This window comes from Dokdonia sp. PRO95, assembly GCF_000355805.1.
Taxonomy (GTDB): domain Bacteria; phylum Bacteroidota; class Bacteroidia; order Flavobacteriales; family Flavobacteriaceae; genus Dokdonia.
The window spans coordinates 1,826,155-2,056,840 of the sequence record NZ_CM001837.1; the positions used below are offsets into that span (position 1 = coordinate 1,826,155).

Consider the following 230,686-nt stretch of genomic DNA (forward strand, 5'->3'; position numbering starts at 1 on the left):
TTACGGACGTATCCGATAGTGCTAATCCTGCAGACGATACTGGAGCAGGAGATGACCCTACGGTAACTATGTTTGAAGTAGCTAATGTCTCTCTGCAGAAAATGGGAGAGTACGTTGATACTAATCTCAATAATATAGTAGATCAAGGTGACCGTATTGATTACATGTTTACAGTGACAAATACTGGTAATACGCCATTGTTTGACGTAAGTGTTGAGGATAACTTAGTCACTGTAGAAGGAGGTCCAATTGATCTAGCTATAGGGGAGTCTGATAGTGTTACATTTAGCGCTAGTTATATTCTTACTAATCAAGATGTGGCTAATGGAAGTGTATTAAACACAGCTACTGTTACTGCAAGGACTGCAAATGGAGCCATTGTAACAGATGTTTCGGATGATCCTACAAACCCTACAGATAATGATGAGAATAATGATGGTGAACCAGATGATCCTACTATTACAGTATTAGATGTAGAACAAGATTTGGAAATATTCAATGAAATTTCTCCAAATGGCGATGGTGTAAATGAAACTTTTGTTATTCAAGGATTACAAAATTATCCTAACAACGTTCTTCGCATTTATAATAGATGGGGTAATGTTGTTTTTGAAGAAGCAAACTATCAAAATAACTTTGACGGTACTTCAAACGGTCGAGCAACCGTTGAGAGAGGTGAGAAACTACCAGTAGGTACATATTATTACCTTCTAGACCTCAATGATGGAAGTTCGGGTCGTGCAGGATGGTTATATATAAACAGATAATTTAAGGTGTATAAGCACTAAAAATAAAAAGTATGAATATAAAGCTTAGAGTATTAATAGTAGGTTTAGTAGGTCTATCCTTCCAGACGCTATTTGCGCAACAAGATCCTCAGTTTACACAATATATGTACAATACATTGAGTGTAAATCCAGCATATGCTGGATCTAGAGGTCATGCTTCTGCGATTGGGGTATTGAGATCACAATGGGTTGGTCTAGATGGAGCTCCTAGAACACAGACCTTTTCTTTAGACACTCCAATAGGTGAACATGTAGGTCTTGGTCTAGCAATAGCAAATGATGAACTTGGTCCCTCTAAGGAAACGTATCTAGATCTTAATTTTTCATATACGATAATGACTTCAGACACTCGTAAGCTTTCGTTTGGCTTAAAAGGTGGTGGACGTTTCTTAGATATTGATTTTTCTAAGGGTAATGCTCAAAGTGAAGATGTCCTTTTTCAAAATAATGTGAGCGAATTTTTACCTACTCTAGGAGCAGGTGTCTACTGGCATAATGATCGTAACTATCTTGGATTTTCCATCCCAAATTTATTTACCGATCAAACCTATGACGATATACAGCAAACTGTAGCTGCCGAAAGACTTCACTTATTTATAATAGGAGGTATTGTCACAGATCTTAGTAGTACGACAAAATTTAAACCAGCTTTCCTTGTAAAGAGTGTTACGGGAGCCCCGCTTATTGTGGATTTATCTGCAAATTTTATGTTTTATGAAAAGCTAAGATTAGGGCTTTCTTATAGATGGGATGATTCTGTAAGTGGTCTTGCTGGATTCCAGATAACACCACAGCTATTGGTAGGGTATTCTTATGATTATACTACTACAGAACTACAGCGATTTAATACTGGAAGCCATGAGATTACAATGAGATTTGATCTTATCTCAAAAACAAAGAAAATTAAATCACCTCGTTTCTTTTAAATTATAAATAATGACAAAGAATATTACGATACTTCTGCTACTTTTTTCTGTTTCTCTCTTTGCACAGAAAACATACAAAAACGCAGATAAGCTATTTGAACAAATGCGCTATGTTGAAGCGGCAGCTGTTTATGAGAAAGCAATAGATAGAGGAGATAACTCTATGGTACTCCTGCAGAAAGCTGGAGATTCATATTACTTTAATACTAATATGGAGGAGGCTTATAAGTGGTATGATCTGCTTGTTAGTCAATATAGAGATGAAGTCGATGCTGAGTATTTATTTCGATTTGCACACTCACTTCAGGGTATTGGAGATTATAAAGCCGCAAAAAAATGGATGAAAGCTTTCGCGAAAGCATCATCTAAAAATGATAAACGTATTGATGATTATGCTCAGAAAGAACGTACTCTGGCAGATGTGCTAGCGATTCCTGCGCAATTTGAGCTTAAAAACTTGTCAATAAATACAGCGTATTCAGATTTTGGACCTACATATTATGGATCTAAACTAGTATACTCATCTGCGGTAGATACATCTTATTATATAAAAAGAAGGTACCACTGGAATGACCAACCTTTTTTAGACTTCTATATAGGTCAAATAAATGCCGCCGAAAATGAAGTGAAGCGAGAGGATATTTTTTCGGACGTTATCAATACAAAGTATCATGAAGCCACTATAGCTTTCGCAAAAGATGGAAAACGTATATACTTTACGAGGAATAATTATGATGGTGATTTGAGAAGGGGAGAGGATGGAGTTAGTCATCTCAAATTATATACTGCTAAGAGGAATGATAGTGTAGGAGCCAAAGATGATTGGCTAGATGTGCGCGAGTTACCTTTTAATAGCAGTGAGTATTCTACAGGTCACCCAGCACTTAGTGAAGATGGTACAAAGTTGTATTTTGTGTCAGACATGCCTGGGACTATAGGAGCAACAGATATTTTTGTAGTTGACATCTTGGGTGATAATAATTATTCTGCACCCCAAAACTTAGGTCCTAAAGTAAATACTTCTGGAAGAGAAATGTTTCCTTATATAGAAAATCAAGTAATGTATTTTGCTTCAGATGGACACTTAGGTGTTGGTGGGTTAGATGTTTTTGAGAGCGATATAGGTAACAATACTTTTTCAATTCCACGTAATTTGGGAAAACCACTCAATAGTCAGCTAGATGATTTTGGTTTCATTATTAATGAGAGTGGAGAGCAAGGGTTTGTATGCTCAAACAGAGAAGGAGGAGTGGGTGACGATGATATTTATGCAATACAGCGTATTCCTTTAGAAGATGTTGTAAAGAATTGTAAGCAGCTAGTTAAAGGTTATGTCGTTAATAGCCGTACGCAGGAACGTATAGCGGATGCTACAGTTTCTTTGTATGGGGAGAATGGAGTTAAACTTTCTGAAACCGTAAGTAAAAGTAATGGAGATTATGTTTTTAATTTTGACCTGGACTGTGCTGAGCAATATGATATAAAAGTGAACAAATTAGGATACACTCCTAATTCAAAAAATATTGTTACTTCTAGTATCTCCTCAGAAACTATAGTACCCCTAGATCTTGAGACGTTAAGCGAGCTCATTGTGGAAGATAGTGGTCAACTTAAAATTAAGGTTGGGATTATATTTTTTGACCTCGATAAGGACTACATACGTCCGGACGCTGCTATGGAGCTCAACAAGATTGTAACACTGATGTCTCAGCAGCCATCTATGGAAATTAGAATTGAATCTCATACAGATGCTCGTGCAGATGATAGTTATAATATGGAGCTATCGCAACGAAGAGCAGTCTCAACTAAAAATTACCTGATAAGACAAGGGATAGCAAAAGAGAGAATACTGTCTGCTCAAGGTTTTGGAGAAACAAGATTACTTAATGAATGTTCTAATGGAGTGCAATGTGATGAAGTACAACATCAAATAAATAGAAGGTCTGAGTTTATTATAGAGAAAATGTAATTAATTAAAAACAGACGATTACCTACAAAGTAAAAAAGCTCTCAATCTAGATTGAGAGCTTTTTTATGCTTAATAACTAAATGAGATTTTTGAGATGTACTGGTGTTTTTGACGCTGAAAAACACGAGATATAGTACTGAAGAATTATTTTTTCACAATAATGAGGTGTTTCTATTAAAAAAGTATCAAGGTAGTAAGAAATTACAGCATACTTTCATATACTTGCTATCTCAAAAGATTTCACAATAACGTGAAGTAATTATTTTGTGATAAAATTAGATGTATTTCATTCAAATTTTGGTGTAAGTACCTTGCTTTATAAATTACATACTAAATTAATTGTAATTAAAATAAGACGATGCTTTTCTATATTTGTTACAGATAATCTAATTAATTACTATATTTAACCCTTTACTAATTTAAACTTTAAGATCAAGAGCAATGAAAAAATTATTCTCTATCATGGCAGTTGCCGCTGTAGTAGTGTTAAGCACATTCACAGCAAACGCCAGTAACGCACAAACAACCCTTCCAGTACAAATCCAACAAATTGTTGCGAATGTAGATGCTGGTGCATCTTTTCAAGAAGAAGCTGCCGCAGAAGAGCTTTCTTTTACGCAGGATTTGAAAAAACGATTCATTGAAGGAGGTCCTGGATTCATGGGGATTGTACTTTTATGTCTTATTTTAGGACTTGCAATTGCTATTGAGCGTATTATATATCTTAACCTAGCATCTACTAACACTAAGAAGTTAGCTCAAGATGTTGAAGATGCATTAAATAGTGGTGGTGTTGAAGCTGCAAAAGAAGTATGTCGTAACACTAAGGGCCCTGTTGCTTCTATCTACTACCAAGGTCTTGACCGTGTAGATGAAGGAGTAGAAGCTGCTGAAAAAGCTGTTGTAGCTTATGGTGGTGTTCAAATGGGACAACTTGAAAAGAACGTATCTTGGATTTCATTATTTATCGCACTTGCACCAATGCTTGGTTTCATGGGTACGGTAATCGGTATGATTCAAGCCTTTGATAGAATTGAAGCAGCAGGTGATATGAATCCAGCACTTGTAGCAGGAGGTATTAAAGTAGCACTTCTTACAACAGTATTCGGACTGATTGTGGCTATTATTCTTCAAATATTCTATAACTATATTATTGCAAAAATTGACAGTATCGTAAACGATATGGAAGATGCATCAATCACATTGATGGACATGCTTGTACGTTACAAGAAGTAATATATAGTAATCTTAAAAATTCATACATATTATGGGATTACATAAAATTTTAAAAATCATTGTTGGTATCGTAGGTATCGCAGCACTTGTTGTTGCTGGTATGGTATGGGCAAACAATGAAGCCATCGTAGGTGGTGATTCACAGAACCTTGTTGATATTATGATTCTCCTCGCTTGGATAGTTATAGGTATCGCAATAGTGCTCGTAGCGATTTTTGTTGTCAAAGGTCTATTTTCGGGTAACGCAAAGAATACACTAATAGGTGCTGGAGCATTCTTGTTAGTAGTTGCTATATCTTACTTCGCAGCAAGTGGAGCAGAAGAAGTTGCAATGAAAGACGGAGAAATGCTATCTGCTAGTGGTTCACAATGGGTAAGCGCTGGTATTAATGCATTCTTTATTCTTGCAGCAATTGCAATTGTACTTATGCTAGTATCAGGAGCTAAGAAACTTGTAAATAAATAATTATGGCTAGGAGAAATGCACCAGAAATTAATGCAGGGTCTATGGCAGACATCGCATTCTTACTACTTATCTTCTTCTTGGTAACTACTACCATTGAAAAAGATAGAGGTCTAGTAAGAGCGTTACCGCCAGAGCAACCTGAGAATGTGGAGCCTCCTATCATTAAAGAAAAAAACCTTTTTGTAGTTATCGTAAATAAAAACGATGAGCTTTTGGTTGAAGATAAGCCTATGGAGATCAAAGATCTCCAAGAGGCAGCTATCGCCTTCTTAGATAATGGAGGTGTACCGAAAGGGCAAGAAGGGTATTGTGATTACTGTCAAGGAGAGCGCGACCCTAGTTCGTCAGACTTTCCAGACAAGGCTATTGTAACTGTAAAAAATGACCGTGAGACATCTTACGATACGTACATTACAGTTCAAAATGAGCTAGTAGGAGCATACAATTCTTTACGTGATAGAGAGTCACAACGTTTATACGGTTGGAAATTTACTGAAGTAAAGAAAGCTATAGACGAAGGAGTGTATAAAGGAAACGAAGAGAGTGCAAAAGAAAAACTTGATGTTATCAAGAAAATGTATCCTCAGAAACTTTCTGAAATAGATCCTCAATCATAAGTAGAATTATAAAATAAAAATATTATGTCAAAATTTAAAAAAGGTGGGTCAAAAGAGTTACCAGCGGTAAACACGGCTTCCCTACCAGATATTGTATTTATGTTATTATTCTTCTTCATGGTGGCTACAGTGTTACGTAAAAATGACGTAAAAGTAGCGCAAATTTTACCAGCAGCAGATCAAACAGAGAAGCTACAAAAGGACAGAAGTGTTTACATCTTCGGAGGGAAACCTGGAGAGGGATACAAGCAGTTCGGTACAGAGGGTAAAATTCAAATAGGAGACAAATTCGTAAATATAAACGAAGTACAACCTGCTATTCTTGAAGAGCGTGAAAAGCTTAGAGATGAGCTTAAAGATCGTGTTATGGTTGCCTTTAAAGTTGATAAGGAAACTAATTCAGGTTTAGTATATGATGTGAAGCAGGAGCTTAGACAAGCAAACATGCTTAAAGTAATTTATATTACTACACAAACGGAGGATGCTGTATCGCAATAATCCGATATTAAATTAGTAAAAAAACGTCTTGAGGCAACTCAAGGCGTTTTTTTATTTTTAATACTCATTATCATTTCTCTTATATTTGTTAGAAATTCTTCCACTTGAAATACTACTTGTTTTTGTCCATTTTATTTCTCACTTCTTGCTTACTGGCGCAGGAAGAAGTTGTGCTATATGAGGAAGATGTAGATTCTTTGTATCGAGAAGATCAAGTTTATGTAGGTGTTACTTTTAATTTAATAAGTAATAAGCCAACAGATTTTAAACAAAATGGTCTCAGTGCTGGAATACAAGCTGGAGTTATTAGAGATTTTCCTATTAATAAGAGGCGTAATAAGGCAATAGGTCTAGGAATAGGTCTTGCGGTGGATACCTATAATCAAAACTTGTTTATAGATGAAGCGATTACTGATATGGTGACTAATTATGAAATTCTCGATGACCAGGTTGATGAGGATGTCAATAGATTTACAACATATACCCTTGAGTTTCCAATCGAATATAGGTGGCGCACATCGACCCCAACTAAATACAGCTTTTGGCGTATACATGCCGGCTTAAAGTTGGGTTACTTATTTAGGTTTAAATCCACTTTTCAAGACAATAACCTTAATGTTGTCCGTACTGATTTGCCAGAGGTAAATAGCTTCCAATACGGGCCCTCATTCTCTTTTGGTTATGGAGCCTTTAATTTTCAAGGATATTATGGTTTGAGTACCCTGTTCAATGATGAGGCGCAAATAGATGCTAGTAGCGTTAATCTTCAAGTCATTAGATTGGGATTGGTTTTTTACTTCTTATAGGAGTACGCTTTCGCGAAAGCGTGACAACAATCCTACTACAACCAGTAAGGGTAGACTAGAAATTGTGAAGTAGCTCCCAAAATAAATCCTATTATAAGTTCAATAGGTGTATGAGCTCTTGCATCTAGCCTAGATGTAGCCGTTGCGCCACAAGCAAAAATTCCAAATGCAATCCAATATAACATATTAGACCCATAGTGAAGGCTGAGTCCCATTACAAAAAATAAGACCCCTGAGAGACCTATCATATGTAGACTAGCTTTAAATTTAAAAAGTGATAATAAGAATGCTCCTGAACTAGCTCCAAGAATGCCTATAAAAAAATAGTAAAGTGCTGGTATCTCATAGCCGTCAAATATTAATTTTATTAATACAAACGTAAATACCATTTGCATGAGTAGAGGCCATTTACGCTCTCTTACATCCTTGAGGTGTATGCTTGTGACCAGTTGAAGGTTTTTGAGCATATAGAAGCTTAAAATGGGAATTACGGTGGTCATTATGGCTGCCGCAAAAAGTTTTGAGTATACAAACTCTTTGTTGAAATATCGTGGTGATATGTAGAAGTAGTAGAGTACACCACTCAAAGGCATGAATAGTGGGTGAAAAATATAAGAAAAGCTACGTATGAAAAATTTCATTAAATCTGTTTACGTAATCTCGCTACCGGAAGGTCTAATTGTTCTCGGTATTTAGCAACCGTTCTCCGAGCTATAGGATATCCTTTTTCTTTTAAAATACCTGCAAGTTTATCATCTGTAAGAGGTTTGCGTTTATCCTCCTCGTCTATGACCATTTCTAAGATTTTTTTAATTTCACGTGTAGACACCTCTTCACCTTGGTCATTAGTCATACTTTCAGAAAAGAACTCTTTGATGAGTTTTGTTCCGTAAGGAGTGTCTACATATTTACTATTTGCTACTCGAGAAACTGTGGAAACGTCCATGCCAATTTCTGTGGCGATATCTTTCAATATCATAGGTCTTAAGTTGCGCTCGTCACCCGTCAAGAAGTATTTTTCTTGATAGTGCATAATACTACTCATTGTCACAAAAAGTGTTTGCTGTCGCTGTATAATGGCTTCAATAAACCACTTAGCAGCATCAAGCTTCTGCTTGATAAACATTACTGCATCTTTTTGTGCTTTAGTACGTTCTTTAGATTCTTTATAGCCTTTGAGCATATTGCTATAATCTCTAGAGACTTTGAGCTCTGGAGCATTACGGCCATTTAATGAAAGTTCTAACTCACCGTCTACTATGCGTATAGTAAAGTCTGGAACTACATGCTCTACAATTTTTGTATTACTAGAGTATGAACCTCCTGGACGAGGATTAAGGTGTTCTATTTCATTAATGGCATCTTTAAGTTCTTCCTCAGTTATGTGAAACTTAGCCATGAGCTTTTTGTAATGCTTCTTGCTAAAGTGGTCAAAAGACTTTTCAAGTATATCAACTGCTAGGGATATAGATTTGGTAGCAGGCTTTCTGTCTAGTTGTAACACTAGGCATTCTTGTAAGTTACGAGCGCCTACACCTGCAGGATCAAGGTCTTGTACCTTAAAAAGCATTTTTTCTATAACCTCTTCAGAGGTATAAATATTTTGTGTGAAGGCTAGATCATCCATAAGATCTGCTAGTGGTCGTCTTAGGTATCCTGCTTCATCAAGGGAACCTATGATAAATTCGGCAACTTCACGCTCCTCAGAAGATATTCTTACAGTATTGAGCTGCGTCTTGAGATACTGATTGAACGATGTTCCAGATGCATAAGGGACTTGTTTGTCCTCATCATCTGCACTGTAATTATTTGCACTCAAGCGGTATTCTGGGATTTCATCATCACTTAGATAGTCATCCACATTGATTTCAACCTCTGGTGCTTCATCAAAGTCGTCTGTATTGTCAAACTCTTCAAAATCATCTTTAACTTCCTCCTTACCGCTATCGAGAGCAGGATTTTCTTCGAGCTCTTGTTTGATTTTTTGTTCAAACGCCTGCGTAGGAAGTTGGATAAGCTTCATCAGCTGGATTTGCTGAGGAGAGAGCTTTTGCGAAAGTTTAAAATTAAGTTGTTGTTTTAACATATAAAACGAAGTTACGAAAAAGCAATAAACAGTGATGAGAAATATATGTTAAGCAAACTTTTAATTAATAAAGGTTATACTCGTTTATATTTGAGATTCTAAAGTGTCGTTATATGGTTTAGTATTGCGCTAGCTTATAAGGTGTTTACCACCTTTCTAATTGCAACAAGATTACCTAGTAGTCTTTCAAGATGTGCAAGATCAAGCATATTTGCGCCATCACTTTTTGCATTTGCCGGGTCAAAGTGAGTTTCAATAAATAATCCGTCTACATTATTTACAATACCTGCTCTAGCAATAGTTTCAATCATGTCTGGTCTCCCTCCAGTTACTCCGCTTGATTGGTTGGGTTGTTGTAGCGAGTGAGTAACGTCGAGTACCGTAGGTGCAAATTCTTTCATTGTAGGGATTCCCCTAAAATCAACAATCATATCTTGATAGCCAAACATAGTTCCGCGATCTGTAATCCAAGCATTTTCATTACCTGTGTCGAGTACTTTTTGTACAGCATGTTTCATGGATTCTGGAGACATAAACTGTCCTTTCTTGAGGTTTACTACTTTGCCTGTTTTGGCAGCAGCGACTACAAGAGAAGTTTGTCTTACCAGAAATGCAGGAATCTGAAGTACATCTACATATTGTGCCGCAAGAGCAGCGTCAGAACTTTCGTGAATGTCTGTTACTGTTGGGACATCAAACTCTGCCGAAACCTTAGCTAGAATCTCAAGAGCTTTTTCATCTCCTATGCCGGTAAAGCTATCTACTCTACTACGATTTGCCTTTCTAAAGCTACCTTTAAAAACGTACGGTATTTTTAGAGTGTCAGTAATTTTTACAACTTTCTCTGCTATGCGCATTGCCATGTCTTCTCCCTCTATAGCGCATGGTCCGCATAGTAGAAAAAAGTTATTGGCATCTGTATGTTTTATTTTAGGTATGTTAGAAAGTTTCATCGTTTAGATTTTAATTGTTTCCTGGTATTTCTTAGGAATAAATAGGTGTTACAAAGATAGCATTAAAAGAGATGAGCAAAATTACTTCTTGATAGAAGTGGGCAGCTTATCAGGTTTTGCATAAGAAAATCTGTCTATAATTTTTGGAGAAGCATAAGCGTCAAGTCCGTTTATGGCTACTCCCATAGATGTTTCTAGATCTATCCATCCATCTTCTTGCAGGCAGTTATCTGGTAAAGTTACTCCCTTGACTGCGCCTATCATTAAGATAGTTCCATTTTCCTCAATTTTGTATTCGTTTACGTATTCGCAGGCGATTTTAATGTGAGCTTGTTTTGCAAATGGAGCTCTCCAATTGTTTAAATATTCAGTTTCTAAACCTGTAGCGACAAATTCTGATACATTTTCCTCATATGCTGCCGCTGTCTGGTGAGATGGTAAGACGATTTCAGTATTAATATGATTTACGGTAAAACTTCTTGTCTCTTTAATATTTGTATAGGTATGCCTAGGGACTGTGGTAGGTCTCATAATGAAGCCCAACATTGCAGGATTGCTTCCTATATGTGTGATAGAGCTAAAAATCGCTAGATTTTCATGATCATCCTTAGATATGGTACCTATAAGATTTGCGCTTTTGTAACCGGTAACACTATTAATAAAGTTTGCACGGTAGCGCTTATCCATCGCGATTATGGCATCGTCGTCAAAATGTAGTATCTTTTTCATTACTATCAAAAATACGGATTATGAAAGAGCAGTTTCAAGATTACTTCAACACCAACAAGGAAACTTGGGAAAAGAAGGTTTCTGTCCACGCAGAGAGTAGCTTTTATGATATGCCAAGATTTTTGAATGGTAAAAGTTCTCTCAATAGCTATGAGTTAGATGCGTTGGGAGATGTAAATGGTAAAAGTTTACTCCATCTTCAGTGTCATTTTGGACAAGATACTTTGAGTTGGGCAAGGATGGGTGCTTTGGCTACCGGGGTAGATATTAGTGAGGAGGCGATTACGCTTTCGCGAAAGCTAAACAAGCAACTAGGTTTGTCTGCTGAATTTGTGTGCTGTAATGTTCTAGATACTTCAAACCATGTTCATGAGCAATTTGATGTTGTTTTTACGAGTTATGGGGTGATAGGGTGGTTGCCAGATTTGAAACCTTGGGCGCTTATGATTGCACAGCGATTAAGAAGTGGAGGAACTTTTTATATAGTAGAGTTTCATCCCATTGTCTGGATGTTTGATTATACAGGAAATAAGCCAGTAATGAAATATGGTTATCATCAAGATGAACCAGTTTACGAAGAATATGAGGGGACTTACGCTCAACCTGATGCAGCTATAACAAGTAAAGAGTATGGATGGAATCATGGTTTAGGAGAGGTGGTCTCTGCCTTAATAGATGCGGGTCTTAAGATAGAATTTCTAAAAGAACACGATGCTTCTCCTTATGATGTTCTTCCAGATTTAATTAAAAATGAAAATGGCCTTTACGAAAGTAAAGACCATTTATATCCATTAATTTTTGAGATAAAAGCTACTAAAGTTTAGTGCGCATCTTCTTTTAGTAATTCTGGAAACTTCTGTGCAAAACGTTTATACCTAGGTATTGATACATTTTGAATGTATGGGTTGTTTGGGTTGTTCTTTTCATAATCCTGATGGTATGCCTCTGCAATCCAAAATTTCTGAAAAGGTAGTACTTGTGTGCTTATTTTACCATCGTAGGTAGACTCGTTTAAGGCAGCAATAGTCTTATCTATTATTTTCTTTTCGCTATCGTTTTGATAGAAAGCGATAGAGCGATATTGTGGTCCAGCATCCGGTCCTTGACGGTTTTTTGTGGTCGGATTCTGTGATCCAAAAAACACATCAACTAGCTGTTGAAAAGAGACTACCTTCGGATCGTAAATTACTTCTACAGCCTCTGCATGAGTCGTGTTTCCGTAGCTTACTTGTTTGTATGTTGGGTTGTCTTCCTTTCCTCCACTATAGCCACTTATAGCCTCGTCAACTCCTTTTACGCTTTCAAAAATTGCTTCTACACACCAAAAACATCCACTAGCAAAATATGCTCTACTCAGCCCATCTTGATATGTTGCTTCTACTGGCTCAAGCATGGCTGTAGGTTCAGTCATAGGCTTGGTATTATGATTGCAAGCCATAAATGTGATAAGTGTAGTGAGGTAGGCAATGATTTTCATACAATATTTTTAAGAGTATAAAATTACTTCATAAGAACTTAGATTGTTGTTATCGTTTTGTTAATCAATTTGAGATGTAATAAAATGAGGTTCGAGTGGGGAATGTTATGGTGTAAAGCCTTAGTACTACAAGTCTGCAAAAATTTTTTAACACAAAAAAAGCCTTCTATAATAAATAGAAGGCTTTAGATATTGTAGAAAAAAAAATGATTACAGCTTTTTAAATAGCTTTGTCATTTTTTCATGCTGCTCATTTGCAAGTTCACTATCTATTAAGATACGACCAGAGTGCTCATCTGTGATGATTTTCTTGCGTCCAGCAATCTCAACCTGAACTTGTGGTGGGATTGTAAAGTAAGATCCTCCAGAAGCTCCACGCTCTATAGGTACAATTGCAAGACCGTTGCGTACACTAGAACGGATTCTCTTGTAAGCTTTAACTAAGCGCTCTTCAATGTTAGTTTCATATTCCGCACTTTTAGCTAGAAGTGCTTGTTCCTCTTTCTCTGTTTCAGAAAGGATAGCATCTAGCTCGTTTTTCTTGTGCTTAAGGTGAGTCTCGCGTTCTGCAAGACGTTCCTTAGTTTGCGTGATTACATCTCCCTTTTGTTCAATCTGGGCCTTATATTCACGTATATTTTTCTCTGCAAGTTGAATTTCAAGTTCTTGGAACTCTACTTCTTTACTTAAAGCATTAAACTCACGGTTGTTACGTACGTTCTTTTGCTGCTCAGAGTATTTCTTTATAGATGCTTTTGAGTCATCTATCTGGATTTTTTTAGCCTTGATAGAGTCGTCCACCAATTTTAAATCGTTTTCCAACTTCTCGATGCGCTTGTTAAGACCAGCTACTTCATCTTCAAGGTCTTCAACTTCCAATGGAAGCTCTCCACGTACATTGCGGATCTCGTCCACACGTGAGTCTATAAGTTGTAAATCGTAAAGCGAGCGTAGTTTTTCTTCTACTGTTGCTTCTTTCTTCTTTGCCATACGTTAAAAATAGTTGATAGGATTGGTATTTTCCTCAGATAAAATGATTGCAAAAGTACTAATTTTTTCTGTAAGATAGTCGCATATTAAGTTTTTCGTATATCGTTCGCTTTCATAATGCCCTACATCGCATAAAAGAATGCTGCCTTCAGCTTGGTAATAGTCGTGGTATTTTAAATCTGAAGTTACAAGCACATCGGCTCCTTGAGCTTTTGCACTTTTAATAGCAAAGGCTCCACTTCCTCCCAGTACGGCTATTTTTTTTATAGGTTTTCCTATTAATTGTGAGTGACGTATACCGCCTGTTTTGAATTGCGCTTTCGCGAAAGCTAAAAAATCCACCTCACTTATTTCTTTATCAAGATTACCTATCATCCCCATGCCTACATTTTGCAACGTATTTTCTAGTGAAGTAATCTCATAGGCAACTTCTTCATAAGGGTGATTTTCAAAAAGAGTTTGTAAAATCTTAGACTTAAGGTGCTTTTCAAACGTAAGATGTAATTGTGTTTCTGGTTCAATATGTCTCGAGCCTCTTTGGCCTATTACAGGATTACAATTGTCATTTCCTTTGAAAGAACCCCTACCTTCAACCTCAAAGCTGCACTCTTCATAATTACCTAAACTTCCTGCTCCCGCCGAAAACAAAGCATCGCTCACACTTTTTACAGATGCGTGAGGAACGTAAGTGGTGAGTTTGTAAATATGATGCTGTTTAGGGATTAAAATCTTAGTGTTTGATAGATTGAGAGCTTTGCACATTCCAAAGTTAACACCGTGCTCTACATTATCTAGCGCAGTGTGAATTGCAAAAATGGCAATATCATTTTTAATAGCCTTTTGAACCACTTTTTGCACATAGTTACTTGCTGTGAGCCTTTTTAATCCTGAGAAAATAATAGGATGAAAGCATACAATGAGGTTGCAGTTTTTTGCAACAGCCTCATCAACTACATTTTCAAGTGCGTCATGTGAGACAAGAATATTGGTCACTTCTTGCAGAGGATCCCCTACAAGAAGACCAACGTTATCAAAATCTTCTGCATAGGCAAGTGGTGCCCATTCATTAATTATAGTACTTACATCTTTTACCTTCATAAGGGTAAAGATAAAAAATGATACCTTCGTTTTATGAGAAAACTACGTCTCTTGTTATTTCCCGTTGCGGGAATTTATTATTTAGTTACGCTTACGCGAAATAAGCTCTACGACACTGGTATATTTAAGTCAAAAAAATATGATATTCCAGTTATATGTGTGGGTAATTTGAGCGTGGGAGGAACTGGAAAATCCCCAATGACTGAGTTTGTAGTTCGGCTTTTACGGGATGATTATCGAGTAGCTACGCTTAGTAGAGGCTACGGCCGAAAAACTAAAGGATATCTCGATGTTAATCCAGAAAATGAAGCAACTATGGTAGGTGATGAGCCATTGCAATTTGCTCAGAAATTTAAAAATATCCAAGTTGCAGTTTGTGAAGATCGACAAACTGGTATCGAAACATTATTGTCAAAAGTTAATGCTCCTGAAGTTGTAGTTCTGGATGATGCTTACCAGCATAGAAAGGTAGAAGCTGGGTTTTATATACTATTAACAGCATATAGTGATTTGTATAGTAATGATTTCTTGTTGCCAGCTGGAAATTTAAGAGAACCTCGAGCTGGTGCGGGTAGGGCAGACGTTGTAGTTGTAACTAAGTGTCCAGAAAATTTAAGTCCAAAAGAGCAAGCATCTATTGTTGCGTCTTTAGATGTAAATAAAACTCAGCAAGTATATTTTTCAACAATCTCATATGATGAGAAGGTGTATTCTGCACTAGGGCCTGTGTCGCTAAACCGCCTTAAGGTAAAGAATGTTACGCTAGTGACGGGAATTGCAAATCCTAAGCCGTTTTCGGCCTACTTGGCTAGTCAAGGACTGTCATTTTCTCATGAGGCGTATGGAGATCATCATAATTTTACAAACTCGGAGGTTAATGAGCTCGATAAGTTGGATTGCATCCTTACTACAGAAAAAGATTATGTGAGACTTCGTCCGCTACTTAAGATGAAAGATCTCTACTATTTACCAATAAAAGCTCATTTTATTGATGGTGAGGAATTGTTAACCGCAGATATTAAAAACTTTGTTTCAAGCTTTTAAACTAAGTAATTTCTAGGAAATAAGTTCTAGCTAAGTACCTTACTATTTCTAAGACCGTTGTATATTTTTTGAAAAAACTCTTCTACCTTATATGGTTTAGGGATGATGTCATTAAATCCTACGGCATGAAATTCATCAATATTTTCGTCTATAGTGACGGCCGTAAGTGCTAGTATTGGAATGTCTTTATTAAACAAACGTATTTGTTCAGTAGCTTCTATACCACTTATTCCAGGCATATGAATATCCATTAAAATAAGGTCAAATTGCTCTGTGCGAGCTTTCTCAACAGCAATCTCACCATTATCGGCTGTCTCACACGTGATCTTGTTTTTCTCAAGAATCTTACGTGTAATCATCTGGTTTATTTTATTGTCTTCTACTACAAGAATATGACGATTTTCAAGGGCATTATAATCTATTTCGTATGCCATATCGTTTGCATTTGATTCGCCAGGTGCTGTTTTAGATAGATTATAATTAAGGTCAAACTTAAAGGTGGTTCCTTTACCTAGGGTGCTCTCAAGTACAATCTCACTATTTAATAAGTCAAGAAGATTTTTGACAATAGACAAGCCTAGTCCTGTACCTCCAAATTTTCTATTAATTGCTACAGAGCCTTGTGTGAAGTTTTGGAAAATTGTTTTTTGTTTCTTCTTTGAGATTCCTTCTCCATTATCTTCTATCTCAAAGTGAAGTTTGATGTCTGATTCGCCTTGACTAATTTTCTGCACACGAACCCAAACGTCACCATCGCGGGTAAATTTTATTGCATTTCCTACTAGATTTATGAGTACTTGAGAGATCATTAATGGATCTCCTAGGAGTTCTGTAGGAATGTTAGAGTCAAAGTCAATATGTAATTTGTTGCCTTTATCTCGGGCAGATTTGCCAAGAGCAAATAATACGTCTTCAATGCGTTTCTTTATATTAAAGGAAGTTTCTTCAACCTCTACTTTATTTGCTTCTAGTTTGTTGAGATCTAGAATGTTGTTTATGAGAGAAAGTAGGTACTCTCCAGAAAACTTTAATGAGTCAAGGTGCTTTTTCTGATCTTCCGTTGGGTTTTCAGAAAGGAGTAAGTGGGTCAGTCCCGTAACGGCATACATTGGTGTCCGCAATTCATGTGTTATTGTAGAGAGGAACTGTGCCTTAACCATAGAAGCCTTTTCTGCGTTATCTCTTGCAATGACAAGCTCGACGTTTTTGGCTTGTAAAAGTTCATTTGCTTTTGCTCTCAGGTTGTTGTTTTTATATAACGATAGCGTGAGCAGTGCAAGAATAGAGCAAAGAGCGATGCTGAGTACAAGTGTTAGTCTCATAGCTCTAGAGTTTCTGTCTTCCTCTATTTCAATATTTTGTTTTAATCGTGTCACCATATCATCAAGTTCTGGACTGTCTGATGTGGGTAAGGGTACGCTTGATATTTTATTAAGCGCATGTTGATTTGTAGACTGATAGTATGATGTTAAGTAATCATTTGCTTCTTTATAGTTCCCACGACCTTGAGCTAAAAGATGTTTGACTTTTAATAACGTTGTGCTGATGCTTGGGAAATTGTTTGAACTCAATAGCGTTGCGACCTCTAGTAAGGTTTCATCTGCTTCTTCAAGTCTTCCTAATTCTGCAAGGCTTAGCGCTTTATTGGTGAGAGCTTGAGTTTTTAAGTAGTCGCTATTTTCGTTTTTCGCATACTCAATGCCTTTGTTGTAAGATGTTATAGCTTCTAAGTGGCTTTTGTTATCCCTTAAAATGTCGCCTTTTAAAGTGTATAATTGAGCCTTTAGGTCATTTCGTGTGCTATTTTCGAGAGTTGTTACACCATTAGAGATATATTGTAAAGCAGTTGTGGTATCTTTTTTTATGAGCGCGAGTTGGGTTGCAGTAATGTAGCTCTGTCCCAAGAGATCAAAGCTCTTAGTTTCTTTTTGCAAAGCTATTGCGCGCTCATTTTCAACAAGAGCTTTTTCATAATCGTTGAGTTGGAAATATAGTTTGGCAAGGGTTCCAGAGGCAAGACCTACACGCTTCGTGTGGCCTATGTCTGTTGCTAGATCTCTAGAATACTTTAGTATGTCAATGGCATGGTTGTAATTGCGATCGGAAACTGCAATTACAGCTCGCTTGAGAAGCGAGTCTATTTTATCATTGGTAAGCGTTTCCTCTATATTCTCTCTTTCTTGGGCAATACTTATCACAGGATAAGAAAGAAGAAGCGCTAGAAGAAAACGTACTAATAGCAAATTCATAAGAAATTCTGATTATTCAACTGCAATATATATTATTTTGTAGAAATCCGTAGTATTAAGTCAACTAATCTGCTAGAATATCCCATTTCATTATCATACCATCCTATAATTTTCACCATCTTACCTATTACAGATGTCATTTGTGAATCAAAAGTACAAGAGTAGGGGTTTCCTACAATGTCTATTGATACTATAGGGTCTTCAGTATACGATACAATACCTTTGTATCTTCCTAATGAGGCTTTGCGCATAGCGTCGTTAATTTCGCTAATGGAGGTGTCTCTTTTTACATTAAAAGTAATGTCTGTAAGAGATCCATTAGGTACTGGCACGCGTATTCCACACCCTCCTATTACATCAGAGAGATGGGGGAAAATGCCTGTTAAAGCTTTTGCTGCTCCAGTAGTAGTAGGTACAATACTTTGTCCTGCTGCTCGTGCTCTTCTTAAATCTCTATGAGGTTGATCATGTAAGCTTTGATCTGTAGTGTAAGAGTGTATTGTAGTGATGTATGCCTGTTCTACACCGCACAAGTTATCTATAATTTGCACCATAGGTGCTGCATTATTTGTAGTACACGACGCATTAGAAATAATAGTGTCAGTTTCTTTTATTTCATGATCATTTACACCCATTACAATCATGGGTATGTCTTCATCAAGTGGAGGTACGCTCAAAATTACCTTTGCCGCTCCAGCATCTATGTGATTTTTAAGGTGCTCTTTTGTTTTAAACTTACCTGTACTTTCTATCACAATATCCGGGGAGGTGTTCTTCCAAGGAATGTTGCCTATTTTACTTTCGTTATATAGTGGGATAGATTTTTCACCAATAATAATTGTATGATCACCATGAGACACCTCTTTTTTTAAAACACCATGAATACTGTCGTATTTGAGAAGGTGTGATAAAGTACGTGCGTCTGCTAGATCGTTAATTGCGACTACTTCCATTGCTGGATGTTCCTCAATAAGTCTAAACACGGTACGACCTATGCGACCAAAACCGTTGATAGCAATCTTAAGTTTAGTCATTCTTTTAAGTAAGGTGTTTCTGTGCTTTGTAAGACGAGCGCACGAGTGCGCCGCTCTCTACATGGCGGAATCCCATCTCTAAACCTATCTTTTCATACTTCTGAAATTGATCAGGAGTGATAAATTGTTTTACAGGTAGGTGTTTTTTAGAAGGCTGTAAGTATTGCCCTATGGTTACGATGTCTAGATTTACAGATCGCAAGTCTTTAAGAGTCTGGATTACTTCCTCTTCAGTCTCACCTAAACCTAGCATGATACCAGATTTTGTACGCTTAATTCCGCTGTCTTTTAGGTATTTTAAGACGCCAAGACTGCGTTCATATTTTGCTTGTATACGTACTTCACGAGTAAGACGTTTTACAGTTTCCATGTTGTGAGACACCACTTCCGGTGCTACAGTTACAATACGATCTAGTAAGTCTTCTCTACCTTGAAAATCAGGAATAAGAGTTTCAAGAGTTGTGTTTGGGTTCATGCGTCGTATAGCTTGTACGGTTTCTGCCCAGATAATAGTCCCCATATCCTTGAGGTCATCACGATCAACAGAAGTAATTACTGCGTGCTTGATGTCCATTAATTTAATAGATCGAGCTACTTTTTCTGGTTCTTCCCAGTCTACTTGCTCTGGGCGTCCCGTTTTTACACCACAAAACCCACAAGAACGTGTACATGTGTTCCCGAGAATCATAAATGTCGCTGTACCTTCACTCCAGCATTCACCCATGTTTGGGCAACTTCCTGAAGTACATATTGTGTTAAGACTGTATTTGTCTACTAGACTACGTAGGTCTTTATATTTCTTACCAGTAGGTAGTTTTACGCGAAGCCATTTTGGCTTTGCCACGCGCTCTGGCTTAGTAATAGTGAGTTCTTCTTGCATAGCATTTTTTATAGCGTTACAAAGATACTAAATAATGAATTGTGGGTGGTTACGCTTTCGCGAAAGCGTACTCTTAATATAACAATTGAAGTTCTTTGAGATCGTACTGGTTTACAATATCATTTTCTTCTAGAAGAAGAAGCTTTCCAGACTCTGAAACGCCTTTTATTATTCCAACAAACTGGCGTCCATCTTCTGAAAGAAACGTAGCTGGCTTGTCCTTTTTAAATAAGTGAGCTTCATAGTCATTTTTGATCGTGCTAAACTCTCCTTTGAGTAGTAGTTCTACATAGTGGTGAAATCTTTGAAGTAGTAGCGATAAAATTTCTTCTAACTCAAAGTGAATCCCTGTTCTAGACTTTATTGAAGTAGCGCGAGGTACATTATTCCACTGTGTCTGATTTACATTAAGTCCTACGCCTAAGATCATTGCGTCAAGTTGCCCGCCTTTTATGACACTCTCTATAAGTATGCCGCATATTTTGTCGTTATCTGTCAATATGTCGTTAGGCCATTTGACACGAACATTTTTTATGAGAAGTTTAGATAGTACATCTTTAACTGCTAGAGAAGCGGCCATAAGAGCATAAAATTGTTCATTGATGGTAATACGCTTTACTTTTCTAAATACGCTGAATGTCAGGTTTTTGCCGCTTTCTGCTTGCCACTGAGTGCCCATTTGACCACGTCCCGCAGTTTGTTCTAAAGCCCAGACTACAATGTCCTCCTCTGCATTTTCTTCTTTAGAAATACGTTTGAGATAATCGTTTGTTGAGTCAACGGTATGAAGTTTGTCTATGCGCATATGTAAAACACCCAGCCTAAACTTGTGTTAAGACCGCAGAGTAATGTAAATTTGTAATAACTTTGTGTAAATTAAAGAATTTAATGGTAAATAAGGAAAAGAATACAGATCAATTAATTGCTAAGATTGTCGAGGGAATTGAAGATGTAAAGGGACAGAATATTGATATACTGGATCTTAGAGATATAGAAAATACGGTTTGTGATTATTTTATCATTTGTGATGGAACATCAAACACACAAGTGGGAGCTATCGTAAGTTCTATACAAAAGACTGCTAGTAAAGCCTTGCAAGAAAAAGCATGGCATATAGAGGGGATGGAAAATCAAGAGTGGGTGCTTATGGACTACGTTAATGTGGTAGTGCATGTTTTTCAAAAGCACATACGTGAATTCTATGATATAGAAAGTCTTTGGGGTGATGCAAAGATTACTACGATCCCAACAGATTATTAAAAAAAAAGATTAAATGGCTAAAGAAGAAAAGAATGCAGGCGGAACTCCGCCTAATAAACCTAAGTTTAGTTCTTACTGGATATACGGTTTAATTGTTATAATATTCATTGCAATCAGTATGCTTACTGGTAGTTCTGGTTTAGGTGAAGCTCAAAAAACTTCTCTCTATCAGTTTGAAGAATATCTTGAGGCTGGAGATGTTGCTCGTGTAGAGATTGTAAATAAAAACTCTGTAAAGGTTTATCTAACTAAAGAAGCTGAAACAAAAGAGATTCATAATAAAGGACGTGCTACTGGTTTTTTAAAACCATCTGCCGGTGCTCCAGACTATCGTTTTGAAATAGGAGATCTACAGAATTTTGAAAATGATATCAACACAACGATTGATGAAAACAACTTAGATACCAGAGTTTCTTATGAGACTGAGGGTGATATGTGGGGGCTTGTAGCTAGTTTTCTTCCTTTCATACTTATTATTGGACTTTGGATCTTTATCATGAGACGCATGTCTTCTGGTGGAGGAGGAGGGCCTGGTGGTCAGATTTTTAACATTGGTAAGTCAAAGGCTAAATTGTTTGACGAGAAAACAGATGTTAAAACTACATTTAAGGATGTAGCTGGACTTGAAGGCGCAAAAGAAGAAATACAGGAGATTGTAGATTTCTTGAAGAACCCAGAGAAGTATACAAGTTTAGGGGGTAAGATACCTAAAGGTGCATTACTAGTAGGTCAACCAGGTACTGGTAAAACTTTGCTAGCAAAAGCAGTCGCGGGAGAGGCAAAGGTTCCTTTCTTCTCACTATCAGGTTCAGACTTCGTGGAGATGTTTGTGGGTGTTGGAGCATCGCGTGTACGTGATTTGTTCAAACAAGCAAAAGAAAAATCTCCAGCTATAATTTTTATAGATGAGATAGACGCGATAGGTCGTGCTCGTGGAAAAAATAATTTTTCTGGAGGTAATGATGAACGTGAGAACACACTTAACCAACTTCTTACTGAGATGGACGGTTTTGGTACAAATACAAATGTGATTGTTCTTGCAGCAACAAACAGGGCAGATGTACTAGATAAAGCACTTATGCGTGCAGGTCGTTTTGACCGTCAGATTTATGTAGATCTTCCAGATGTGCGTGAGCGTAAAGAGATTTTTCAAGTGCACCTTCGTCCATTAAAAAAGGTTGATGATGAGCTTGATGTAGATTTCCTTGCAAAGCAAACTCCAGGTTTCTCAGGAGCAGATATTGCAAACATGTGTAACGAAGCTGCTCTTATAGCTGCTCGTAAAGGAAGTAAGGCTGTAGGGAAACAAGACTTCTTGGATGCGGTAGATCGTATTGTAGGAGGGTTAGAAAAGAAAAATAAAATCATCACACCAGACGAGAAGCGTGCAATTGCTTTTCATGAAGCTGGTCACGCTACTGTAAGCTGGATGCTAGAACATGCTGCGCCATTAGTTAAGGTGACTATTGTGCCTCGTGGACAATCATTAGGTGCTGCTTGGTATCTACCAGAAGAAAGACTTATAGTGCGCCCAGAGCAAATGCTAGATGAAATGTGTGCTGCACTAGGAGGTAGAGCTGCCGAGAAGGTAATCTTTAACAAGATTTCTACTGGGGCGTTAAGTGACCTTGAGAAGGTGACTAAACAGGCTAGAATGATGGTAACTGTTTACGGTCTAAATGATAAAGTAGGTAATCTTACATATTATGATTCTTCAGGACAGTCGGATAATGGCTTTACAAAACCTTATAGTGAGCAGACGGCAGAGATAATTGATAAAGAGATATCTAATATTATTGAAGGGCAGTATCAAAGAGCTATTGATTTGCTTACTAAAGAAAAAGATAAGCTTACCCAACTAGCAGAATATCTTCTTGATAAAGAAGTGATTTTTAAAGATAACCTAGAGGAAATCTTTGGAAAACGTGCTTTTGGAGAAGTGGAGGCTCAAGAAGCTTCTGAAGATTCTGAAACCAAGCCTATAGTCTAGTTTTAGACTAAGAGATTAAGGGATAGACCCTCAAAAAATCTTGATTGTACCTAAGGTTCAGTCAAGATTTTTTATATTTGAAAAATACACCAAGCGTTGAGCAAATCTATTGATGAGTCTTTTTAGAAAAATCTTTGGAAATACATCTAAATCAGATAGCCCCCATAGCGATAAAGAAGGTGAAGAGCGCAGTAAGTACATGCCGGATATTAACACTCCAGCAGATGAGCGCTTCACCAAAAACTTTATCATAAACGGAGGGCGATTTTTGTATGCTCTTAATCAAGAGGAAATCAATGAAAATTTTGATAACATCTTGTTAGAAAATGATTGGTACGAAAAGAATGTATTCTGTACAGATGATAATCTTAAGGAGATCTTTAAGGGTTATAATCTCACTTTTGGAACAAATACAGAATCTCCTTTTTTTCTTACTACTTGCGAAAGTCTCGTAGCAAATGATGGCTCTCTGTTGGTGTGTTCAAAACAGTTAAAAGAGCTCAAGCTACATGATCTGCCTAAGGATATTATTGTTTTTGGAACAACAAGCCAAATAGTTAATACTATAGGTGAAGGATTGAGACTCATAAAAAATAGAAATTCTGGAAGTATACCTACCAATATTACTACAATAAAGAATTTTGAGTCAAAACAAGATGATAAAGATTTTATGACCTATGGAAGTAGCACAAAGAATCTTTACTTGTTACTGCTAGAAGACTTGTAATATGCGAGAAATAATTATTAGGGGGCTTTCTGGATTGCTCTATGTGACATTATTGTTGCTTGCCATTTTTTCAAAAGAAAATATTTACTTACTTGTTTTTTCAGGCTTAGGCGTTGTAGTGCTTTTTGAGTTTTTAAAGCTTGTAGAGGTTAAATCGCTTTTACCATATTTATTTCTTTTTGCTTGTGTGGCGATTTTCTGTTATTTCAAACTTGACAGACTTGCAACGTTAGTGTTTCTTGCGCTTACAATCACAGTTAATTTATATTTGATTAAAAATCTGATTCGTCCATCCGAGCGCTATATAACGGTATCTCAAAAATATGCTTATATCATTTTTTATATCGTGGGTGGTGTGGTTTTTACGATACTGCTGCCATCTTACAAAGGAGAGTACACTTCTCTTTTAGTTGCGAGTATACTGGCTTTAATCTGGATAAACGATACCTTTGCATTTATAGTAGGTAAAAGCATAGGGAAGCATAAGCTTCTTGAGCGCATCTCACCCAATAAGACTGTAGAGGGCTTTGTTGGTGGGTTGGTTTTTTGTTGTATTGCAAGTGTGCTGTTCTATTATTTTACAGATCTTCTCAGTCTTCAGCTTTGGTTAACTATTGCAATTGTTACTTCGGTTTTTGGAACATTAGGAGATTTGATACAATCACAGCTTAAGCGTCAGGCTGGAGTGAAGGATAGTGGTCGTATTATGCCTGGCCACGGAGGATTATATGATAGGTTAGATAGTATCATATTTGCAGCACCATTTTTATACTTATTTTTAATTGTACTTGACTATGTTCCATAAAGAAGGATATAAGATTATTGTAATAGCATTAGTGATTTTCACAGGCCTTATCTTGCTTGCAAATAAGTTTCTTGAGAAGAACTGGTTATTTTATGTAGTAGCTTTGGTGCTAGGAGTATTGTTATATCTTATACTTCAGTTTTTTAGAAATCCGGATCGTACAGCGCCTTTAGATTCTAATGTAATCACATCACCAGTAGATGGTAAGGTGGTTGTAATAGAAGAGGTGTATGAAGCAGAATACTTTAAGGATAAACGTCTTCAAGTCTCTGTTTTTATGTCGCCGCTTAATGTGCACGTAACACGATACCCATCTGGGGGAAAGATTGCATATAGTAAATACCACCCAGGAAAATATCTTGTAGCCTGGCACCCTAAATCTAGTACAGAAAATGAACGCACAACTGTGGTGGTAAGTACAGAAAAGTTTGGTGATGTTCTTTATCGTCAGATTGCTGGTGCGCTAGCAAAGCGTATCATTAATTATGCAGAAGAAGGGCAAATGGTACAGCAGGGGGAAGATAGTGGGTTTATACGTTTTGGCTCTCGTGTAGATCTATATTTACCTATTGGGACAAAGTTAGACGTAGAGCTTAATCAAGTAGTAAAAGGAGCGCAATCGGTAATAGCATCAATATAATGGGTAAGAAGGTACTTCATAAAGAGTTTGAAGATGCCTTCCGTAGGGTGAGTAATTCTTCTCAAGAATTTCCGCCAGATGTATTGCTGCAGTTTTATGCGTTATACAAACAAGCTACGCAAAAGAACACCTTTAGCCATAATGAAGGCGAACACGAGCTTGTGAGTGCTTTTAAAATCAATGCGCTACTTCAGGTAAAAGGTATGACGGAAGATGAGGCAATGGAGGCTTATGTAGAAGCTGCAAAGAAGTACCTCTAACAAGAAAAATAACATAAATAAAAAGGCGTCTAAATAATTTTAGACGCCTTTTTTTTGTGATATATGTAAGTCTATTAAGACAAACTAGCCAGTCGTTTTTCTAGCGCTTCTATTTTTGCTTCGGCATCTGCCATCTTTTGTTTTTCGATAGCGACTACCTTCTCTGGTGCGTTGCTTACAAAACGCTCATTAGATAGCTTTTTTGAAACCGACATTAAGAATCCTTTTGTGTATTTAAGTTCTTCCTCAATTTTTGCAACTTCGGCTTCTACATCAATAGCTCCCGCAAGAGGTATGAAGTACTCATTAGATTTTACTCTAAAAGATAGTGCTCCGTCTAGTGGCGCTTTCGCGAAAGCGATCTCACTCACATTACCTAGTTTTGAGATGATACTATTGTAATCACTAGAAACTTCTTCATTGCTTAGAACGTGCACTTCTATAGCGTCTTTAAAAGCGATGTTTTTACTTTTTCTAATAGTTCGTATACCTGAAATCACTTGTGAGGCGTAGTCAAAATCTGCAATGATTTTTTCATTTAACGCACCACCTTCTGGCCATTTATTGATAATCAAAGCCTCTTCTGGAGTACGCGTAGCGATAGTCTGCCAGATCTCTTCAGATGCAAATGGGATAAATGGGTGAAGTATGCGTAGGTTATTTTCAAAAGCTGCAATTACCGCGTCGTAGGTCTTGCGATCTATAGGTTGCTGGTATGCTGGTTTTATAATCTCTAGTAACCACCCGCAGAAGTCGTTCCATACCACTTTGTAACTCGCCATAAGTGCGTCTGAGATACGGTACTTTGAGAAGTGATCTTCTATCTCTAGAAGTGTTTGGTTAAAACGGTTTGTATACCACTCAATACCTTGCGCGCTATGTGCTGGTTGTGGTATAGTCTCGTCTATCTCCCATCCCTGTATGAGGCTAAAAGCGCTCAAGTTTTTCTTGATAAATCCTTTTCCTTGTTTAAGAAGATCTTCGTCAAACATAAGGTCGTTACCGGCAGCACTACTTAATAATAGTCCTACGCGCACACCATCTGCTCCATATTCTTTAATAAGTTCTAGTGCATCTGGTGAGTTACCTAGTGACTTAGACATCTTGCGACGCTGCTTGTCACGTACTAAACCTGTGAGGTAAACATTTTGGAAAGGTCTTTTGTCTGTGTACTCATATCCCGCTATGATCATACGCGCTACCCAGAAGAATAAAATATCTGGTCCCGTTACAAGATCATTAGTAGGGTAGTAGTAGTTAAACTCCTCGTTATCTGGATTGCGCACTCCGTCAAAAACACTCATAGGCCATAACCAAGAGCTGAACCAAGTGTCCATAGCATCTTCGTCTTGGCGTAAATCTTCGGCAGTGAGGGAGTCGTTTCCGGTACGCTTTCGCGAAAGCGTAACAGCATCCTCAATAGATTCGGCAACTACAAAATCTTCCTTTCCTTCTCCATAGAAGTAAGCAGGAATTTGCTGTCCCCACCATAGCTGGCGAGAGATGTTCCAGTCACGTATGTTCTCCATCCAGTGACGGTAGGTGTTTTCAAACTTCTTAGGAAATAACTTTACATCTCCAGTTTCTAGTACGGCTTTTATGGCAGGCTTTACAAGCTCTTCCATTTTAAGGAACCACTGGTCTGATAGTCTAGGCTCTATTACCGCCTTTGTACGCTCAGATGTTCCTACTTTATTAACGTGGTTTTCTGTCTTTACTAGAGCACCTAGTTCTTCAAGTTCTTTTTTTATAGCCTTGCGCACTACAAAGCGATCTTGACCTTCATAGTGAAGCCCAAAACTGTTAAGAGAAGCGTCATCATTAAAGATGTCTATTACTTCTAGCTTATGTTTGTCACCCAGCATCTTGTCATTCTCATCGTGTGCTGGTGTTACCTTAAGGCAACCTGTACCAAACTCAAGATCTACATACTCATCTTCTATAATAGGAATCACGCGCCCACTTATAGGTACAATGGCTTTCTTTCCTTTAAGATGTGTGAATCGCTCGTCATTTGGGTTAATACAAATCGCTGTATCGCCAAAAATAGTCTCTGGTCTCGTAGTCGCTATTGTTAATAACTCCTCAGATCCTTCTAGTTTATAATTTATGTAATAGAGTAAGCCTTGTCGCTCTTCGTGTATTACCTCCTCGTCAGAGAGGGTTGTTTTTGCTTCTGGATCCCAGTTTACCATACGGTAACCGCGATATATCAATCCTTTATTATAAAGATCTACAAATGTTTTTATAACAGACTCAGACATTGCTGGATCCATAGTAAAAGCTGTGCGCTCCCAGTCGCAAGAGGCTCCTAGTTTTTTAAGTTGGTCAAGTATAACGCCGCCATATTCTTCTTTCCATTCCCAGGCGTGGGCAAGAAATTCCTCACGAGTAAGGTCAGATTTTTTGATGCCTTGATCTTTAAGTCTGGCAACTACCTTTGCCTCTGTAGCAATAGATGCGTGGTCTGTACCAGGTACCCAGCACGCATTTTTACCTAGTAATCTTGCACGACGTATTAATACGTCTTGTATCGTGTTGTTAAGCATATGTCCCATATGTAAGACACCTGTCACGTTAGGAGGTGGGATTACAATGGTGTATGGTTCTCTATCATCTGGTGTAGAATGGAAATAATTATGCTCCATCCAGTAGCTGTACCACTTATCTTCTACCTGTGTAGAATCATATTTTGACGCTATGCTCATAGTTTGGTCTGATTATTGTCTTATAGATGGCAAAAGTAGGGATAACAGTAGGATTAATATATAGTCTACGTGCTATTTTTGGTACATATGTACGTTATCGTCACGTGTTAATGTTAATATCATTTTTTGGCAGGCAGGTATTTTGTGACTACATTTGAATTCCCTCAAATATTTAAAATTATGAAAAAGGTACTATTTTTATTTGTCGCTATGCTTCTAGTAGTAAGCGTTAAAGCACAAGAGAAAAGAGCTGAAATCACTTTTGATTCAGAAGTTGTAGATTACGGTGAGGTAGATTATGGTGCAGATGGTGTACGTAAGTTTACTTTTACAAATACAGGAGATGATGTGCTTATCGTAGCAAGAGTATACTCTACTTGCGGTTGTACAATACCTAAAAAACCAGAAAACCCTATCCAGCCAGGAGAAAAAGGTGAGATAGAAGTAAAGTATGATACTAAGCGCCCTGGACCTATTAGAAAAACGATTACAGTTTATTCTAATGCATCTGAGGTTCCACAAAGCCTTAAGATTAAAGGGACAGTAAAGCCAGAGGCTGGAGAGTAACATTACTTTAAACAAAGCAACTAAAGACCGTTTTATAGCGGTCTTTTTTTATGCGCTTTCGCGAAAGCAAAATACCCTCCTTCTAGTTTTAAAAACCACAATAATTTCCTCATTTTTGTATAAAAAAATATTCAATGCCAGCAATATCAAAGAAGGGGCTCGCAATGCCTCAATCGCCTATACGTAAACTCGTACCTTTTGCAGAAGGAGCAAAGGCTAGAGGAATAAAAATTCACCAACTTAACATTGGCCAGCCAGATATCAAGACGCCACAAGTAGCGCTAGATGCTGTAAAGAATAATGATCTTGAAGTTTTAGCATATAGTCACAGTGCAGGATTTCAGTCTTATAGAGATAAGCTAGCTAGCTATTATAGCAACCACGGTATAGATGTCTCGTCTGAAGATATTATCATATCTACCGGAGGATCTGAAGCCTTATTATTTGCAATGGGATCTGTTACAGACCCAGGAGATGAGATTATTATTCCAGAGCCTTTTTATGCAAACTACAACGGTTTTGCAACGGCGAGTGGTGTTAAGGTTGTACCTGTAATATCTACACTAGAAGAGGGATTTGCTTTGCCTCCTATATCAGATTTTGAGAAGTTAATCTCAGATAAAACAAAGGCTATCGTTATCTGTAACCCAGGTAATCCTACTGGATATCTATACTCAGAAGATGAGATACGCCAGCTTGCAGAGCTTGTAAAGAAGCACGACCTATTCCTCATTGCAGATGAGGTCTATCGTGAGTTTGCTTACGACGGTCACAAGCATCACTCAGTGATGAAGCAGCGTGATATAGATGCTCATACTATTATGATAGACTCTGTATCAAAACGTTTCTCGATGTGTGGTGCTCGTATAGGATGTATCGTAAGTCGCAATAAAGAACTTATGAGCACAGCGATGAAGTTTGCACAAGCACGTTTAAGTCCTCCTACATTTGCACAAATCGCATCTGAGGCTGCACTAGACACACCTCAATCATACTTTGACGACGTGATTGAAGAGTATGTATCTAGAAGAAATACACTTGTAGCAGGACTAGAGGCAATACCTGGAGTAAAAGTAGCAAAGCCTAAAGGTGCTTTTTACTGTATTGCAGAGCTACCTGTAAAAAATGCAGATGCTTTTGCACAATGGTTGCTAGAGTCTTATGATCTAGATGGAAAAACCATTATGGTTGCACCAGCAGCAGGTTTTTACAGCAGTGATAATGTAGGTCTTAATCAAGTGAGAATTGCTTATGTGCTAGAAGAAAACCATCTTAAAGAAGCAGTTACTATTCTTAAAGCTGCTTTAGAACAATACCAAGATTAATGACAGTACAAGAAAACGTATCGCTTAAGGCATACAATACCTTTGGTATAGATGTAAACGCTCGCTTTTTTGCGAGCGTTTCTTCTGTACAGCAATTGCAAGAGTTGCTGGGAGATGCTAGATATCCAGATCCTTTTGTTATAGGCGGAGGGAGCAATATGCTACTCACACAAGATGTAAATAGACTTGTGATACATCTCGATATTAAAGAGATATCACTTATAGATGATTCGTTTTCAAAAAATGAAGTACTACTCAAAGTTGCTGGTGGCGAAAACTGGCACGAGTTTGTACTCTATTGTGTAGCACATAATCTGGGAGGTGTAGAAAACCTATCGCTTATCCCTGGTAATGTAGGTACATCACCAGTGCAAAATATAGGTGCCTACGGTGTAGAGCTCAAAGATACTTTTTATGAGTGCGAGGCTGTGCGTAGAGACACTCAAGAGGTGAGGGTGTTTACGCTAGAAGATTGTGCTTTTGGCTATCGTGATTCGGTATTTAAAAATGAGCTTAAAGATGCCTACGTCATTACCTCTGTCACCTTTAAACTCACAAAGAGTAATCATAATATAAATACTGAATACGGTGCTATTTTTGACACGCTTAAAGCGAAAGAAATCACAACGCCTACATTAAAAGATGTGTCAGATGCCGTTATAGCTATCAGGCAGTCTAAGCTTCCAGATCCTAAGAAAATAGGGAATAGCGGATCTTTCTTTAAGAATCCAGTGATCTCACAAGCGCAGTTTACTCAACTTAGAAAAGTGCATACAGAAATCCCTTTTTATCCCATAGGTAATGAGCAGATTAAGGTGCCCGCTGGATGGCTCATCGAGCAAGCAGGCTTTAAGGGGAAACGCTTTGGCGATGCTGGTATACACGATAGGCAGGCTCTGGTACTCGTAAATCACGGTAATGCTACAGGTCAAGAAGTGTGGGCAGTTGCAATGAAAGTACAAGCGGCAGTAGAGGAGAAGTTTGGGATAAAGATTGTTCCAGAGGTGAATGTGATATAATTACGCTTTCGCGAAAGCTTAAAAAAAAGCCCCACTCGCGTGAGGCCTCAACTAAACTAAACTTTAGTTGCTAGGTGATAGCACTGTATCTGCCACGTGTATGATGCCGTTTTTCCCATTGATATCGGTCTTAGTGAGAAGCGAAGTGTGACCCGTTGTATCTGTAATTGCTATTTTATTATCCTTTAAGGTAGCCACGAGCTGCTGGCCATTTACTGTCTGTAATGTAAAACTGCCATTTTCTACATTTATTTTATTTATTATTTCTGTCTCGGTTAGTGATCCGGCTATGACGTGATATGACAGAATAGATGCGAGCGTTGCTTTGTTTTCTGGGTTGAGAAGGTTTGCTAGTTGTTTAGGAGGTAGTTTATCAAACGCTTCATTAGTGGGGGCAAATATGGTGTATGGTCCACTTTTTTTAAGTGTTGATACAAGCCCTGCAGCTTTTATGGTCGTAATAAATGTTGTGTGATCTTCAGAGAGTAAGATGATGTCTACCACGTCTGATTGTGCATAAGTGGATAACGAAAAGAATGAGATTACTGCAATTAAAATTATATTTTTGGGTTTCATAATAATACGTTGTTTGCAGAGTTTATAGTAAAATCTTTTCCTTTTATAATTATACGCATTAACTTGAGGTGCGGGATGGATTTGTATTCTTAAGATTTTGTTAATTCAAGAAAAACTTACTTTTTGAAGACATTTGTCGAAAAACATATTGTAGAACTCCTTAAGGCTGGAGATGAGCGTGCTATAGGGTTATTATATGACAACTATGCAGATGCATTGTATGGTGTAGCGATTAAAGTGACTCATGATGAAGAGCTTGCTCAAGACGTATTACAAGAGTCTTTTGTGAAAATCTGGAAAAACGCACATAAGTATGATGCAGACAAAGCGCGTCTATTTACGTGGCTTTTTAGGGTGGTCCAGAATACGGCTATAGACAAAGTGCGTAGCCGCAAAAGAAAAATGAATAAAGAAGTCCAAACAGACGATTCTAACGTATATCATTTACAGTCTACATCACTAGCTATAGAACATATGGATCTTCAAGAACATGCAGATGGGCTTGAAGATAAATATAGGGTTGTTATTGATGCTTTGTTTTTTCAAGGAATGACTCAGCAAGAAGCGAGTGATGAGTTAAATATCCCGTTAGGTACCGTAAAGTCTAGGTTAAAAATAGGCTTACGAGAACTGCGTAAACTGTTTGGAGTATTATTTTTTATGATCAGTGTGTTATGAGTGATAGAGTTTCACAATTTTTAGAGAGCGATTTATTAGAGCGTTACCTTCTAGGAGCTACCTCGCCTATAGAATCTCAGGAAGCTGAGCATTTTATAGCTAAGTATCCAGAGGTGGAGCAGACTTATATAGAATTACAAGAAAACCTTGAGAATTATGCGACATCATATGCTGCAAAAGCGCCTGATGAATTGCGTGCTAGTATAGTAAAAGCAACTAGGACTAAGCCTAAACGTGCTTTGCCTATTCTTGCGATTACGGCATGTATGATTGCAGCATTTTTTGGGCTAGTAGCTATTATGATTTACAACCAAAATCAAGAGTTGTTAGAAGATCGAAGGTTTACATCAAATCTACTTGAAAACTTAAATGATGATATTGTTTCAAATAGGGAGATGTTACAGTCTGTAGAGGAGCAATTTATGATTCTCAATAATACCTCAACTCAGAAATATATTTTACAAGGTAATGTACGTGCACAGCGACTAGAGGCTGTTGCCTACGTCAACGAGCTAGAGCAGCGTTCATACATACACGTTAATTCGTTGCCAGAGCTTCCAGACGAGCAAGTATACCAGATGTGGGCATCTGTAGATGGTACACTTGTACCTCTAGACATCTTAAAAGTCACAAAAGATAATCTGGTTGAGATTCCATATGAAGAACGCATGGCTAGTATTAATATTACCATAGAGCCTAAAGGTGGGAGCAAGGAAGCTACACAAGCAAATGAAGTTGCGACCATAAATTTTGATAATAATTAAGGCTTTTCCTTCTTTCAAAAAACTTTTACTTGATAATGCCTTTCTGTATCTTTGTGCAAAATAATTGTCATGGAGTTACTACTAATTACACTAGTCCTTCTTGCACTATCTGTAGCAGGTATTGCAATCAAAATTTGGGCAAAAAAAGATGGTAAATTTGCAGGTACCTGTGCTAGTCAAAGTCCTTTTCTTAATAAAAGTGGCGAGGCTTGCGGTATGTGCGGTAAAATGCCCGAAGAAATGGGTGACTGTTCTGTAGAGAAATAAGACCTCTATCTGTTGGAACAAATCTTTACACTACTTTTTTATATATTTATAGGAGTCACGTTTATTAACGTGACTTTTTATGTTTTCTATTGGTTATTCGCTTTCGCGAAAATATCTAATACCAATACAAGTTCGTTTCCTCCAGTTTCGGTAATTATTTGTGCCAAAAACGAGTCGGCAAATCTCCAGAAAAACATTCCAAAAATATTATCTCAAGACTATCCAGAATTTGAAGTTATTTTAATTAATGACGCATCTTCTGATGATACAGAAGATATTATGGAAGCATTTAAACTGGCCAATGTAAATGTACAGCAAGTAAATGTGGTGAATAATGAGACTTTCTGGGGTAATAAAAAATACGCACTCACCCTTGGTATAAAACGAGCACAGCATAAGCATATGTTATTTACAGATGCAGATTGTGTTCCAGCATCAGACCAATGGTTACAGCACATGGCTTCTTCTTTTAATGAGGATAAGGAAATAGTGCTAGGTTATGGTGCTTATGAAAAAATTAAAGGGTCTTGGGTTAATAAGCTTATAAGATTTGAAACATTGATGACTGCTTTACAATATTTTAGTTGGGCAAAAGCAGGAAGACCATACATGGGCGTAGGACGCAATCTAGCCTATACGTCTGATGTTTTTTATGAGCAAAAGGGATTTATTAACCATATTAAAATTCAAAGTGGTGATGATGACCTGTTTGTAAACGAAGCCAGTACACGTAAGAATACTGCTATCCAGTTTTCTCCAGAATCATTCACAATTTCTACTCCTAAGAAGACCTTTGCGAGCTGGATCACTCAGAAGCGTAGACACATAAGCACTGCGGTACATTATAAGTTTTTAGAGAAATCACTGCTAGCCCTTTTTTATATTAGTCAGTGTTTGTTTTTGGTAGGAGCGGTTGCTCTTCTTGTGATTCAGTTTAACTGGGAGTGGGTAGCGCTCATTATTGGTGTACGTTATGTATGTGCATGGATTACCGTAGGTTGTAGTGCTGCGCGTTTACAAGAAAAAGATCTCACCTATTTGTACCCCATTTATGAGATAGCGTTAGTATGTGTGCAAATGAGTATCTTTATCTGTAACCTTATTACAAAACCAACACGGTGGAAGTAACCCCCGAAAAAATTATTCTAGAAATATCCCGAGCAAAAGAAGGAAAGCAAAGTGCTTTCAATTTCTTGCTTAATTCATTTTGGAGTGAAGTTTATGGATTCCAACTTAAGCGTACTAGGAATGCGTATGATGCAGAGGATATAACTATCCAGACTTTTTCAAAGGCATTTTCAAAAATAGATACTTATAAAGAAGAGTATAGGTTTGCCACTTGGCTAATTACCATTTCAAAAAATATACATATTGACATAATTAGAAAAAAAGAGTCTTCTATAAGATCTCATATTTCTGATCGTGACGATGAGCGAATAAAGAAAGTTGCCGACTTGAATCCCTCCCCAGAAGATGTACTTATTAAGGAGCAGAATTTATCTGAATTACTAGCTTATATTAAAACCTTAAAGCCTCATTATCAGGAAATAATTAATTTGCGTTACTTTCAAGAGATGAGCTATAAGGAAATGGCAGAGTATCTTGAAGAGCCTATGAGCAATGTAAAAGTCAAGCTTCTGCGTGCTCGTAGATTGCTCGCAAATGTTATTAAAACAGAAGATAATTGAAAGCCGTACCCTTTAAAAAGTTAGGCCCAGGATTATTATTTGCTGGTGCGGCTATTGGTGTTTCTCACCTTGTACAAAGCACTAGAGCAGGCGCCGATTTTGGTTTTGGTCTACTGTGGGCTTTAATCCTCGTTAACATTATTAAGTATCCCTTCTTTCAATTTGGTCCTAGGTATGCTTCGGCAACGGGCAATAGTTTACTAGTGGGGTATATGAAACTTGGAAAACCTGTTTTATGGGTGTATTTCTTTTTGACACTGGCTACCATGTTTACCATTCAGACAGCAGTTACTATTGTAACGGCGGGAATTGCTGTTCAGCTGTTTGGAATTACTAGTGATGTAGCGATATGGAGTGTTGCTATTACAATGCTCTGTGCGACTATTTTGGCGATAGGTAAATATAGGATACTCGATAAATTAATGAAAGTGATTATTATCACACTTACTATAAGTACGCTTGTGGCAGTCTTTTTTGCTTTTCGCGAAAGCGTAATTAATCAAGGGATGGGAACTCCTGCAAACTTGCTTCAAATTATACCAACCGAAGGGGCGGCTGTGGCATTTTTGATTGCTTTTATGGGGTGGATGCCAGCGCCACTTGATATTTCGATATGGCACTCACTGTGGACATTAGAAAAAAGAGATTCAGGTAAGGATGGAATGCGCAATTCAATTTTTGATTTTAATGTTGGGTATGCTGGCGCGGTTGTGCTGGGTATTTGTTTTATGACCTTAGGAGCATTAGTCATGTTTGGTAGCGGAGAGACATTTTCTCCTAAGGGAGGTGTTTTTGCTGGACAACTTATCAATATGTATACGGCCAGTCTGGGAGACTGGGCAACCTTGCTTATAGGGATTGCTGCATTTACAACAATGTTTAGCACTACGCTTACTACATTAGACGCGTCTCCTAGAGCGCTTGAGGCTACAACCTCATTATTAGGTTTTGGTTTTAAGAAACGAGGATACTTATTTTATTTAATAATCTTAATTCTTGGAACCTGCGGGATACTATTTTTTTTAATAAGCGAGATGGGAGCTCTCGTAAAACTCGCGACAATTTTATCTTTTCTAACTGCTCCATTTTATGCCATTTGTAACTATTTATCATTGAGAGATGAAACCATTCCCGAAGATGCGAGGCTCTCTAAAGGAATGAATTTGCTCAGTATTGTGAGTATAATTGCTTTGTTAGGCTTCAGTATCTGGTATGTTGTTACATTGATTTAAGATGCAGGCGCTTTTAAGCCTTAAAATGACACTGTAACTTTCATTTTAAATTGTATCTAAGTTATATCTTTGCCTCTTATGCAATTTGACTTACTTACAACAGATCCTGCATCTCAAGCGAGAGCAGGAAAACTTACTACAGATCACGGTGTCATTGAGACGCCTATTTTTATGCCCGTAGGAACGGTGGCATCTGTAAAGGGTGTTCACCAGCGCGAGCTTAGAGAAGATATTAATCCAGATATTATATTAGGTAATACTTATCACCTGTATTTGCGTCCTAAAATGGATATCATGCAAAAGGCAGGTGGATTACATAAATTCATGAACTGGGACCGACCTATTCTTACAGATAGTGGAGGGTATCAAGTATACTCTCTTTCTAATAGACGTAAGATTAAGGAAGAAGGGGTGCGTTTTAAGTCACACGTTGATGGGTCTATGCACTTATTTACACCTGAAAATGTGATGGAAATACAGCGCCAGATAGGTGCAGATATTATGATGGCATTTGATGAGTGTACACCATACCCATGTGATTACCGTTATGCAAAGAGGTCTATGCATATGACGCATAGATGGTTGGATCGTTGTATTAATCATTTTAATAAAATTCCAGCATTATACGGTCATGAGCAAGCATTATTTCCTATTGTACAGGGAAGTACTTATAAGGACTTAAGAGCACAATCTGCCGAATACATTGCAAATGCAGGGGCTTTTGGGAATGCTATAGGAGGACTCTCTGTAGGAGAACCAGCCGAAGAAATGTATGGAATGACAGAAGTGGTTACTGCTATATTGCCTAAGGATAAGCCTAGATATTTAATGGGAGTAGGTACTCCTATAAATATTTTAGAAAATATTGCGTTAGGTGTAGATATGTTTGACTGTGTGATGCCTACTCGTAATGCTCGTAACGGTATGTTATTTACTGCCCATGGTAGTATAAACATTAAAAACCTCAAGTGGGAAGAAGACTTTTCACCTATAGACGAAATGGGTCTTACTTGGGTAGATACAGAATATAGTAAAGCTTACCTTCGTCACTTGTTTAAATGCCATGAGCTATTGGGAATGCAAATTGCCACTATTCATAATTTAGGATTTTACATGTGGTTAGTACGTGAAGCTCGCAAGCATATTCTTGCAGGAGACTTTGTAACTTGGAAAGAAATGATGGTTAAACAAATGGATAATCGTTTATAATTGAAGATTCTAGATTGGTATATAGTCAAGCGATACATCGGGACATTTGTCACGATGCTTGTGCTATTTATACCTATAGGTATTATTGTAAATCTTGCTGAGAAGATTGATAAAATCTTAGCAAACGAAGCTCCTTTTGGTGAGGTGGCATTGTATTATCTCAATTTTACAATCTACTTTGCAAATCTTCTTTTTCCATTATTTCTGTTTCTGTCGGTAATTTGGTTTACGTCAAAACTGGCAAACAATACGGAGGTTATTGCCTTCTTGAGTAGTGGGGTATCTTTTTCTAGATTTTTAAGGCCTTATTTGATAGGGGCAACTATAGTATGTGCTGGTGCTTTCTTTTTAGGTACTTATCTTGCTCCACGTGCAAACAAGGGCTACAATGAGTTCATTTTTGAGTATTTAAAAAAGAACAAAAAAGATCGAGAAACGCAAAACGTTTATAGACAGATTGATACTGGGGATTATATCTATGTAAGCAGTTTTACACCACGTACAAAGACTGGGCGTAATTTTACATGGGAACATTTTGAAGGCAATAAAATGACTTACAAAATGAGCGCCATACGTATAAGATATAATGAAGAGGATACTACATATACTTTGAATAGCTTTAAGAAGCGAACGATTACAGAAAATGGTGATATATTAGAAAGTAAGGCAAAATTAGATACAGTATTTAACTTTGATATTGACGATCTCACCCCAGTAGAGTACATAGCAGAGACCTTAAGTACACCAGAATTAAGAAAATTTATTGCAAAAGAAAAATCAAGAGGGTCTTCTTATATAAGTCGCTATGAAGTGACTTTACAAAAACGCTATAGCTTACCTGTTGCTGCATATATTCTCACAATTATTGCAGTGGCTGTTAGCGCTATGAAGCGTCGTGGCGGTATGGGTATTAATCTTGCTTTTGGTATTGTGCTTGCGTTTGTTTTTATATTCTTTGATAAAGTTTTTGGAACGCTTGCAGAACAATCGGATTTTCCACCTTTAGTCGCAGTTTGGACACCTAACATACTTTTTGCTATACTCGCAGTATATCTTCTTCGCAATGCAAAACGATAAGCTCAAAGCATACCTCCATTTTCACCTCATAGTATTTATTTGGGGATTTACAGCTGTACTAGGAGCACTCATCACTATTGATGCTGTGCCGTTAGTTTGGTTCAGAATGGGACTGGCAAGTATATTCATATTTGCATACATAAAGATGCGAGGTGTCTCTCTCGCGGTATCACGTAAGACATTAATGGGTTTTGCTATTGCAGGTCTAGTAATTGCCGTTCACTGGCTTACATTTTTTGGGGCTATTAAAGAGTCTAATGTTTCCATTACACTTGCGATGATGAGTACCGGAGCATTTTTTACAGCTTTGCTAGAGCCTATATTTTATAAACGTAAGGTGATCTGGTATGAGCTCTTATTTGGAGCAATAGTAGTAGGAGCTCTATATGTTATTTTTGAAGTAGAGACAGCATATCAAACGGGAATATTGCTAGCATTGTTTTCTGCCTTTCTATCGGCAGTGTTTACGTTGATTAATGGGAAATTTATAGAAAATCATCATCCTACAAAAATATCTTTTTACGAGTTGCTCATTGGTAGTTTATGTGTGACGGCTTATCTTGTGATCGCTAGAACAGACACGTTCTTTTCTGCTCAGTTTTTTGCTTTGCCCACCATGGATTGGGTATACATTGGTATATTAGCCTCTGTATGTACGGCATACGCATTTATAGCAGCGGTAGCAGTTATGAAACATTTAAGCCCATATACAATCATGCTTACTATTAATCTTGAACCCGTATATGGAATATTACTAGCCTTTATTGTGCTAGGAGATGCAGAACAAATGAGTTCAGAGTTTTACTATGGCGCGCTTGTTATTCTCGCCGTAGTTATTGCAAATGGAGTGCTTAAGAATAGTAAAAAATTCAAGGCTGTTAAACAAGCTTGAGTCTCTTAAGAAAACCATTATATTTGTAAACTATACCTAACCGAAAGTAAAGCGCCATTGTGCGTCTTAAAACCTTGAGAATGGAATATTTAGATTTCGAATTACCAATCAAAGAGCTTGAAGAGCAACTGGAAAAATGTGCCTTAATAGGGCAGGAGAGTGATGTAGACGTTACCCAGACTTGTAAGCAAATAGAAAAAAAACTAGCCGCTACCAAAAAGGATATTTATAAAAATCTTACCGCATGGCAGCGTGTTCAATTATCAAGACACCCTAATCGTCCTTATACTTTAGATTACATAAATGCTATCTGTGGTGATACTTTTTTAGAGCTTCACGGAGATCGTAATGTAAAAGACGATAAAGCAATGATAGGTGGCCTAGGAAAGATAGGTGATCAATCATTTATGTTCATAGGACAGCAAAAGGGGTACAACACAAAAACTAGACAGTACCGTAACTTCGGTATGGCAAATCCAGAAGGATATCGTAAGGCATTACGCCTCATGAAAAGTGCTGAAAAGTTTGGAGTACCTGTAGTTTCTATAGTAGATACACCAGGAGCATATCCAGGTCTAGAAGCAGAAGAACGTGGACAAGGAGAAGCAATTGCACGTAACATCCTTGAGATGACACGCCTTAAAGTGCCTATTATTGTAATGATTATAGGAGAAGGAGCTAGTGGTGGAGCCTTAGGAATAGGTGTAGGTAATAAAGTATTGATGCTTGAGAATACTTGGTACTCTGTAATCTCACCAGAGTCATGCTCTTCAATTTTATGGAGAAGCTGGGAGTATAAAGAGCAAGCAGCAGAGGCTTTAAAGCTTACTGCAACAGATATGAAAAAGCAAAAGCTCATAGACGAAATAATAAAAGAACCATTAGGTGGAGCACATGCAAACCGCCCAGAGACTTTTCTTACTGTAAAGGAGTCTATTTTAAAAGCTTTTGACGAATTTAAGAACTTATCACCAACAGAACTGGTGGAACAAAGGATGAATAAATATTCAGAAATGGGAGTCTTCAAAGGCTAACAAGACCTTTTTCACTTGATGCCATAATCCGCGCTTTTTCAGTGCGGATTTTTTTACCCTTATTAACAATATTTTCTAGTTGTTAACAGTTCAATTGTTAATGACCTGTGAGTACTACGCTTTCGCGAAAGCGTATCTCGCATAACTATTTATTTACTTTCGTAGCTATGGAACAAACGAAGCCGAAGCCAGCATATAATACTTCTAAAGGTCAAGTAATTAGCCTTGAAAAAGGTAAAATACCACCACAAGCACTTGATCTTGAGGTTGTTGTGCTTGGTGCGCTTATGATTGATAAGAAGGGTGTTGATGAGGTGATTGATATCTTATCACCAGAGGTATTCTACAAGGAGCAGCACAAACATGTATTTGAAGCGATAAGAGTTCTCTTTGAAGAAGGCCAGCCTGTCGACTTATTAACTGTTTCTGAGCAACTTAAGAAAATGGGTAAGCTAGTTGAAGCTGGTGGTGATTATTACCTTATTCAACTTACGCAAAAAGTAGCATCTTCTGCTCACATCGAGTATCACGCTCGTATCATTTTACAGAAGTTTATACAGCGCTCTCTCATTAAAATCTCAAACGAAATTATTGAAGAGGCGTATGATGAGACCACAGATGTTTTTGATCTTCTAGATACTGCAGAGACAAAGTTATATGAGGTAACACAGGGAAATGTAAAACGTAGTTCTGAGAGCGCTCAGAACCTTGTTATACAAGCAAAAAAGCGAATAGAAGAGATAGCAAACCAAGAGGGATTATCTGGTATTCCTACTGGTTTTCATAAAGTAGATGAACTTACTTCTGGCTGGCAACCGTCAGATTTAATTATTGTTGCTGCTCGTCCAGGTATGGGTAAAACGGCGATGACGCTTACCATGGCGCGTAACATGGCAGTAGATCAGAATGTACCCGTTGCTTTCTTTTCTCTGGAGATGTCTTCTGTACAGCTTATTACACGTTTGATTTCTTCAGAAACTGGTTTGTCATCAGAAAAGCTTCGTACAGGTAAATTAGAAAAACACGAGTGGGAACAACTCAATGTAAAAGTAAAGAGTCTCGAGAAAGCGCCTTTATTTATAGATGATACACCATCGCTGTCTATTTTTGACTTACGAGCAAAGGCAAGACGTCTAGCATCGCAGTTTGGTATTAAAATAATAATGATTGATTACCTCCAGCTTATGACGGGAGGATCTGCAAATAAAGGAGGAGGTAACCGTGAACAAGAGATATCGATGATTTCTCGTAACCTTAAGGCACTAGCAAAGGAGCTTAGTGTTCCTGTAATTGCACTATCCCAGCTATCGCGTGCGGTGGAAACTCGTGGAGGTAGTAAAAGACCTTTACTTTCTGACCTTCGTGAATCTGGAGCGATCGAGCAGGATGCAGATATTGTATCTTTTATTTACCGTCCAGAATATTACAAAATTGAAGAATGGGATGATGATGAGCGTAGCCCAACCGAGGGACAAGGAGAGTTTATTGTTGCAAAACACCGTAATGGTGGATTAGATAACATACGTCTCAAATTTATTGGACATCTCGGTAAGTTTGACAACTTAGATGACTTCTCGACACCTTATGAGTTTGCGAGTAGCATGAATGCCGCTGCAAATGATGATTCCTTTAATCCTAATGCACTACCTAGTGCAGATGATGCCTTTGGAGGACCACCACCAGGACTTCCAAGTGAAGAAGAAGATGATGGAGTTCCTTTTTAACATATAGAATACATAAAGAAAAAGCCTCAATAGCAATACTATTGAGGCTTTTTTTATTGTCCTGATATCATTTTCTCCTCGAAATGATCATTCCTATTAGTTATGATTTAGGCGGTCTTTGTCAAGACAAACCTGTAGCTAATGTTAACACAATTACACCATTAAGTGCTGTATTCTAATGAAAAAATAACATACCACTTGGTTTCATAAAGCTACTTTAACTTTAGAATAACTCAGACTTTAAGGATGAACTTTAATTATGTGTCACAAAATCAAACACATATTTTTATGAGTAATCCATCTAATAAAAGGAGACTTTTTCTACGTAATACATTGCTGGCTACTGGCGGTATAATATTGATTCCTAACTTTATAAGCTGTTCTAATGATGATGATTTAGCGTTAGATAATGCTATCATACCAGAAAACCTTACCACTTCAAATTTTGAACTTGGCGTAGCGAGTTTTGACCCTACGAGTAATCAAGTCATTATCTGGACACATTATACTACAGAAGCAAGTCAAGCAACGATTACATATGAATTGAGTACGGATGTAAATTTTAATACTATTGTAAGAAGTGGCGAGGTAATTACAGATAGTAGCCGCGACTTTACAGTTAGTGTTGAGGTACAAGATCTGGAGGCAGGTCAAAAATTATATTATCGCTTTGCAAATCTAGAAGACAACACTATTTCTGTAATAGGAGAGACTATTACTTTACCATCGAGCGGCCTTGATGCAGTATCTATGGGAGTGGTTTCTTGTGCAAACTATGCTGCTGGACTTTTTAATGTATATGATGCAATAGGAAATTCTGATGTGGATATTATAGTTCACTTAGGGGATTATATTTACGAGTACGGAGAGAATCAATATGGAACAAATGAAAATACGGTTGCATTAGGTAGAGTCCCTGAGCCTAATTATGAAATCGTAAGTCTTGATGATTATCGCCAGAGATATCGTCAATATCGCAGTGATGCAGGACTACAACTAGCACATCAAAAAAAACCGTTTATTGCCGTATGGGATGATCACGAAATTACAAATGACACTTATCAAGATGGAGCCCAAAATCATCAAGATGACGAAGGTGATTTTGAAACTCGCAAGCAGGCAGCACTCCAAGCATATAGTGAGTATTTACCAGCAATGACAAATGATGTAAATATCATTTATAGAAGTTTTAAAATAGGAGATCTTGCAGATTTAATTATGCTTGATACTCGATTAGTAGGTCGTGATAAGCAACTAGATTTTAATAACTACTTTGGGAGTACTGGTAGTTTTGATTTTACTGCATTTGGCGAAGATCTAGTAGATCCTAACCGTAGTATGTTAGGCGTACAACAAAAGAGCTGGTTCCAGAGTGCCCTAGCAAATAGTTCTTCAAAGTATCAAGTGATAGGGCAGCAGGTGCTTATGGGAAAAATGTTTATACCAGCAGAGCTTATCATTACAATAGGAACTATTTTAGGAGAAATAGGAGCAACAGGATCGGTGTCTGCCGGAACTACGGCTTTCTTTCAAGCGCAGCTTACCGAGCTGGTAGAGCTCAAACTACGTGTACAAGCAAATGATCCAACGCTTACCGCCCAAGAGATAGGGCGAGTGTCTAATACAATTCCTTACAATCTTGACGCTTGGGATGGATACTTAGTAGAACGAGAAGAGTTAATGAGTAGCTTTGTAGGGAAAGATGTGGTTGTTCTTGCGGGCGATACACATAATGCGTGGTATAATGATCTTACACTTCAAGATGGAACTGCTGTGGGTAAGGAGCTTGCAACAGCTTCTGTTAGTTCGCCAGGATTTGAAGGTATTTTAGGAGGTGATGCAGCTACAATTACAGGGTTCCAACAAGCAATGACCATTCTTATAGATGGACTTAATTACTTTAATGCAACAGAGCGTGGCTATCTTAAAGTAACTTTAAGTGGTTCTGGAGTGCAGTCTGATTGGATTTTTATTGATACGATTGCTTCTTCAAACTATACGACGCATACAGGTCACTCTGAGAGTTTCTAGTGAAACAGAAGTAAATCAATGATTAGAACCCTTATTCTTACATAAGGGTTTTTTTTGTGCACGATTTTTGTAATTTCAACGTTATAAAATTGACAATGAAGAAACTACTTATATTATCCTTTTTGATAATGAATTTCGCTTTCGCGAAAGCGTCATATATCCTCATTCCGATGGATGTAGAGTCACAAAGGGAGCATCTTAAAGCTTATGGAATCACGTACTGGTCACTTGATAAAAACCAAAAAGTAAAATGGTTGCTTAACTATAGAGGCGGCTCTTTCTTGCTACCAGATACCGAAGACGTACGGCGCGAGTGTACCATACGTGGTGTCTCTTATGAAGTATTATCAGACGGACAAACGGAGCAAATTCTAACAGAAATAGCAAGTCCATCTCAGAATATGGAAGCAATTGTATTAGAAAAAGCACCAAAAATTGCTGTTTACACACCAGACAGTAAGGTGCCTTGGGATGATGCCGTAACCATGGTGCTTACCTATGCAGAGATACCTTATACTACGATTTACGATACAGAAGTACTGAGTGATCAACTTATTTTATATGACTGGTTACACTTACATCACGAGGATTTTACTGGGCAGTTTGGAAAATTTTATGGTTCTTATCGTGCCTCGCCTTGGTACATAGAAGAGAAAAAAGCTGCCGAGGCACTTGCGGCCCAATTAGGTTACAATAAGGTATCAAAGGAAAAAGGAGATGTTGCTCTGAAGATACGTGACTATGTTGTGGGTGGAGGTTTTATGTTTGCCATGTGTAGTGCAACAGATAGCTTTGATATTGCCCTCTCTGCCGAGGGAGTAGATATTTGCGAACCAATGTTTGACGGAGATCCTAGCGAACCAGGATATACTTCAAAAATAGATTTTCAAAAAACATTTGCTTTTAAAAATTATACGCTAGAACGTTCTCCTACTACCTATGAGTTTTCGTCTATTGATATGACACGCAAGCGTAAGATTCCTTTTCAAACAGACTATTTTACCTTAAAAGATTATAGTGCAAAATGGGATCCTATCCCTACGATGCTTTGTCAAAATCATACGGCACTTGTAAAAGGGTTTATGGGACAGACTACGAGTTATGATCCTGAGACTATAAAATCTAATGTGCTAGTCATGGGAGAAAATCTCACAAATGGTGAAGCGAGATACATTCACGGGATTAAAGGAAAAGGATTTTTTACCTTTTATGGAGGGCACGATCCAGAAGATTATCAGCATAGAGTAGGTGATCCTAAGACAGAGTTAGAACTACATCCTAACTCACCTGGTTATCGTTTGATTTTAAATAACGTACTGTTTCCAGCAGCACGCAAGAAGAAACAAAAAACCTAATAGCATTGAGTAGAGTATTAATCATATTATTTGCAATAGCCTTAGTGTCTGTCTCTGATGCTCCAGAAAGACTTGCTTGGAATAGCAACCGAGTATTGCAATGGTCAGATTTTAAAGGAACACCAGATTCGCTAGAGAGATGGGCAGCTAGTTCAAGTACGGGGATTAGTCAAGGATATGCAGCAGATGGTGATGGGTACATAGACAAAGAAAGTCTAACAGTTACTGCTCATTTCTATCCAGAGTATTCATGGGTGCGACACCAAGAAAAGAGTAAGCATCTCCTAGCTCATGAGCAAACACATTTTAATATTACTGAGGTATATGCCCGTAAACTTAAAGATAAAGTAGCCGCGTTTGCATTTACATCAAATAGTCTTGAAGAAATAAAAATGCTTTATAAAGAAGTAGAGGAGGAGCGCATTGCTACCCAGCAATTATTTGATAAAGAAACAAACCACTCTATCGATCATATGAAAGAAGTACAGTGGGAACTTAAAGTAGCTAGGTGGCTCGATGGTAATTTTGAAGAATAGTGCACTAAATACCCATTCTAACACATAAAAAAAAACTGGATTCTCAAGAATGAGAATCCAGTTTTCTGTTTTTTAGCCTAAGGCCTATGTTTAGTTATAGAAAGGTACTTCTACGCGAGCATTACCCCACGCCATGTGAAGGTGAGCTCCTTGATCTACAGGTAAGAATTCCATCCCAAAATACTCAATAGACTCATCTGCTTGTGTTACTGGTACCGTGATACGAGCTACATCATTTGCTTCTTTGTAAAAGTAAGATCCCCATACATTGAGATCAGAGCTTAAAATAATGGTCCACTCGGCTCCATTAGGCATTGCATACATTGTGTACGTTCCTGCTTTTACTGGAGTAGTACCTAATTTCATATCCTTGTAAAGTGTAATCTCTGCTGCTTCATTTGCACCTAATCTCCATACTTTTCCGTCTGGAGCAAGTTTAGAAAGCTCACGCTCCTTAAGTTGAGGGCGGCTATATGTTACTTTTACTTGTTTATTTGATTCCTTGTAATTAGATGGAAAAGCCGCTTGATCCATTGGGCTTTTGTCTACTTTAAAATCTTGTGCAGTTACAGATGGTGCAGCAACAAACGCTAGTGCAACCATAGCAGTCATAAAAAACTTTTTCATAATAGTAATTGTGTTTAAGAGTTAATTAGTCTTGAAATACCTCTCAAGGCTTCTTCAAAGTTATGTTGTAAGTCTTACAAAAGTGCTAAAACTTTCAAAATGTTTTAGAAGTACGCTTTCGCGAAAGCGTATACCTTCATATTAATACGTTTAATTGATATTTAGTTATAATATGTAACTGTATGTTATATAAACGTTTTATTAAATGAAGTATAATCGCATATTTGACTTATCAATAACAATAAATATTTAAAATCATGTGTGGAATTGTATGCGCCTTTGATCTCAAGGAGAAAGCCGAAGATTTACGCCCCCAATTATTAGAAATGTCTAAAAAAATTCGCCATAGAGGGCCGGATTGGAATGGCGTGTTTAATAATGATAAAGCGATCATGACACATGAACGTCTGTCTATAGTAGATCCAGCTTCTGGAAAACAACCATTATTTTCAAAAGATAAGAGTCTAGTACTTGCGGCAAATGGCGAGATATATAATCATAAAGAATTGCGTGAGACTATAACAGGTGATTATGAGTTTCAAACAGCATCAGACTGTGAGATCATACTAGCACTTTATAAAGAATACGGTCACGACTTTTGCGATAAACTTAATGGGATTTTTGGATTTGCGCTATATGACGTAGCAAAAGATGAATATTTTGTGGCCCGTGATCACATGGGAATTATTCCGCTATACATGGGATGGGATCAGCATGGGACTTTTTATGTGGCTTCTGAGTTGAAGGCACTAGAAGGTGTTTGTTCTAAGATAGAATTATTTCCTCCAGGACATTACTACTCTAGTGTAACAGGAGAGCTCACACGCTGGTATTCTCGCGACTGGATGGAATTTGATAACGTAAAAGATAACGAGTCAAGTATAGAAGAGTTGCACGATGCACTAGCGGCATCTATAAAACGCCAACTTATGAGTGATGTGCCTTATGGGGTATTGCTTTCTGGAGGTTTAGATTCTTCAATCACCAGTGCAGTTGCAAAGCTATATGCAGAAAAGCGTATAGAATCTGGTGATGAGCAAGCTGCATGGTGGCCACAGTTACACTCTTTTAGTATAGGACTCAAAGGTTCTCCAGATCTTGCAGCTGCTCAGGTAGTTGCAGATCATATAGGGACAGTACATCACCCTATTGAGTTTACGATACAAGAAGGACTAGATGCCATACGTGATGTAATCTATCATCTAGAAACGTATGATATCACCACGATAAGAGCGAGTACGCCTATGTACTTAATGGCTCGCGTGATCAAATCTATGGGAGTAAAAATGGTACTCTCAGGAGAAGGGGCAGATGAGATTTTTGGAGGATATTTATATTTCCATAAGGCGCCTAATGCCAAAGAGTTTCATGAGGAAACTGTGCGTAAACTAGATAAGTTACACATGTATGACTGTCTACGGGCAAATAAATCACTTGCAGCCTGGGGAATAGAAGGACGTGTTCCTTTCTTAGATAAAGAATTTATGGATGTCGCTATGCGTCTTAACCCTCAAGATAAAATGATTACTAAGGAGCGTAAGATGGAAAAATGGATCTTGCGTAAAGCCTTTGAAAAGTATTTACCTGAAAGTGTAGCTTGGAGACAGAAAGAGCAGTTCTCAGACGGTGTAGGTTACTCATGGATTGATAGTCTTAAGGACATAGTAGATGAAGCCGTGAGTGCAACTCAAATGGAAAATGCACATCATAGATTCCCTATCCATACGCCTCAAAACAAAGAAGAGTTTTACTACCGTACTATTTTTGAAGAGCACTTCCCAAGTGATGCTGCAGCACGCTGTGTGCCTTCTGTGCCAAGTGTAGCTTGTAGTACACCTACAGCACTAGAATGGGATGAAGCTTTTAAAAACATGAATGATCCATCAGGTAGAGCTGTTGCTTTTGTACATGATGATGCTTATTAAGAATATGTAAATTGTTAAATAGAAAAACCGCTTTATCTTCAAGGATAAAGCGGTTTTTTAATACCTGAAATTAAAAGGCTTCTATTTAATCAATACTCACTTTATTGATAGTAAATTTCATATCCCCTAGAGGACCTGTAATTTCATTTATTCTAGAGTTGGTGTAATATAAATCGCCTTTGTAAATACTAAAGGTATCTGCCCAGCGTACTTGGTCACCTTCAATAAGTGTAGAAACTTCTTTAGTGTTAGCATCCATTTTCATCACCTTGTTATTTTCTAAGTCGGCGAAGTAAAGGTTACTAGCATCATCAAGTATCATCCCATCTGGTGCGCTTGTTTTTTTAACTAGAGATACGCTATTTTCTATTTCTTCTTGAGTACCATTATTTAAAACAGCCGTAGGGATAGCATATAAGCTATAACCGCTCAGTGCGTGGTAATATAAAATGTCATTATTTACATCTAATGCAATACCATCAGAATGTACTGTGTTCTCCCAAGTACTGCCACCGGGAAAAGTAAGTTGGCTTACTTCAGCTAGTGTTGAGGTGTGCTCATTTAAAACTCTTTTAGATTCGCCAGACTCAAGGTCTAAAACTACAAGTCCTGCATGTCCAGAGTCTGTAAAGTAAGCTTTGTTGTTTTTTGCATCTATACGCACATCGTTTATGTATGAGTCTTTATGGATGCTAGTTTCATCAATAGTGTAAGTGCGTTTTAATGAGTTTGTAGTTAAGTCAAATACAAAGATTTTTGGGTTGTCAATCACACCACCAAATAATGGATTACGTGTATCCACTACATATAAGTCATTATTGAAAGCGACTACAGATTGTACCGCTACAAAAAGCGAATCATTAATTTCTTTTCCATCTTCCCATGTATTCCACTGTTCGTTAGGGAATGCAGCCGACTCATTATTTTCTAATACTTCAACTACAGAGTTTTCTACACCTTTTCTCCATCTTGGAAAATTAGCAAATATTCTACCTTCATTACTTACCGTAACACCTGTAACCTGTTGTCCTGTAAAGGTAGCTACTTCAGTAATTACTGGGCTTTCCTGAGTTTTTTGTGCTTCTTTTGTTTCTGTAGTGTTCTTGCAGCTTATAATAGAAAATACAACAAGTAGCGATAGTATTGTTTTATTCATAATATGAGTTTTATAATATATGGTACTTCTTAGAGGCTGTAAAGATAGTACGGCGATTTACGCCCAGCGAATAGAAAGTGTTAGGCTTATTATAAAATTCAAGAAACCTTGTTGAGATTATGTAGTAACGTATTCCTTTAAATCAGAAGTTAAGATATCTGTGAGTTCGCGCTCATTACCAAGGCTCGTTTCTGTAAAAATAAATCCAAATACAGGATAGCTATGTATATCCAGAGGTCTTACTAGTACTGGTTTTTCAAACTTTGTAGCTATCTTTTTGTAGTCAAAACTTTTGATGCTTTCGGCAGGGATACCCGTACTATTGTCTAGTATAATTATGCTAAAGACTTTATCCTCCTTGCCTTTAAATATGTGGTCCCAGTTAGGTTTTTTGCTTTCGCGAAAGCATACATAAGAATTAAAATCTAAGGTAACACCAAGTGAGTCACCCGTAGTACAAAATCCTCCAAAACGCAGCGGATTAACCTCAATAGGAGTTATTTTTCCAGAAGCATCGATGCGTATCTCTGCATGCGCAGGAAAATTCTTGAGTTGTAATTCTTGTCCTAACGCACTTAAGAATTCATGTATGGCAGCACTATATGTGGTGATAGTATCTTTTGAGGTGCAATAAACGCGATCGCTAGTATCTTTGCCAGAAGAGAATAGGTGGTGTAAAATGTTTAAAATTACAACCTCACCATTTGCATTGTGATAGTAATCTATAGCAAATTCTTCTCCTTGAATAAATTCTTCAATAATAAAATATGTGGTGTCCAGCACATTTTTAGGAAAGATGCTTTTGAGCTTCTCTGGGTGTAATTCCTTCTTTGCCTGTTTCCAATCATGTTGATCGTGGATGATATGAACTCCTATGCTGAAAAAGCCAACACTAGGTTTAATAACAAAAGGGAATTTTAATGTTTCGGCATCTAGAAGATGGACATCAGTTAGAGAAAGCTTTTGAAAATAAAAGTCTGGAAACAAGCTTTTAGTAAGCTCTCTAAATTGGACTTTGTCTTTTAAAATATTTATTTGACGAGCAAGTGTGCTATCTCCTAGGTGCTCTTCTATCCATACCAGCGCGTTTTCTGAGTTTGAATATAATGCTGTTTCTGGATTATCGTTATAGATAGCTACCGCATCCTGCTCCTCTATCCAGTTGAGCGTGTCATCTTGAATAATGGACTTTGCAATTGGAGTGGCAATAATGGGGTAGTTATTTTCTTTTATAGTTGCAATAAGAAAATCTGAAGCAAAGGGCTTGTCTATTAAAAACATGATGATGATTATGAGGTCTTGAAATAAATTTTAAGCGATACCTGTCCCAAAATAAGAGCTTATCCCGCTCAAAATACTTTGTACAGCATACGCGGCTAAGATGAGTCCCATTATTTTACTAATAACAGTAATCCCGTAGTTACCTATGCGATCTTGAAGTTTATTTGCTCCAAGTAAAATCAAACAAGTAAGTCCTATCACAAACAGCACGAGTGCTGTAGCTATAAACTGTTCCTGTATAGAGTAAATATGGTTATCTGTCATTAAAACCACAGCCATAATTGCTCCAGGAGAAGCAATAGACGGTATTGCAATGGGGAATATGGTAACGTGTTTATAATCTGTAATTTTATTTTTTTCGTCTTCTGGTTTACCATCGCCAAAAATCATAGTAAGCGCAAATAGAAATAGTATTACACCTCCAGAAATCTGGAAGGCATTCAAGGATACAGACATTCCTTCAAGAATGAGCTGTCCTATCACTATAAAAAATAAGAGTATTAAAAATGCTATCACAGAAGCTCTAACGGCAATTTTCTTTTTGTGACGTAAATCAAATTCTTTTGTAGCCTCTAGATATACAGGGATAGATCCTATAGGGTCAATCACTGCAAAAATGAAGAAAATGGAAGTGATGATTTCAGACATATATAGCTTTTAGAGATGAGATGTAAATGTACCATTTTCTCATTCTTCATATCCTTAAATAGAAAGACACCTTTTATATACTAAGCGTTGCGGTATTACCTAGTGCACTCTTTGTAGTTATAGTTTTAGCAATATGTACTAAAGTCAATTGCATAGCTAAAGTACAGATATTCAGACTAAAGCATTATATTTAAGGCTTATGGCTATAAAATCATCTACAGACGCTGCTTCCTATATTTCTATAAAAAATTGGTCTGAAGATGATAGGCCACGAGAGAAACTAATGGTAAAGGGACGTTCTGTATTATCTGATGCAGAGTTAATCGCTATTTTAATAAGTTCTGGTTCTAGAGAGGAAAGCGCAGTCTCACTAAGTAAACGCATTCTCTCCCAAGCCGAGAATAATCTTTCGGAGCTGGGTAAGTTTTCGGTAAAAGATTTAATGAAATTTAAAGGAATAGGAGAGGCAAAGGCCGTTACTATCGCTGCTGCGCTAGAACTAGGGAGAAGGAGAAGTGGTGGAGAGACGCTTTCGCGAAAGCGTATTTCTTCCTCAAAAGATGCTTATCAAATTTTACAACCCATCATAGGAGAGTTAGGGCACGAGGAATTCTGGGTGCTTTTTCTAAACAATTCAAACAAGGTACTACGCAAAGAGCAAGTGAGTAAAGGCGGACTCACGGGAACACTAGTAGATGTAAGGCTAGTAATGAAAACCGCCATAGAACTTAGTGCTGTGGGAATGATTTTAGGGCACAATCACCCTTCTGGAACCCTTAAACCATCACAAGCAGATAAGCTACTTACTGCCAAACTGAAAACGGCTGCGCAGAGTCTAGATATCCAAGTCTTAGACCATATTATTGTGACCGAAAAACAGTATTTTAGCTTTGCCGATGACGGCATTCTATAATCACTGCCTGCCTCATGTTACTTGTTTATACGCATAAAATCACACCTCGTGTTTCATATACATTCAAACATATATGTACGCGTATTTTAGGCGTGCCTGTGCAATTTACTAGCAAGTTAGAAGCTTTTATTGCTCACGAGGGACCTAAACTTTCTTATACTAACAAAAAATTAGGTAACGAACTTCACATAAGAAGCACAGACTTGCTCTTTGATCAAGGAGTACTTTCTATGGATATAAGCGTACAAGACTGGGATGGAGTTCCTTGTTTTTTTCAAATAAGAGAAGCAACAACTGAGATTCCCTATGATATTTTTGCCGCAACATTTTATTTATTAAGTAGGTATGAAGAGTATTTACCACATGTAAAGGATGACTTGGGACGCTTTCCCGCTTCAGAAAGTCTAGGGGGAATACATGATTTTTTACAGCAGCCAGTCATTGATATATGGATACATCGTTTTGCAGCAGTACTAGTTAATAGTTTTCCAGCAATTGAGTTGAAAGAAAGCACCTATCATACACATATGATGGTTACGGTGCCTCAGGCTTTCAAATACAGAAAGCTAGGCGTGTTACGCATGCTAGGAGGTTATGTGAGAGATATAAGTAAATTACGCTTGCGCGAAATTTTACGACGCACACAAGTATTAGTAGGTGCACGTAAAGATCCTTACGACACCTTCGGCTGGCTTACTAATGTGCAGAAAAATGAAAAATGCCTCTTTCAAGTATTTTTTCAAGTGGGAGATTATGGTAAGGATGGTAAGAATATTAAACATTCTAAGCGTAGCTTTCAAACTACCATAAAAATGGTGGGTGATTATTGCAAAGTAGGTCTGTTAGTATCGCCACAAGCTGCACGTGACAAGGTTTCCTTAGGTCTAGAACGAAAGCGTCTAGAAGAAATAGAACATAGACCCTTGCGTAGCATACACATCTCAAATTTTAAATTGAATTTACCGCACGTGTATCGCGATGCTTTAGATCAAGAGATTCAACAAGATTTTACTATGGGCTATGACGGTATTATAGGTTTTAGAGCAGGTACATCACAATCATTCTTGTATTACGATCTTGATTATGAAATCCAGACTCCACTAGTCGTAAACCCAGTTTGCATGCAGTCTGATGCAATTATAAATTATAAAAACCATACCATTGATTTTGTACTTCTCAAGGAGTTACAAGACCGCCTTAAGAACGTGGGAGGCGTATTTAGAATTTCTTTTTCTAATGCCTCCTTTGATGATATTTACAGCAAAAAACTCTTTAGACACTTACTAGCAAATGGCTAATATTACAGATATATTTTTTGACCTTGATCACACATTATGGGACTTTGACCGTAATAGTGGTTTGGCTTTCGCCAAAATTTTTGAACTCAACAATCTCTCTATTAATTATGACGAGTTCTTAGAAGTTTATAGTCCTATAAATTTCCAGCAATGGAAATGGTATAGAGAAGAACGTATCACGAAAGCACAGCTGCGCTACGGAAGATTTAAAAAGACCTTTGACAAGATGGGGATTTCTGTTACAGATGATATTATTGATAGACTCTCTGATGATTACATTAATCACTTGCCACAGAATAACTTTCTATTTGATGGTACTATCGAGTTATTAGATTATCTAGCGCCTAATTATAAGATGCACATTATTACTAATGGCTTTCAAGAAGTGCAAACTACCAAAATGAAGAAGTCAGGACTTACCCCTTATTTTCAAACTATGACCACTAGTGAGTCTGCCAATGTTAAGAAACCAAATCCTAAAATTTTTCATGTAGCTATGGAAAAAGCAGGAGCTACTGCTAGTACTAGCCTCATGATAGGGGATACGTATGAGGCAGATATTGTAGGGGCTATAAATGTAGGAATGGATGCAATATGTTTCAATTACCATAAATTGAAATTACCATCAGGCATTAAAGAAGTCAAGAGTATACCACAACTCAAAGAGTATCTTTAACAATAAGGCTAAACCTGCATCGTTTTAATACGGTACTACGTAACAATCAAGTGACATATGATTTCTTATAGACGTTTTTTTTATTTTTTCGCTTTAAGCTTACTAGTGTTAACAACATCCTGCGTTAGTGATATTGATACAGACCGTGTAGATGAGGTAGTCTTGAGCCCTAGAGTGGATGCAGATTTAGTTTTTTTTACACTTAATGCAGCAAACTTTCAGGCGGCGCCTAATGTGGGTTCTCAAATTGTTATAAGAGACACAACTAGGCTTGAGTTTATAAATGATGCAATTGTTCAAGAATCATTAAAGGAGTTGTCGTTTATGTATCAAAGTGAGAGTACATTATCTCAGAATGTAGTAAATAAATCACTTTTTCTTGATCAATCAGGTCGTGTGCAATATGAATTAAATTACCCGATAAATGGCTCGTTAGATGGTGAGGTTGTTAGAAATTCTTTTGACGTTATTCTTTCTGAAGAAGATATAGCACGCATTAAGAATTCAATTCAAGTTGTTAATGAGATAACGCTATTTTTAAATGGACAACCTATTAATGGGCACTATTCATTACAAAGTAAAGCTATATACGCTTTAGAAATATCAGATTTTTAGTATGAAATATATACTTGGTTTTCTTTTTCTGGTATTAACCTATACCGTTTCAGCACAGAATAAACAGCTATTGTACAATGTGCAAGAGTTGCCTCAGTCACTGTTAAGTAATCCAGCAAGTGTTATTACTTTTGACAAGCATATAGGAATCCCTTTTTTATCTGGATTTTCTGTAGAGGGTGGCTCATCTGGAGTTAGTGCTTACGACCTCTTTAGGTCAGATAGAGATATTAATACCTCTATTGATATTGCGATCGCTGAGCTTGATAGTAAAGATTACTTTGGTGTAAATCAGCAACTAGAGATTTTGTCTTTTGGATGGAGGTCAAGGAAGTCAGAAGTTTATTACTCTGGAGGTTTGTATCATGAGATAGATGCACTTGTCTACTTCCCAAAAGACATCGCAGTACTGGCCTATAGAGGTAATGCAGATTATATTGATAGGGCGTTTGACTTTTCTGATCTTTCGTTTACTGCAGAGTCTCTCTCTGTATATCACTTTGGATTGCAGAAGCAAGTAAACGACTCTTGGCAATTAGGGGTGCGAGCTAAAGTATATATGAGTGTTGCAAATATTAATAGTACTGATAATACTGGGACTTTTGTAACGAGAACTACACCGGAGGGGCCCAATTTTTATAGTCATCAACTACGTAATGTAAGTCTAGGAGTAAACACTTCTGGTATTGCATCATTGTTTGAAGAAGAAGAGTCTACAGAAGTAAATGAAATTGTTAGTAATGCTTTTCTTAGTGATAATGCTGGATTTGGTTTAGATGTAGGGTTCACACATTTTATTAATGATCAATGGCTAGTCACTGGAAGTCTTATCGATATTGGTTTTGTGAGGCATAAAGCAGATGTGAAGAATTTTAGTGCTAGAGGTGATTATGAGACTAGTGGTATTGAGCTTGAATTTCCAGGCGCTATACAGGGAGTCGAGACTACTTCATACTGGCAGGAACTAGAAGATGAGTTTGAAGATGCCGTAACTCTTGAAGATAGTTTATCTAGCCCTTATATTAGTTGGCGTCCTTTAAAAATAAATGGCTCTGTACAGTATTCTTTTGGTGAGGATAGGGGAGAGGGGTGTAATTGTAGATCCAAATCAAAAAGAATTTATAAAAATCGAGTGGGTGCACATTTATATAGCATAAAGAGGCCTAGAGGTTTTCAAACTGCATTGACGGGTTACTATGAAAAACAGTGGGGGAATAAATTACTCTCGCGTGTTACGTATACTTATGACAAACGTTCAAGTAAGAATATTGGGCTTTTAATGAGTGCAAAAATTGATAAATTTAATCTCTATCTTGCTGCAGATAACTTACTAGAATATTCAAATCTTGCAAAGGCTAGAGGAGCGAGTTTACAACTTGGAATGCAACTAGTATTCAATAACAAATAATTCTACCATGAAATTAGTACTTAGTTTATTACTTACAGTCGTTATAAGTTCTTCATTAATATCTCAATCTGTTAATGATTATAAATATGTGATTGTTCCTGAAAAATTTGATTTTTTGAATGAACAAGACCAGTATCAAATGAATAGCTTAACAACTTTTCTTTTTAATAAATATGGGTTTGAGGCTTACTTGGAAAAGGCAAGTAATCTTCCGTTAGATTACAAACGTAATGGGTGTAACAACCTTCGTGCAGATATTGTAGAATCTTCAGGAATGCTTAGAACTAAATTGCGCGTGAAATTACTAGACTGTAATGATGCTGTAATATTCTTATCAGAAGAAGGAACTAGCAAGCTTAAAGATTATAAGAAGAGTTATCATGAGGCTCTAAGGAGAGCTTTTGTATCTATCGAAGAGCTTAATTATGCGTATCAAGAAAGTGGTGCCGTGGTGGTTGAAGAAAAACCTACTATGACTGAGAAACCTGAGAAACCTTTAGTAGATAATTCTCAAAAGGAGGAGAACATAGTGGAGTCTACTGTCTCTAGTCAAGAGCGAGTAGGTAATGAGTCACTTTCTGGAAATAATGTGTTAACGGTACAATCTTATGTAAGTACAGATGGCGCTTATGAAGCGCTTACTGCTGGTTCATCCATTCAGTTTTTTGAAAATTCTCAAAAAATAGGAGAGGTCACTAATGTAAAATTAGGTGCGCGCTTTCAAGTAACAACAACTCAGTTTACAGGAAAAGGATATTTAAAAGAGGGACGTCTTATTGTGGAGCGTGTGATTAAGGGAATTGCAGATCCTATCGAGATGATTTTTATTAAGAAATAATAGTCTTTTAATATCCGTATTTAGAACCCCATTTTTCTTTTAAACTTTCGCGTAAAGCTTTTTCGCGCGCGTTATTAGTGGGTTCGTAAAATCTAGTGCCACTTATTTCGGGTGGCATAAATTCTTGCTTTACAAAACTACCTGGGAAGTCATGTGAATACTTGTAATCATCACCATACCCTATTTCTTTCATCAACTTCGTTGGCGCATTGCGTAACGGGAGTGGTACAGATAAGTCTCCTGTTTGTTTTACTAGTTGTTGCGCTTTGCCTATTGCAAGGTATGATGCATTACTTTTTGGAGAAGTGGCAAGGTAAGTCACGCACTGACTAAGTATAATGCGCGCTTCAGGATACCCAATAGTTGTCACGGCTTGAAAACAATTATTAGCAATTACCAGTGCCGTCGGATTTGCATTCCCAATATCTTCAGAAGCAGCAATAATAAGACGGCGAGCAATAAACTTCACATCCTCCCCGCCTTCTATCATACGTGCAAGCCAGTAAACAGCTGCATTAGGGTCACTTCCTCGTATTGATTTGATGAAAGCAGAAATTATATCGTAATGCTGCTCTCCAGTCTTATCATATCGTACAATATTTTGTTGCACTTTAGATTGCACCATATCATTAGTAACAATTACCTCTTTTTGAGACTCTGTAGTTACTATAAGTTCAAATATATTGAGTAGTTTACGAGCATCTCCGCCACTTAGGCGGAGTAATGCTTCTGTTTCTTTGAGTGTGATATCTTTCTTCTGGAGAATACTATCTTCTGTAATTGCCCTATGAAGTAATAATTCTAAATCCTTCTTTTCAAAGGGTTTTAGGATATATACTTGACAACGAGAGAGCAATGCGGGAATAACCTCAAAACTTGGGTTTTCTGTAGTAGCACCTACTAAGGTTACCCAACCGCGCTCTACTGCTCCTAGTAGAGAGTCTTGCTGCGATTTTGAAAATCTATGAATCTCGTCTATAAAAAGGATAGGGTTTTTTTGTGTAAAAAGCCCTCCGCTTTGCTTTGCTTTATCAATAACGTCACGTATATCTTTAACTCCGCTGTTTATAGCGCTCAACGTGTAGAAAGGTCTGTTGGACTCTTCGGAGATAATAGTTGCAAGAGTCGTTTTTCCTATACCTGGAGGTCCCCACAAAATAAGCGACGGTATTATACCCGCCTTTAACGCCTGTTGTAGTGATCCGTTAGGGCCTACAAGGTGTTGCTGGCTGAGGTAATCTTCTAATTTTTTTGGGCGTAACCTTTCTGCAAGAGGAGTATTCATAGTACAAAAATAGCTATTTTGTTAAGGTCTTTAGTGACAATATTACATCTACTTCGACTATGGGCGTTAATTTGTAGTTAAAGAGATAAGCACATTCTTATGAACAAAGAAGCAGATTATTTTAAGTTTTATAATGGGGTAGTAGTATTCCCATTATTCTTTGTTCTCTTAATGTGGGGAGTATTCTGGGTAGAGATAAAGTTTGGTTTAGACTTTACTAAGTGGGGAGTGAGACCACGTACGGCAACGGGAATAAAAGGTGTGATTTTCTCACCATTTATTCATTCTGGAATCAAACATTTATGGCACAATACCGTACCATTACTCGTGCTTAGTGCCGCCTTGTTCTATTTTTATAGGAAAATTTCTTGGCGTGTTCTTTTACTTCTTGTCATATTGAGCGGCACAGGTACTTGGCTAATAGGTCGGGACTCATACCATATCGGAATGAGCGGAGTGATATATGCGCTAGTTTCTTTTCTCTTCTTTAAAGGGATCCTAGCAAAGCACTTTCGACTTATTGCACTATCATTAATAGTTGTATTTCTTTATGGTAGTCTCATATGGGGAACACTTCCCACTAGTGAGACTATATCTTGGGAAGGGCATTTATCTGGATTTATAGCTGGAGGATTGATTGCGTTATGCTTTCGCGAAAGCGTACCAAAACCAGTTACATATAATTGGGAGCAACCTGATTATTCTTCAGATGATGATCCATTCATGCAGCAGTTTGATGAAAATGGAAACTTCTTTGAACTGCCTCCAGAAATTGATCAAGATGAAGGAGCGGAAACTATTGTGATAAGTTATGAGTACAAAGATCCTAAAACACCGGAAAAAGGTAGTTTATGAGCGTTGTCTAACTATTTCATATAAAAAAGCACCACAAGCAACCGAAACATTTAATGAAGCAATAGAGCCTTTAAGAGGAAGTTTTGCTTGTTTATCTACAATTTTGAGAACGCCAGGAGATACACCACTGTCTTCACGACCCATTACTATAGCCGTAGGTGGTGTAAGGTCTGTTTCAAATAAAGTAGTATCAGTTTTTTCTGTTGCCGCTACCACTTGCACTCCTGATCCTTGTAGGTAATAAATGGCATCTTTAATATGGTCAACCTTGGCAATAGGAATGTTAAAAGCAGCTCCGGCCGAAGTTTTTATAGCCACACCATTTACTGGAGCGCCACCTTTTTTAGGGATAATGATACCATGCACGCCTGTACATTCTGCAGTACGTATAATGGCACCAAAATTTCTTACATCAGATAATTGATCTAATAATATAAATAGGGGAGCAGCTTCGGTTTCTACAACAGCATTTACAAGCTCTTCAAAATCATAAAATGAAATCGCGCTTACTACGGCAATAGCACCTTGGTGATTTTGCTGTGTTAGTTTGTTTAGTTTTTCAATAGGTACATGTGAAGTTTGTACACCATTTTTTTTGATGAGTGTATTGAGTTCGCTCAATAAAGGGTTGTGAAGCCCTTTTTGAAGAAAAACTTTATCTATTTCTTTACCAGCTTGTATAGCTTCTATGATGGCACGAGTACCAAAGATTTGTAGGTCTTTTTGCATGCTGCAAAGATAGTTAAAAGGTATTCTATTATGGAATATATAAATGCACACTAGTAAGAACAAAAAAAGGGGGACCATATTGGTCCCCCTTTATAATTAAATTACGTCTTTAGATTATAGAGCCGTAAAATTGGTGTATGAAACTGTACCACTTACTTCGTCTGTTATTTTCTCAAACGATCCTAATGGAATAAAAGAGCCTTGAGGGCTTCCTGCAGGAAGTGTCCCTTCAAAGGCATTAAGTGACCCATCAGGTAAGGTTGATAGTACTTGGTAATCAATAGCCTCATCTGCTGGTGCAGTAAATATTGAAGTGTAAAAAACGTAAACTCCATCTTCTCTCCCAATAGTTTGAAATAAATCACTTTCAAAACGAGAACCTGTTTCAGAATCCTCCAAAATAGCAGTGAATGCTTCATCTATAACGTAAAAATCAAGATCTGCATTTTCTGGATTCGTCCAGTCAAAAATGCTGTTTAGACCTCCAGCGATACCTAGTGTATCAGAGAAAATTCCAATACTTGTTTCGTTAGGCGCGACAACATACGTTGTACCTTCAACTAATTCGTCAAGACGGATGGCTACAGCAGAAAGAGTTCCTGCATCTTCAGCAACTAAACCTGCTGGTATAAATCCATCATCTGTAGGCATAGTTAAAGATCCGGTTCCAGTTGTAGTACCAGCAGGAACAACTGCTGTTCCTGTACTTACCTCACCATTATCGAAAGTAACTTTTACAGTTACAGTAGCGTCAGAGCTAAATGAATTTCCAATCGTTACAGCAAATGGTGTAAGGTTTCCTTCTCCAACATTTGGTTGAAGTGCAGTTACCATAGCGTCTACTGAAACAATATTTTTTGTTAGAGGGTCACCTTCTCCCGCAGAGACAGGTTCATCATCTTCACAACTTACTGCTCCAAGTGCAAGCACTGCAGCAAAAGCAAATTTTCCGAAATATTTAATATAATTAAGTTTCATCATTTTTAATTTTTAGTTTTTCTGAGCTTCAAACGCACGATTTCCGAAGGTGAATAGTGCACCAGTACCTGTCTGAGGAACGACTGTACGCGCAGTGAATAATATAGTACCTGTACAAGAGAAGTAAAATCCAGAATCTGCCTGGATTTCAGTATCCTCAAAGCCTCCACAGCAATACTCTAATGTAGAAAATGCACGTTGTTGAGCAATACTACCAATTCCTGTAGCTGGATCAACAACTATAGTAATTTCAAATGGATCATCTCCAGCGTTAAGTGGAGTAGAGTCGTAAGGGTTAATTAAAACCACAGTATTAGGATCTGTACCTGCTACAACTTCAAATTGATTTCCTTCACAATTACCGAATCCACAATCTGTAAACGTATAAGTTCCAAGCGCTTCATCAGTAGAGAAAGGACAAGAAATAAAAGAAGTAAACTGGTATGATTGAAGCTGACCTGGCTCTGCCTGTAAATCCCCATTAATTAAAGAGAATTCAGTCACATTTCCATCTGTAGATGTGCTTGTAGCTTGGAAGTCAAAACGGTCTCCTGCACCAAAATCTGCAACTTCTAGTCCTAATGCACCAGATAAGTCTTCTAAATCAATAGAGAAATTTGATGGGAAGGTGTCTGTAGTGTATACAGTTACGTAATCTGATAAAACACCTCCTGTAGAACGAGCTACTTGCAATTCGTAAGATGCTACGTTTGGTACTGGCGCTTTTAGTACTCCAGTAATAGCCGTATTCTCTAAATCTGTAACATCAAGTATTAAATTGTCAAACTCAACAGTTACAAACGATCCATCCTCTGTAGCAGGTAATGGATATTTTTCATTATCCTCACAGCTGAAAATACCAACTGCTATAAAGGCAATGAGAAACGTTTTTAATATATTTTTCATTTTTTCTAGTTTTGAAATTAGTTAATAAATCCAGCTGGATTTTTGTCCCAAAATACTTGACGTGAAATATCAGCTTGTTGAGCATTTGGATTGTTGTTGATACTTGAATCAGGATATAAAGCACTTCTGTAAAAATCTCCTGGATTAGGGTTTAAAGAAGGTTGCATGTTGTTAGGGAATCCTGTACGACGGTATGCGTTGTATACTTCAAGTCCATTACCAAATGAAGCAATGTGATGCTCTTTCATCACAACATTGAGTTTAGCGTCATTCCCAACAGCTTGATCATAAGCATCATTTACAAAATTGACATAGTTGTCAATTTGAGCTTGTGAAGCTAAAAATTCTCCTAATAAAACCTCCTCATTAGCTGCCGTACCTGAATCATCTGCAACAACAATAGTAGATGGATTTAATCCTCCAAAAGAAGTTACTTTATCCATTGAGAATCTGATAGCTTCTTCAAGACTAGCTTGAGCATCACCTATTCCTAATTCTAAGGCAATTTCCGATTTAATAAAAGCGATGTGTGAACTCAAAAGAATTGGTTCTATCCCAGCTCCTAAAAGACCATCTGCTCCTTCATTCTGAATTCCAGCAGCATCACCTACGTCAAACGCACCTCCAGCAGGGTAAAGTCCCCATACTGTTCTTTTTGTGTTGTCTGGTGGTATACCATTGTCATCTCCGTGATCACGACCCCAGTAACCTCTAGAAGGAACTGCAGTACAAAAAGGTACAGTAACATCAACGTCTTCATATATTGAAGTAACACTAGCATAGTGTCCCGGTGCTGATTGTACAGCACATCCTAGAGTAAATATATCCTCATTCTGTGCGTTAGTATCTTGGCGGTAGAAATAATAGAATAATCTTGGATCATCAAAGCCTTTTTCTTGTGTCATCTCCCACATCAAGTAATTAGCTAAATATCCAGAAGAATCATTTTCATAATTCAAACTGTATCCTGGATGACGAGTGTTAGGGTTTAATCTATTGGCACCATAGTTAAATTGAAGATCTTCTGAAGCATCATCGATTAAATTATTGTCATTCAATAATGCAGTAATTCTTCCTGTAACATCAATGCCTAAGTCACTAGCACCTGCTTTTGCATTGTTTAATGCACGAAGCTCTAATGAGTTTGCTGCTGTAATCCATTTTCCTCTTGAAGTAGAAGAGTTGGCAAGTCCATAGAAGAAGTCTTCTAATGGTTCAATACCAGTACCTGAAGAAAGTAATGCTCTACCTTGATTTAATTCATCAAATGCTGCTAAATAAACTGATACTTGATCAGTGAAATTTGGACTTTGATTATCAGCGCCTTGTAAAGCTTCTTCTAGTGGAACATCTCCAAAGAAATCAACTAATGTAAAAAGGACCTGAGCTTTTAATATCTTGGATACACCCAATTGATAAGAGAAGTTTGTTTCAGCTTCTGGGAAATTTTCAAGTGTTTGAATATCTTGAAGTAATCCTGCGTAAGCGTTTGACCAAATTCCGTTGAAAGTACCTGGGGAGTATGCACCTGCATAAACACTAGATCCTGTCATTGAGAACTGTCTAGTTACAGATGAAGCAAATGATCCATACCCTCCTGTAGTTGAAGCAAATCCTGCAAAATTTAATTGAATATTATTAAACAAGAATTGCGGATCAAGTTGGTCTTGTCCTACTTGAGTAGGACTCTCTAGTAAATCTAACTCTGTGGTCTCGCACGAATTAGTAGCAAATATCATAGATAATGCCAATATAGAATAAAATATTTTTTTCATTTTCTTTTTTTTAGAATGTTGCGTTTAGACTAAAACCAAATCTTTTAGAAGTAGGTCCTGTGAGGTAATCAAACCCTTGACCATTTCCTACACCTGTACTTGATACATCTGGATCAAAATTAAGACCATCTGGGAAGTTTATAGCTTTAAACCATAAATTTTGACCGATGAAGTTAACTCTAAGGCTACCTAATGGTGTGCGTTCTAAAAGTTTCTCAGGGAATGTATAACCTAAAGATACTTCTCTTAAACGTATTGAGGTAGCATCATAGATTGCTTGTTCATCAATAAAGAATCCAGAATTTCTAAAACCTACATCTGTAGCTGCTATTTGTATGTTGTTAGGAGCTCCATCTTGTGTTACACCTGGTAATACATACGTTTGAGTTCTATCGAAATTTGTATCCTCAGTTAATCCACGAGCTAGAAGTGCCGCAGCTGTTGTAGAATACATATCTCCTCCATGTTGATATTCAAGTTGAGCTTGTAATGAGAAGCCTTTATAAGAGAATTCATTTATTACTGTTGATCTCCAGTCTGCATTCGGATCACCGATTACAGATAGGTTGTTGTCTACAAGGTAATTACCATCACTTCCCACAACTAAGTTGTTGTTTGCATCTCTCGTGATTGAGCTACCTACAATGACACCAAAAGCTTCGCCTGATATAGCCGCGTTACCTAAGTTACTAAATCCAGCGAAAACAGTAATACTTCCGTCCTCACCTCCGTTATCTTCAACAATATTCTCATTAACAGACCATTGTCCATTAATATCCCAGTTGAAATCACCTTCTTTCTCTCCGCGAATTGCTTTAATTCCGAATCCTACTTCAATACCTTTATTAGTAATTTCTCCAATGTTATCAGATGTAACAGTATATCCTGTTGCAGGATCTAAGAGTCTATTCTGGATAATAAGATCATTAGAAACTTTATCATAAACAGATAAATCTAGGGATAATCTATTCTTAAATAAGCGTGCTTCTATACCAGCTTCAAGTTCTTGAATAAGTTCAGGTTTTAAATCTGGATTTCCTAAAGTATTTGCTACAGTAAGAACGTTTACTGCTCCACCATCTTGATTTTGGAATACGTTTGTTCCACTTCCAAGCCCAATTGTTGTTGCATATGGGTTAGGGAAACCTGCAGAAGATCCATATCCTACTCTAAGTTTTATGTAGTTAACAACATCATTGCCTTTAAGAGACTCAAATGCAGACGTAGGGATTAATGATAAACTCGCAGAAGGATAGAATATAGCTCTGTTTTCTTTTGGTAAAGAAGAGAACCAATCATTTCTACCTTGTAAGTTTAAATAAGCATAGTTATCGTAACCAAGTGTTACGTTTCCGTAAAGACCTATGATATTTTGCTCTTGAAAACCTGTAAAACCGTTTGATTCTTCAAAATTGTTGTGAGTCAATAGACCATAAACAAATTGTTGATTACTCGAAACTCCTTGAAGACTCGTAACTTCTCTTCTTGGGTTGAGACCAATGTTACCATCAATATTTAATTTGTCAGAAATAGATTTATCAAAGTTTAAACTTAATGTGTGATCCCAAGTTTCATTTATTCTACTAGAAGTAGTTAAAACACCACCTTGGATTTGATTACCTCCTTTATTTGCTCCATACTGCTGCTCTTGTGAATAAGTATCATATGCTACACGGTAACTTACGTTGAACCAATCGCTAATATCATAAGATGCAGATATATTAGTAAAGAATCTATTCACGCGTTCATCATTCTGAATGTTGTTTAATGTCCAGAAAGGATTGTCAATATCATTTCCACCTCTATAGTAAACACTTGAGTTGTCTACCGGGTTTTGATATGGAAGCCCAATTAAGTCTACACTTCTAGGTGTATAGAGAACGTTTGCAAAAAGTGATGCTGTTCCTGCTGCAGGGTTACTTCCTGTAGCAACTGCAGTAGGAGGTGTTGTTCTGTCTGTTCTTGTAAAGTTGAATGAGCTAGATATATTCAATCCATTTGCGAGTTTTGTAGATCCTCCGGCACTAAAGTTAATACGTTGGTATGTACTTGTTTTTACAAATCCTTCTTCATCAGTACGTCCAAAACTTACATTATAAGAACCTTTGTCTGTTGAAGAGTTTACCCCTATAGAAGTTGTAGTTACGCCTCCTGTAGTAAAGAATTGCTCAACACTGTCGTAAGGACGGTAAGCATAATCTGCACCTTGAAATTCTGGGAACACATCTGCAAGAGCAGCTCTGTCATATGGGTGTGGTACATTACCATTTTCATCTACGCCATTTGTACCTCTAGAATCAAAATTAGGTCCCCAGTTACTAAATGCTTGAGAGTATGACTGGTAAAATCCATTACCATAAGTATCTTGATAATCTGGAAGGTTTGCAATCTCAGTCACAAAATATGATTGATCTACAGAAACTTCAAACTTCTTTTGAAGAGACCCTGAGGTAGAACCAGACTTAGTCGTGATAAGAACAACACCATTACGTCCAGCTTGTCCGTATAGAGTTGTTGCACTTAAACCTTTAAGAACTGATATTTCAGCAATGTTGTTAGGATCAATATCTAGGAAACGTGATGATGCAGAGTTTCCACCTGAGTTAAACCCTTGGTCAGAATTAGTAGCTGTATTAAATGGGATCCCATCAACAACAAAAAGTGGCTGGTTACTACCATTAATAGAAGAATAACCACGGATAATAATGTTTGTACCAGATCCTGCAAGTCCAGAGGTTTGCTGTATGTTTACCCCAGGAGCTTTACCTTGAAGTACACGAGCAACATCTGTAGAAGGTCTTGATCCAATCGCTTCAGATTGAATGGTGGTTACTGCATAACCTACCGCCTTTTTTTCTCTTTTAATTCCTTGAGCAGTAACAATTACTTCTTCAAGAGCATTATCTGTTGCAAGGCCTACGTTAATAGTTGTCTGATTTCCTACAGTTATTTCCTTTGTAGTGAATCCTACGAAACTGAAAATAAGAACATCAGTTGGACTCGCTTGAATTGAATAATTACCGTCAAAATCGGTTTGTGTTCCAGTTGATGTTCCTTTAACAATGACATTTGCACCAGGCAAAGGACCATTTTCTTCGGTAACAGTTCCGGAAACTGTTGTCTGTGCAAGGGAAACTTGCACTACAAACGCTAGTAATAGCGTTAAAATTCCACTAAACTTTGTTTTCATTTTTATAAATTATTTGAATTAGCCGTGGCTAAAATAACATTTTATATATAAAAATTAATATTTCTTTAACGAAATTAAGGTTGGAAATGAGGTTAGTAGGGTGTTTTATTAACTTATTATTAATATTTATAGTCTTAATGTTCAGAAAAACAGAGGGTTGACATGAAATGACATATTGTTAAGAAAAATTCAAAATTATTACAAAAGCTTTATGATTTTAACATTTTATAATTCATTAGATTTTATTGTTTACTATTGCTAATCTGTTAAGCCAAAAAAAAAAGGCCACTCATGAATTGAGTGGCCTTTTTAGATGTTAATTACAAAAGTTTAGTTAACGTCCCAAAATAATTTACTGATTATTAAATCGCCATTTGATAAGTTGGCTGCCGCTGCGTCTCTGTTCGCACCGTTGAGAGTTTGTAATATTTGTGGGTATCTTAATCTAAATGGTAAATCAGATACCGATGGATCAACAGGTCCTGCTTCAAAAACGTAACTTTCTACTCTGTTTTCTGGTGCTAGTCCATCAATCTGTTCTTGAGGAAGATCAACAGTTTCATTTACCTGAACTAAAATGTTAGGAAAACCTGTTCTTCTGTACTCAGTGTAAGCTTGATGTCCTTGCATGTATAAAGCAATATATTTTTGATTTAAAACATTTGCTTGATTTGCTGGAGGAAGGTTGCTTACAAATGTCGCTATATCTACAGCAGGAACTCCCCACTTTTCCATACTTGCTGCTACACCGTCTTCATAGTTCGCTTGCGCGAAACCATTTCTTTCAGAAATTAAGAACTGAACTTCCGCATATTCCATCAGCATTTCTCGGTAATCAGGTTTAATAACATTACTACTTGGATAAGAGTATGTAGTTCTATCTAGAAAATTAGTATTTCTAAATGCATACGGCACTCCTAAATAGTCATCGTAATCCATAGTTACTGCTGCTGTCCCTGATTTCACATCTTCGATGTCAACAGAAATTGGCACAGCCATTTGAAATAATCTTGGATCTTGATCAAAGTTTCCTCTTTCACCTTTAAGTAGTTCAACAAAAGGAGCAGCTACTGCAAAGTCTGTTCTAGTAAGAAATGCTCCCCATAGTGGAGATGCATTTGCGTCTGCAGTATCATAGGCTTGTGAAGCATTGTCATCATTTGATGTCATTACTCCGCTAGCAATTGCTGCGTCAAAAGCAGTTTGATATGCACCAGCATCAACACCTTTGATAGTTGTAGCAACTCTTAAGATAAGTGAGTTAGCAAACTTTTTCCATTTTGTTGCATCACCATTAAATATGTTGTCTCCATTTGTAAAAACAAGTTCATCCTCATTAATCATATCTGCAGATTCTCTTAGTTCTTTAAGAATATCTGTGTAGATGTCCTCTTGCGCAGCAAATACAGGTGTAAAGTTTCCAGCTTCTAATTGTGCTGCTTGGAAAGTTTCATTGTCAGATCCATAAGAGTAGTAAGGCACATCCCCAAAGAAATTTGTCAACTCATAGAACATATAAGATAACATAATACGAGATGCAGCAATTTGATTATCATTATTGCCTGATGCAGCTGCATCGCCTCTTGTTTCCTCATTAGTATTTAAATCTAAAATTGCTTTGAAATCTGTCATCGTCAAATACGTGTTGTTGTAAATTGATTCGGCAGTTGTCTCACGATAAAGAAATCTATCTTCATCAGCATAGGCGGTTTGTCCCCAGTATTGCATCCAAGGTAATGTTAGACGCCCTTCGTTAAATCCACTTCTTGAGAAATCTGTAAATTGTTTCGTAGCGCTTGAAAATATATTAGCGGTTGGAACGACCTCAGGTTGGTTAGGATTTATGTTTAGCTCAACTAAGTCATCGGTGCATGATGTGAATGCGCCCGTGATTAGTAGTATAATTATAAAAAAGTTAGTTTTCATTTTCTTAAAATTTTAATTGTACGTTAAAACCGTAGCTTTTTGTTGATGGAAGAGATCCCCCTTCAGAACCTTGAATGTTACCACTTCCTGATGTAGCCACTTCTGGGTCGAAGTTATCATTATCAAGACCCCAGACACCTAAGTTTCTACCAAAAGCAGATACCATTACATCAGATACTCCTAGGTTTTTAATCCAGTCAGTAGGTAATCTGTAGCTAAGAGAAACTTCTCTTAGTTTAATGTAATCAGCATCGAACACATTGGCTGCATCTGGCCCAAAAAAGTAGTCAGTACCCTCTTGTTGTGCAGAGATGACTTGTGTGTTTTCTGCAGTGTCTGTAACCGTGTAATTGCCATTTGCATCATAAGTTACTGTTCCTGTTACACCTTCTAAAACTGTTCCTACTTCACGCTTATTATCGGTAGCTGTTTGTTCAAGAATACCAGAATAGTTACCCCATATGTTAGTTAAAGATCTGTATTTTCCACCTTCTTGGATATCGACTAAAAATCCTAAGCTTAGATTTTTATAGCGGAAAGTATTTCTAATTCCTAAATTAAAATCAGGTAAAATTGTTCCTAAATTTTCTTGATCTTGAGTCTCTGCAAAACTTCCATTAGAGTTAACTACTTTATTTCCTTGATCATCAAAAACAAAATTCGTTCCTCTTATAATTCCATAAGGTTCACCTACAACAGCGTTTAGGGTTACTGAGTTAAATGGAAAGCCTGCGATTTGTAAAGATTCGACTCCATCAATTAATTCAATTAACTCATTGTTATTTTTAGAGAAGTTGAATGTTGTGTCCCAAGAAAAATCTTCTGTTTGAATAACAGTTGCATTTAATAAAGCTTCAATACCTCTATTTCTCAATGTTCCACCATTTGTAAATGTTGAAGAGAAACCAGTAGCGGGGTCAACTTGAACTGGTGTAATTAGGTTGGAAGTTTCTTCGTTATAGTAGGTAAGGTCGAAGCTTATACGATTTTGTAAAAATGCCATTTCTAGACCAAATTCGTAGGTGTTCTTGAATTCTGGTTCCAGATTTGGATTTTGACTTGTATTAGATGTACTAAAAGGTACATCTCCCAAGAATGGAATTGAAGCACTAAATATTGTTGCTAGTGAATATGGGTCAGTATCACTTGCGACCTCGGCATATCCACCACGTATTTTACCAAACGAAAGCCATTCAGCCTCAATAAGATTAGAGAATACAAGACTACCATTTACACTTGGATAAAAGAATGAAGCGTTATCCGCTGGTAGTGTTGATGACCAATCATTTCGTCCTGTAAAAGTTAAATAAGCAAAATTGTCATATCCTAAAGATACTGATCCAAATACGCTGTTAACACGTTTTCTTGAATCAAACTCTGTTGCTTGTGCTGGATCTGCAGAGTTACTTATTGTGTAAAGTCCTGGGACTACAAGTCCTCCCGAAGTTGCTGCAGAAAGTCGATGGAATTCAGCATCCCTTCTGTTTGTACCTAGAAAAGTATTAAGACTCACTTTGTTATCAAAGAATTTTTTATCATAGTGAACGCGGGCTTCATAGTTTATTTCTTCGAAATCACGATCTGATTCGGCGTAACCTGCGACACCTTGAGAACCAACAGCTACACGTTCATTTATTCTAAAGTCATATGTATCTGCATAAACTTTACCTACAACATAGAGATCGTCGGTAAAATTATAAGTTGCACCTAGATTCCCGTACCAACGAGTTCTTTTGTCTTTTGCTGTGTTTTCATATAAAGTCCAGTAAGGGTTATCGGAGTATCTAGGATTTCCGTTTGTAGCAGAAATTCTGTTCCAAGGTCTTTGTGATCCATCAGCGAGTTTGTAGTCTCTCAAGCGACCATAATCAAGTGAAGTTTGTCCAAATTGGTAAAGCTGTTGAACTACACCTGCACCAGTATATCCAGAAGCTGGTCTGTTAAAACCTTCGGTAACTGTTAAATTCACAATCGCTTCAACTTTAAGCTTATCAGAAATCTGACTAGAAGCATTAAAATTTATTGAGTTTTTTCTCAGATTAGAGTTAGGAACAATACCATCTGTTCTCGTATTGTTAGCACTTAAACGCATTGTTGACTTATCTGTTCCTTGAGAGAATGATACGCCATTGTTATAAGAAACACCAGTATCCCAAAATGAGTCAATGTTATTTTTAGGTGCAGACCAAGCACGAGTTTGAAGAAAATCATCTTCAAATTCCGGATCAAACGCATCCCAGTGTAACACTTGTTGTCCTTCAAATCTAGGACCCCATGATTCATCAGTACCGTAGTCTACTACGTCATATGTAGTGCCATTTATCGTAGCTTGATTAAATCCAGCTTGGCCTATAGTACTTGCATCACCAGCACCTCCTCCGTAGAGTTTTTGAATTTTAGGGAGAATATTAACTGTTTCAAATGTGATTCCTGAGTTTACCGTAACTTCAGCTCTTCCTTTTTTTCCAGATTTTGTAGTGATGAGAATCACACCATTACTTGCTCTAGATCCATAAAGTGCTGCTGCTGGCCCCCCTTTAAGAACGTTCATTGTAGCAATGTCATCTGGATTGATGTCAAATCCAGCATCGCCATAATCTCTACCACCACCACCAGATTGGGTAGATGAAGAGTTGTAGTTACTATTATCTAATGGTATACCATCTACAACAATAAGAGGTCTATTTTCACCCGTTATTGATGATGCACCACGAATTACAATTCTTGTAGAACCTCCTAAGTTACCGGTAGCATTAGAAATTTGTACACCGGCCACTTTTCCTGATATTGAGTTAAGTGCATTTGGGTTTCTAGTTTCCGCAATTTCTTCGCCGGAAACTTCTTGAGTTGAGTATCCTAGTGATTTTTTCTCTCTAGAAATACCTAAGGCTGTGATTACCACCTCGTCTAGCGCATCTCCAGCAGCTAGCGTTACATTGATAGTTGAAGAAGTACCAACTACTATAGTTTGGTCTGTAAATCCAACATAAGTAAATACAAGAGATTGCCCTTGTTCTGCCTCTATTGAGTAATTACCATCAAAATCTGTTTGAGTACCTGTGTTAGTTCCTTTTAAAAGAACATTTGCTCCTGGAAGTGGTACGCCGGTATCGTCTTTCACCGTTCCAGTCACTGTTAATTGTGCAAACGAAACTTGCACTACAAACGCTAGTAGTAGCGTTAAAATTCCACTAAACTTTGTTTTCATTTTTATAAATTATTTGAATTAGCCATTCCAAATAAAGTCATAAAGAAATCTAATTAATACGCTTTTAACGAAATTGGCAATGACTTAACAAAAAAGTGATATTTTGATGGTTTGTTTAACATATGTAGTTCTTAATGAATTGTTAAGGCTCAATATTGTTTCTTAAAATTTAACAATATGAGATTTGCTAATAAGTTTTGTTTAACATTTCATAATTCTTTTTTAATTGAAGATTGTGAATGAATATTCCTTTAATTATTGTTTTTCTGTACAGTGCAGCCCCTTTTTTTTGAATGGAATTAATGATCTTTTTCTTCTTAATAGAGTGTGCTTGTCATTTTGATTGAGTGTTATTAATTGTTTCTCAGTTAAATCTGTTGCTCTACTTTATCGTTTTCGCGAAAGCAGTGTTATAAGAATTGGATTATTTGGTTTATTGGGTATAAAAAAAGCTCGAAACAATTAAGTTTCGAGCTCTAATTTTGTTTGATTAACAACTATATACTAATCTTAGTAACCAGTATTTTGAGTTAAACCTGATAATTCAACTTCCCTGGCTGGGATAGGTAGAATTGTTTTGTTAGCTCCAGCAGCAGATTCTGCTTCTTGTGGCATACCAGGTCTTCTTAGACTTAGGTTGTTTCTCAATAAATCCATTCTACGTTGCCCTTCAAAGGCAAGCTCTTTACGACGTTCGTTGAGAATGTTATCTAATGTAAGAGATGTTAAAGCAGGAAGGCCAGCACGATCTCTTAGATCATTAATATCTGTAAGAGCTGACGCTCCAATGGACGATCCATTTCTAAAGTTTGCTTCAGCTCTTGTTAAGTATGCTTCGGTTACACGTAATACAGGAGCATTATCTGAGTTGTTATTTCCATCAGGGAATTTAGAGGTGAAAAGTCTGTCTTCTCCAGTTGCTGATGTTCCTGTTTGCGTCAATAAGAAACGAGCATCGTCTGCTTCTTCTTCGTAAGCTGCAATAAGGTTGTCCGAGAAAGGGGCATCACCTCTTCCTGCTGGTGCTGGGTTTGTTAATCCAGAAAAACCTTGACCAGAATCTTGACCGTCAGCACCAGTATTAACCAGAGTGAAGAAAAACTCAGAAGATTGTGTGTCATAAAAACCGTAATCACTAGCTAACTCAAATTCAGGATTAGTTATAGCATCATTGGCTAATGTAGCAGCTTCAGCAAAACGTTCTTGATAAAGGTACAAACGAGCTAATAGCGCTTGTGCAGCTCCTTTAGTTGCGCGAGAGTTGTCATCATTATTTAATACAGCGATAGCATCTACCAAATCTTGCTCAATCTGCGTGTGTACTTCTCCTAAAGTTGCGCGCTGAGGGAATTCTATCCCCGAAATAATAGTAGGTTCAGTAACTAAAGGAACAGATAGTGAACTAGCACCGCCTATCTGTAAAGGCTGTCCAAATAGATTCGCAAGCTTAAAATAAGTAAGGGCTCTTAAAAATTTTGCTTCTGCAATGAATTGATTTCTAGTTTCATCTGCAAAAGTTGCGTCTTCTACACCTGGTACGAATGCTATTATGTTATTTGCAGCTCCAATAACTTCATAGTTGTCATCATATATAGAAAAAACTGAGCCATTATCTGATAACGTTGTGTAAGTCCTCACATCATTAAACGTAGGGAAAGATCCAACAAAATCAATGTTGTCTGCTTGCCATTCACTAAGTAGTGTAGATGTCCCATTAAGAACATCATCCTGTTGAGAAAGGCTGTAAAGTCCGGTAACTGCTCCGCGTACACCAGCTTCACTTGCAAATACTTGCTCTACTGATTGGCTATCTTCCGGAAGTAATTCTAATTTGCTTTCGCATGCTACTAGTCCAGTTACGGCTAGTGCTAAAGCTAATTTTTTATATGTTTTCATATGTGTGTTTTTTAAAATTGGAATGTAGCTCCAAATAAGAATGATTTAGATTGTGGAGGTGTAAAGAAAGTTTCTCCTTGACCTAAAGCAGCACTAGTGTCTGTAACTTCAGGGTCGATACCTGTCAAATCATCACCTTTTATAGTTAATAAGTTAGTTGCTGTAGCATATAGTCTTATGCTTTTGAAAAATTCTAAAGCTCCTAATGCTTCTTGACCTAATGTATATCCAAGAGTTACATTTTTCATTCTCAAGAATGATCCATCTCTTAATTGTAGGGTAGATCTTTGGGCGAATGTTCCAAAAGTTGGGCTGTCAAATGCTGGTACGTAAGCATTGTCTCCTGGTTGAGTCCAAACGTCAAGTACCGCTGTTCTGTGGTTAAAACTAGCAGAAGCAGCATTATCTGTAAAACGTAAACCATCAATGAAAATGTCATTACCAACACTAAAGTTAGCTAATATATTTAGATCAAAATTCTTGTATTTGAATGTGTTTGTGATACCTCCTACAAAATCAGGATTTGCATCACCAGCTATTACTCGATCATCAGGAGTTGGAGAGGTAGTAAGGTTTCCATCTCTGTCTAACCACTCTGCATCACCAGTTTGGCTATTTACCCCATTATATCTCACTAAGAAGAATGTGTTGACAGATTCTCCAACGATTGCTCTTTGTGATGCAGATCCAGCAATAAATTCTCTTCCTTGACTATCAACTGCAGCACCAGGTAAAGAGATTACTTCGTTTTCGTTAATTCCAACATTAATACTCGTTGTCCAAGAAAAATCTCTTCCTCTAAAGTTGTCTGTGGTCAAGCTAATATCAAAACCTCTATTTTCAATTTCTCCAACGTTAGCCGGCCTTGTGTTAGGTCCTGAAAATGCAGAAACAGATACTGGTACGAATAATATAAGATCGTCTGTATTCTTTTTGTAATAATCAACTCCCAGTGTAATTCTGTTATTTAAGAATGATCCTGAAATTCCAATATCAAATGACTTTGAGCGTTCCCATTTCAAATCTGGGTTTCCAAGTGAACCCGGTGCTAGTCCAGCGTTGTTATTGTATTGCCCTCCAATACCACCAGCATAAGTGGCAAGAGAAGGGAAGTTACCTATACGATCATTACCATTTGTTCCATAACTACCTCTTAATTTAAGATTGTTTATCCAAGAAACGTCCTCTAAAAATTTCTCTTCAGAGAGATTCCAACCTGCACCAATTGCAAAAAAAGTTCCAAAACGGTTGTTAGCTCCGAATCTTGAAGAGCCATCTCTTCTAAGTGATCCTTCTAGGATGTACTTATCATCGTATGCGTAATTTGCTCTAGCAAAGTAACCTACAAGGCTATTAGCAGTGGCACTCGATGTAGTTGATGTTTTTTCTGCAGCAGAAGTTACGTTGATATCTGAGTCGCTAACAAATCCTGTTCCAGCTACGAATGATTGTCTAATCGTATTTTCTTCGAATGAAGTTCCAACTAAGGCTCCAAAATCGTGCTTTTCTCCAAATGTTTTTTGGAAGTTAAGAGTATTTGTACTTACCCATCTATTATCTTGCGCGTAGAAATCTGATGCACTACCACCTGGAGTGTTTATTTCGAAACTTCTTCTTTGCTCTTCAATAAGTACTCTATCAATACCAAATGAGGTTGTGAAACTTAAGTAGTCAGTAATATCTGCTGTTAAGTTTACATTTCCTGTTGTTCTTGTTTGATCAAGTTTGTTTATATCTAAAGTCTCTATCGCAATAGTATTTTGAATAAAACCAGTATTTACGAATGCACCTTCTTCATCTCTTGGTTGTACCCATGGGCGAATAAGATATGAAGATGTAAGAGGAGCTGCTGTGTTATTTTCAGCACCTACACGGTCAAATACACTATTTGAAATACCCATGTTAGCCGAAATGTTTAACCAATCTTTAGCTTGATGGTTAATGTTAATTCTTCCAGCGCGTCTATCTAGAGCGTTTCCAATGATGAAACCATCCTCGTTTTTAAAATTAGTGCTTATGAAAAAGGATGTTTTTTCACTACCTCCGCTTACAGAAGCGTCAATGTTTTTTGAAATTCCAGAGCGTGTTACTCCGTCAATCCAATCAAAATCTCCTTGTGGTAAATCATCAGTTGTGATATCACCGAAATATCCAGCGTCTACAGCGTATTGTCTATATTGATCACCACTTAACATGTTAAAGGTGTCAGTAGAATTTGATACAGCAGTACTTAAGTTAAGAGTTACTGTTGTGTCAGCTCCTTTTTTACCACTTTTAGTAGTGATTAAAACCACACCATTTGACCCTCTAGATCCATAAATTGCTGTTGCTGAGGCGTCTTTTAATACTGAAATATTTTCAATATCATTTGGGTTGATGTTTGCAAGTGGATTGAGTCCTTGATTTGCACCTTGATTAGATGACAAGTCTGTGTCATTTAGTGGTACGCCATCAACAACGAATAATGGTCTTGCACCTGATGATACAGAGGCTACACCACGGATTTTAATTGTTGGCGCTGCTCCTAGTACCCCAGAAGATTGAACTACTTGAACACCGGCTGCTTGACCTTGAAGTAGCTCTTGTGGAGAGTTTGCAGGAATATCCTTAAGTGCTTCCGAACCTATGCTAGCAACACTTTGAATACTTTTCTTTTTCGTTTGTGTTCCAAACGCTACAACTACCACTTCATCAAGTGAATTTCCAGCCTCTAAGCTTACGTTGATTGACGTTTGATTTCCGACTATAATGTCTTGCTGTTCAAATCCAACATAACTAAATGTTAGTACATCTGTTGATGATGCCTGAATTGAATAATTCCCATCAAAATCGGTTTGAGTTCCCACTGTAGAACCTTTAATGATTACTGTAGCTCCTGGGAGCGGACCATTTGCTTCGCTAACTGTACCTGTGACAGTCTTTTGCTGAGCAAACAGTGTAGTAGTGCATAATAGCACAAGCGCATAAAACGCTTTGAGTGTAACTGTTTTCATAAAAAAATTTGTTTATTTCTAGCAAAAATCTACAATATGATTATTTGATTCATAGCTATAAGTGTTAAAAAAATTAAGATAATTTAACTTTAACTTATCGTTAACTTTTTTTTGTGATAAGCACTTATCAAATTTAACTTTTTAGGTTTTGATTAGAATACTGATTTGCATAAATGGCAGCTGATATTTGGGCTTTTTTTAAAAATTCACCTCAAGAATTACATGAAGTTTAGTGTCTGAAAACGTAAAGGTCTGATTTTCAAATATGCCATTTGCAATGTTTAATTTTAATATACCTGCTTTCGTCTGAATCCCAGTCCCTAAGCCAAAACTGTAGAGTTTTTGTTTTGATTTCTCTATGTTATTTTCAAGGTATCCTAGGTCTAAAATTGAGTTTACGTAAATGCTTTTGTTGAGTTTATATCGATATTCCGTATTTAGAGTGTTGTAAAAGTTTGCGAGCAGACTATTTTCTTCAAATCCTCTCAATGTTAATATTCCGCCAAAGCGGTAGAGTTCATTTGTTAAAAATTGATCTGATATCAAAAATTGCGTGGTGTTTTTTGCAAATATTGAGTGTTTGTCATTTAATGTAAATTCATTTTCTAGTATTCCAGTAAACGATATTTGTTTGTTAACGTTTTCTGTAACTACTCTATTTCCAAATGAAGTCCTAATGTGAAGGCGCTTTTTTGTTGGGAAAAATGTATCTGACGATAGTTTTTGGTGGGTAAATGAAGCAGTAAATCTTTTGAAGTTGTAATCTTTAAGATTTGTTGTGGTAGTGGTATTCTCAACTAGGTTTTCTGATTGTTCAGATATCATTCCTATTGTGAGTTGGTTTTTTAAGTTTAGTTGATAGACTAGGTCTAAAGATTGCTGTGTTGTAGAAAATGTGCTGTCTTTTCTAAAGAGGTTGAGGGATGCCTCAATACCTAACGGAGTCTTGAGAATATAGGGGAGTTTAGTTTTTAGGTGTAATTGTGATTGGTCCCTTCCGTCTGCTTTGTAATTTAAAATGAAAGTTTCGCCGTAGTTAAAGTTATTCGTAAGCAATAGATCTAGATATCCATTCAGCTCTATAGAATTGTCTTCTTGGTTTGTGAATCCCAAAAAGCCATCAAATTTGTTCTGGTTTTTGCGTTCTAAATATAGATAGACTGTTGTGCTATCAGGTGTGAAAAGAACTTGCGGGGCTTTTGTTTGACTTACAAAAGGGATGGATGCGATTTTCAAATTCTGCTCGTTGAGTTTTTCGCGGTTGAAAAGATCTCCTTCCTTTAATTTGATGCTATGTTTAATGAAACTCTTAGGTATGTTGGTGTAACCTTCAATTTTTATTTTGTCAATGGTTCTGTTTTTCTTTAACTCAAGAATGAGATTTCCGTTGAGGTGGTGTTGATCTGTTTTGGTGATGTTTTTTATTTGAAAGGTAGCAAAAGGGTATCCATTATTTGAAGCTATTGAACTTAATCTTTTAAGGTACGCTTTCGCGAAAGCGGTCTCTATCTTTATGCTGTCTTCAGTGATTTTGTATCCAGTCTGGGTGATATACTGCCGTAGTACCTCTTTATGGTCAATTTTTAGATGTAAGAAAGGGTAGTGGGTGTTGAGATGGAAGACAGCTAGATATAATGAGTCGTTTGTAGTAGTTAGGTTATAGGTGTTGTCTAGGTATCCTAATTCCTTTAACTGGTTGCTTAGAAGCTGAAGTTCTTGAGAAGCAGATGGTTTGTCCTTGAATATAGTTTTGTATTTGAGGTCGGATAGAATGTTTGATTCTGATGCGAGCTCAGTAATTACTTTTAATTGTATCCCTGCTTCATTTTTTTGCGCAGACATATGCTGTCCAAATAGAGATGCAATTATAAATAGGTATATTAATTTCAAGTAGATTTGTTTGGCTTGTTTTTAAACGGTATTAATGTAGCGAAAGTATGTTAGTTTTTTGGTATTCAGAACTTTTTCTGAATTTTAATCAAAGTAGGTTTGATGTTTAGTAAAATATTCTTACTTTTGCAAACCCTAAAATTGGGTAGATTAAGAAAATTAACAATTAGGTAGAAAGAAATTATGCCAACAATTTCACAATTAGTACGTAAAGGAAGAACCAAGATTACCAAGAAGAGTAAATCTGCTGCCCTTGAATCGTGCCCACAACGACGTGGCGTATGTACTCGTGTTTACACGACTACACCTAAAAAACCAAACTCGGCTATGCGTAAAGTTGCGCGTGTTCGTTTAACAAATGGTAAAGAGGTGAATGCATACATCGGTGGTGAAGGACACAATTTACAAGAGCACTCGATAGTATTGGTAAGAGGTGGAAGGGTAAAGGATTTGCCAGGAGTTAGATATCACATTGTACGTGGAGCCTTAGACACCGCTGGTGTTGCAGGAAGAACGCAATCGAGATCTAAGTATGGTGCAAAACGCCCTAAGAAGTAAATCAACAACACTTTAAGAAGAAGTAATGAGAAAAAAACAGGCCAAGAAGAGACCAATTCTTCCAGATCCAAAATTTAACGATCAGTTAGTGACTCGTTTCGTTAACATGATGATGTGGAGTGGTAAGAAGTCTACTGCATTCAAAGTTTTTTATGATGCAATTGATATCGTAGAAGAAAAAAACACAAATGAAGAGAAAACTGCTCTTGAATTGTGGAAAGATGCTTTGTCTAATGTGATGCCTCACGTAGAAGTACGTAGTCGTCGTGTAGGAGGGGCAACATACCAGATCCCAAACCAAATTCGCCCAGATCGTAAGATCTCTACGGCAATGAAGTGGTTAATTAGCTTTTCTCGTAAGAGAAATGAGAAGTCAATGGCTGCAAAACTTGCGGCAGAAATTCTTGCTGCTGCAAAGGAGGAAGGGGCTGCTGTAAAGAAGCGTGTTGATACACATAAAATGGCAGAAGCAAACAAAGCATTCTCACACTTTAGATTCTAAGAAATGGCAAGAGACTTAAAATTTACTAGAAATATTGGTATTGCAGCTCACATTGACGCTGGAAAAACTACGACAACAGAGCGTATCCTTTATTATACAGGTGTAAGTCACAAAATTGGTGAAGTACACGATGGTGCTGCAACAATGGACTGGATGGAGCAAGAGCAGGAGCGTGGTATTACAATTACCTCTGCTGCTACTACTTGTACTTGGAAGTTCCCAATGGAGAACGCACAAACACTTCCTGATACTAAGGATTATCACTTTAATATTATTGATACTCCTGGTCACGTTGATTTTACTGTAGAGGTAAATCGTTCTTTGCGTGTGCTTGATGGTTTAGTATTCTTGTTTAGTGCTGTTGATGGTGTTGAGCCACAATCAGAAACTAACTGGAGACTTGCAGATAATTATAAAGTTCCACGTATTGGATTTGTAAATAAAATGGATCGTCAGGGTTCAAACTTCTTAGAGGTCTGTACGCAGGTTAAAGAAATGTTAGGTTCAAATGCTGTGCCTATCGTTCTTAACATTGGTGACGAGGAAGATTTTAAAGGTATCGTAGATCTTGTTAAGAATCGTGCTATTGTATGGCATGAGGAAGGAATGGGAGCAACATTTGATGTTGTTGATATTCCAGATAACCTTAAAGAAGAAGCAAGAATGCTTCGTGGTAAACTTATTGAAGAAGTTGCTGCGTATGATGAGGACTTGCTAGAAAAATACATGGAAGATGAGGATTCAATTACAGAAGATGAAGTGCATGCTGCTCTTCGTGCTGCTGTAATGGATATGTCTATCATTCCTATGATCTGTGGATCTGCATTTAAGAACAAGGGTGTTCAATTCCTTCTTGATGCAGTATGTCGTTACTTACCTTCTCCAATGGATAAGGAAGGTATCGTGGGTGTTAATCCAAACACAGAGAAAGAAGAATTACGTAAGCCAGATGTAAAAGAGCCTTTTGCTGCACTTGCATTTAAAATTGCAACAGACCCTTTTGTAGGGCGTCTTGCATTTTTTAGAGCGTACTCAGGTCGTTTAGATGCTGGATCTTATGTTTTGAATAACCGTTCAGGTAAGAAAGAACGTATCTCTCGTATATATCAAATGCATGCTAATAAGCAAAATGCAATCGATCATATTGAGGCTGGAGATATTGGTGCTGCTGTAGGATTTAAGTCTATAAAGACTGGTGATACTCTATCAGACCAAGAACATCCAATAGTACTTGAGTCTATGGACTTCCCAGATCCAGTAATTGGTATCGCGGTAGAGCCAAAGACGAAGGCAGATGTAGATAAGCTTGGAATGGGATTAGCAAAACTTGCTGAAGAAGACCCAACATTTACAGTGCGTTCTGATGAGGCTTCAGGTCAAACAATTATATCAGGAATGGGTGAGCTTCACTTAGATGTAATTGTAGATCGTCTTAAGAGAGAATTTAAAGTAGAGGTAAGCCAAGGTCAACCTCAGGTTGAGTATAAAGAGGCTATTACTCGTGCAGCAGATCACAGAGAGACTTATAAAAAGCAATCTGGTGGACGTGGTAAATTTGCAGATATTGTATTTACAATTGAGCCAGCAGACGAAGGTGTTGTTGGACTGCAGTTTGAATCTGTTATTAAAGGTGGTAACGTTCCTAAGGAATTTATCCCTTCAATTGAGAAAGGATTCAAAATGGCAATGCAGAATGGACCACTTGCTGGTTACGAAGTAGATGCTATTAAAGTAACATTGAAGGATGGATCGTACCACGATGTGGATTCGGATCAACTTTCTTTTGAACTTGCTGCTAAACTTGGATTTAAAAACTCTGCTAAAGCTGCCAAAGCTGTTATAATGGAGCCTATTATGAAACTTGAGGTGATTACACCAGAAGAGAATATGGGTGATATCGTAGGAGATTTGAACCGTCGTCGTGGTCAAATGGCAAGTATGGGTGACCGTGCTGGTGCAAAGACTATTAAGGCAACAGTGCCACTTTCTGAGATGTTTGGTTATGTAACTACATTACGTACGCTATCATCTGGACGTGCAACTTCTACTATGGAATTTTCTCACTATGAGGAAACACCAGCAAATATTGCGGCAGAAGTTATCGCAGCATCTAAAGGTACAAACGATTAATTACTAAGGAAATGAGTCAAAAAATTAGAATTAAACTAAAATCTTACGATCACAACTTAGTAGATAAAAGTGCTGAGAAGATTGTTAAGACTGTGAAGACAACAGGAGCTGTAGTGACAGGGCCGATTCCTCTTCCAACACATAAAAAAATCTTTACTGTATTGCGTTCTCCACACGTAAACAAAAAATCTCGTGAGCAGTTTGAGCTTAGCTCTTACAAGCGTTTACTTGATATTTATTCTTCTTCATCAAAGACTATTGATGCTTTAATGAAGTTGGAATTACCATCTGGAGTAGAGGTAGAGATAAAAGTGTGATAGGTTTTTACGCTTTCGCGAAAGCGTAATTAGTAACCGCACTAACTTGTCCTGAGCTGCGAGCGAGGGAAAAACGGATAACACACATTCAAGGTCGAACGTGTTCGGCCTTGTTTTTTTTAGAATAGAATTTTTAATAACAAATATTTATAATTATGTCTGGGTTAATCGGAAAGAAAGTAGGTATGACTAGCATCTTTGACGAGAACGGAAAGAATATTCCTTGTACCGTTATTGAAGCAGGTCCCTGCGTTATCACCCAAGTCAGAACCAAAGAAGCTGACGGGTATGAAGCCCTTCAACTTGGTTTCGATGACGCTAAGAAGGCAAACAAAGCTGCTGCTGGCCACGCCAAAAAAGCAGGAACTGTTGCTAAGCGTAAAGTTGTCGAGTTCCAAGGATTTGAAGGAGAGTTTAAATTAGGAGATGCAATTACTGTAGATCATTTTGCTGAAGGAGAATTTGTCGATGTATCGGGAACTTCAAAGGGTAAAGGTTTTCAGGGTGTTGTAAAGCGTCACGGTTTTGCCGGTGTAGGTCAAGCGACTCACGGTCAGCATAACCGTCTAAGAGCTCCTGGTTCAATTGGAGCAGCATCTTACCCTGCACGTGTATTCAAAGGAATGCGTATGGCAGGTCGTATGGGTGGTGACAAAATTAAAGTTCAAAATCTTAAAGTATTAAAAGTAGTTGCTGAGAAGAATCTACTTGTAGTGAAGGGATGTGTTCCTGGTCATAAAAATGCTTATGTAATCATTCAGAAGTAATGAAGGTAACAGTTGTAGATATTAAAGGAAAAGAAACAGGGAGAAAGGCAGACCTTTCTGATGCTGTTTTTGGAATTGAGCCTAATAAGCACGCTGTGTATCTTGATGTGAAGCAATATCTTGCTAACCAACGTCAAGGAACGCACAAATCTAAAGAAAGAGCTGAGATTGCGGGATCTACTCGTAAAATCAAAAAGCAAAAAGGAACTGGTACAGCTCGTGCGGGTAGTATCAAATCTGGTGTATTTAGAGGTGGAGGACGTATGTTCGGACCAAGACCTAGAAATTACTCTTTCAAATTAAACAAAGGATTAAAGAGACTTGCACGTCGTTCTGCACTTACAATTAAGGCTAACGATAACGCAATCACTGTAATAGAAGACTTCAATTTTGACGCTCCAAAAACTAAAGATTTTGTGAATGTTTTGAAAGCCTTAGGGTTAGAGAATAAAAAGTCGCTTATAGTGTTGGGAGAGTCAAATAATAACGTATATTTGTCGTCGCGCAATTTAAAGTCAGCTAAAGTCGTAAAAAGCTCAGAATTAAGCACTTACGGAATAATGAATGCAAACAATGTTGTATTCTTAGAAGGCTCTTTAGAAGGTGTTGAAGCAAATTTAGCAAAATAAGACACGATGAGTATTTTAATAAAGCCTGTTATTACAGAAAAAGCAACAAAAGATAGTGAGGAATTAAATCGCTTTACTTTTGAGGTTAGTATGAGAACAAATAAGGTTGAAATTAAGAAAGCGGTAGAAGCTGCTTATGGTGTTTCAGTTGAAAAAGTTCGCACAATGAATGTCCGCCCGGATCGCAAGTCTCGTCATACGAAGTCTGGTGTTCTTACTGGTAAAACAAATGCAATTAAAAAGGCAATTGTACAGCTGGCGGAAGGTGATACAATAGATTTTTATAACAACATTTAAGACAACAAAATGTCAGTAAGAAAATTAAAACCTATCACTCCAGGGCAGCGATTTAGAGTTGTAAATGGTTTCGACCAGATTACAACTGATAAGCCGGAAAAAAGCCTATTGGCTCCGAAAAAACGCTCAGGAGGTAGAAATAATACTGGTAAGATGACTATTCGCCAAGTAGGTGGAGGTCATAAAAAACGTTACCGTATTATCGATTTTAAACGTAACAAAGAAGGAGTTCCTGCAACTGTTGCGTCAATCCAGTATGATCCAAATAGAACAGCGTTTATCGCTCTTCTTGATTATCAAGATGGTGAGAAGCGTTATATTATCGCTCAGAATGGTTTACAAGTTGGTCAGAACTTAGTTTCTGGTGCAAGTGTGGCTCCTGAGATTGGTAATGCTATGCCACTTTCGGCTATTCCTTTAGGAACTATAATATCTTGTATTGAGCTACGTCCAGGTCAGGGTGCTGTTATGGCGCGTTCGGCAGGTTCTTTTGCTCAGTTAATGGCTCGTGATGGTAAGTTTGCTACGGTAAAACTTCCTTCTGGAGAAACAAGATTGATCTTATCAACGTGTATGGCAACAATAGGTGCTGTATCTAATAGTGATCACCAGTTATTAGTTTCTGGTAAAGCTGGTAGAAGTCGTTGGTTAGGTCGTCGTCCACGTGTACGTCCAGTTGTTATGAACCCTGTCGATCACCCAATGGGAGGTGGTGAAGGTAAGTCTTCTGGAGGTCACCCAAGAAACCGTAATGGTGTACCTGCTAAAGGTTACAGAACGCGTTCTAAGACGAAGTCGAGTAATAAGTATATTGTAGAACGTAGAAAGAAATAATTAGATATGGCACGTTCATTAAAAAAAGGACCTTACGTTCACTATAAGTTAGAAAAGAAAGTTGCTGCAAATGTAGAAGGCAATAAAAAGACTGTCATTAAGACTTGGTCTAGAGCTTCTATGATTACTCCAGATTTTGTGGGGCAAACAATTGCAGTACATAATGGTCGCCAGTTCGTACCAGTATATGTTACTGAGAACATGGTAGGGCATAAGCTAGGAGAATTTTCACCTACGCGCTCATACAGAGGGCACGGAGCTGATAAGAAAAATAAAGGTAAAAGATAACAGGAGATGGGAGTTCGTAAAAAAGAAGCGGCTAATCGTCGCAAAGAGGCTAATAAGTCTATCGCTTTCGCGAAATTGAATAACTGCCCTACCTCTCCACGTAAAATGCGTCTTGTAGCAGATATGGTACGAGGTACGCAAGTGGAAAGAGCACTTCAGTTGTTGAAATTTAGTAATAAAGAAGCGTCACGTAAAGTTGAAAAACTTGTTCTTTCTGCAGTTGCAAACTGGGAAGCAAAGAATGAAGATGCTAGTATCGAAGATGCTAATCTTTTTATTAAAGAGATTAAAGTGGATTCTGGAACAATGTTGAAAAGACTACGTCCGGCACCACAAGGTCGCGCGCACAGAATAAGAAAACGTTCTAATCACGTAACTGTGATTCTTGGAGCAAAAGATAACACACAAAGCAATTAATTAGATGGGACAGAAGACAAATCCAATCGGAAATCGCCTTGGAATAATCAGAGGATGGGAATCTAACTGGTACGGAGGTAATGACTACGGTAATAAACTTGCCGAAGACGATAAGATTAGACGTTACATTCACGCTCGTTTAAGTAAAGCTAGTGTGTCTAGAGTTATAATTGAGCGTACGCTTAAACTTGTAACCGTTACTATTACTACTGCAAGACCTGGTATTATTATTGGGAAAGGTGGTCAGGAAGTAGACAAGTTGAAAGAGGAGCTTAAGAAACTCACAGGTAAAGAAGTACAAATTAATATTCACGAGATTAAACGTCCAGAGCTTGATGCATTTCTGGTAGGTCAAAGTGTTGCTCGTCAGATTGAAGGAAGAATTTCTTTCCGTCGTGCAATAAAAATGGCAATCGCAGCAGCGATGCGTATGAATGCTGAGGGTATTAAAATCCAGATTTCTGGACGTTTGAATGGTGCAGAAATGGCACGTTCAGAGTCTTACAAGGATGGACGTATTCCTTTATCTACTTTTAGAGCCGACATAGATTACGCTTTAGTTGAAGCTCATACTACTTATGGTAGATTGGGTATTAAAGTGTGGATCATGAAAGGTGAAGTATATGGCAAGAGAGAACTTTCTCCTTTAGTAGGACTGCAGAATAGCAAGTCTGGAAAAGGTGGTGGAGGTCGTAAGGACAACCGTGGACCACGTCGTAGAAAGTAATTTTTAAAAAGACAGTAAAAAATGTTACAGCCTAGAAAAACAAAATTCCGCAAGCAGCAGAAGGGTCGTATGAAAGGACTAGCTAATAGAGGGCATTTGCTTTCTAACGGTCAGTTCGGTATAAAGTCACTCGATTCATCTTTTGTAACTGCGAGACAAATAGAAGCAGCTCGTATAGCAGCAACACGTTACATGAAAAGAGAGGGAACTCTTTGGATTAAGATCTTCCCAGATAAGCCTATTACAAAGAAGCCTTTAGAGGTACGTATGGGTAAAGGTAAAGGTGCTGTAGAATATTGGGCAGCAGTTGTAAAACCAGGACGCATAATGTTCGAATTAGGAGGGGTTCCAGAACCAGTAGCAAAAGAGGCTTTACGTCTTGCAGCTCAAAAACTTCCAGTAAGAACTAAGTATGTCGTAGCTAGAGATTTTTCAGCTGAATAAATTATAGTACTATGAAACAATCAGAGGTAAAAGGATTATCTGTAGCAGAATTGCAAGAGGAGCTTGGAAAAGCAAAAAGATCTTATATGGATCTTAAGATGGCACATGCTATCTCTCCGCTTGACAATCCTATTCAACTGCGTTCTATGAGACGTACAGTCGCTAGAATCGCAACTGAATTAACTAAAAGAGAACAATAACGCTGCTTAAGATGGAAAAAAGAAATTTAAGAAAAGAGCGTGTCGGTGTAGTAACTAGTAACAAGATGCAAAAGTCTATCGTTGTTGCCGAGGTTAAAAAAGTAAAGCACCCTATGTATGGTAAATTCGTTTTAAAAACGAAGAAGTACGTAGCACACGACGAAACAAACGACTGCAACGAAGGAGATACTGTTAGGATAATGGAAACACGTCCTATGAGTAAATCAAAGACTTGGAGACTAGTAGAAATCATTGAAAGAGCGAAGTAATGTTACAGCAAGAATCAAGATTAAAAGTAGCAGATAATACTGGAGCAAAAGAAGTTTTGACTATCCGTGTATTAGGAGGTACTAAGAGAAGATATGCTTCTGTAGGAGATAAGATTGTAGTTTCTGTAAAAGATGCTACACCGAACGGTCAAATTAAAAAAGGAGCCGTATCTACAGCAGTAGTTGTGCGTACTAAGAAAGAAGTACGTCGTCCAGATGGATCATACATCCGTTTTGATGATAATGCTTGTGTTCTTTTAACTGCTCAAGGTGAAATGCGCGGAACTCGTGTATTTGGACCGGTAGCAAGAGAGCTTCGTGACAAACAGTTTATGAAGATTGTATCATTAGCACCAGAGGTGCTTTAATACAGACAATAAGATGACAAAGCTTAAAATAAAAACGGGAGATACTGTAAAGGTTATTGCTGGAGATCACAAAGGATCGGAAGGTAAAGTCGTTAAAGTATTTATCGAGAAGAACAAAGCAATCGTTGAGGGTGTGAACATGGTGAAGAAGCATGAAAAGCCAAGTGCCGCAAATCCTCAAGGTGGAATTAAAGAAAAAGAAGCGCCACTTCAAATTTCTAACTTATCTTTGATGGATAAGGATGGTAAGACTACAAGAGTAGGTTACCGTATGGAAGGAGATAAGAAGGTACGCTTTGCAAAGTCTAACAACGAAATATTATAGTGATGGGATACGTACCAAGACTAAAACAAGAGTTTAAAGACCGCGTAACGCCAGCCCTTCAAGAAGAGTTTGGTTACAAAAATATTATGCAGGTACCGCGTCTTAATAAGATTGTAGTATCTCGTGGTGTTGGAGCTGCGGTTGCAGATAAGAAGCTTGTAGAAAACGCTGTTGAAGAGCTTACGCTTATCACAGGACAAAGAGCTATCTCGACAATGTCTAAGAAGGATGTTGCGACATTTAAATTACGTAAAGGAATGCCTATTGGCGCTAAAGTTACTTTACGTGGAGAGCGTATGTATGAGTTTTTAGATAGACTTGTAACATCTGCATTACCGCGTGTACGTGACTTTAACGGAATCAATGCTACAGGTTTTGATGGTCGTGGTAATTACAGCATGGGAGTTACTGAGCAAATTATCTTTCCTGAGATCAATATTGATAGAATAAAGAAGATTGATGGTATGAACATCACTTTTCAAACTTCTGCTCAAACTGATAAGGAAGCGAAATCATTACTTGCAGAATTAGGTTTACCTTTTAAAAAGAATTAAGATATGGCTAAAGAATCAATGAAAGCCCGTGAGGTAAAGCGTGCTAAAACAGTTGCAAAATATGCTGAAAAACGTAAGGCTTTAAAAGAAGCTGGAGATTACGAAGGACTGCAGAAATTGCCAAAGAACGCTTCACCTATACGTCAGCACAATCGTTGCAAACTTACTGGTCGTCCTAAAGGTTATATGCGTCAGTTCGGATTATCACGTGTGATGTTTCGTCAGATGGCAAACCAAGGATTAATACCAGGTGTTAAGAAAGCGAGCTGGTAATATAAAGAGTATAAATTGGTAGAAGGTTCTTTTTATGCTTTCGCGAAAGCGAAACTAGAGAAAACCACTACCGTAACTATAATTAAATGAATACAGATACTATTGCAGATTTTCTGACACGTGTGCGTAACGCATCGGCAGCAAATCACAGAGTGGTCGAGATTCCCAGCATCAAACCTTAAGAAGGCGATGACTAAAATCTTATTTGACCAAGGTTACATTCTTAGCTACAAGTTTGAAGAAGGTAAAGCGCAAGATACTATCAAGATAGCCTTGAAGTATGATCGTGTTACTAAAGAAGCTGTTATTAAGGATATACAAAGAATAAGTAAGCCTGGTTTACGTAAATATTCTTCATCAACAGACATACCTCGTATACTTAATGGATTGGGTATTGCTATTGTTTCAACTTCAAAAGGAGTTATGACAGGTAAGCAAGCTGCTCAACACAACGTAGGAGGAGAGGTACTTTGTTACGTTTACTAATCAGATAAAAAGACAACGAAATGTCAAGAATAGGTAAAAGCCCAATTACAATTCCAGATGGTGTTACGGTAAACGTAGCAGACGGTGTTGTAACGGTAAAAGGAAAATTAGGCGAGCTTACGCAAGAGTACTCTGGTATAGATATCAAAATCGAAGACGGAATTATTACTCTTGAGCGTGACTCAGATAAGAAGGATGTTCGTGCAAAGCACGGACTATACAGGTCTTTGATTGCAAACATGATTGAAGGAGTTTCTAAAGGTTTTGAAAAACAATTAGAGCTTGTAGGTGTAGGTTATAGAGCAAGTAACCAAGGAAATAAACTTGATCTTGCCGTAGGATTTTCTCATAATATAGTTTTGGATATCGCTCCAGAAGTTAAGGTTGAGACAGTTTCTGATAAAGGAAAGAATCCTATTGTAAAGTTAACTTCACATGATAAACAACTTGTAGGTCAGGTAGCCGCAAAAATACGTGGTTTCCGCAAGCCAGAACCTTACAAAGGAAAAGGTATCAAGTTTGTAGGAGAAGTAATTAGAAGAAAAGCAGGTAAGTCTGCATAATACATAGAGAAATGGCATTATCAAAAAGTGAAAAAAGAAATAGAATTCATCTTAGAATTCGTAAGACTATTTCTGGATCTGCGGAGAGACCAAGACTCTGTGTATTTAGAAGTAATAAAGAGATTTATGCTCAATTAGTAGATGACCTTACGGGGAAAACTATTATGGCAGCATCGTCACGTGATAAGGATATCGCAGCTGCAAAATCAACTAAAACTGAGACTGCAAAGCTTGTAGGTAAGGCAATCGCTGAAAAAGCTACAAAATCTGGAGTTGAGGCTGTAGTATTTGATAGAGGTGGTTACTTATATCATGGGAGAATTAAACAACTAGCAGAGGGCGCAAGAGAAGGCGGTCTTAAATTCTAAAAAGTATGTATCAAGATTATAAAAACGTAGAGTTAGTAAAACCATCTGGGTTAGATCTTAAAGATCGTTTAGTTGGTGTACAGCGTGTTACTAAGGTAACTAAAGGAGGTAGAGCTTTTGGATTTTCTGCTATTGTTGTAGTAGGTGATGAGAACGGAGTTGTAGGTCACGGTTTAGGTAAATCTAAAGAAGTAGCATCTGCAATTGCAAAGGCTATGGAAGATGCTAAGAAGAACTTAGTACGTATTCCATTAAATAAGGCAACTATCCCTCACGAACAGAAAGGGAAATTTGGAGGAGCTCGTGTACTTTTATTACCAGCAGCAGCGGGTACTGGAGTTATAGCGGGTGGTGCAATACGTGCGGTACTTGAATCAGTAGGTATTCATGATGTATTATCTAAAAATCAAGGATCTTCAAACCCACATAACGTAGTAAAAGCAACTTTTGATGCTTTACTTAAGTTAAGAAGTGCTGAGACTGTTGCAAAGCAACGTGGTATCACACTAGATAAAGTGTTTAAAGGATAAATCAAGGACAATGGCAAAAATCAAAGTAACAAAGGTTAAGAGCGCGATAAATCGCACTCAAAACCAAAAGAGAATCTTAGAATCTCTTGGATTGAGAAAAATAGGCCAGGTAAAGGTGCATGAAAATACACCAAACATCCTTGGTATGGTAAATAAGGTTAGTCACTTAGTTTCTGTAGAAGAAGCTTAATATAAATAACAGATGGAGTTAAATAACTTAAGACCTGCAAAAGGTGCTGTTAAGAAAAACGATAGTCGTAAAGGACGTGGTCAGGCAACTGGTCAAGGTGGTACGGCTGGTCGTGGACATAAGGGACAGAAGTCTCGTTCAGGTTACAGTAAGAAAATTGGTTTTGAAGGTGGGCAAATGCCACTTCAACGTCGTGTTCCTAAGTTTGGATTTACAAACATTAACAGAAAAGAGTATGCAGGTGTAAACCTTGACACACTTCAAGAGTATGTTGATGCTGGACGCCTTACGGAAGAAGTATCTATCGAATCTCTTATGGAGGCTGGATTAGTTGGAAAAAACGATCTAGTTAAAATATTAGGTAGAGGAGAGCTTAAAGCGAAAATTAAAGTATCTGCACATAAATTTACTGCAACTGCAAAGGCTGCTGTTGAAGCTGCTGGCGGTGAAGCTGTAACGTTATAATTGATATAAGAGGATGAAATTTATAGATACAATAAAGAATATCTGGAAGATTGATGAGCTAAGGAATAGAATACTCCTTACGCTCACTCTTCTCCTCGTATATCGTTTTGGTGCTCAAGTTGTACTTCCTGGTATTGATGCTTCACAACTTGGAGGCCTTCAGAGTAGTACTGACCAAGGTTTGTTAGGTCTTCTTGCTGCATTTACAGGTGGTGCATTTTCAAATGCATCAGTATTTGCGCTTGGTATTATGCCATACATTTCTGCATCTATTGTGGTGCAGTTAATGGGGATAGCAATACCTTATTTACAGAAATTGCAAAAGGAAGGTGAAAGCGGTCGTCGTAAAATAAATCAAATTACTAGATGGTTAACCATCGCAATTTGTTTGTTACAGGCGCCGGGATATCTTGCTGCACTTCCAGCATTAGGAGTTCCTTCTAGCGCTTTCGTAATGGGATTGACACCTACATTCTATATATCATCTGTATTAATATTAGTAACAGGTTGTGTTTTTGCTATGTGGTTAGGTGAAAAAATCACTGATAAAGGTATTGGTAATGGTATTTCACTTTTAATTATGGTGGGGATTATTGCAACATTACCTATATCATTTGTGCAAGAGTGGGTTGCTCGCGTTACTGAGTCTAATGGAGGTTTAATCATGATACTCATTGAGTTAGTGATTTGGTTTGTTATTATTCTATTATGTATACTACTTGTAATGGCGGTACGTCAAGTACCTGTTTCCTATGCAAGGAGAACAGCAACTGGAGCATATGAAAAAAATGTTTTTGGTAGTAGACAATTTTTACCACTAAAACTTAATGCTTCTGGTGTAATGCCTATTATATTTGCACAGGCAATTATGTTTGTTCCTGGTTTGATAGGTGGAGCAAGTTTCCTCGCAGATACATCTGCTGGTACTTGGCTGCAAACTAATTTTGGGAATAATATATTTGGATTTTGGTATAATCTTGTTTTCGCATTATTGATAATTGTGTTTACATATTTTTATACTGCAATCACAGTCCCTACTAATAAGATGGCAGACGATTTAAAACGTAGTGGTGGCTTTATTGCTGGTATACGTCCAGGATCTGAAACGGCTGAGTATTTAGATAGAATAATGTCACAGATTACCCTTCCGGGTTCTATTTTTCTGGCACTTATCGCAATATTTCCTGCAATAGCAGTTAATGTTTTAGGTATGCAACAAGGATGGGCATTGTTTTATGGTGGTACATCACTTCTTATTATGGTGGGTGTAGCAATAGATACTATGCAACAAGTGAATTCTTACCTTTTAAATAAGCACTATGATGGTCTTATGAAATCAGGTAAAAACAGAAAAGCAGTAGCATAATGGCAAAACAAGCAGCAATAGAACAAGATGGATCTATAATCGAGGCATTGTCTAACGCAATGTTTAGAGTAGAACTAGAAAACGGTCACGTTGTGACAGCGCATATCTCAGGTAAGATGCGTATGCACTATATAAAATTATTACCTGGAGATAAAGTGAAATTAGAAATGAGTCCTTACGATTTATCAAAGGCTCGTATAACTTACCGCTATTAAGCGGAAAAAAGCTGGATATGAAAGTAAGAGCATCCATTAAAAAGAGAAGTGCCGATTGCAAGATCGTTCGTCGCAAAGGCAGATTATACGTAATCAACAAAAAGAATCCTAGGTTTAAACAAAGACAAGGTTAATAGTTATGGCTAGAATTGCAGGGATAGATATCCCAAAACAAAAGAGAGGTGTAATTGCATTAACGTACATCTTTGGAATCGGAAAGAGCAGAGCAGAAGAAATTCTTGCTACTGCAAATGTATCAGTAGATAAAAAAGTATCTGATTGGGATGACGACGAGATTGGTCGCATACGTGATGCTGTTGGTACATTTACAATAGAAGGAGAGCTTCGTTCAGAAGTTTCTTTGAACATAAAGCGTCTGATGGACATCGGTTGTTACCGTGGTATTCGTCACCGTGTGGGTCTTCCTTTAAGAGGACAACGTACAAAGAACAATTCTCGTACTAGAAAAGGAAAGCGTAAAACAGTTGCAAACAAGAAGAAAGCAACTAAATAATAAGGCATAATGGCAAAGCAAACTGCAAAAAAACGTAAGGTTGTTATAGAATCAGTTGGGGAAGCTCATATTACTGCTTCTTTTAATAACATCATTGTTTCGTTAACAAACAAAAAGGGAGATGTAATCTCTTGGTCATCTGCTGGTAAAATGGGTTTCAGAGGTTCTAAAAAGAACACTCCATATGCTGCTCAAACTGCTGCAGAAGATTGTGCAAAGGTTGCTCACGAAGCTGGCCTTCGTAAAGTAAAAGTATATGTTAAAGGCCCTGGTAATGGACGTGAGTCTGCAATCCGTGCTGTACATAATAGTGGAATTGAAGTGACTGAGATAATCGATATCACTCCAATGCCTCACAACGGTTGTCGTCCTCCTAAGAGACGTCGCGTTTAATAATTTATTATAATTAATATCTCGAGGGAGAACGATTAGCAAAGGATTGACCTTAATTTCTAATCACCCTCAACAAATACATTTAAAATGGCAAGATATACTGGTCCCAAAACAAAGATCGCTCGTAAATTTGGCGAAGCTATCTTCGGAGAAGACAAATCTTTTGAAAAAAGAAACTACCCTCCAGGGCAACACGGAAACAACAGACGTAGAGGAAAAAAATCCGAATACGCTGTACAATTAGCTGAAAAGCAAAAGGCGAAGTACACTTACGGAATCCTTGAGCGTCAGTTTAGAAACATGTATGACAGAGCAAATCGTGCTCCAGGAATTACAGGTGAAGTTTTACTTCAACTTTGTGAGTGTCGTCTTGATAATGTTGTATACAGAATGGGGATGTCTCCATCTAGAAGTGGCGCTCGCCAGCTAGTAGGACACCGTCACATCACTGTAAATGGTAGTATAGTTAACATACCGTCATATCAGGTTAAGCCTGGGGATGTTGTTGCTGTACGTGAGAAGTCTAAATCTTTAGAAGTAATTTCTAATTCTCTTCAGAATTCAAGTAACGTTTTCGAATGGATTTCTTGGAATAACGATAAGAAGGAAGGTACTTTCGTGGCAATTCCACAACGTCTTCAGATTCCTGAAAACATCAATACCCAGTTCATCGTCGAGCTGTACTCTAAGTAATAACCACTAAAGCTAGAAAACCGATATGGCAATATTAAATTTCCAGAAGCCCGATAAAGTCATTATGATTGACTCTACTGATTTTGAAGGTAAATTTGAGTTTAGACCTTTAGAACCAGGTTACGGTTTAACCGTAGGAAACGCTTTACGTCGTGTGTTGTTATCTTCATTAGAAGGTTTTGCAATCACATCTGTACGTATAGAAGGTGTAGATCACGAGTTTTCTACATTGGCTGGAGTAGTTGAGGATGTAACAGAAATTATCCTTAATCTTAAGCAAGTACGTTTTAAAAGACAAATAGAAGAGATAGACAATGAGACTGTAACAATTTCATTATCTGGAGTTGATCAATTAACAGCTGGAGATTTCCAAAAATTCATTTCTGGTTTCCAAGTGCTTAATCCTGATATGGTGATAGCAAACATGGATAAGAAGGTGAATCTTAATATGGAAATCACTATCGAAAAAGGACGTGGATATGTACCTGCAGAAGAGAACAAGAAGTCTAATGCACCTCTTGGAACTATCTTTACAGACTCTATTTATACTCCTATCCGTAATGTTAAATATAGTATAGAGAACTATCGTGTTGAGCAAAAAACTGATTATGAAAAATTAGTTTTTGAAATCATCACTGATGGATCTATTCATCCTAAAGAGGCTCTTACTGAGGCTGCTAAGACTCTTATTCACCACTTTATGTTATTCTCAGACGAGCGTATCACTTTAGAGGCAGATGAGATAGCTCAGACTGAGACTTATGATGAAGAATCTCTACATATGCGTCAGTTGCTTAAAACTAAGCTAATCGATATGGATCTTTCCGTACGTGCGCTTAACTGTTTAAAAGCTGCAGAAGTAGAAACATTAGGAGATCTTGTTTCTTATAACAAAAATGACTTGATGAAATTTAGAAACTTTGGTAAAAAATCACTTACTGAGCTTGAAGAGCTTGTAAATGTAAAAGGCCTTAGTTTTGGAATGGATCTAGCTAAGTATAAATTAGATAAAGACTAGTTAGCTATAGTAGAAATACAGTAGCGCTTTCGCGAAAGCGGGAAAATACATATTACAATGAGACACGGAAAGAAATTTAATCACTTAGGGAGAAAGACTGCACATAGAAAGTCTATGCTTGCAAATATGGCTTGCTCTTTAATTGAACATAAAAGAATAAACACGACAGTGGCAAAAGCAAAAGCTTTAAAGCAGTTTGTTGAGCCAATGATCACAAAGTCAAAAGAAGATACTACTCATAATCGTCGTATCGTTTTTGCTAAACTTCGCCAAAAAGACGCAGTAACTGAATTATTCAGAGACGTAGCGGCAAAGATAGGTGATCGTCCTGGTGGTTACACTCGTATCATCAAATTGGGTAACCGTCTTGGTGATAACGCAGATATGGCAATGATAGAACTTGTTGATTACAATGAGATTTATAGTGCAGGTAAACCTGTTAAGAAGAAAAATACTCGTCGTGGAGGTAAGAAAACAGAAACTGTTGCTCCAGTACAAGAGGAAAAAGCTTCTAATGAAGAAGAATAGACAATGATTAATCTATTTTTATATTAAAAAAGAGGGATTTGCCAATAGGTAAATCCCTTTTTTTATATGTTTTTTATTTTTTTTAAAACTATTTTTGTCTCGATTTTGACAAAGATTTTAGAACTATTTTATGAAATATCAATCTAGAAGACCAGCCATAATATTACTTGCAGACGGAACAATCTTTCACGGTAAATCTGTGGGAGATAAAGAAGCAACTTCTTTTGGTGAAGTTTGTTTTAACACTGGAATGACTGGCTATCAAGAAATCTTTACTGATCCATCGTATTTTGGTCAGCTAATGGTTACTACAAATGCTCATATTGGAAACTATGGAGCTACAGATGTTGAAACGGAATCAGATACGGTTAAAATATCAGGTTTAATTTGCCGAAATTTCAGCTATACATATTCCAGGAAAGATGCAGAAGAGTCTTTAGAGACCTTTTTAAATGATAGTAAACTATTTGCGATTTCAGATGTAGATACAAGAGCACTCGTTGCTCATATTCGTGATAACGGCGCTATGAATGCTGTTATTTCAACTGCTGTAGATGATATTGAAGGTTTAAAGAAGCAATTATCTGACGTTCCAGACATGAACGGACTAGAATTAGCGTCAAAAGTTTCCACTAAAGAGGCATATTACTTCGGAGATGAAAATGCAGATGTTAAAGTTGCTGCTTTGGATATAGGGATTAAACGTAATATTTTACGCAACCTCGCAAAAAGAGGTGCATATATAAAAGTTTTTCCATTTGACACTACTTATGATCAAATGAAAGAATGGAGTCCTAATGGTTACTTTCTTTCTAATGGTCCTGGAGATCCAGAACCACTTGATAACGCAATACAGGTAGCTAAAGATATTATTAAGGCAAATGATCCTTTGTTTGGAATATGCTTAGGTCACCAAGTGATTGCACTTGCTAATGGTATCTCAACATATAAAATGCATAATGGACATCGTGGTATTAATCACCCTATAAAAAACTTAATCACTGGAAAAGGAGAAATCACTTCTCAGAACCATGGTTTTGCAATTAATAGAGAAGAAACTGAAGCAAATAATGATGTGGAGATAACACATGTTCACCTCAATGATAATACAGTTGCTGGTATAAAATTAAAAAACAAGAATTGTTTTTCAGTTCAATATCATCCAGAGGCTAGTCCAGGTCCTAATGATGCAACCTATTTATTTGATCAGTTTATAGATAACATAAAAAGCACAATAGCTTAAAAATTAATCCCCATCTTGAAACTTAAGATGGGGATTTTTACATTTTTAGTGATTGCGCTTTCGCGAAAACGTTATCGCGACAAAATAAGTCCAACTTCATAAAATCATCATCAAAATCGTATTTTTACGTAACTAATAAAACAACTATAACATGAGTATTATCATAGAAGTTCACGCAAGGCAAATTTTTGATTCACGAGGAAACCCAACAGTAGAAGTTGATGTAATTACAGAATTAGGTGTTATGGGAAGGGCAGCTGTTCCTTCTGGAGCATCCACTGGTGAACATGAGGCAGTAGAATTACGTGATGGAGGTGATGCTTTTATGGGAAAAGGAGTTTCTAAGGCGGTAGAAAATGTAAATACGTTAATCGCCCCAGAACTACTTGGAGTATCTGTTTTTGAACAAAACGCCATCGATCAACTTATGATTGATCTTGATGGCACTCCTAATAAATCCAAGCTTGGAGCAAATGCAATATTAGGTGTTTCACTAGCCTGTGCAAAAGCTGCAGCTGCCGAGTTAAATATGCCATTATATAGATATATAGGTGGGGTAAGTGCAAATACACTTCCAGTACCTATGATGAATATTATTAATGGAGGGTCGCATAGTGATGCACCTATTGCCTTCCAAGAATTTATGGTAATGCCGGTTAAAGCTAAGAGTTTTAGTCATGCCTTACAGATGGGAACAGAAATTTTTCATAATCTTAAAAAGGTTTTACATGATCGTAACTTAAGTACTGCGGTAGGTGATGAAGGCGGTTTTGCTCCAGCACTGGACGGTACAGAAGATGCCCTAGATAGTGTGAAATTAGCAGTAGAAAAGGCTGGTTATTCTTGGGGAGATGAAATTATGATTGCTCTAGACTGTGCCGCTGCCGAGTTTTATGTAGATGGCAAGTATAACTACGCAAAGTTTGAAGGTGAAGGCGGTAAAATACGTACTAGTGAAGAACAAGCAGATTACCTAGCTGAACTAGCGGCTAAGTATCCTATCATTTCAATAGAAGATGGTATGGATGAAAACGACTGGGAAGGATGGAAGTATCTTACAGATAAGGTAGGTGATAAAGTACAACTTGTAGGTGACGATTTATTTGTAACCAATGTAGAGAGACTTTCTCGTGGTATAAACGAAGGAATTGCAAATTCTATCCTTATTAAGGTAAATCAAATAGGTACTCTTACAGAGACAATCGCGGCTGTAAATATGGCACATAATGCTGGCTATACTTCAGTGATGTCACACAGATCTGGAGAGACAGAAGATAACACCATTGCAGATCTAGCCGTAGCACTTAATTGTGGTCAAATAAAAACTGGTTCTGCTTCAAGATCTGATCGTATGGCTAAGTATAATCAACTTATTCGTATAGAGGAAATGCTTTCTGATACGGCATACTTTCCTGCCATGAATGCTTTTAAGATAAAGTAACAGTTATAAGAATTATATTATTGTAAAAAGCCTTCTCCTTGAGAAGGCTTTTTTATTTTGAATAGTAATGGTTTTTTCAACTTCTTTGTGGCTTATCTTAATACTTTGCATCGTAGAAATATTCTTCAGATAATGATTCTTTAGGATTGTTATAATGATGTCAAGAATTATTTTGAACAGTTTTGTTGTTTTAATTCATAAAAGTAGGGTAATTCTTACCGAATAAGTGCTTGATATGCGTTTAAAAGCATTAATTTTACATTTCCAAACTGTAATCTTTAGAGAGTGATGTTTTGCTTTCGCGAAAGCGGATTTAAAATAAATGTATCTCTTTAAATTTTTTACCTAACTCATTCGTTGCATCGTTAGTGAATAAACAAGCAAGTATGATTTTAAGTTGGGTAAGAGCGGGCAGTTACGCTTCAATGTTGTACACTCGCTCTTTTTTTAAATGGATTTTGGAGATATCCAAAATCTAGATTTAAGTTGGGTAAAGGACATGTGCTTAGGTACATGTCCTTTTTTATTGCTGTTTTACCAATTACACTTTCTTAAGTTGATAATCAAGCTCAGACGAGGCTAGTTGATATTATGTACTTCCTCTAAAATTATCTTGTAAGATTTTAATTAATATTTAACCTTGTATAAGGGCTATATGTTAAAAAATGAGACTTCTTTTTTGTAATTTAGCCTTACTTCAAATAATAGAATAAAAAAAAGAAAAATATAACGATAGATGGCAGATAAAGCAACCCTAACGATAGATGGAAAAAGTTTCGAGTTTCCTATCATTACAGGAACAGAGCAGGAGCAAGCAATAGATATTAAAACATTAAGAGGTGCTACTGGAGGTATTACTACAATTGATCCAGGTTATAAAAATACGGGCTCTTGCCAAAGTGCTATTACCTTTCTTGATGGAGAAAAAGGTATCTTAAGATATAGAGGTTACTCAATAGAAGAACTGGCCGAAAAAGCAGACTTTCTTGAAACTGCTTATCTTTTGATTTTTGGAGAATTACCAACAAAAGAACAACTTGCAAAATTTGATGCAGACATTAAGTCTGAGTCTCACGTAGATGAGGATATGAAGAAAATCTTAGATGGTTTTCCTAAGTCTGCTCACCCTATGGGAGTATTAAGTGCTCTTACATCTGCACTTATTGCATTTAACCCTTCTACTGTAAATGTAGATTCTGAAGAAGAAATGTATAACGCAATTGTAAAGCTACTAGCAAAGTTTCCAGTGCTAGCTGCTTGGGCAATGCGTAAAAAGAAGAGTCAGCCATTAGATTATGGTGACAATTCATTAGGATATGTGGAGAACTTACATAAAATGATGTTCTCAAAACCTAATCAAGAATACAAGGTTGATAAAGCAGTTATCGATGCAATCGATAAATTATTAATCTTACATGCAGACCACGAGCAAAACTGTTCTACTTCGACAGTACGTATCGTAGGGTCGTCACACGCTGGTTTATTTGCTTCTATTTCTGCAGGAATCTCTGCGTTATGGGGGCCATTACACGGAGGTGCAAATCAAGCGGTAATAGAGATGCTTGAAGCTATCAAGGCAGATGGTGGGGATACTAAGAAATATATGGGTAAAGCTAAAGATAAGCAAGATCCTTTCCGTCTTATGGGCTTTGGACATAGGGTGTATAAAAACTTCGATCCACGTGCAAAGATTATTAAAGTAGCTGCAGATGATGTTCTTACACAATTAGGAATTGAAGATCCAGTACTAGATATTGCAAAAGGTCTTGAAAAAGAAGCGCTAGAAGATCCATATTTTGTAGATCGTAAATTATATCCTAATGTAGATTTTTACTCAGGTATTATTTACAGAGCTCTAGACATTCCAGTAGAAATGTTTACGGTTATGTTTGCTTTAGGTCGTCTTCCAGGGTGGATAGCTCAATGGAGAGAGATGAGATTAGGTAAAGAGCCTATAGGCCGTCCACGTCAGGTTTATACCGGTGAAAACTTAAGAGCTTTCAAAGAAGTTTCTGAGAGATAAAAACTCAATAGTACAATATAAAAGAGCAAGCGTTTAGTTTGCTCTTTTTTTATGCCTCAAAAGCAATAACGTAACTATTTAAAAAATTGTAAATTCACTTTCGTGAAAGATTCCAAACACCCATCACCAGTTATCATAGAGCAACCTGCACTTACTCTTGTAGGTTTACAGGCTACAATGTCTCTGTCTCATAATACTACAATCCAGTTATGGCAAACCTTTGGACCGCTAAGGAAGACTATTCTTAACAAGTCTAATGGAGGGAGTTATAGTGTGCAATGTTATGCAGATGATTTTATGACTACTCCATTTACACCAGAAACCAAATTTGTAAAATGGGCCGCAGTAGCGGTAACAACCGAAAATGATATTCCAAATCAATTAGAAGTATTAAAAATCCCAAAAGGTAAATGGGCAGTTTTTCCATATAAAGGAACCACACGTGATTTTGGAGCATTTGCTCAATATATCTACAGTCAGTGGTTAACAAATTCTGGGTATCAATTAGATCATAGACCACATTATGAATTTATGCCAGAGGACTACTTAGGTCCAAATAATCCACAATCTGAAGAAGAAGTGTGGATACCTATTAAGTAAGCTTTCGCGAAAGCGTAAAAATCACAGTGCACTGCGTATATGATAAATTTCATATAGATTGGCATTCTTTTTTTAGCAAAACTGAGTTATCTTTACCTTATGCTTAAACTAAACGTAAAGAACGAAACTTCAAGGCTTAGAGCCGTAATCTTAGGTACTGCCGAAAGTAATGGGCCTACTCCAAAACTTGAGGATGCCTACGACCCAAAATCTGCGCTACATTTAAGAGAAGGAACATATCCTTTAGAGAAAGATATGGTTCCAGAGATGGAAGCTGTAGCAGCAGTTTTTAAAAAGTATGATGTAGAGGTTTATAGGCCAAAGCTTATTGAAGATCTTAATCAGATTTTTACACGTGATATTGGTTTTGTAATAGATGATAAGTTCTTTAAGGCAAATATTCTTCCAGATAGGGAAGAGGAGATAGATGCTATTGAGCACGTTATAAAACAAGTGCCATCTACCCACGTTTTTAGATTACCAGAAGAGGCACATATAGAAGGAGGAGATGTGATGCTGGTAGATGATCATATTTTTATAGGTACCTATCGTGGTGATGATTATCCAGATTATATCATTGCGCGTACTAATATGCTTGCGGTAGGTATGATTCAAGATTTATTTCCTCGCAAGAAGGTAATGTCTTTTGACCTTAGAAAGTCTAATACAGATCCTTATAATAATGCCTTACATTTAGATTGCTGTTTTCAGCCAGTAGGGAATGGGAAAGCTATACTTCATAAAAATGGCTTTTTACAAGAAAAGGAATACGAGTGGCTGGTAAACTTTTACGGAAAAGAAAATATCTTTGAAATCACCTCTCAGGAGATGTTTAATATGAATTCAAACATCTTTAGTATCTCTCCAGAAGTTGTTATTTCTGAGCGTAATTTTACTAGGTTAAACACTTGGCTACGCGATCAAGATATCACTGTAGAGGAGGTTCCTTATGCAGAGATAGCAAAACAAGAAGGCTTATTGCGCTGCAGTACATTACCACTTATAAGAGACTAGAAAATGTAGGCTAATTTTACAGTTTTTACTTAAGTGTAAAGGGATGTAATGAGGTTTATATCAATCACTTTTTTGGCTTCATAAAAATAATCTAGTTGCCATTTTTGGGTCTTTAGTGCTAGTTTGTTGTTTGGTGTATCCCATGCTGGATATACCCTAAAGCCTCGTTTCCCTTCTCTAGTTTGGGTTGAGATGATTCCCTTTTTAATAAGTGTTGACTTTGGAAATACAAACTGACCTAAGTTTTTTTCTGATTTTACGTTTACTACATAAAAGTCAATAATATCACTTTCGTGAAAAGGTGAAATCTCTCCGCTTTCTAATCTTTTCCAGAACGTTACAAATTGACCTACTTTTTTAGGCGTTACTTTTGCATCTCTACATATGATGTCAAAGCCCGCTATTTTGAAAGTACATGCACCGTAAACTTTGCCCTCCAGCTCATTTTTGTAATTTGAAATAATAAGCGAGCATTTGTCATAAATGCTCGCTTTAATCTGTTGCAGATTAGAGGTCATTGTTTGTTAAATTACAGTAACCTTGGCAGCTAGCTCTTTTGCTCTCGATATTACCTCTGTAATATCTCCATCAAGGCTATCGTAGGTTACCACAATTCCCATTCGTCTGTATGGGCGAGAAGTAGGTTTTCCGAAGAGCCTAAAATCGCTTTTTGGCGCAGTGGCTATTGCATTAATCCCTGTAAATCCTGGATTGTCAGAATTCTGAGTTGCTAGAATAACAGCACTCGCACCTATACGTTCTTGAGTAATTTCTTTTATGGGAAGTCCTAGCACGGCTCTTAGGTGTAGCTCAAACTCATTATAATTTTGCGTGTTTGCTAGCGTTACCATACCTGTATCGTGTGGGCGTGGAGAAAGCTCAGAAAAGTACACACCATCATCTCCTACAAAGAACTCAACACCCCATAAGCCAGCTCCGCCTAATGCAGCCGTAACTTGAGCCGCCATTTCTTGAGCGGTTTTAAGATGGGCATCTTCCATAGTAGCGGGTTGCCAACTTTCTTGATAATCACCACGTTCTTGACGGTGACCTACAGGTGGGCAAAATAGTGTCTCACCATCTCTCTGCGTTACAGTGAGTAGTGTGATCTCATAATTAAAGTTTACAAAAGCTTCTACAATCACCTCTGCAACATCACCACGAGAGCCTTCTTGAGAGTAGTCCCACGCTCGTTGTATGTCATCTGGTGTTTTGATAGTAGATTGTCCTTTTCCGCTAGAAGACATTAGGGGTTTTACCACGCAAGGAATCCCTACTTCCTTCACCGCTTTTTGCAGCTCTTGAGCAGAGGTTGCATAGCGATAATTTGCAGTTTTTAAGCCAAGGTCTTTTGCAGCAAGATCGCGTATAGACTTGCGATTCATTGTGAAGTTTGCAGCTTTTGCACTTGGAATCACAGTGTATCCTTGCTTCTCATATTCATAAAAACGCTCGGTGCGTATGGCCTCTATTTCTGGAACGATGTAGTCTGGCTTATGCTTCTCTACTAGTTTATCTAGCGCCTCTCCATCAAGCATATTTATCACTTCGCGACCATCTGCTACTTGCATAGCAGGAGCATTATCATAACTATCTACAGCAATTACGGTCTGACCTAGTCGTTGTGCAGCTATGACAAATTCCTTTCCTAGTTCTCCTGAGCCTAGTAATACTATTTTTTTATTCATAATGTTTTGCTTTCGCACTTCGGCAAGCTCAGTATAAACTTCACTTGCGTGAAAACGGTATTATTTACTTTCTTCTATCCAACCATTAATTTTTTCCTCAAGTAGCGCAAGAGGGATACATCCTGTCTCAAGCACCTCTTTGTGAAAATCTCGTATGTCAAATTTATCACCTAGCTCCTGAGTTGCTTTTTCTCTAAGTTCTCTAATCTTAAGTTGACCTATTTTATAAGAAAGCGCTTGTCCTGGATTTGCCATATAGCGCTCAATTTCTGATGTAATACCTGCTTCACTTTCGGCTTCATTTTCTAGGCAATATGCGATTGCTTTCTCACGGCTCCATCCTTTGGTGTGGATTCCTGTATCTACTACAAGCCTAACTGCTCGGTGCATTTCGGCTCCTAGTGTTCCAAAATATTGGTATGGGTCTGTATAAAGTCCTAACTCTTTACCAAGCGACTCTGTATATAATGCCCAGCCCTCGCCATAAGCACTGTACCATAAAGTTTTTCTAAACTGTGGTAGTGTCTCGCTTTCTTGCGTGAGTGATACTTGGAAGTGGTGACCTGGTATAGCCTCGTGTAAAAATAAAGACTCGTCTGAGTATACATTATAGGTAGTTGCGTCTGGTATAGGCGTGTAGAAAATACCTGGTCGAGTACCATCTAACGATCCTGGGTTATACTCTGCACTTGCAGATTTCTCACGGAAAGCTTCTGTCTGTCTTACTTCAAAAGCTGTTTTAGGCTGTAGGCTAAAGAGCTGGTCTACCTGCGGCTTTATAGTCTCGTGCATTGCATTAAAGTTTGCAATAATCTCTTCTGGATTACTGTACGGCATTAGCTTTTTGTTAGTACGTACATCGTCAAAAAATGCTTTTAGATCTCCTTTAAAACCTACTTGCTCCTTTACTTTTTCCATTTCCTTGCGTATACGGGCTACCTCACTTAGTCCAAGTTGGTGTATCTCGTCTGCGCTCATAGTAGTAGTGGTATATAATTTTATGGCATAGTCATAATACTCACTTCCTTGTTGTAAATCACTATAACCAGAGCTATCGCGCCCAGCCGCTAGGTATTCATTTTGTAAGAAGTCACGCATCTTTGCATAAGCAGGGATTACTTTACCTTCTATCATATTTTTATAATCTGAGCGTATGATATTCTGGTCTTCTTCGGTTATTCCATCAGGAAAATTTGCGACAGGCTTATAGAAAAGGTGATTCTCTATGGTAGGCTCTGTCATAGCATCCATTTGCGGGATGATTTTCTTAATAAGTGATTTAGGAAGTACATATCCTTCTGTCATACCCTTGCGCATATTTGTTTCTGAGCTGTTGAGCCACACTAGGTACTCATCTACGCGTTGTTGCCAGTTGCGGTAATCTTCTACAGTGTTAAAAGGTTGTGCACTCGCTCCACTTGCAAGCTGGCCAAACATAAGATGTGGTGACCACATCTGGTCTATAGGTGTGAGGTCTTTTTTAAACTCCATACCCTCTAGATTGATAGCAATATCCCAGAGCAATACCTCCTTACTCATCTTCTCAGTGTCTGTGAGATCACTGTCGTTAAACTGCTGTATAGAGTCGCGGTAAGATGTATAATAAGTTTTTACTGCATCCTTATGAGATTGAGATAACGCATCTGGAAATTTATCATTATACCTATTATCACCAGACATTGTTGCATTAAGCGGGTTAAGCTTTAGGCCGTCTTCATAATAGTTATCTAGCACATTGTTAAATGCCAGAGATGTATCTCCTGTGCTAGCTGTTTCTGTGGTAGCGTCGTTTTTACAAGCTATAAGGCTTAGAGCCATCATTCCTGCAAGTAGCGTTTTTTTCATAAGTCGAGTCGTATTAATTCTCACAGTATTTTACTACTGATGGTGGTTTTTGTGGGTTTTTACGCTTTCGCGAAAGCGAGATTACTCATTTTAAAAATTACTCTACTAAGATACCTATAAGTACATAAATTATGAGGTAATAACTTGCTTGTTAAACTTGGTGTGTATGTGATTTTTGTTGCATCTTTAAGGAAGTCAGGTTCTTAAAGCTGTAAATTATGATTCATCTCTTGACAAAGAAAGTGAGCAACACCTCTAGAAAGTGGTTATTAACGCTATGTTTAATTGCTGCTTGTGCTAGTTCTATGTATGCGTGTTCTATTTTGTATTATGTAGATAAAGAAACGGGTACTATTTATGCCGTAAATAATGAAGACTTCTGGCTTGATACCGATGCTTATATACAGATAGAAAAAGCGACTTCAAAAAAGCTAGCTAGATTATGGTATGGCTGGGATAATTTTGCTCAGGGAGGTATAAATAGCGCAGGATTATTTTTTGACGTAGCGGTGACGCCAGAACAAAAAATGCCAGAAGGGTATGGCTGGGCAAAAGGTAACATAGGAGATGATTTACTGGCAAGTGCAAGTACAGTAGAGGAAGCGCTTGCTTGGATAGAGGAGCAAAAACTCGCCGTGCATCAGAGTCATTTTTTAATAGGTGATGCCACCGGTAATGCAGTTATTGTAGAGTGGATAGACGGCAAGAAACATATCATACCTATGGAGGGCAACACCCTAGTAGCCACAAATTTTTTAATAAATGCTCCAGAAGAAGGTGGCTTCCCTTGCCACAGATATCAATCTATAAACTCACGCGTAGATGAGCTAGAGCGCAGTGGAGAAGGCATCACCTTAAAATCTGTGGGGCAAACGATGGCTGGAGCAGTGCAACCAGCTGCAGACTGGGGTGAAGGTAGAATGGGAGGGACGCTCTACACTACCTTTTTTGATATTACAGCGATGCAAATGGTTATGGTGCCAAAACTAGATGGAAGCAAAATGATGCGTATAGATCTCAAAAAAGAATTTGCACTTAACAAAAAACGAAAAATCGATATGGATTAACTCCATTACAAATGAAAAAACCCGCTAAGAGATTAGCGGGTTTTGTTTTGCTTTCGCGAAAGCGTAATATATAAGGTCTATGAAACTGCAGCTTTAATCTGCTTCATTGCGTCTTTAATATTATCTACACTCGCTGCATAAGATATCCGTATACAATCTGGGTTTCCAAATGCTTCACCAGTAACCGTTGCAACATTTGCCACCTCAAGAAGGTAAAGAGAAAAATCTGTTGCGTTTTCTATTTTTTGACCTCCTAGCGTTTTTCCAAAATAGTCTGAGATATTTGGAAATACGTAAAACGCACCTTCTGGCTCGTTACATTGAAAACCTTCAATGTCATTGAGTAAGTCCAGTATTAACGTACGACGACTTTTAAACTCATCAATCATATACTGTACTTTACTTACTGGAGCCTCAAGAGCCGTAATTACTGCACGTTGTGCAATACAATTTGTACCACTAGTAATCTGTCCTTGCATCTTGTTACAAGCGCGTGCAATATATTCTGGGCCTCCTATGTAACCTACACGCCATCCCGTCATTGCAAATGCTTTTGAAACACCGTTTACAGTTACCGTACGGTCATACATATCTGGAAACTGTGCCATACTTGCGTGATCTCCCACATAATTAATGTGTTCATAAATCTCGTCACTTACTACTATAATTTGTGGGTGCTTTGCAAGTACATCTGCCAGAGCGCGTAGCTCTTCTTTACTATATATCGATCCAGATGGATTACAAGGAGAGCTATACCAAAGCATCTTTGTCTTAGGCGTGATAGCTGCTTCTAGCTGCTCTGGTGTCATTTTAAAATCTGTATCTATTGAGGTTTTTACCTCTACTGGTACACCTTCGGCTATTTTTACAATGTCTGAGTAGCTCACCCAGTAAGGGCAAGGTAAAATTACCTCGTCACCTGGGTCAAGGCATACAAGTGCAATATTTGCAAGTGACTGCTTTGCACCTGTAGAAACCACAATTTGTGGGAGGGTGTAATCCAGATTATTATCTCTTTTAAATTTTGTGATAATCGCCTCTTTTAACTCTACATAACCATCTACCGGTGTGTATGAATTGTAATTATCATTTACTGCTTGAATTGCAGCATCTTTAATAAAGTCTGGAGTATTAAAATCTGGTTCTCCTAGACTAAGACCTATGATGTCTTTTCCTTCTGCTCTTAATTCGCGAGCCTTTGCAGCCATTGCAAGAGTTGCAGAGGTTGCCATATTTGTAACGCGGGTAGATAAATTCTTCATACGAGGCGCATTCTTTATTTAGTTGATAAAAGATTGTAGTGCAAGGTAACTAAAAACGCCAAATCCTTATGGGATTTGGCGTTTGATATTTTCTTAAAAATTTAACCACTTCTATGCAGAAATCGCAGGTTTCATACCCATCTCACGTAAGTGACTAAAGTGAGCGATAAGTGCCTTTCTAGTAGTTTTATACTCGTGGTAGGGTAAATTAAACTCTTGTGCTGTCTCCTTTACAATTTTACTAATCTTAGTATAGTGTACGTGGCTTATGTGAGGAAAGATGTGGTGCTCCACCTGGTGGTTTAATCCTCCAGAAAACCAGTTCATCACCTTGTTTTTAGTGGAGAAGTTTACAGTAGTAAATAGCTGGTGTATCGCCCAAGTATTTTTCATAGTTCCTGTCTCATCTGGTAGCGGCATATGTGCATCTTCTACCATATGCGCTAGCTGGAAAATAATACTCAAAATAAGACCTGCCGTATAGTGCATAATGAAGAAGCCTATTAAAATTTTCCACCAAGCAAGATCAATAAATACCAGAGGTATAACAATCCACATCGCGATGTATATCGCTTTTGTAATAAGTAGTGTGCTCCACTGCTTTGCAGGGCTCTGTAGTTTTCCGTAAGATAATTTACGTTTCATATAACGTTTCATCTGGAAGAAATCTGTAGTAAGTGCCCAATTAAAGGTAAGTAGACCATATAAAAACACCGAGTAGTAGTGCTGGAACTTATGTGCCCAGTGCCATTTTCCGTGTTTTGAAAAACGTAGCACGCGACCAGCCTCCATATCTTCATCGTGACCGTGTATGTTAGTATACGTATGGTGAAGCACGTTGTGTTGTACTTGCCAGTTATAAACATTACCAGCTAGTATATAAATACTGCTTCCCATTAATTTATTTACCCATTTTTTACTAGAAAATGAACCGTGATTACCATCGTGCATCACATTCATCCCTATACCAGCCATACCCACACCCATAACAACGGTAAGGACAATCTGAAGCCAGGTAGGCATATCTAGCGTTAAAAATAAAAAGTAAGGAACTAAGTAAATGGCAAACATAATGATTGCCTTTAGGTACAATTTCCAGTTACCTGTGCGTTTTATATTATTCTCTTTAAAGTAGTTGTTTACACGTTTATTTAAAGTTCTGAAGAACTTTGCAGAGTCCGTGCGAGAAAATTTTATAGTAGTCTCCATAATGTAATAATTACTCTCATAGCGCTACAATAGCTGTTTTATTGTAGTGTTGTTGAGGTTTTTGATTCCGCTTTCGCGAAAAAAAATAATCTTCTTTTAATAGCTTGGTAAAAGTAATGCATAATATAGGCTACATCTATGAACCTGCGTTAAAATAATAGCGGGTATTATGGTACTTTTACACCGTTAATATACTAAATAATGGATATCATATTAAAATATTTTCCAGATCTAACAGATACTCAGATTGAGCAGTTCTCAAAACTGAAAGATTTATATCAAGATTGGAATCTCAAAATCAATGTAGTAAGCCGTAAAGATATAGATGAGATTTACTTACGTCACGTACTGCATTCACTAGGTATAGCAAAAGTTCAAACCTTTAATCCTGGTGCCGGTATAATGGATGTAGGTACGGGAGGAGGCTTTCCTGGAGTACCACTTGCCATACTACACCCAGAAGTAAATTTTCACCTTGTAGATAGTATAGGTAAAAAGATAAAAGTAGTAAACGAGGTGGTAGAAGGGCTAGGTATCACAAATGTAAAAACTACAAATGACCGAGTAGAAAATGTACCTGGTCAGTATGATTTTATTGTGTCTAGAGCGGTAGCTCAAATGGAAACATTTGTAAGATGGGTGCGCGGGCACGTTGCAAAAAAATCTAACCACGAACTCAAAAACGGAATTTTATACCTCAAAGGAGGAGACCTCACAGAAGAACTTAAAAAGTATACCACGACTACTATTTATGATCTTCCCACATTCTTTGAAGAAGATTTCTTTGAAACAAAAAAAGTAGTTCACTTACCTATGAAGTATAAAGGATAAGCTATAAAACAGACCTTTATGTGCAAATCCAAATTTCTAATTACACTACGGTAAGAAGAAATTTGGATTTTTTTTTTGCCTTGAGGCAACCTTTTTTAAAAACGATGCGTCTTTATAAATAGAAACCCAAACATCAGGTATGAAAGTCATACAATTTAATAACGAGCGACAACTCATAAAAAAAGCCATTAAAGGCAATAGAGATGCACAGCGCAAACTCTATGATGAGCACTCGCCAAAAATGCTGAGCATCTGTCGTTATTATATAAAAGATGTACATCAAGCCGAAGAAGCGATGTGCAACGGTTTCTTAAAAGTATTTACAAAGCTAGACACCTACGGAGGTAACGGGAGTTTTGAAGGGTGGATACGTAAGATTATGGTGCGAGAAAGCATCTCATACCTAAGAGCAATAAAGAAGTTATATTTTTCAGAAGATGGTGTGGTAGAAAATAATGATGCTATAAATAACATACAGACAGATCTAGAAGTGGCACATATACAATCACTCATAGACGACCTGCCAGAAGGATATCGAGTCGTATTTGTAATGTATGCCATAGAGGGTTATAAGCATAGAGAGATAGCAAAAGCACTTGGGATTAGTGAGAGCACTTCAAAAAGCCAATTGTTTAAAGCGAGAAAGCAGTTACAAGCAGCGGTAAAAAAAGAATTAATAAATAACGGTAGAGATGAACTTAGAGGATAATTTTAAAGATAAGCTAGAGAGACGCCGTCTCGAGCCTACCGCATCTGCCTGGGATCGTATAGAGGGCAAGCTAGATGCTAGTCAGGGCAAGAAAAAAAGTAAAATAGTTTTATGGATGGGTATCGCGGCAAGCTTTATTGCAGGCGTGTTTATCACAGCACTTATTTACAACACGAGTGTGGTAGATGAACAAACACCTTATGTAGAAAATCAACCAGTAGAGGTGATAGATGAGATAGCACCAGAACAAATAATTGATAAGCCTAGTGAAATCATACTAACAGATGCAACAACAAATAATGTGGAAGTACAAAAATCTGTTACGTCACCCCAAAACAATACTGCTACAAAGAAGAAAAGAACAAATCCTACTAAAAGTAAGTATCGCCCATACAGCAATGCTAATACTATAAACTCACAAGTAGAAGAAGCTGTAGCCACTTCTATTAAGAAAGAGGAAGCGATAAAATCTACTATAAATGCTGTTGTAGATGTAAATCCTGATGAAGTAAAAACAAGCGAAGAGTTACTAGATGATGAGGTAGAAAACCTACTCAAAGCTGCCCAGCAAAATATCAATAAACAACCAGTGTATGCACAGCCACAACGAGTGGTAGACGCAAACGAGTTATTACTAGACGCCGAAGCTGAGGTAGACCCAGACTCCTTTAAAGATAGAATGTTCCGCACGCTCAAAAAAGAATTTAATAGAGCCGTAGAAGCAGTTGCAAATAAAGATAATTAAGAAAATTCATCAATAACGCGCCATCATCGAGCGCACAAAACACAAACAATTATGAAGTCAATTATTAAAATTGCCCTAGCGGCAACAGTGATCATCTTTGCCCAAAATGTGCATGCGCAAGACACAGAATCCCCTGTGGAGACAGAAAAAGAGCAGAAAATACGTGAGATGAAAGAATGGAAAGCAGAATATGACAAAGAACATGCTGAGGAAAATGAGCAAAAAAAACATGAGCAAATTACCGCTTTAAATAAACGAAAAGAAGATGTCATAAAAAGGTGGAAAGAAGCTTTGAAAGTGAGAATAGAGGCAGGAAATAGGTTAAGGGATAGCGGGTTTTACACTCAGGAAGAATTAGAAACAAGCAAGAAAAAAGCAGCAGAAGAAGTTGCTCTTAATATTGAAAACGAATTAGCAATTATTAATAATCAAATAGAATTAGTAAAGCGTACCGGTCACATTAATTCTTTATACGGAACTTCAGTTGAGATAGGATTAGGAGGTATGGACCAAGATGGAAATAGGGTTTTAGGGGTTGCTGTAAATAGGAATAGACCTGGAGTAACAAATTATGACAGACGCACCTATGGAGAAACCGTTTTTGCAATGGGTCTTAATAATGCGATAAGTGATAATGCAGATATAGGTGATGATTTTTCTATAGGTAAATCTACGTTTGTGGAGTTAGGGTACGCTTGGAAAACGAGAGTTTTTGAAAATTCTGGAGCACTACAATTTAAGTACGGACTCTCCTTACAAAGCAATTTCTTATCGATTAAGGACAACAGAACTTTAGAAAGCGTAGATGGAGAAAATACTTTTCAAGAATTTCCATTTGACCTTAAGAAAGCAAAAATCAGAGTGACAAATCTTGTGGTGCCGTTGCATTTTGAATTTGGAGGATGGAAGAAAGAACAGAAGGAAGATTATGTGCGTTACAGAACGGGTGGCAAGTTTAGAATGGGAATAGGTGGATATGCAGGGGTGCGCTTAGGAACTCAGCAGAAATTGAAATACAAAGAAAATGGCGATCGTGTAAAAACAAAGTCGCGTCAAGACTACGATGGTGATAATCTAGTCTACGGACTGTCAAGTTACATAAGAGTGACAGGGGATTTGAGCTTGTATGCAAAATACGATTTGAGTTCGGCGTTTAAGACGGAAGAGTTGGGAGAGGTAAATAATGTTTCTCTTGGGTTGCGATTAGACTTGTAGGTTAGTTGTTACGCTTTCGCGAAAGCGGAATTATGAAAGAAGGTAGCTCAGATATGTAAAATGTCTGGGCTATTTCTATTTATATGTGATTCTATTTTATAAAAACGCTCTTGTGTATTATATTGAAAACTGTTGTAATTTGAAGTACTTTTGCAGGCTACCAAAAGTTATTGTAACATAATCACGACAAGCTAGATTTGATATCAAAAGAAACCATAGACAAAGTTTTTGAAACCGCCCGTGTAGAGGAGGTGATAGGTGATTTTGTAAATCTTAAAAAATCTGGATCTAATTTTAAAGGCCTCTCTCCATTTTCGGACGAGCGTACGCCTAGTTTTATGGTGAGTCCTGTAAAACAAATTTGGAAGGATTTTTCTACTGGTAAAGGAGGTTCGGCGGTTTCATTTTTGATGGAGCACGAGCATTTTAGCTATCCAGAAGCGATAAAATACCTAGCCAAAAAGTACAACATTGAGGTAGAAGAAACAGAGCGCACAGACGAGCAAAAGGAAGCTGCAAATGAGCGTGAGAGTATGTATCTCGTAAGTGAGTATGCTCGTGATTACTTCCATAAAACGATGCTCAATTCTGAGCAAGGTAAGGCTATAGGTCTTTCATATTTTAAAGAACGCGGGTTTACTGCAGCGACTATTGAAAAATTTCAGCTAGGGTATAATCCAGATCAATGGGATGCTTTTACGAGTGAGGCAATACGTCAAGGTTACAAACTAGATTACTTAGAAAAAACCGGACTCTCTATAGTTAAGGAGGAGAAGCAATTTGACCGTTTTAAAGGGCGTGTGATGTTTCCTATACACTCTATGAGTGGTCGTGTACTAGGTTTTGGAGGTAGAATATTAGATAGTAGTAAGAAAGCAGCAAAGTATCTCAACTCGCCAGAGAGTGACATTTACCATAAGAGTAAAGTGCTGTATGGTATTTACTATGCAAAGCAAGCTATTGCAAAGGAGGATAACTGTTACCTAGTAGAAGGGTATACAGATGTGATACAGATGTTTCAGTCGGGTATTGAGAATGTAGTTTCTTCTTCTGGAACGGCACTTACTCCAGAGCAAATACGATTAATCAATAGACTTACTAAAAATATAACGGTCCTCTTTGATGGTGATGCTGCTGGACAGCGTGCAGCACTACGAGGGATTGATTTAATTCTCGAGCAGGGAATGAATGTTAGGGTTTGCTCTTTTCCTGAGGGTGAAGATCCAGACTCATTTTCGCGAAAGCATAGTAAAGAAGAAATAGTCGCCTTTTTTGATGAAAATGCAAAAGACTTTATACAGTACAAAGCAAATCTTCTTGTAGAAGAAGCGGCTGGTGATCCTGTAAAAAAAGCAGATACTGTGCGTGATATGGTAGAGAGTATTTCTAAAATACCTGACGCCATAAAGCAAGAAATTTATGTGCAAGAGTGTGCGCGCATAATGGAGGTCTCTGAGACTGTGTTGTATAATACGCTTGCTCAAATACTTAAGAAAGATAAAAAGGAAACTGTAAAACAAAATAGGGGTAATCAACCTCAATCACCACCACCAGAATATATGTCTGTGGTGCCAGATGAGATGCCTAATGCTGTTGAAAAAGTTAATGTGTTATATGAGCTTGAGCGCAAGCTTATAGAGTCATTGCTTTTATATGGTCAGGTGGAAGAAGATTTTGAAGATCTGGTTCTCAAAGAGAATGAGGATGGTAGTCTTGAGCTGGAGCCTATAGTGCATAAAGCTAGAGTTTTTGAGAAAATCTATTTGGATCTGCAAGATGATGAGGTGGAGTTTACAAATGACCTCTTTAAGGTGCTCTATGGTAAAATAGTGGAGCAGATGCATCTAGATACTAACTTCCAAGTTCAGAATTTTATCAATGAACTCGCTCCAGAAGAAGCTAGTGAGATTTCAAATATTATTCTCAATGATGAGAAGTATGAACTTCATCGCTGGGATACTCGGGAGGTTTATGTGCGCAAGAAAGATACTTCTGTAGGTCAGTTTGTAACAGAGACAGTATTGAGTCTCAGAAAATATCTTATCACAGAAAAGATAAAAGAGTTAATGAATCAAACCAAGGATAGTGTTGACAACAAAGAAATCATTAAAGATATTCTAGATTATCAATCTCTCAATACATTACTGGGTAATAAACTGGGAAGAGTATTATCTGTCTAAACGTGACTGCTCTGTAATAATCTTGCGTGCTTTATGAGCTCTGCAACATTTTGTGCTTCTAGTTTCTTAAGAAGTCTCATTTTATAAGTACTTACTGTCTTCTCATTAATGTCTAGCTCTGCTGCAATTTCTTTATTGCGCTTTCCATTAGATAATAAATTTAATACTTCTATCTCTCGACTAGAGAGTTTTTTGTATTTAAATGCTAGTCCTTGAGTTGCGTTACCGTCACTCACTAGTCTCTGACTAAGTGCTTCGTTGAGGTAAATTCCTCCTCGCTGTACTTGGTTTATCGCATTAAGAACGCGCTGTATGGAAGCGGTTTTTGCAACATATCCAGAAGCCCCATATTTTATAGCGCTTAAGGCATACATCTCTTCTGGATGACAGCTTAATACTAATATCTTGATGTGAGGAAATTCTCTTTTTATGGCCTTTAGCGCGGTAATACTATTGAGGTTAGGAATGTCTATCTCGAGAATGAGAATGTCAATCTCTGTAGTAGTCAGTGTGTTAAGTAGGTCATTGCCATCATTAACATATCCGATAACTTCATAGTTTCCCTCCGCGAGAAGTATGGAAGAAATTCCTTTACGCGTTATTGGGTGGTGGTCTGCTATTAAAACTTTGTTCATTAGTTATTTTGTTTAACAAGTAATGAAACAAGTGATTGAGGGGTAGTACTTGTTTGTTTGCACTGCAAAGTACGCTCAATTGTTTATAGTTTTAACCTTTTTGATGATTTATTCGTTAAAATACCTGCTTTTTTAGGTTAACGGGGATGTTGCAGACTGGTATTGGGTTCATTTTGTGCAAATTGGCGGTGTTTAATCTCTTATAAAGGTCAAAAACTCGTCTTTGTTCTGGAGTGAAATCTTCAACAGTTTTGTTATTTTCTCCACTTTTAATTAACTCATCTTGGTGCATTGCCCATTCAAGTTGATCATATGTAGCACCTATTTGATCTTCATCTGTGCGGTCATCTCCCCATAGTCCATCTGTAGGGGCTGCATTTTGAATACTTTCTGGAACACTAACAGCTGCTGCAAGCTCAAACACTTCAGATTTCATAAGATCTGCAATAGGGCTTAAATCTACACCTCCATCACCGTATTTAGTATAAAAGCCTACACCAAAGTCTTCTACTTTGTTACCTGTACCAGCGACAAGGTATTTGTGAAGCCCTGCAAAATAATATAAAGTACTCATACGCAGTCTAGCTCTAGTATTTGCTAGACTTAGATTAAGCTGCTCGCTCATCTCTACTGTAGGTACAGCCTTTTTCATTTGCTCAAAGGTGTCGGTAAGGTTAACCTCTACGTCTGTAACGTTTGCAAATCGTTCCTTAAGTTGTTTAATGTGTTCTTTTGCGCGTGTCACTTGACGCTCATCCTGATGTATAGGCATCTCTACACAAAGTACTCGTAGTCCAGTTTTTGCACATAACGTTGAGGTAAGTGCGCTATCTATACCGCCACTTATACCCACTACAAAGCCGTTCATTCTCGCATTAGTTGCATATTCTTTTAGCCAGTTTACGATGTGTTCTACTACTTTGTCAGTTTGCATAGGTTGCTGTATTTTGAAGTGCTTTAAATTGGTACTTTTGTATGCTTAAATGTATGAAATATACGCTTTAAGAAAAAGACTCGTTTTCTTGAATATAAAGATACAAACTCTATGAATAAAATGCTTATAATTCTGTCATTGCTAGTGTTTATTGCTGGTTGTGCAGAGGATACCAAAACCCCACCAGAAATTAAGGCCATGTCTGTAGATATGGAGGTGAGAAGATTTGATCAATTATTTGCGGCTGCTTCAAAAGAAGATCTTGCGCCTCTACGGGCAGAATTCCCATACTTGTTTTCAAAAAAATTCCCTGACGAATATTGGGCGCAGCGTTTTACAGACACCATACAGCAAGAAATTAATGAAGAAATTAAAAAAGTCTTCCCAGATTTTGATGCAGAAGAAGCGTCTATTGAAAATCTTTTTCGTCATATTAAGTATTACTTTCCAGAAACTACGGTGCCTAAAATTGTCACCCTAACGACAGAAGTGGATTATAGGAATAAAGTAGTGCTCGCAGATAGTCTTTTGTTAATAGGATTAGATACGTACTTAGGTGAAGATCATCATTTTTATACAGGTATTCCAAAATTTCAAAGCAAAAACTTTAGAACAGAGCAGATGCCTGTAGATATAGCAGCTGCTTTTGCAAAAACTAAAACCAATAGACTGCGTCAAAAAGATTTTCTATCTGAAATTATACACGAAGGTAAAAAGCTTTACCTCATGCAGCTGTTGCTTAGTGAGACACCTGCACACGAAATCTTGGGATATACTCTTCAAGAATTGTTATTTGCACAAGAGAATGAAAAGAATATGTGGGAGTTCTTTGTAAAAAACGAACTACTGTATAGTACGGATAGAAAGTTGCTTAGTCGTTTTGTGAATCCAGCACCTTTCTCAAAATTTTATCTCTCTTTTGATAATGAGACACCTGGCCGAGTGGGTAGGTATATAGGTTTTGAGATTGTAAAATCATATATGGATAAGAACGATGTATCGCTCAAATTCTTACTGAATCAAGATGCAACTACTATCTTTGCAAACGCAAAATACAAACCTTAAGGAATGGCTAGAAAAGAAAAATCTGAAATAAAAATAGCAATCGAACTTGATGAGAATCGCGTTCCAGAAAAGATGGCGTGGACGGCTCGTGATGGAGGAGTAGCAAATGAGGAAGCAAAGGCAATGCTTTTGTCATTATGGGACCCAAACCAGAAGGAGAGTGTACGTATTGATTTGTGGACAAAAGATATGCCTGTAGATGAGATGCAGCAGTTTTTTCATCAGGTACTTGTAGGGATGACAGACTCATTTCGTCGTGCTACAAATGATGAGAAAATGGCAGACACCATGAAAGACTTTACAGATTACTTTGCAGAGCATCTTAACTTAACTGAGAAGTAAAAATTATGGGTTTGCTATTTATATATAATGCAAACTCTGGTGCCTTAAATGGTCTTTTAGATACAGCTCATAAGCTGGTGAGTCCAGAGACTTACCAGTGTGAGCTTTGTGATCTTACCCACGGAGCTTTTACAGAAAAAAAGGAATGGTTACGCTTTCGCGAAAGCGTAAAAACTCCAATGCAGTTTTTGCATAAAGATGAGTTCTTAAAGCGTTACAAGTCTAAGTGGTTGCCGCAGTATGATTTTCCTGTGGTTCTAGCTGTGGTCGATAGTGGTCTAGAAGTAGCTATCTCAAAAGAGCGATTTACTCAGTTGCAAACGCCTCAAGCTTTGATAAAAGAAGTGCGAGAGGTGTTGCGCCTATTTAATTTTCAAGATTATTGTTAATCTCTTCTATGTAGTTTAATATATCGTCTTGACCTCTACCATTTGTTGAGCTACTTATAAAGTAGTTAGGAAACTCCCACCATACACCCTCAAGCATAATACGTTTATATTCTTCTATATTACGTTCTAGTACTTGTGGTCGCAGCTTATCTGCCTTAGTAAATATGATTGAAAAAGGTATTTCCTTCTCACCCATATACTCCATAAACTCCATATCTATTTTTTGAGGCTCGTGGCGGCAATCTACAAGCACAAATGCAGAGATCATTTGCTCGCGTTGCTCAAAATAGTCTGTAATGAATTTTTGGAAATACTTCTTATCCTTTTTTGAAACTCGAGCATAACCATAGCCAGGTAAATCTACTAGGTGCCAGTTTTCGTTTATTAAAAAGTGATTAATAAGCTGCGTTTTACCAGGTCTTCCAGAAGTTTTGGCAAGACTCTTACGGTTAGTAAGCATGTTAATAAGCGAAGACTTTCCTACATTAGAACGGCCTATAAAGGCGTATTCTGGGATGCGAGTGTTGGGACACTTTGTGACTTCGGAGTTACTTACTACAAAAGAGGCAGACTTGATTTTCATATCGCAAAAATAGTAATGTAATCGTTTAATAAAGAATATGCAGCACATTATGTGCTCAAAAGTCTAAGAGATGACTGTGAGGGTAATTCTTAGTGTGTATTATTAATGTGGGTAAGAGGTATTAAAATTCTCTTTCTTTAAGCCACTTAAGGAGTATGTCGTTAAACTCGTTGGGCTTTTCCATCATTGCTGCGTGACCACACTCATCTATCCAGAAAAGATCTGAGTCTGGAAGGAGTTTATTAAAATCCTCAGCAACCTCTGGCGGAGTGACTCCATCTTGACGTCCCCAGATAATACAAGTAGGTGTATTCATTTCTGGAAGGTCTTGCGCCATGTTGTGACGTATAGCGCTTTTTGCAATCGCAAGTGTTTTGAGTAATTTGTTACGATCGTTTACAGTGTCGTACACCTCGTCTACAATTTCCTTAGTAGCACACTCTGGGTTGTAAAAAACACCTTGAGCCTTCTGTTTGATGTATTCATAATCACCGCGCTTAGGGTAGCTTTCTCCCATTGCACTTTCGTAAAGTCCAGAGCTTCCTGTGATTACAAGAGCTTTTACTTTTTCTGGAGACATTTTTGTGTGATAAAGCCCCACATGACCACCCATAGAATTACCTAGAAGAATTACTTCTTTGTAGCCCTTCATGGTGATAAATTCATCAAGGTACTTTGCAAATGATTTTACACCTGTTTTAACAAGCGGCATTGTGTACACTGGAAGTTCAGGTATAACCACCTTATACCCATTTTCCGAAAAATGAGAAGTTACTGCATCAAAATTACTCAAGCCTCCCATTAAACCATGTAAAATGATAATTGGTGTTCCTTCGCCTTTTTCTAGATAAGTAAATTTCCCTTCGGTTATTAAGTCGTGTTTCATAAAAGTGGTTAGTAATCAATAGAAGCAAATATAGTTATTTCGCTTTTGATTAGTCGTTCTTTTTTGACTTTGAATTTATGAGGGTTTATCTGTATTTGTTAGAAGTATAACACATTGTTTTTGTGCGCTTTCGCGAAAGCGAAATTTTAAAATCATAGTTCGTTTCTACAAGAAATGTAAAAAAAACATTCATCAACATATTGTTAACAAGTGGCGGGAGGTGGTACAACTTATCAACAAAGTGGTAGAATGTGGTAAAAAGTGGTAATATTTGCGCTATATTTGAGTTAATACATAAAAACTAACCTATCTCGAGTGATTAATCTCATTGGAACATATGAATGTAAAATAGACGCTAAGGGTCGACTCATGTTGCCTCAAGCGTTTAAAAAGCAGCTGGCGCCTGTCCTTCAGGATGGTTTTGTGCTTAAGCGTGCTGTGTTTCAAAAATGTCTTGAGTTGTATCCTATTGCAGAGTGGAATGTGCTGAGTGCAAAAGTGAATAAGCTTAATCGTTTTAATAAGAAGAATGATGAGTTTATACGTCGTTTCAATGCAGGTGTTAAGCCAGTGGAGGTTGATGGAACGGGTAGAGTTTTAGTATCAAAAGATTTAGGAAGTTTTGCAAAACTTGAGAAGTCGATTGTGGTTAATGCTGCTTTCAACATACTTGAGATTTGGGATAAAGATTTATATGAAAAAGCCATTGACGAGGCAGCGGTAGATTTTGCAGATCTTGCTGAGGAGGTGATGGGAGATAGCGATATACCAGATGGATTATCATAACCCAGTATTATTAAAAGAGACGGTAGGTGGTCTCAATATCAAGCCAGATGGCATCTATGTAGATGTCACTTTTGGTGGTGGTGGTCATTCTCGTGAAATCATGAGCAGGTTAGGTCCTGAGGGAAAGCTATATGGTTTTGATCAAGATGTAGATGCTCAACAAAATGTTATTGAGGATGAGCGATTCACGCTTATCCCAGAAAACTTTAGATACATCAAGCGATTTATGCGCTTTCATGGTGTGAAAAAAGTAGATGGCATCCTTGGTGATTTTGGCGTGAGTTCACATCAATTTGATGTTGCAGAGCGTGGTTTTTCTACTCGTTTTGAGAGTGATCTCGATATGAGAATGAATCAGAATGATACGTTATCTGCTTATAATGTCATTAATGATTATGCAGAGGAAGATTTAAGACAAGTGTTCTGGCAGTATGGAGAGCTTCGTAATGCTCCTAAGCTGGCTAGTACTATAGTGCATGAGCGCAATAGTCAGTTTATAAAGACTAGTGAGCATCTTAAAAAGGTGTTAGCTCCTTTTTTGCCTAAGCATAGAGAGCATAAAATACTTGCTCAGATTTATCAAGCAATACGCATAGAGGTTAATCAAGAGATAGAGGTTCTTAAAGAATTTTTACTTCAGACAGAGCAGCTCCTTGAGCCGGGTGGTAGAATAAGTCTTATAAGTTATCACTCACTTGAAGACCGTCTAGTGAAGAGATATATAAGAAATGGAATGTTTGAGGGAGAGCCAGAAAAAGATATGTATGGCAATTTTGAAGTTCCTTTTAAGAAAGTAGGGAAGCTCATTATTCCAGACAGCAATGAGATAAAGTCAAACAACAGAGCGCGTAGTGCAAAGTTGAGAATCGCTGAAAAACTTTAAGAGGCACAGTGAGCAAGTTTAATAATATACTCAAGGGTAAATTTCTAGTAGATGAGGATGCCTTTAAAAACTGGAGGATGATCATCTTTATTTCTGCACTCGCATTAATCATGATTGCTAGTTCGCACAGAGCAGATGAGAAGGTCTATGAGATTGCAAGGTTAAAAGAAGAAGTAGCTGAGCTGAGAAGTGAAGCGGTAGACAGCCGAGTAAATCTCTGGAAGTTAAAAACAAATAGTAGTGTGGCAAAAGCATTAGAGTCAAGGGGAATTAAACCATCTAATGTGCCGCCAAAAAAGATAAAAGTAACAACACAAGAAACAGATTAATAAAGTGGCAACCACAGAGAAGCACATATTAAACCGCCTTTATTTCGTCGCTGGATGTATGTTCCTCCTAGCGATCATAATCGCATATAAGCTTATTGCGATTCAGGTGTTTCAGGGTGCAAAGTATCGTGAGCTTGCTACTACTAGCACAGAGAAGATGGTAACCATCCCAGCTACTCGCGGTAACCTTTATGCAGAAGATGGTAGTCTTCTCGCGACCTCACAAATCAAGTACGATATACGATGGGATGCAGTAGCACCATCTAATGAAAATTTTAACGAGAATATAGTTGGTCTTTCTAAGGGGCTCTCTCAAGTGCTCGGTAAGCCTCAATCATATTATGAAAATAGATTGCGCAAAGCGCGTAGTACAAAAAATCGCTACTTGTTTATAGCCCGTAAACTAGGTTATGCAGAGTATGTGAAGATTAAATCACTTCCATTATTCAATAAAGGCCAATTTAGAGGTGGTATCATTATCGAGGAGCATACAGAGCGTGAGCATCCGCTTGAGAAAATGGCAGAACGCACCGTGGGTTATGAGCGTCAGGATGATAGTGGTTATTATACACGAGTAGGTCTTGAGGGTGCATACGGATATTACTTACGTGGTAAAGAAGGACGCCGTCTCAAGCAAAAGATTGCAAAGGGAGAATGGAAACCTCTTGGGGTGGGTAATGTTATTGAACCACGAGATGGTTATGATGTAATCTCAACCATAGATGTAAATATTCAAGACGTTGCACACAACGCCTTGCTTGCTAGTCTTGAAAAATACCAAGCAGACCACGGTTGTGTGGTTGTTATGGAGACTAAGACGGGCGAGATTAAAGCAATATCAAATTTAGGTCGTACTAAGGAAGGGAAATATTACGAGCGTCTCAATTATGCAGTAGGAGAAGCACATGAGCCGGGTTCTACATTTAAGTTAATGTCTATGGTTGCTGCGCTTGAAGATAAGGTGATTGACTCAAGTACGGTGTTTGATACAGAAAATGGTCGTGTGAAATTCTATGACCGAACGGCGATAGATTCTAAAAGAGGTGGTTATGGTAAAATAACAGCTGCAAAGGCATTTGAGCTGAGTAGTAATACCGCTTTCGCGAAAATGATAAACGATAACTATGCCTCAGATCCAGAAAAGTTTGTAAAACGACTTTTTAATATGGGGCTCAACGATCAATTAGGACTTGAAATTAAAGGAGAAGGAAAACCGAACTTTCCTTACCCAGGCGATAAAAACTGGTATGGAACTACCTTGCCTTGGATGGCTTTTGGATATGGAATAGAGTTAACGCCATTACAAACGCTCACATTTTATAATGCTATTGCAAATGATGGTGAGATGGTAAAACCTCGTTTTATTAAAGAGGTGAAGGAGTGGGATCAAACCATTGAGTCTTTTGATAAAGAGGTGATTAATTCTCGTATCGCTTCTCAAGCTACTATAAACGTAGTAAAGGAGATGATGAAGAAAACAGTAGAGCGAGGTACAGCGAGAAATATTTATAGTGAAGAATTTTCAATGGCGGGTAAGACGGGTACTTGTCAGACTGAGTATTGGATAGAAGCAGGAAGATATATTTCATCATTTGCGGGTTATTTTCCAGCAGATGAGCCTAAGTATTCTTGTATTGTAGTGGTTAATAAACCTAAAAAATCTATAGGGTTTTATGGAAATGTTGTTGCAGCTCCGGTGTTTAAGGAAATTGCACAGAAAATTTATACAGATACTCCTGTAATTGATGAGGTGAATTTACCCACGGAGAATTCAAAGATTATTGAGGGGGATTATCAGAGGTATTATGCAAATGTCAATAAAGCACATAGCAAGATGCCTAATGTAAAAGGAATGCCTGGAATGGATGCGATTGCATTGCTAGAAAACCTAGGCTTAAAAGTAAATTTTCGCGGAAGCGGGAAAGTGAAAAGTCAGTCTGTAAAAGCTGGTGATAAAATAGAGAAGAATAAAACAATCACGCTACAATTATCTTGATACTACTTAAAGACATATTATATAAGGTAACACTAGAGTCTGTAGTGGGTAACACTGCTGTTGCAATTACTAATATTCATTTTGACTCACGTCAAGTGTCTCTCAACGATGTGTTTGTCGCTGTGCGCGGTACGCAAAGTGATGGGCATGAATATATAGCAAAAGCTGTAAATCAAGGCGCGCTTGCAATCATTTGTGAGGAGCTTCCAGAAAAAACGGTAAACGGAATAACCTATGTGAAAGTCGCAGATACTTCTAGCGCACTTGCTACAATTGCTTCTAATTTTTATGGAAATCCTTCGGCTAACTTAAAGCTTATTGGTATTACGGGAACTAATGGTAAGACTACTATCGCTAGTTTGTTATACCAGCTGTTTCAAAAGGCAGGTTATAAGACAGGACTGCTATCTACGGTAAAGATTTTAGTAGATAAGACCGAGTATAAAGCGACGCATACCACTCCTGATAGTTTGACAATAAATAAGTATCTCGCAGAGATGTCTGAGGCTGGTGTAGAGTATTGTTTTATGGAGGTGAGCTCGCATGGGATTCATCAAAAACGTACAGAAGGTTTGCATTTTGAGGGAGGGATTTTTACAAACCTATCTCACGATCATCTAGATTACCACGACACCTTTGCAGAGTATAGAGATGTTAAGAAAAAGTTTTTTGATGAGTTACCTAAAACGGCTTTTGCGCTCGTAAATAACGATGATAAAAATGGACCTATTATGGTTCAGAACACAAAAGCAAAAAAAGTAACCTACGCTTTAAAATCATATGCAGATTATAGAGCGCAAATTCTAGAAAATCAATTATCGGGATTATTACTTAAAATTCAAGATCAAGAAGTTTGGGTGAAGCTTATTGGTTCGTTTAACGCATATAACCTCTTAGCCATTTTTGCAACAGCAGAATTGTTGGGGCTAGATCAAATGGAAGCATTACAGCTTTTAAGCGAGCTAGAGAGTGTGTCTGGACGTTTTCAATATTTCATTTCTGAGGGTAATGTGACTGCAATAGTAGATTATGCACATACACCTGATGCTCTTAAAAATGTGCTAGAAACCATAAATGATATCCGTACTAAAAATGAAGAGCTTATTACGGTTGTAGGAGCTGGTGGAGATAGAGATACTACAAAGCGTCCTAAAATGGGGCATATTGCAAGTGCACTTAGTACAAAGGCAATTATCACTAGTGACAATCCACGTACAGAGAAACCAGAAACAATTATAGAGCAAGTAGAAGCAGGTGTTGAGCCTATTAACTACAAAAAAATCTTATCTATCACAGATAGAAAGCAAGCTATAAAAACAGCTTGCCAACTTGCAAATCCAGGAGATATAATTCTAATCGCGGGTAAAGGTCATGAGACTTACCAAGAGATAATGGGAGAGCGATTTGATTTTGACGATTATAAAATAGTACAAGAAACCCTTAAACAACTTAATAAGTAATGCTGTATCATCTTTTTCAATGGTTAGACGAAGCTTACAACTTGCCAGGAGCAGGGTTGTTTCAGTTCAGTACGTTTCGTGCTGCACTTGCGGTGTTGATATCGTTAGGACTTTCTACTATTTATGGAGAGCGCATTATTAAGCTCCTGCAGCGCAAGCAAATGGGAGAGCAAATAAGAGATCTAGGTCTAGAGGGACAAGCAGAAAAAGCAGGAACTCCTACTATGGGTGGTCTTATTATCATAGGCGCTACTCTTATTCCTGTGTTGCTATTAGGTGACTTGCAAAACGTTTATATCCTTCTTCTTATCGTTACGACGGTGTGGATGGGAATCATAGGCTTCTTAGATGATTATAAGAAGAAAATGCAAAAAAATAAAGATGGCCTTGCTGGTAAATATAAGGTAGTTGGTCAAGTGGGATTAGGAATTATCGTGGGGGCAACAATGTTCTTCCATAGTGATATTACCATACGAGAAGAGATTAAGCAAACTGCTGGTACAGAAAAAGTTGAAATTACTACTGTAAGAGGAGATGCAAAATTTGATGAAGCACATAAAAGCTTAAAAACTACCATACCATTTGTAAAGGATAACGAGCTCAATTATGAAACAATCCTTACAAGCATAAACGAAGATTGGAAAGGATATGCGTGGATCATATTTATACCTATTGTAATCTTTATAATCACAGCGGTGTCTAATGGTGCAAACCTCACTGATGGTATTGATGGCCTGGCAGCAGGAACAAGTGCAATTATTGTGCTCACCCTGGGGATTTTTGCATTTATATCTGGTAACATCATTTTTAGTGATTACCTCAATGTGATGTACATCCCAGGTACTGGCGAGATGCTCATATTTATTGCTGCATTTGTAGGAGCGCTTATTGGATTCTTATGGTATAATGCTTATCCAGCGCAAGTTTTTATGGGAGACACAGGTAGTCTTACTATAGGAGGAATTATTGCTGTGCTTGCTATTGCAACTAGAAAAGAATGGCTCATCCCAATACTGTGCGGAATTTTCTTAATGGAGAATCTTTCGGTGGTATTACAGGTGGGATATTTTAAATACACAAAGAAGAAATTTGGGGAAGGTAGACGCATCTTTTTGATGTCTCCTTTGCACCATCATTATCAAAAGAAAGGTATTCACGAGAGTAAAATTGTTTCCCGCTTTTGGATTGTAGGGATTTTACTAGCGGTACTTTCTATCATAACATTAAAAATTAGATAATCACGCTTTCGCGAAAGCGAAGTCAACACTAGATCTAGCTAAGTTAGAGGGTATAAAAAATGAAGAAACGATTAGTCATATTAGGAGCTGGAGAATCTGGCGTAGGTACTGCCATTTTAGGTAAGGCCAAAGGCTATGACGTGTTCTTGTCTGATTTTGGGAAGATAAAGAATCACTACAAAGAGATACTCATTGCTGAGGATTTTGCTTGGGAAGAAGAAGGTCATACAGAAGCACTTATTCTCAATGCAGATGTAGTGATGAAGAGCCCTGGAATACCAGATAAAGCACCTATTGTGCAAAAGCTGATAGAAAAACGAGTGCCTGTAATCTCTGAGATAGAATTTGCTTCTCGATATACAGACGCTACAATTGTAGGTATTACTGGAAGTAACGGGAAAACCACAACTACCATGCTCACTGGGTTTATTCTAGAGCAAGCGGGAATCAATCTAGGTGTAGCCGGAAACATAGGTGACAGCTATGCAAAGATGGTGGCACAGAAAGAGATTGATACGTATGTGCTAGAAATAAGCAGTTTCCAGCTAGATGGAATAGCAGATTTTGCACCACATATCGCGGTAGTTTTAAATGTGACACCAGATCATTTAGATCGATATGATTATAAGTTTGAAAATTACATTGCTTCAAAATTTAGAATAGCAATGAACCAAAAAGAAACAGATTATCTCATCTACGATGCAGATGATCCTGTGAGTGTAGACTGGCTCAAAAAACATCCAGTCAAATCAAAATTATTGCCTTTTTCACTTGATAAAGAATTTGAAAATGGCGCTTTTATAAAAGACAATAACCTAACAGTACAACTAGATAATAACACCTTTACCATGGCTACAAATAATCTCGCTTTAAAAGGGCAACACAATAAGAAAAATGCAATGGCTGCCTCAACTGTAGCAAATCTATTAAATATTCGTAAGTCTACTATTCGTGAGAGTCTAGAAGGTTTTCAGGGTGTTGAGCATAGATTAGAGCAAGTGCTTAAAATCAATAATGTACAATACATTAATGATAGTAAGGCTACTAATGTAAACGCAACATTTTATGCTTTAGATAGTATGAGTGAACCTACTGTTTGGATTGTAGGTGGTGTAGATAAGGGTAATGATTACCGTGATTTATATCCACTCGTAAATGAGAAGGTAAAAGCTATTATCTGTCTAGGTGTTGATAATGCAAAATTGATGAGCCATTTTGGTAATATGGTTGACGTTATTGTTGAGACACCGTCTATGACCGAGGCAGTAAAAATTGCTTATAAAGTGTCTGAGCGTGGAGATAATGTATTGCTTTCTCCTGCTTGTGCAAGTTTTGACTTATTTGATAATTATGAAGATCGCGGCCGCCAGTTTAAGGAAGCTGTGCGTAATCTTTAATTCTGATTTGAAAGCTGATTGTACTTCATTCCCCCGTGTAAGGCATTCAGCTTATCAGAGTTTATAACTAAAGAAACCGAATAATAGATAATTACTAGGCGTTGAGTACCACATTTAAAAACATATTTGCAGGATTACAAGGTGACAAGACTATATGGGCTATTGTTGCCCTTCTTGCGTTGTTTTCTTTTTTACCTGTGTATAGTGCTGCAAGTAATCTCGCATATATCAAAGGTGATGGAAACACGGTGAGGTTTCTTATCAAGCACGGTATGCACTTAGTGTTAGGGTTTGCCATGTTATATGGAGTGCATAAAATACCCCATCATTATTTTAAAGGGCTTTCTTTTATAGCGCTTCCAGTTGTCATTATTTTACTTATTGTGACACTAGCTCAAGGAACTACCATGGGTGGAGCAAATGCAAGTAGATGGATCAAGATACCTATTCTTGGTGTCGGTTTTCAGACCTCCACATTTGCAGGTGTTGTATTGATGGTGTATGTAGCTAGGTACTTAGCAAAAATTAAGGATACTGCAGTAACATTTAAAGAAACTATTGTACCCTTATGGTTGCCAGTGGCAGCTGTTCTTGCATTGATTCTTCCGGCAAATTTTTCTACTACTGCGATTATTGCAGCAATGGTTATTGCATTGGTGTTTTTAGGTGGTTATCCATTAAAATATTTAGGAATTGTTATTGCAACAGGCGTTGTTGCACTTTTGTTCTTCGTATTATTAGCAAAAGCTTTTCCTGGTGTATTCCCTAACCGTGTTGATACTTGGATAAGCCGTGTAGAGAATTTTGCAAATAATGAAGTAGACGCAGATGCAGACTACCAAATAGAAAAAGCAAAAATAGCAATAGCTTCGGGGGGTCCATTTGGACTTGGTCCCGGAAAAAGTGTTCAGAAAAACTTCTTACCGCAATCTTCGTCAGATTTTATTTTTGCAATTATAGTAGAAGAGTTTGGTATTACTGGTGCTGGATTTCTACTGTTCTTGTATATGTTGCTATTATTTAGAATTACCGTAGTTGCTCATAAAGCAGAGACGGTTTTTGCAAAGCTAGTTGTGGTAGGTGTAGGATTGCCTATAGTCTTTCAAGCTTTAATAAATATGGCGGTTGCTGTAGAGTTATTTCCTGTAACTGGGCAAACATTGCCACTAGTGAGTAGTGGAGGTACTTCTATATGGATGACCTGTCTGGCAGTTGGGATTGTACTCAGTGTCAGTGCAAAGCGTACGGCAGTTGTGCCAAAAGATGAAAGTGAGTTAAACCCTTTAGACATACTTAGTGAAACCATATAGAGTTATATTATCTGGAGGAGGAACAGGAGGTCATATCTATCCTGCGATTGCTATTGCAAAGGAAGTCCAGCGTCGTCATCCTGACGCGCAATTTCTATTTGTAGGAGCGAGTGATCGCATGGAGATGGAAAAAGTGCCGCAAGCAGGTTTTGAGATAGAAGGGTTGTGGATAGCTGGAATACAGCGCAAGCTTACGGTAGATAATCTTATGTTTCCCTTTAAGCTCATAAGTAGCTTGATGAAATCTCGTAAGATTATTAAAAATTTTAAGCCAGACGTTGTAATAGGTACTGGTGGTTTTGCAAGTGGGCCATTGCTTAAGATGGCTACAATTGTAGGGATACCGGCAGTTATTCAAGAACAAAACAGCTATGCGGGTATTACAAATAAACTCTTAGGTAGGTCTGTTGAGAAAGTGTGTGTTGCTTATGATGATATGCATCGCTTTTTTCCAACAGAAAATATCGTAAAAACCGGTAATCCTGTACGTGCAGACTTATTGGATATAGAAAGTAAACGTAGTACCGCTTTCGCGAAATATGAGTTGTCTCATAGTTCGAAAGTAGTTTTAATTATAGGAGGAAGTCTAGGAGCCAGAGCTATAAATGAATTGATTGAGAAGCAACTCCCATTTTTTAAACGAAAAGGAGTACAGGTTTTATGGCAAACTGGTAAGCTATATTATGATAAGTACAAACATCATCAGGCAGATGGTGTTCAAGTAATGGCATACATCGACCAGATGGATATGGCTTATGCAGCAGCAGATATTATAATCTCTAGGGCAGGAGCAGGATCTGTATCAGAACTATGTATTGTGGGAAAGGCGACTATTTTTATCCCTTCTCCAAACGTTGCCGAAGATCACCAAACTAAAAATGCGCAAGCTATCGAGAAGACGGGTGCTGCAATTTTAATAGCAGAAAAAGATCTCGATAAAAAATTTGAGCTCGTTTTTAAGGGACTACTTAACGATGATAAAGTTTGCTTTGAGCTAGGAAGAAAAATAAAAACACTTGCATTACCAAATGCCACATCAGACATTGTGGATGAGGTAGAGCAATTATTGAAATAATTATTTGAAAATATAATAGCTATAGTTTTAAACTATAGTGTGTAGCATATAAAAATGAAACCTTTAAAAGACATACAGAACATTTACTTCATCGGTATCGGTGGGATAGGTATGAGCGCTCTAGCTTTATACTTCCATAGGGAGGGCAAGAATGTGACGGGTTATGACAAAACGCCTTCAGATGTTACTGCAGCTTTGCAAGCCTCTGGTGTTAAGGTTCATTTTGAAGATAAAAAAGAGGGGATTGATAGTTCTTTTACTAGCAAGGATGATACCTTAGTGGTGTTTACTCCTGCCGTTCCTAAAATGATGGGAGAGCTAGTATATTTTCGCGAAAGCGGATTTATACTTAAAAAACGTGCAGAAGTGCTTGGTATGATTGCAAATCAAACCTTCTCGCTTGCTGTTGCAGGAACGCATGGTAAAACGACTACTTCTAGTATTTTAGGTCATCTACTTGCGGCATCCGGAGCCCCGGTAACTGCGTTTATAGGTGGCATCACAAATAATTACAATGGTAATTTAATTCAAAAAGGTAGTGATGTCGTAGTGGTAGAAGCAGATGAGTTTGATCGCTCTTTCCTTCAGCTTAGGCCAGATATTCTCTGTGTGACTTCTATGGATGCAGATCATCTTGATATTTATGAAGATGAGGCAGACCTTATTGCTACATTTCAAGAATTTGGGGCGCTAGCTCCAGAGGATAAGCGTTTTGTGAAAAACGGACTTCCACTTGCTGGAAATACGGTTGGTATTGAGGAGGATGCAGATTATACTGCGCAGCGAGTACGCATAGAGAATGGCACTTATGTCTTTGACTTGCATTACCCAGATGGCGTTTTAGAGAATTTGCAATTTAGTCTGCCAGGAAGACATAATCTTTTTAATGCTGTAGCTGCTTTAGGCATGGCGTTATCATACGGTAGTCCTAAAGAAAAGTTGATAGAAGCGCTAGCGAGTTATTCAGGCGTAAATCGCCGATTTACATACCGTATCCAAAAAGAAGATATGGTGTTGATAGATGATTATGCGCATCACCCTACAGAAATCGCTGCGGTACATCAAAGTGTAAGAGAGATGTATCCAGAGGAGCGTGTGCTTGCTATTTTTCAGCCACACTTATTTAGTAGGACTAAAGATTTTATGAGTGATTTTGCAATAGAGCTTTCTCGTTTTGACGAAGTAGCCCTATTAGATATTTATCCAGCAAGAGAAGAGCCTATCGATGGTATTACTAGCGAAGTATTGCTTAGTGAAATGACGCTTTCGCGAAAGCAAATCATACAGAAAAATGAGCTTGTTGATTTGGTAAAACATACAAATCACAAAATTGTTGTGATGATGGGTGCTGGAGATATAGGTGTAGAGATTTTAAAAGTAACGAAAGAACTGCGTGGTGAAGGTTAACTGGTTTTACATAAAGATGTCGGTTTTACTGCTGTTGACAGTATTTTTGTTTGCGTTTGCCATTCAAAGAAATGAGGCGCGCACAGTGGCCGAAGTTAGTGTTTCGTTTAAGGATGAAAGTACTCCTTTTGTGACGCGTGAGACCGTTAATAAATTGTTGATAGTAAGTAACGAAAAGCTTGCAGGAAAGGCTAAAGAAAATATAGCTTTGAGTGAGATGGAAAAGCGCGTCAAGGCGCATCCAATTATCAAGAATGCAGATGTTTACGTAACGATGGGTGGTGATATAGGTGTTGCAATAGAGCAACGTAAGCCTATAGCGCGACTTGGCGGTGCTATTTCTTTTTATATAGACGAGAGTGGTGAGGTGATGCCGTTGTCCCAAAATCACTCTGCACATGTGCCGCTTGTGACTGGAGCAACGGAGAAAGACGTAAGCGAAGTGTACAGACTGGTAAACTTTATTAGGAATGACAAGTTTCTTACAAAACACATCATTGGTATAGCTCGAGCAAAAAACGGAGAATATACATTAAAGGCTAGAAAACTAGGATATACTATATCACTTGGTAAGGTAGAAGCGTTAGAAAAGAGGTTTAGTAACTATAAGGCTTTTTATGAAAAAGCGCTTAAAGATAAAAGTTTAGATAAGTATAAAACTATAGAGCTTAAGTATGACGGGCAAGTAGTTTGTGAGAAAAAATAAAACGGGGATTGAGCAAGCTTTCGCTTATTCCGATAGCTATCGGGAGGGAGTAAACTCTCAAAATTAAAGGTATGGAAAATCAAAATATCGCAGTAGGACTGGACATAGGGACCACGAAGATCGTGGCAATGATAGGGCGGTACAATGAATACAACAAGGTGGAGATTCTCGGTATAGGGAAGTCTAAAAGTCTTGGTGTACACCGTGGTGTGGTAAATAATATCACCCAGACCATACAATCTGTGCAGCAAGCTGTGCAAGAAGCAGAAGATGTATCTGGAATTAAAATTCAAGATGTAGTGGTAGGTATTGCTGGCCAGCACATACGCTCATTACAGCATAGTGATTATATAACTCGTAACAACTCTGAAGAGGTAATTGATGCAGCAGATATTGATGCGTTATGTAACCAAGTACATAAACTGGTAATGCTACCAGGTGAAGAGATCATTCATGTATTACCACAAGAGTATAAAGTAGATGGGCAAAGCGAGATTAAAGAGCCTATAGGGATGTACGGTGGTCGTGTAGAAGCAAATTTTCACGTAGTCGTAGGTCAAGTTGCATCCATAAGAAATATAGGTCGTTGTGTAAAGAGCGCAGGATTAAACCTAGATCGTATCACACTTGAGCCACTTGCATCTGCAAATGCTGTGTTGAGTCAAGAAGAAAAAGAAGCTGGAGTAGCACTTATCGATATAGGTGGTGGTACAACAGATCTTGCCATTTTTAAAGATGGAATTATTAGACATACAGCTGTAATCCCTTTTGGAGGGAATATTATTACAGAAGATATAAAAGAAGGTTGTTCAATTATTGAGAAACAAGCAGAGCTTCTTAAAATTAAATTTGGTTCTGCATGGCCAGGAGAAAACAAAGACAATGAGATTGTCTCTATCCCTGGATTACGTGGTCGTGAGCCTAAGGAAATAACACTAAAGAATTTGTCAAAAATCATTCATGCTAGAGTTGTGGAGATTGTTGAGCAGGTGTATCTAGAAATTAAAAATTACGGACACGAGGAGCAAAAGAAAAAGCTAATCGCAGGTATTGTACTAACTGGTGGAGGTAGCCAACTTAAGCACTTAAAACAGCTAGTCGAATATATTACTGGTATGGATACTCGTATAGGATATCCTAATGAGCATCTTGCTGGAGATAGTGATGCAGAGACTACGAGTCCGCTGTATGCTACCGCTGTTGGATTAGTGATGAATAGTCTGGAACATGGTTTATATAATAGCCAACTAGAACCAGAAGAGGAAGTTATTGCAAAAGAAGAAGAGGTCTTTACAGAGACCATTAATGAAATACCAGAAACTGATATCGAGGCTAGGTCTAAAAAACCACAAGCGCCTAAAAGAAGCATATTTGATAGATGGGCAGATAAGTTTAAAGATTTTTTAGACAACGCAGAGTAGTTTTTAAATCGATAAAGAATAAATAAGGAATAATAAGATAGCTACGCAAGTAGTAATTGATTGTATAAGAATAAGGGGCAAAAACAAATCATATGAGTACGACACAATTTGATAACATCACATTCGATCTTCCTAAAAACCAAAGTCACGTCATTAAAGTGATAGGTGTAGGTGGTGGAGGTAGTAACGCTATTAATCACATGTTCCAGCAAGGGATAAATGGGGTAGATTTTGTAATCTGTAACACAGATGCACAAGCACTAGAAAATAGTACAGTACCTAATAAGATACAACTCGGAGTAGGTCTTACAGAAGGTCTTGGTGCTGGGGCAAATCCAGATGTAGGAGAGCAGGCAGCTATAGAGAGTGAGATGGATATCAAGCAAATGCTTGGTACTAATACAAAGATGATATTCATAACTGCCGGAATGGGTGGTGGTACAGGAACTGGTGCAGCACCAGTAATTGCCAAAATGGCTCGTGAGCTTGATATCCTAGTCGTAGGGATTGTCACGATACCTTTCCAATTTGAAGGTAAAATGCGTAATGAGCAGGCTCAAAAAGGAGTAGATAAACTTCGTGCCCAGGTAGACTCACTCATTGTTATAAATAATAATAAACTCCGCGAGGTGTATGGTAATCTTGGTTTTAAAGCAGGGTTTAGTAAAGCAGATGAGGTTCTTGCAACTGCTTCACGCGGTATCGCAGAGGTAATAACTCACCACTACACACAAAACATTGACTTGCGTGATGCAAAAACAGTGTTGAGTAAATCAGGTACAGCTATTATGGGTAGCGCTACTGCTAGTGGTACAAGCCGTGCAAATGAGGCTATATCAAAAGCACTAGACTCCCCATTACTTAATGATAATAAAATTACTGGGGCTAAGAATGTATTGCTGCTTATTGTTTCTGGTGGTGATGAAATCACAATCGATGAGATAGGAGAGATAAACGATCACATTCAAGCAGAAGCTGGGCACAGCGCAAACATTATTATGGGTGTAGGTGAAGATGATTCCCTAGGTGATGCAATTTCAGTAACGATTATCGCTACGGGATTTAATGCAGAGCAGCAAAATGATATTGTAAATGTAGAGACTAAGAAAATTATTCATACGCTAGAAGAGGAGCAGAGAGCACAGCAAGATCTAATGCCAGATGCTACAGTTGAGATTCCACCTTCGGCACCTGTAACTCCACAAGCACCTGCGCCTCCTAAGAAAATAGTGCACACACTTGATCTTGATGAAATAGAGGAGAAGAAGCCTAGCGCTTTCGCGAAAGCGCCTGTAAAAGATATTACAAGGGAACAACCAGTGCCAGAACAAGCTCCTAAAGTAGAGCCGGTACAGCCACCTACACAACAGTATAGTATGGATATAGTTCCTACTACAGATGTTATTAAGAATATCACTGTTGTATATGATGAGGTATTGGCAGAGAATGAGGCAGATTTTGAAATTATCGATACTACGGTACGTAAAGAAACTGCTAGAGTAGAGCATAAAGAACCAGAAAATAACGGAATGTTGTTTTTTGACATGCCATTAACCACTGAGGCTCCAGTAGAGGAAGAAGATGAGAAGCCTATCATGTTTGATCTTGATGACACCACAGCATCCATCGAAGTTAAGGAGCCTGTAGAAATTGTGCCTGTCACAGAGCACACTAACAATGGAGAAACTCGATATAGTCTTGAGGACTATATGGAACTAGAAGAGACACTCTCTAGTGCATCTAGTGATGATGATGAAGCAGATGTTGAGGAAGAAACAATTGTCTTTGAGACAAAAACAGTAGCGCCTAAACAAGAATCTGAGGATGAAAATGCAGAGGTGGACCCTATGAATAGTCCTATCTCACAAATCCTTATAGATAGAGCATCTGAGCGCAAGCGTAAGATGAAGGAGTTCAATTACAAATTTCGCACAAATCAGTCGCGTATTGAGGAGATAGAAAAACAGCCTGCATACAAGCGTATGGGGATTGACCTAGAAGAAACTCCAGCTAAGGATGGTAGTTTGTCTAGAACATCACTTTCTACAGATGATAACGATGAAATTCAATTGAGAAGTAATAACTCATTTCTACATGATAATGTAGATTAAGCAGATAATGCTTAGAGTTTTTAGCGACCCGGCTATCTTCCCCAAGATAGTCGGGTTTCTTTTTTATAAGCTATCTGTGTTGTGTATATAATTTCGCTATTTCTCGTATCTTCGTGGTCTTAACTACTTATTATAACCAATAATTATAGCTCTCAAAATCCATAACTAAAACGGAGTGATGAGCACAAAATATATACTACTATGAGCCTATCTACAGAAGTGATGACCGCAATGAAAGAAGCAATGAAAGCTAAAGATCAAAATGCACTAACATCATTACGTGCTATAAAATCTGCAATCTTACTTGCGCAGACAGAGACGGGTTCAAAAGAAGAGATTACCGAAGAGCAGGAGCTTAAATTGTTGCAAAAACTTGTGAAGCAGCGTAAGGATAGTGCAGCTATTTTTACCGAGCAGGGACGCAATGACTTAGCAGAACCTGAGATAGCACAGGCAGAAGTGATAGCTCGATTTTTACCAGAACAAATGAGTGAGGCAGATGTAGCTAAAGTAGTAGATGAGGTCATTGCTGCAACAGGAGCCCAAGGGATGAAAGATATGGGAAAAGTGATGGGACAGGTAAATGCTAGACTGACTGGAAAAGCAGATGGTAAAACGATTAGTACAATTGTTAAGGCACGTCTTTCTTAAAAGTATATAGATAACTTAATTTTTTTAAAACCCTTGTATAATAGCCTTTTATGCGTGAAAGCAGTCTTTTCATCGAATTGACAACGTAGTTGTGTCATTTAATTAAAAGGTTTACTAATATTGTGCTCCCCAGCGAGACTCCTGCAGTCTTTAAATAAACCCCCTAAATAGTTTTTAACGTTTAACTTTTATACCAACAGGTTATGAAGGGATTTATGAGGTGCGCCTTTATTTTAGTGATTATTTTGAGTGCCGTAAGTAGCGCAAGTGCTCAACAAGGAAAGCTTGCGAGAGCAAATAAAAAGTTTAATCAGCTAGCTTATATAGATGCGATAGAGATTTATAAAGACCTCGTTGCAGAGGGTTTTAAATCATATCAAGTTTTTAATAAAATTGCAGAGGCTTATTACTATAATGGTAAGTATTCTCAAGCCCAAGAATGGTATGGCAAACTCACAGAGAGCTATGCAGATTCTGTAAGTGATGAGCATTACTTTAGATATGCTCAAACACTACGCGCTATAAAAGAATATGATAAGTCTGATGAGATGATGCAAATATTTGCAGATCGTAGCGGAAATGATTTTAGGGCAAAACTATTCAAAGAAAACCCAGACTATACAAAGGTAGAAGGGTACCGAGAAAGTTATTATACGGTTAATATGATACGAGAGATGAACTCTCGATACTCAGATTTTGGTCCGTCATATTATAAAAACCAAGTGATTTTTGCTTCGGCAAGAGATACGGGTTCCATTACAAGACGTATACATAAGTGGAACAATCAGCCATTTCTAGATTTATATAAGTCTACTATGAAAGAAGACGGAAGCATGTCTCCGCCTTCACGTTTTCACCGCAAGGTAAATACCATCTTTCATGAAAGCACTCCTACGTTTACAAAGGATGGAAAGATAATGTATTTTACAAGAAATAATTTTACAGATGGAGATTTTGCAAAATCGTCAGATGGGATTAATAAATTAAAGATTTACAAATCAACGCTACTCGATAAAGATAAAGGAAGTTGGTCTGAAGCGATTGAAGTTTCATTTAATGAAGAAGAATATGCGACTGCGCATCCTGCTTTGAGTCCAGATGGAAAAACTCTTTATTTTTCATCAGATAGACCAGGGAGTGTGGGGCTGTCAGATATTTGGAAAGTAGCTATTAACGGTGATGGAAGCTTTGGTGAACCTGTAAATCTTGGAAAACCTATAAATACAGAAGGAAGAGATGCCTTTCCATTCATGAGTAGTACTGGGAATCTTTACTATGCCTCAGATGGATATCCAGGGCTGGGTGGACTTGATATTTTTGTAACTAACCCATCTTCAGAAGAGATTACGGTTGCAAGTTTGGGTGAGCCTATTAATAGCTCTGCAGATGATTTTGCTTATATCGTAAACGATACTTTAAAAACTGGTTTCTTCTCTTCAAGTCGTAACCAAGGAATGGGGAGTGATGATATTTATAGATTCAAGCAAAAGGAAAAGCCAGAGCCACGTTGTGATGTAGATGTCTTAGGATTTATAACGGATGCAGTTACAAAACAACCTATAACAGATGCAAAGGTGCAACTCATGAATGCCGATAATGAAGTGGTGAAAGAAGTTGATGTAAATTCTCGCGGGTTATATAGATTTAGTCTTGTTTGCTCAGAGAATTACGTGATCCGTGCGACTTCAAAATTATATTATGCAAAGGAGGTGATAGTAATCACACCGGCAGAACCAGAAACTTTACAAAAAGATATAGAGCTTGAGTTGAGACTTACAGAAGTAGGCGTGGGTGATGATCTTGCAAAACTTCTTAAGCTTAACCCTATTTATTTTGATTATAATAAATCTAACATAAGACCAGATGCAGCGTTAGAACTTACAAAAGTGATTTCGGCCATGAAGCAAGTGCCAGATATGGTGATAAGTGTAAGGTCTCATACTGACAGTAGAGGTAAGGATGACTATAACCTGTCACTTTCAGATAGAAGAGCAAAGTCTACAGTTGCATATATTATCTCTAGAGGTATCGACGCTGGTAGAATTACTGGTCAAGGCTATGGAGAGACAGAGCTGGTAAATAACTGTGATAATAATGCAGACTGTACAGAGGAGCAACATCAATTAAATCGTCGTTCAGAATTTATTGTGATTACTCAGTAAAGATTTACATTTGCGCTTTCGCGAAAGCGTAAAAAGGCTCAGTAGTTCAATTGGATAGAATATCAGATTTCGGCTCTGACGGTTGGAGGTTCGAATCCTCTCTGGGTCACGAATAAATAGAAAAGGAGGAAATAATTTGAGCTTGCTCAGAAATTATTTTTCTCCTTTTCTATTTTCAAAGCGGAGCTTTGTAGGATCACCGAAGCGCAGCAGAGGTAATCCTTTCGTGAAAGTTTCCATTACAGATATATCTTTCTTTAAGAAGTTTGATTTCTGTCCCTTCCAGCTCACGAATGAGTACAAAGTTCCCAAAGTAAATCAAGTATTCTTTAATTTCTAATTGGGGCTTTTCTATTTTCAAAGCGGAGCTTTGTAGGATCACCGAAGCGCAGCAGAGGTAATCCTTTCGTGAAAGTTTCCATTACAAATATATCTTTCTTTAAAAAGTTTGATCTCTGTCCCTTCCAGCTCACGAATGAGTACAAAGTTCCCATAGCAAATTAAGTGTGCTTGAATTTGCAATTGGGGCTCTTCTATTTTCAAAGCGGAGCTTTGGAGGATCATCGAAGCGAAGCGGAGGTAATCCTCTCGTGAAAGTCTCCATTACAAATATATCTTTCTTTAAAAAGTTTGATCTCTGTCCCTTCCAGCTCACGAATGAGTACAAAGTTCCCATAGCAAATTAAGTGTGCTTGAATTTGCAATTGGGGCTCTTCTATTTTCAAAGCGGAGCTTTGAGAATCACCGAAGCGCAGCAGAGGTAATCCTTTCGTGAAAGTTTCCATTACAGATATATATTCCAGAAGCTAGTAGGAGAGTGAGATTAATTACAACCACATGTAAATTATTATAGGCTTTAACAGTTCAATAGTTGCATATGGTAAATCATAATCCTACATTGGTAGTCTAATCTATGATGACACAACCAGACGCATTAATTAATAAGTTTCTCGAGAAAGATCCTGCATCTTTTGAGAAAATTTATGAACTCTATAGCGAGAGCTTATTTGGAGTCATAAATAGTGTTGTACATAACCAAGAGGTGGCAGAAGAGTTATTACAAGACACCTTTGTTAAAATCTGGAACAATTCAGATAAGTACAACCCTTCAAAAGGAAGATTTTTTACGTGGATGCTCAACATAGCTCGCAATGGAGCTATAGACAAAACACGTTCTAAAGATTTCAAAAATCAAAAGAAAAACCATACTGCCGAATATTTCGTAGATATTCTCGAGGAGAAAGGAAGTTTTAATACTTCGGTAGATGCGATAGGTATCAAGAAGTATGTAGACGTCCTAGAGCCGCTCTGTAAAAAGATAATTCATTTCTTGTTTTTTCAAGGTTACACTCAAAAGGAGACAGCCGAAGAGCTAGACATTCCTTTAGGTACCGTAAAAACACGAAATAGAATTTGTATTAAAAAACTTAGAGATATAGTAGGCGTAGTATGAAAAATTCACAAACATATATAGATTCAGGGGTTCTCGAACTCTTTGTATATGGAACACTTCCTGAAGAGGAAATGGTGGAGATTGCTCGTGAGGTATCTCAAGATACAGCGCTACAACAAGAAGTAGTAGAGATCGAAAACCACTTAATGCATCTTGCTAAGGCAGCCGCTCCTGGTGAGCCTAAGGATGTGAGTGTTCTAAGAAAGTATCTAAAAGATAATGATACAAAGGTAATCCCGCTTTCGCGAAAGCAAACACCTATCATTGCATTTATGGGATGGGCTGCAGCAATATTACTGCTTGCGGGTATAGGTTACTTATACACTGAAAATAACAAGCTTGAAGATCGTATTGTTGATACGGAGAGAGAATTGTTACTTCAAGAAGGTAAAACACAAGTTGCAGAAACAAACCTCGATCAAACTAGAGGATTGCTTAATGTAATACGTAAACAAGATTTAATTGCAGTGCCACTAGGAGCGCAAGCTATAGCACCAGAAGCTTATGCATCTGTGTATTGGGATAAGAAAAGTGGTAAAGCATATATAGATGTAAAAGGTTTACCAGAACCTCCTAAAGGGAAGGTTTACCAAGTGTGGTCTCTTACCTTAGAGCCTCTTACGCCTACGAGCATAGGAGTTCTTGATCAGTACGATGCTAGCGGAAATCAAATATTTGAACTAAGCAACCCTAATGAGTCCGAAGCCTTCGGAATTACGTTAGAGCCAGAAGGAGGAAGTGCTTCTCCTACACTAGAGCAACTATATACATTAGGAGTGGTTGCAGCATCTTAAGGTGCTTAAGAGACTTCTAATTACATTTAATATACATACGTATAGTATCAATTTAAAAACTCCTTGCTAGTTCTATAGTAAGGAGTTTTTTATAATCCATCAATTCACTTACCAACAAATAATCTCGCTAGTTTATTAACTATTCATATAGTTATGTAGACTCTAGCGATGGTCTCATGGGATGTGCTTACTTAGTTAACTTTCTAAAAGACCTTACATGGCGATGGCTTAATCGAACAGGATGACCATTGCTTTCGCGTGTAGGTCATATATTATTAGGTGTTACTTGAGCTTATGCTTATGCTTATGAAGAGGTGATAAGCTAATCTAACTTATGAAACATAAAAAAAGCGTCTTACTCAAAAGAGTAAGACGCTCATACAAACAAAATCAAAAACTATCCAACCATTAATAGTTTTCTAATAACCTTACTATATCTACGTAAAACATTGTCAAGCGGTTTCGTAGATTAGGAAAATTATAAATTTTGTATTTCTTTATAGGTAACAGGACCTAGTTCAAAGCTTGTTTCCAGTAGCTCTTCCTTCACAGGCGCTAGCTCATTTTTCATATCAAGAGCTTTATATATTTGTGCTGTGTGGAACTGTGCCATAGGTTCATGAGTTTTACCAATTACATGTTCTTGAGTTATGCTTAAGGCTTTTTCATAATCTCCATTTCCATAATAAGCATGTGCTAGTAGGTCATAAGACATAGGAGTGGGTCTATTGTTTACTTCCTTTTGAGCTAGGGTTATAGCCTGCTGTGATGTCTCAGGCTTGCTTGCATATATTTCAACTAGGTAGGCTCCATACATATCTCCGTAACTTGGATTTGAAACTCGGGATAAAAAATTGTTTAACGCTTCTCTGGCGCTATCTTCATCGCCAGTGCTTTCATAAATCTCTGACTTAAATAATTCATAATCTGGGCTTTTACTATCTTTTTCTATAGCTTCAATTATGCGCAAAGCTTCAGTAGGATTGTTTTCATAGGAGTATGCAATCCAGGCAATTCCTTTTTTTGCGTAAGCATTACTAGGATCAATCGCTAGTGCTTTGAGATAGTGATTGTAAGCATCATTAATTCTTCCTGCATGACCATAATAATCTGCGAGATTTGTGTAGACCCAGACTTGTAATCCCTTTTGCTTGCTACTTTCTGCAATGGCTTTGGCAGCTTCCATGTGTTGGATTGTTTTGTCAAGATTTCCTTTGTAATCTTCTAGTTTTCCAAGTCTAATCAGGTAGTTGTAGTCTGAGAAATCTGTTTCTTTTGTTAGGATTTTTTCTGCCTTCTCATAATCTCCTAGTTCCATGGCTACATCAAAGGCAACTAGATTAATAGCTTTGATTTCTCCACCAGCTACTATACGAGCGCTATCTACAAGTGTTTTTGCTTCTTTAAAACGGTGCTGAGTGATGTAGTTTTGGGCTAATGCTAGTAGTTTACCATCTTTGCCTATGTTTGTTACTAGCGCAGATCTTGTGAGATTTTTTTCTGCATCTTTGAGTTGCTTTATAGATGCATTGAGTTGAAAGATCTTCGTTTGCATTCCTGCACTTTTTGATAGCTCAATAAGCTGGATGCTATCCTCTTTTATCCGTTTATTCCAGAAGCTCAATTCTTTTTCTGCCTTTGCAATTTCTTTTGAGTTTTTTGTTTGCAGGTATTTTTCATAATCTGCTTTGTTAAGAATGTTTTTGTCCTCATTTGAGCATGAGATAAAAAGAGCGGTTGTGAGAATTAGTAAGGTTGTAAATTTCATAAGATTGTTTGATTTTGTACAAAAAAGGGTCTGAACAAATCAGACCCCTTTTAAGCTAATTAAAAATAATTACATTTTTATTGTGGTCCTACCAAGTATGGAAATGTAGTTGTTCCCATAGCACCTGTTCCAGCGCTTACGTTATCTGTAACTAAAATTGGTAAATCTGCTGTTCCATCATCATCAAGATCTTGTCCGTTGTATTTGTCTCCATTATTTCCTCCAAAAAGTAAAATTAGAGATACATCTACAACATCATCACTAAGAGTTCGACCTGTTAAAACATTAGTTCCATCAAAATATGTAGTAGGTGCATCTGGTGCAACCTGTAATACGTCTTGAGCTAATATTGTTGTAAGCGTTGGAGCGTCTAGACCTAAAATGTTTGTTTCATATTCAACTCCAAATGCATCGTGCAGGGCTACAGCTTTGTTTAAGAAGTCTGCTTGAAATCCAGCAACCATCTCAGAAGGGATTGTTGTATTAAAGCTATTTTTTGATGCGCTATCTCCTCCTAATACAGTATTAATTGCTGCACGTCCCATTTGATCTTGTTGAACAAACGTTCCAGAAAAGTCAACCTCTGTAGGTGTAGGTTCTGGGTCGATTGTGATAGGTGTGTTATCGTCGTCGTCGCTACATGATACAACTCCCGCTAGAAGAACTGCTGCAAATAGATATTTTATATTTTGTAATTTCATGATATATGTCTTTTAACTATTATTGTTTTGTTTTTGCTTCAACCCAAGTATTCCAGATCTGAACACCTGTTCCAGCTGGATGTGCCGAAGTACCACCTAATAAAGTGTTTGGAACTTCAACTACTACAGAAAGTACGTTTGTCCCTTCAAAAGGATCTGAAGCATTTTCAGCAGTTTGAAAACCACCGTTTGGTCCAGTTGTTCCTGTAAAAGGTCCTTCAGGATTTCCTACAACAGCATTAAAAGTTGTAAAATCAAAGAAAAAAGGATCTGCTCTTAATCCAGCAAATATTTTAATTCCATCTGTGGTAGTCATTGTGACAGCGTCATCTCCAGTAGAGATATCTACAGATCCTATAAGAGCGCTTTCGTCAATCGTACTGTTAAGTCCTGTTGAAGAAATTTCATAAGGTCCAAAGAAATACATTTTCCCATCTCTTGGGATTGCCTGTATTACTCTATCTTCCACTAGATCACCATCGTTGTCTATGTTGAACTCAACAAGAACGTTCTCGTCAAACTCAGCTTCTCCAGCTAGCGAACTTTGCACGTTTGCTACAAATACGGTGTTGCTTGAATTTTCAGCACTTTCAAATGCGAAGTAATCAGTAATGTCTGCGGTTGTTCCGCCTACTGCAGGAGCATCTAAGTGATCTGCTGCGATAAGTGCACCTACTCCGAGTAAGACAGCACCTGCGATTAGAATTTTTGGTAATTTTTTCATTGTTGTATATTGTTTATTTGAGAACACTTACGCAGTTAATATTCGTGAGGTTTCTATTAAGACGTTAAAATCTTGTTAAGAGAAAAATCTAAGAAACCAAAACACCAGATGGTTATTCTATATATTAGCAGCGACACACAAGAAATAACATAACATAAATTATATATAAGATCATGAATACCATATTAGGAATAGGAAGCAGGATAGACCATAACAAACTAGGTAAAGGTGTAATTACAAATGTCACTTCAGAGTTATATTGGGTTACATTTATAGATGGAGGACTAGAGACAATTACCTTAGATGATAATTTTGAAGTTATAGAGGCGATAGAAGGTGAGGTGGATAGTGTGAGTATGTATGAGGTAGAAAAAACCTTCCGAGATCTATTAAAAAGATACAGTGATGTCTCTGAGGTAGTCCCTATTGCAGATAAGTGGAGGGGAGGAATGATGACATTATCTCCTAAGGATAGTAACTTGTCATCTAAGGATATATCAATAGAAAGCTTCTTTCATAAAATTGTGATGGTACGTGACCGAGTGCGCGTTATGGAGCAAAAGATTAATGCCAGTAAGATACTAGACGATCAAGATAAGATTGATCTCCAGCAGTACATAACACGTATTTATGGTAGTCTTACTACGTTTAACGTGCTGTTCAAAAATTCGTCTCAAAACTTTAAAGGTGCGTCTTCTAAAAAGTAAATGCTGAGGTAATTGGATACAGCAGACTATTTATAATATCATTACGCTTTCGCGAAAGCAAAAAATAAATACCTCCCGTAAATTATAATAGATACACCTTAAGATCATAATAATATTTAATTTTTAGGAACTGCGTATTTCTACATTGCTTACATTTATGGCTCACTTTCTAATCTAATAAGAATCAAATCAATGGAATCATATCAACCACAAATAGTACCGGTAAGTTCACTATCTGATGAGCGCCGAGTGGCATTTTATCGCAAGACGTACACTTATGTAGCACTTGCAGTATTATTATTTATCATCACCGAATACTTGTTTTTTCAATCACCAGTTATTGTGAATTTTGCTTTATCTCTCACAGGAGGTTGGAGCTGGCTATTATTGTTAGGTGCATTTATGTTTATTACAAACTACGCAGAGGGTTTAGCACTTAAAACCAGAGATAAAAATCAACACTATTTAGCTTTAGGAGTTTATGTAGTTGCAGAGGCTTTTATTTTTATTCCTCTACTTTTCATGGCATTTTCTATGATAGATGGAGTAGAGATTTTACAAAAGGCTGCCGTGATGACTATTGCTTTATTTGCTGGATTATCTGCAGTGGTGATCCTTACTAAAAAAGACTTTTCTTTTTTACGATCTATACTTGCTATAGGATTTTTTCTAGCAATAGGCCTTATGGTTGGGGGACTTCTCTTTGGATTTGACCTCGGCTTGTGGTTTAGTGTCGCAATGGTAGCACTCGCTGCTGGATCTATCTTATATACTACTTCAAATATGGTTCATAAATATGATGAAGAGCAATATGTAGCAGCTGCTTTAGGTTTATTTGCCTCACTCATGTTATTATTCTGGTATATTTTGAGAATATTTATGTCAAGAGATTAATAATTAAGATAATGTAATATAAGAAAGCCATCGCCTTGAACAGCGATGGCTTTTTTATTTATGAAAGTATACTCTTTATGAGAGCTGCGATTTTAGATTCTTGATGGTAATTACAGGATCTTTTGATTTAAAAATAAAACTTCCTGCCACAAGTACATCCGCTCCTGCTTGAACAAGTTGGGAAGCATTTTTGTCACTCACCCCACCGTCAATTTCTATAAGCGTAGGTGCATTTTTCTTGTTGATTAAAGCTTTGAGAGCAGTCACCTTATCGTAAGTGTTTTTAATAAACTGCTGTCCTCCAAATCCTGGATTTACACTCATCATACACACTAGATCTATGTCTTGTATAACATCCTCGAGGTGGCTCACAGGCGTGTGTGGGTTGAGTGCTACGCCAGCTTTCATTCCTGCTGCTTTAATTATTTGTAATGTTCTATGAAGGTGAGTACACGCTTCAAAATGTACGGTAAGAATATTTGCTCCTAGATCTGCAAAAGTTTGCACGTAGCGATCTGGATCTACAATCATTAAGTGTACATCAATTGTTTTTTTTGCATGTTTTGCAATGTCCCGTAGTACAGGCATTCCAAAAGAAATATTTGGAACAAAAACACCATCCATAATATCTATATGAAACCAGTCTGCTTCACTGGTATTTATCATTTCTATATCACGTTGCAAGTTTGCAAAATCTGCAGCAAGTATTGAAGGGGCAATGAGTGTGCTAGGCATATAATAGACGTTTTGTGTAAAGATATGATTCTCCTTTAAGGTATGAAGGGAGGGGCAAAAAGTTTTATTATCTAGAATATATAAAATGAAAAATCCCCGGTAATCAGCCGGGGATTCATTCATCAATCAAAAAACGAACAGTTATGATAAACTGTTGTTGTCATTATTAAGTCGCCAGGGGCGTTAATTGCAATTTTGTATAACAAAGATACCAAATCTTTTTACTGTAAAAAACACCAAGAGCATTCCCAATTGGTTTTAACACATTATCGGTAAAAATGATAAGGTTATCCTAAATAAGTCTTAAGAATTTTACTGCGAGAGGTGTGTTTTAATCTACGTATCGCTTTTTCCTTAATCTGTCTCACTCGCTCGCGAGTAAGATCAAAAGTTTCACCTATTTCTTCAAGTGTCATAGGTTGTTGATCTCCTAGACCAAAATAAAGTCTAACTACATCTGCCTCACGTGGTGTTAGTGTTTCTAGCGCACGTTCTATTTCAGTTTTAAGTGATTCATGTAATAAGGCTCTGTCTGGATTAGGTGATTCGCCAGAGTTTAAGACATCATACAAGTTAGAGTCTTCTCCTTCTATAAGAGGAGCATCCATACTAATATGTCTTCCAGAATTTTTAAGAGATTCCTTCACATCCTTAACCGTCATGTCAAGCTCCTTGGCAATTTCCTCAGGGCTAGGAGGGCGTTCATTTGCTTGTTCTAAGAAAGCAAATGTTTTATTAATCTTATTAATGGACCCAATCTTATTGAGCGGTAAACGCACTATACGAGATTGCTCTGCAAGCGCTTGCAAAATGGACTGGCGTATCCACCACACGGCATACGATATAAACTTAAAACCACGAGTTTCATCAAAGCGCTGTGCAGCTTTAATAAGTCCTAAATTCCCTTCGTTAATAAGATCAGGAAGAGTAAGTCCTTGATTTTGATATTGTTTTGATACCGAAACCACAAAACGTAAGTTTGCTTTAGTAAGCTTTTCTAACGCACGGTGATCACCAGCTTTTATACGCTGTGCTAGTTCAACCTCTTCATCTGCTGTGATGAGGTCAACTTTACCAATTTCTTGTAAGTATTTGTCTAAGGATGCGGTCTCACGATTAGTGACCTGCTTAGTAATTTTAAGCTGTCTCATAGGGTTGTAATGAACTAGGGTTTGTCTATTATACCTGTTATACGCAGCAAAGTTGCAAAATGTTACAAAAATCTTAAAGTTTTTTTTAAATGATTTTTATGTTATAGCTTATGCGACTTTGATAATTTTATTAATCTATTGCTGTTTAGGTATTTGTAAATTTGGGATAATCCTTCAGTAGCTTGCTTTGTAAGCTTCTGGCTTTTAAGATTAGAAATTATATTTCCAAGTGATTATCGCTGTTCTAAATACGCTTTCGCGAAAGCGTATTTAGAACCCATAAACATTCCCATATAGTTTGTTATTATTCTATTTGAAAATTTTTAAACTACTGCGCTATTAAATACCTTTGTTGTCTATGATAAGTTTACCTCTTTTTATTTCTGGTGCCGAAATTGCCTTCGTTATATTTATAGTGATTATGGTTTTTGGTGCAGACAAAGTTCCAGAAATCGCGCGCGGTTTAGGGAAGGGAATGCGTCAACTTAAAGACGCTACAAACGATATCAAGTCAGAAATCACAAAAACTGCCGAAAGAAACGATATTGATCTTGATCTGACTAAGGATATTAAGAAGGAGATTGATAAAGCAAAAGAGGATATAAACGACATTACAGGCCCTATTAAAAGATCCTTATAACGCATTGGCATTCTCTAAGCTCTGAAATCTCAAGGAGTGTTTCTTACATATTTACTACTTCACACGACTCACCGTAAGCCCATCTCTTATAGGTAATAGAACGGTCTCTAGACGTTTGTCTTCATTGAGTAGCTTGTTATATTCCAGTAACACTTTAGTGTCTATGTCTTTCTCATTAAGTGGTTCAACCACTTTGCCGCTCCAGAGCACATTATCAGAAAGGATAATGCCACCCTTGCTCATCTTATCAATAATCACATTATAGTAATTAATGTAGTTGCGTTTATCTGCATCTATAAAAACGAGGTCAAATGTAGTGTCAATGGTTGGAATGATATCTAACGCTTGACCGAGGTGCTGTGTAATTTGTGATCCGTAAGGCGATGAGTCAAAATGCTTGCGCTGGAAGTCTACAAGTTCTTCCTTAATATCTATGGTATGTAGAGACCCTTCTTGTTGTAAACCTTCGGCGAGGCATAAGCCGGAGTAGCCAGTAAAAGTCCCTATCTCAAGAATGTTTTTTGGGTTTACTAGCTTGCTTATCATACTAAGCACTCTACCTTGATACGCACCAGAAAGCATACGTGGTTGTAGTATCTTTTGGTAGGTTTCCTTTGTAAGCGCTTTGAGATGAGCTGGTTCTTGCGCCGAGTGGGCAACCACGTAATCATCAAGTTCCTCTGGTAAAAAATGCATTATAAATAAGTTTGAAAAGGCAAAATTACCTATCGCTTTTGAGATAGGTCTAGGTAATACAATAATTTATTTTTCGCCTAATATTCTTTTTCTGAAAGCTTCTTTGCGCTTCTCATCATCTCCATATAGCCAGCGCACAACATTATCATCCCATATCTGGTCATACTCGGTAGCATTAATAATCTCGCGTTCTAAAGCAAGATCTAATATCTTACCAGGATAACTACTCTGGTTGTCACTTTCCATCTCACCCAGCGGGTATGGATCATCAAGTCCCATAACCACCTGTTTGCTTCCTTGGTTTTCTATCACCATTTTAAGCGAATTTGTATCGTGTACTAGGGTGTCAAAAAAGATATTAGGATGCCCCACAGATTTACGTGGGTGTGTTTTTCCTTCAAAAAGATCTGGCCTTCCGTCAAAACCTTGTATACGTCTCCCTAGATTTATTTGTGCTAGTTGGCCACCGTGTGCAAAGCATACACGCATACCTGGATACTTATCTGCATAGCCATTAAGCGTAAGAAAGTGGTAAGCATCTGCACATTGTGCAAGCATCCAGATGAGGTGAAAACGCCAGTTTGTATTCTGCAGTTTTATAAACTTCTCACCATCATATGGGTGAATCTCTACTGCGAGATTATACTTGCTTGCAAGTTCAAAAATAGGTTCATTTTCTTCATCAAAAATACATCGCCACGTCCCGATGGTATCCATATAGTGTGTAGGCAAGCATAGTAAATCCATACCTAGCACTTCTACACATCGCTCTATCTCCCATAATGCTCCACGCACAAACCCTGGATGTACCACAAAACCAGTTGTAAATTTATCTGGGTGATCTTGTTGTACTCGTGCATTAAAGTCGTTCTGAAACTTAAGTGCTTGCTTCATTTCCTCAAGACGCAGTCCGTTTCCATAAAGTTGCGAGAGGTTAAGTACCACCGCGTGGTCTACCTTGTTACGTTCCATCCACTCCAGTTTTTCGTGCAAGAAAAAACTAGAATCTGTCACAGGTCTGCTCCAGTCTTTTTGGAGCATAAACTTTCGGTCTTTGTCTACCCAAAAAATCCCTTTGTCTTTCATAAACTGAGGAATTTCCTCAGGGTATGGAAGTAAGTGAGAGTGACCGTTTATCCGAAGTTTTTTATGTGACATATTAAGTATGCTTTCGCGAAAGCGTACTACGCAATCGCTGTTGTGTTTTTAAAAATACAATTATTATATGAGTACCGCCTTACTCTTTTACCTTCTTGAGTTGTATATAATATAAGACGAGTAGTATAATAAAACCGCCAAAGGTTGCCACCAAAAAATAACTACTTAATCCCGTCTGTTTACCCACGGCAACTGCCATAGATTGATATACTAGCCACCCAAAAAGAAGGGTGCAATACAGCGCCATTTGTGACATAAAGGTTTTTGTAACGGTAACCTGTGCCTCATTTTTAACCCCTTGCTTATGCTTATTAATCTTTATAGACTTGCCTGTCATAAACTGGAATAGTAAGATAAGTACGACGCTAAGTACGGGTAAGATAAAAAGTTCATTTTTTGACCCATATCTATCTGCCACCCCAGTCGCATCAAAGTGCATAGGTACCTCGTCTGGAATGTCTCCATAGTGTATCAAAATCATCGCAAAGGTAACTCCCGCTACGAGCCAACTTAGTATCCAGAAAATCTTTTTAATATCCATCTACAAGCTTTTTGTGCGCCCTCCATCTACAGGGACATTTATTCCATTAATAAATGAAGCGGCTTCACTAGCAAGAAAAACGATTGCATTTGCAACCTCTTCTGGCTTTGCAAAACGTTTTGCTGGTGAAGCGTTTGCCATAGTTTGTGATACCTCTTCTATAGATTTCCCAGTCTTTTTTGCCTTGTTTTCTATAATCTCAGAGAGTCTGCCCGTAGCGGTTGCACCAGGAAGTACGTTATTTACGGTAATGCCGTATTGTCCTAGTTCATTTGCCATCGTTTTACTCCAGTTTGCCACGGCACCACGTATCGTATTACTCACGCCTAGACCATCTAGCGGTTGCTTTACCGAGGTAGAAATCACGTTAATAATACGCCCATATCCTTCGGCTTTCATCCCTGGAAGTACGGTTTGTGTTAATAGATGATTGGTTTGTAGGTGTTGGGTAAACGCTTTCGCGAAAGCGGTAATATCTGCATCCACAATTGGTCCACCTGGAGGGCCACCCGTGTTATTGATTAATATGTGATACACATTGCCCGTTGCCGAAACAGCAGCTGCCACCTCCTGCGGATTTGTAAAATCTGCCACCACATAGCTGTGCTTTTGTGAACCGTTATTAGGTAACTGTGCGATAACATTTTTGAGCTTTTCTTCTGTACGAGCAGCAAGGGTTACGTTTGCACCTTCTTCTGCTAGACCCATTGCGGTTGCAAGTCCAATCCCTGCTGTAGAGCCACAGACGAGGGCATTTTTATTAGTTAGGTTTAGTTTCATAGTATGTGATTGCGAGCGTAGCGAACTAATCTGTCCGAGCGAACTCTAATTTTATTTTCTAATTATATTTTATACAAACATTCTTTGCTTCAGTAAAAAATCGGAGCGCTTCAAAGCCGCCTTCACGACCCACGCCGCTAGCTTTCACTCCGCCAAAGGGTGTGCGCAAATCTCGATTCATCCACGTATTCACCCAGACAATACCAGCTTCAAGTACATTGCTTAAACGCATTGTTCTGTCAAGCTGCTGAGTCCAAACCGTTGCAGAGAGTCCGTATTTTGTTCCGTTTGCTAGTGCAAGGGCTTCTTCTTCGGTGTCAAAAGGCATTATAGTCACCACAGGTCCAAAAATCTCTTCTTGGTTAAGTTTACAGTTATTACTCTCCACCTCAATAACCGTAGGTTCTAAGTAATAGCCCTTCTCATATCCTGCAACGGTTACTCGTTTACCACCACAAAGAACAGTGCCTCCGTATGCCTGCGCATTATTAATATAATCTTCTACTTTCTCAAGATGTGATTTTGAAACGAGAGCTCCAAGGTTTGTTTTCTCTTGTGATGGATGTCCCACAACTAACTCCTTAACTTTTGAAATGAAATCACTTTTAAATCGGTCATAAATAGATTGCTCTACAAAAATGCGACTCCCACAGAGACAGATTTGCCCTTGATTTGCAAAGGAACTCCTTACCGTTGTGGCAAGCATATCTTCATAATTGCAATCGGCAAAAATGAGGTTTGGGTTTTTACCACCTAGTTCTAGCGAGAGTTTTTTAAACATAGGTGCACACGTCTTTGCAAGATGCGCTCCCGTTTTTGTGCCTCCCGTAAAGCTTATCGCCTTGATATCTTTATGTTCTAAAATAGCTTGTCCCGTTGTTTGCCCCAGTCCGTGTACAATATTGAGAACACCAGGAGGAAGCTCTGCCTCCGTACAAATCTCACCTAGTAGGTAAGCTGTCATAGGAGTCACTTCACTAGGTTTTGCAATCACACAATTGCCAGCGGCTATTGCTGGAGCGATTTTCCAGGTAAAAAGATACAGCGGTAAATTCCACGGACTTATGCATCCCACCACGCCTATGGGTTTACGCAGGGTAAAATTCATTGCGTTCAGCCCCACACTCTCGTGACTCTCTGCCGAAAACTGAGTGATCGCATTTGCAAAAAACCGAAAGTTACTCGCCGCCCTCGGGATATCTACAGCCATTGCTAATGAAACCGGTTTCCCATTATCCCGACTTTCGGCCTGAGCAAGTTCTTCAAGTCTAGCTTCAATGCCACTTGCAATGTTCATCAAGATGCGACTGCGCTTATCAAGTGTGGTGCTGGACCACTGCGGGAATGCCGCTTTCGCGAAAGCGGTAGCCTCCTCAATATCTTGCGCGCTACTATTAGGAATCTGCCCATATACCTCACCTGAAGCTGGCTCATAATTATCTAACCAATCATTTGATGCTGGATTTATATAGTCGCCGTTTATGTAGTTTTTGATGTTCATCTATTCCGGCTTATAAGCCATTACCTTAATCTCAACCACCAGATGCGGGTGTGGTAGCTGGTGTACGGCTACGGTGGTTCTTGCAGGGCCAGTTTCTTTATTAAAAAACTCTCCGTAGGCTTCGTTGTAACCACCAAAATCATTCATATTAACAAGAAACGACGTGACATCTACCACATCTTCCATCGTGGCATTTGCGGTTGCGAGTGTTTTCTTTATGTTTTCTAGTACGGCTCTGGTTTGCTCTTTGATATCAAGGTGCATTGTACCCATCTCGTCTATCACGTGCACGCCTGCAAAGGTGTTATCTGCCTTGCGGCTGCTGGTGCCCGAGACAAATAGAAAGTCTCCAGCTCTTTTAATATGAGGATAAGCTCCTCTAGGTGTCACTTTCTTTTCATTAAAAGGATCGCCTTGTAAACGTAGGTCTAAATCTTTATCACTCATAGGTATATGATTTTGTTATATATTTCCGGCTATGGCATCGTCGTGCAAGATGTCTTCTGTAGCCTGTTGTACTTTTTTTAATTTCGCTTTAAGCGAAAGAGAATCAGGTAGTAATCCGTCATCCAGTAGGTTTAAAATAGCCTTGTTTTGTGCTCTACCGCGCGTCATTGCCTCTTTGTATCCTATCGCCTCGTTAAAAGTTACTAAACTATATTTTGAGTAATACTCCGTAGGAAATTCTTTCTCAAATTGTGTCTCTAGCTTTCTCTTTTCTTGAAACATAGGGTGAGCCGTGTGTTCTTTCATCTCGTGAAAGTTATCTACCGCAAGGTCTGCAATGGCATCTGTATCTGGTTTTCTGGTTTTTTCAAATTCCTTGAAAACCTTCTCCCATCCTTGATCGCCAAATGCATCTAGCGTCTCGTCAAAAACTACCACATCTTCAAAACTGGCATTCATCCCTTGCCCATAAAATGGAACAATGGCGTGTGCCGCATCTCCTAGTATACACGTTTTTCCAAAAGCGCTCCACGGGTGGCATTTTATAGTACCTAGCGGCCCTACAGGATTTTCTTCATACTCTTTTACCAGTTCTGGCATCATAGGGATAGCGTCTGGAAACTGTCTTGTAAAGTATTCTGTAATTGCAGCTGGACTATCTAGCGATGCAAAACTATCTGGTGCATCTTCATAATCTATAAATAGCGTTACGGTAAAACTCCCATCTAGGTTAGGTAAAGCAATGATCATATCTCGACCACGTGGCCAGATGTGTAAGGCATTTTTTTCAGTGCGGTAACCGCCATTTTCGGCAGGAGGGAAGGTGAGTTCCTTATAACCGTGACCTAAGTAATCTTGCGAGAAGCTGAATAAAAAGTCGCGACTCATATACATACTCTTACGCACTGCAGATCCTGCACCATCTGCACCTAGAATAATATCTGCAGTGATGGTTTGCTCTTCTTTTGTGTGATAATCTGTAAAGGTTGCCGTAGCATTTTTAAGATCTACGTTTGTACACGCCTGGTTGAAGTGTACTTGTAAGGTATCATACTCATCTGCCGCATTGAGTAGCATAATGTTGAGGTCTGTACGTGAGATAGAATTTATGTATTCATCTGTACGTCCAGAATACGGACTAAAAAGCGTGTTACTTTCTTTGTCGTGCAACATCCTTCCATTCATAGGGATACACAAATCTTTTACTCGATCTTCAAGACCTACGAGACGTATTCCCTTTAAACCTCTGTCTGATAAAGCGAGGTTGATACTTCTACCAGCATCTTGATGTACGGCTCTAAGGTCTGGACGCTTTTCCATCAAGGTGATTTTATAACCACGTTGCGCCATACGTAATGCTAGAAGCGAACCGCAAAGGCCTGCGCCTATAATGAGTATGTGTTCTTGTTTTGCCATATTATATTGTGAGTACTAGTGTGATTTCTCCGTTAGTACTTTTTGAATTTTATTTATTTCTCAAGCACTCCATTTCGTCTGCGACGGCTTTGTCGTTTGGAGTTCCATTTTCGCGTAAGCTAGATACTACAGCAGCGTGATTTTTATCGTTTCTGTTTTGTGACATCTTTTTTACAGCTTCAACACTCGTGATCTCAATCTCAAATGCCACGACGCCGTTTATTTGTCGCAATGTCTTTTCAGAAAGCGCATCCATATCTATTGGATTTTTTTGAGGTGCTTCATACTTATCCATCAATGCTTTGATGGATTTATAAGTGCCTTCCTTATCTAGTAAAAGCACATTACCTCTCACTTGTACGGCCGTATAGTTCCAGGTGGATACTTCTTCAAAATCGTACCAACTAGCCGAAATAAAACTGTGAGGTCCATTAAAAATACAGAGCGCCTCTGCGCCATTGTTGAGGTGAGCAACTTGCTCATTCATTTTTGAGATGTGTGCGTGTATTATTTCGGTGCCGTCTGGGCGTTTTGATAATTCTAAAGGGATGTGTGTTGCACACGATTTTCCGTCAAGATTTGTGACAAGAATCCCAAAAGCATTTTCTTTTAAGAAACTGCGTATCTCCTCTGGGTTTTCATTTTTATAAATCTCAGGGATATACATTACAGTATCTTTTTGAGTCGTTCTACCATTTCAAATACGTCTTGATAACTATTGTAAAGCGGTGCTGGAGCGACGCGTATTACATCTGGCTCACGCCAGTCTGAGATGACTCCTGCTTCGGTGAGTTTTTTGTGCAAACTCTTATCGGCATTTTTTACTTGAATACTTAGTTGACACCCACGTTGCGCTGGATCGCTAGGTGTAATGATAGCGATGTGCTCATTGTTGAGTTCGTTTACTAAGAACTCTAGGTAACCAGTGAGTTTTTCAGATTTTGCACGTATGTTGCTCATACCAGCTTCCTCAAAAATATCTAAGCTCGCCTTTACCGCTGCCATACTGAGGATAGGAGGATTTGATAATTGCCAGCCTTCGGCAGTTGGGATTGGATCAAAGCCTTTGCGCATATTAAAGCGTGTGTCCTTATTTTGTCCCCACCAGCCCGTAAAGCGCTGTATATTTTTATCTGTATGGTGGCGCTCGTGTACAAAGCATCCACCTAGACTTCCTGGGCCGCTGTTGAGGTATTTATAAGTACACCACACGGCAAAATCTGCACCGCTCTCGTGTAAGTCTGGCATAATATTACCCACTCCGTGTGCAAGGTCAAAGCCTACTTTGCTGCCGTTGTTATGACCTAAGTCAGTGATTTTTTTAATAGGGTAGCACTGTCCAGAATAATAGTTTGTGTTACCAATTAAAAGAAGCGCAACGCTGTCGCCGTGTTCTTTTACAAGTGCTTCTAGGTCTTCATAACGGCATAATTCTTCTCCTTCTCGAGGTTGCCATAGTATAAGGCTCGTCTCTGGATCATACCCACGCTGGCGTATCTGACTTTCTACCGCATACTTATCTGACGGGAAAGCATCGCTTTCTATAATTATTTTATGACGTGATGGCGTAGGATTATAAAATGAAACCATCATCAAGTGAAGATTTGTCGTGAGGGTATTCATTATGACTACCTCACTAGGTTTTGCACCTACGATGTGTGCCATAGGTTTTGCGAGTTCCTCGTGATAAGACATCCACGGAGTTTCTTCTTTAAAATGCCCTTCAACACCCAGATCTGCCCAGTCATTGAGTTCTTGCTCGATGTATTGTGCGACAGATTTTGGCTGACAGCCTAGACTGTTTCCGCAGAGGTAGATAAGTTCGTTATCTTCTTTGTCTACTGGTATGTAGAAGTGATTACGGTACTCTTTAAGGGGATCTTTTTCGTCTTGCGCTTTCGCGAAAGCGAGATTATTTTCATACACCATATATGCTGTTTTCTTGAAGAACTATTGCTTGTCTAAAAATAATGATTTTAAGGGAGAAATGTTCATTACAACGGTAGGAAGCGTTTTCAAAAACTACGATAGTTAGGTGAGTGTAATTAAGTTTTTTTTACCGAAGGGAGTTGTGAGTTATTTTAGAAAAAATACATATTATGCACTTACGAGATGTTAGTCTTAGTGCTATTTGTGGCAATACATATCGCGGTTACGCTTTCGCGAAAGCGTAATTAAATCCAACCTATACGCAACATATGTTAACCTTAAACAGACTCTCACAATGGATGGTTTTAAATCTAGTAGTATTATCTATCTTTGCACGCTATGACAAAACAGGCCCTAGATTCATTACAAGCACAAATAGACCTTGGTGAGATGCTTCCGCTTATGGAGGAATTTTATACCATACAAGGAGAAGGATTCCATAAAGGAACAGCAGCTTACTTTATACGAGTAGGTGGTTGTGACGTGGGATGTCACTGGTGTGATGTGAAGGAAAGTTGGGATGCTGCAATACACCCTCCTACAAATGCAAATACCATTGCCGAAAATGCTGCAAAGTATTCAGATACTATTGTGGTAACTGGTGGTGAGCCGCTTATGTGGGATATGAACCCGCTTACTAAAAAATTAAAGTCACTAGGACTTACAACTCACATAGAAACTTCTGGTGCCTACCAGCTTTCTGGTGATTGGGACTGGATATGTCTTTCTCCCAAAAAACGTATGCTGCCTACACAGTCTGTACTAGAAAAAGCAAACGAACTGAAGGTGATTATCTTTAATAAGTCAGATTTTGACTTTGCAGAGAAGCACGCCGCACAAGTGGGTGAGGACTGTATTCTATACTTACAGCCAGAATGGTCTGTGCGTGATAAAATGGTGCCACTCATTGTAGATTATGTGATGAAAAACCCAAAGTGGAAGGTGAGCTTACAGACACATAAGTATTTGAATATACCTTAGTAGGCTTTAGGCTTTAAGCTTTAAGCGATATGCCATAAGCTAGTGATAGTTTTACGGAGATGATGAAGTTGGTAGTCCAACAGTTTCTGTACATCGTTCTTAAAAATTTCAACGCCAAATATCCAGCAACTTTATATTTGCTAACAGCTAATTTTCGCGAAAGCGCATAAAAAAATCCGCTACTTCTCAGTAGCGGATTTTCTATATATTGAGTTTCTTAGAAGCTTATGCTTCTACTTCTTCCTCTTCTTTTTCTTCCTTTAATCCTTTCTTCTGTACTGTGTCAAACATTACAGGAGTTGCGATAAATAGTGAAGAATATGTACCTACGATTACACCTACAATAAGTGCAAACATTAATCCTCTAATAGATGGAGCTCCTAAGAAGAAGATCGCTAGAAGTACGATTAATGTAGTTACAGACGTATTAAGTGTACGGCTTAATGTACTGTTAAGTGCTTGGTTAATTAATTTACCAAATCCTCTAGTAGAACCGTGCTCTTTAATGTACTCACGTATACGGTCAAAAACTACCACGGTATCATTCAGAGAGTACCCAATTACGGTAAGAATAGCCGCAATAAAGTTTTGATCTACCTCCATATCAAATGGCATTATGTTTTTGAATATTGCAAATACACCTAGTACTAACAATACATCGTGGAAAACTGCAGCTACAGCTCCAAGAGAGAATTGCCATCTACGGAAACGTAATAAGATGTATAAGAATACCACAATTAATGAACCGATTACGGCAAAAAGTGCTCCTTTCTTAATATCATCTGCAATAGTAGGACCTACCATATAGTATTCCATTTTACCTACCTGCTTATCATCTGTAGACTTGGCAAAAGCTGCATAGCTCATACCGCTAGGTAAGAATGGTGTAAGTGATGTAAATAGTTGCTGCTCAACCTGAGCATCTATATCTGTACCTGTTTCATCGATACGGTACTTTGTAGTAATCTTTAATTGATTATCTGCTCCAAAAGTTTTTACATCTGCACTTCCAAAATCTGCAACAAGTGCATCTTCTACTTCTTGTGCGTTCATAGGTTGATCAAAACGTACTGTATACGTACGACCTCCTACAAAGTCAATACCTGCGTCAAGACCTCCTGTTAATAAAGCAGCAAGACCTCCTACGATAAGTACTCCAGAGATAGCGTAAGCGATTTTACGTTTTCCTAAGAAGTCTACATTGTTGTTTACAAATAGGTTCTTAGTCATACCAGTAGCAAACTCTAGAGACTTTCCGTTTTTACCGTATCCATCTATAAATAGACGTGTGATAAAGATTGCACAGAATAATGAAGTTGCAATACCTATCATAAGTGTAGTTGCAAATCCTTGTACCGGTCCTGTTCCAAATAAGAAAAGGATAAGTGCTGTTAAGAACGTCGTAATGTTTGCATCAAGAATAGATGAAAGTGCGTTGTTAAAACCGTCTTTAATAGCATCTTTTTGAGATTTCCCTTTGCGTATCTCTTCTTTAATACGCTCAAAGATAAGTACGTTTGCATCCACAGACATACCTATAGTAAGTACGATACCCGCAATACCAGGAAGTGTAAGTACAGCTCCAAGACCTGCAAGTACTCCAAAGATGAAAAGGATGTTTACTACAAGTGCGATATCTGCAAATCCTCCGGCTTTACCGTAGTAAAATACCATCCAGATAAGTACTAGTGAAAGTGCGATTAAGAATGATAAGATACCAGAGTTAATAGCCTCTTGACCTAATGATGGTCCTATTTCTTCTGCTTGAATAATCTTTGCAGATGCAGGAAGTTTACCTGCGTTTAATACTGTTGCAAGATCTTGTGCGCTTGCTACTGTAAAGTTTCCAGAGATTTCTGTCGCACCACCTTTAATCTCTTGACGAGCATTTGCTGCAGAGTAAACATTACCATCTAGTGCAATAGCGATAGCGTTTCCTTTTTGAGCAACCTCACGAGTCATTTTTGCCCACTGGTTTACACCTTGTCCTTCAAAATCAAGACCTACAGCAGGTTGTTGCGTTTGTGTAAATTGCTGGCGTGAATCGTTTACAACATCACCGTCCATATAAGGCGCTCCTTGTCTATTAGACTCAAGTGCATAAAGAGCTACGATATCTGCTCCTTCATCAGGAACACCCCACGCAAACTTTGCATAACGTAAAGCCGCTGGACGCTGCTTGATAACTGCTGGGTTTCTTAAGTAAGAGTTGATAGTTGCTGTATCTTTTACCGCAGCAAATCCTACAGTTGGGATTGAGCTCATCTGAACTGCTTGCTGGTTAGGGCTAAAGATTTTAAATAATGGTCCAAAATCTTGCTCCTCTTCTTCTTCATCTACATCTTTAAGTAAATCAGATACGTTATCATCAAGAGTACTGTCTTGGGCTACTGCAGCTTCTTGCTTCTCCTCGTTGCTAGCAATAAGTCCACGTAGTGTTTCATTTGCTCCTATTAAGTAGTTAAGTGCATCTCCAGCGTAGTGAGTTTGGTAGAACTCTAATTGTGCTGTTTTTTCAAGAAGACCTCTTACACGATCAATATCTTTTGCTCCTGGAAGCTCAACAAGAATACGCCCATTATCTCCTAGAGACTGGATGTTAGGTTGTGTAACTCCAAACTTATCAATACGATTACGTAGAGTTTCAAAAGCAGAACCTATCGTTTCTTTAATTTCACCTTCAAGAACTGTAGCAACTTCTTCGTTGCTCATTCCTGTATCTACTTTTTCGTTAAGGATAACATTTGCAAAGATATCTGGAGAAGCTAGTTGTCCACCTTGAGCTTCAAATGCAGATATGAAATCCTCAAAATATGTGTTCTGGCTATCTTTTTGCGCCTCATCTGTAGCATCTAGTGCTGCGATAAATGCTGGGTCTGTACTGTTGTTAGAAAGACCACCTAAGATATCACGTATAGATATCTGAAGGATTACGTTAATACCTCCTTTAAGATCCAGTCCTTTGTTAAGTTCTTTTTCTTTAGCATCATTATAAGTGATACCAGCAAAAATAGGATTTGCTCCTATACTATCTAAGTAAGCGCGCTCTACCACATCCTGCATGTCTGCATCTTCTGGTGCCTGTGAGATCGCATAAGCCTTAGCTTCGTCTTCTGTTTTGTTTGTGAAATACGTAAATGATAGTTGGTATAAACATACCAAACCAAAAATTATCGCAAAAAATCTAATGAGTCCTTTGTTTTGCATTTTAGTGTGTTTGTATCAACATAATAAATAGCACATCAGTGTGTGATTATTACGTTGAAATTAATGTAAAGTGATTGGTATTATAATCTGTGGGATTGCTTTTGTGATAAAAGCAATTAGCTAGCGCAGTGCTGCATTAGCTAATGTTGTTATACTTTAAGACAGCGGTCCAGCTCTCGTCTCAGGTATATTGTAGAAGGAGTTAATAAAAGCAATATCACATCTCTTATGAATATTGTAAGCCGTCTGTGTTTTGCTTTCAGTCACACTCTCACTTAGCTTGTGAAGACTAGCATATGTTTTTAGTGAAGAGGAACGTGTATACTCAGATTTTGATTCAATAGTAATTCCCGCAGCACCTTCCATGTCTGGGCTGTCTTGTATTTTATAGACGTCAAGTTTATAAAGAGCAAGATCTTTGTCACCAGGTAAGCTTGGGTTGTTATTCTCAAGGTTGTAAGTAGTTTGTGATGAGGTAGTAGGTGATAATTTATTCTTTATCTCGGTAACATCAATAGTACTGTAGTATGTTACTTTTAGAGATCCATTATCGAGTTGGTCTACTTTAATATTATCTGCCTCAAGCGAGCTAAGCTTGCTTTTTACTAATGCAATTGCTTTTTCTGTCTGAGTAGGATCTGTTTGAGTATCAGAAAAGGTAATAATTATTTCCTGATTAGGCGCAGTGCGTTGCTCCAAGCTTATACTTACGATAGCTAGGGCAATTATGAATGCACTTATGAACCACTTATTTCTCACACACTTGATTATAAAAACATCATCTATAGCGATTTTATGTATAGATTTCTGTTTTTGACAAACACGCAAATATAGGATTCTCAGTGCTAGTACCCAATAATTTTTGTGTCATTATAAGTTTAACTTAAACTGTTTACAAGATACCTAATAACACGTCTTTGATTAGGATAGTTGCGCTTTCGCGAAAGCGTAAAAAAAAGCCTGCTACATTTAAGTAACAGGCTTTTTTTATCGAGTTATGTAGGCTGTATTATAGCTCTAATAATCCGTTAGTTTTCTTAACGCCCTCTGCGCTTTCTGCAAGGTGTGCTTTTTCTGCATCGTCAAGGTTGATCTCTACTATTTTTTCGATTCCGTTTTTACCTAGTACTACTGGCACACCGATACAAAGATCAGAAAGACCGTACTCACCATCTAGTAGTGTAGAACAAGGGAATATTTTCTTTTGGTCACAAGCAATAGCCTGTACAAGACCTGATACTGCTGCTCCTGGTGCGTACCAAGCAGAAGTTCCAAGAAGTTTAGTAAGTGTTGCTCCACCTACTTTAGTATCTTCTTTTACTTGAGTAAGACGATCGTCAGAAATAAATTCTGATACTGGTACACTGTTGCGAGTTGCAAGACGTGTAAGTGGTACCATTCCTTTATCAGAGTGTCCACCTATTACCATACCGTCTACATCTGAGATAGGAGCTTCAAGAGCTTCGGCAAGACGGTACTTAAAACGTGCACTATCAAGAGCACCACCCATACCGATGATACGGTTTTTAGGAAGTCCAGTTACTTTGTGAGCTAGGTAAGTCATTGTATCCATAGGATTAGATACGACGATAAGGATCACGTTAGGAGACTCTTTTACAAGACTTGCGGCAACGCTTTTTACGATACCTGCGTTAATACCTATAAGTTCTTCACGAGTCATACCTGGCTTACGAGGTATACCAGAAGTAATTACCGCGATATCACTACCAGCAGTTTTTGAGTAATCACCAGTAGTACCTGTGATTTTTGTATCAAAACCGTTTAAAGAAGCTGTTTGCATTAAATCCATTGCTTTACCCTCGGCAAAACCTTCTTTAATGTCTACTAATACTACTTCACTAGCAAAATCTTTTATTGCGATGTATTCTGCACAGCTGGCACCTACGGCTCCAGCACCTACTACGGTAACTTTCATTGGATATAATTTTTAATATTTATGTTGATTTATAAAGCTTTTCACGGCTGCTACGAAAATACGATATATCCCTCTTTTTATGTAACCTATCGTAATAAAACTGTCTTAAGATATTTCAAAAAAAAATCCCTGTCGCTACTAGTAGTGACAGGGATAGAACAAGCGTGGAAATTCACAATCCAAATGAATCAAATAATATTAGCTTGCCCATAAAAGTTAAACTATTGTAAATACCCAACTTATAATAGTTTAGAAATCACTGCTGTGATTATATGATACAAAATTAATGAGCTTATTTGACTTGTATTTATATGCTCAAGTCCAGATCTGTATTTAGTAGTTTTTAAGTAGTTTGTCGACTATAAATGTATATTGACGATATCTTGATGGTTTTTTTATTTCTTTAGTCTTTTGATAATGTTTGAAATTAGTTGCAATGTTCTGGGATTTAGTGCATAAAAAAATCCTTGCTATAAAATAGCAAGGATTTATAGGTTGCTAATCTCTATCCAATTAAACCCCTACATCTAATCTTAAGAAATTAGCAGAAATAACTTTTAAATAATCTAAAATATTCCTTTCGTTGGTAAATATAGAGATAGCATCAAACTCAACAGGAAAACTTAAAAAAGAAATTAGACAAACTATATTCTGTGTATTTTGTCGATTATTATGTGTTTTTGGTCTAATTTTCGATTGATTTTAGGAATAGTGAGCAATGTTGGGTGATTGCGTAAGGATATGTTTTTCTTGCGTGTAATACGATGTGTAAGGTTTTGATGTGGACTCTAGTTTTTTTTTAAAAATTGACATAAAAAAAATGGTTCTGAGATAATTTCTCAGAACCATTTTTAATAATATATAAGCTGTTTATTTAAGCGTCTATGTTTGCATAGATAGCATTCTTCTCGATAAACTCACGGCGAGGTGGTACCTCGTCACCCATAAGCATAGAGAATATTCTATCTGCCTCTGTACCATTATCTATGGCAACCTGGCGTAGTGTTCTAAATTCAGGATTCATAGTTGTATCCCAAAGCTGCTCTGCATTCATCTCTCCAAGACCTTTGTATCGTTGTATAGATACACCTTGAGTACCCAGACGTTCTGCTATTGCATCTCGTTCTTTATCATTCCAAGCATATTGCTTTTTCTGACCTTTTTTAACCAAATATAATGGTGGTGTTGCGATGTATACAAAACCTTTTTCTACCAGCTCCCTCATATAACGGAAGAAGAAAGTAAGAATAAGAGTAGAAATGTGACTACCATCTACATCGGCATCACACATAATAACTACTTTGTGATATCTAAGTTTTGAAAGGTTAAGTGCTTTACTGTCTTCCTCCGTACCTATAGTTACACCAAGAGCGGTGAAGATGTTTTTAATCTCTTCGTTTTCAAAAACTTTATGTTGCATTGCTTTCTCAACGTTCAAGATCTTACCACGTAGTGGTAAAATGGCTTGAAACTCACGGTCACGACCTTGCTTAGCCGTTCCACCTGCCGAGTCTCCCTCAACAAGAAATACTTCACAAACTGCAGGATCTGTTTCAGAACAGTCAGATAATTTTCCAGGTAAACCACCTATACTCATTACCGTCTTACGTTGTACCATCTCACGCGCTTTCTTTGCTGCGTGACGAGCTTGAGCTGCAAGAATTACCTTTTGAACAATGGTCTTAGCATCATTCGGGTTTTCTTCCATATAGATCTCAATCATCTCTGCCACTGCTTGAGATACTGCAGATGTAACCTCACGGTTACCTAGTTTTGTTTTAGTTTGCCCTTCAAATTGTGGCTCACTAACCTTAACAGAAATAATAGCTGTAAGACCCTCACGGAAATCATCTCCCGCGATGTCAAACTTAAGTTTATCTAGCATTCCAGAGGCATCTGCAAATTTCTTAAGTGATCCCGTAAGACCACGACGAAAACCTGCAAGGTGTGTTCCTCCTTCGTGTGTGTTAATGTTGTTTACATATGAGTGTAAGTTCTCTGCATAGCTATCATTATAAATCATAGCCACTTCTACAGGAACACCATTTTTCTCTCCCTCCATAGAGATAACGTTCCCTATAATAGGGTTACGGTTACCATCTAAGAAACGTACAAATTCTGAAAGACCTTCATTGGAGTGAAAAGTTTCATTTTCAAACTCACCATCTTCTTTCTTATTTCGCTTGTCAGTAAGTGTTACGGTGATACCTTTATTAAGGTAAGCCAGTTCTCTTAATCTTGAAGCAAGCGTGTCATAATTGTACTCTGTAGTTTGCTGGAAGATAGAATCATCAGGGGTAAAGGTAACTTCGGTACCTGTAAAATCTGTATCACCTATAGCTTTTACTGGGTATAATGCTTTACCACGTTCATACTCTTGTTCCCATACTTTACCTTCTTTATAAACCGTAGCTTTAAGATGGTTAGAAAGTGCATTCACACAAGATACACCTACCCCGTGCAGACCACCAGAAACCTTATAAGAGTCTTTATCAAATTTACCACCGGCACCTATCTTAGTCATTACTACTTGTAATGCAGATACACCTTCCTTTTTATGAATCCCTACAGGGATACCACGACCATTATCTCGTACCGTGATTGAGTTATCCTCGTTAATAGTAACATCTATAGCGTCACAGTAACCTCCCATAGCCTCATCTATAGAGTTGTCTACCACCTCATATACTAAGTGGTGCAAACCTCTAACTCCTACATCTCCAATATACATCGAAGGACGCATACGTACGTGCTCCATTCCCTCAAGGGCCTGAATACTATCTGCCGAATATTGCTTTTTATTAGCGTCGTCGCTCATATTATAATTCTTAAAATATTGTCTAAAAACAAATATAAAGAAAGGGTCTCCAGAAAGGTCTTAAAAACCCTCGAAAACCCTTGAAGTTATTAACATTTTGTGGAAAAATACAAGCCTCTTTTTAGCGCAATTTGTGAGGTGCATTTTTACGCTTTCGCGAAAGCGGAATTTATCCTCATTAAGATTTACACCATCCCCTTAACCTCCTCAAAATCTAAGCCGCCATAATTCCCACTACTCATAAGCAGTATGGCTTTGTTTTTAAGCTCTTGTCCAAATAGAAAGGCTTTAAAATCTGCGGGGTCTGTAAATATGGTAAGGTCATCACGTTTAAAAGCTGCTGCGATTTGCTGCGCTGTGATAGGTTCTAATTTTTTGATTTCGACAGCCATTGGTGAGTAAAAAACCACCGCTACATCTGCAGCATCTAGTGCTCCTTGATATTCACTTAAAAACTCTGGATTCAGACTGCTGTACGTATGAAGCTCTAGGCAGGCTACAACAGTACGGTCACCATATTGTTCTTTTACGGCGCTTGTAGTTGCAGCTACTTTAGAAGGACTATGCGCAAAGTCTTTGTAAATAACCGTGTCTTTACTTTTGGCAATAAGTTCTAGTCGCTTGCTGGCCCCTGTAAAGGTTGAGATGGCTTCATAAAAATCTTCTTCTACAACACCCATATGCTGGCAGATCCACTTGGCACCGGCTAGGTTATTGAGATTATGTTTCCCAAAAACTTCTATAGGCATCGCACCATCTGGAGTTTCTAGTAGGGTCTCACCATCTTCTACCGTGTACTCAGGTGTTTGGTAAGGATATTTTTTAATGTGAGCAGTGGCATTCTCTACTACTTTCACCACATTTTCATCTTCGGTATTGTACACCATTGCACCACCGTTTGTCATTGAGTCTACAAAAATCTGAAATTGCTCCACATAATTGTCAAACGTAGGAAAGACATTGATATGATCCCAAGCAATGCCGCTAAGTAGGGCAATATTAGGCTTGTATAAGTGAAATTTTGGTCTGCGATCTATAGGGCTACTCAGATACTCATCACCCTCTAGCACCATAAAATCTGCGTCATCTGTCATTCTCACCATTGTGTCAAAGCCTTCTAGCTGTGCACCCACCATATAGTCTACCTCTTTATCCCAGTAATGCATCACGTGCAGTATCATAGAGGTGATAGTAGTCTTGCCGTGAGATCCTCCTATAACAACCCTAGTTTTGTCTTTTGCACGCTCATACAGATATTCTGGATATGAGTAAATGTTGAGACCTAGTTCTTGTGCTTTGAGCAGCTCTGGGTTGTCTTCTTTTGCGTGCATTCCTAAAATAACGGCATCGAGATCGCTTGTTATTTTTTCTGGAAACCAGCCAAATGCTTCAGGTAATAGTCCATATTTTTCAAGTCGAGATTTTGAAGGGTCAAAAATCGTGTCGTCACTACCTGTTACGGTCTCTCCTTTGTGATGTAAAGCAAGTGCTAGATTATGCATTGCGGCTCCACCTATGGCTATAAAATGAATGTTCATATGTTGTAAAAGTCTTTATCGTAAAAATAAGATTTCGATTCCAAATGTGCGAGTATTATAAGTTCTATTTTGGGTGTGAGTACGCTTTCGCGAAAGCGTAACAAAAAACACTTTCTTCTATTAAACCTCGCTACCAAAACACTGTTACGACTGCAAAAAGGCGTTTGTTTATGCAGAAATATTGACTCTCTGCGAGTTGTCTGTACTGACATAACGACATTCTCAGTAAAAGGCACTATTTTTGTCTAACCGATACCAACGTTCTGCTTACGGAACACAGAAAACGCACAACCAAATGAGTTTCTTCAAGAAAATATTTTCAAAAGAAAAAAAAGAAACCCTTGATAAAGGGCTAGAGAAGACAAAAACGAGCTTCTTTGATAAGATGAGTAAGGCAGTTGCCGGAAAGTCTAAGGTAGATGATGATGTACTTGATAATCTTGAAGAAGTGCTTGTTACCAGTGATGTGGGTGTAAAAACCACGCTTAAGGTGATCACTCGTATAGAAGAGCGTGTGGCCAAAGATAAGTATGTAGGCACAGATGAACTTAACAGGATCTTACGCGAAGAAATCGCCGGTCTACTAAGTGAGACGAACACAGGTAACGCAACCGAATTTGAAATCCCATCGCAAAACAAACCACACGTGATTATGGTGGTAGGTGTAAACGGTGTGGGAAAAACAACCACTATAGGAAAGCTTGCTTACCAGTTTAAAAAGCAAGGTAAAAAGGTGGTGCTTGGTGCGGCAGATACGTTTAGAGCAGCAGCGATAGATCAACTGCAGGTGTGGGCAGATCGAGTGGATTTACCTATTGTAAAACAACAAATGGGAAGTGACCCAGCCTCAGTAGCCTTTGACGCACTAGAGAGTGGAGTAAAACAAGATGCAGATGTGATTATTATAGACACTGCCGGAAGATTACACAATAAGGTAAACCTTATGAACGAGCTTACTAAGGTGAAGCGTGTGATGCAAAAGGTAGTGGGAGATGCTCCTCACGATGTACTTCTTGTACTTGATGGTTCTACGGGTCAAAACGCCTTTGAACAAGCAAAACAATTTACAGCAGCTACAGAGGTGACTTCGCTAGCCGTAACAAAACTAGACGGTACCGCAAAAGGTGGTGTGGTGATAGGAATTTCTGATCAGTTTCAAATCCCTGTAAAATACATTGGAGTGGGAGAAGGTATCGAAGATTTACAAGTCTTTAATAAAGTAGAGTTTGTAGATAGTTTCTTTAAGTAAGCCATAACTTTTTATGAAACTCGATTTTAGGTGGCTTCCAGAACTTACGTTGCGCACCTTACGAGTGGTTGCTATTGGTTTCTTATTACTTAACCTGTATAGCGTCTATACAGCATACACTGCGGTGAGGAGCGACCTTGTGCCTAAATATCTAGCGCAGTACACCGCTTTTCCCCACTGTATATTTATTGCCTTTTACAGTCTCATCATATTTTACATATGGAGAATCCTTAAGGGTACGATAGCTTCACAATACTGGTGGGTACCCGTAATTGCGGTGATTGTATTTGAATCTACTAAGTTTTTTATCTACGGTTTCTTGATGTGGGTTAATCCTTTTGGGTGACGCTTTTTGTATTTTTAGTGGACTATAAAAATGCACTATGAAATACTTGTATACCCTCGCGCTCGCAACGGCGCTTTTTTCTTGTAAAAATGAAGCTCCTACTACTGCGGCAGACACAACTCCGCGATATGTTTGGGAAGCTTATAATGACTCACTAGATATTGCAAAAACGCAAGCACTAGAAAATAGCAGGATGCACCTCAAGCTTGTAAATGCAAAGAGGCTCGATAAAAATGATATTTGGAAAGATCTTAATGGGGAGATAAATACGCTTTCGCGAAAGCGTATCTCAGAAATCTCTCCGCTTATTTTAGAACAAGATATCCCGACCATCCAGAAGCACGTTAAAAATGGAGATTACTCATACGAAGAACTGACGCTATTTTACCTAAATCGTATCGCGCGTTTTGAAAGTGACAATGACTTAGCGCTTAACGGAGTCATCGCTCTCAATAAAGAAGCGGTGAAGGAAGCGAGAGCGCTTGATACTAAAGATAAATCTACTATAGATGAATATTCTGTGTACGGAATGCCTATACTTTTAAAAGATAACATTGGTGCAGCGGGAATGCCTACAACAGCAGGATCTGTAGCACTCACAGATAATAATGCAGGTGATGCATTTATTACGAAAAGGCTCAAAGAAGAAAATGCTATAATACTAGGTAAAGCTAACTTGAGTGAGTGGGCTTACTTTTTATGTTCGGGTTGTCCAGTAGGTTATAGTGCTGTAGGTGGTCAGACCATAAATCCGTACGGTCGTTTACAATTTGAGTCAGGAGGATCAAGTTCTGGATCTGGGGTGAGCATAGCGGCAAATTATGCCGTAGCCGCCATAGGGTCTGAAACTAGTGGTTCTATACTATCACCTTCTAGCCAAAATAACCTAGTTGGGCTTAAACCTACCATCGGTCTTTTAAGTCGTAGTGGGATTGTACCTATTTCTAGTCACCTTGACACACCTGGACCTATGACAAAGAATGTAGTGGATAATGCGATTGTACTACAAGCGCTCACGGGTAAAGATGCTGCAGATTCTTATAGTTATGCATCTACTGGTAATTATATACAGGCTGTTAAAGAAGGGAACCTTGAAGGAAAATATCTTGGGGTTATAAAGGGATACTTGCAAGACAGTACGTATGCCGCGGCTATCAATAAGCTTAAGGAAACAAAAGCCACACTTGTTGAGGTAGATATGGAGCGAGTTAATATGCCTGGTTTTCTGTCTATCTTAAATATAGATATGAAAAATGATCTCCCTGCTTATTACGATGCAGAGGTTGCCTCTTCAGTAAAAAATAGAAATATAGAGGAGCTCATTTCATTTAATAATCAAGATAGCCTTGCGCGTATTCCTTACGGACAACAGCTTTTTAAAGGTATCGTTGCAGATAGCACAACCGATACAGAGCTTAAAGCAATCAAAGAAGACCTTATGGAGGTTACTCAGGCATATTTTCAAGACGCGTTGAGCAAGCACCCTGAAGCTAGTGGGCAACTAGATGCAATACTCTCCATAAATAATTATGATGCTGGCTATGCAGCAGCGGCACATTATCCAGCACTTACATTACCTATGGGTTTCACCGCACAAGGAGAGCCTAAGGGAATTACCATTATAACTCCGTCTAAAAATGAAGAAGTGATTTACAATATCGCGGTAGAAGTAGAGAGCGCACTTAATGCTAGAACACTGCCAGAAGGATATCAGGAGTAAAAGAAGGAATACATTTTAAATGGCTGTTGTCGTCTAGCTCTTAGAAGCTATTGGATAACAGCCATTATTTTTTCCCATAAATCTGTATCAAAACCGGAAGGACCTAATAATGACTCTTCGGTTGCATCGCCTAGGCGTATTACTACTAGTCCTTCACTAGGTAAAACATATACTTTTTGATCATCTTTACCTAAACCAGCGATAAGATCATCTGGAGCAGTAGGGATTAATTTTCCTGTAAATGTTGTCGTGGTGCCGGGTAGTCTATAGCTGTCTTGCCCATTAAGCCACCAGAGATATCCGTAAGCCTCATTAATATCTTGAGAAGGCGTTGTCATTTCTGTAAAGTATGCGGGATTTACTAGTTGGTTTCCGTCCCAATTTCCTTCATTGAGCGTGAGTAGTCCAAAACGCGCCATACTTCGGGCTGTACTAAAATATAATCTAAAATAGCCAAAAGGCACCCAAGCACCCGTCATTCCAGTTTGGGACTTAAGCTTATTGTCATAGTAGGTATTAAAATCATCGGGTACAGCTGCTGTTACTACGTCCTGTAATAAGGTGTAAAAAGCGTTATGATAGTACCACTCAGCACCAGCATCATTAAGGTACATCAGACACTCAGGGTCAGAGCAATTGGTATCGTCTACTGTATAGTCTCCTCCGCTGGTCATCGTGAGTTGGTTACGTATTGTTACCGCTGCTTCTTGTTCTGGAGTCATAGTAGTCCATCCCGTGCCTAGATAATTGCTGGAAGCATCATTTATAGATAAGTAGTCTTCTTGTTGAGCAATACCTACGGTGTAAGCCGTGAGCGTTTTTGCAGCGCTATTCCAGCGATGGCTTGTAGATGCGTCTGTATCTTGGTAATAATTCTCTACTACTATTTTTCCATCTTTAAGGATGATAAAAGCTTTGCTGTTATTTTCTGCTACATAATCAGTAAGATCTTGTAAGGCTGTAAGATTCCAGTTAAGAGTAGACGGGCTTGTCACTTCCCAAGTGTCACCTGCGATAGGAGGGAAGTATAGATTATTAGTCTCGCCAGTATCATCTGGCTCTTCTGCGATGGTATCGTCAGTTATAATAATCGTATCATCTGTAATGATTTTATTATCTGTAGTTGAACACGATAGACTTATAAGTAATAAGAAATATAGGTAACGCATCATTGAGGCTTTATGATAGGACTCTAAAATATAAAAAAGGATTAATGTCACTCTCATAATTAAGGAATTGGCAGTTTTTAGAGCTATCAAAAGGTGTAAAATATCAAGGTGCTATTTACTATGTTATTTGGCTTATCTTTGCACTCCCTTAAAAGGAAGGCTATGCGTACAAAATCATTGAAGAAGAATAAGATAAACGTAGTAACTCTAGGTTGCTCAAAAAACGTTTATGATAGTGAGGTCTTAATGGGCCAGCTTAAAGCAAATGAGATGGATGTTGCTCACGAAGAAGATGGTAACATTGTTGTGATTAACACCTGTGGATTTATAGACAATGCAAAAGAGGAGTCTGTAAATACCATTCTTGAGTACGTAAAGCAAAAGGAAGAAGGCGATGTAGACAAGGTATTTGTTACAGGATGTCTTTCTGAGCGATACAAGCCAGACCTTCAAAAGGAGATTCCAGATGTAGATCAGTATTTTGGAACAACAGAGCTACCAGGATTACTTAAAGCACTTGGAGCAGACTATAAGCACGAGCTTATAGGTGAGCGTATCACAACTACACCAAAAAACTATGCCTACCTAAAAATAGCCGAAGGCTGTGACCGCCCTTGTTCTTTCTGCGCAATTCCTTTAATGAGAGGTAAGCACAAGTCAAAATCTATTGAGCATCTCGTAGTAGAAGCAAAAAAACTTGCTGCAAACGGCGTGACAGAGTTAATCCTTATCGCACAAGATCTTACGTATTACGGTCTTGATTTATATAAAAAACGCAACCTAGCAGAGCTTCTTGAAAACCTTGTTAAAGTAGAAGGTATAGAATGGATTCGTTTGCACTATGCATTTCCTTCCGGTTTCCCGGTAGATGTACTTGATGTGATGAAGCGTGAGCCTAAGGTGTGTAATTACCTTGATATTCCGTTGCAACACATTGCAGATCCTATCTTAAAATCTATGCGACGTGGTACAACAATGGCAAAGACAAATGCGTTGTTAGAACGCTTTCGCGAAAGCGTACCAGAGATGACCATAAGAACTACGCTCATTGTAGGATATCCTGGAGAAACCGAAGAAGATTTCCAAACGCTGAAGCAATGGGTAAAAGATCAACGTTTTGAGCGTTTAGGATGTTTTACGTACTCACACGAGGAAAACACACACGCATATAATCTAGAAGATGATGTGCCAGAGGATGTTAAAATGGATCGCGCAAACCAGATTATGGAGATCCAATCACAAATTTCTTGGGAGCTCAATCAGCAAAAGATAGGGAAGGAGTTCAAGATTGTAGTAGATCGTAAAGAAGGAAACTTCTTTATAGGTCGTACAGAATTTGACTCACCAGATGTAGATAACGAGGTGCTAGTTGATGCGACTAAGTTTTATTTAAAAACTGGAGACTACGCAATGGTAAAAGTAACAGAGGCAGAAGATTTTGATCTGTATGCAGAGCCACTTGTAGCGCTAGAGCGACCACAAGCATTGCACGCAAAACGTGCTACCAAAAAATAAGAAGTAGTAAATTAATTTACAAAAAGCCTTTTGGAACAAATGTTTTGAAAGGCTTTTTTGTGTGTAAGAGTTTGTTTGCAAGGCTTACATTTGTAGCACTAAAAAAGCTTTTTTATGCGTATTATTTGTCTAGTATTTTTTGCTTTAATTCTTATTACTTCTTGTAAAGAGTCAAATCAAACAGAGATTGAACCAGTAACAGAGCAGCCAGCAATAGCAGCGTCTACTACCAATGCATCACTCACTGCGATACAACTACCCTCTACAGGAAAATCTCATTTACCTAGACTTAAGTCGAGTGGCGGTAAATTACATATGACTTGGGTGGAGCAAGAAGACAAGATGGCAATTTTAAAATATGCTAGTTACGATAGTGCCAAGTGGAGCCAACCTAGAACCATTACATCTGGAGATAATTGGTTTGTAAACTGGGCAGATTTTCCGGCACTGGGCATAAATGGTGATTATGTGCTAACTAATATCTTAGAAAAATCTGCAGAGGGCACTTATGATTACAATATCAAATTACAATTATCAAAAGGCGATGAGGTTATAAAAGATGATTTCCTACTCAATACAGATGGCGTAGATGCAGAGCACGGTTTTGTATCTATACAAGCGTATGATGGAGGTTTTTATGCTAGCTGGCTAGACGGAAGAAATACTAAAAACGAAGACAAGAGTAAAAACCAAATGACGTTACGTAACGCCTACATAGATTTAGCGGGAAATATAACTCAAGATACGGAGATAGATAGTCGCGTTTGTGACTGCTGTAATACAGCAACAGCTATTACAAATAATGGACCGGTTGCCGTGTACAGAGATCGCTCAGACACCACACCAGAGATAAGAGATATGGCAATCGTGCGATGGGTAGATGGAGCGTGGTCAAAACCTATGGTTATAGGTAATGATAATTGGGAACTTAACGGTTGCCCCGTAAACGGACCTGCAATAGCAACCAAAGAAGAAAATGTGGTGGTGAGTTGGTTTACTGCAGAGGGTGATGCTCCTAGAGTGCTCACAGCTTTTTCAAATGATAATGGAGCCTCTTTTGGAGGTGCAATCCGTATAGATAACGGAAACGCAATAGGTAGAGTAGATACAGATTTTATGAGTGATGGCAGCGCCCTCATCTCGTGGTTAGAACCAATGGGTGAAAACGTAGTGCTACAAGTAGCCCGTGTGTATGTAGATGGCACACACGATGCCCCAGTGACAGTAACCAATACCTCTGCCGAACGACAAAGCGGTTTCCCACAACTAGAAGTTGTAGGCGATTCGATTTTTGTCGCCTGGACAGATCTTAATGGTGACAACAGCGAGGTCAAGATGGTACACTTTGAGATGAAATAGTCTAGTTTGCTCAATAACGTAACCTACCCACAACAGTGTCCCTCTTCCAAGAAGGAGTCAGGGAGATGTCCGCAGGAGTGAGTAAACTAGAATTTCATTTCCAATTCCCACCCTTCAGGGTCGGGGAAAGGAATTGGCAGACTGAGTCGTGGCTAGTAAAAAGAATTGCCAGCCGAAAAGTTTTCCCCGTCCCTAAAGGGTGACTTTTCTTAGGGAATTAGACATGAAAATAACGTAACCCACCCACAACAGTGTCCTCTTCCAAGAGGGAGTCAGGGAGATGTCCGCAAGAGTAAGTAAATAAACTAAAAATTTCATTTCCAATTCCCACCCTTCAGGGTTGGGGAAAGGAATTGGCAGACTGAGTCGAGGCGAGTAAAAAGAATTGCAACCCGAAAAGTTTTCCCCGTCCCTAAAGGGTGACTTTTCTGAGTTAAGGATATGACTTAATTTCCTCTTCAATAAATATTTTGAATTCTTCAAATTGAAGCAGGATGAAATTATTTGTGAAACGGACTTCTTTTATTCCATAAGAGTTTATGATATCGGTTCTATCGGAGTCGTATTCCTTTTGGTTATGATGTATTTCTCCATCTAGTTCTATGCAGAGTTTAAGTTTATGACAATAGAAATCGAGTACATAATCTGCAAAAGGATGTTGACGTCTGAATTTTACACCAAATGGTTTTGTTTTCAAATACTCCCAAACCTTTTTCTCAGCTTGAGTTTCTCGCTTTCTTAAAGCAGCCGCAAACTCAAATTTGGAAGCAGCTGCACCAGCGTGCATATTTTCTTTTGACTTACTCATAATTTGTTGGCAATATAACTCATAATTAAGTCTTTGGGTTGAATTTGCTATTTTCCAATGCAGAGATTAAAATCAAGAATAAAATTTCATTTCCAATTCCCACCCTTCAGGACTGGGGAAGGAATTGGCAGACTGAGTCGGGGCTAGTAAAAAGAATTGCGGCCGAAAAGTTTTCCCCGTCCTTAAAGGGTGACTTTTCTTAGGGTATTAGACATAAAAATAGCGTAACCCACCCACAACAGTGTCCCTCTTCCAAGAGGGAGTCAGGGAGATGTCCGCAGGAGTAAGTAAACAAAAAAATGCCCTGAAATAGGGCATTTTTTTTGTTTTAGTAAGTATTGAATCTACAACCTAAACTTCCCGTTATTGGTCAAGAAAATAGCGTTGGTAAAGAATAGCTTTCCATTGTGCCAGAACGCTCTAAAAAGTGGGTCGTCTACCATATAGATAACGCTCCCGCGTCCCATACGTTCTTCTCCAAAAATAAGAGAGTTGCTTAGTTTTCCTTTTGCCGTTTCTCCTGCAAATCCTGCTACGTTCTCTACCTCTTCAGGAATCCACGCTACATTGTAGCCACGATCCAGATATGAGTAGGAGTTGCTTCCTAGCTTTAAACTGTAGTACGTGTCCGGATAGCCAAAAGCCATAGGGTGTGTCGTATCTACTTTAGTCTTAAAGATAGAACCTGTGATAAAGTTTGTGGTACTTGCATTCTCACGATCTGCATACGGAGTTAGGTTTTCTTTCTTGTCACTTTTTTCGGTATCGCTGCCGCCGGTATTTCTTTTTATTGAAAATCCAGATTTTCCAGCGAGGCTTCCTACGGCGTTTGCTAGTGCAATTACTTTACCGCCGCCACGCACAAAGTCTTTTACCTTGTCAAGGTTACTTTCATTAAGTACGCTTCCGTACCAGCCGCTAGGCATCACGAGTACATCAAATTCATCAAGATTTACACGCCCTAGCTTATCTGCATTTATAGAAGTCACTGGGTACTGTAATGTTTGTTCAAAAAAGTACCACGTAGCTCCATAACTCAATGATGAGGTTGCATCTCCTTTAAGTAATGCAATCTTTGGCGGATTGATAAGCTTTACTTGTGACGACCCAAAATCTGGTCCAGAGCTTGCAAATGAGGTTGTCGTAGCGGTAAGGGTTCTGTTATGCTTTCGCGAAAGCGTACTCAACACCTCATTAAAATCTTTACGTCCCAGATTATCACTTTTTGTGATGATTAAAGAACCGCGCTCGTAAGAAATTCCATTATTTACAAAGGGTTGCTCGCTAAAACGTACTCTAATGCCTTCCTTAAGAAGTCCTGCTAGAAACTGTGCATCGTCAAGACTATTCCACTTCCCGATGTAGCCCGCTACATTTGTGCTTGCTGTGGTTATGTTTGTTTTAAAAGGGCTCGCAGCATTTGCTTTTACCAGTGATGTGCTTGCCACAGCATTAAGACCGTAAGCGTGTGGTAAATTCCACGCGGTGATATCATAAGTGAGCGGTGTACTTAGTTTTGCATCTGGCTCAAAAAGTGCCTTTACCATCTTTCCTTTTGGCTGGTCTGTACTTATCACCATTGCTGTGTCATAGCTCATACTACCTTGACCGTTTGAGGTGTAGTTAAAACCTGTTGCCTTTCCGTTTGAGGCAAAGCCATAGTTTATCTCGTGCTTGTCCATTAAGTCGGCTAGCGCTTTGAGGTTATCTACATTACCAGAAAGTACGTAGCTTTTATATTTGAGATTGTTGTTATTAAAGTATGCTTTAAACTCTGAGTTGAGCTTTGCAGCATTTTTTACAGAAATCTCTACGGTAGAGAGTCCTGTAGTTTTGTGGTGTGCTACACGATCTACTAGCGTGAGTTCATAACCTCGATCTGTATGAATGCCTAAACCGGCACGACCGTGACCAGCCTGCTCATAGGTCATCCCTATTGCTCCCATAAAGGTAGGGTAGGTGTCACCGTAAGAAGGGTAGAGTAAGTCAAAACTCTCTCTTGTAAAAAACAACCAACCTTCTTTATCAAAATAGCGTGCGTGATTTGCTCCTATTTGCGTTTGGAAATCCATCTGCCAGTCTGTGATAATCTCGTGATATGGCTCTGCTGCTGGAGCAAAATAATAAGGATTGTTTATTCCCTGCTCGTGAAAGTCTACGTGCACGTGAGGCATCCACTTGTTATATACCTTTAATCGTTGTTGTGACTCTACTTGTGATGCCCACGCCCAGTCGCGGTTAAGGTCAAAAAGGTAGTGATTAGGTCTTCCTCCTGGCCACGGCTCATCGTGCTCTGCAGCTACTTGTGCTGGGTCGTAAGGTGTAGACGCTACTTGGTTAAACCAGTTTGCATAGCGATCACGCCCGTCTGGATTTACACAAGGATCCATAATAATCACGGCATCTTTTAACCATTCTTTTTTTGACGTAATTAATTCATACAGTGTCACCATAGAAGCCTCTGTAGATGAAGCTTCATTACCGTGCACGTTATAAGAAAGCCAGACTATTGCCTTGTCTGCCGTACCAGAGTTGCCAGTGGCAATACCCGTTTGCTCCAGGTTTGCTTTGCGTATATTTTCTAGATTGCTATGGTTTGCGCTTGTGGTAATTACAGCATATGTAAGAGGTCTACGCTCGTTAGTTTTACCATATTCTTGATAGGTGACTAGGTCACTATTTTCGGCTACGTGTTCAAAGTAGCGCACCACGTCTGAGTGTCGTGAGAACTGTGTTCCTATCTCATAACCCAGAAATTCTGATGGAGATTGTACTTGAGCGGTAAGTAATGTTGTGAGAAATAAGGCGACAAAAAAGCTGTAGATTCTGAGCATTTGGTTGGTTTTAGCAAAAGCTAAAGCTATAAAAAGAGCTCGCCGCAAATCAGCGTTTTAACGTTTTTTTGGGAAAACTCGCAATTTATCAGAATTATCTTTACTATCTAAACCACAATTTATGCCAACCGACTGTCTGCCGTACCGAGAAACGGGGTATTTTTCTAATCTTATCACAAACTATTTAGATCAAGAAGAAGCACTTAAGCCCTTTTATCACAGATTTCCTACAGCAGATAATCTTATCAAACAGGCAGATGAGAAGGGACAATTTTTTAGTCCGCTTTCGCGAAAGCGTTTATATGATTCCCTCATCGCGCAATATAAAAGTACAAACACCTCTGCCGAGACACAGCTCAACTTAGAGCATCTTGCCAGCGAAAATACATTTACTATCACCACAGGGCACCAGCTCAATTTATTTACGGGGCCGCTCTATTTTTTATATAAAATTATCTCAGTCATTAATCTCTGCAAGGAGCTTAAAGAGAAAGATCCAGATCGCAATTATGTTCCTATTTACTGGATGGCGACAGAAGATCACGATTTTGACGAGATTAACTACTTCAATTTTCAGGGTAAAAAAGTACAGTGGAATCGTGAGGACGGAGGCGCCGTAGGCGAACTCTCAACCGATGGACTGGCTGAGGTACTAGCATTATTTAAAACACAGCTGGGGACTTCAAGAAATGCGGAGTACTCTCAAAACTCTTTAACGACGCCTACCTCAATCACGATAACTTGGCAGATGCAACGCGCTATCTGGGCAACGAGCTTTTTGGTGAGTACGGCCTTGTCATTGTAGATGGTAACGACGCGGTACTTAAAGAATTATTTGCTCCTTATGTACAACGAGAATTGCTAGAGGGCGTGTCGCACGCAAAGGTGAAACAGCAAACCGAGCAACTCTCTGCGCTAGGCTACCCAGAGCAAGTGCACCCTCGTGAGATTAACTTGTTTTACATTACAGAAGGCATCCGTGAGCGTATTATCAAGGTGGATGATATGTATGTGGTAAATGATACAGATATCCGCTTTCGCGAAAATGAGATACTCGACGAGCTTGCTAACCATCCAGAACGGTTCTCTCCTAACGCCTTGCTAAGACCACTTTTTCAAGAAGTGATTTTGCCGAATCTTTGTTACATAGGTGGAGGTGGAGAGCTGGCGTACTGGTTCCAGCTTAAAACATATTTTGAAGAAGTGGGAGTTCCTTTTCCGGCATTACTACTTCGTAACTCGGCACTAATACGTACAGAAAAGCAACGTACAAAAGCCGAAAATCTAGGCGTGTCGTTACCAAATTTATTTCTAAAACAAAACGAACTCATCAACCGAAAGGTGCGTGCTATCTCAAATATAGAGATAGACTTCTCTGCACAACGCAGCTTTTTAAAAGAGCAGTTTAAAGCAATGCATTTACTAGCCGAAGAGACAGATGCTAGTTTTATAGGAGCCGTAAAAGCACAAGAAGTAAAACAACTCAAAGGTTTAGAAAACTTAGAGAGTAGATTGCTACGCGCACAAAAGCGTAAACTAAGTGACCACGTACAGCGTCTAGTAGATTTACAAAACGAAGTTTTTCCAATGCAAAGCCTGCAAGAAAGAAATACCAACTTCTCACAGTTTTATCTAGAATTTGGCGAGCAACTCATCCCTGAGCTAGTAAATGCGCTGGAGCCGCTAGGAGGGGAGTTTACGGTGGTTACTTTGTAAGGGGTTAGTTTGTTTAGTTTTCTATCAGCTCTACATCTAAAGCATCTCTCAGTTTATGCAAACTCTGTTTTGAGAATCTTTTAAAAAAGAATCGTATGCCTATAAATCTTATCATTACAATTTGAGCAATTACTGATAGTATCATAAACGGTTCGAATTTTTCCAAATCAAAAGTCACTATTAAGCACATTGCAATTATAGGAAAGATTAAAAGTATACTTAACATTATTTTAAACGCCTTGTTAATTGTAATTGTGACAGAACCTAGTTCAGTGTTGATTTCTCCTGTTAATACACAGAATGCTCCTTTTCCAACCGTTGAAGAGATAATTTTAAATTCATTACCTGAAATTTGACCTCTGAAAGATTTTGTCGTCCAATTTGATGTTAAGTATTTTGAATATTCGGTGCGTCTTTCAAGACGTTCAATTGTTTCTTTTTGCGAGCTAATTAACTTGAATTTGAATTCTCTAGTCGGAAATAGATTCATAACTTTTAATTTTTGATCTTTTTCCCGTTTATGAATTTGATGATCATTGGATTTCCATTATCATTTAAGCAAAATTCTTCACCATCTTTCTTTCCGTTTGTATAAGGACATTTATATACTAAAGTAGTATCCTTATGTCTTGTGACTAAAGTCTTTTTAAAATTAGTGTCGTAATAAGTCCTTTCAGTGAATTTACCATCCTCATTAGTTGTATAGCGAATTCTTTCCTTTGGTGTTAGTGGATATTTCTTATAGTAGAAAACATTTTCAGCAAGTCTTCTATGACTTTTATTATAAAATAATTTCCATTCTAGAAGAACACCATTCTTATATATCTCTTCTGCAACAATATGACCATTTCCGTTTTTTCTAAGTTTTTGTGCAACACCAGTAAATAGCTCATTATTATAGTCTTGATATGCAAGATTGTTGTCAAAATATATCTCTTTGACAGATAATGTGTCTTGAGAGAATACATTTTGATAACCTACAATAAGTAGAAAAAGAATTATTAAACGTAACTTCATATCTATAAATTCAACTGCCTTATCCCCTCATAAGCTACAATACCCACGGCATTTGCGAGATTTAAACTTCTGATGTGTTCGCTAAATAATGGAATTTTATAAAGTTGGTCGGGGTGTTTTTCGGTAATTTCTTTTGGGAGGCCTTTAGATTCTTTTCCAAAGACGAGAAATAGGTCTTCTTCAAAAGGAATGTCATAATGTGATTTTGTGCCGTGACTTGAGAGAAAAGCCATTTTCGCGAAAGCGTTCTTTTTAAAAAAGTCTTCTGTATTATCATAATACTGTACGTCTAGATGCTGCCAGTAGTCAAGACCTGCGCGTTTAAGGCGGGTGTCGTCTATCTCAAAACCAAAGGGTTTTACAAGGTGCAACTTGCAGCCAGAACCGAGGGCAAGCCTACCTATGTTACCTGTGTTATTTGGGATTTCTGGATTGATGAGTACAATATTGAGCATAATGGCTTGCTTGATGGGATGTATGGTGTATAAATGGTGTGTGAGATACTAATGTTATCACAAAAACTAAAGCTTGTCACGGGCTATAACTCCCGTCTACAGTATCTTTACCCAAAAATAGCATTTTGAGAGTAAACTACTTCCCCCAAAAATTGATATATCTTATTGCCATCGTACTTTTTACGGTAGGTAATACACAGACGGCACAGGCACAGGATTTTGAAAAAATTAAAGAGTTTTTTACGTTTCACCCTAACCACAAGGCTGTTGCAAAAGATAGTACTTTATATGCCTCTAAGTTTATAGCGGCACCAGTAATGAGCTACAGCCCGGAGACAAATTTTGCCTTTGGGACGGGTGCAAAATACTTATTTAAATTTAACGGTAGTGGGGAGGAGACGCGTGTGTCTAATATGCCTATCACGCTGCAGTACACACTAAATAGTCAGTTTTTTGTTTATTCTGGATTTGAGATTTTTACAAACCAAGAGAAATGGGTGATAGAGGGTAATATCCTTTTTCAAAATTACCCAAGACTGTTTTATGGTTTTGGCACAAACTCACCAGAAAGTGCAGAGGAAGAGTATAATTATTACCAGTTGCTAGTGGAGCCTATCTTTTTAAAACAGGCTTTTACACGTTACCTTTTTGTAGGTGCTGGTGTGCGATTTAATCATATTTACTCTGTTGATATAGAAGAGGGCGGACTAATAGATCAAACTAGACCTACGGGTTATGATGGTTCTACATCGCTAGGTGTTGAGGTTGCTGCGCTGTATGATAACAGAAATAATGTACTAAATGCTCAAAATGGATGGTACCTAGAGACCACAAGAGGTCAGTATTTTGAGGCGCTGGGTGGTACACATAATTTTGATTTGACACGTTTTGATTTAAGACATTATACAAAGCCATTTGCAGATAAGGATGATATTCTTGCATTCCAGATGGTGGGAAGATTTACTCGTGGTGATTTACCATTTTCTGAGTTTTCGTTTCTTGGAGGTAGTGAGATTATGCGTGGTTATAGAGAAGGCCGTTATGTAGGTAGAGATTTGCTAGCAAGCCAGGTAGAGTATAGAAAGACGTTTAAGAACTCTCGTTTTGGCGCTGTATTATTTGCCGGTGGAGGTGATATCTATAATGATGTGAGCGATTTTCAGTTCAAGAACTTAAAACCTACCTATGGAGGTGGTCTTCGTTTTATGATAGATAAGGAAGAGCGTCTCAATCTTCGTTTTGATGTAGGTTTTGGTAGAGGCTCTAGCGAGTTTTACTTAGGGATTGCAGAGGCATTTTAATAGCTAGCAGCTAGTTTAATTTACATCATTTTATTTTTAGAGATAGGAACAAAATTTCTATATTACTCTGAAAATAATACTAATACGATGCTCAAACCTGTACTCTTTTTTCTTTCCATTTTTTTAGTTTGTAGTTGTGCTGAACAACAAAAACCAGAAGTTGCCATAAACCCAGAAACGTACTGGGGAGAAAATCCTTGGCCAGACATTAGAAAGAAGCGTATTAGCCAGCTATTACCGCAAGCGCTCAAAACTGCAGAGGTAGATTGCTGGATGACTATTTGTAGAGAAAATAACAATGATCCCATTGCAGATCATATAGGAGGAGAAAATGCTGGTGGTACTGCCGTGTTTTTATTTTATAACGACGCAGATGGTTTTCACTCTAAGGTGTTCTCTCCTTCTGGAGAAGCAACTGCGTTAGATGATCTAGATATACACGAGGAAGTTGTGAGTGTTGAACGAGGAACATCAGCAATCGAACAAGCCTCAGATTTTATCAAAACAAAAGATTTTAAAAGTATTGCCGTAAACACATCTTCAAAAAATGTGATGGCAGACGGACTTACGCATACACAGTACGAAGAAATCGCTGGTGCTTTAGGTGACGAAACCTCAAAACTTGTATCCTCAGAAGACGTGGTGTATGAGTGGTTATCTATAAAGCTACCAGAAGAAGTTGCCATTCTAAAGAAAGCTGCAAAGCTCACTGCCCAGTGGCAGATTGAAGCTTACAAGCAAGTCGTGCCGGGTACATCTACAGATGCAGACATTGCAAAATACTTAAAACAAAGAATGACCGAGTATGGCGTGACAGATGGATGGGCACCTGCTCAAAATCCTAATGTAAATTCTGGGCCAGACCGCGGGCACTCGCACGCTACAGATAAAGTAATTATGCCTGGTGATGTGATACAAATAGATTTTGGCATCAAAGTATATGACAGGTGGGTGACAGATATACAGCGATTTGCATATGTTTTAAAAGAAGACGAGAGCGAGGCTCCAGATGAGATTATGCACTACTGGGAAAGTTCTAAAGCTGGAAATAGGGCAGCACTTGCTGCGATGCAACCAGGCGTAAAAGGAGTAGATGTAGATAGAGCCCAGCGCGTACTTATGGAAAAAGCAGGGTCTGATTATGTAATGTGGAGCACGGGTCACCCAGTAGGCTATGTCGCTCACGATGTAGGACCTAACCTAGGAGGTTCTCAAGCATCTCACGTGAGACCAGCCTCAGAAAAAGTAATCAAGGAAGGGATGACGTTTGCCTTTGACGGTTTTCACTCTTGGAAACTAGCAGACGGTGGTGTAAAAACAATGTCTGTAGAGGAGATGGCTGTAGTAACCGAAAATGGAGCAGAGTATCTTATCGCTCCACAAGAAGAACTTGTTATTATCTCAAATTAATTATCTACGCAAAAAACCAATAATCTTTAACGGCTTCTTTGCCCCAAGAATCAAGTAGTGCTTGTATTTCCTTCTTGCCATCTGGAGAAGAAACTACAATCATAATCTGCGCATTTTCTATAGACGGGACATCTGTAAAAGATTGCATACGTACATCATAAATGTCTTTGCCTATCTGTTTCTCATTATTAGAAACCCAGTGAAAGCTGTCATTATACGATTGTAAAATTTTAGCCATATCCTTACCGTTACGTCCGGCACCCCAGAGTACGAGTGGTCGTGTGTTATCACGATCTATCTCATAAAAGAAACGCATTTTCATATCAAAATAGCGATTGTCTTTATACTCATCCCAAGTACGTGAGATACGGTTAGAGCGATCACGCCAGTGGTGAAGTATGGCATCTATCCCTATAACTTTGAGCCCGTGTTTATACATACGGAAACACAAATCATAATCTTCTGGATAAATAACAGGATCAAAAGCACCTACGGCATCAAAATCATCTTTATGAATCATCCAGCAATGTGACGGGATAACGCACTCTTTATAAATCTGCTGGTAGTGTGTACTAGTTCTCGCCACCTCATTAAGCCAGCGCTCATAGCGTAAAAAACCATCACCTACCTCGCCCTCATCTACAAAGTGCTCTGTACCTCCAGCAATCACGTGCCCTTTTCCATACTTATGCCACTCATCTACGAGAAGCTGAATTTTATAATCTGGCATTTTATCATCAGAGTCCATCCTGTTGAGCAGGGTTCCGCGTACTTCTCTGTATCCACATTGTAAGGTAGGGATGAGTTTATAGCCGTCACTGTCAAAAACACGAACGCGTGCATCTTGCTTTGCAAATGCCGCAAGAATCTCTGGAGTCTCATCTGTACTGTGATCATTTACAGCAATAAGTTCCCAGTTTTGATACGTCTGGTTTATAATGGAGTTTATGCAATCGCGCAGATATGGAGCCGTGTCTTTTACGGCCATTATGATAGATACGAGGGGTTGATTTACTGCCACGATTTTGGAAGGTTTTTTGTGATTTCTATAGGGTCAAAAGTACTACTTTCTCTAGCGCCGTGTTCGGTCACCCATTTTGCGGTTTCTTGTAATCCTTGTGCAAGTGTTGTGGCTGGCTTTGGGCTAAAGATTTCTATAAATTTTGAGTGGTCTGCATAGGCGTGTACTACTTCCTCACGCTGTTCAAGGTGGTTGATGGTTACCTCTTTTTTCATAGCAAGACCTACTTCTTTAGCTAGATCATTTACCGTGTTTTCGGTATCTGCGCCTATGTTAAAGATTTGGTTGTCCGCTTTCGCGAAAGCGTAACTAGACGCAATATAAGGCGCCACATCATCTATGTAGGTAAAAGCACGGGTTTGATTTCCGTCGCCAAAGATGGTAAGCGGTTCGCCCTTTAATATCTGATTCATAAATATACCCACTACATTACGATACTTATCTCCGATGTTTTGCCCAGGCCCATACACATTGTGCGGGCGAAAGATAATATAGTCTAGCCCAAACATTTTATGTGCATTATGCAGATCCATCTCTACCGCATATTTTGCAATACCATAAGGGTCTTCGGGTTGTGGTTTTTGCGATTCTTTAAGTGGTAATTCTTGAGTACCATACACAGCAATAGAGCTTGTAAAGATGAACTTCTTTATGTTGTGATTAACCGCAGCATTAATGAGGTTGATACTCCCAATGAGGTTATTCTCGTAGTTGAACTTACGTATAAAATGGCTCAACCCTTCGGCTGCATATGCCGCTAGATGGTAGATGTAATCTATGTGATGTTGTACAAATATCTCATCTATAAGTGTGGTATCTGTAATGCTTCCCTCTATAAAAATCGCACCTTGAGGTACATTGCTTGTAAAGCCGCCAGAGAGGTCGTCAAGTATGATTACTTGGTGATGTAAAGCTAGTAAATGACGAGCAACGTGGCTTCCTATAAAGCCAGCGCCACCGGTAACTAATGAGGTTATTTGCATACTGCAAACTTAGGAAAAGGAATTGAGAGGGGCGTTGTTACGCTTTCGCGAAAGCGTAAAAAAAAACCACCTTTTACAGTGGTCTTTATATATTATCTCTTGCTTGCTCTCGCTTGCTTAAAATATTTTACTGGAGGAAATAGCATCCCGAAAGATTCTCCATCTTCTTTACCTAGGTGTTTGTGGTGCATTTTATGTGCTCTTCTTAATGCTTTACCGTACCATCCATTTGCATTGCGAAACAATTTAAATCGCTGATGGATAAAGATGTCGTGCACGCCAAAGTAGGCAAGGCCATAGGCAAAAATACCTAAGCCTATAGGTAAACCTATCCATACGCCTTCGTACTGCCACAATAGGAAACAGCCTATTGAAACTAGTGCATAAAAGATAAAGAAGAGGTCATTTTTTTCCCACCAAGAGTTGTGTTTTTTATGGTGGTGGTCCTGGTGTAAAGACCATAAAAAGCCGTGCATTACATATTTATGTGTTGCCCAGGCTAGAAATTCCATAATGACAAAAGTCATAACAAAAACGAAGATCCAAAGTAATGTTTGCATTTGTATAGGGGATTCTTTTAAATAAGGTTTAAACGATATTTCACATAGCTACGTGCAAGAAGACTTGCCTTTACGTAGTCTGGTACGCGCACTCTTGTGTTCCTAATTTCGGCAGAGGGAACGCGTTTGAGTTTTGTGAGTAATTTTCTATAATAACGGAAAGCGGTGTACACACCAAACTTTGCTTCTATAGGTAGTCTATTTATACCTGCCAGTCCCTTTGCAAAGTCTTCTTCTATCTCTTCGATAATACGCTGCTTAGAGGCTTCATCAAGATTTACAAGATTTGTATTAGGGAAATAGGTGCGACTTAGTCCTTCAAAATCTGCCTTGAGGTCGCGTAAAAAGTTTACTTTTTGAAAGGCAGAGCCTAAACTCATCGCGCTGTCTTTAAGGCTTTCGTATTTTTCTTTGTCTCCTTTTACAAAAACGGTAAGACACATAAGGCCTACTACATCTGCGCTTCCGTAAATGTATTCCTTATACTCTGCATCTGTGAGATAATCTAGTTTTGTGAGATCAAGGCGCATACTTTTCATAAACGATGCGATATGAGCAGGGTCTATATCATATTTATGCACAGTCTCTTGAAAGGCGTTGAGAATAGGGTTGAGACTTATTTTATCTGTAAGCGCGTGCTCAAGATCTTCTTCAAAACGTTTGAATAGCGTAGGCTTGTCATAGTCGTGAAAAGAATCTACAATCTCATCTGCAAATCTTACAAAGCCATAAATGTTATAAATGTCCTGACGTATACAGGGTGCAAGCATTTTAGTCGCGCTTGCAAATGAGGTGCTATATGATTGAGTTACAACCTTTGCACAGCTTCTCGATACGGTGTCAAATAGAGATTTCATTATTTAATTGATTTGCTTATTAATTGTGATACAAGCTTACCAGATATGAGGGCTGGAGGTACGCCAGGTCCTGGAACCGTTAACTGTCCAGTAAAATACAAATTTTTAACTTTCTTACTTCTTAAATTAGGTCTAAGAAAAGCTGTTTGCTTTAAAGTATTTGCCATTCCGTAGGCATTTCCTTTATAACTGTTATACTCACTTACAAAGTCATCTACACAAAATGACTTCTTAAATATAATATGATTTCTAAAATTTTGACCAGATAATCGCTCTAGTCTTTCCATTATAATATCAAAATATTGATCACGTAGTGCCTGCGTATCTTCTACTCCAGGAGCTATAGGAATTAAGAAAAACCCATTTTCTTTACCTTCTGGCGCCATTGTCTCATCTGATACCGATGGGAAATTTGCATAAAATAAAGGCTCTTCTGGCCAAGCAAGATCGTCATAAATGGTTCTTGCGTGCTGGTCAAAATCTGTATCAAAGAACAAGTTGTGATGAGCTACGTTATCAAACTTTTTATCAAAACCTACATAAAAGAGGAGTGATGACGGTGCAAACACACGGCTGTCCCAGTACTTCTCTGTGTATTGTCTATATGATGGGTCTAGCAAAGTCTCACTGTGATGATAGTCTGCTCCACTTACGACATAATCTGCAGTAATGGTTTCCCCATTAACTATAATTCCTTGTACTTTTCCTTGATCTACCAGAATTTTACTGGCACCAGCGCTTGTATGAGTTTTTACTCCTAGTGAGTGTGCAAGCTTAATCATTCCTTTGATGACCTCGTGCATACCTCCTTTAGGATGCCAAGTCCCTAAGCCAAAATCTGCATAGTTCATAAAACGATAGAATGCAGGTGTGTTATTAGGTTTAGCTCCGAGAAATAATACTGGAAATTCTAAAATAGAAACCAGCTTTTCATTTTTAAAAGCCTTGCGCACGTCATCACTTATAGTTTTAAAAAACTGATTTACGCGCACTGCCGTTTCTGGAGTTACAAGTTCAAAAGGAGAAAGTCCTGGCTTGTTTACTACATCGTTAATAGCAATATCATAATTGACTCCAGCATTTTTTATAAACTTTTTGAGTTGAGGAGAGCTCCCTGGCTCTATACGCTCAAACTCTGTAGCTATTTTATCCAGCGTATCACCTATGGTTACAACTTCATCTTTAAACCAAACGTAATAAGCAGGGTCCAGCTTTTCTAACTGGTAAAAGTCTGACACCTTTTTATTAAAATCTCCAAAAAACTTTTCAAAGATATCTGGCATCCAGTACCAGCTAGGCCCCATATCAAATGTAAAGCCCTCTTCTTTAAGTTGTCTGGCACGACCACCTAGGGTTTTGTTTTTTTCATAAAGGTGCACCTCGTTACCAGCTTGAGCAAGATAACACGCAGCAGATAGGGATGAAAATCCAGATCCTATAATTACAATTTTTTTATGCATATGATGGTGTAGACTGTTTTATAACATTTACAAACTCTCTTATGCTAAGCATAATGTGAATGTTTGAAGGAACTTTCGTTTCATCTATTTTGCTAGTCATTGCTCCTAGTACGTAGAGATTTAATTTCTGATTTTCAAAAACAGCATTAAATTCTTCAAAATATTGTGGAATCTCGCTTTCTAGAGGGTTCACGGTGAAGTAAGATGCAAATGATAGATTAGGGTGATTTACAGAAAGGTATTTTAAGTTGGAAAGCATAATGCTTTGACCTAAATAAATAACCTTGTAGCCATGGGATACCAATTCATAATTAAGAAATAATAGCCCTAACTCATGTATCTCATTTTCAGGAAGAAAAAGTGCAAATGTCTTTTCTTTCAATGGCGGAACGTTGATCTGAGTTTTTTCAATATTAATAAGAATCTTGTGCTTTATAAGATTAAATATAAAATGTTCATGTGATGGATTGATAGTGTCTGTTTGCCATAGCAATCCTATTTCATGTAATAATGGTATAAAAACCTCATAAAATATATTTACAAAGGGCTTAGTCTCATTAAGGGCATTATATGTTTTGTGAAATAAATTTTGATCAAAATTCATCATCGCTATTTTGAAAGAATTGATAGCGTGGTTTTCACTAGACTCATCAGAATCAGAAATCAAACTTGCAACGAGCGCCGCAATTTCTTTAGTCGAATGACGAGCAATTTTTGAAATTTTGTATTTGTGCTCTGTTAGAAAAACAACATTAAGTAGTTTTTGTAAATCACTTAGTGCATAAGTTCTAATATTGGTATCTGTACGTTGTGGTTCAAGAAGTCCATATCTTTTCTCCCATATACGTATGGTGTGAGCCTTAATACCACTTAAGCCCTCAAGGTCCTTTATACTAAATTTTGTCTTTACAGCATTTTTCATAAAACTCCTTATTTATATGTAAAAGTAGGGAATTTAATTATTTTGTTTAACCTATGAGTATTAAAATTTAAACAAAATTTATGAAAATAGGGTTACGCTTTCGCGAAAGCGTGAATATTTGAAATAAAAGGACTAGTATGATAACCTTTCTTTGTGCATAGTATCTGAGGGATCTTTATAATCAGGAAAGAATTACAATAAAAAAGAGAGTTAATCTTAAGACTAACTCTCTTTGTACCCGGGATGGGACTTGAACCCACACGCAACTAGTGCACACGGCCCTCAACCGTGCCTGTCTACCAATTTCAGCACCCGGGTAGATAGGTAGCATTTTATCAATGCGGGTGCAAATATAAAATCTTCTTATGAAACTCTAGGGCGAATCTAAAACTATTTTTAAGTGTTGTTAATTTTAGCGCATAAAAAAACCTCCATCTATTGATGAAGGTTTAAACTCATAAAGTGACCTGGCTGGGGCTCGAACCCAGGACCCTCTCCTTAAAAGGGAGATGCTCTACCAACTGAGCTACCAGGTCGTCGTTTTAACGAGGGTGCAAATATAAAGTCTTCTTTTGAAACTAAAGGCTTAAATGTGAAAAAATTTTAAGAACATTTTTGGTCATAAAAAAACCTCCATCTAGTGATGGAGGTTTGCACTTATCAAGTGACCTGGCTGGGGCTCGAACCCAGGACCCTCTCCTTAAAAGGGAGATGCTCTACCAACTGAGCTACCAGGTCATTGCCTTATTGCGGGTGCAAATATACACTTAATTAATTGTTGTAACCAAACGTTTTAAATAAAAATTTCAATCTTTTTTTTAGATTAATATATACCTTTGTTTTTCAATTAGTTTGCTATGAATTATTTTTTGATGGGGTATATGGGTTCGGGAAAATCAACCATTGGACCACTGCTTGCTGAAGCACTTTCTTACAATTTTTTAGATTTTGACGCCTATATAGAAGAGAAAGAGGGGAGTAGCATTACCGAAATATTTGAAAATAAAGGTGAAATTTATTTTAGAAAAGCCGAGACAAGACATCTTAAAGCGCTTATTGATAATAATGATGATGATACAATAATAGCCTTGGGCGGTGGAACACCTTGCTATGGAAATAACTTGCAACTTATTAAAGATGCAAATGCAAAGACTATTTACCTTAATTGGAATTTTAAAGTACTGGCAAATAGATTATGGCAAGCAAAGGAGCAGCGTCCATTAATTGCTAGTATGCAATCGCTAGAAGATCTAGAAGACTATATAAGGAAGCACTTATTTGAGAGAGGTTTTTATTATAACCAGGCAGATATTGTGGTTAAAGTAGAAAGCCAATCAGCAGAAGAACTAACAGCCCAAATTTTAAAGAAATTACTCTAGAACAGCTGTGTCGTTACCTTTTCTAAAAGTGACTTTTACAGATTCATTAAGCGATGTGCTCAATGAAATGCCTTTGAAGTCTGCTTTTACGGGGTATTTTTTGTGATTTCTATTAACTAGTACGGCAGTCTTAAATCTCTTTAATGGTACGTCTAGAAAATGTTTTACGCCATATACAAGCGTTGTACCAGAATTGAGTACATCATCTATAAGTACGATAGATTTATTTTGATACTCACTTGCAGGTAAACTTGTCTGGACCGTACCCAGCGGGTTCTTCTTGTCCATAGTTACTTTACAAAGGATTGTTTTCAGAGGAGATATTTCGGAAAGTACCGTAGCTAGGCGTTCGGCAAATTTGTAGCCATTATCTGCAATACCTGCTAGTATAACCTCTTCTTCATTTGCATTGCTTTCATAGATTTGAAAGGCAATGCGCTTTGTTTTATGGGCTATTGCTTGGTGGTCTAGTATTTTTTCAAGTTTAACTTTCATGTCTGTGCTAGCTTAAGGGTTAAAGATATTCAATTAACCCACTATTCCTCTTCATCACTTTTAAAAAAATCATCATTGTTGTAAATCTCATCAATGCTTCTTCTGTCTTTCTTTGTAGGACGTCCTGCACCCTTTTTACGATAGTAATCTTTAGAGTATTTAAGTAATTCTAGTTTTTCTAGATTCTCTTTTGGAGTTTTGTCTCGCACATACATGCCCACTAGTTTTGCACCCAGTCTGCTTTCGGGAAGATCAAGAACTTCTAGAACGTAAGTAACCTGATTTTTGCGCACAGTAATGGTGTCAGTAGGATAGATGTCTCGAGAAGGTTTTACAGAGGTGTTGTTTATTTTTACTTGACCCTTCTTGCAAGCTGTAGTTGCAATAGATCTAGTCTTAAAGTAGCGCACGCACCATAAATATTTGTCTACTCTCATATAAAATGGGATAAAACCGCGTTAATAAAGATAAAGTAATGTGCAAAAATACATCAAAATTGTATCTTGCACTCCTTAAATTAAAATTGATGAAATTAAGAAATTACCTAGGTTTAGCTATAGTTTTATTACTATGTGTTGGTTGCCCTTCTGATGATGATGGTATTGAAGCAATTGCTGCTCGCGATAGAGGAGAGCAAGCATTGGAGGATGATGCAGAAATACGAGAGTATCTAGAGACTCACTTCTACAATTATGAGGAATTTGAGAATCCTACAGCAGATTTTGATTACAAAATACGCTTTGATACAATAGCATCTGTAAATAGTGATAAAACGCCTATTATAGATAGGCCGGAATTAACGAGTATCACTTATAATCGTGTTGACACAGATCAAACGGTTTACATTCTTACTGCAAGACAAGGGTCTAGCGAGAAGCCGGCTGCTACTTATACCGATTCTACGTTAGTAACATATACAGGTAGAAATTTAAATAGTAGTGTTTTTGACTCTTCACCTAATCCCGTATGGTTTGATCTTACTGGGACTATAGATGGTTTTCAAAATGGTATTGCTGGTTTTAAAGGAGCAGGTGCTGGACCTCTAGAAAATGGAGATGGTACAACAACATATGAAGACTATGGAGTAGGAGCTGTTTTTATCCCTAGTGGCCTAGCTTATTTTAACTCACCTCCTGGAAGTGTTGAAATTTATAGTCCTCTTGTATTTACATTTTCAGTTTTTGATGTAATAATTACCGACCATGACGGTGATGGTATCATATCTATTGATGAAGATCTTGATGGAAACGGCTTTCTTTTTGATGAGGCAGATAATCCAGATGATGACTTTGCATTTGCATTTCAAGATCCAGATGATGACAATGATGGTGTGACTACGAGATTAGAAATTACGCTTGACGAAGAAGGGAATTTAGTATCATTTATCGATACAGATGGAGACGGGATCAATAATCACTTGGATGATGATGATGATGGCGATGGTAGAAATACTATTGATGAAATCCGAATTAATAGTTCAACGGGAGTTGTGACCTATACAGATACAGACGGAGATGGTACACCTGATTATCTAGATGCAGATAGCTAGGATGTAATCACGCTTTCGCGAAAGCGTGATATAAATTTAAAAAAGTCACATTGGATAAACCAATGTGACTTTTTTATTTTATCTATTTGTAAGGCACTAAATAATGGTCAAAACAGATGTTTAAGAAGTAAGGATATAAATAGAAAAAAAAGGTACTAGACCTTCCTAAAAGAGATTAGGAGGTGTGACATAATTGCATTTTCTAATAGCTGGTTATGGTTAATAGCCTTTAAGCTATATCAAAAAAAAACCGAGTATCCTCAGAAAGGATACCCGATTTTAAAATCTATATTTTTTAAAACTAATTCCCTCCGTCAAGGGCGTAAGATAAACTAAGAATCCATTGCGTTGGTCTCGCATCTACTTTGAAGCCTACACTGTTTTCTTCGGCTTGTGATTCTGTTATAATTGTATTGTCTGTAAATGCTCCTTCATATCTTACATCAATACCAAGTCTACCAAACGAAAGTCCTGCACCTAGCTGGTAACCTACGGTAAATGAATTTTCTGGATCTTCAAAATCAATATCTATCCCATCAAATTCATCATCCAAAATGTATTGGAAAGAAGGCCCACCCTTAACATTCAAAGGCCCTACAACGTTAAACCCTATTAGCACAGGAACATCAATTTTTGACAATTCATAATCTATACTACTAGAGCCTGAAATATTACTCTGATATTCGGTATTAATTTTAGTGTATAATAGCTCTGGTTGTATAAAAATACCAGCAAATTCTGCCTTGTAATATATACCAGCGTGAAAGCCTGACTTGTTTTCTTTGTCAAAAGTACTTTCGGCAAATTCTGATGTAAACTCAAGATCTCCTACAGAGCCATAATTGAGTCCGCCCTTGATACCGAACCCTTCGCTTTGGCTAAATGCAGTTATACTTGATAAGAGTAATACTGCTACAATGATTTTTTTCATAATTGAAGTTTTATTGATTAATAGAGAGACAAATAAAAAGGCAGTATGTTACAATCATACTGCCTATGTCTTTTATATAAACGGTTGTGTTGTTTGATTATTTTCTAGCTACTACTTTTTCTACAGCTTTTACGATGGCATCTGCATTTAGTCCGTACTTTTCCATAAGTTGAGCAGGTGTTCCACTCTCACCAAAGGTGTCTGCTGTGGCAACGTACTCTTGTGGTACAGGGTGGGTAAGAGATAGCTCTCTAGCAACACTCTCACCTAGACCTCCTAAAAAGTTATGCTCCTCTGCAGTTACCACGCATCCGGTCTTTTTTACAGACTTAATGATTGCCTCTGCATCTAGAGGTTTTATAGTGTGTATATTGATTACATCTGCTGTGATGCCTTTTTCGTTAAGTGCTTTACAAGCCTCTAGCGCTTCCCAAACAAGGTGGCCCGTTGCAACGATGGTAACATCATTTCCTTCTTGTAATTGTACTGCTTTACCTATTTCAAATGTTTGATCTGCTGGAGTAAAGTTAGGTACTACTGGACGGCCAAAACGTAAGTAAACCGGTCCTACGTGGTCTGCAAGTGCTATAGTAGCTGCTTTAGTCTGGTTGTAATCGCAAGTATTAATCACTGTCATCCCTGGTAACATCTTCATAAGACCTATGTCTTCTAGAATTTGGTGTGTTGCACCATCTTCACCTAGGGTGAGACCCGCGTGAGAAGCACATATCTTCACATTTTTACCAGAGTAGGCTATAGATTGTCTTATCTGGTCATAAACACGACCTGTAGAGAAGTTTGCAAAAGTTCCTGTAAACGGAATTTTACCTCCTATAGTAAGTCCTGCGGCGATACCCATCATATTAGCTTCGGCAATTCCTATTTGAAAAAAACGTTCAGGGTTTTCATCTATAAACGTCTGTATTTTTAGAGAACCTATAAGGTCTGCACAAAGAGATACCACATTAGGATTTGTTCTTCCTAATTCTGTCATTCCTGCGCCAAAACCTGATCTTGTATCCTTACTGCCTGTATTTTCGTATGTTTTCATTGTAAAATTTTTTGGTACGCTTTCGCGAAAGCGTAATAAGAAAAGGTTTAGTAATCGCCTAAAGTTTGTGGATTTTGCTCTAGTGCACTAGCGAGTTGATCATCATTAGGAGCTTTACCATGCCACGCGTGGGTACCCATCATAAAGTCTACACCATTACCCATGATTGTGTGTAATAATACACAAACTGGTTTTCCGTTTCCAGAAAGATCTTTGGCTTGATTCATTCCTTTTACAATAGCGTCTACATCATTTCCTTGTTCAATATCAAGAACAATCCACCCAAAGGCTTCAAATTTTGCACGCACGCTTCCCATGTTTAATACGTGGTCTGTACTACCATCTATCTGCTGGCCGTTAAGATCTACAGTAGCTATAATATTATCAACCTTTTTTGCCGAAGCATACATAATTGCTTCCCAGTTTTGACCTTCTTGCAATTCACCATCTCCCATTAAGGTATAGATAGTATGGTTGTCTTTGTTAAGTTTTTTTGCTTGAGCGGCACCTACTGCAACACTTAGTCCTTGACCTAGTGATCCAGAGGCGATACGCACTCCAGGAAGCCCTTCATGTGTAGTAGGGTGTCCTTGTAGTCTAGAGTTAAGTAGTCTAAAAGTATTAAGTTCTTCTACTGGGAAATATCCAGAACGAGCTAATACGCTATAAAAAACAGGTGATATGTGACCGTTAGAAAGGAAGAAAAGGTCTTCTCCTATACCGTCCATATCAAACCCTTCTTTACGTTCCATAAGCTCTTGATAGAGAACCGAAATAAATTCGGCACATCCTAATGATCCGCCTGGGTGTCCAGAACTTACTTTGTGTACTTGTCGTACGATATCTCTACGCACTTGTGTTACAAATGCCTCTAGCTTCTCTATGTCTGCCATATTATTGAATTTATTATGTAAAAATAAGCATATAAAAAAGTCCTACCATCGAGATTGCTCAAGATTGTAGGACTTCTTTGATTTTTATGAAATATTGAATTTAAACTGCTTTATGCAATAACATCCATATTATCAGAAAGTGTGCCTATGAATTTTGTGATAGGTCCTTTAACCATCATAGCCATCATTGCATTGAATTCTCCCTCAAAATGTAGTTGAACTTCACTTTTATCTGCTGCTAGTTCTTTGATGTCTGCAGTAAGTTGGAAAGGTACTTTGTCACTGGCAGCCCCTAATACTACTTTGCTATGAGGAATTCCTTCCTTAAGATCTAGTACTATTTCTGGCATTCCTTTAAGTCCAAAAAGGAAACGTGTGTCGCTTATCTTTTCAAACTTAGTATTTTCTGGCATTAATTTTTCGAAGTTCTCAATGTTCATTAAGAAATTATAAACTTCTTCTGGCGACTTGTCTAATGTCTTTACAGGACTTTCTAAATTCATTTAGGTAGTTTTAATGTTATTTTTCCCAGGTTGATGGGCTTTTGCGCCAGTTTTCTAGCGTTTCTTGTTGTGCTTCTGTGATAAAATTTGTGTCCCTAGCTTGCAGTAATAAATGAGAATAATCACTTAATGTATTAAGTGTAACTCCAGCTTCTTCAAAATTCTGAGTAGCGGTATCAAAACCGTAGGTAAAGATGGCGAGCATGCCTTTTACCGTCATGTTAGAATTTTTAAGAGCTTCTACTGCCATAAGGCTACTCTTACCAGTGCTTATAAGATCTTCTATTACCACTACATTGCTGTTAGGTTCTAGGTGACCTTCTATTTGGTTTTTACGTCCGTGCTTCTTAGGCTCTGGACGTACGTAAGCAAAAGGTACGTTGAGATAATCTGCAACAAGCATACCAATACCTATGGCTCCTGTAGCAACACCCACAATAGCATCTGGCTTGCCGTAGATACTTTCTACTTGCTTTGCCATTTCTTGATGAATGTAGTTTCTAATAGGAGGATACGATAGTGTGATGCGGTTATCACAATAAATTGGGGATTGCCAGCCAGAAGCCCATGTAAAAGGTTCTTGCGGTTGTAATTTTATTGCATTAATTTGCAAAAGCAATTCGGCAGTTTTTTTTGCCGTTTCTTTGTCTAAAATCATACTGCAAATGTATAAAGTTTTTGTGAATGATATTCCTATTATTCTATCTACAGAAAAGGTGATAGGTAAGAACTATAAAACCATCTCCATAAAGAAGGTCAAGATCAAGAAATTGATTAAGAAATTATATAAGGGAGAACAGTTATATATTAACCTCTACCATCCTAAGGAAGAGAAGTTACTCAAGCACCTGCGCAAGAAACTTAAACTTGTGATAGCGGGCGGCGGACTTGTATACAACGATAAAAAAGAAATTCTTTTTATCTATCGCAATGGTCGCTGGGATTTGCCTAAGGGTAAGATTGAGAAAAAGGAAGATATAGAGGACTGTGCCATTAGAGAAGTAGAGGAGGAGACAGGTGTGACGGGACTTACGATAACAAAGCCTCTAGAAATCACTTACCACGTTTTTAAACGTAATGGCGAGTTTAGGCTTAAAGAAACTTTCTGGTTTGAGATGCACACAAGCTGCACAGACGAGCTAGTACCACAAGCTAAGGAAGGTATTAAGAAGGCAAAGTGGCTTAACTTTGAAAAATCACAGAAAGCGCTTGATAAATCTTATGAAAATATCAAGCTCATCTTTCCTAAAGAATATCTAGTTAAGCATCCTAACGATAGGGTAGCGTAGGTGGGCCTTCTCATAACTAGAAGATTTTTTATGAATCCAGTCTAGCTGAGCATACCAGTTATTTGCAAAATCAGAATTTAACGACTTCTTGAGATTAAATTCTATTCTAATTTTAGGGTGGGTCTCAAGAAATTGTTGTGCCTTATCTTCCCATACGTATGGTGAGAAGCCTTCCTTCTGTTGTAATATAGTGTCAAAATAGTTCCAGTTAAAGAAACTATCTGTCGCCTCTGGCTCTAGTGTTTCTAGAATGTAGCGTATTCCTTTTTGATCTGTAGGCACTATATAACCACCTTTAGGTATGATAACTTCTTCTTCAGAAGTTTTTAAACTTGTGTTGTAATGCAAATAATGACCTTCATAAGGACTCTTACGGGTTTCATAAGTGTCTATATGATATACTTGAGCTACAAAAGTAGTATCCTTTTTAAGCTGATCAAACTTGATTTCATTTGCCTTTAAGATAAGAGCAATATCTCTGTACCCTCTAGGAATTACATAAGCTTTTGGTATCGTTACCTCCTTAGTAGACTTAAAATAATCGTAGTAAGTCACCTTTTTAGTAAAAGGTTTATTGACATCATATTTGAGACGCTCCTTCCCGGTCACTTCACTAGGCTGCATCTTTCCTTCATATCCTAAGAAATCTAGGGTGGTGGTTTTGGTCGTGTCTAGAGCAAATTGTACGGGATAAGTTTCCGCTTTCGCGAAAGCGTTAAAAGCACCCTCGCGCATTTCTTTAATCTTTGTGCCGTTTTCGGCAGTGATTTTTAAGATGCTCTTCATTAATTCGTATGTTCCTTCTACACGTGGTTTATAAGGCTTCAGCATGTGGGTTTCTACCATGAGGCCGATAGTATTCCAGAGCGAAGTGAAACCCGTCGAGTAGCGTGGGTAATCCATAAACTGGCTGAAACCTTTTTCTGGAGTACTGTTAAAAACGTTTACATACGGAGTAATCTCCCAGTCTTTGGCTTTAAGATCTTCCTCAAGCATAGGCTGGAATTCCTCATGGACATAATCACCTAATGCTCCTCCTAATTTGTTGTGCTGTGTAAAGAGGTGTGTAAGCGTGTATTGATAATCTGCGCCATTGCTTACGTGATTATCTATAAAAACATCTGGCTCAATCATGTGATAAATCTCTGCAAAAGCGGCAGCATTTTTTGTGTCACGCTTTATAAAATCACGATTGAGATCATAGTTTTGAGCATTACCGCGGAAACCATATTCCTTAGGTCCGTTTTGATTGGTTCTCGTCCCGCTATTGCGGTTAAGAGCGCCACCCACATTATAGATTGCAATCGCACTTACCCATGTGTTTTCTGGGGCCTCTATCTTTCCTTGTGCGAGGTCTCGCATAAGCATCATAGTTGCATCTATCCCGTCTGACTCCCCAGGGTGAATACCATTATTAATGAGAATTCGGCGCACATCCATATCATCAGAAAACTCACTATCAAAGCTTCGGTTGGGATTAAAAGTAACAAGTGTAAGTGGTTCGCCAATGTCTGTTGTGCCTACTTCATAGGTTTTAATAGAGCGGTACGCAAGGTCAAGTTCTTCGTAAAAAGCGATGACTTCTTGATATGTTGGGGTTTCTGTACCTCCACTTTTTTCAAAGCGTGTAGTAAAGTCTTTATTTTCTGGATTGTCTTTTGTGTCACCACAACTGATTGCAATGGCGAGTAGCGGGAGTAAAAAAAGTCTTTTCATTTGGTTGAACTTGAAGTGTGAAGATACAAATTGGTTCAAAAATAAAAAGCAAGTTGTTTTGAGCAGTATAGGTGTTAAGTTACGCTTTCGCGAAAGCGTAAAAACCTTAAAAGAATGGAGCATACTGCAAGACTCTGAAGTCTATAGTATTAAATTGCGGATTTTCCTTTTTAAGTTGTTTGTAAAGAGCAAGACTGCCCACCGCTCTATTTGCAGCTCCTGATGGTGCAGTGAGAGAAACCGTTTTAATAGTGCGTCCTTGCCATTCAAACTGATGAATTCGCGGTACCTCGCTACTTATTACTTTTAACTTCACACCCTGCTCTTTACAAGCTTTCCTAAAGAAATACTCAGGACCATTTTTACTGTTTCCGCCGGTAAATAATAATGTTTCCACCTTTGGAGACTTGCTTAAGTAGCCGAAAATATCTCTAAGCGTCACGTTAGTCATCCCAATATCTGAAGCGTCTATTTTAATGCGTTCTGAGGAAGCGACAATATCGCAAACACCGATATTGCGAGATATCAAAAAGTCTTTACGCTCTTGAATGGCTTGCTCTGTAGTTTCAAATGTAAGATTGAGATTAAAAATCTTATTTAAAATAGGCCATAATTGCCCATCGATACTGCCATAGCAAAAGTTTACATCTCCAGGTTTAAGCGTGCCTTCTGTAAACCGAGGAGGAGGTAGTGTGCCTACAATGAGTTTTGTGGCATTCTCAATATTAAATGGCGGGTAGGGATGTGTGTGTTTGAAAATAGCCATTATGATTGTGTAGTAGCAACAAGTCTATCTACCTCTATAAACGTGTTTTTGTGCAGTTTTTTATTTGGTTTGGTAAGGTTTAGATATTCGTCTTGCATTTCATGAAGTACTTCTAGAGCTTTAGATTGCATCTCGTTTTCAATATAGAATTTAGATAATGCTAATCGTTCAGGGTAATTAGAATATCGCTGGTCTATTTTTTTTAGGATAGCTTCTGCCTCGTCATCCTTACCAGTTTTTGATAGTGCGAGTCCATATTTAAATTGCGCTTGGGATTTTTCAAAATCCGAAAATTTGCTCATTTTCTCACCTATGGAAATCACTTCGTCATACTTTTCTTGCTCAAAAAGAGCAATTAGCAACTGTGTATTGGCATAGTAATCACTAGTGTGATTTCCATGTAAGACAGCATCATATTGAACGGCTGCTTCTTTAAAGTTACCTATCGCAAGTAGCGCATCTCCCAGCTCTACGCGGTTAGAATACGTGTCAGAAAATTCTACTTTCTTTTCAAGTTGGCTGATCTTTTTGGTAGGATTAATCACGGCTGTAAATTCCTTTTGAACTACAGCAACATCTTTTTTATTAAAAATCTGAGCAATAACGTACACTAGGCAGCCTATTGCAGGCAATAGGAGGATAGCAAAATACCAGTAGAAGCTATTTTTATTCTTGTAAATATGGTAAGCACAAGCTAGTTGGAGCGCAATAAGAATATAATATGTCATCAAGGTTCTTTTATTTATAAAGATAATGTAGGCAGATGATTAACAGAATTTTAAAATAGGTTCTTTTTAAAAGTGCTACATTAAGATTAACCAAAAATAAGGATATGGGAAGAGGAGATAAAAAATCAAGAAGAGGAAAAATAAGCCGCGGAACTTTTGGCGCAAAAAGAAGAAAAAAAGGCAGGAAGAAAGCTAAGGATGCTGCGAAAATGCAGAAGGATAAGTAGTTGTTCTAGTATTATAAGATATTTTCCAGAGCGTAAAAAACCCATCATAGATTTCTCTGTGATGGGTTTTTAGTCATTTTTGACAATTACCTTGTAAATACAAATTCGTTTTTATCTTCATTAGACTCTTCTGCGCTGTAGGCGTAGCCGTCATAATCAAAAGCTTTGAGACCGTCTATTGTGTTTACATCCTTATCTATAATATAACGCACCATCGAGCCACGGGCTTTTTTTGCAAAGAAAGAAATAATCTTGAGTTTCCCGTTTTTAAAATCTTTAAAGATAGGAGTGATTACGGGTACTTTGAGCTGCTTAGTCTTTATAGACTTAAAGTACTCTTGACTCGCAAGGTTTACAAAAAGCTCATCATCTTCAAGTTCTTTATTAAGCGCTTCGGTAAGGGTGTCTCCCCAGAACTCGTATAAATTTTTATTACTGTAGTACTCTAGTTTTGTACCCATCTCAAGACGGTAAGCCTGCATTAAATCTAGTGGTCGCAAGATCCCGTACATCCCACTTAAAATACGTAAAGTGTCTTGAAGTTTGTCAAGCTTTTCTGTAGGTAGGGTATAGGCATCAAGCCCTGTGTATACATCACCATCAAAGGTGTACACGGCTGGTCTCGCATTCTTTTTTGTAAACGGAGTTGTAAAATCTTGGTATCGCTGGTAGTTTAAATCTGCAAGCTTCTCACTGATGTGCATCAGGTCTTGAATCTCTTTTTTTGTCGTATTAGAAAGCTTGCTGTTAAGCTTTTCTGCTTGCTCTAAAAACTGCGGCTGTGTAGCACGCGTAGTAGGTAGCTTATCTTCAAAATTAAGTGACTTTGCTGGTGATACAACGATTTTCATAGGTGTTTTTCTTTTGTATCAAAGTTAGCAATTATGTCTTATAATTATGTGCTTGGCTATTGTTTTTGGTTATGGTGGGATTGATAGTTTAATGTGGTGTTTGATTTATAAAGATGTAAAATTTAATAATGCCAAATGTTCAGCATCCCTCTAAATCTCCCTTCAAAGGGAGACTTCTAGCTCCTTCCCTTTGAGGGGAAGGTTGAGGTAGGTGTTGAATGGCATTTAGGGATTAATTCAAAAACTTACTTAAGCATCATAAAACAAAAAAGCAACCCCAAAAGGAGTTGCTGCTTGTTGTTATGAGTAAGCTTTCGCGAAAGCGTAAAAAAATCTTACTGCTCTTTGCTGTGTACGGCATAGGCGCGCCACTTTTCTATACAACCTGCCATATCTTCTGGGATAGGAGTTTCAAAACGTTTGTACTCGCCTGTTGTGGGGTGTACAAAACCAAGCGTTTTTGCGTGTAGTGCCTGGCGTGGTAATATTTTGAAACAGTTATCTACAAACTGCTTATACTTGGTAAATGAAGTTCCTTTTAAGATGGCATTACCGCCGTAACGCTCATCGTTAAAGAGGGTGTGGCCTATGTGCTTCATGTGCACACGTATCTGGTGTGTGCGTCCCGTCTCAAGCTTACAGCTTACGAGTGTTACATAGCCTAGACGCTCTATTACTTTATAATGAGTAACAGCTGGTTTACCTTGATCTGCTTCGTCTCCGTAAAAAACGGTGTTTTGTAATCTGTTTTTAGGGTGACGGCCTATGTTTCCTTCTATCGTTCCCTCGTCTTCTGTTACGTTACCCCATACGATAGCAACATATTCTCTCTCTGTTGTTTTATTAAAAAACTGCTTAGAAAGGTGAGTCATTGCTTGCTCCGTTTTGGCAACTACAAGTAGTCCGCTCGTATCTTTATCGATACGGTGTACAAGTCCTGGTCTATCACTGGAGTTGTTGGGGAGGTTATCTACGTGGTGGATAAGTGCATTAATAAGCGTTCCAGAGTAGTTACCATGCCCTGGGTGCACTACCATTCCTGCAGGTTTGTTGACTACCATAAGTTGGTCGTCTTCATAAACCACATCAATATCAATATCTTCTGGGGTAAGTAAAAACTCGTGTGGTGGGTGCTCAAACATGGCACGTACCACGTCTCCAGCTTTTACCTTATAATTTTGTTTTACAACAATATTATTCACTTGAATGCTACCATTTTTGGCAGCCTTCTGGATTTTATTACGGGTAGCATTTTCTACAAAATTCATTAAGAACTTATCTACACGTAATGGTTCTTGACCTTTGCTTGCAGTAAAACTGTAGTGCTCGTAAAGTTCGTCGTCTTGAGGTTCTGGACCTATGGGTTGTTCTTCGTTCATTGTTTAGTTTTCGTCTGATGAGTCATCAGAAATAGCGTCGCGGTAATCACCTTTACCATTACCTAGTACTAGGTCGATAACAGAAGTTTTTTCTAATCTATCTCCAGCTTTCACTCTCTTTCCTTTGTGTCTTATATCTCTTACTTCGTCTTTTCCTATCCAGTCTACATAGGTTACTTTGCCTATCTCAAATCCTAGCGCCTTTAATGAAGGTTCTGCCTGGCGGCGTGTTTTTCCCACGATAGGAGGTATAGTCATTTTTTGATAACCAGAAGGGTTAAGTACTAAGTATATCTGTCTGTTTTCTTTTACAAATTTCCCAGCGTTAGGCTCTTGGTCTATTACAGAGTACTTAGGATAATCTGGGTTGAAATTTGCACTGTCTATAATAAAGTAACGCAGCTCTGCATTTTCTAGTTCTTGAGAGACGAGGTCTAGGGTCATCCCTTTTACATTAGGCACGGCAATACGCTCATCGTGATTTGTGGTGCTTCCTAACCACCATCGAGTGATAAATACTAATGCGATGATGATGATGACAGCAAGTACAATTTGTTTAACAAATGCTTTGCTCACTAGAAATTTTAAAAGACTCATAGACGGGTTGTGGTTAAGGGTGCAAATATATAAAATAGATAGCCTATTTGGTGTAGGTATGATTATACCTATTTTTACATTAACGTTAATGAGACAGATTTAGTTTTGTCTTTTCAAATTTTCACGAAAGTGCAGAAAAAAAATATCGCCGTTTTAATGGGTGGCTACAGTAGCGAGTATGAAATATCGCTTAATAGTGGTGCCACCGTAGTTGCTTCTTTAGATAAAGAAAAATACAAAGTATATGCCGTGCACATCCTTACCGAGGGGTGGTTTTGTGTGGTAGATGGTGAGCGATTTACGATAGATAAAGGTGACTTTAGCTTTAAAGACGCTTCCGCGAAAAAGGTAACCTTTGACGCCTGTTACAATACCATACACGGAACGCCGGGCGAGGACGGAAAACTACAAGCCTACTTGGAATTGCTAGGAATCCCACAGACAAGTTGTGGTTTTTATGAGAGTGCAATGACGTTTAATAAGCGTGACACACTAAGCGTGTTGAGTTCATACGGCGTGCCAATGGCGCAATCTGTATACGTAAATAAGGGCGATGAGATTGATATGTCTTTTAAAAACCTGCTTGCTATAAAAGTGGGCTACCCTTGTTTTGTAAAGCCTAACCGCGCAGGTTCTAGTTATGGAGTGAGTAAGGTGTACAAAGAAGGTGATCTTATAGCGGCTCTAGATAATGCCTTTAAGGAAGATAATCAGGTTTTGATTGAGTCATTTTTGAGCGGGACAGAAGTATCTGTAGGAGTGTATGATTTTGGCAATGGGGCAGAGGTGCTTCCAGTTTGTGAGATTGTACCAGATGGAGATTTTTTTAGTCTAGAAGCAAAGTACTCTGGAAAATCACAAGAAATTGTACCAGCAAGACTAGATGAGCGTGAGACGGCAGATGTGCAGGGACTTACAAAGGGTATTTATGAATTGCTGGGTCTTAAGGGGATTTGCCGTATAGATTTTATCTTTCACGAGGGTAAACCGCATTTTGTTGAGGTAAATACTAATCCTGGTCTCTCAAAAGAGAGTATCATCCCAAGAGAGTTTAAAGCAGCTGGATTATCACTTACAGAAGTGTTTGGCAAAGCTATAGAAGTAGCGATTAGAAATAACAGTTAAATTTACAGAGGTAGTATCCTTGAGATTCTCGCTTTTGCGGGAATGACATTAAGATTAAGATTATGAAAAGAAAGGCAGTATTTCCGGGGAGTTTTGATCCCATTACACTTGGGCATTACGATATAATAGAACGAGGTCTTACACTCTTTGACGAGATAATACTTGCTATAGGTGTCAACTCAGATAAAAAATATATGTTTTCTCTAGAGCAGCGCAAGCAGTTTCTAGAAGATACGTTTAAAGATGAGCCACGCATTAAAGTAATGACCTATAAAGGTCTCACTATAGACTTTTGTAAAGAGCAAGAAAGCGAGTTCATTTTAAGAGGACTACGTAATCCTGGAGATTTTGAGTTTGAAAAGGCAATCGCCCATACTAACAGAAAATTATCTGGTATCGAGACCGTATTCTTACTTACGAGTTCTGGTAAGAGCTATATATCTTCTTCCATAGTACGTGATGTAATACGTAACGGTGGTGACTGCTCTGGTCTAGTACCAGATGTGGTTGAGCCTTGCGCAATTAAAATCTGGAAAGAGATACAAGCAAAAGCAAAATAAAGCTCAAAACCTTTATCCATAAAAAAGCCGCCCACTGGGCGGCTTTCACCATTTATATATATAATCTAAAACCTAATTACTTCTTATTCTGCTGTTCTTTGATGGTCTTTTTATCGATATCAAAGTCGTTTGTAGTTTGATTTATATTTCCCGTTGGATTGGTCGGGTTAGTTTGCTCTACTTTTCTTTCAAATTTACGTTCCATAATCTTTTTCATTTTTAAGTTGATATAAAGATAAAAATCACGGTTGTTAATTCGTCTTAAAGGCTTGTTAGTCTTAGGTTAAAGTGTTGATTATCTTATGGTTTCTACAAAGCTAGCCACACTGTTTGCTCCATTCTTAGTAATATGCTTTATAAAAGCACTTCCTATAATGGCTCCTTTTTGATGGGTAGTGGCCGCGTTAAAAGTTTCCTCATTACTTATCCCAAAACCTACAATCTGCGGATTGTTAAGATTCATAGCTGCAATACGTTTAAAGTAATCTTCTGTGCTGTTACCAAAACCGCTCGTAGCGCCCGTCGTACTCGCACTACTCACCATATAGATAAACCCATCACTCGCGGCATCTATCTGTTGTATACGCGCGTCACTAGTTTGTGGTGTGATTAGGAATACATTAATAAGTCCGTACTTTTCAAAAATCTCTTTATACTCCGCTTCATATTCGGCAAGTGGTAAGTCTGGCATAATAATACCATCTATCCCTATTTCTTGACATCGCTTACAGAATTTCTCAACCCCATATTGTAACATCGGGTTAAAGTAACCCATCACAATAAGCGGTATATGTATGGTCTCACGAATACCGTCTAGCTGGCTAAACAACTTTTCGGTAGTCATCCCATTATGAAGTGCAGCAGTACTTGACTCTTGAATAGTAGGCCCATCTGCCAGCGGATCTGAAAATGGTAATCCTATCTCCACCATATCTACACCACTTTCTTGAAGCTGCGTTAAGACAGAAACAGTATCATCTATGGCTGGATATCCAGCAGTGAAGTATAAGCTTAGTAGCTTTTTATCTTCTTGTAATTTTTCTTTTATTCTATTCATCTGAATAAATATTTTGTCATTCCTGCCTAAGCCGGAATTAATATTGATGTTTATTTCGCTTTCGCGAAAGCGTAGTTCTATAAATTAAAATATTCTATAAACGTATTTAAATCCTTATCACCACGTCCCGAAAGATTGATCACTACGATATCGTCTTTTTTGAATTTTCTAGTTTCAAAAATGGCAAGTGCGTGACTAGTCTCAATCGCAGGGATAATACCCTCTAGTTTACTAAGCTCTAGTCCAGCCGTCATCGCATCTGCATCTGTGACAGAGATAAACTCCCCACGCCCAGAACGGAAGAGGTTTGCGTGCATAGGTCCTACACCAGGGTAATCAAGACCAGCAGAGATAGAGTAAGGCTCTGTAATCTGCCCGTCGTCTGTTTGCATTAATAATGTTTTACTGCCGTGTATAATTCCCTCGCGTCCTAGTGCAGAAGTTGCGGCACTCTCACCAGTATCCACTCCTTTACCAGCAGCCTCTACTGCGATAATACCTACTTCTGGTTCATCAAGATAATGGTAATATAATCCAGCGGCGTTACTACCACCACCCACACAAGCTACTACATAATCCGGATTTTCTTTTCCTTCTTTTTCTAGCAACTGCTTCTTAGTTTCCTCAGAAATCACCGACTGAAAACGAGCCACCATATCTGGATAAGGGTGTGGTCCCACCACAGAACCTATGATGTAATGTGTGTCTACTGGGTTATTAATCCAGTCACGTATCGCTTCGTTAGTCGCATCTTTTAAGGTTCTACTTCCAGACATTGCTGGTCGTACGGTTGCTCCTAGCATTTTCATACGAGCCACGTTAGGCGCTTGGCGCTCAATATCTATAGCACCCATATATACGATACATTCTAGTCCCATAAGTGCACACACCGTTGCTGTAGCAACACCGTGCTGTCCCGCGCCAGTCTCTGCGATAATGCGGTTCTTACCTAGTCGCTTAGCCATAAGAATCTGGCCTATGGTATTATTTACTTTATGAGCTCCGGTATGACAGAGATCTTCCCTTTTGAGATATACCTTTGTGCCATACTTTTCGCTAAAGCGTTTTGCATAATAAAGCGGTGTAGGACGACCTACATAATCTTTTAAGAGTTGTTTAAACTCCTCTTGAAAAGAAGGCTCCTGCATAATTTGCACATACTGAGAGCGCAGTTCTTCCACGTTAGGATAGAGCATCTCTGGAATAAATGCTCCGCCAAAATCTCCGTAGTACCCTCTCTCGTCTGCTTGGTAACTGGTGTTATTTTCTAGTATCATAGCTGCAATACTTTTTTAAATTCGGTTAATTTTTCAATATTTTTTAATCCTGGTTTATCCTCAAATTTGCTATTTACGTCTAGTGCGATAATAGGCAAATCTGTTGCCAGTATTTTTTTTACTTTTTCTACTTCTTCTAGTCCTATGCCGCCACTTAAAATGATAGGCGTTTGGGATGTGTAATTTTTTAAAACACTCCAGTCAAAGGTGTAGCCGTTGCCTCCTTTTTCTTTTCCCTTTGTGTCAAAAAGGAATGCATCTACAAGGCCCTCGTAAGGTATGAGCTGCTCAAAGTCAAAACTGTCTTTGATTCCAAAAACTTTCCAAATCTTGAGGTCTCGACTGCGCTCGACCAGACAAGCTTGAAGTTCTTTTATGTATTCAGGGGATTCGCTCCCGTGTAACTGGATTACGTTGAGGTTGTGTTGTGTTATTTTCGCTTTCGCGAAAGCAATATCAGCATCTACAAAAACTCCTACGCGGTCAATTCCCTCAGGTAATTCTGGAATCGCTAGGTCGCCAAAATCTCGTTTGCTCTTCTCATAAAATATAAAGCCAAGATAGTCTGGCTGCAACGCAGCGACCTCTTGTGTGTTATATTTCATACCGCATATTTTGATTTTCATTTTGCGTCTTTCTCTATGAGATTATCTAATATTTCTTTTGCTTGTGGAGTAAGGAACTCTCTAGTGAGGGCAACTTCCTTAGTGCCTTGAGCGAGTATATAATCTCCCGCAAAATATTTTTTCTTAGTCAGTTTTGAAAAAGCAAGCTCTTTCTTGCCGATACCTAAAAAACCTTTTATGGTAATACTTGATTGATTTATTTGGAGCCATCCCTGACGTTTTAATATTGCATAAACTATGAGATGTAAAATTCCCCAAGGGAAAAACCAATCAAGAGCACCAAAATCACCTTCTATGATAATGGTTATAAGTCCGAGTATGGTGTAAGCCAGGCCAGTCCAGAGGTAGTAGCGTAGCTGCTTGTTAGAGTAAGGAACGTTTATCATTAATCTAGCTGTTTTATGAAAGTAGCGGCACTTTCACCTGGGTTATCTGTTTTCATAAAATTTTCACCTATAAGGAAACCTTGAAAACCGTGTGGCTTTAATTCTTTGATCGCCTCTACAGAACTGATACCACTTTCTGATACTTTTACAAACTCATCTGGAATTTGCTTGATGAGTTCTTTGCTCGTCTCTAGGCTTACTTCAAAGGTCTTTAGGTTTCGGTTGTTGATGCCTAGCATATCTACAGAAGGCATAATAGACTTCTGTAATTCTTTTTCATTATGAGATTCACAAAGAACATCGAGACCAAGACTTTTTGCAAAGGTTGAAAACTGCTCTATTTGCTTTCGCGAAAGCGTAGCTGCAATAAGTAATATCGCATCTGCACCGTAGGCTTTGGCCTCAAGAATCTGGTATTCATCTACTATAAACTCCTTACGCAATAGCGGAAACTGTGCTGCTGCTCTGGCAAGTAATAAGTCATCTAGCGAGCCACCAAAATATTTCCCATCTGTAAGTACAGACATCCCGCTCACGCCTGCCTGCTCATAACCACTTGCGACATCTTGAACGCTCAGGCTGTTGTTTATAACAGACTTGCTAGGAGATCTTCTTTTATGCTCTGCAATAATCCCAGAGCCTGTACTTACTGCTTTTGCAAGTGATGCCGTAGCTCTCTCAAAAAGCACAGATTGCTCTAGCTGGCTCACAGGGATGAGACTTTTTCTCAACGCTACTTCCTTGATTTTATCTGCTGTAATTTTATCTAGTATGGTCATCTTAGTTGCTTAGGGCTTGAAGTTGTTTGAGTTTTTGTGCGGCTTTACCAGAGAGTAGGCTCTCTTTTGCTTGTTCAAAACCTTGTAAAGGTGTTAGCCCTTTTACAGTCGCAATAGCCATCCCAGCGTTTGCACACACCACATTATTTTGTGCCTGGGTGCCTTTGCCAGAAATTACATTTGTAAAAATCTGCGCCGAAGACTCAACAGAGTCACCTCCATAAATATCTTTTTGAGCGTGTGCATTTACACCAAAATCTCTAGGTGTGAGCATAAGCTCTGTCTCATTTGTAATAGCCTTTGTAGCTCCTGTAAGTGAGATCTCATCATAACCATCTAGGGCGTGCAATATGGTAAAGTTTTTATCTCCTTTTTGATATAAATATCCATACATTCTTGCGAGTTCTAGGTTAAAAACTCCCACTAGCTGGTTGCTCGGGAATGCAGGATTAACCATAGGGCCTAGCATATTAAAAAAGGTTTTTACACCTAGCTCTCGACGTATAGGGCCTACGTTTTTCATAGCAGGGTGGAAGAGTGGTGCGTGCAGTACACACATCCCTACCTCATCCATAGAGCGCTTCAAGAAATCCTTATCGTTACTAAATTTTATGCCTAGATACTCCATCACATTGCTACTTCCACTTACAGAGCTCACCCCATAATTACCGTGCTTAGTCACGTGCACACCAGCACCTGCTGTTACAAAGCTAGAGAGTGTTGAAATATTAAAAGTGTCTTTACCATCACCACCTGTACCACAAAGATCTATGGCATTATACTCAGAAAAATCTACGGCAAGGCAAAGATCTAGCAAGGCATCTCTAAAACCTTCTAGCTCCTCTACCGTAATGCTACGCATCATATAAACGGTAAGGAAAGAAGCAATCTGACTCTGGTTGTATTTACCCTCAGAGATGTTTACGAGAACTTCACGGCTTTCGGCTTTTGTGAGTTGGTCGTGGTTAATTAATCTATTAAGTATGGCTTTCATTATTTAGGCGTGTTGATGTGAACAATAATAGGGTCTGCTTTATCTTTCTTTATGTTTTGCAATCCTATTGTTGCTAGTTCTTGATCTGTTGCTAGTCTTGAACTAGCTTGGTTAAGTGCTACGTAATTGTAAACTCCCTTTGGTGTGCTTGCTATCCATCCTTTTGTAAGTGGTGACTTTCTTACAGAAGCAGACTCGCTTGTAAAGCGTTGCAAGAAATCTAATGCGCTTTTACGCATATCTTCTTTACTCGTTCCCGTAGGGAAAATAATATAGGTTCCGTTAGAAAAAAGAACCCAGTTAGGTCGCTTAGGACTTACACCAAGTTTTGTGTTAAAAATCAGGTTTTTATAGACATCTACATTCTCATCTTCTACCACTTCTTTAAGAGGCTCAGGTTCGGCTTCTATTACGACCACGGGTGTCGCAGGTTTTTTAGTTTCTTTAGGTGTTGATTTTGTGCTCTCACAACCACCTATTAATAAAAAACAACTTGCTAGTAGAAATAATGTAAATCTCATCGTATATAGTATTAACTAATCACCCAATTCTTAATCATTGTTTTTCCTTCTGGAGTAAGTACAGATTCTGGGTGAAACTGTACACCGCGTATGTCAAGTTCTCTGTGACGTAGTGCCATTATCTGGCCATTTTCATCTACCGCAGTAACTTCTAATGCTGGTGGAAAATCTTCTGTAGCTACCACCCACGAGTGGTAACGCCCTACGGCTATTTCTTCACCGAGGTCTTTAAAAAGTACTGTGTCTGGCTGCGTGATACTCACTTGTGTCGCGACACCGTGAAAAACCTTATCTAGATTAATAAGCGTGCCTCCGTACACTTCACCTATGGCTTGTTGCCCAAGGCAAACGCCAAGTATAGGTTTTCTTCCTCCATAAGTTTTTATTACTTGCTTGAGCAGTCCAGCTTCTTCTGGAATGCCAGGGCCTGGAGAAAGTAATATTTTATCATACTGCTCGCACTCTTCAAGCGCAAACTGGTCATTACGTTTTACGGTAACGATGCAATCTAATTCTTCTAGGTAGTGCACAAGGTTGTACACAAAGGAATCATAGTTGTCTATTACTAATATCTTTTTCATTGTCTAAATATCTTCTGCGATGTCAAGTGCTTTGTTAAGCGCTCCTAATTTGTTGTAAACTTCTTGTAATTCTTTAGCTGGATCACTGCCAGATACCACTCCAGCACCTGCTTGCCAGTGTAGGGTGTGATTTTTACTTAAGAAAGAACGTATGATAATAGCGTGATTAAAATTACCGTAAAAATCCATAAAACCTATCGCTCCGCCGTAGAAGGTGCGATTGCGGTTTTCATACTTCTCAAGTAGCTGCATTGCCATATGCTTAGGCGCACCACTGAGTGTTCCTGCTGGAAAGGTGTCTGCTACCACTTGTAAGGTATTGCTACCCTCGTGCATTTGTCCCGTTACTTTACTCACAAGGTGTATCACGTGTGAGAAAAACTGCACCTCACGATAGGTGTCTACCTTTACATTGTGACCATTGCGTGATAAGTCATTACGAGCAAGATCAACAAGCATCACGTGTTCTGAGTTTTCTTTTTCGTCTTTGGCTAGTTCTTTTGCAAGTATGGCGTCTTGCTCATCATTACCGGTACGTTTAAAAGTACCTGCAATAGGGTGAATCTCAGCGAGACCGTCTTGCACAATAATCTGAGCTTCTGGTGATGAGCCAAAGATTTTATAATCTCCGTAGTCAAAATAAAATAGATATGGCGACGGGTTAACACTGCGTAAAGCCCTGTATACATTAAACTCATCTCCCGTAAACTGCTGCGAGAAACGTTTACTAGGTACAATCTGAAAAACATCACCACGCTGGCAGTGCTTTTTACAAGTGTCTACGAGTGCTTTATAATCTGCATCTGTGATGTTGCTGGTGAGTTCGTTCTTTCGGTTGAAGTTAAACTCTGCAAAGTTTTTTGATTTTAAAAGCTGCTCAATCTCATCGATATTATTGTCTCCCGTCGTATTGTGACAAAATATATGCGCCTCATTATTAAAATGGTTAATAGCGATAATGTTTTGGTAAACGGCATAGTAAATATCTGGTATATGGAGATCTCCTTCTTTTTTGGCGATTTCTATATCTTCAAAGTACTGCACAGAATCATACGATAGGTAACCAAACAAGCCATTGTTTATGAACTTGTGAGCTGTCTTTGTAGATGAGAACGCTTTCGCGAAAGCATCTAAAACCCCTACAACATTAGTCTCTGCTGTAATTGTAATTTCCTCCTTCTTGCCATCGGGAAATTGTTGTGTGATTATACCATCGCCCACGCTTATAGAAGCAATAGGGTTGCAGCATATGTAAGAGAAGCTATTATCATTTGCGTGATAGTCACTACTCTCGAGCAGTAAACTATTAGGAAAACGATCGCGCAACCTTAAGTATACCGATACAGGAGTGATGGTATCTGCTAGGAGTCTTTTTGAAAATGTAGTTAATTGATATTTCATTTGTTACATATTGTTTTCTCAAAATTGAGAACAAAAAAAAAGCCTGTCGTAAAGACAGGCTGTATATGAATGGTACATAGGTGCGTGCTTACGACAACGATTGTTGTGTAATCCACCACCAAGTATGTACTGTATTGTTTTTCATTTATGATGTAAAGATAGGGAGCGATTTTATAATAAAAAAGCCCAATGGATAAAAAATATACACTGAGCTTTTTACGGGGGAATAATTAGGAAATTATTAGAGAGTCAAGCTTACTGCAAGCTCAAAATTATCTGAAATAGCATTGTCTTTTAAGTTGTCAAAAAACGATGCAGAGCCATAACGTACACCATAATTTGTACGATCTACATTAAAAACGGTAGTGGCTACGCCATTCTCTATGGTCATATTAACCTTAGTAGGTAGTGTAGTTCCTTTTATAGTGAGGTCACCTACTACGCTGTAACCGTTACCACTTTTTGCTACTTCTTTGATAACAAATGTAGCCTCGTTATGGTTTGTAGTATCAAAGAAGTCTGCAGAGTTTAAGTGTCCTTCTAGTTTTTCTTTTCCTTCGCCAGCTTTTAAGTCTGTTACGGCAATAGTAGTCATATCTACTACAAAGTTACCACCTACTAGCTGGTCACCATCCATTTCAAGTGTTCCAGACTTTAGGTTAATAGTACCTGTGTGTTGTCCTAGTACCTTTTTACCCGTCCAAGTAATGGTGCTTTCTTTTACGTTTACTGTTTTTTCTACCGGTTCTGTGTTTGCAATGGCTCCAGTGGTTACGATAAGAGCTAAGAATGCTGTTGTGATTTTCTTTTTCATTTTTCTAATTTTTAGTTTCTGTTCTTAGTTTATTGAGCAAGTTATTGAGCTGCTCTATCTCAGTATTGTCTAGTTGAGTAGTTATTTTATTTTCGGCTTGAGTCACAACTTTGTCTAACTCATTAAGTAATGACAAGCCAGCCTGTGTAATTGTAATTTCAATTTTACGACGGTTTGAGGGGCACGTACTGCGATTTACAAGCTCTTTTTTGAGTAGCTTATCTACGAGGCGTGTTGTGTTACTTGCTTTTGTAACCATACGGTCATTGAGCGTAGATAGGTTTGCAGGTTTTCCTTTTTGCCCACGTAATATGCGTAATACATTAAACTGTTGTAATGATATATCATAAGGCTTTAATGCCATTAATAATATATCATTAGACCATTGTGCTGTATAGGCTAGGTTTATAATAAGCCTTTGTGAGGGCTTGAGGCTCGTGGTTTTTATGTGTTCTTCTATTGTCATTACAATATTTGTATATACAAATGTATGTTTAAATATCAATTGTCAAATAGCTTTATAGTTATTTTAACATGTTAACCTTGATAACATTCTAAAAATCCTTAACAATCCTTTCATAAAGTGTGTTAATTGAGAAATGTAAAAGACAGAATCACAATAATTTTGTTAGATGAAACAAATACTAATAGTATTATTAATCATCTTAACATCCTGTCGAGGAGGGCAAAAGGATTATAAGGAAACGTTAGTAGAGGGTAGTAACATCAAAGCGCTGGATTATGATGGCCTAGAATATTATATAGAAAATCATCCTTCGGAAACTTTAGTAATTAACTTTTGGGCAACATGGTGTGCTCCATGTATCAAGGAGTTACCGGCTTTTGAGAAATTAGAAGAAGAATACAAGAGCAAAGACGTAACTGTATTATTAGTAAGTCTTGATTTTCCAGATCAACTAGAAGCATTAAAAACTTTCGTAGACAAAAAGAAGCTACAATCTGAAGTTTTATACTTAGATGATGGAGATGCAAATAATTGGATACCCAAAGTGAGTGATTCATGGAGTGGCGCTATACCAGCAACACTTATAACTGGATCAAAAAGAAAGAAATTTTATGAGCGCTCTTTTACCTATGAAGAACTAGAGCAAGAATTGAATACCTTAATAAATTAATAATGAAAACGTTTAAAACCTTAACGCTACTTGCCTTAGTGGTTGTCATATCTGCTTTTGCTGCAAATGCTGTCATTAAAAAGGATAGAAGTGGTTATGATATAGGAGATGCAGCAGGAGATTTTTATCTGCGTAATGTAGATAATGCGATGATTTCTTTGAGAGATTTTGAGGATGCAAAGGGTTTTATAGTAGTATTTACATGCAATACTTGTCCTTTCTCTATAGCAAATGAAGACAGAATTATCGCATTAGATAAAAAGTACAAGTCACAAGGCTACCCTGTGATAGCGATTAACCCTAATGATCCACACATTAAACCTGGAGATAGTTTTAAGGCTATGCAGCAGCGAGCACGAGAAAAAGGATTTACATTCCCTTATTTACTTGACGACGGACAAGAGGTATATCCAAAATATGGAGCTACAAAGACTCCACATGTTTATGTACTGCAACGCGTTCAAGAAAAAAATATAGTTAAGTATATAGGTGCTATCGATAATAGTAGTCGAGATGAAAAGGCTGTGACCGAAAAATATCTCGAAAATGCTCTTGATGAGATTTTGTCAGGCAAAGAAGTTACAATTAAGGAGACAAAAGCTATAGGTTGCGCGATAAAATCATAGATTTAATTAGACGAGTCAAAATAAAAATGAGCTTATTTGAGCTCATTTTTTTTGTATAATCTCATCTGTGAGTATTTTGTAAATTTGCACTCAAAATCCCAGAATGATATTACAGCAATTATATACTAAATGTCTAGCTCAAGGAGCTTATTTTATAAGTTCAAATGGAGAAGGAGCTATCATAGATCCTTTGCGAGAGGTACAACCGTATCTTGACCTTGCTGAGGAACATAAGACGACTATTAAGTATATTTTTCTTACTCATTTTCATGCAGATTTTGTGAGTGGTCAAGTGGATCTAGCAAAGGCTACTGGAGCAACCGTGATTTTAGGTCCTATGGCAAAAGCTGGATATGACTATCACAGCGCTATTGATGGAGAGGTGTTCACAATAGGAGATTTGTCTATGACCACGATACATACACCAGGGCATACTATGGAGTCTACGTGTTATCTTCTTAAGGATAATCAAGAGAAAGAAGAAGCTCTTTTTACTGGAGATACCCTTTTTATAGGTGACGTAGGAAGGCCAGATCTTGCTGCAAAAACTGACCTAACCACTCAAGATCTTGCAGGTTATCTGTACGACTCATTACACCATAAAATTGCCCCTTTATCAGATGATATTATCATTTACCCTGCGCACGGAGCAGGATCTGCTTGTGGTAAAAACATGAGTAGTGAGACTAGTGATACGCTAGGTAATCAGAAACAAAATAACTACGCATTTAAACTCAATAAAGAAGATTTTATTAAAGAGCTCACAGATGGCTTGACACTACCGCCGGCTTATTTTCCACATAATGTGGCTATGAATAAGAAGGCAAATACAGATTTTGACACGATTGTCAAGAGAGGAACTACGGCTTTGACACCTGATCAATTTGAAAAGCTAGCAAATGAAAATGATATACTCGTACTTGATACTAGAAGTGTTTCCGCTTTCGCGAAAGCGTCATTACCTCAAGCTTGGTTTGTAGGATTACAAGGGCAGTTTGCACCATGGATAGGAGCGCTCATCAAAGATATTCACCAGAAAATAGTCTTTATTGCCGAAGAAGGTACTGAAGAGGAAGTAGTAACCAGACTTGCGAGAGTAGGTTATGATAATAGTTTGGGATTCTTAACTGGAGGAGTAGAGGCTTGGCAACAATCTGGTAGAGATGTAGTTGCTACAGCAGAAATAACTGCGCAAGAGTTTGTAGATGGTATTGCTACTGGCGATATTAAACATCCTCTGGATGTACGTAAAGCTGGAGAATATGCAACAAGTCATATAGCAGGAGTGCCACATATGGGGCTAGATGAAGTACACGTAAATGCTCGCACTCTAGAAGCAGATAATACCTATCACATACATTGTGCAGGTGGTTATAGGTCTCTTATTTATGGATCTATAGCAAGATCATATGGCATAAATAATGTAGTGAATGTGCTAGGTGGATATGGAGCCATAAAAAAGGCAGATACTTCTAGTATTAAATTGACATAATTCATCTAATTTTAAACAAATACTAATTGCGACAGCTCATAGAGATAGTAGCTGTTGCACAAATATTAAACAATGACAGATTTAACAATCCCACAATGGGAAGAAAAAATTGCTCAAGATAAAGATGCTGTAATTCTAGACGTACGTACGGAAGAAGAGGTAGAAAACGGAATGATAGAAGGAGCAAAACATATTGATATTTATTTAGGTCAAGGTTTTCTTGATGAGATAGAAAAGCTTGATAAGAGTAAAAACTATTATGTGTATTGTCGTTCAGGAGTAAGAAGTGTACAAGCGTGCGCTCTTATGGGACAAAAAGGATTAAACAACACTTACAACTTATTAGGTGGTTATAATGCTTGGGATGCAGCGCATTAAGAATAGCAAAAAGCGTTTGAGATATACGCTTGTTGCGATGGTCTTTTGTTTAGCTCTGTCAAGTTGTAATGAAGCCACATCTCAAAAAGAATCAAGCAGTATCACTACTACTCAAGAAGTAATCACAGTGATTGATGTTGAGACTTTTGAAAAGGAGGCAACGGTTGCAGGAGCACAACTTGTAGATGTACGCAGAGATAATGAGTGGGAGCGTGGTCACCTTAAAAATGCTAAACATTTTGAGATGGGTAACCCAAACTGGCAATCTCAAATAGAAACGCTAGATAAGAATAAGCCGGTGTATGTGTATTGTGCAAAAGGCGGTAGAAGTGCAAAATGTGCACAACAACTTAAAGAGGCAGGATTTACAACTATTTATGATCTTGAAGGAGGTATAAATAACTGGAAAGCCGTAGGAAAACCAATTGAGTAAACCTCAGTTTTGAATAATAAAAAAGCCCATCGATACGATGGGCTTTTTTATTATAGGTTGAGATTTTCTATTGTTAACGCTAGTAATTATCTACAATCTCAGTAGCTGTAAGTGTTTTTACAAATGCCGTGAGAGAAGCTAGTTCCTCTTCAGTGAGTTCAAGGTTATCAAATGGCAAGGTTTGATGCGGAAGGTCAAACCCAAGTCCGTCGCCACCACCTTTATTGTAAAAGTCCATTACTTGCTCTAGTGTTGTGTAAACACCATTGTGCATATATGGAGCTGTAAGTGCAGCGTTGCGCACCGTTGGAGTTTTGAACATTCCTTTGTGTTGCTCAACTTCAAAACGCCAGTAGTAGCCAGTGTCATCATCAAGGTCTTTATTTTCTGCTGTTTCTGGAACGCCTATCACCTCGCGCTCAGTCTCTGCAAAAAATGGAGGTACTGTTCCATTTGTTAGAGGCATAAAGTGACACGTTGCACATAAAGCTTTACCCATAAACAAGTTCATACCTTGTTGTTCTTCTTTTGTAAAGGTATCTTCATCACCTCGCATATTACGGTCAAACTTTGAATCAAAGCTATTGAGCGTGCTTACGTATGAAGAGATTGCCTTGACAACATCTGTATTACGTGTAGATACTCCTCCATAAGCTTTTTCAAACATTTCTAGGTAACTAGAGTCTTCTAGAATCCTTTTAGAAAATTTATGCACATTAGTATCAAACTCCTTCTTATTCGTAAATACTGAAGAGACTTGATCAATGATGGAACCAGAACGACCATCTGCAAAAAAGTTTTGTTGGAATATTGTGTTGAGTAGTGTGGGTGTATTTCTCTGTAGCGCTTCGCCAGTATTGCTTTTATTTGTCACGAGGCCGTCTGTATAAGCTTTTTCTGGGTCGTGACAAGTTGCACACGCCATCGTACCGCTAGTGGATAGCTTTTTATCAAAAAATAATTTCTTCCCTAATGTGATTTGATCCTCTGTAGGGTTCTTGTTGATGCTTGGAGTAAAAAAGCTTACATTAAAACTATCATCCTCAAAGAAAGTAGGTGCGTCAAAGTTAAATGGAGTACTCTGGTTTCCTTCCCATAGTTCGCTAGCTTTCCTTATAGCTACCCAGCTGCGTGTGATGGGAGTAAGGTGATTTCTTGTAAAGGAATAGCGATCAAATGAATTATAGTCACTATTTTCATTTATAAAAGCGATAGCCTCTTTAAGTTGTGATGTGAATTTTTTATCAAGTGCTTCATCCTTGGCAATAACAATTGATTGAATACTTGCGCGATATGTATCATTAAGATTTTGAAGTGATACAGCACCTTCTGCAATACCTAGCTGACTCACAGGAGTGTCAAAACCTGCAATTGAGAAGCTCAATATCCTTAGTAACTGCTGGTGAGTGGCAGTAAAGTATCTAGGTGCATTAAGTTCTCTTTTTTGAATATTTTTTTTGAGATTTTGTAAAAGACCATACGTGACCGTAAGCTCCTTGTCATACTGTCCTTGAGAAGTTTCCCCCTCATAAATACTTTCTTCTATTTTTTGTAAACCTACAGGATTCATTGTTTTTCCATTATCCTCCTTGTAAATAGGTAGTGCTGGTCCATTCACTCGGTGTCCTACTGCAGGGTTGAGATAGGAGGCATATGGTTCTGCCTTTTTAAAAGCAATACGTAATGTTTTAAAAACTTCTTTAGCTTTTGGGTCTGTTACAGGGAGTTGTTTTAATGTATCTATCCCAGCAATAGCCTTATTTAGTTCGTTTAAATAGATTTCCCTTGATGCTTCCCAGTTTGCTTCAGGTGTTGAGGTGTATTTTTCCGTATCACCATTGCAACTATAGAGTAGTGCGACTGAAATTAGTAGGAGTAAAAGAAGTTGTTTTATTACTATATTTTTCATGTAAATGTATTCATTGTAAAAGCGCAATCCCAAAAATGAGATTGCGCTTTATTAAAATAAAATTGGCTTATATCTACCTAGGTAAACCTTTTAGCAATACAACTTGTGATGCTTGGTTGTCCTCATAGGCACTGTTAGTATGACCATCTAGTGCTTTAAAATCTTCACTTCTCCAGTAGTGAGGTTGTATGTTTAATAGGAAAGTATTTGGCTCTCCTACTTTATCAGAGATATCTATAAGTGCACCAAATTCTCCACTTAAACCAGTACTGTTATCGTCTGCTAGGTCTTGACGTACTACTAGCTCAAGTACTTGCTGTACATTTGTACCGCTTAAGTCTGATTGGTAAATGTATGCAGCATGACCTCTTGAAAAAGAGTTAGGATCTTCTTGTACGTATACAAAGTTCTCTGTAACACAGATGTTATCTGGACTTTGTAAAGCAGCTAGATTACCATCTGCGTTATTTGTATCTGTATTTCCACTTATGATTTGTGTAAGCTTTCCTTCTAGTGGATTGTTTTCATCAAGAGCAAGTTTATATACTGTTCCCCAGTCATTATAAGTTCCTCTTCCTGGACCACGACCAGTTACTGCAAAGAATACATTTCTTCCATTTGCATCAGATCCTGTTCTGGTAATCCACATCTTCTACACGCATAAATTGTGCAGCAAATACGTCATTACAAGCAGTTTCCATTTCGTTCTTAGTAAGTGCAGCACCATTAGGGATTTCTACAAATTCTACATCGTATTCTACTTGCAAGTCTAAAGAAGACTCATTGTAAGAAGTGTCAGGCATAACGTCTTGTACACCTCCCATTCCATCAGATACTTGCTTAAAACGTAATACGTAGATAGAACCTCCAGTAAAATCTGCATCTCCAGCAGTAGAGTAATACATTGATACTTGACCTTCTGAGTTACTTGAGTCATCATCACCACCCATAATTACAGTAGCTCCAGAATAAGCATCTTTAGGTAGCGGAGTTGCATTTTCCCAAGAAAATTCTCCTAGTGCATCTAGTCCAAAATCTGCTTGTGGTGTTGGAGTAGAAGTTCGTGGGTCTATAGCTTTTACATCATAAGCAATACTTTCTGACGCAGATAAGAAGATATCTTCATCACCTCCATGAATATCTGCTTCCCACATAGTAGCGCTACATTGTCTTGCAAAGTCAGCCACTCCAGAATCCAGTAAGTAATCTCCAGAGATAGGTACTAGATTTTGATCAAAGCGTATACGAGCAACTGCATAACTATCTTCACAGTTAGTCACATATATGTAATCTTCACCATCTACTAAAAAGCCAGCACCATCTGCAGATCCTGCAAGTTGAAAATCTCCACCTATAACATCAGGAGTAGATACTAGTGAGTATGCTTCTACGTAGTTAAATTGCGGTGACATTGCAACTAGTGGTGGTGTTGCAGATTTATCTGAAAATATTGTAGTTCCCATTTCAAAATCTTCTCCGTCTTCTCCGTCTTGCCCATCTGCACCGTCTGCACCATCTTGGCCATCTATTCCGTCTACACCATTTATACCGTCCATTCCATCTTCGGCATCATCACAGCTTGTAAAAAGAACACCTGTTCCTGCTATAAATAGCATTGTTAAAAAAATTGACTTTACTTGTTTCATTTTTGTTGAATAATTAGTTGATTATTAGAATGGTTTAAAAGTAGTCTCAGAGTAAAGGTGTAAACGTTACCTAATCGTAGCCTTTCTATTAAAAAAGAGTTTATTTTATGTAAAGCCTTAACTGTTTAGTAAAACGAGATTTTACATTAAGTTAAAATGCATTATCAATAAATCTTATATTTTTTAAAGGAAAATGAGAGGTACGCTTTCGCGAAAGCAAAACTAAAGACATTGATATTCAGTTGAAAAGAGGGTGGTGGTGGTAGTTGTGAAAAGCAGAAGTACACAATTTTTGTACCTGCTATTAACATTTTATCTCAACCACAACTATTAACTTTATAGTAAAAACTAGCGATGACGACTATACTTCCAAACAGACTTGAACGAGCCTTGTCAAGATTATATGCTGCTTTTTCTGATGGCAGCCTCCATCCAGGTTGCTGCACAGCTTGTGCAGTAGGAACTATTTGTGACAATAAAGATATGTGGAAGCATATGACAGATGCTCACGGTTCACTTGTACTCAATTATGTAGGGAGGGTAAATGAAGCCTTTGGCAAACGTTTTTATGGGTATTTGCCTAGTGAGTTACTTCAGATTGAAGCTGTATTTTTACGAGCTTGTGGTTATGAGTTACCTATAAGCCGCCGCAGTATGAAACCAACAAATCCACAAGGCGATGAGGTAATGTTTAATGGGATGCGTGCCGTTATTCATTACTTATGCGAGCTCGATGGAGTGCAAGACGTAATGGATATTCAAAAGCAATTTTTTCTTGCTACTGCAGTAAAAAAGGCGTTAAGTGATGTTTAGTAAGCTTGCGTTTAGACAAATAGTAATATAAGCGCTAGTGCAATTCCTCCAGCAACAAAGAGCATTCCTTTTCTATAAATAGGACTTGATGGAATAAACATCCAGAATGAGGATACTACAAAGAATAGTAAACTTAGACCAAAAAAGATGTTTAAAAAATACAAAGGGTCTCCAGATTTAGCTTTATGAAAATGGGTGAGCTTATCAAGAATAAAAGGCAATTCTTTTTTAGAATAGACAACCGCTCCCGTGGCGCTATTATACGTACCTTCTTTAAAGTAAAGGATACCGCTTTCTTCTTTAGTAACCTTGAGTCTCTTATTATTTACAGCCTTGGCAAGTGATTGAGCAGAGAGGTTTGGATCAAGCGTTTTTTCTATCACAACCGTATTCTTAAAAGTATCTGAGTCTCTAAAGATTAATACAATTCCGCTTATCGCATAAACCGCCATGATTCCTGCTAAAAAGAAGCCTAGGTATCTGTGAAGAATACGCATTTTAAGTGAAGTAGATTTTTTACGAGCCATGTATCTTTATTTAGGAGCGAAAGGTATAAAAAACTAATGCCGTGTAAAAGCAGAAGACTTGTAAAAGTGTTAAAAACACTGATTACTATTTATAATGTGTTTTGTAGAAAACTACACTAGTTTTAGTCTGCTATGTTTTTCATTTTCTCAACATCATTTGCCTTGCGTTGCTCTTCTTTTTCTACAAATTTCTTATGTTCGAGATGTGCATAATGATCCTTCTTACGACTATATATGCTTTTGATACCGTCAGACTTGCCATAAAGTGTTACTTCGTCATGTGGTAACATTTTAAAACTACCTGATGGAGATCCAAAGTAACCAGCGCCTTCACGCTCCACACCTAGCACAGTGATTCCTTCTTCTCGTAAGTCTAGTTCTTGTAATGTACGATTGCACATCCAGCCATCTGTATCCACAGTAGCCTTTACAATTTTAAAATTATCTTTTAGGTGTAATACAGCAGCATAATCTTGAACTTCTAGGTCTGTATACTTTTTCAGCATCCTATTAATTATTTTAGATAAGCCACGGTTAACATACTTACTTCGTATTCCAAACCATAACAATAGAATACCGCCCACAATAATTAAAAACCCATAAAATCGACTAGCATTAGAATCTGGTAGTACGAAGGTGAGGATCAATGAAGACATGGCAGTAACGATACCTGCATTACCTATGAGCATTAAATTATAAATAATTTTACGGCGCACAGGGTGGTTCATAATATTTTCAGTTTCCTCTGTGCTTAATCCTGTACCAGTATAAGCAGATCGTGATTGAAACTTGGCACTTTCTTCTGAGAGCCCTGTGTGTACTAATGCAATAGTAGAAATCTTTGTGATTAATACAGAGATAGTAATAATAAGGAATAGAGAAACAGCTGCGATCATATGTGGTGATTCTAGAAGCTACAAAGCTAGTTATTAATCATAATCTTCTTAAAAAATTTGCGTTCATTCAGGCGCTATTTATGCCAGACTATTAAGGTAAAAGGCAATGACCAGACCTAGAGCAGTTGCAATACCAGTCCAGTATTTATCTTCTTTAAAAGCCTTTGGAAATACTTCAATGGCGAGTGAGGCTACGACAGCACCTCCTGCAAAGCATCGTATGTTATTGAGAATATCTTTAGAAACATTTTCTAGAAAGAAGTAGCCTATTAGCGCAGCTGCAGAAAGTAGTAAGGCTGTTCCCGTCCATAATATGAGAATTGTCTTTTTTGACCTACCATCTTCTTTCATTTCTTTTGCTCCACCTGCGGCTTCGGGAAGGTTTGATAATAAAATAGATCCTGAGAGTGCTGCCACAGCAAGTGGGTCTGCGCTTATAAGAGCTACACCTAACGCTAGGTTTTCGGGAAGACCGTCTAAGGTTATGGCTGCTAGAAGACCCGCGCCTCCGCTTTTTGAACTCCACTTTTCTTTTACATAAAAATCTAAACCAGTAAATACCAAAGCCCCTATAAAAACAAATAGCAGCGGTAGCAGTACATCACCATCCTCCATAGCTGGTTCTATAAGCTCTAATACTGCAGATACGATGAGTGCTCCTCCAGCAAGTGCAATGAGAAATCCCTCTGTTTTTTTCGATAGTTTGCCATATAATCCCCACATTGCACCAGCAACTAGAGATATTGAAACAACAAATACAACGAGAATGGTAATAAGCATAATGAAAAAGATATTTTGGCTTTAAGCCAACTAAAAATTTTTAAATCTATGTACGCTAGTGTGCGATTATGAGGCTGTTTTATTAGTTCGCTTAAAATAATCGATTACGTGAAGGCTCGTGAGTCCGTGAATGAGAATGCTAAAGAGAACTACATAGCTCACAATCCCGAATAGCTCGTCATACTCTGTAAAATCGCCATGTATCAAAGCATAACTAAGATAAAAGAAACTCCCTATACCGCGTATTCCAAAGAAACTAATAGCCCATTTTTTTGCCCTTGAAAAGCTTGTAGTAAGCATAGCGAGGTACCCAAAAATAGGTCGCAACACGAGTACAATAACTAGACTAGCTATGATACCGTCTACATCTGTATATGATAAAATACCTGATACTAGTGCGCCACCAAAAAAGATAGTCCACAGTGCGACGAGTAATTTTTCTGTCTCCTCTGCAAAGTGCAGCATGGAGGTGTTTACATTATCATCTGCAGATTTGCCGCAGTGATATTGCATAAAAACGCCGGTAGCAAACACACTTAAAAAGCCGTAGGTGCTCAGTATTTCCCCTAGGCCATAGGAAAAGAACGTGAGTGCGACCGCAATAAAACCATTGAGTATATATTTTTGATGTTCTTTACTGTGATAGTGTACCACCCAGCTGTATATAAACCCTATCAAGGCGCCTACTAGTAGACCGCCTATAATTTTAAATAAGAAATAATAACTTATAAAGTGTAACCAGTCTATTTCTTGAAAACTACTAGCCTCGCTCCATAATATAGCTAAGAAAACAAATGGAAATGCAAACCCGTCATTGATTCCAGCCTCTGCAGTAAGTGTGTATCGCAAACCTGTATTTCTTTCTTCTAAATCCTGGCGCTCTTCTAGTTGTAACTCACTAGCGAGCACAGGATCTGTAGGAGCAAGCACTGCTGCGAGAAGTAAAGAAACTGGGCCATTGAGTCCTAGTAAATAGTGAGCAATGGCAAAGATGGCAATCATGCATAAGGGCATTGTAATCGCTACGAGCGATAAAGGTTTTTTCCAATCACTCCACTTATAACTCGTGCCTATTTTGAGCCCAGCCGTCATAAGGCTTATAATCACAATAACTTCACTTACAATCTTACCTGTTTCTAACTCCCATAGCGGATCTGGCCAAGGTAAAGGAGCACCCGCAAAAAATAATATCATACCTAATAGTAGTAGTGGTATGATATAAGTGATTTTTATTTTTTTTGAATACACGGGAATAAACGCCATAAGCGAGATGGCAAAACCGGTGCATGCTAGCGCAACAAAATAAGGAGGGGTTTCTACGATTAACGCCATAAAGCTAGTTGTTTTTATTATTTACTCTAACTCTTTCCTCAAGAATCGCAGGAGGAGGTATAGGTGCCAGTCTACTTTCTTTAATCTCCTTTTCGTTCACATTTATTTTTATCTGGAGTTCTTTGATTTTAATGGCGAGATACTCTTGATATGCATTTATCACCTCTTCTTTTGTTTTATAAACCTTTCCTTGATGTCCTTCAATTCTCAAAAAATCATGTTCATCTACAGAGATCTTAGAAGCGAAATGTTGCTTTATCTCTTTTAAACTATTGATAAGAAATTGCCTTTCTAGTTGGTCTATGGTGGTATCGCAATCATTACACGGAGCATCCAATACCCGTGTTAAACGATCTTGATCTTCAAAATAATCAAGCACATTATTGAGTTTCTCAGATGGTCGAGGGACAGCTTCTGTAGATATCTTAAATGAAACGCCTGGTTTTTTTGTTTTCTCACGCTGAGAAAAAGCTGTGGTAGCGATACATAGTACTAAGAGAGTAGTTGTTATTTTCATAATAATGCAATAGTCAAATGAGTGCTTTTAGAATATCAAGTACGCTCAAGAAGCATATAATATGGAAAGAAGATACTACTTTTCTGCTTTATCGTTCGTTTTTTTAATAATCAGAATGCGTGATAGCCATTGTTTAAGACTTGGTCAGTAACTCACGGCAGTCAGTTTTGCTCTATTTCGGTTTCAATAGTGATATTAAAGGTTGCACCTGGTGAAAGCGTTTTATAAGAACCTTTTTTAGTGATATCGATACTTTCATCTTCACTATCTGGAAGTCCTAACCAGGGTTCAATACACACATAGTCTGCACCAGGTTTTGACCATAATGCCAGGTTTGGATAATCCTTAAAGCGCACGATAACACCTTTCTTTTTATCTTTTTTACGCAGTCGTACCCAGTCATAATTAATGTCTGTAAAGATGAGCGCATCTTCATTAAAGATCGTTTCTGAGAGTGGTAATTGGCCGTTATCAGTTTTAATAGGTCGTGTTGTAGGAGATAATAATCCACTATCTCCTAGTGTGCGAGACTCAAGATTAAGTGGCTCTGGAAACTCAATGACATAATCAGATAGTGCAGTATGCTCATCAAGCGGGCAAGCATAAGCAGTGTGACCACCACATGCAAAATGCATAGGCACGGTATCATTATTTGTAACCGTATAGGTCATTAACAACCGATACTCAACAAGGGTAAAGCTTACGCGAAAATGGAACGTATATGGATACTGTCGTAATGTTTCATCAGAACTTGTGAGCGTAAAAGAACAACTAGACGCGTCGTGTTGCTGAAATTCAAGCTGCTCATTATTTCTTATAATTCCATGCTTAGTCATAGCATAGTCTTCTCCATTAAAAACAATCTTGTTCTCCTTGATATTACCAATAGCAGGAAACAACACCGGCGAACTACTTCCCCAAACTGAAGGATCAATTTGCCAGATGTATTCTTCACCAGTCTCCTTATTAATTAAAGAACGTATTTCTGCCCCTTTTGAAGTAATGGTACAGATGAGGTTTTCGTTTTGTATGGTGTGGAGCATGGTTATGTATTTTTTGTTGGTCCATTTATTAGATTATCGTCACGTTTTCTTATTTCCCATATTAAAACTATAACTACAATTATATATCTAAGTATAGGTATGAATGCCAAATTTGCAAGAAGTTGTAAATTTTCTTTTTTTAGTTCATAAAAGTTGTCAAACTCAGTTGGAAAAGTACTAATCAAAAATCCAGTGCCGAAGAAGGATGATAGAAACTGTAGTGTGATAATTATAAAAAAGATGGAAATAAAACTAAATAACCATTTCTTACTATTTATGATAATGGATAATTTGACATACTTCGCACATACTACTATAGCGATTGTAAAAATAACAGTACCCGTTATTTCAGGCACCCATAAAGAGCTTATCGAATTAGAATTGAAAATTATTAGCAATTGTTCTATCACATATTTAATTAAGTGAGAGAATTCTAAAATTGAGAATAGACCAAATGCTCCTATTCCTAAAAGGCTTATAAGTGTGTGTTTATTTATTTCCAAAGTAGTCTTTTTTATAAATCTACGTGCTTTCTTTAGGATTTCAACTTTTATGCACAATTTAAATCGGCTGTATCCTCTGTTTATATGAATGGAGTAGGTGTTTGAGGAATCAAGTTTTCGCGAAAGCGTAAAATTTTAAGATATAATTAGCATTTATACTACAAGACACCTTAACATAAATTCTGATATTATACTGCTTTTAATAATTATATGTTAAAAACGCAATAAAACAAACAATTCAATAAAACCTAAGACCTTATGAAAAGACGAAATTTTGTCCAACTCGCTGGTATGGGAGCAGGTGCCTTAATGGTGCCATCGATGATGCTGGGAAACAATATCCCAACAGAAGCACTGCTCGAACCAGGAATGGACGTACTGCTTAAAAAACAAATGGCAGATGTCGCCCTTAATACGGCAAAAGGTTTAGGTGCTTCATATGCAGATGCTAGAATAGGGAGATACCTAAACCAGTTTGTGCGCACGCGTGAAGATAAAGTGCAAGGCGTTGTAAATACCGAATCTTTTGGGATAGGGATACGCGTGATTGCAAATGGTACTTGGGGTTTTGCATCTACTAATGATGTGACGCCAGATGGTATCCAGAAGGCAACAGAGCAGGCAGTAGCAATTGCTAAGGCTAACTCAAAATTTCAAACCAACCCAGTAGTGCTAGCTCCAGAAGCTTCTTACGGAGAGGTGAGCTGGAAAACGCCTATTAAAAAAGACTTTAAAGAAGTACCGGTATCTGAGAAGGTAGAGCTGTTGCTTACGGCAAATGCTGCTGCGCAGTCTAATGGTGCAAACTTTGTAAACTCTGCGCTCTTTATGGTAAATGAGCAAAAGTATTTTGCCTCTACCGAAGGGTCATATATTGATCAAGATGTGCACCGTATCTGGCCTACATTTGGCGTGACGGCTGTAGGTGGTGGTAAGTTTAAAACCCGCCAGGCTATGAGTGCTCCTATGGGACTTGGGTATGAATACCTAGATGGTCTTGAGTCAGAAAAACTTGAAGGTCCGCAAGGATTGAAGTTATATAGAAATAGCTACGATATTATAGAAGATGCTGCCATGGCGGCAAAGCAGGCTAAAGAAATGCTTACGGCAAAATCTGTAGATGCTGGTAAATATGATCTTGTACTAGAGCCTAACCACTTAGGTCTTACCATTCACGAGTCTGTAGGTCACCCTACGGAGCTTGATCGTGTACTTGGGTATGAGGCAAACTATGCAGGAACAAGTTTTGCAACCATAGATAAGTGGAAGTCTAAAAACTTTAAATATGGTAGTGACCTTGTAAACATTGTAGCAGATAAGCAACAAGTGGGATCACTAGGAGCTGTAGGCTGGGATGATGAAGGTGTAAAAACCAAGCAATGGGATATCATACGTAATGGTGTGCTGGTAAATTACCAGGCAATACGTGACCAAGTACAAATGATAGACCAGAACGAATCTCATGGATGTTGTTATGCGCAAAGTTGGAACGATGTACAGTTCCAGCGTATGCCTAATATCTCGCTAGAGCCAGGTAAGGAGCCGTATTCTATTAACGATATGATTAAGGATGTAGAAAAAGGAATCTACATTGCAGGGCGTGGATCTTATTCTATTGACCAGCAGCGATATAACTTCCAGTTTGGTGGTACCATGTATTACGAGATTAAG

229 protein-coding genes, 4 tRNA genes and 2 pseudogenes (1 of these 235 cut by a window edge) are annotated in these 230,686 nt (G+C 38.0%); 130 read left to right on the forward strand and 105 right to left on the reverse strand.

Annotated elements, in window-relative coordinates; genetic code table 11:
- The 8 genes from D017_RS08130 to D017_RS08165 all read left to right on the forward strand — a co-directional run.
- On the forward strand, positions 1-767 hold a 767-nt coding region (locus D017_RS08130; RefSeq protein WP_035335822.1), incomplete at its 5' end, for a T9SS C-terminal target domain-containing protein.
- Positions 768-799: 32 nt separating this feature from the next.
- A complete protein-coding gene (locus D017_RS08135) occupies positions 800-1,714 on the forward strand; it encodes a type IX secretion system membrane protein PorP/SprF (RefSeq protein WP_035335824.1) in 915 nt (304 codons plus the stop codon).
- Between the two features lie 10 nt (positions 1,715-1,724).
- Positions 1,725-3,683, forward strand: a complete 1,959-nt coding sequence (locus D017_RS08140; protein WP_035335826.1) for an OmpA family protein — start codon at positions 1,725-1,727, stop codon at positions 3,681-3,683.
- A 441-nt stretch (positions 3,684-4,124) separates the two neighbouring features.
- A complete protein-coding gene (locus tag D017_RS08145) occupies positions 4,125-4,919 on the forward strand; it encodes a MotA/TolQ/ExbB proton channel family protein (protein ID WP_035335827.1) in 795 nt (264 codons plus the stop codon).
- A gap of 31 nt (positions 4,920-4,950) precedes the next feature.
- Positions 4,951-5,385: a hypothetical protein gene (locus D017_RS08150; RefSeq protein WP_035335830.1), complete on the forward strand. Its 435-nt coding sequence runs from the start codon at positions 4,951-4,953 to the stop codon at positions 5,383-5,385.
- Between the two features lie 2 nt (positions 5,386-5,387).
- Positions 5,388-6,002, forward strand: coding sequence for a biopolymer transporter ExbD (locus tag D017_RS08155; protein ID WP_035335831.1), 615 nt, complete (start codon positions 5,388-5,390; stop codon positions 6,000-6,002).
- Positions 6,003-6,026: 24 nt separating this feature from the next.
- Positions 6,027-6,500: a biopolymer transporter ExbD gene (locus tag D017_RS08160; protein ID WP_035335832.1), complete on the forward strand. Its 474-nt coding sequence runs from the start codon at positions 6,027-6,029 to the stop codon at positions 6,498-6,500.
- A gap of 122 nt (positions 6,501-6,622) precedes the next feature.
- Positions 6,623-7,306 (forward strand): porin family protein, encoded by a 684-nt coding sequence (locus D017_RS08165; protein WP_225969285.1) that lies wholly within the window; start codon positions 6,623-6,625, stop codon positions 7,304-7,306.
- 35 nt (positions 7,307-7,341) lie between these two features.
- Here the strand turns inward: D017_RS08165 and D017_RS08170 are convergent, their stop codons facing one another.
- The 4 genes from D017_RS08170 to D017_RS08185 form a co-directional block, all read right to left on the reverse strand.
- Positions 7,342-7,947 (reverse strand): hypothetical protein, encoded by a 606-nt coding sequence (locus tag D017_RS08170; RefSeq protein ID WP_035335834.1) that lies wholly within the window; start codon positions 7,945-7,947, stop codon positions 7,342-7,344.
- A complete protein-coding gene (rpoN, locus tag D017_RS08175) occupies positions 7,947-9,392 on the reverse strand; it encodes an RNA polymerase factor sigma-54 (RefSeq protein ID WP_035335836.1) in 1,446 nt (481 codons plus the stop codon). The genes D017_RS08170 and rpoN overlap by 1 nt, the downstream gene beginning before the upstream one ends.
- Before the next feature lie 134 nt (positions 9,393-9,526).
- A complete protein-coding gene (gene kdsA / locus D017_RS08180) occupies positions 9,527-10,345 on the reverse strand; it encodes a 3-deoxy-8-phosphooctulonate synthase (protein ID WP_035335839.1) in 819 nt (272 codons plus the stop codon).
- A gap of 81 nt (positions 10,346-10,426) precedes the next feature.
- Positions 10,427-11,074 (reverse strand): flavin reductase, encoded by a 648-nt coding sequence (locus D017_RS08185; RefSeq protein ID WP_035335841.1) that lies wholly within the window; start codon positions 11,072-11,074, stop codon positions 10,427-10,429.
- 20 nt (positions 11,075-11,094) lie between these two features.
- On the opposite strand from D017_RS08185, the gene D017_RS08190 reads away from it, so the two are divergent.
- Positions 11,095-11,898 (forward strand): class I SAM-dependent methyltransferase, encoded by an 804-nt coding sequence (locus D017_RS08190; protein WP_035335844.1) that lies wholly within the window; start codon positions 11,095-11,097, stop codon positions 11,896-11,898.
- Here the strand turns inward: D017_RS08190 and msrA are convergent.
- The 3 genes from msrA to D017_RS08205 all read right to left on the reverse strand — a co-directional run bounded on the left by msrA (position 11,895) and on the right by D017_RS08205 (position 14,639).
- Positions 11,895-12,551 (reverse strand): peptide-methionine (S)-S-oxide reductase MsrA, encoded by a 657-nt coding sequence (gene msrA / locus D017_RS08195; protein WP_035335846.1) that lies wholly within the window; start codon positions 12,549-12,551, stop codon positions 11,895-11,897. The two genes, D017_RS08190 and msrA, sit on opposite strands and share 4 nt — an antisense overlap.
- 210 nt (positions 12,552-12,761) lie before the next feature.
- Positions 12,762-13,541: a zinc ribbon domain protein gene (locus tag D017_RS08200; RefSeq protein WP_035335847.1), complete on the reverse strand. Its 780-nt coding sequence runs from the start codon at positions 13,539-13,541 to the stop codon at positions 12,762-12,764.
- A 3-nt stretch (positions 13,542-13,544) separates the two neighbouring features.
- Positions 13,545-14,639 (reverse strand): Nif3-like dinuclear metal center hexameric protein, encoded by a 1,095-nt coding sequence (locus D017_RS08205; RefSeq protein ID WP_035335849.1) that lies wholly within the window; start codon positions 14,637-14,639, stop codon positions 13,545-13,547.
- Between the two features lie 33 nt (positions 14,640-14,672).
- Between D017_RS08205 and lpxK the strand changes: the two genes are divergently transcribed.
- A complete protein-coding gene (gene lpxK, locus D017_RS08210) occupies positions 14,673-15,683 on the forward strand; it encodes a tetraacyldisaccharide 4'-kinase (protein ID WP_035335851.1) in 1,011 nt (336 codons plus the stop codon).
- A gap of 26 nt (positions 15,684-15,709) precedes the next feature.
- On the opposite strand, the gene D017_RS08215 is transcribed toward lpxK, so the two are convergent.
- The 4 genes from D017_RS08215 to D017_RS08230 all read right to left on the reverse strand — a co-directional run bounded on the left by D017_RS08215 (position 15,710) and on the right by D017_RS08230 (position 20,651).
- Entirely contained in the window at positions 15,710-17,932 is a 2,223-nt protein-coding gene (locus D017_RS08215; RefSeq protein WP_035335853.1) for a response regulator, read from the reverse strand.
- Positions 17,933-17,964: 32 nt separating this feature from the next.
- Positions 17,965-18,966 (reverse strand): type I glyceraldehyde-3-phosphate dehydrogenase, encoded by a 1,002-nt coding sequence (gene gap / locus D017_RS08220; protein WP_035335854.1) that lies wholly within the window; start codon positions 18,964-18,966, stop codon positions 17,965-17,967.
- A gap of 4 nt (positions 18,967-18,970) precedes the next feature.
- Complete coding sequence (gene lipA, locus D017_RS08225; RefSeq protein ID WP_051583839.1) at positions 18,971-19,846, reverse strand: lipoyl synthase; 876 nt, start codon at positions 19,844-19,846, stop codon at positions 18,971-18,973.
- 73 nt (positions 19,847-19,919) lie between these two features.
- Entirely contained in the window at positions 19,920-20,651 is a 732-nt protein-coding gene (locus D017_RS08230; RefSeq protein ID WP_035335855.1) for a biotin--[acetyl-CoA-carboxylase] ligase, read from the reverse strand.
- A gap of 83 nt (positions 20,652-20,734) precedes the next feature.
- Here D017_RS08230 and rsfS point away from each other — a divergent pair, with 83 nt between their 5' ends.
- From rsfS to D017_RS08260, 6 genes are all read left to right on the forward strand, one after another.
- Positions 20,735-21,106 (forward strand): ribosome silencing factor, encoded by a 372-nt coding sequence (rsfS, locus tag D017_RS08235; RefSeq protein ID WP_035335856.1) that lies wholly within the window; start codon positions 20,735-20,737, stop codon positions 21,104-21,106.
- Between the two features lie 13 nt (positions 21,107-21,119).
- Complete coding sequence (gene ftsH, locus D017_RS08240; protein WP_035335857.1) at positions 21,120-23,096, forward strand: ATP-dependent zinc metalloprotease FtsH; 1,977 nt, start codon at positions 21,120-21,122, stop codon at positions 23,094-23,096.
- 112 nt (positions 23,097-23,208) lie between these two features.
- The gene (locus D017_RS08245) at positions 23,209-23,823 is read left to right on the forward strand and encodes an LUD domain-containing protein (protein ID WP_035335858.1); all 615 of its coding nucleotides are present in this window, start codon (positions 23,209-23,211) and stop codon (positions 23,821-23,823) included.
- 1 nt (position 23,824) lies between these two features.
- Positions 23,825-24,628 (forward strand): phosphatidate cytidylyltransferase, encoded by an 804-nt coding sequence (locus tag D017_RS08250; protein WP_035335859.1) that lies wholly within the window; start codon positions 23,825-23,827, stop codon positions 24,626-24,628.
- Positions 24,618-25,268, forward strand: a complete 651-nt coding sequence (locus D017_RS08255) for a phosphatidylserine decarboxylase family protein (protein ID WP_035335860.1) — start codon at positions 24,618-24,620, stop codon at positions 25,266-25,268. The genes D017_RS08250 and D017_RS08255 overlap by 11 nt, the downstream gene beginning before the upstream one ends.
- Positions 25,268-25,528, forward strand: a complete 261-nt coding sequence (locus D017_RS08260) for an acyl-CoA-binding protein (RefSeq protein ID WP_035335863.1) — start codon at positions 25,268-25,270, stop codon at positions 25,526-25,528. Before D017_RS08255 ends, D017_RS08260 begins: the two co-directional genes overlap by 1 nt.
- 74 nt (positions 25,529-25,602) lie before the next feature.
- On the opposite strand, the gene D017_RS08265 is transcribed toward D017_RS08260, so the two are convergent.
- Positions 25,603-28,236, reverse strand: a complete 2,634-nt coding sequence (locus tag D017_RS08265; protein WP_035335866.1) for a valine--tRNA ligase — start codon at positions 28,234-28,236, stop codon at positions 25,603-25,605.
- Between the two features lie 180 nt (positions 28,237-28,416).
- Between D017_RS08265 and D017_RS08270 the strand changes: the two genes are divergently transcribed.
- From D017_RS08270 to murB, 3 genes are all read left to right on the forward strand, one after another.
- Complete coding sequence (locus tag D017_RS08270; RefSeq protein ID WP_035335868.1) at positions 28,417-28,803, forward strand: DUF1573 domain-containing protein; 387 nt, start codon at positions 28,417-28,419, stop codon at positions 28,801-28,803.
- A gap of 134 nt (positions 28,804-28,937) precedes the next feature.
- Positions 28,938-30,128: a pyridoxal phosphate-dependent aminotransferase gene (locus D017_RS08275; protein ID WP_035335869.1), complete on the forward strand. Its 1,191-nt coding sequence runs from the start codon at positions 28,938-28,940 to the stop codon at positions 30,126-30,128.
- Positions 30,128-31,147, forward strand: coding sequence for a UDP-N-acetylmuramate dehydrogenase (gene murB, locus D017_RS08280; RefSeq protein WP_035335871.1), 1,020 nt, complete (start codon positions 30,128-30,130; stop codon positions 31,145-31,147). Before D017_RS08275 ends, murB begins: the two co-directional genes overlap by 1 nt.
- A 63-nt stretch (positions 31,148-31,210) precedes the next feature.
- Here murB and D017_RS08285 read toward each other — a convergent pair whose 3' ends face one another.
- Complete coding sequence (locus D017_RS08285) at positions 31,211-31,723, reverse strand: fasciclin domain-containing protein (RefSeq protein ID WP_035335874.1); 513 nt, start codon at positions 31,721-31,723, stop codon at positions 31,211-31,213.
- A 123-nt stretch (positions 31,724-31,846) separates the two neighbouring features.
- On the opposite strand from D017_RS08285, the gene D017_RS08290 reads away from it, so the two are divergent.
- From D017_RS08290 to D017_RS08355, 14 genes are all read left to right on the forward strand, one after another.
- Positions 31,847-32,401 carry an RNA polymerase sigma factor gene (locus D017_RS08290; RefSeq protein ID WP_035335875.1) on the forward strand — a complete coding sequence of 185 codons (555 nt, stop codon included), beginning with the start codon at positions 31,847-31,849 and terminating at the stop codon, positions 32,399-32,401.
- On the forward strand, positions 32,398-33,165 hold the full coding sequence (locus D017_RS08295; RefSeq protein WP_035335876.1) for an anti-sigma factor: 768 nt from the start codon (positions 32,398-32,400) through the stop codon (positions 33,163-33,165). Before D017_RS08290 ends, D017_RS08295 begins: the two co-directional genes overlap by 4 nt.
- Positions 33,166-33,234: 69 nt before the next feature.
- Positions 33,235-33,432, forward strand: a complete 198-nt coding sequence (locus D017_RS08300; protein WP_035335877.1) for a hypothetical protein — start codon at positions 33,235-33,237, stop codon at positions 33,430-33,432.
- A 12-nt stretch (positions 33,433-33,444) separates the two neighbouring features.
- Positions 33,445-34,560: a glycosyltransferase gene (locus D017_RS08305; RefSeq protein ID WP_081804663.1), complete on the forward strand. Its 1,116-nt coding sequence runs from the start codon at positions 33,445-33,447 to the stop codon at positions 34,558-34,560.
- Positions 34,551-35,120 (forward strand): sigma-70 family RNA polymerase sigma factor, encoded by a 570-nt coding sequence (locus tag D017_RS08310; RefSeq protein ID WP_035335879.1) that lies wholly within the window; start codon positions 34,551-34,553, stop codon positions 35,118-35,120. The genes D017_RS08305 and D017_RS08310 overlap by 10 nt, the downstream gene beginning before the upstream one ends.
- The gene (locus D017_RS08315; protein ID WP_035335880.1) at positions 35,117-36,352 is read left to right on the forward strand and encodes an Nramp family divalent metal transporter; all 1,236 of its coding nucleotides are present in this window, start codon (positions 35,117-35,119) and stop codon (positions 36,350-36,352) included. Before D017_RS08310 ends, D017_RS08315 begins: the two co-directional genes overlap by 4 nt.
- Before the next feature lie 78 nt (positions 36,353-36,430).
- On the forward strand, positions 36,431-37,561 hold the full coding sequence (gene tgt / locus D017_RS08320; protein ID WP_035335881.1) for a tRNA guanosine(34) transglycosylase Tgt: 1,131 nt from the start codon (positions 36,431-36,433) through the stop codon (positions 37,559-37,561).
- Entirely contained in the window at positions 37,562-38,638 is a 1,077-nt protein-coding gene (locus tag D017_RS08325) for an LptF/LptG family permease (protein WP_035335883.1), read from the forward strand.
- Positions 38,625-39,530, forward strand: a complete 906-nt coding sequence (locus D017_RS08330) for a DMT family transporter (RefSeq protein WP_035335885.1) — start codon at positions 38,625-38,627, stop codon at positions 39,528-39,530. The genes D017_RS08325 and D017_RS08330 overlap by 14 nt, the downstream gene beginning before the upstream one ends.
- An 80-nt stretch (positions 39,531-39,610) precedes the next feature.
- Complete coding sequence (locus D017_RS08335; RefSeq protein WP_035335887.1) at positions 39,611-40,564, forward strand: acetyl-CoA carboxylase carboxyltransferase subunit alpha; 954 nt, start codon at positions 39,611-39,613, stop codon at positions 40,562-40,564.
- A gap of 167 nt (positions 40,565-40,731) precedes the next feature.
- Positions 40,732-42,288 carry a replicative DNA helicase gene (gene dnaB, locus D017_RS08340; RefSeq protein WP_035335888.1) on the forward strand — a complete coding sequence of 519 codons (1,557 nt, stop codon included), beginning with the start codon at positions 40,732-40,734 and terminating at the stop codon, positions 42,286-42,288.
- A gap of 288 nt (positions 42,289-42,576) precedes the next feature.
- The gene (locus D017_RS08345; protein ID WP_035335889.1) at positions 42,577-44,319 is read left to right on the forward strand and encodes an alkaline phosphatase D family protein; all 1,743 of its coding nucleotides are present in this window, start codon (positions 42,577-42,579) and stop codon (positions 44,317-44,319) included.
- Positions 44,320-44,414: 95 nt separating this feature from the next.
- Entirely contained in the window at positions 44,415-45,674 is a 1,260-nt protein-coding gene (locus D017_RS08350; protein WP_081804664.1) for an asparagine synthetase B, read from the forward strand.
- 5 nt (positions 45,675-45,679) lie between these two features.
- The gene (locus tag D017_RS08355; protein WP_035335893.1) at positions 45,680-46,210 is read left to right on the forward strand and encodes a hypothetical protein; all 531 of its coding nucleotides are present in this window, start codon (positions 45,680-45,682) and stop codon (positions 46,208-46,210) included.
- A gap of 90 nt (positions 46,211-46,300) precedes the next feature.
- On the opposite strand, the gene D017_RS08360 is transcribed toward D017_RS08355, so the two are convergent.
- Positions 46,301-46,837: a DUF2911 domain-containing protein gene (locus D017_RS08360; protein WP_035335895.1), complete on the reverse strand. Its 537-nt coding sequence runs from the start codon at positions 46,835-46,837 to the stop codon at positions 46,301-46,303.
- A 257-nt stretch (positions 46,838-47,094) separates the two neighbouring features.
- Between D017_RS08360 and asnB the strand changes: the two genes are divergently transcribed.
- Positions 47,095-48,762 carry an asparagine synthase B gene (gene asnB / locus D017_RS08365; RefSeq protein WP_035335897.1) on the forward strand — a complete coding sequence of 556 codons (1,668 nt, stop codon included), beginning with the start codon at positions 47,095-47,097 and terminating at the stop codon, positions 48,760-48,762.
- An 85-nt stretch (positions 48,763-48,847) separates the two neighbouring features.
- On the opposite strand, the gene D017_RS08370 is transcribed toward asnB, so the two are convergent.
- From D017_RS08370 to D017_RS08380, 3 genes are all read right to left on the reverse strand, one after another.
- Complete coding sequence (locus D017_RS08370) at positions 48,848-49,918, reverse strand: L-dopachrome tautomerase-related protein (RefSeq protein ID WP_035335898.1); 1,071 nt, start codon at positions 49,916-49,918, stop codon at positions 48,848-48,850.
- 117 nt (positions 49,919-50,035) lie between these two features.
- Positions 50,036-51,199: an ATP-grasp domain-containing protein gene (locus D017_RS08375; RefSeq protein ID WP_035335899.1), complete on the reverse strand. Its 1,164-nt coding sequence runs from the start codon at positions 51,197-51,199 to the stop codon at positions 50,036-50,038.
- A gap of 30 nt (positions 51,200-51,229) precedes the next feature.
- Positions 51,230-51,847 (reverse strand): MarC family protein, encoded by a 618-nt coding sequence (locus tag D017_RS08380; RefSeq protein WP_035335900.1) that lies wholly within the window; start codon positions 51,845-51,847, stop codon positions 51,230-51,232.
- A gap of 199 nt (positions 51,848-52,046) precedes the next feature.
- Here D017_RS08380 and radC point away from each other — a divergent pair, with 199 nt between their 5' ends.
- The 6 genes from radC to D017_RS14945 all read left to right on the forward strand — a co-directional run bounded on the left by radC (position 52,047) and on the right by D017_RS14945 (position 57,595).
- Entirely contained in the window at positions 52,047-52,760 is a 714-nt protein-coding gene (gene radC / locus D017_RS08385; protein WP_051583841.1) for a DNA repair protein RadC, read from the forward strand.
- Positions 52,761-52,774: 14 nt separating this feature from the next.
- Positions 52,775-54,058, forward strand: coding sequence for a polysaccharide deacetylase family protein (locus tag D017_RS08390; RefSeq protein ID WP_035335901.1), 1,284 nt, complete (start codon positions 52,775-52,777; stop codon positions 54,056-54,058).
- Complete coding sequence (locus tag D017_RS08395) at positions 54,051-54,734, forward strand: YjjG family noncanonical pyrimidine nucleotidase (RefSeq protein WP_035335902.1); 684 nt, start codon at positions 54,051-54,053, stop codon at positions 54,732-54,734. Before D017_RS08390 ends, D017_RS08395 begins: the two co-directional genes overlap by 8 nt.
- A gap of 105 nt (positions 54,735-54,839) precedes the next feature.
- Positions 54,840-55,349, forward strand: a complete 510-nt coding sequence (locus tag D017_RS08400) for a hypothetical protein (RefSeq protein WP_152023880.1) — start codon at positions 54,840-54,842, stop codon at positions 55,347-55,349.
- Position 55,350: 1 nt separating this feature from the next.
- On the forward strand, positions 55,351-56,757 hold the full coding sequence (locus tag D017_RS08405; RefSeq protein ID WP_035335906.1) for a DUF5723 family protein: 1,407 nt from the start codon (positions 55,351-55,353) through the stop codon (positions 56,755-56,757).
- Positions 56,758-56,764: 7 nt separating this feature from the next.
- A complete protein-coding gene (locus tag D017_RS14945) occupies positions 56,765-57,595 on the forward strand; it encodes a hypothetical protein (protein ID WP_051583842.1) in 831 nt (276 codons plus the stop codon).
- A 7-nt stretch (positions 57,596-57,602) separates the two neighbouring features.
- Here the strand turns inward: D017_RS14945 and D017_RS08415 are convergent, their stop codons facing one another.
- The gene (locus D017_RS08415) at positions 57,603-58,880 is read right to left on the reverse strand and encodes a replication-associated recombination protein A (protein WP_035335907.1); all 1,278 of its coding nucleotides are present in this window, start codon (positions 58,878-58,880) and stop codon (positions 57,603-57,605) included.
- 99 nt (positions 58,881-58,979) lie between these two features.
- On the opposite strand from D017_RS08415, the gene D017_RS08420 reads away from it, so the two are divergent.
- Positions 58,980-59,735 (forward strand): rhomboid family intramembrane serine protease, encoded by a 756-nt coding sequence (locus tag D017_RS08420; protein WP_035335909.1) that lies wholly within the window; start codon positions 58,980-58,982, stop codon positions 59,733-59,735.
- Here the strand turns inward: D017_RS08420 and rlmB are convergent.
- The 10 genes from rlmB to D017_RS08470 all read right to left on the reverse strand — a co-directional run bounded on the left by rlmB (position 59,730) and on the right by D017_RS08470 (position 79,226).
- Positions 59,730-60,464, reverse strand: a complete 735-nt coding sequence (rlmB, locus tag D017_RS08425; RefSeq protein ID WP_035335910.1) for a 23S rRNA (guanosine(2251)-2'-O)-methyltransferase RlmB — start codon at positions 60,462-60,464, stop codon at positions 59,730-59,732. The two genes, D017_RS08420 and rlmB, sit on opposite strands and share 6 nt — an antisense overlap.
- Before the next feature lie 114 nt (positions 60,465-60,578).
- Complete coding sequence (locus D017_RS08430; RefSeq protein WP_152023881.1) at positions 60,579-61,445, reverse strand: hypothetical protein; 867 nt, start codon at positions 61,443-61,445, stop codon at positions 60,579-60,581.
- Positions 61,446-61,454: 9 nt separating this feature from the next.
- Positions 61,455-62,348, reverse strand: a complete 894-nt coding sequence (locus D017_RS08435; RefSeq protein ID WP_035335912.1) for a hypothetical protein — start codon at positions 62,346-62,348, stop codon at positions 61,455-61,457.
- 17 nt (positions 62,349-62,365) lie between these two features.
- Positions 62,366-64,123 carry a SusD/RagB family nutrient-binding outer membrane lipoprotein gene (locus D017_RS14950; RefSeq protein WP_051583843.1) on the reverse strand — a complete coding sequence of 586 codons (1,758 nt, stop codon included), beginning with the start codon at positions 64,121-64,123 and terminating at the stop codon, positions 62,366-62,368.
- 10 nt (positions 64,124-64,133) lie between these two features.
- Positions 64,134-67,313 (reverse strand): SusC/RagA family TonB-linked outer membrane protein, encoded by a 3,180-nt coding sequence (locus tag D017_RS08445; protein WP_035335913.1) that lies wholly within the window; start codon positions 67,311-67,313, stop codon positions 64,134-64,136.
- Between the two features lie 330 nt (positions 67,314-67,643).
- The gene (locus D017_RS08450) at positions 67,644-69,239 is read right to left on the reverse strand and encodes a SusD/RagB family nutrient-binding outer membrane lipoprotein (RefSeq protein WP_035335915.1); all 1,596 of its coding nucleotides are present in this window, start codon (positions 69,237-69,239) and stop codon (positions 67,644-67,646) included.
- A gap of 4 nt (positions 69,240-69,243) precedes the next feature.
- Positions 69,244-72,447: a SusC/RagA family TonB-linked outer membrane protein gene (locus tag D017_RS08455; protein ID WP_035335917.1), complete on the reverse strand. Its 3,204-nt coding sequence runs from the start codon at positions 72,445-72,447 to the stop codon at positions 69,244-69,246.
- Between the two features lie 510 nt (positions 72,448-72,957).
- Complete coding sequence (locus D017_RS08460) at positions 72,958-74,343, reverse strand: RagB/SusD family nutrient uptake outer membrane protein (protein WP_035335918.1); 1,386 nt, start codon at positions 74,341-74,343, stop codon at positions 72,958-72,960.
- Between the two features lie 11 nt (positions 74,344-74,354).
- The gene (locus D017_RS08465; protein ID WP_035335919.1) at positions 74,355-77,336 is read right to left on the reverse strand and encodes a TonB-dependent receptor; all 2,982 of its coding nucleotides are present in this window, start codon (positions 77,334-77,336) and stop codon (positions 74,355-74,357) included.
- A 198-nt stretch (positions 77,337-77,534) separates the two neighbouring features.
- On the reverse strand, positions 77,535-79,226 hold the full coding sequence (locus tag D017_RS08470) for a POTRA domain-containing protein (protein ID WP_152023882.1): 1,692 nt from the start codon (positions 79,224-79,226) through the stop codon (positions 77,535-77,537).
- Positions 79,227-79,409: 183 nt separating this feature from the next.
- Here D017_RS08470 and rpsL point away from each other — a divergent pair, with 183 nt between their 5' ends.
- The 37 genes and pseudogenes from rpsL to D017_RS08650 all read left to right on the forward strand — a co-directional run bounded on the left by rpsL (position 79,410) and on the right by D017_RS08650 (position 102,775).
- A complete protein-coding gene (gene rpsL, locus D017_RS08475; protein ID WP_013751318.1) occupies positions 79,410-79,784 on the forward strand; it encodes a 30S ribosomal protein S12 in 375 nt (124 codons plus the stop codon).
- A gap of 25 nt (positions 79,785-79,809) precedes the next feature.
- Positions 79,810-80,286: a 30S ribosomal protein S7 gene (rpsG, locus tag D017_RS08480; protein ID WP_013751319.1), complete on the forward strand. Its 477-nt coding sequence runs from the start codon at positions 79,810-79,812 to the stop codon at positions 80,284-80,286.
- A gap of 3 nt (positions 80,287-80,289) precedes the next feature.
- A complete protein-coding gene (gene fusA / locus D017_RS08485; RefSeq protein WP_035335923.1) occupies positions 80,290-82,416 on the forward strand; it encodes an elongation factor G in 2,127 nt (708 codons plus the stop codon).
- 11 nt (positions 82,417-82,427) lie between these two features.
- Positions 82,428-82,733, forward strand: coding sequence for a 30S ribosomal protein S10 (gene rpsJ, locus D017_RS08490; protein ID WP_013073266.1), 306 nt, complete (start codon positions 82,428-82,430; stop codon positions 82,731-82,733).
- A gap of 155 nt (positions 82,734-82,888) precedes the next feature.
- Positions 82,889-83,500: a 50S ribosomal protein L3 gene (gene rplC, locus D017_RS08495; RefSeq protein WP_035335925.1), complete on the forward strand. Its 612-nt coding sequence runs from the start codon at positions 82,889-82,891 to the stop codon at positions 83,498-83,500.
- The gene (gene rplD, locus D017_RS08500; protein ID WP_035335926.1) at positions 83,500-84,129 is read left to right on the forward strand and encodes a 50S ribosomal protein L4; all 630 of its coding nucleotides are present in this window, start codon (positions 83,500-83,502) and stop codon (positions 84,127-84,129) included. The genes rplC and rplD overlap by 1 nt, the downstream gene beginning before the upstream one ends.
- Before the next feature lie 6 nt (positions 84,130-84,135).
- Positions 84,136-84,426: a 50S ribosomal protein L23 gene (rplW, locus tag D017_RS08505; protein WP_035335927.1), complete on the forward strand. Its 291-nt coding sequence runs from the start codon at positions 84,136-84,138 to the stop codon at positions 84,424-84,426.
- 9 nt (positions 84,427-84,435) lie between these two features.
- Positions 84,436-85,260, forward strand: coding sequence for a 50S ribosomal protein L2 (rplB, locus tag D017_RS08510; RefSeq protein WP_013751325.1), 825 nt, complete (start codon positions 84,436-84,438; stop codon positions 85,258-85,260).
- A gap of 6 nt (positions 85,261-85,266) precedes the next feature.
- Entirely contained in the window at positions 85,267-85,548 is a 282-nt protein-coding gene (rpsS, locus tag D017_RS08515) for a 30S ribosomal protein S19 (RefSeq protein WP_035327551.1), read from the forward strand.
- Positions 85,549-85,554: 6 nt separating this feature from the next.
- On the forward strand, positions 85,555-85,965 hold the full coding sequence (gene rplV, locus D017_RS08520; RefSeq protein ID WP_013751327.1) for a 50S ribosomal protein L22: 411 nt from the start codon (positions 85,555-85,557) through the stop codon (positions 85,963-85,965).
- Between the two features lie 4 nt (positions 85,966-85,969).
- Positions 85,970-86,692 carry a 30S ribosomal protein S3 gene (rpsC, locus tag D017_RS08525; protein WP_035335928.1) on the forward strand — a complete coding sequence of 241 codons (723 nt, stop codon included), beginning with the start codon at positions 85,970-85,972 and terminating at the stop codon, positions 86,690-86,692.
- Positions 86,693-86,713: 21 nt separating this feature from the next.
- Complete coding sequence (gene rplP, locus D017_RS08530; protein WP_013751329.1) at positions 86,714-87,136, forward strand: 50S ribosomal protein L16; 423 nt, start codon at positions 86,714-86,716, stop codon at positions 87,134-87,136.
- 11 nt (positions 87,137-87,147) lie between these two features.
- Complete coding sequence (rpmC, locus tag D017_RS08535; protein ID WP_013751330.1) at positions 87,148-87,336, forward strand: 50S ribosomal protein L29; 189 nt, start codon at positions 87,148-87,150, stop codon at positions 87,334-87,336.
- Between the two features lie 11 nt (positions 87,337-87,347).
- Complete coding sequence (gene rpsQ / locus D017_RS08540) at positions 87,348-87,605, forward strand: 30S ribosomal protein S17 (protein WP_013751331.1); 258 nt, start codon at positions 87,348-87,350, stop codon at positions 87,603-87,605.
- Positions 87,605-87,973: a 50S ribosomal protein L14 gene (gene rplN, locus D017_RS08545; protein WP_035335929.1), complete on the forward strand. Its 369-nt coding sequence runs from the start codon at positions 87,605-87,607 to the stop codon at positions 87,971-87,973. The genes rpsQ and rplN overlap by 1 nt, the downstream gene beginning before the upstream one ends.
- A gap of 13 nt (positions 87,974-87,986) precedes the next feature.
- Entirely contained in the window at positions 87,987-88,298 is a 312-nt protein-coding gene (gene rplX / locus D017_RS08550; protein WP_013751333.1) for a 50S ribosomal protein L24, read from the forward strand.
- 2 nt (positions 88,299-88,300) lie between these two features.
- Positions 88,301-88,852, forward strand: coding sequence for a 50S ribosomal protein L5 (gene rplE / locus D017_RS08555; protein ID WP_013751334.1), 552 nt, complete (start codon positions 88,301-88,303; stop codon positions 88,850-88,852).
- Positions 88,853-88,855: 3 nt separating this feature from the next.
- A complete protein-coding gene (gene rpsN / locus D017_RS08560; RefSeq protein ID WP_013751335.1) occupies positions 88,856-89,125 on the forward strand; it encodes a 30S ribosomal protein S14 in 270 nt (89 codons plus the stop codon).
- A gap of 86 nt (positions 89,126-89,211) precedes the next feature.
- Positions 89,212-89,611, forward strand: a pseudogene (rpsH, locus tag D017_RS08565) (30S ribosomal protein S8).
- 20 nt (positions 89,612-89,631) lie between these two features.
- Entirely contained in the window at positions 89,632-90,174 is a 543-nt protein-coding gene (rplF, locus tag D017_RS08570; protein WP_035335934.1) for a 50S ribosomal protein L6, read from the forward strand.
- Between the two features lie 11 nt (positions 90,175-90,185).
- Positions 90,186-90,542 (forward strand): 50S ribosomal protein L18, encoded by a 357-nt coding sequence (rplR, locus tag D017_RS08575; RefSeq protein WP_035335936.1) that lies wholly within the window; start codon positions 90,186-90,188, stop codon positions 90,540-90,542.
- A 5-nt stretch (positions 90,543-90,547) separates the two neighbouring features.
- Positions 90,548-91,072, forward strand: a complete 525-nt coding sequence (rpsE, locus tag D017_RS08580; protein ID WP_013751339.1) for a 30S ribosomal protein S5 — start codon at positions 90,548-90,550, stop codon at positions 91,070-91,072.
- A 10-nt stretch (positions 91,073-91,082) separates the two neighbouring features.
- On the forward strand, positions 91,083-91,262 hold the full coding sequence (gene rpmD / locus D017_RS08585; protein WP_035335938.1) for a 50S ribosomal protein L30: 180 nt from the start codon (positions 91,083-91,085) through the stop codon (positions 91,260-91,262).
- Between the two features lie 12 nt (positions 91,263-91,274).
- Positions 91,275-91,727: a 50S ribosomal protein L15 gene (gene rplO, locus D017_RS08590; protein WP_013751341.1), complete on the forward strand. Its 453-nt coding sequence runs from the start codon at positions 91,275-91,277 to the stop codon at positions 91,725-91,727.
- A gap of 13 nt (positions 91,728-91,740) precedes the next feature.
- Entirely contained in the window at positions 91,741-93,093 is a 1,353-nt protein-coding gene (gene secY / locus D017_RS08595; protein WP_035335939.1) for a preprotein translocase subunit SecY, read from the forward strand.
- Entirely contained in the window at positions 93,093-93,308 is a 216-nt protein-coding gene (gene infA / locus D017_RS08600; RefSeq protein WP_013751343.1) for a translation initiation factor IF-1, read from the forward strand. Before secY ends, infA begins: the two co-directional genes overlap by 1 nt.
- Positions 93,309-93,325: 17 nt before the next feature.
- A complete protein-coding gene (gene ykgO, locus D017_RS15180) occupies positions 93,326-93,442 on the forward strand; it encodes a type B 50S ribosomal protein L36 (protein ID WP_010519235.1) in 117 nt (38 codons plus the stop codon).
- A 5-nt stretch (positions 93,443-93,447) separates the two neighbouring features.
- Positions 93,448-93,822: a 30S ribosomal protein S13 gene (gene rpsM / locus D017_RS08605; protein ID WP_035335941.1), complete on the forward strand. Its 375-nt coding sequence runs from the start codon at positions 93,448-93,450 to the stop codon at positions 93,820-93,822.
- A 9-nt stretch (positions 93,823-93,831) separates the two neighbouring features.
- Positions 93,832-94,215, forward strand: coding sequence for a 30S ribosomal protein S11 (gene rpsK / locus D017_RS08610; RefSeq protein ID WP_035335943.1), 384 nt, complete (start codon positions 93,832-93,834; stop codon positions 94,213-94,215).
- A gap of 87 nt (positions 94,216-94,302) precedes the next feature.
- A complete protein-coding gene (rpsD, locus tag D017_RS08615) occupies positions 94,303-94,908 on the forward strand; it encodes a 30S ribosomal protein S4 (RefSeq protein WP_035335945.1) in 606 nt (201 codons plus the stop codon).
- A 25-nt stretch (positions 94,909-94,933) separates the two neighbouring features.
- Positions 94,934-95,926 (forward strand): DNA-directed RNA polymerase subunit alpha, encoded by a 993-nt coding sequence (locus D017_RS08620; RefSeq protein ID WP_013751347.1) that lies wholly within the window; start codon positions 94,934-94,936, stop codon positions 95,924-95,926.
- A gap of 57 nt (positions 95,927-95,983) precedes the next feature.
- Positions 95,984-96,454, forward strand: coding sequence for a 50S ribosomal protein L17 (gene rplQ / locus D017_RS08625; protein WP_035335946.1), 471 nt, complete (start codon positions 95,984-95,986; stop codon positions 96,452-96,454).
- A 130-nt stretch (positions 96,455-96,584) separates the two neighbouring features.
- On the forward strand, positions 96,585-97,697 hold the full coding sequence (carA, locus tag D017_RS08630) for a glutamine-hydrolyzing carbamoyl-phosphate synthase small subunit (RefSeq protein WP_035335947.1): 1,113 nt from the start codon (positions 96,585-96,587) through the stop codon (positions 97,695-97,697).
- Between the two features lie 151 nt (positions 97,698-97,848).
- Entirely contained in the window at positions 97,849-99,138 is a 1,290-nt protein-coding gene (eno, locus tag D017_RS08635; RefSeq protein ID WP_035335948.1) for a phosphopyruvate hydratase, read from the forward strand.
- 736 nt (positions 99,139-99,874) lie between these two features.
- Positions 99,875-101,161 carry a citrate synthase gene (locus tag D017_RS08640; protein WP_035335949.1) on the forward strand — a complete coding sequence of 429 codons (1,287 nt, stop codon included), beginning with the start codon at positions 99,875-99,877 and terminating at the stop codon, positions 101,159-101,161.
- Positions 101,162-101,263: 102 nt separating this feature from the next.
- Positions 101,264-101,761, forward strand: a complete 498-nt coding sequence (locus tag D017_RS08645; protein WP_051583844.1) for a GyrI-like domain-containing protein — start codon at positions 101,264-101,266, stop codon at positions 101,759-101,761.
- Between the two features lie 99 nt (positions 101,762-101,860).
- Positions 101,861-102,775, forward strand: coding sequence for an arginine deiminase-related protein (locus D017_RS08650; protein WP_035335951.1), 915 nt, complete (start codon positions 101,861-101,863; stop codon positions 102,773-102,775).
- 29 nt (positions 102,776-102,804) lie between these two features.
- Here the strand turns inward: D017_RS08650 and D017_RS08655 are convergent, their stop codons facing one another.
- The 3 genes from D017_RS08655 to D017_RS08665 are packed head-to-tail and all read right to left on the reverse strand — an operon-like array spanning position 102,805 to position 106,308.
- On the reverse strand, positions 102,805-103,293 hold the full coding sequence (locus D017_RS08655; RefSeq protein WP_035335953.1) for a MepB family protein: 489 nt from the start codon (positions 103,291-103,293) through the stop codon (positions 102,805-102,807).
- 6 nt (positions 103,294-103,299) lie between these two features.
- Complete coding sequence (purT, locus tag D017_RS08660; protein WP_035335955.1) at positions 103,300-104,463, reverse strand: formate-dependent phosphoribosylglycinamide formyltransferase; 1,164 nt, start codon at positions 104,461-104,463, stop codon at positions 103,300-103,302.
- Positions 104,464-104,523: 60 nt separating this feature from the next.
- Complete coding sequence (locus D017_RS08665; protein WP_035335956.1) at positions 104,524-106,308, reverse strand: DUF885 domain-containing protein; 1,785 nt, start codon at positions 106,306-106,308, stop codon at positions 104,524-104,526.
- Positions 106,309-106,526: 218 nt separating this feature from the next.
- On the opposite strand from D017_RS08665, the gene D017_RS08670 reads away from it, so the two are divergent.
- Positions 106,527-107,375: a carcinine hydrolase/isopenicillin-N N-acyltransferase family protein gene (locus D017_RS08670; protein ID WP_051583845.1), complete on the forward strand. Its 849-nt coding sequence runs from the start codon at positions 106,527-106,529 to the stop codon at positions 107,373-107,375.
- A 77-nt stretch (positions 107,376-107,452) separates the two neighbouring features.
- On the opposite strand, the gene D017_RS08675 is transcribed toward D017_RS08670, so the two are convergent.
- Positions 107,453-108,637 carry a pyridoxal phosphate-dependent aminotransferase gene (locus D017_RS08675; RefSeq protein WP_035335958.1) on the reverse strand — a complete coding sequence of 395 codons (1,185 nt, stop codon included), beginning with the start codon at positions 108,635-108,637 and terminating at the stop codon, positions 107,453-107,455.
- A 111-nt stretch (positions 108,638-108,748) separates the two neighbouring features.
- Positions 108,749-109,846: an acyl-CoA desaturase gene (locus D017_RS08680; protein WP_035335961.1), complete on the reverse strand. Its 1,098-nt coding sequence runs from the start codon at positions 109,844-109,846 to the stop codon at positions 108,749-108,751.
- A gap of 201 nt (positions 109,847-110,047) precedes the next feature.
- On the opposite strand from D017_RS08680, the gene rsmG reads away from it, so the two are divergent.
- The 5 genes from rsmG (at position 110,048) to dnaG (ending at position 115,526) form a co-directional block, all read left to right on the forward strand.
- Positions 110,048-110,677, forward strand: a complete 630-nt coding sequence (gene rsmG / locus D017_RS08685) for a 16S rRNA (guanine(527)-N(7))-methyltransferase RsmG (RefSeq protein ID WP_035335964.1) — start codon at positions 110,048-110,050, stop codon at positions 110,675-110,677.
- A gap of 139 nt (positions 110,678-110,816) precedes the next feature.
- Positions 110,817-111,386 (forward strand): sigma-70 family RNA polymerase sigma factor, encoded by a 570-nt coding sequence (locus tag D017_RS08690; protein ID WP_035335966.1) that lies wholly within the window; start codon positions 110,817-110,819, stop codon positions 111,384-111,386.
- On the forward strand, positions 111,370-112,131 hold the full coding sequence (locus D017_RS08695) for a hypothetical protein (protein ID WP_035335967.1): 762 nt from the start codon (positions 111,370-111,372) through the stop codon (positions 112,129-112,131). The genes D017_RS08690 and D017_RS08695 overlap by 17 nt, the downstream gene beginning before the upstream one ends.
- Before the next feature lie 51 nt (positions 112,132-112,182).
- Positions 112,183-113,346, forward strand: coding sequence for a hypothetical protein (locus D017_RS08700; RefSeq protein WP_051583846.1), 1,164 nt, complete (start codon positions 112,183-112,185; stop codon positions 113,344-113,346).
- A 197-nt stretch (positions 113,347-113,543) separates the two neighbouring features.
- Positions 113,544-115,526, forward strand: coding sequence for a DNA primase (dnaG, locus tag D017_RS08705; protein ID WP_035335968.1), 1,983 nt, complete (start codon positions 113,544-113,546; stop codon positions 115,524-115,526).
- On the opposite strand, the gene D017_RS08710 is transcribed toward dnaG, so the two are convergent.
- Positions 115,523-116,161: a response regulator transcription factor gene (locus D017_RS08710; RefSeq protein WP_035335970.1), complete on the reverse strand. Its 639-nt coding sequence runs from the start codon at positions 116,159-116,161 to the stop codon at positions 115,523-115,525. The genes dnaG and D017_RS08710 overlap by 4 nt on opposite strands.
- Positions 116,162-116,276: 115 nt before the next feature.
- Positions 116,277-117,095 (reverse strand): NAD(+) synthase, encoded by an 819-nt coding sequence (gene nadE / locus D017_RS08715; RefSeq protein ID WP_035335971.1) that lies wholly within the window; start codon positions 117,093-117,095, stop codon positions 116,277-116,279.
- Positions 117,096-117,206: 111 nt separating this feature from the next.
- Between nadE and gldB the strand changes: the two genes are divergently transcribed.
- The 3 genes from gldB to D017_RS08730 are packed head-to-tail and all read left to right on the forward strand — an operon-like array spanning position 117,207 to position 118,891.
- Positions 117,207-118,160 carry a gliding motility lipoprotein GldB gene (gene gldB / locus D017_RS08720; RefSeq protein WP_035335973.1) on the forward strand — a complete coding sequence of 318 codons (954 nt, stop codon included), beginning with the start codon at positions 117,207-117,209 and terminating at the stop codon, positions 118,158-118,160.
- 3 nt (positions 118,161-118,163) lie between these two features.
- A complete protein-coding gene (gene gldC / locus D017_RS08725; RefSeq protein ID WP_035335975.1) occupies positions 118,164-118,502 on the forward strand; it encodes a gliding motility protein GldC in 339 nt (112 codons plus the stop codon).
- Positions 118,503-118,507: 5 nt separating this feature from the next.
- Entirely contained in the window at positions 118,508-118,891 is a 384-nt protein-coding gene (locus D017_RS08730; protein WP_035335978.1) for a hypothetical protein, read from the forward strand.
- Here the strand turns inward: D017_RS08730 and yihA are convergent.
- Positions 118,869-119,474, reverse strand: coding sequence for a ribosome biogenesis GTP-binding protein YihA/YsxC (gene yihA / locus D017_RS08735; RefSeq protein ID WP_035335980.1), 606 nt, complete (start codon positions 119,472-119,474; stop codon positions 118,869-118,871). The two genes, D017_RS08730 and yihA, sit on opposite strands and share 23 nt — an antisense overlap.
- A 121-nt stretch (positions 119,475-119,595) precedes the next feature.
- Positions 119,596-120,360, reverse strand: a complete 765-nt coding sequence (locus D017_RS08740; RefSeq protein WP_035335981.1) for an alpha/beta hydrolase — start codon at positions 120,358-120,360, stop codon at positions 119,596-119,598.
- Between the two features lie 315 nt (positions 120,361-120,675).
- On the opposite strand from D017_RS08740, the gene mraZ reads away from it, so the two are divergent.
- From mraZ to D017_RS08830, 18 genes are all read left to right on the forward strand, one after another.
- Positions 120,676-121,146: a division/cell wall cluster transcriptional repressor MraZ gene (gene mraZ / locus D017_RS08745; protein ID WP_035335982.1), complete on the forward strand. Its 471-nt coding sequence runs from the start codon at positions 120,676-120,678 to the stop codon at positions 121,144-121,146.
- Entirely contained in the window at positions 121,133-122,029 is an 897-nt protein-coding gene (gene rsmH, locus D017_RS08750) for a 16S rRNA (cytosine(1402)-N(4))-methyltransferase RsmH (protein ID WP_035335984.1), read from the forward strand. Before mraZ ends, rsmH begins: the two co-directional genes overlap by 14 nt.
- Before the next feature lie 8 nt (positions 122,030-122,037).
- Entirely contained in the window at positions 122,038-122,358 is a 321-nt protein-coding gene (locus D017_RS08755) for an FtsL-like putative cell division protein (protein WP_035335985.1), read from the forward strand.
- A gap of 4 nt (positions 122,359-122,362) precedes the next feature.
- On the forward strand, positions 122,363-124,354 hold the full coding sequence (locus D017_RS08760; RefSeq protein WP_035335986.1) for a penicillin-binding protein: 1,992 nt from the start codon (positions 122,363-122,365) through the stop codon (positions 124,352-124,354).
- Positions 124,351-125,814, forward strand: a complete 1,464-nt coding sequence (locus tag D017_RS08765) for a UDP-N-acetylmuramoyl-L-alanyl-D-glutamate--2,6-diaminopimelate ligase (protein ID WP_035335989.1) — start codon at positions 124,351-124,353, stop codon at positions 125,812-125,814. Before D017_RS08760 ends, D017_RS08765 begins: the two co-directional genes overlap by 4 nt.
- Positions 125,814-127,052: a phospho-N-acetylmuramoyl-pentapeptide-transferase gene (gene mraY, locus D017_RS08770; RefSeq protein ID WP_035335990.1), complete on the forward strand. Its 1,239-nt coding sequence runs from the start codon at positions 125,814-125,816 to the stop codon at positions 127,050-127,052. Before D017_RS08765 ends, mraY begins: the two co-directional genes overlap by 1 nt.
- 59 nt (positions 127,053-127,111) lie before the next feature.
- Entirely contained in the window at positions 127,112-128,449 is a 1,338-nt protein-coding gene (gene murD / locus D017_RS08775) for a UDP-N-acetylmuramoyl-L-alanine--D-glutamate ligase (RefSeq protein WP_035335992.1), read from the forward strand.
- A gap of 101 nt (positions 128,450-128,550) precedes the next feature.
- The gene (locus D017_RS08780) at positions 128,551-129,759 is read left to right on the forward strand and encodes an FtsW/RodA/SpoVE family cell cycle protein (protein ID WP_035335994.1); all 1,209 of its coding nucleotides are present in this window, start codon (positions 128,551-128,553) and stop codon (positions 129,757-129,759) included.
- Positions 129,746-130,834 carry an undecaprenyldiphospho-muramoylpentapeptide beta-N-acetylglucosaminyltransferase gene (gene murG, locus D017_RS08785; protein ID WP_035335995.1) on the forward strand — a complete coding sequence of 363 codons (1,089 nt, stop codon included), beginning with the start codon at positions 129,746-129,748 and terminating at the stop codon, positions 130,832-130,834. Before D017_RS08780 ends, murG begins: the two co-directional genes overlap by 14 nt.
- A 54-nt stretch (positions 130,835-130,888) precedes the next feature.
- Positions 130,889-132,241 (forward strand): UDP-N-acetylmuramate--L-alanine ligase, encoded by a 1,353-nt coding sequence (gene murC, locus D017_RS08790; protein ID WP_035335997.1) that lies wholly within the window; start codon positions 130,889-130,891, stop codon positions 132,239-132,241.
- Positions 132,242-132,257: 16 nt separating this feature from the next.
- Entirely contained in the window at positions 132,258-132,947 is a 690-nt protein-coding gene (locus D017_RS08795) for a cell division protein FtsQ/DivIB (protein ID WP_225969286.1), read from the forward strand.
- A 71-nt stretch (positions 132,948-133,018) separates the two neighbouring features.
- Positions 133,019-134,368: a cell division protein FtsA gene (gene ftsA, locus D017_RS08800; RefSeq protein ID WP_035336001.1), complete on the forward strand. Its 1,350-nt coding sequence runs from the start codon at positions 133,019-133,021 to the stop codon at positions 134,366-134,368.
- A gap of 92 nt (positions 134,369-134,460) precedes the next feature.
- Positions 134,461-136,479, forward strand: coding sequence for a cell division protein FtsZ (gene ftsZ / locus D017_RS08805; RefSeq protein ID WP_035336003.1), 2,019 nt, complete (start codon positions 134,461-134,463; stop codon positions 136,477-136,479).
- 201 nt (positions 136,480-136,680) lie between these two features.
- Positions 136,681-137,130, forward strand: coding sequence for a GatB/YqeY domain-containing protein (locus tag D017_RS08810; protein ID WP_035336004.1), 450 nt, complete (start codon positions 136,681-136,683; stop codon positions 137,128-137,130).
- Between the two features lie 203 nt (positions 137,131-137,333).
- Positions 137,334-139,292, forward strand: a complete 1,959-nt coding sequence (locus D017_RS08815) for an OmpA family protein (RefSeq protein ID WP_051583848.1) — start codon at positions 137,334-137,336, stop codon at positions 139,290-139,292.
- Between the two features lie 35 nt (positions 139,293-139,327).
- A tRNA-Arg gene (locus D017_RS08820) sits at positions 139,328-139,401 on the forward strand.
- A gap of 804 nt (positions 139,402-140,205) precedes the next feature.
- Entirely contained in the window at positions 140,206-140,745 is a 540-nt protein-coding gene (locus D017_RS08825; RefSeq protein WP_035336005.1) for a sigma-70 family RNA polymerase sigma factor, read from the forward strand.
- Positions 140,742-141,539 carry an anti-sigma factor gene (locus D017_RS08830; RefSeq protein ID WP_035336007.1) on the forward strand — a complete coding sequence of 266 codons (798 nt, stop codon included), beginning with the start codon at positions 140,742-140,744 and terminating at the stop codon, positions 141,537-141,539. The genes D017_RS08825 and D017_RS08830 overlap by 4 nt, the downstream gene beginning before the upstream one ends.
- A gap of 478 nt (positions 141,540-142,017) precedes the next feature.
- Here D017_RS08830 and D017_RS08835 read toward each other — a convergent pair whose 3' ends face one another.
- The 3 genes from D017_RS08835 to D017_RS08845 form a co-directional block, all read right to left on the reverse strand.
- Positions 142,018-143,307 carry a tetratricopeptide repeat protein gene (locus tag D017_RS08835; RefSeq protein ID WP_035336008.1) on the reverse strand — a complete coding sequence of 430 codons (1,290 nt, stop codon included), beginning with the start codon at positions 143,305-143,307 and terminating at the stop codon, positions 142,018-142,020.
- Positions 143,308-143,384: 77 nt separating this feature from the next.
- Entirely contained in the window at positions 143,385-144,008 is a 624-nt protein-coding gene (locus D017_RS08840) for a hypothetical protein (protein ID WP_035336010.1), read from the reverse strand.
- A gap of 19 nt (positions 144,009-144,027) precedes the next feature.
- On the reverse strand, positions 144,028-144,732 hold the full coding sequence (locus D017_RS08845; protein WP_035336011.1) for a DUF4331 family protein: 705 nt from the start codon (positions 144,730-144,732) through the stop codon (positions 144,028-144,030).
- Positions 144,733-144,905: 173 nt separating this feature from the next.
- On the opposite strand from D017_RS08845, the gene D017_RS08850 reads away from it, so the two are divergent.
- A complete protein-coding gene (locus tag D017_RS08850) occupies positions 144,906-145,439 on the forward strand; it encodes a hypothetical protein (protein WP_035336013.1) in 534 nt (177 codons plus the stop codon).
- Between the two features lie 192 nt (positions 145,440-145,631).
- Entirely contained in the window at positions 145,632-146,333 is a 702-nt protein-coding gene (locus tag D017_RS08855; protein ID WP_051583849.1) for a Bax inhibitor-1 family protein, read from the forward strand.
- A gap of 75 nt (positions 146,334-146,408) precedes the next feature.
- Here D017_RS08855 and rpe read toward each other — a convergent pair whose 3' ends face one another.
- The gene (gene rpe, locus D017_RS08860) at positions 146,409-147,068 is read right to left on the reverse strand and encodes a ribulose-phosphate 3-epimerase (protein WP_035336016.1); all 660 of its coding nucleotides are present in this window, start codon (positions 147,066-147,068) and stop codon (positions 146,409-146,411) included.
- 287 nt (positions 147,069-147,355) lie between these two features.
- Positions 147,356-148,219: a sigma-70 family RNA polymerase sigma factor gene (locus D017_RS08865; RefSeq protein WP_035336018.1), complete on the reverse strand. Its 864-nt coding sequence runs from the start codon at positions 148,217-148,219 to the stop codon at positions 147,356-147,358.
- A gap of 358 nt (positions 148,220-148,577) precedes the next feature.
- Between D017_RS08865 and D017_RS08870 the strand changes: the two genes are divergently transcribed.
- Entirely contained in the window at positions 148,578-148,859 is a 282-nt protein-coding gene (locus D017_RS08870) for a twin-arginine translocase TatA/TatE family subunit (protein WP_035336020.1), read from the forward strand.
- A gap of 54 nt (positions 148,860-148,913) precedes the next feature.
- Here D017_RS08870 and D017_RS08875 read toward each other — a convergent pair whose 3' ends face one another.
- From D017_RS08875 to kynU, 9 genes are all read right to left on the reverse strand, one after another.
- Complete coding sequence (locus tag D017_RS08875; protein WP_035336022.1) at positions 148,914-149,555, reverse strand: O-methyltransferase; 642 nt, start codon at positions 149,553-149,555, stop codon at positions 148,914-148,916.
- Between the two features lie 66 nt (positions 149,556-149,621).
- A complete protein-coding gene (locus tag D017_RS08880) occupies positions 149,622-150,713 on the reverse strand; it encodes an amidohydrolase family protein (RefSeq protein ID WP_035327734.1) in 1,092 nt (363 codons plus the stop codon).
- A gap of 79 nt (positions 150,714-150,792) precedes the next feature.
- Positions 150,793-151,254 carry a DUF1648 domain-containing protein gene (locus tag D017_RS08885; protein ID WP_035336024.1) on the reverse strand — a complete coding sequence of 154 codons (462 nt, stop codon included), beginning with the start codon at positions 151,252-151,254 and terminating at the stop codon, positions 150,793-150,795.
- Positions 151,255-152,034 carry an SDR family oxidoreductase gene (locus D017_RS08890; protein WP_035336027.1) on the reverse strand — a complete coding sequence of 260 codons (780 nt, stop codon included), beginning with the start codon at positions 152,032-152,034 and terminating at the stop codon, positions 151,255-151,257.
- 58 nt (positions 152,035-152,092) lie between these two features.
- Positions 152,093-153,535: an aldehyde dehydrogenase gene (locus D017_RS08895; protein WP_035336028.1), complete on the reverse strand. Its 1,443-nt coding sequence runs from the start codon at positions 153,533-153,535 to the stop codon at positions 152,093-152,095.
- Positions 153,536-153,982 (reverse strand): RidA family protein, encoded by a 447-nt coding sequence (locus D017_RS08900; RefSeq protein ID WP_035336030.1) that lies wholly within the window; start codon positions 153,980-153,982, stop codon positions 153,536-153,538.
- 15 nt (positions 153,983-153,997) lie between these two features.
- Positions 153,998-155,398: an NAD(P)/FAD-dependent oxidoreductase gene (locus D017_RS08905; protein WP_035336031.1), complete on the reverse strand. Its 1,401-nt coding sequence runs from the start codon at positions 155,396-155,398 to the stop codon at positions 153,998-154,000.
- A 49-nt stretch (positions 155,399-155,447) separates the two neighbouring features.
- Positions 155,448-156,065, reverse strand: coding sequence for an FMN-binding negative transcriptional regulator (locus D017_RS08910; protein ID WP_035336033.1), 618 nt, complete (start codon positions 156,063-156,065; stop codon positions 155,448-155,450).
- Positions 156,065-157,327 (reverse strand): kynureninase, encoded by a 1,263-nt coding sequence (kynU, locus tag D017_RS08915; RefSeq protein ID WP_035336036.1) that lies wholly within the window; start codon positions 157,325-157,327, stop codon positions 156,065-156,067. The genes D017_RS08910 and kynU overlap by 1 nt, the downstream gene beginning before the upstream one ends.
- Before the next feature lie 339 nt (positions 157,328-157,666).
- Between kynU and D017_RS08920 the strand changes: the two genes are divergently transcribed.
- On the forward strand, positions 157,667-158,308 hold the full coding sequence (locus D017_RS08920; RefSeq protein ID WP_035336039.1) for a 7-carboxy-7-deazaguanine synthase QueE: 642 nt from the start codon (positions 157,667-157,669) through the stop codon (positions 158,306-158,308).
- Between the two features lie 225 nt (positions 158,309-158,533).
- Here the strand turns inward: D017_RS08920 and secDF are convergent, their stop codons facing one another.
- From secDF to D017_RS08945, 5 genes are all read right to left on the reverse strand, one after another.
- Positions 158,534-161,515 (reverse strand): protein translocase subunit SecDF, encoded by a 2,982-nt coding sequence (gene secDF, locus D017_RS08925; protein WP_035336041.1) that lies wholly within the window; start codon positions 161,513-161,515, stop codon positions 158,534-158,536.
- Positions 161,516-161,671: 156 nt separating this feature from the next.
- Positions 161,672-162,274, reverse strand: a complete 603-nt coding sequence (locus tag D017_RS08930; protein WP_152023883.1) for a hypothetical protein — start codon at positions 162,272-162,274, stop codon at positions 161,672-161,674.
- 250 nt (positions 162,275-162,524) lie between these two features.
- The gene (mdh, locus tag D017_RS08935) at positions 162,525-163,451 is read right to left on the reverse strand and encodes a malate dehydrogenase (protein ID WP_035327767.1); all 927 of its coding nucleotides are present in this window, start codon (positions 163,449-163,451) and stop codon (positions 162,525-162,527) included.
- A gap of 874 nt (positions 163,452-164,325) precedes the next feature.
- Complete coding sequence (gyrB, locus tag D017_RS08940) at positions 164,326-166,269, reverse strand: DNA topoisomerase (ATP-hydrolyzing) subunit B (protein WP_035336044.1); 1,944 nt, start codon at positions 166,267-166,269, stop codon at positions 164,326-164,328.
- A gap of 185 nt (positions 166,270-166,454) precedes the next feature.
- Entirely contained in the window at positions 166,455-167,807 is a 1,353-nt protein-coding gene (locus tag D017_RS08945; RefSeq protein WP_035336046.1) for a Mur ligase family protein, read from the reverse strand.
- A gap of 295 nt (positions 167,808-168,102) precedes the next feature.
- Between D017_RS08945 and ftsY the strand changes: the two genes are divergently transcribed.
- From ftsY to D017_RS08960, 3 genes are read left to right on the forward strand one after another with little or no spacing between them, the layout of a single operon-like run.
- Positions 168,103-169,056 (forward strand): signal recognition particle-docking protein FtsY, encoded by a 954-nt coding sequence (ftsY, locus tag D017_RS08950; protein WP_035336048.1) that lies wholly within the window; start codon positions 168,103-168,105, stop codon positions 169,054-169,056.
- Between the two features lie 13 nt (positions 169,057-169,069).
- On the forward strand, positions 169,070-169,402 hold the full coding sequence (locus tag D017_RS08955) for a hypothetical protein (RefSeq protein WP_035336050.1): 333 nt from the start codon (positions 169,070-169,072) through the stop codon (positions 169,400-169,402).
- Between the two features lie 37 nt (positions 169,403-169,439).
- Positions 169,440-171,122 carry an amidase family protein gene (locus D017_RS08960; protein ID WP_035336052.1) on the forward strand — a complete coding sequence of 561 codons (1,683 nt, stop codon included), beginning with the start codon at positions 169,440-169,442 and terminating at the stop codon, positions 171,120-171,122.
- Positions 171,123-171,169: 47 nt separating this feature from the next.
- Here D017_RS08960 and D017_RS08965 read toward each other — a convergent pair whose 3' ends face one another.
- Complete coding sequence (locus D017_RS08965; RefSeq protein ID WP_035336054.1) at positions 171,170-172,294, reverse strand: serine hydrolase; 1,125 nt, start codon at positions 172,292-172,294, stop codon at positions 171,170-171,172.
- Positions 172,295-172,453: 159 nt separating this feature from the next.
- Here D017_RS08965 and rimO point away from each other — a divergent pair, with 159 nt between their 5' ends.
- On the forward strand, positions 172,454-173,806 hold the full coding sequence (rimO, locus tag D017_RS08970; RefSeq protein ID WP_035336055.1) for a 30S ribosomal protein S12 methylthiotransferase RimO: 1,353 nt from the start codon (positions 172,454-172,456) through the stop codon (positions 173,804-173,806).
- A 114-nt stretch (positions 173,807-173,920) separates the two neighbouring features.
- Entirely contained in the window at positions 173,921-175,165 is a 1,245-nt protein-coding gene (locus D017_RS08975; RefSeq protein ID WP_035336058.1) for a hypothetical protein, read from the forward strand.
- A gap of 433 nt (positions 175,166-175,598) precedes the next feature.
- Here the strand turns inward: D017_RS08975 and D017_RS08980 are convergent, their stop codons facing one another.
- Both D017_RS08980 and D017_RS08985 read right to left on the reverse strand, forming a co-directional pair.
- Positions 175,599-175,973, reverse strand: coding sequence for an endonuclease domain-containing protein (locus tag D017_RS08980; RefSeq protein WP_035336060.1), 375 nt, complete (start codon positions 175,971-175,973; stop codon positions 175,599-175,601).
- A gap of 344 nt (positions 175,974-176,317) precedes the next feature.
- Positions 176,318-178,807, reverse strand: coding sequence for a M14 family metallopeptidase (locus tag D017_RS08985; RefSeq protein WP_035336062.1), 2,490 nt, complete (start codon positions 178,805-178,807; stop codon positions 176,318-176,320).
- A gap of 121 nt (positions 178,808-178,928) precedes the next feature.
- Between D017_RS08985 and bshC the strand changes: the two are divergent.
- A pseudogene (gene bshC, locus D017_RS08990) lies at positions 178,929-180,523 on the forward strand (bacillithiol biosynthesis cysteine-adding enzyme BshC).
- A 13-nt stretch (positions 180,524-180,536) separates the two neighbouring features.
- Here bshC and D017_RS08995 read toward each other — a convergent pair.
- From D017_RS08995 to D017_RS09005, 3 genes are read right to left on the reverse strand one after another with little or no spacing between them, the layout of a single operon-like run.
- Positions 180,537-181,013: a hypothetical protein gene (locus D017_RS08995; protein ID WP_035336063.1), complete on the reverse strand. Its 477-nt coding sequence runs from the start codon at positions 181,011-181,013 to the stop codon at positions 180,537-180,539.
- 5 nt (positions 181,014-181,018) lie between these two features.
- Complete coding sequence (locus tag D017_RS09000) at positions 181,019-181,540, reverse strand: hypothetical protein (RefSeq protein ID WP_035336065.1); 522 nt, start codon at positions 181,538-181,540, stop codon at positions 181,019-181,021.
- A gap of 2 nt (positions 181,541-181,542) precedes the next feature.
- Positions 181,543-181,998, reverse strand: coding sequence for a tRNA (cytidine(34)-2'-O)-methyltransferase (locus tag D017_RS09005; RefSeq protein WP_035336066.1), 456 nt, complete (start codon positions 181,996-181,998; stop codon positions 181,543-181,545).
- 149 nt (positions 181,999-182,147) lie between these two features.
- Between D017_RS09005 and D017_RS09010 the strand changes: the two genes are divergently transcribed.
- Together D017_RS09010 and D017_RS09015 are read left to right on the forward strand one after the other, a co-directional pair.
- Positions 182,148-183,296: a BamA/TamA family outer membrane protein gene (locus D017_RS09010; RefSeq protein ID WP_225969287.1), complete on the forward strand. Its 1,149-nt coding sequence runs from the start codon at positions 182,148-182,150 to the stop codon at positions 183,294-183,296.
- 87 nt (positions 183,297-183,383) lie between these two features.
- Complete coding sequence (locus tag D017_RS09015; RefSeq protein ID WP_035336069.1) at positions 183,384-184,706, forward strand: M24 family metallopeptidase; 1,323 nt, start codon at positions 183,384-183,386, stop codon at positions 184,704-184,706.
- Positions 184,707-184,710: 4 nt separating this feature from the next.
- Here the strand turns inward: D017_RS09015 and D017_RS09020 are convergent, their stop codons facing one another.
- The 9 genes from D017_RS09020 to D017_RS09060 all read right to left on the reverse strand — a co-directional run bounded on the left by D017_RS09020 (position 184,711) and on the right by D017_RS09060 (position 191,247).
- Positions 184,711-185,727, reverse strand: coding sequence for a glycosyltransferase family 2 protein (locus D017_RS09020; RefSeq protein ID WP_051583851.1), 1,017 nt, complete (start codon positions 185,725-185,727; stop codon positions 184,711-184,713).
- A complete protein-coding gene (locus D017_RS09025) occupies positions 185,718-186,710 on the reverse strand; it encodes an NAD-dependent epimerase/dehydratase family protein (protein WP_035336073.1) in 993 nt (330 codons plus the stop codon). The genes D017_RS09020 and D017_RS09025 overlap by 10 nt, the downstream gene beginning before the upstream one ends.
- Positions 186,711-186,802: 92 nt before the next feature.
- Complete coding sequence (locus tag D017_RS09030) at positions 186,803-187,270, reverse strand: sterol desaturase family protein (protein ID WP_035336074.1); 468 nt, start codon at positions 187,268-187,270, stop codon at positions 186,803-186,805.
- 17 nt (positions 187,271-187,287) lie between these two features.
- A complete protein-coding gene (locus D017_RS09035; RefSeq protein ID WP_035336076.1) occupies positions 187,288-188,127 on the reverse strand; it encodes a phytoene/squalene synthase family protein in 840 nt (279 codons plus the stop codon).
- Positions 188,127-189,587 (reverse strand): oleate hydratase, encoded by a 1,461-nt coding sequence (locus D017_RS09040; RefSeq protein WP_035336079.1) that lies wholly within the window; start codon positions 189,585-189,587, stop codon positions 188,127-188,129. The genes D017_RS09035 and D017_RS09040 overlap by 1 nt, the downstream gene beginning before the upstream one ends.
- Complete coding sequence (locus D017_RS09045; protein WP_035336082.1) at positions 189,580-190,509, reverse strand: MerR family transcriptional regulator; 930 nt, start codon at positions 190,507-190,509, stop codon at positions 189,580-189,582. Before D017_RS09045 ends, D017_RS09040 begins: the two co-directional genes overlap by 8 nt.
- Positions 190,510-190,744: 235 nt before the next feature.
- Positions 190,745-190,827 (reverse strand) — tRNA-Leu (locus D017_RS09050).
- Between the two features lie 145 nt (positions 190,828-190,972).
- Positions 190,973-191,045: transfer RNA gene (locus D017_RS09055), tRNA-Lys, on the reverse strand.
- Between the two features lie 129 nt (positions 191,046-191,174).
- Positions 191,175-191,247 (reverse strand) — tRNA-Lys (locus tag D017_RS09060).
- Between the two features lie 119 nt (positions 191,248-191,366).
- Between D017_RS09060 and D017_RS09065 the strand changes: the two genes are divergently transcribed.
- Positions 191,367-191,888, forward strand: a complete 522-nt coding sequence (locus tag D017_RS09065; protein ID WP_035336084.1) for a shikimate kinase — start codon at positions 191,367-191,369, stop codon at positions 191,886-191,888.
- Here the strand turns inward: D017_RS09065 and D017_RS09070 are convergent.
- Complete coding sequence (locus D017_RS09070) at positions 191,880-192,383, reverse strand: phosphoribosyltransferase family protein (RefSeq protein ID WP_035336087.1); 504 nt, start codon at positions 192,381-192,383, stop codon at positions 191,880-191,882. The two genes, D017_RS09065 and D017_RS09070, sit on opposite strands and share 9 nt — an antisense overlap.
- A 41-nt stretch (positions 192,384-192,424) precedes the next feature.
- Positions 192,425-192,820 carry an RNA-binding S4 domain-containing protein gene (locus D017_RS09075; protein ID WP_035336089.1) on the reverse strand — a complete coding sequence of 132 codons (396 nt, stop codon included), beginning with the start codon at positions 192,818-192,820 and terminating at the stop codon, positions 192,425-192,427.
- A gap of 89 nt (positions 192,821-192,909) precedes the next feature.
- Here D017_RS09075 and D017_RS09080 point away from each other — a divergent pair, with 89 nt between their 5' ends.
- A complete protein-coding gene (locus tag D017_RS09080; RefSeq protein WP_035336091.1) occupies positions 192,910-193,932 on the forward strand; it encodes a hypothetical protein in 1,023 nt (340 codons plus the stop codon).
- Positions 193,933-194,233: 301 nt separating this feature from the next.
- Here D017_RS09080 and D017_RS09085 read toward each other — a convergent pair whose 3' ends face one another.
- The 5 genes from D017_RS09085 to pyrE form a co-directional block, all read right to left on the reverse strand.
- Positions 194,234-194,863, reverse strand: coding sequence for a porin family protein (locus tag D017_RS09085; protein WP_035336093.1), 630 nt, complete (start codon positions 194,861-194,863; stop codon positions 194,234-194,236).
- 97 nt (positions 194,864-194,960) lie between these two features.
- Positions 194,961-195,914, reverse strand: a complete 954-nt coding sequence (locus D017_RS09090) for a transketolase C-terminal domain-containing protein (RefSeq protein ID WP_035336094.1) — start codon at positions 195,912-195,914, stop codon at positions 194,961-194,963.
- A 47-nt stretch (positions 195,915-195,961) separates the two neighbouring features.
- Complete coding sequence (locus D017_RS09095) at positions 195,962-196,807, reverse strand: transketolase (RefSeq protein WP_035336096.1); 846 nt, start codon at positions 196,805-196,807, stop codon at positions 195,962-195,964.
- Between the two features lie 110 nt (positions 196,808-196,917).
- Positions 196,918-197,310 carry an orotate phosphoribosyltransferase gene (locus tag D017_RS09100; RefSeq protein ID WP_035336097.1) on the reverse strand — a complete coding sequence of 131 codons (393 nt, stop codon included), beginning with the start codon at positions 197,308-197,310 and terminating at the stop codon, positions 196,918-196,920.
- A gap of 16 nt (positions 197,311-197,326) precedes the next feature.
- Positions 197,327-197,968 (reverse strand): orotate phosphoribosyltransferase, encoded by a 642-nt coding sequence (gene pyrE, locus D017_RS09105; protein ID WP_035336098.1) that lies wholly within the window; start codon positions 197,966-197,968, stop codon positions 197,327-197,329.
- A 7-nt stretch (positions 197,969-197,975) separates the two neighbouring features.
- Here pyrE and D017_RS09110 point away from each other — a divergent pair, with 7 nt between their 5' ends.
- Positions 197,976-198,599 (forward strand): NUDIX domain-containing protein, encoded by a 624-nt coding sequence (locus D017_RS09110; RefSeq protein ID WP_035336099.1) that lies wholly within the window; start codon positions 197,976-197,978, stop codon positions 198,597-198,599.
- Here the strand turns inward: D017_RS09110 and D017_RS09115 are convergent.
- The 3 genes from D017_RS09115 to D017_RS09125 form a co-directional block, all read right to left on the reverse strand.
- Positions 198,567-200,315 (reverse strand): M14 family metallopeptidase, encoded by a 1,749-nt coding sequence (locus D017_RS09115; RefSeq protein ID WP_035336100.1) that lies wholly within the window; start codon positions 200,313-200,315, stop codon positions 198,567-198,569. The two genes, D017_RS09110 and D017_RS09115, sit on opposite strands and share 33 nt — an antisense overlap.
- A 106-nt stretch (positions 200,316-200,421) precedes the next feature.
- The gene (locus D017_RS09120) at positions 200,422-201,081 is read right to left on the reverse strand and encodes a uracil-DNA glycosylase family protein (protein WP_035336101.1); all 660 of its coding nucleotides are present in this window, start codon (positions 201,079-201,081) and stop codon (positions 200,422-200,424) included.
- Positions 201,081-201,809 (reverse strand): hypothetical protein, encoded by a 729-nt coding sequence (locus D017_RS09125; RefSeq protein ID WP_035336102.1) that lies wholly within the window; start codon positions 201,807-201,809, stop codon positions 201,081-201,083. Before D017_RS09125 ends, D017_RS09120 begins: the two co-directional genes overlap by 1 nt.
- Before the next feature lie 104 nt (positions 201,810-201,913).
- Between D017_RS09125 and D017_RS15185 the strand changes: the two genes are divergently transcribed.
- Positions 201,914-202,036, forward strand: a complete 123-nt coding sequence (locus D017_RS15185) for a 30S ribosomal protein THX (RefSeq protein ID WP_081804667.1) — start codon at positions 201,914-201,916, stop codon at positions 202,034-202,036.
- An 86-nt stretch (positions 202,037-202,122) separates the two neighbouring features.
- On the opposite strand, the gene yaaA is transcribed toward D017_RS15185, so the two are convergent.
- The 3 genes from yaaA to D017_RS09140 form a co-directional block, all read right to left on the reverse strand.
- Positions 202,123-202,887, reverse strand: a complete 765-nt coding sequence (gene yaaA / locus D017_RS09130) for a peroxide stress protein YaaA (RefSeq protein ID WP_035336104.1) — start codon at positions 202,885-202,887, stop codon at positions 202,123-202,125.
- Positions 202,888-203,222: 335 nt separating this feature from the next.
- Complete coding sequence (locus D017_RS09135; protein WP_035336106.1) at positions 203,223-204,266, reverse strand: RluA family pseudouridine synthase; 1,044 nt, start codon at positions 204,264-204,266, stop codon at positions 203,223-203,225.
- A 3-nt stretch (positions 204,267-204,269) separates the two neighbouring features.
- Positions 204,270-204,863: a PASTA domain-containing protein gene (locus D017_RS09140; protein WP_035336109.1), complete on the reverse strand. Its 594-nt coding sequence runs from the start codon at positions 204,861-204,863 to the stop codon at positions 204,270-204,272.
- Positions 204,864-204,992: 129 nt separating this feature from the next.
- On the opposite strand from D017_RS09140, the gene D017_RS09145 reads away from it, so the two are divergent.
- Positions 204,993-205,988, forward strand: coding sequence for a D-alanine--D-alanine ligase (locus D017_RS09145; RefSeq protein WP_081804668.1), 996 nt, complete (start codon positions 204,993-204,995; stop codon positions 205,986-205,988).
- 62 nt (positions 205,989-206,050) lie between these two features.
- Positions 206,051-206,548 (forward strand): pantetheine-phosphate adenylyltransferase, encoded by a 498-nt coding sequence (gene coaD, locus D017_RS09150; RefSeq protein ID WP_035336114.1) that lies wholly within the window; start codon positions 206,051-206,053, stop codon positions 206,546-206,548.
- A gap of 76 nt (positions 206,549-206,624) precedes the next feature.
- Here coaD and D017_RS15515 read toward each other — a convergent pair whose 3' ends face one another.
- The 12 genes from D017_RS15515 to D017_RS09205 all read right to left on the reverse strand — a co-directional run bounded on the left by D017_RS15515 (position 206,625) and on the right by D017_RS09205 (position 215,450).
- The gene (locus tag D017_RS15515) at positions 206,625-206,753 is read right to left on the reverse strand and encodes a hypothetical protein (protein WP_262485440.1); all 129 of its coding nucleotides are present in this window, start codon (positions 206,751-206,753) and stop codon (positions 206,625-206,627) included.
- A 90-nt stretch (positions 206,754-206,843) separates the two neighbouring features.
- Positions 206,844-207,605 carry a tryptophan synthase subunit alpha gene (gene trpA / locus D017_RS09155; protein WP_035336115.1) on the reverse strand — a complete coding sequence of 254 codons (762 nt, stop codon included), beginning with the start codon at positions 207,603-207,605 and terminating at the stop codon, positions 206,844-206,846.
- 77 nt (positions 207,606-207,682) lie between these two features.
- Positions 207,683-208,882: a tryptophan synthase subunit beta gene (gene trpB, locus D017_RS09160; RefSeq protein WP_035336116.1), complete on the reverse strand. Its 1,200-nt coding sequence runs from the start codon at positions 208,880-208,882 to the stop codon at positions 207,683-207,685.
- A complete protein-coding gene (locus tag D017_RS09165) occupies positions 208,879-209,487 on the reverse strand; it encodes a phosphoribosylanthranilate isomerase (protein WP_051583952.1) in 609 nt (202 codons plus the stop codon). The genes trpB and D017_RS09165 overlap by 4 nt, the downstream gene beginning before the upstream one ends.
- 17 nt (positions 209,488-209,504) lie before the next feature.
- Positions 209,505-209,894 (reverse strand): hypothetical protein, encoded by a 390-nt coding sequence (locus D017_RS09170; RefSeq protein WP_035336118.1) that lies wholly within the window; start codon positions 209,892-209,894, stop codon positions 209,505-209,507.
- Entirely contained in the window at positions 209,894-210,673 is a 780-nt protein-coding gene (trpC, locus tag D017_RS09175) for an indole-3-glycerol phosphate synthase TrpC (RefSeq protein WP_035336120.1), read from the reverse strand. The genes D017_RS09170 and trpC overlap by 1 nt, the downstream gene beginning before the upstream one ends.
- Position 210,674: 1 nt before the next feature.
- Positions 210,675-211,667, reverse strand: coding sequence for an anthranilate phosphoribosyltransferase (gene trpD, locus D017_RS09180; protein WP_035336121.1), 993 nt, complete (start codon positions 211,665-211,667; stop codon positions 210,675-210,677).
- Positions 211,667-212,188, reverse strand: a complete 522-nt coding sequence (locus D017_RS09185) for a hypothetical protein (RefSeq protein WP_035336122.1) — start codon at positions 212,186-212,188, stop codon at positions 211,667-211,669. The genes trpD and D017_RS09185 overlap by 1 nt, the downstream gene beginning before the upstream one ends.
- Before the next feature lie 11 nt (positions 212,189-212,199).
- Positions 212,200-212,769, reverse strand: coding sequence for an aminodeoxychorismate/anthranilate synthase component II (locus D017_RS09190; protein ID WP_035336124.1), 570 nt, complete (start codon positions 212,767-212,769; stop codon positions 212,200-212,202).
- A gap of 3 nt (positions 212,770-212,772) precedes the next feature.
- Positions 212,773-214,170 (reverse strand): anthranilate synthase component I family protein, encoded by a 1,398-nt coding sequence (locus tag D017_RS09195; protein WP_035336126.1) that lies wholly within the window; start codon positions 214,168-214,170, stop codon positions 212,773-212,775.
- A gap of 241 nt (positions 214,171-214,411) precedes the next feature.
- Complete coding sequence (locus tag D017_RS09200; RefSeq protein ID WP_035336127.1) at positions 214,412-214,984, reverse strand: YceI family protein; 573 nt, start codon at positions 214,982-214,984, stop codon at positions 214,412-214,414.
- Between the two features lie 4 nt (positions 214,985-214,988).
- Positions 214,989-215,450 carry a MarR family transcriptional regulator gene (locus tag D017_RS09205; RefSeq protein WP_035336128.1) on the reverse strand — a complete coding sequence of 154 codons (462 nt, stop codon included), beginning with the start codon at positions 215,448-215,450 and terminating at the stop codon, positions 214,989-214,991.
- 166 nt (positions 215,451-215,616) lie between these two features.
- Between D017_RS09205 and D017_RS09210 the strand changes: the two genes are divergently transcribed.
- The 5 genes from D017_RS09210 (at position 215,617) to D017_RS09230 (ending at position 219,049) form a co-directional block, all read left to right on the forward strand.
- Positions 215,617-216,120: a TlpA disulfide reductase family protein gene (locus D017_RS09210; protein ID WP_035336129.1), complete on the forward strand. Its 504-nt coding sequence runs from the start codon at positions 215,617-215,619 to the stop codon at positions 216,118-216,120.
- Positions 216,121-216,122: 2 nt separating this feature from the next.
- Positions 216,123-216,746: a thioredoxin family protein gene (locus D017_RS09215; RefSeq protein WP_035336130.1), complete on the forward strand. Its 624-nt coding sequence runs from the start codon at positions 216,123-216,125 to the stop codon at positions 216,744-216,746.
- A gap of 103 nt (positions 216,747-216,849) precedes the next feature.
- On the forward strand, positions 216,850-218,238 hold the full coding sequence (locus D017_RS09220) for an MBL fold metallo-hydrolase (RefSeq protein ID WP_035336132.1): 1,389 nt from the start codon (positions 216,850-216,852) through the stop codon (positions 218,236-218,238).
- A gap of 72 nt (positions 218,239-218,310) precedes the next feature.
- A complete protein-coding gene (locus D017_RS09225) occupies positions 218,311-218,616 on the forward strand; it encodes a rhodanese-like domain-containing protein (protein ID WP_035336135.1) in 306 nt (101 codons plus the stop codon).
- Positions 218,617-218,632: 16 nt separating this feature from the next.
- Positions 218,633-219,049 (forward strand): rhodanese-like domain-containing protein, encoded by a 417-nt coding sequence (locus D017_RS09230; RefSeq protein WP_160164968.1) that lies wholly within the window; start codon positions 218,633-218,635, stop codon positions 219,047-219,049.
- Between the two features lie 79 nt (positions 219,050-219,128).
- Here D017_RS09230 and D017_RS09235 read toward each other — a convergent pair whose 3' ends face one another.
- The 3 genes from D017_RS09235 to D017_RS09240 all read right to left on the reverse strand — a co-directional run bounded on the left by D017_RS09235 (position 219,129) and on the right by D017_RS09240 (position 222,604).
- Complete coding sequence (locus D017_RS09235) at positions 219,129-220,958, reverse strand: cytochrome c peroxidase (RefSeq protein ID WP_035338139.1); 1,830 nt, start codon at positions 220,956-220,958, stop codon at positions 219,129-219,131.
- 73 nt (positions 220,959-221,031) lie between these two features.
- Complete coding sequence (locus D017_RS15480) at positions 221,032-221,607, reverse strand: hypothetical protein (protein WP_225969288.1); 576 nt, start codon at positions 221,605-221,607, stop codon at positions 221,032-221,034.
- Positions 221,582-222,604 (reverse strand): hypothetical protein, encoded by a 1,023-nt coding sequence (locus D017_RS09240; protein WP_225969289.1) that lies wholly within the window; start codon positions 222,602-222,604, stop codon positions 221,582-221,584. Before D017_RS09240 ends, D017_RS15480 begins: the two co-directional genes overlap by 26 nt.
- A gap of 354 nt (positions 222,605-222,958) precedes the next feature.
- Here D017_RS09240 and D017_RS09245 point away from each other — a divergent pair, with 354 nt between their 5' ends.
- Positions 222,959-223,417: a hypothetical protein gene (locus D017_RS09245; RefSeq protein WP_035336137.1), complete on the forward strand. Its 459-nt coding sequence runs from the start codon at positions 222,959-222,961 to the stop codon at positions 223,415-223,417.
- A gap of 11 nt (positions 223,418-223,428) precedes the next feature.
- Here D017_RS09245 and D017_RS09250 read toward each other — a convergent pair whose 3' ends face one another.
- From D017_RS09250 to D017_RS09275, 6 genes are all read right to left on the reverse strand, one after another.
- Complete coding sequence (locus tag D017_RS09250) at positions 223,429-223,944, reverse strand: PepSY domain-containing protein (RefSeq protein ID WP_035336139.1); 516 nt, start codon at positions 223,942-223,944, stop codon at positions 223,429-223,431.
- 122 nt (positions 223,945-224,066) lie between these two features.
- On the reverse strand, positions 224,067-224,840 hold the full coding sequence (locus D017_RS09255) for a TrkA C-terminal domain-containing protein (RefSeq protein WP_035336140.1): 774 nt from the start codon (positions 224,838-224,840) through the stop codon (positions 224,067-224,069).
- Positions 224,841-224,918: 78 nt separating this feature from the next.
- On the reverse strand, positions 224,919-225,620 hold the full coding sequence (locus tag D017_RS09260; protein ID WP_035336142.1) for a zinc transporter: 702 nt from the start codon (positions 225,618-225,620) through the stop codon (positions 224,919-224,921).
- Between the two features lie 66 nt (positions 225,621-225,686).
- Positions 225,687-226,952, reverse strand: a complete 1,266-nt coding sequence (locus D017_RS09265) for a cation:proton antiporter (protein WP_035336144.1) — start codon at positions 226,950-226,952, stop codon at positions 225,687-225,689.
- A gap of 4 nt (positions 226,953-226,956) precedes the next feature.
- Positions 226,957-227,469 (reverse strand): hypothetical protein, encoded by a 513-nt coding sequence (locus D017_RS09270; RefSeq protein WP_035336146.1) that lies wholly within the window; start codon positions 227,467-227,469, stop codon positions 226,957-226,959.
- A 161-nt stretch (positions 227,470-227,630) separates the two neighbouring features.
- Positions 227,631-228,512, reverse strand: a complete 882-nt coding sequence (locus tag D017_RS09275) for an aldose 1-epimerase family protein (RefSeq protein WP_051583854.1) — start codon at positions 228,510-228,512, stop codon at positions 227,631-227,633.
- A 761-nt stretch (positions 228,513-229,273) separates the two neighbouring features.
- On the opposite strand from D017_RS09275, the gene D017_RS09285 reads away from it, so the two are divergent.
- On the forward strand, positions 229,274-230,686 hold the 5' portion of the coding sequence (locus D017_RS09285) for a TldD/PmbA family protein (protein WP_013751485.1). It continues 222 nt past the right edge of the window; only the first 1,413 of its 1,635 coding nucleotides appear in the window; the start codon lies at positions 229,274-229,276; its stop codon lies off the right edge, out of view.

What these genes read in the sequence shown, in the direction of transcription:
- D017_RS08135 (WP_035335824.1), top strand. Translation starts at nt 800, where the DNA reads ATGAATATAAAGCTTAGAGTATTAATAGTAGGTTTAGTAGGTCTATCC.
- D017_RS08140 (WP_035335826.1), top strand. Translation starts at nt 1,725, where the DNA reads ATGACAAAGAATATTACGATACTTCTGCTACTTTTTTCTGTTTCTCTC.
- D017_RS08145 (WP_035335827.1), top strand. Translation starts at nt 4,125, where the DNA reads ATGAAAAAATTATTCTCTATCATGGCAGTTGCCGCTGTAGTAGTGTTA.
- D017_RS08150 (WP_035335830.1), top strand. Translation starts at nt 4,951, where the DNA reads ATGGGATTACATAAAATTTTAAAAATCATTGTTGGTATCGTAGGTATC.
- D017_RS08155 (WP_035335831.1), top strand. Translation starts at nt 5,388, where the DNA reads ATGGCTAGGAGAAATGCACCAGAAATTAATGCAGGGTCTATGGCAGAC.
- D017_RS08160 (WP_035335832.1), top strand. Translation starts at nt 6,027, where the DNA reads ATGTCAAAATTTAAAAAAGGTGGGTCAAAAGAGTTACCAGCGGTAAAC.
- D017_RS08170 (WP_035335834.1), bottom strand. Translation starts at nt 7,947, where the DNA reads ATGAAATTTTTCATACGTAGCTTTTCTTATATTTTTCACCCACTATTC.
- rpoN (WP_035335836.1), bottom strand. Translation starts at nt 9,392, where the DNA reads ATGTTAAAACAACAACTTAATTTTAAACTTTCGCAAAAGCTCTCTCCT.
- kdsA (WP_035335839.1), bottom strand. Translation starts at nt 10,345, where the DNA reads ATGAAACTTTCTAACATACCTAAAATAAAACATACAGATGCCAATAAC.
- D017_RS08185 (WP_035335841.1), bottom strand. Translation starts at nt 11,074, where the DNA reads ATGAAAAAGATACTACATTTTGACGACGATGCCATAATCGCGATGGAT.
- D017_RS08190 (WP_035335844.1), top strand. Translation starts at nt 11,095, where the DNA reads ATGAAAGAGCAGTTTCAAGATTACTTCAACACCAACAAGGAAACTTGG.
- msrA (WP_035335846.1), bottom strand. Translation starts at nt 12,551, where the DNA reads ATGAAAATCATTGCCTACCTCACTACACTTATCACATTTATGGCTTGC.
- D017_RS08200 (WP_035335847.1), bottom strand. Translation starts at nt 13,541, where the DNA reads ATGGCAAAGAAGAAAGAAGCAACAGTAGAAGAAAAACTACGCTCGCTT.
- D017_RS08205 (WP_035335849.1), bottom strand. Translation starts at nt 14,639, where the DNA reads ATGAAGGTAAAAGATGTAAGTACTATAATTAATGAATGGGCACCACTT.
- lpxK (WP_035335851.1), top strand. Translation starts at nt 14,673, where the DNA reads ATGAGAAAACTACGTCTCTTGTTATTTCCCGTTGCGGGAATTTATTAT.
- D017_RS08215 (WP_035335853.1), bottom strand. Translation starts at nt 17,932, where the DNA reads ATGAATTTGCTATTAGTACGTTTTCTTCTAGCGCTTCTTCTTTCTTAT.
- gap (WP_035335854.1), bottom strand. Translation starts at nt 18,966, where the DNA reads ATGACTAAACTTAAGATTGCTATCAACGGTTTTGGTCGCATAGGTCGT.
- lipA (WP_051583839.1), bottom strand. Translation starts at nt 19,846, where the DNA reads ATGCAAGAAGAACTCACTATTACTAAGCCAGAGCGCGTGGCAAAGCCA.
- D017_RS08230 (WP_035335855.1), bottom strand. Translation starts at nt 20,651, where the DNA reads ATGCGCATAGACAAACTTCATACCGTTGACTCAACAAACGATTATCTC.
- rsfS (WP_035335856.1), top strand. Translation starts at nt 20,735, where the DNA reads ATGGTAAATAAGGAAAAGAATACAGATCAATTAATTGCTAAGATTGTC.
- ftsH (WP_035335857.1), top strand. Translation starts at nt 21,120, where the DNA reads ATGGCTAAAGAAGAAAAGAATGCAGGCGGAACTCCGCCTAATAAACCT.
- D017_RS08245 (WP_035335858.1), top strand. Translation starts at nt 23,209, where the DNA reads ATGAGTCTTTTTAGAAAAATCTTTGGAAATACATCTAAATCAGATAGC.
- D017_RS08250 (WP_035335859.1), top strand. Translation starts at nt 23,825, where the DNA reads ATGCGAGAAATAATTATTAGGGGGCTTTCTGGATTGCTCTATGTGACA.
- D017_RS08255 (WP_035335860.1), top strand. Translation starts at nt 24,618, where the DNA reads ATGTTCCATAAAGAAGGATATAAGATTATTGTAATAGCATTAGTGATT.
- D017_RS08260 (WP_035335863.1), top strand. Translation starts at nt 25,268, where the DNA reads ATGGGTAAGAAGGTACTTCATAAAGAGTTTGAAGATGCCTTCCGTAGG.
- D017_RS08265 (WP_035335866.1), bottom strand. Translation starts at nt 28,236, where the DNA reads ATGAGCATAGCGTCAAAATATGATTCTACACAGGTAGAAGATAAGTGG.
- D017_RS08270 (WP_035335868.1), top strand. Translation starts at nt 28,417, where the DNA reads ATGAAAAAGGTACTATTTTTATTTGTCGCTATGCTTCTAGTAGTAAGC.
- D017_RS08275 (WP_035335869.1), top strand. Translation starts at nt 28,938, where the DNA reads ATGCCAGCAATATCAAAGAAGGGGCTCGCAATGCCTCAATCGCCTATA.
- murB (WP_035335871.1), top strand. Translation starts at nt 30,128, where the DNA reads ATGACAGTACAAGAAAACGTATCGCTTAAGGCATACAATACCTTTGGT.
- D017_RS08285 (WP_035335874.1), bottom strand. Translation starts at nt 31,723, where the DNA reads ATGAAACCCAAAAATATAATTTTAATTGCAGTAATCTCATTCTTTTCG.
- D017_RS08295 (WP_035335876.1), top strand. Translation starts at nt 32,398, where the DNA reads ATGAGTGATAGAGTTTCACAATTTTTAGAGAGCGATTTATTAGAGCGT.
- D017_RS08300 (WP_035335877.1), top strand. Translation starts at nt 33,235, where the DNA reads ATGGAGTTACTACTAATTACACTAGTCCTTCTTGCACTATCTGTAGCA.
- tgt (WP_035335881.1), top strand. Translation starts at nt 36,431, where the DNA reads ATGCAATTTGACTTACTTACAACAGATCCTGCATCTCAAGCGAGAGCA.
- D017_RS08330 (WP_035335885.1), top strand. Translation starts at nt 38,625, where the DNA reads ATGCAAAACGATAAGCTCAAAGCATACCTCCATTTTCACCTCATAGTA.
- D017_RS08335 (WP_035335887.1), top strand. Translation starts at nt 39,611, where the DNA reads ATGGAATATTTAGATTTCGAATTACCAATCAAAGAGCTTGAAGAGCAA.
- dnaB (WP_035335888.1), top strand. Translation starts at nt 40,732, where the DNA reads ATGGAACAAACGAAGCCGAAGCCAGCATATAATACTTCTAAAGGTCAA.
- D017_RS08345 (WP_035335889.1), top strand. Translation starts at nt 42,577, where the DNA reads ATGAGTAATCCATCTAATAAAAGGAGACTTTTTCTACGTAATACATTG.
- D017_RS08350 (WP_081804664.1), top strand. Translation starts at nt 44,415, where the DNA reads ATGAAGAAACTACTTATATTATCCTTTTTGATAATGAATTTCGCTTTC.
- D017_RS08360 (WP_035335895.1), bottom strand. Translation starts at nt 46,837, where the DNA reads ATGAAAAAGTTTTTTATGACTGCTATGGTTGCACTAGCGTTTGTTGCT.
- asnB (WP_035335897.1), top strand. Translation starts at nt 47,095, where the DNA reads ATGTGTGGAATTGTATGCGCCTTTGATCTCAAGGAGAAAGCCGAAGAT.
- D017_RS08370 (WP_035335898.1), bottom strand. Translation starts at nt 49,918, where the DNA reads ATGAATAAAACAATACTATCGCTACTTGTTGTATTTTCTATTATAAGC.
- D017_RS08375 (WP_035335899.1), bottom strand. Translation starts at nt 51,199, where the DNA reads ATGTTTTTAATAGACAAGCCCTTTGCTTCAGATTTTCTTATTGCAACT.
- D017_RS08380 (WP_035335900.1), bottom strand. Translation starts at nt 51,847, where the DNA reads ATGTCTGAAATCATCACTTCCATTTTCTTCATTTTTGCAGTGATTGAC.
- radC (WP_051583841.1), top strand. Translation starts at nt 52,047, where the DNA reads ATGGCTATAAAATCATCTACAGACGCTGCTTCCTATATTTCTATAAAA.
- D017_RS08390 (WP_035335901.1), top strand. Translation starts at nt 52,775, where the DNA reads ATGTTACTTGTTTATACGCATAAAATCACACCTCGTGTTTCATATACA.
- D017_RS08395 (WP_035335902.1), top strand. Translation starts at nt 54,051, where the DNA reads ATGGCTAATATTACAGATATATTTTTTGACCTTGATCACACATTATGG.
- D017_RS08405 (WP_035335906.1), top strand. Translation starts at nt 55,351, where the DNA reads ATGAAATATATACTTGGTTTTCTTTTTCTGGTATTAACCTATACCGTT.
- D017_RS14945 (WP_051583842.1), top strand. Translation starts at nt 56,765, where the DNA reads ATGAAATTAGTACTTAGTTTATTACTTACAGTCGTTATAAGTTCTTCA.
- D017_RS08415 (WP_035335907.1), bottom strand. Translation starts at nt 58,880, where the DNA reads ATGAATACTCCTCTTGCAGAAAGGTTACGCCCAAAAAAATTAGAAGAT.
- D017_RS08420 (WP_035335909.1), top strand. Translation starts at nt 58,980, where the DNA reads ATGAACAAAGAAGCAGATTATTTTAAGTTTTATAATGGGGTAGTAGTA.
- rlmB (WP_035335910.1), bottom strand. Translation starts at nt 60,464, where the DNA reads ATGCAAAAAGACCTACAAATCTTTGGTACTCGTGCCATCATAGAAGCT.
- D017_RS08430 (WP_152023881.1), bottom strand. Translation starts at nt 61,445, where the DNA reads ATGATGAAACTTAATTATATTAAATATTTCGGAAAATTTGCTTTTGCT.
- D017_RS08435 (WP_035335912.1), bottom strand. Translation starts at nt 62,348, where the DNA reads ATGAAAAATATATTAAAAACGTTTCTCATTGCCTTTATAGCAGTTGGT.
- D017_RS14950 (WP_051583843.1), bottom strand. Translation starts at nt 64,123, where the DNA reads ATGAAAAAAATATTTTATTCTATATTGGCATTATCTATGATATTTGCT.
- D017_RS08445 (WP_035335913.1), bottom strand. Translation starts at nt 67,313, where the DNA reads ATGAAAACAAAGTTTAGTGGAATTTTAACGCTATTACTAGCGTTTGTA.
- D017_RS08450 (WP_035335915.1), bottom strand. Translation starts at nt 69,239, where the DNA reads ATGAAAACTAACTTTTTTATAATTATACTACTAATCACGGGCGCATTC.
- D017_RS08455 (WP_035335917.1), bottom strand. Translation starts at nt 72,447, where the DNA reads ATGAAAACAAAGTTTAGTGGAATTTTAACGCTACTACTAGCGTTTGTA.
- D017_RS08460 (WP_035335918.1), bottom strand. Translation starts at nt 74,343, where the DNA reads ATGAAAACATATAAAAAATTAGCTTTAGCACTAGCCGTAACTGGACTA.
- D017_RS08465 (WP_035335919.1), bottom strand. Translation starts at nt 77,336, where the DNA reads ATGAAAACAGTTACACTCAAAGCGTTTTATGCGCTTGTGCTATTATGC.
- rpsL (WP_013751318.1), top strand. Translation starts at nt 79,410, where the DNA reads ATGCCAACAATTTCACAATTAGTACGTAAAGGAAGAACCAAGATTACC.
- rpsG (WP_013751319.1), top strand. Translation starts at nt 79,810, where the DNA reads ATGAGAAAAAAACAGGCCAAGAAGAGACCAATTCTTCCAGATCCAAAA.
- fusA (WP_035335923.1), top strand. Translation starts at nt 80,290, where the DNA reads ATGGCAAGAGACTTAAAATTTACTAGAAATATTGGTATTGCAGCTCAC.
- rpsJ (WP_013073266.1), top strand. Translation starts at nt 82,428, where the DNA reads ATGAGTCAAAAAATTAGAATTAAACTAAAATCTTACGATCACAACTTA.
- rplC (WP_035335925.1), top strand. Translation starts at nt 82,889, where the DNA reads ATGTCTGGGTTAATCGGAAAGAAAGTAGGTATGACTAGCATCTTTGAC.
- rplD (WP_035335926.1), top strand. Translation starts at nt 83,500, where the DNA reads ATGAAGGTAACAGTTGTAGATATTAAAGGAAAAGAAACAGGGAGAAAG.
- rplW (WP_035335927.1), top strand. Translation starts at nt 84,136, where the DNA reads ATGAGTATTTTAATAAAGCCTGTTATTACAGAAAAAGCAACAAAAGAT.
- rplB (WP_013751325.1), top strand. Translation starts at nt 84,436, where the DNA reads ATGTCAGTAAGAAAATTAAAACCTATCACTCCAGGGCAGCGATTTAGA.
- rpsS (WP_035327551.1), top strand. Translation starts at nt 85,267, where the DNA reads ATGGCACGTTCATTAAAAAAAGGACCTTACGTTCACTATAAGTTAGAA.
- rplV (WP_013751327.1), top strand. Translation starts at nt 85,555, where the DNA reads ATGGGAGTTCGTAAAAAAGAAGCGGCTAATCGTCGCAAAGAGGCTAAT.
- rpsC (WP_035335928.1), top strand. Translation starts at nt 85,970, where the DNA reads ATGGGACAGAAGACAAATCCAATCGGAAATCGCCTTGGAATAATCAGA.
- rplP (WP_013751329.1), top strand. Translation starts at nt 86,714, where the DNA reads ATGTTACAGCCTAGAAAAACAAAATTCCGCAAGCAGCAGAAGGGTCGT.
- rpmC (WP_013751330.1), top strand. Translation starts at nt 87,148, where the DNA reads ATGAAACAATCAGAGGTAAAAGGATTATCTGTAGCAGAATTGCAAGAG.
- rpsQ (WP_013751331.1), top strand. Translation starts at nt 87,348, where the DNA reads ATGGAAAAAAGAAATTTAAGAAAAGAGCGTGTCGGTGTAGTAACTAGT.
- rplN (WP_035335929.1), top strand. Translation starts at nt 87,605, where the DNA reads ATGTTACAGCAAGAATCAAGATTAAAAGTAGCAGATAATACTGGAGCA.
- rplX (WP_013751333.1), top strand. Translation starts at nt 87,987, where the DNA reads ATGACAAAGCTTAAAATAAAAACGGGAGATACTGTAAAGGTTATTGCT.
- rplE (WP_013751334.1), top strand. Translation starts at nt 88,301, where the DNA reads ATGGGATACGTACCAAGACTAAAACAAGAGTTTAAAGACCGCGTAACG.
- rpsN (WP_013751335.1), top strand. Translation starts at nt 88,856, where the DNA reads ATGGCTAAAGAATCAATGAAAGCCCGTGAGGTAAAGCGTGCTAAAACA.
- rplF (WP_035335934.1), top strand. Translation starts at nt 89,632, where the DNA reads ATGTCAAGAATAGGTAAAAGCCCAATTACAATTCCAGATGGTGTTACG.
- rplR (WP_035335936.1), top strand. Translation starts at nt 90,186, where the DNA reads ATGGCATTATCAAAAAGTGAAAAAAGAAATAGAATTCATCTTAGAATT.
- rpsE (WP_013751339.1), top strand. Translation starts at nt 90,548, where the DNA reads ATGTATCAAGATTATAAAAACGTAGAGTTAGTAAAACCATCTGGGTTA.
- rpmD (WP_035335938.1), top strand. Translation starts at nt 91,083, where the DNA reads ATGGCAAAAATCAAAGTAACAAAGGTTAAGAGCGCGATAAATCGCACT.
- rplO (WP_013751341.1), top strand. Translation starts at nt 91,275, where the DNA reads ATGGAGTTAAATAACTTAAGACCTGCAAAAGGTGCTGTTAAGAAAAAC.
- secY (WP_035335939.1), top strand. Translation starts at nt 91,741, where the DNA reads ATGAAATTTATAGATACAATAAAGAATATCTGGAAGATTGATGAGCTA.
- infA (WP_013751343.1), top strand. Translation starts at nt 93,093, where the DNA reads ATGGCAAAACAAGCAGCAATAGAACAAGATGGATCTATAATCGAGGCA.
- ykgO (WP_010519235.1), top strand. Translation starts at nt 93,326, where the DNA reads ATGAAAGTAAGAGCATCCATTAAAAAGAGAAGTGCCGATTGCAAGATC.
- rpsM (WP_035335941.1), top strand. Translation starts at nt 93,448, where the DNA reads ATGGCTAGAATTGCAGGGATAGATATCCCAAAACAAAAGAGAGGTGTA.
- rpsK (WP_035335943.1), top strand. Translation starts at nt 93,832, where the DNA reads ATGGCAAAGCAAACTGCAAAAAAACGTAAGGTTGTTATAGAATCAGTT.
- rpsD (WP_035335945.1), top strand. Translation starts at nt 94,303, where the DNA reads ATGGCAAGATATACTGGTCCCAAAACAAAGATCGCTCGTAAATTTGGC.
- D017_RS08620 (WP_013751347.1), top strand. Translation starts at nt 94,934, where the DNA reads ATGGCAATATTAAATTTCCAGAAGCCCGATAAAGTCATTATGATTGAC.
- rplQ (WP_035335946.1), top strand. Translation starts at nt 95,984, where the DNA reads ATGAGACACGGAAAGAAATTTAATCACTTAGGGAGAAAGACTGCACAT.
- carA (WP_035335947.1), top strand. Translation starts at nt 96,585, where the DNA reads ATGAAATATCAATCTAGAAGACCAGCCATAATATTACTTGCAGACGGA.
- eno (WP_035335948.1), top strand. Translation starts at nt 97,849, where the DNA reads ATGAGTATTATCATAGAAGTTCACGCAAGGCAAATTTTTGATTCACGA.
- D017_RS08640 (WP_035335949.1), top strand. Translation starts at nt 99,875, where the DNA reads ATGGCAGATAAAGCAACCCTAACGATAGATGGAAAAAGTTTCGAGTTT.
- D017_RS08650 (WP_035335951.1), top strand. Translation starts at nt 101,861, where the DNA reads ATGCTTAAACTAAACGTAAAGAACGAAACTTCAAGGCTTAGAGCCGTA.
- D017_RS08655 (WP_035335953.1), bottom strand. Translation starts at nt 103,293, where the DNA reads ATGACCTCTAATCTGCAACAGATTAAAGCGAGCATTTATGACAAATGC.
- purT (WP_035335955.1), bottom strand. Translation starts at nt 104,463, where the DNA reads ATGAATAAAAAAATAGTATTACTAGGCTCAGGAGAACTAGGAAAGGAA.
- D017_RS08665 (WP_035335956.1), bottom strand. Translation starts at nt 106,308, where the DNA reads ATGAAAAAAACGCTACTTGCAGGAATGATGGCTCTAAGCCTTATAGCT.
- D017_RS08670 (WP_051583845.1), top strand. Translation starts at nt 106,527, where the DNA reads ATGATTCATCTCTTGACAAAGAAAGTGAGCAACACCTCTAGAAAGTGG.
- D017_RS08675 (WP_035335958.1), bottom strand. Translation starts at nt 108,637, where the DNA reads ATGAAGAATTTATCTACCCGCGTTACAAATATGGCAACCTCTGCAACT.
- D017_RS08680 (WP_035335961.1), bottom strand. Translation starts at nt 109,846, where the DNA reads ATGGAGACTACTATAAAATTTTCTCGCACGGACTCTGCAAAGTTCTTC.
- rsmG (WP_035335964.1), top strand. Translation starts at nt 110,048, where the DNA reads ATGGATATCATATTAAAATATTTTCCAGATCTAACAGATACTCAGATT.
- D017_RS08690 (WP_035335966.1), top strand. Translation starts at nt 110,817, where the DNA reads ATGAAAGTCATACAATTTAATAACGAGCGACAACTCATAAAAAAAGCC.
- D017_RS08695 (WP_035335967.1), top strand. Translation starts at nt 111,370, where the DNA reads ATGAACTTAGAGGATAATTTTAAAGATAAGCTAGAGAGACGCCGTCTC.
- D017_RS08700 (WP_051583846.1), top strand. Translation starts at nt 112,183, where the DNA reads ATGAAGTCAATTATTAAAATTGCCCTAGCGGCAACAGTGATCATCTTT.
- D017_RS08710 (WP_035335970.1), bottom strand. Translation starts at nt 116,161, where the DNA reads ATGAACAAAGTTTTAATAGCAGACCACCACCCAATAACGCGTAAAGGA.
- nadE (WP_035335971.1), bottom strand. Translation starts at nt 117,095, where the DNA reads ATGCAAACTGACAAAGTAGTAGAACACATCGTAAACTGGCTAAAAGAA.
- gldB (WP_035335973.1), top strand. Translation starts at nt 117,207, where the DNA reads ATGAATAAAATGCTTATAATTCTGTCATTGCTAGTGTTTATTGCTGGT.
- gldC (WP_035335975.1), top strand. Translation starts at nt 118,164, where the DNA reads ATGGCTAGAAAAGAAAAATCTGAAATAAAAATAGCAATCGAACTTGAT.
- D017_RS08730 (WP_035335978.1), top strand. Translation starts at nt 118,508, where the DNA reads ATGGGTTTGCTATTTATATATAATGCAAACTCTGGTGCCTTAAATGGT.
- yihA (WP_035335980.1), bottom strand. Translation starts at nt 119,474, where the DNA reads ATGAAAATCAAGTCTGCCTCTTTTGTAGTAAGTAACTCCGAAGTCACA.
- D017_RS08740 (WP_035335981.1), bottom strand. Translation starts at nt 120,360, where the DNA reads ATGAAACACGACTTAATAACCGAAGGGAAATTTACTTATCTAGAAAAA.
- rsmH (WP_035335984.1), top strand. Translation starts at nt 121,133, where the DNA reads ATGGATTATCATAACCCAGTATTATTAAAAGAGACGGTAGGTGGTCTC.
- mraY (WP_035335990.1), top strand. Translation starts at nt 125,814, where the DNA reads ATGCTGTATCATCTTTTTCAATGGTTAGACGAAGCTTACAACTTGCCA.
- murD (WP_035335992.1), top strand. Translation starts at nt 127,112, where the DNA reads ATGAAGAAACGATTAGTCATATTAGGAGCTGGAGAATCTGGCGTAGGT.
- murC (WP_035335997.1), top strand. Translation starts at nt 130,889, where the DNA reads ATGAAACCTTTAAAAGACATACAGAACATTTACTTCATCGGTATCGGT.
- D017_RS08795 (WP_225969286.1), top strand. Translation starts at nt 132,258, where the DNA reads ATGTCGGTTTTACTGCTGTTGACAGTATTTTTGTTTGCGTTTGCCATT.
- ftsA (WP_035336001.1), top strand. Translation starts at nt 133,019, where the DNA reads ATGGAAAATCAAAATATCGCAGTAGGACTGGACATAGGGACCACGAAG.
- ftsZ (WP_035336003.1), top strand. Translation starts at nt 134,461, where the DNA reads ATGAGTACGACACAATTTGATAACATCACATTCGATCTTCCTAAAAAC.
- D017_RS08810 (WP_035336004.1), top strand. Translation starts at nt 136,681, where the DNA reads ATGAGCCTATCTACAGAAGTGATGACCGCAATGAAAGAAGCAATGAAA.
- D017_RS08815 (WP_051583848.1), top strand. Translation starts at nt 137,334, where the DNA reads ATGAAGGGATTTATGAGGTGCGCCTTTATTTTAGTGATTATTTTGAGT.
- D017_RS08825 (WP_035336005.1), top strand. Translation starts at nt 140,206, where the DNA reads ATGATGACACAACCAGACGCATTAATTAATAAGTTTCTCGAGAAAGAT.
- D017_RS08830 (WP_035336007.1), top strand. Translation starts at nt 140,742, where the DNA reads ATGAAAAATTCACAAACATATATAGATTCAGGGGTTCTCGAACTCTTT.
- D017_RS08835 (WP_035336008.1), bottom strand. Translation starts at nt 143,307, where the DNA reads ATGAAATTTACAACCTTACTAATTCTCACAACCGCTCTTTTTATCTCA.
- D017_RS08840 (WP_035336010.1), bottom strand. Translation starts at nt 144,008, where the DNA reads ATGAAATTACAAAATATAAAATATCTATTTGCAGCAGTTCTTCTAGCG.
- D017_RS08845 (WP_035336011.1), bottom strand. Translation starts at nt 144,732, where the DNA reads ATGAAAAAATTACCAAAAATTCTAATCGCAGGTGCTGTCTTACTCGGA.
- D017_RS08850 (WP_035336013.1), top strand. Translation starts at nt 144,906, where the DNA reads ATGAATACCATATTAGGAATAGGAAGCAGGATAGACCATAACAAACTA.
- D017_RS08855 (WP_051583849.1), top strand. Translation starts at nt 145,632, where the DNA reads ATGGAATCATATCAACCACAAATAGTACCGGTAAGTTCACTATCTGAT.
- rpe (WP_035336016.1), bottom strand. Translation starts at nt 147,068, where the DNA reads ATGCCTAGCACACTCATTGCCCCTTCAATACTTGCTGCAGATTTTGCA.
- D017_RS08865 (WP_035336018.1), bottom strand. Translation starts at nt 148,219, where the DNA reads ATGAGACAGCTTAAAATTACTAAGCAGGTCACTAATCGTGAGACCGCA.
- D017_RS08870 (WP_035336020.1), top strand. Translation starts at nt 148,578, where the DNA reads ATGATAAGTTTACCTCTTTTTATTTCTGGTGCCGAAATTGCCTTCGTT.
- D017_RS08875 (WP_035336022.1), bottom strand. Translation starts at nt 149,555, where the DNA reads ATGCATTTTTTACCAGAGGAACTTGATGATTACGTGGTTGCCCACTCG.
- D017_RS08880 (WP_035327734.1), bottom strand. Translation starts at nt 150,713, where the DNA reads ATGTCACATAAAAAACTTCGGATAAACGGTCACTCTCACTTACTTCCA.
- D017_RS08885 (WP_035336024.1), bottom strand. Translation starts at nt 151,254, where the DNA reads ATGGATATTAAAAAGATTTTCTGGATACTAAGTTGGCTCGTAGCGGGA.
- D017_RS08890 (WP_035336027.1), bottom strand. Translation starts at nt 152,034, where the DNA reads ATGAAACTAAACCTAACTAATAAAAATGCCCTCGTCTGTGGCTCTACA.
- D017_RS08895 (WP_035336028.1), bottom strand. Translation starts at nt 153,535, where the DNA reads ATGAACATCAAAAACTACATAAACGGCGACTATATAAATCCAGCATCA.
- D017_RS08900 (WP_035336030.1), bottom strand. Translation starts at nt 153,982, where the DNA reads ATGAGTGATAAAGATTTAGACCTACGTTTACAAGGCGATCCTTTTAAT.
- D017_RS08905 (WP_035336031.1), bottom strand. Translation starts at nt 155,398, where the DNA reads ATGGCAAAACAAGAACACATACTCATTATAGGCGCAGGCCTTTGCGGT.
- D017_RS08910 (WP_035336033.1), bottom strand. Translation starts at nt 156,065, where the DNA reads ATGTATATCCCTGAGATTTATAAAAATGAAAACCCAGAGGAGATACGC.
- kynU (WP_035336036.1), bottom strand. Translation starts at nt 157,327, where the DNA reads ATGGTGTATGAAAATAATCTCGCTTTCGCGAAAGCGCAAGACGAAAAA.
- D017_RS08920 (WP_035336039.1), top strand. Translation starts at nt 157,667, where the DNA reads ATGACAAAACAGGCCCTAGATTCATTACAAGCACAAATAGACCTTGGT.
- secDF (WP_035336041.1), bottom strand. Translation starts at nt 161,515, where the DNA reads ATGCAAAACAAAGGACTCATTAGATTTTTTGCGATAATTTTTGGTTTG.
- mdh (WP_035327767.1), bottom strand. Translation starts at nt 163,451, where the DNA reads ATGAAAGTTACCGTAGTAGGTGCTGGAGCCGTAGGTGCCAGCTGTGCA.
- gyrB (WP_035336044.1), bottom strand. Translation starts at nt 166,269, where the DNA reads ATGAGCGACGACGCTAATAAAAAGCAATATTCGGCAGATAGTATTCAG.
- D017_RS08945 (WP_035336046.1), bottom strand. Translation starts at nt 167,807, where the DNA reads ATGAACATTCATTTTATAGCCATAGGTGGAGCCGCAATGCATAATCTA.
- ftsY (WP_035336048.1), top strand. Translation starts at nt 168,103, where the DNA reads ATGAGTTTCTTCAAGAAAATATTTTCAAAAGAAAAAAAAGAAACCCTT.
- D017_RS08955 (WP_035336050.1), top strand. Translation starts at nt 169,070, where the DNA reads ATGAAACTCGATTTTAGGTGGCTTCCAGAACTTACGTTGCGCACCTTA.
- D017_RS08960 (WP_035336052.1), top strand. Translation starts at nt 169,440, where the DNA reads ATGAAATACTTGTATACCCTCGCGCTCGCAACGGCGCTTTTTTCTTGT.
- D017_RS08965 (WP_035336054.1), bottom strand. Translation starts at nt 172,294, where the DNA reads ATGATGCGTTACCTATATTTCTTATTACTTATAAGTCTATCGTGTTCA.
- rimO (WP_035336055.1), top strand. Translation starts at nt 172,454, where the DNA reads ATGCGTACAAAATCATTGAAGAAGAATAAGATAAACGTAGTAACTCTA.
- D017_RS08975 (WP_035336058.1), top strand. Translation starts at nt 173,921, where the DNA reads ATGCGTATTATTTGTCTAGTATTTTTTGCTTTAATTCTTATTACTTCT.
- D017_RS08980 (WP_035336060.1), bottom strand. Translation starts at nt 175,973, where the DNA reads ATGAGTAAGTCAAAAGAAAATATGCACGCTGGTGCAGCTGCTTCCAAA.
- D017_RS08985 (WP_035336062.1), bottom strand. Translation starts at nt 178,807, where the DNA reads ATGCTCAGAATCTACAGCTTTTTTGTCGCCTTATTTCTCACAACATTA.
- D017_RS08995 (WP_035336063.1), bottom strand. Translation starts at nt 181,013, where the DNA reads ATGAATCTATTTCCGACTAGAGAATTCAAATTCAAGTTAATTAGCTCG.
- D017_RS09000 (WP_035336065.1), bottom strand. Translation starts at nt 181,540, where the DNA reads ATGAAGTTACGTTTAATAATTCTTTTTCTACTTATTGTAGGTTATCAA.
- D017_RS09015 (WP_035336069.1), top strand. Translation starts at nt 183,384, where the DNA reads ATGCTCAAACCTGTACTCTTTTTTCTTTCCATTTTTTTAGTTTGTAGT.
- D017_RS09025 (WP_035336073.1), bottom strand. Translation starts at nt 186,710, where the DNA reads ATGCAAATAACCTCATTAGTTACCGGTGGCGCTGGCTTTATAGGAAGC.
- D017_RS09030 (WP_035336074.1), bottom strand. Translation starts at nt 187,270, where the DNA reads ATGCAAACATTACTTTGGATCTTCGTTTTTGTTATGACTTTTGTCATT.
- D017_RS09035 (WP_035336076.1), bottom strand. Translation starts at nt 188,127, where the DNA reads ATGAAATCTCTATTTGACACCGTATCGAGAAGCTGTGCAAAGGTTGTA.
- D017_RS09040 (WP_035336079.1), bottom strand. Translation starts at nt 189,587, where the DNA reads ATGCATAAAAAAATTGTAATTATAGGATCTGGATTTTCATCCCTATCT.
- D017_RS09045 (WP_035336082.1), bottom strand. Translation starts at nt 190,509, where the DNA reads ATGAAAAATGCTGTAAAGACAAAATTTAGTATAAAGGACCTTGAGGGC.
- D017_RS09065 (WP_035336084.1), top strand. Translation starts at nt 191,367, where the DNA reads ATGAATTATTTTTTGATGGGGTATATGGGTTCGGGAAAATCAACCATT.
- D017_RS09070 (WP_035336087.1), bottom strand. Translation starts at nt 192,383, where the DNA reads ATGAAAGTTAAACTTGAAAAAATACTAGACCACCAAGCAATAGCCCAT.
- D017_RS09075 (WP_035336089.1), bottom strand. Translation starts at nt 192,820, where the DNA reads ATGAGAGTAGACAAATATTTATGGTGCGTGCGCTACTTTAAGACTAGA.
- D017_RS09080 (WP_035336091.1), top strand. Translation starts at nt 192,910, where the DNA reads ATGAAATTAAGAAATTACCTAGGTTTAGCTATAGTTTTATTACTATGT.
- D017_RS09085 (WP_035336093.1), bottom strand. Translation starts at nt 194,863, where the DNA reads ATGAAAAAAATCATTGTAGCAGTATTACTCTTATCAAGTATAACTGCA.
- D017_RS09090 (WP_035336094.1), bottom strand. Translation starts at nt 195,914, where the DNA reads ATGAAAACATACGAAAATACAGGCAGTAAGGATACAAGATCAGGTTTT.
- D017_RS09095 (WP_035336096.1), bottom strand. Translation starts at nt 196,807, where the DNA reads ATGGCAGACATAGAGAAGCTAGAGGCATTTGTAACACAAGTGCGTAGA.
- D017_RS09100 (WP_035336097.1), bottom strand. Translation starts at nt 197,310, where the DNA reads ATGAATTTAGAAAGTCCTGTAAAGACATTAGACAAGTCGCCAGAAGAA.
- pyrE (WP_035336098.1), bottom strand. Translation starts at nt 197,968, where the DNA reads ATGATTTTAGACAAAGAAACGGCAAAAAAAACTGCCGAATTGCTTTTG.
- D017_RS09110 (WP_035336099.1), top strand. Translation starts at nt 197,976, where the DNA reads ATGTATAAAGTTTTTGTGAATGATATTCCTATTATTCTATCTACAGAA.
- D017_RS09115 (WP_035336100.1), bottom strand. Translation starts at nt 200,315, where the DNA reads ATGAAAAGACTTTTTTTACTCCCGCTACTCGCCATTGCAATCAGTTGT.
- D017_RS09120 (WP_035336101.1), bottom strand. Translation starts at nt 201,081, where the DNA reads ATGGCTATTTTCAAACACACACATCCCTACCCGCCATTTAATATTGAG.
- D017_RS09125 (WP_035336102.1), bottom strand. Translation starts at nt 201,809, where the DNA reads ATGACATATTATATTCTTATTGCGCTCCAACTAGCTTGTGCTTACCAT.
- D017_RS15185 (WP_081804667.1), top strand. Translation starts at nt 201,914, where the DNA reads ATGGGAAGAGGAGATAAAAAATCAAGAAGAGGAAAAATAAGCCGCGGA.
- yaaA (WP_035336104.1), bottom strand. Translation starts at nt 202,887, where the DNA reads ATGAAAATCGTTGTATCACCAGCAAAGTCACTTAATTTTGAAGATAAG.
- D017_RS09135 (WP_035336106.1), bottom strand. Translation starts at nt 204,266, where the DNA reads ATGAACGAAGAACAACCCATAGGTCCAGAACCTCAAGACGACGAACTT.
- D017_RS09140 (WP_035336109.1), bottom strand. Translation starts at nt 204,863, where the DNA reads ATGAGTCTTTTAAAATTTCTAGTGAGCAAAGCATTTGTTAAACAAATT.
- coaD (WP_035336114.1), top strand. Translation starts at nt 206,051, where the DNA reads ATGAAAAGAAAGGCAGTATTTCCGGGGAGTTTTGATCCCATTACACTT.
- D017_RS15515 (WP_262485440.1), bottom strand. Translation starts at nt 206,753, where the DNA reads ATGGAACGTAAATTTGAAAGAAAAGTAGAGCAAACTAACCCGACCAAT.
- trpA (WP_035336115.1), bottom strand. Translation starts at nt 207,605, where the DNA reads ATGAATAGAATAAAAGAAAAATTACAAGAAGATAAAAAGCTACTAAGC.
- trpB (WP_035336116.1), bottom strand. Translation starts at nt 208,882, where the DNA reads ATGATACTAGAAAATAACACCAGTTACCAAGCAGACGAGAGAGGGTAC.
- D017_RS09165 (WP_051583952.1), bottom strand. Translation starts at nt 209,487, where the DNA reads ATGAAATATAACACACAAGAGGTCGCTGCGTTGCAGCCAGACTATCTT.
- D017_RS09170 (WP_035336118.1), bottom strand. Translation starts at nt 209,894, where the DNA reads ATGATAAACGTTCCTTACTCTAACAAGCAGCTACGCTACTACCTCTGG.
- trpC (WP_035336120.1), bottom strand. Translation starts at nt 210,673, where the DNA reads ATGACCATACTAGATAAAATTACAGCAGATAAAATCAAGGAAGTAGCG.
- trpD (WP_035336121.1), bottom strand. Translation starts at nt 211,667, where the DNA reads ATGAAAGCCATACTTAATAGATTAATTAACCACGACCAACTCACAAAA.
- D017_RS09185 (WP_035336122.1), bottom strand. Translation starts at nt 212,188, where the DNA reads ATGAGATTTACATTATTTCTACTAGCAAGTTGTTTTTTATTAATAGGT.
- D017_RS09190 (WP_035336124.1), bottom strand. Translation starts at nt 212,769, where the DNA reads ATGAAAAAGATATTAGTAATAGACAACTATGATTCCTTTGTGTACAAC.
- D017_RS09195 (WP_035336126.1), bottom strand. Translation starts at nt 214,170, where the DNA reads ATGAAATATCAATTAACTACATTTTCAAAAAGACTCCTAGCAGATACC.
- D017_RS09200 (WP_035336127.1), bottom strand. Translation starts at nt 214,984, where the DNA reads ATGAAAAAGAAAATCACAACAGCATTCTTAGCTCTTATCGTAACCACT.
- D017_RS09205 (WP_035336128.1), bottom strand. Translation starts at nt 215,450, where the DNA reads ATGACAATAGAAGAACACATAAAAACCACGAGCCTCAAGCCCTCACAA.
- D017_RS09210 (WP_035336129.1), top strand. Translation starts at nt 215,617, where the DNA reads ATGAAACAAATACTAATAGTATTATTAATCATCTTAACATCCTGTCGA.
- D017_RS09215 (WP_035336130.1), top strand. Translation starts at nt 216,123, where the DNA reads ATGAAAACGTTTAAAACCTTAACGCTACTTGCCTTAGTGGTTGTCATA.
- D017_RS09220 (WP_035336132.1), top strand. Translation starts at nt 216,850, where the DNA reads ATGATATTACAGCAATTATATACTAAATGTCTAGCTCAAGGAGCTTAT.
- D017_RS09225 (WP_035336135.1), top strand. Translation starts at nt 218,311, where the DNA reads ATGACAGATTTAACAATCCCACAATGGGAAGAAAAAATTGCTCAAGAT.
- D017_RS09235 (WP_035338139.1), bottom strand. Translation starts at nt 220,958, where the DNA reads ATGAAAAATATAGTAATAAAACAACTTCTTTTACTCCTACTAATTTCA.
- D017_RS15480 (WP_225969288.1), bottom strand. Translation starts at nt 221,607, where the DNA reads ATGTGGATTACCAGAACAGGATCTGATGCAAATGGAAGAAATGTATTC.
- D017_RS09240 (WP_225969289.1), bottom strand. Translation starts at nt 222,604, where the DNA reads ATGAAACAAGTAAAGTCAATTTTTTTAACAATGCTATTTATAGCAGGA.
- D017_RS09245 (WP_035336137.1), top strand. Translation starts at nt 222,959, where the DNA reads ATGACGACTATACTTCCAAACAGACTTGAACGAGCCTTGTCAAGATTA.
- D017_RS09250 (WP_035336139.1), bottom strand. Translation starts at nt 223,944, where the DNA reads ATGGCTCGTAAAAAATCTACTTCACTTAAAATGCGTATTCTTCACAGA.
- D017_RS09255 (WP_035336140.1), bottom strand. Translation starts at nt 224,840, where the DNA reads ATGATCGCAGCTGTTTCTCTATTCCTTATTATTACTATCTCTGTATTA.
- D017_RS09260 (WP_035336142.1), bottom strand. Translation starts at nt 225,620, where the DNA reads ATGCTTATTACCATTCTCGTTGTATTTGTTGTTTCAATATCTCTAGTT.
- D017_RS09265 (WP_035336144.1), bottom strand. Translation starts at nt 226,952, where the DNA reads ATGGCGTTAATCGTAGAAACCCCTCCTTATTTTGTTGCGCTAGCATGC.
- D017_RS09270 (WP_035336146.1), bottom strand. Translation starts at nt 227,469, where the DNA reads ATGAAAATAACAACTACTCTCTTAGTACTATGTATCGCTACCACAGCT.
- D017_RS09275 (WP_051583854.1), bottom strand. Translation starts at nt 228,512, where the DNA reads ATGCTCCACACCATACAAAACGAAAACCTCATCTGTACCATTACTTCA.